This is a genomic window from Psychrobacillus sp. FJAT-21963 (assembly GCF_001420585.1).
Classification (GTDB): Bacteria; Bacillota; Bacilli; order Bacillales_A; family Planococcaceae; genus Psychrobacillus.
In genome coordinates, this window is the sequence record NZ_LJIY01000001.1 from 975850 (window position 1) to 1206535 (window position 230686).

Sequence of the window (230686 nt, forward strand, 5' to 3'; positions counted from 1 at the left end):
ATTTGATAAAGTACTTGTCTATATTCAATCTTTTATTCGCGAGGCAATTGTAGAATTTGAGTTGGATTTTAACCAAATTTCTTTACTTGGCTTTAGTCAAGGAGCTGTGCTAGCACAAGCATTAGCTTTAACTATGGGAAATGAATTGAATAGTGTTGTTGCTTTGAGTGGGTATATACCGGACTTTGTAAAAAATGAATATAGCAAAAGATCTGTAGATCATTTAGATATTTTTATTTCTCATGGGGATTATGATTACATTATTCCTTCCCAATGGGGTGCTGAAAGTAAGGATTATTTCGAAAGGCTCGGTGCTACGGTAACCTTTAAAACATATAATGATGGTCACGGTGTACCACCGCAAAATCAACAGGATCTTGTGGAGTTTTTGAAGAACAATTAATGAACAATTAATGTTTGATTATAGGAATTCAGATTGCTCTTTCATCCATTAAATGAATAAGAGGAAAAACCATATAGAAAAAGAAGAAGCTCAGAAATAGGATACTTATTTCTGAGCTTCTTTCAAGGTAAATTTTAGCAAGAACGACAACATTACTGAAATTAGAAGGATACTTGCTATTAAACCAATGACTCCGTTCCAGCCAAACTTGGACCAAAAAATCCCGCCTGCAGTACCTCCAATGCTAGAGCCGACATAGTAGAAAAATAAATAAAGCGAAGAAGCTTGTGCCTTATCATGTTCCGCTCTTTTACTCACCCATCCACTCGCGATGGAATGCGCTCCAAAAAATCCAAAAGTAAATATTATAATTCCAATAATTTTCAGTGTTAATGCAACATTAATCGTTAGGATAGCACCAGCAAACATAATGCCTATTCCAACAAATAACATTTTTTGTCTACCATATCGATCCGCTAGGCTACCAAGCCATGTGGAGCTGAATGTTCCTACCAAATAAATAATAAAAATCCACCCGACAATCGTTGTACTAAGTGAATAAGGAGGACCTAGCAATTTAAAACTGATGTAGTTATATAATGATACAAAACTCGCCATCAGTGTAAAACCTATACCAAAAAGACAAAGCATACTTGAATCTTTTAAATGTGCTATAAGCGAATTAGTTAAAGCTCTAAATTGTAACTTTCTTGGCTCAAAATGTTGAGAATTTGGCAAAGAAATGACAAAATAAATGCTAATCGCTAGACTTAATAAACCAAGAAAAACCATTCCAATTTTCCAGCTATATAAATCTGTCATCGTCCCCATAATAATACGACCTGCTAGCCCGCCAATCGAATTTCCACTTATATAAAGTCCCATCGCAACTCCTAGACTAGCCGGCTCTACTTCTTCCCCCAAATAAGCCATTGCAATTGCCGGAAGACCGGCAAAAGCAACCCCTTGAATCACTCGTAATACAAGTAGCACTTCGAAATTTGGAGAAAACGCAATTATTAATGTCAAAATAGAAGCCGCAAGGATGGAAATCGTCATCAATCGTTTACGTCCCCATGCTTCCGAAAGAGACCCGAAGATGACAAGGCATATAGCTAAAGCAAATGTAGTAAATGAAAGGGACAAACTAGCCACAGCTGGTGACACCTGAAATTCTCTTGAAAATTCAGGAAGAATCGGTTGTGTGATGTATAAATTAGCAAACGTTATAAACCCTGCTGCAAATAATGCAAAGTTAACTTTTTTATATTCTTTCGTTCCTTTTTGTATATATTCCATCAGTATATCGCCTCAATATGTTTTGTAACTAGTTTTCAAAACCTAAATAAGTTGTGGATAACTTCTCTTCTTTGTTCTTATCCACACGATATCCACTAGCATGTGGACGAGAACTTACAACAGAGTATAATTTTTCATCTATAAAATGCAGAGCAACCCCATCGTCCGCTGCATATCCTGCACCAATAACGCCTTCATTGATAAACTTTTGATAAACAGGACGTCTATCTTCTTCCCCATCATAATGTGGACAATTACTACCAGAAATCAAACCCAGACATGAGATAGGTTCAAGCTCGTCCCCGAAGGAATCCGTTGTACCTTCTTCAAACCAACAAAGTGACCCCGCACTGATCCCAGCTAAAATAATTCCATTGTTGTATGCTTCTCGAATAATTATATCCAATTCCCACTCTTTCCAAAGAGCCATGAGGTTTTTCGTGTTACCTCCCCCTACATAGAGAATGTCCTGGTCGAGAATGAATTTCTTAATATCACGGGTATGTGGTTTAAACAACGATAAATGGGAAGGCTCACATGCCTCATTTTGAAAAAAATTATAAAAACGTTCAATATAACTATCTGCATCTCCGCTAGCCGTACCAATAAAACAAATTTTTGGCCTATCCTTTTTGGATTGCTTCAAAATATATCGATCTAATAATGGATTTTCAGGCTCCATGGAGAAACCTCCACCACCCATTGCAATAATTTGTTTCATTTACTATTCCCCTATCCTGATTTCTTTTTACTAATAGTAACATGAAAAAAAGAACTTGCACTTCAACTATTTTGAATAGTTAAAATGCAAGTCATTAAAAAATATTAAAGAGAAAAAACTAGTGAACGCACGTTAAAGACTAGAACACGGATGTGCGCTTGCCACACGTTACGCTTGAGCCTCCGCAGGATGAGTCGCTCCTTCGTCGCTCTCACATCCTGGAAACACCCTTTCAAAACAGTGTGAATTTATCAAATATATAGACTACTTTATTCTCTACTTTTACGCTAACTGGTTAAATCACAAGTAGCAAATAAATATTAAATACGAAATTTCGAAATATCCTGGATCATTTCTTGCATGGAAGCTTGAAGTTTATATACTTCATCATTTAACTCTTCAACTAGCTCTACTTGTTGGTCAGATGATTTTGCAACACTCGTTGTATCTTCTGTATTCTGACGAACAACACCATTCATCTCTTCTGTCGATGCAAGCACCTCTTCTGAGCTTGCTGACATTTGTTCAATAATAGCTGAGTCTTCTTGAATTCCATCATTAACCTTAACAACAGCTCGTAGGATCATTTCTAAACGTTCTCCGATAGTATGAACCTCGCTATTTCCTTCTTTCGCCAATACAGAAGATTGGTTCATTTCCTCCGTTACACGACTTGTAATCTCTTCAAATTTCTGAAGCTGCATACGAATATCCTCTGCAGAAGATCGTGACATCTCCGCTAACTTGCGTACTTCATCAGCTACAACTGCAAAGCCTTTACCTGCCTCGCCTGCTCGTGCTGCTTCGATTGCTGCATTTAATGCAAGTAAATTTGTTTGTTCTGCGATACTCGTAATAACCTTTACCATTTCTTCAATTGAGCGATACTTTTCGCCCATTTCTTCTACATGCTCACTCGTTTTTAGTACAGATTTTTCTACCGTTTCGATTTTCTCAATAACCTTTTCTGAATCTGAAACACTATTTTCCACAAGCTTTGTCATGTCAAAAGATGAATTTGACATAGATGTTGTAGAATCAGCCATACGTTGAATTCCTGCAGCCATTTCTTCCATAGCATTTAGCACTTCATTATTACTTATATGTTGCTTCTCTCCATTAATGGCTAGGCTAGTTATATTTTGAGCAATAGCATCATTTGAGACACGCACTTTATTCATTGTATCCTGGATTCGATATGTAAAATCATTGACTTCCATAGAAGAATCCTTCATCAGCTTTAATGTTTTCTTTAACTGTAACAATGATGTAGAAAATGCCTGAAAAAAATCTGCAATTTCGTTTTTCGCCTTATATTGAATTTGCGATACTTGCTCTTCTGCGCCTTTCAAATCCCCATTTGCAAAATTGGTCGTCGCCTCTTTTAATTCTGAAAGAGGGTGCAGTATTTTATATGTACTTCGATAGATTATGTACAATACAACAAGACAGATTACGATTATTAAAGAAAACACAATCGGAAGAACAGACGACAAAACATCTTTTTGTATCCCTTGTACTACATCAGCTGAAATATCTACCCCAAGAACCGCAATAGCTTTACCTGATGCATCCTTAATCGGTACATATCCAGTTATATATTCTCCAAATTCTCCATCACTCTGAATATTAGTAAATAAAGAGCCCTTCTCAATTGCTTCTTGAATTTCCTTCCCGGAGGTGCCAGTAGACTCTAGACCTATAGTTCCGACTAGCGCAGGATCTTCATCACGTGGTGCTGCATAAACCAAAAAGGTTGGATTCTTTCCTGGCTCTGGAATGGAAAAAGTATAAGCATATAAAACACCATTTTTCTCTTTTAAATCATTTAGTTGATCTCTTAACTCCCAATAGAGATCATCCTCTTCTAAAATAGTATTGAACTTTTTATATTGTTCTCCATCAATTTGATTGGCAAAGTTACTCGCAATTTGCGATGCTTGTGCACCCATTGTTTTCTCGACACTCGTATTTGTATTCCAATAAACAATTCCCCCGAAAATAACAGCGATTAATGTAAATGTAACTAGAGCAAACAGTAAAATATGCTTACCTAATTTTGTCTTCTTCATTTCTTATCCCCTTCCTCCAAGATATAATAATAGCAGAAAATTACGCAAATAAAAGATAAATATTTGTATTTTATANTAAAAAATGATTGAATCCATTTTACCTATTTAATCGTTTATACCTTTTATTACTATTGATATATTCCCGCAAAAAATAAAAAGCTAAAACAAATAAAAAAGCATGCCATCCCAAAAATCTTTACAAGATAATCGGATGTGCATGCTTATTATAAATTTAGACTATAAACCAAGAGAAATGTACTTAATCTCTAAGTATTCGTCCATTCCATGATGACCACCTTCACGGCCGAGTCCACTTTGTTTAAATCCTCCAAACGGCGCCTGTGGAGTAGATGGTAACCCGTCATTTAAACCAATAATACCGTACTCTAATTTTTCTGTAATACGGATACCTCTCGAAATATTCTCAGTAAAAACATACGCGGCAAGTCCATATATAGAGTCATTCGCGCGTCGGATTGCTTCTTCTTCATCCTTAAATGTACTAATAGGAATTACCGGTCCGAATGTTTCTTCCTGCATACAAAGCATGTCATCAGTGACATTCGTTAAAATGGTCGGTTCAAAGAAAAGACCTTCTTTTCTTTTCCCACCAATTTTTACTTCTGCTCCTTTTGAGGCTGCATCATCTACATGCTCCTGAGCTTTTTCCACAGCAGAATCGTTAATAAGCGGACCGATTGTCACGCCATCTTCGAGACCATTACCAATCTTCAACTTCTTCGTTTTTTCTATTAATAACTCAGTAAACTTCTGTGCAATCGATTCCTGCACGTATACACGATTAATACATACACAGGTTTGACCAGCATTTCGGAATTTCGCGGCAAGCACATTTTCTGCAGCCTTTTCTAAATTACAATCTTCCATAATGATAGAAGGTGCATGCCCCCCCAATTCAAGCGAAACTTTTTTGACTGTATCCGCCGCACCTTTCATTAACCGCTTTCCTACCTCTGTAGAACCTGTAAAAGTCAGTTTTTGAACACGGGAGTCTTCTAACCAAGCATTTCCAATAGAATTAGAATCGCCTGTTACTATATTTACAACCCCATCTGGTATTCCTGCTGCTTTTGCAAGTTGCACCAACTTGATTGCCGTGAGAGGTGTCTGTCCAGCAGGTTTTATTACTACAGTACAGCCAGAAGCAAGAGCCGGACCAACCTTTCTTGTAATCATTGCTGCTGGAAAGTTCCAAGGAGTAATAACTGCTACAACGCCCACCGGTTGTTTATGCACAAAAATACGTTTATTTTGTTGAGTTGCGGGAATCATTTCTCCATAAATACGTTTCCCTTCTTCTGCATACCAGGAAATAAACCCATTTGCATAATTGATTTCCCCTCTTGCTTCTGTAAGAGGTTTCCCTTGCTCCTCTGTCATCGTTTTGGCAAGGTCTTCCGTATGATACTTAATCAGATTATGCCAATTTTGTATTAGTTCACTTCGTTCATATGCAGATAAAGCAGACCATTTTTTAAATGCTTCATAAGCTACATCGACTGCTTGTATCGCTTCTTCCTTACCTCCTTTTGGAACAGTCGCAAAAACTTCTCCTGTTGCAGGGTTACTAACTTCAATAACAGGTAATTCTTTTCCAACTTCCGCTCCATTAATGATCATGTAATATTGTCTAGACATCCGTCTCCACTCCATTTCATATATTCTTTCTATGTTATCTACATTATAAAGATACCCCTCACAACATTATTAATAAAACGATTTTATATTGTAATGACACAAGAGAACTAGGAAATAAATTATCAGAATGTTCGAGTTCCTGGCAAAATTAAGTAGTGTAGAATAGAATAAAGACGTCAAATGCTTACATAAGGTGGTATCGCTTTTGTTAAAAGAATCTATTTTAATAGTAGAAGATGAAGAAAAAATTTTAAGATTGCTGGAAATAGAATTAGAATTTGAAGGTTATGAAATTGGAAAGGCTACAAATGGTATAGATGCCTTAGAATCCTATCGCGCAAGAAATTGGGATTTGATATTACTTGATGTTATGTTGCCAGAAATGAGCGGAATAGAACTTCTCCGACGCATTCGTGTAAAGGACTCATTCATTCCAGTAATTTTATTAACAGCCAAGGACTCCATAGAAGATAAAGTATCCGGTCTTGACCTGGGAGCCAATGACTATATTACAAAGCCTTTTCGTATGGAAGAATTACTAGCAAGAATACGAGCTGTTTTAAGGATAAAGCAGGCCACAGCACCAAAATTGGAAGAGAATGACGAGTGGATATATGTAAGTGACTTAAAGATAAATGAAAAAACGAGAGAAGTCATTCGAAGCAAAAACGATATAACTCTAACACCAAAGGAATACGATCTACTTTTATATTTACTTAAAAATAAGCGTCAAGTTTTAGACCGTGAGCAAATTTTAGAGGCGGTTTGGGGCTATGATTATTTTGGAGAAACAAAAATTGTTGATGTTTATATTCGTTATCTCCGAAAAAAAATCGACGCTGACTTTGATTATCCATTAATTCATACAGTAAGGGGCGTAGGCTACGTCTTAAAGGAAGTTACATGAAACTACGAAATAAAATAAATTTATATACTTCGGTGTTATTTATCGTTTTATTAGTTCTAATGAATACTTCTATCTACCTTCTTTTCAGTCATCTTATGATGTCAAATGAACTTGATCGCGCCAAAGCTGAAGTGGAAAAAATCGCTTCAGATGTGCGGCGTGAAATTGATCGAATTGCACCTAACAAGCTTCTCCTAGCCTATGTGCCAGTGAATGGGATGATCCAAGTATTAAACGAGGATTTGACAACTGAAGCAAAAATAACATCTGCCTCAGAGACAGCCTTAAAGTCACGAAAAAGCAACTTTTCTGCGGGCGAAGTAAGCAAAATAATTTCGTTTGGAAACAAGCAGTATGTTTTTGTTTCCTATCCAGTCGTTTGGAATGACGGGCGAGTTGTTAACCTTCAAGTGATTAGTAGTATACATGCAACAGATGAGATGATTAAGATTCTGGGTATTGTATTAATTGGTGTAACTATTATCGCGATGATACCTGTTTTTATTTCTAGCAGAATTCTTAGTAATTTAATCATACAGCCAATCAGACTAATGATTAATACGATGAAAGAAATACAGAAAAGTGGTCACTTTAAAAGACTTAAGCTTGAAGAGACTTCTGAGGAAGAGCTAGTGGAAATGGGTGAAACCTTTAACCATATGATTGATTTGCTACAAACTAACTTTGAAAAGCAAGAACAATTCGTATCGAACGCTTCTCACGAACTAAGAACTCCCTTAACTATTATTGAGAACTACTCGGATCTTTTAAAACGAAGAGGCCTAGAGCGACCAGACCTATTTGAAGAATCTATAGAAGCGATACACTCAGAGTCTGTTCGAATGAGAGAAATGACGGAACAGCTCTTACAATTAGCAAAACCTCAGGAACAATGGAATATCCAAATGGAACAAATAAATGTAACAGAACTCGTCTTGGAAACTGCTAGTACGTTTCAAAACACCTACCAAAGAGAGATTTCCGTCGAAAGCAATGAAATGTTTACTGGTTATACCGATCATCAAAAGCTAAAACAACTTCTTTTTATATTTTTAGATAATGCCAGAAAGTACAGCGAAGAACGCATTACTATATATGTTAGTGCTACCTCTAATGAAACATTTATACAAATTGAAGATAGAGGAATTGGAATCCCAAAGGCAGACTTACCAAAAATATATGATCGATTTTACCGTGTCGATCAAGCTAGAAGCAGAAAGCAAGGAGGGTCAGGTTTAGGACTTACTATGGCAAAAGAAATAGCCAAGGCAATCGGGGCACGAATCGAACTGAATAGCTTAGAAAACCGCGGTACAACGGTTACACTTTTTTTAAAAACGAAAAATGCTAAGTAAAATAACAATTTATTTCTCACCATTTTTTAACTTTCCCGTTATATACTATTGCCACAAACTGTTACAAGGGGGATTGCACAATGAAGACAAAGAAATGGGTATGGGTATCTGGAGCTATACTCCTCGTTTCCCTACTTTTAATCGTATGGTTTCAATGGCTATCTCCATCCATTTCTGCTCAAGGGTTATCAGAGGAAGAAGCGAATGCTGTTGCGATAGACCAATATGCAGGAGACATTATCCGAACGACAAAAACTCATGATGAATACCAGATAGAAATGCAGATTGAAAATGGTATATACAATATTAAGATAGATGCAAAGAGCGGAAATATTCTTTCCTTGAAACAACTTGAAAAGGCCAAAGAACAACCTGTTGAGCCTAAAGAGCCGCCAACAAATACTGAAGATGGATCCCAAAGTGAGAGTAACGATCCTACAACACAAGATCCTGCACCAAAAGAAAACACGGTAATTACGGAACAGGAGGCACTAGATATCTCTGCAAAACATGTAAATGGTTTAGCAGATGATGATACTGAATTACATCAACCACCAGACCAAGCCCCTTATTACTTGGTTGAAGTAGAAATTGAAAATGGCGAGGAAGATCGAGAAGCTATCGTTCAAGTCGATGCATATACAGGAGAAGTAAAATCCGTTAATTGGGAAGATTAATTTCTTTTATACTTTTTCTTACCGAATTTTAACCTTCTTATAACCGTCCTTTCTTTTTCTCTGTTTATTATATAAGTGTAAGCCAAATTAAACAGAGGAGGAAACAACATGAAAAAGATGGTAATAGGGACTTTGGCAACCGCCTTAGTTATAAGTGGTGCAGTCGGAATTAATGCATTTGCAGAGGATGACGTAAAATTTTCTACAGAGCAAAGTAATAAACTAATCGGTATTGAAAAAGCAAAAGAAATTGCATTAAAGGAAGCTAGCGGTAAATTTGATAGTGTTGAATTAGAGACGGAGAACAAAAAAACATATTACGATGTAGACATTGATGTAGATAAAAATAAAGAAATTGAAGTAAAAGTTGATGCTTATACAGCAAAGGTGTTAAGTGTTAAAGAAAGTGATAACGATGACGACGATGACGATATGGAAGCTAGCGTTAAAACTACATCTACCACATCGCTGATCTCAGAAAAAGATGCAATTGCCCTTGCTAAAGAAAAAATAAACGGAGAAGTCATTAAAATCGAATTAGACTCAGATGACGAAAGATATGAGTATGAAATAGAATTACGTACTAAAAAAGGGGAAGCAGAAGTTAAAATCGATGCAAGTACTGGAGTTGTACTAGAGTTTGAATATGATGATGACGATGATAAATAAAATTAACTAAAAATGAGAAGGTTCTAAAACAATATCCAATTGCTTTAGAACCTTCTCTCATTGTATTGATTTCTACCTGTCATATTAAATATCTATTGAATGCTCGGTCTAAGATTATCAGGCAATGGATTTCGATAGGCACTTTTTGTGCTTGCGGCTAATTCTTGCTTCGCTAAATCTATTAAGTCTGGTTTTTCAAAAATCTCAATGGCACTTGCTGCAAGAGCCTTTCCTGCGTATAATAATCCCTTATGAGCCAGAGAGGTTTTTCCTTGAGAGACAAGTTGCCAAGTGTGAAGTGGAGTGCCTGCTACAAAGCAAGTAGTAAAAAATTGAGCGGTTGGCACGATCCAACTAACATCTCCTACGTCTGTCGAACCCTGCATCACTTCTCTATTTTTCACATAAGGTATAATCTCTTCAAAAAATGGATTGCCTTCTCTATAAAATTGATCTGTGATTTGGTAGCTCGATAATTTCTCTGCATCTAGAATTGCCGTTTCAACCTCTTCAGATGTAATAGTTTTGGCCATTTTATGAGCATAATTCAATTCTTCCCCATTATATTCCGGCAAACCAAAATGTTGTAATTTTTCATTTATTATCATATTTAATGTATGGTTTGGTATGTAATTTGAACATGCCTTATCAAAACGAACGGATACTTTGGTTTCCGTCATTAAAGCAGCTCCATTTGCAATGTTAATAACACGCTGATAAATTTCTTCTACATCTTTTAAATGAGGGGCACGAATGAGATACAATACCTCTGCATCTGATTGTACAACATTGGGAGAAGAGCCTCCCGTGTTTGTAACGGCATAATGGATTTTGGCATCTGAGATAATGTGTTCGCGTAAATAATTGACACCAACATTCATCAGCTCAACTGCATCTAATGCACTCCGTCCAAGATGGGGAGAATTTGCTGCATGAGATGCTTTTCCTTCAAAAGAGAAATATACTTGATAATTTGCGAGTGAGGAGAATGAAAAAACACCCGTATAAGAATTAGGATGCCATGTAAGCGCAACATCAATGTCTTTAAAAACACCATCTCTCACCATAAAAGTTTTACCAGATCCCCCTTCTTCTCCAGGACATCCAAAGTATTTGATAGAACCCTTTACTTTCTTTTGTTGAATTAGTTCCTTTATTGCAAGAACTCCAGCGATTCCTGCTGTACCCAATAGATTATGTCCGCATCCATGCCCATTTGCACCTTCTTGTAAAGGTTCTCGTATATCTGATGCTTCTCTTTGACTCAGACCTGACAAAGCATCGAATTCCCCGAGTATACCAATGACAGGCTTTTCTTCTCCAAAGGTAGCTGTAAAGGCTGTTTCAATTCCACCTACTCCACGTTCAACAATAAAGCCCTTTTGTTCTAAAAAATCACTTAATATTTTCGATGATTGATATTCTTGAAATCTAGTCTCTGGTATGTCCCAAATTTGATCACTTAACGCTATTATTTCCTCTCGTCGCTCTTCTATTAACAACTCTATTAAATCTGCTAGATTATCCATTTAAAGTTTCCCACTTTCATATACATAAATTTGTTCAATTGTGGCTAACCAAGTTTCCAAAACAATTGGAAACACGTCCTCATCGATATCAAATTTCTCATGATGATGTCCAGCTGATAGTGTTGTTCCAAAGATGGAATACGTTGCAAGTCCACCTTGCTTTTGAACATGATTCATCATATAGGTAGCATCTTCTGAACCGGCCGCAAATTTAGTAAGAGGAATTACTTCCACTAATTTATTTACAGTTTTTGCTGCATCCGTAACTAGTTCTATTAATTTATCAGAAGATGAACAAGTTTTGGCCGATCCCACAACTTTACAAGAAAGCTCAGTCCCATACATTTTGGAAGCTCCTTCTAGCACAGTTAAAGCTTGTTGATGAACATAGGAATGGACTTCGCTATTTTCACCACGAGTTTCAAGCTGTAAGGAAGCATGGGCTGGAACAATATTCCGCCCATCACCCGCAATACATGTTCCGACATTTATCCGAGAAGCACCTCCACTATGCGGGGAAATTCCATGAAGGCCTAGAATAGCAGATGCCGCAGCTAATAAAGCATTTCTTCCCTTTTCTGGCTCAGCTCCTGCATGTGCTGCCTTCCCTTTAAACGTTGCATCTATTTTAGTTGTAGCTAAAAATCCATTTGTTCCAGCAATCACGGTTCCTAATGGTACCCCAGTTCCAACATGCATACTTAAAAAATAATCCACCCCATCTACTACACCAGCATCCACCATGGATTTTGCCCCACGCACTCCTTCTTCCGCTGGTTGGAAAATTATTTTAATCGTCCCTCCTATGTACTCCAAGCTTCCTGCAAGTATTGTTGCTAAGCCTAAACCAAGAGCACTGTGGGCATCATGTCCACACGCATGCATAACTCCCTCATTTAAAGAACGAAAACCTTTTTCTGTAGGTATATGCGATGCACTATTAGTTTCTAAAATTTCCAAAGCATCCATATCAAATCGAAAAGCAATAGTAGGTCCAGGCTTGTATCCTTTAAGTGTCCCAACCACACCTGTATATCCTCCTACCATTTTTTCAAGATATTCTTGATATGCTCCAGTATTTTTTGCACGCTCATAACAAGCTTCTAACTGTTCATCAGAAGGAACACCCATACGCTCCTCTGTTAACACTTCTTTACCGATCTTTACTTCAAATCCTAAATGATTTAATTCATGCGCAATAATGGAGGCTGTGCGGAATTCTGTCCAGCCTGTTTCTGGATAACGATGAAAATCCCTTCTCCATTCACATATCTGCTCCATTAAATTAGGAGTTATAGTAAACCCATTCATCTTATTCACTCCTTAAATTTATAAACTAGAGATATAAAGATACCCCTGGCCCAATAGGAATACCGAGTAATGCAAAAACGAGCAACAAAATAATCCAAATAATCAGAAAACCGATTGTATAAGGAATCATAAGAGACATGAGTGTACCTATTCCCGCTTTTTTATCATACACGTGCATGAATGATAGAATAATAGCGAAATAAGGATTTAATGGCGTCACCATATTGGTAGAAGACTCCCCTACACGGTAAGCTAGTTGTATAAACGCCGGGTGATAACCAAGCACCATAAAGAGCGGAATAAACACAGGACCCACGAGTGACCATAATGCAGAACCACTAATGATGAACAAGCTTAAAAATGCTGTTAATAATACAAATAGCACAATAACGAATACATTTGTCATATTTAAGTGAGTTAATATTGCTGCACTATGTACCGCTAACCAAATAGCAATATTGCTCCAGTTAAAATATGCAACAAATTGAGCAATCATAAAAATTAATACAATATATCCAGATAAAGTTCCAATTGCCTCTGTCATCAATTTAGGAACGTCTGCAGATGATTGGATTTTTTTCGTACTTACCCCATAAACAATCCCTACGACTAAAAAGAATAGAAACAAAACTGGCACGATCCCTGACAAAAATGGTGATCGCAATAAGGTTCCATCTTCGTTTAGCAAAGGAGAATTAGGTATAAGCATAGCTCCAACAACAGCAGCGATGAATATTAGTGCAGCAATCAGTGAATTACGTAAACCTCTTTTTTCTAGGGTACTTATCTCATTGGAAAGAGATTGTTGCTCTCCCGTATAAGCTCCTAATCTCGGTTCTACATACTTCTCGGTAATTAGTGTACCTAGTCCAGCCAAAACAAATGTAGAAACACTCATAAAAAACCAGTTATCTAGTGGTGTCACAATAATATCGGGGTTAATACCTTGTGATATTTCTGTAGATATTCCAGATAATAGAGCATCTGTACCAGCAATTAATACATTTGCCGTAAAACCAATTCCGGTACTTGCTAAGCCAACTGCCAATCCAGCAATTGGATGACGACCGACCGATAAGAATACTAGTGCAGCTAATGGGGGAATTACAACAAATGCTGCATCGGAAGCAATATTCCCTAAGATTCCAATAAAGAAAACGGTAAATGTAATAATCTTTCTAGGTGTATTGAGTATTGCTCTTTTCATAAGCATTTCTAGCAACCCGACTTTTTCAGCTAAACCTATTCCTAACATGACAGTTAGTACTAAACCTAACGGTGCAAAGTCTGTAAAGTTCTTTAGAGTATCAGATAATATAAACTGAATACCTTCATAAGACAAAATACTTTTTACTGCTACAGTTTCCTGCGTATTCGGATGAACTACAGCAGCTTTAAATAAACTTAATATCCATGATAGAATAACGAGAAGAACTGTTAGATAAAAGAATAAAATAAACGGATGTGGTAACTTATTTCCCACTTTCTCCACGAAAGATAAAAATCTTGAAAACCTATTTTCACTATTAATCTCTTCGTTATTTTCAATTGTGCTATTCAATAAAACCACCCCTTCGATTAATTAAAGACCCCTTTGTCCCATGTCTTTAAATAACAGGGTAAACTAAATTAATTACGAAAGTCAATATGTTTTTAGAAAAAGGAGAAAAATTGAAAAATGCCAAGAATTCTTATTTTTACAACAGAAAATTCTTTAAAATGGGTTAAAAAGGCTGAGGCATTACAGCTAGAAAATTGTGAATTTGTTTACACAATTTATGATAGCCTCGCACATTTACACGCAATTTTTTTAGATAAAATACAGTTGGTGGATGGGATATTATTTAGTGGACAAATACCTTATTTTTTCGTTAAACAACATTTTTCAGATGTACTCATTCCGATGTTACATTTCGATGTCACCCAAGCTGATTTTTATCGGACACTTTCTGAATATATCTATAAGAACAAAGACTTCGAGATGAAAAGATGTTTAGTAGATTTCTTATACGAGGAAAATAATTATCTGGGGATAAAGGAATGGACTTCAGAGGAAGATTTACCCTATATCTTTGACCCTAGTATCCGCGCATATGCGGATCTTGATGTATATGATAAAATTCGAGATCTCCACGTTGATATGTGGCAACAAAACAAAGTAGATGTATGCATGACTAGATTAAGCAGGCTACCAGAAATATTAAAACCATATAATATTAACTTGTTATTAGTAGTTCCTTCTGACCGAAGTATGATTATGAAAATAGAAGCATTGTTAAAAGAAATACAACTTCTTCAATTAATAGAGAATCAAGTTGTTATTGGTCATTTAGAGATAGCTATTAATAGGAATAACGTAACGGAATTAGAATATCGACAAATGTCCTTATATAAAGCAATACTGGATTTTAGCAAACAAAATCATATGTCTTTTATTATTCATAAAAATGTTTTGTATTATGAAATTATCACGAATTACACTGACTTTAAATTGATTACAAACGATATGACTAGCTGTCAGCTAGTACCCTTTCTCTCCCACGAATTACAGTTTCCTGTTCATATCGGCTGGGGGATAGGTCATTCGATTCAAGAAGCACGATCAAACGCTGAAAAAGCTTCACAAATGTGTGCAGCACTGGAAACTCAGGCTTACATTTTGTCTAAAGAAGAGAAGTTGATTGGACCATTGGGCGATAAAAATTGGATACAGGTAATCACACAGTATGATTCTGGTATTGAACAATTAAGCGGGAAATTAAACACATCTCCTCTACAAATTCAAAAAATTATTGCCGTTATGGACAAGCTTCAATCTAACATACTGGCGTCAGAGGATTTAAGCAGTCATTTAGGTATCACGTCAAGAGCTGCTAATCGAATACTAAAAAAACTAGAAGAACACGGAGCTGCTACAGTTTTAATGCAGCAACAGAAAAAACTACGAGGACGTCCAAAGAAAGTATATCAAGTCCAATTTGACAAAATAGAATAAAGTTATTTTAAAGACCATTAGATGATGTATCAACCAACATCTAATGGTCTATTTTGTCGTGGTACTTTCGCATTAACACATATTATTTAAAATGCATTAGTACTAGGGATTAACCACTAATTCATGGTGAAAGTTATGTATAGTTTTGAATGATTAAATCTGCACTGGAACAATCTAGTCGAGTTTGAAACATGCGAATATCATTGATCCGCTTCTTTACGAGGACTGGAGAAGCATTTTGGATTAATAAAAACGACTTCCCGTTTATATTTAAACGATAAGCCGCTTTTAAATTTATATTTTCTTAACGAATTCAGATTTTAATTTCATTGCACCAAAACCGTCAATTTTGCAGTCAATATTATGGTCTCCATCTACTAATCGAATACTTTTTACTTTCGTGCCGATTTTTAATGTAGAAGAGGTACCCTTTACCTTTAAATCTTTAATAACAGTTACGGAGTCGCCATCATTCAATACGTTTCCGTTTGCATCTTTAACGATTTTTTCATCTTCCTTTTCTTCACTCTCAGTATCTATACTCCACTCATGCGCACACTCTGGACAAACAAAAAGATTTCCATCTTCATATGTATATTCTGAGTTGCATTTCGGACAATTTGGTAAAGCTGGCATATTGTATTTCCCCCATTTCATATACTGCATCCTATTATACTAGAATTATTTATTATTTCATCCTACATCCATGAAAAAGGAATGTTTGATAGATGATGACGGAGAAAGCACTTCAGGAGGAGGCGGCAACGATGTAAAAATAGAAATAATGGATTAGTACTTTTGGAGGTGCTAAGAGCATTAAAATTATATTTACAATAGTTCAACTTCAACATTTTCCTACTAAAAAAGCCGTTTGATAAAAATATCAAACAGCCTAATAATAAGATTTAATTAGTATTGATACTTCACCTTAACAATTGCATTTATCAAAATTTGTCCGGGTTCAATTGGTGTAGAGAAAGTCTGGTCAGCCATAGCAACTGTTTTATAAAGAATCGGTCCCGTTTCCCTTTCTTCTACAACTTCAATTGGTTGAGGGTGCAAAGTCAATTTCAAAGTCTCTGCAATTGTTTTTGCTTTTGTTTGAGCATTTTGAAGTGCTAAACGAAGTGCTTGTTGGTAATAAGGATCAGCATTTTCTATTTTAAATTGTATTCCAGAGACACGGTTTGCCCCATTTTGAATAGCAGTATCAATGACACTTCCTATTTTGCTTGTATCTCTCACCTTGACAGACAATGCATTTGTAACCTCATAACCTCTAAATATTTGTTTTCCTTCCACATAATCATATTGAGGAAGAACATTAAATGCAGCTGTCTGAATATCTTCTCTCGGAATATTCAGCTGTAAAAGGGATTGTATTACTTGGTTCATAATATTTGCATTTTCCTGCTGTGCTCCTCTTACATCTTTTCCTTCCGTACTTACCTCTATTTGGATTTGGGCATAGTTAGGTTTTACAAAAACCTCACCGTCCCCCCTTACCGTTATGACCCGTAAAGGAGAAAATAAATGGCCTCGCATAGATTGATAATACATCAATTGCCACCTTCCGAATAATTCATACTAACTATCCTATGCACTATGTATAAAAAACTTGTCATTTATCGCTAGGTGATTTGCTCACAAAAATCGATTTCGTTCATAGACTAAACAATGATGACAACACGTTTTATTTATAAAGGAGTTGTATATATGAATGAATCGAAGGTACGTTTATTTCCACTTGCCCTTTCCACGAAAAATAACCAAAGTACTTTTAACCTCAATCCTTGGTTAGATTTTATAGAAGAACAGATATCATTAAACATCCATTTAATTGAAAGTGTTGCTGAGCTGGAGAAGTCATGTAAAAAAATTTTAGAGGGCGTGCAAAGACAAGAAGAAGTATTAAATATACAAGGAAAAATTCACAGAAGGCAGTATGAACATCTGAAGAAAAATGTAATCGAAATCAAACATGCCTCAAAAAGCTACAAAACCTCTATGAATGAGCATTTGAGTAAGCAAACTGCATTTAACAAGATGATGATTAGACGATCTAGTATTCAAAATGAGGTATTGAATCGGATTCAACGAAACAACAATAGACAAGAGAGTATTCTAAAGAGGTATTTTGAGACAGCCTTAGAGAAGCTTGATAAAAATGAGGTCAATACGAATCAATCAGTGGAAAGATTAGAAGCTCTTGAATCAATAATAGAAAAAATAATTGCAAAAATAGAGCTGGAAGAAAAGATAAAATAGGAACGATTGAATGAATAAAAATGTTCGCTGCGTATATTGTAGGATTTTTAAATCACTTCTATAATTTTAAGAGTATACACTCTTGTCGCACGCTACACCATCGAGTCTTCGCAGGATGAGTCGCTTCGTTCCCCATCCTTTGCGGGGTCTCATTCTTCGGGCTCTTTAGGCGTGTAAGGTAAACATCCTGAAAAAATTCATTAAATGGTACCCATTCAGTACAAATCCTAAAGCCTCTCTTTGAGACTAGCACCCTTAAAATATCCGTTGAAACATTACAATTTCAATGAAAGAAGTTCCCAAGGAATTACTATAACTTTACATATTAACAAACCAATAGATATCCAGCATTTGCCGGATATCTATTTTATGTTTAATCTAAAATCTTTACTTTAACTGTTTTGCGTCCCCAATTGATTGCATCTTGTTTATCTGGCATAAAAATATCTATTTTGTTTCCTTTAATTGATCCGCCAGTATCTCCAGCAATTGCTTCACCATAGCCTTCTACCCATACACGGGAGCCTAATGGAATAACCGATGGATCTACAGAGATAACTTTTTGGTTCGGATTAGCAATTAAGTCGATTCCAGTAGCTGTCACACCAGAGCATCCTTCACAAGAAGCTGTGTAAGCAGTAGAAGTAACCGTAAGCTCTTTTGCTGTAGATTCTTCAGGAGTTGAAGTTTTAACAGCTGCTGGTTCTGTTGTTTTTGCAGCTGGCGCTGGTGCTGGTGTTGTAGTTTTTGCAGTAGCTGGTGCTGGTGCTGCAGTTTTTTCTGTAGCTGGTGCTGGTGCTACAGTTTTTTCTGTAGCTGGTGCTGGCGCTGCAGTTTTTTCTGTAGCTGGTTCTGATGTATTTTCAGTTGTATTAGTTACCGGTGCTTTATGTAAGGAAGCCGAATCTACTTTATGCTCAACCTTTTTCGTTCCTTCAATAACTAATTCATCTCCAGGAAAAATTAAATCGCTTGTAAGCTGATTACTTTCCATTAACTCATCCACCGACAGACCATGTAAAAGTGCAATTTGGAAAAGTGTTTCACCTTGAACGACAACATGGGTTTCTTGTACCTTTAACTGCTGTAATGGATATATTAACGTTGAATCTAGTTCGTTCCATTCTTGTAAATCTTGTACACTTACGTTATTTTCTCTAGAAATAGCCCAAAGTGTATCTCCTTTTTCTACCGTATGAACGGTTGATGCGGAAGCTTGTCCCGCCGCTCCTACTGATAGTGCTGCGATTGCGGTTAGTGCAACAATGTGTTTTTTCATAAAATGAATTTCCTCCCTTTCACTAACGAGACTTATCTTACCACGCAAAGATGTCAGTAGCATTTCAAAATGGTTAGAGAGATTTATCAATTAAATGACAAGTTTCTGCACATTGTTATATTTGTAATATATATAAGAAAATCGTTGAAACGGCTCCCTTTCCGCGGGCGTTACCTAAGCATCCTAGGCCAACACGATGTTGGTCATGCAATCGTTGCCGCAAAAGTTCTTTTGCGACGAGCTTTGCGCAGGAGCAGGATGTGGCGAACTTAGATTGCCTTCCCCTCAACTGCTGGACCGAGCGAAGCGAAGGAAGCGGCTGAAGCCATGCCGGCGGAACGCGTCCGCATGGAACGGAAATGAACGGGTCTTGCATTAATAAAAAATTTCTAAAAGCATTTAAATGGAACAGGGACGGACTATTCCTTCAAACTAAAGAACGATTGCACGTTACACATGCAATCGTTCTTATAAATTACCAAACTACTCTTTGACGACGTTTATATACTTTGTTTTCTTTGTAATTTTTCTCTCCTTCTTTTCCAATTCCTAAATAATGCTCTCGTACTTCTTCGTTAGATAATAGATAATCTGCATTCCCCTGCAGAACAACTCTACCATTCTCCATTATATATCCGTAATCGGAGATGGAAAGCGCAACATTAGCATTCTGCTCTACTACCAATATTGAAGTACCTTCCTCTTCGTTAATCTGTTTAATGTTCTGAAATATCTCTTTCACGAGTAACGGTGCAATACCTAAGGAAGGCTCATCAAGAAGCAATAATTTGGGTTTAGCCATGATACCCCTACCTATTGCTAGCATTTGTTGCTCTCCTCCTGATAGGAAACCCGCTTTTCGTGATTGTAAGGCTTTTAGTTTAGGAAAATAAACAAATATTTTCTCCATATCTTCTTTTATATTTGTACGATCCTTACGCGAATAAGCCCCGGCCATTAGATTTTCTTCAACTGTTAAGTCTCTAAATACGCGCCTGCCCTCCATGCAAAGAAATATTCCATTCCTTACAATCACATCCGGTGTAATATCATTTATATTCTTTCCTTCAAATTGGATTGTACCATCTGTTATTTGCCCTCCATCACCGTTAAGCAATCCAGAAATAGCTTTTAAGGTAGTGGATTTTCCCGCTCCATTGCTACCAAGTAAAGCAACAATCTTACCCTCGGGTACTTGAAGTGACATCCCTTTCAAGGCTAAAATGATTTTCGAATAGACCACTTCTATATTATTGACCTGGAGCATAAATATCCTCCTTTCAAGAAAAATATCTATATATTAGTCTTTATGGCTAAAGTAATCCGTTAACGGCTCCCATTTTCCGTCTTTTACAATACCTAGTCGTGTTTGCTCAGTACCAGTATGATTATCTGCACTAAAGCTAACAGGAGCCCCTAACCCACCAAGATCTAAATCTTGTAAAGACTCAAGACCTGAACGAATTTCTTCTCCAGTTAATTCGCCATCAGGATGTTTTTTTGCAGCTTCTTCAATACCTGCAACTAAAATTTTCGCAGTAGTCCAACCTTGAATAAATTTTTGATTAATATCATCTATTGTCTTGCCTTCAGCTTCTAAATATTCTTTAATCTCTGCCATTCCTGGAAGATCCTCATAAGGCATTGCATGCGAAAGAATACCAATATACCCTTCTGCAACATCTTCTCCTACTATAGAAATTACACCTTCACCTGAAGCCCAGTTCAACCCAATGAATTGCGTGTCAATTCCAAGCGTATTAGCATCTCTTAAAATTGTAGCTGTTGCTCCCCATGTTTCTTGAATAATAGCATAGTCAGGATTTTTCTTTTCCATATTTAATAATTGAGATTGGGCTTCTGTCGCTCGAACATCAACAATTTGTTCATCGACGACTTCAATTCCAATTTCTGCGGCATATGCTTTAATATCTTCAATTGGAGAACGACCAAACGCTGTGTCGTTATACAATAGCGCTAAGGTTGGATTAGAACCTTTATGGTTTTCTTTAATCCATTTTAAAACGGAACGTCCTTGGTCTGAATAAGATGCTGCAGCTAAGAAGTTATATGGGCTTTCATCTAAATTCTTCAAACTCTCTGAGTATGAAGCCGAGAAGAATGGAAGCTTATCGTTCGCAACTTGCTGACGCAAAGCTTCCGTATCCCCAGTACCCCAACCAAGTACTGCAGAAACCTTTTCTTTATCTCTAAGTTCCTGATAGATTTTCTGTGCTTCCGGAATTTCATAAGCATAATCTTTTCCTGTTAACTCTAAACTAATCCCCTCTACTCCACCTTTACTTGCTAAATACTTGAAATATGCTTGTTCTCCCTCGGCATATGGTGTTCCTACATCGCCAGTACCACCAGTAATATCGTAAAGTCCACCAATGACAACCGTTCTTTCAGAAACATTACCATTTACAGCCACTTTATCATCCGAACATGCACCAAGTATTAATGCGGCAGACAATATTCCGATTAATGCACTAGTAAACTTTCTTCTGCTTTTCATTCATAATCCCCCTCATATTCATATATAAAGAAGCACACATTTTTTTAAATACGGCTTCTGCAATCCCTTTGTTTAATAAGAAAATGGCCATAACCTAAAATACTTTTTAATATTAAGCCAAATATGAGCTAATCCTCCTGGTTCAAAAATTAAAAACAAGATAATTGCCGCTCCAAACACAAAATCTTTAAAAGCCGAAAACAATTGATACAGGTCAGGCATGAAACCTGCTAGTACATCAATGAGTGAACCAAGGCCTATCGGTAAGAGCGTAATAAAGGCAGCACCTAAAATAGAACCAAATACACTACCTAGTCCTCCAATTAATATCATCGCTAAATATTCAATAGAAACATGGAAATTATAAAGTTCTGGGCTTACAATCATCGTATAATGTGCGAGCAATGCACCTGCTATTCCTACAAAAAAGGAGCTGATCGCGAAAGCCATAACTTTATATTTGAATAAGTTGATACCCATTATTTGAGCTGCTATATCTCGATCGCGAACTGCCAAGAAAGCTCGTCCAGTGCGGGTCCTTAATAAGTTAGTTGCATACATTACCGTCAACAACAAAATAATCACGCATAAGTAGTAATAGCCAGTATTACTCGATAAAGAAAACTCCCCAATAGTCGGACGACTAAGAACCATCCCTGCTGTGCCACCTGTCAAACCGTCCCACCTACTAATGACAAAGAGAATAATGACCTGTGCCGCTAGGGTTGCGATAGCTAAATACAAACCATTTAAGCGTAAGGATGGAATTCCAAAAAGACCTCCTATAATTGCTGTAACAATTCCAGCTAGTGGTAGTGAAATCCAAAAACTTAAACCTAATGTAGATGTCAAGATTGCTGATGTATAACCACCAACACCTAGAAAAGCACCCACACCTATTGATATTTGACCCGTAAACCCTGTTAAAATGTTTAATCCAATTGCTCCAACAGATGATATTGCACATAACGTTATTAGTCCAATCCAGTAATTGGACACAAATAGAGGAAGTGAAAGTACCACGAGAACGATAAGTAGTGCTTTTATTTTAGAACCGGTAGTTCCAAACATTTTCATATCATCACTATAAGAAGTTTTATAGTTACCGCTTTCCCTCACGAACAGATTTCGCACAATCTCACACCCTCTCGATTCTTCTACTGCCAAATAAGCCATGCGGTTTTAACATCAAAATGAGCAAGACAATAATAAATGGAACAACGTCTTTTAAGCCCCCTCCTACAAGGGGATCTAAATAACCTCCAGCCATGTTTTGAATAATACCGATTACAAAGCCACCAACTATTGCGCCTAATACACTATCAAGGCCACCTAGAATAACAACTGGCAAAACAGTTAAACCTATTGCGGACATTGTTGGGCTAAGACCATTTATATTACCAAGAAGTACCCCACCAACAGCAGCCACTACTGCTGCAATTGTCCATGTTGCGGCATAGACATATTTCACACTCATTCCCATTGATAATGCTGCCTGTCGATCGTCTGCAACTGCACGCATGGCAATCCCCATTTTGGAGAACTTGAAGAAAAGTGAAAATAAAACGAGTAGGACGATTACTACGATAAATGACCACAAATAAACAGGTGTTACGATAACCCCCGCAATATTTATTGGGGTTAAAGGGAAAACAGGTGGAAATGTTCTTGTCTGGTGACCCCATATCATATGCACTGCACCACCTAATAAACTCGATAACCCAATAGTAGCCATGATGACAGACACAACAGGAGCATTCTGTATTGGTCTAATCACAAGCCTTTCGACGACGAGGCCAAGAACTGCACTAAAAACGAGTGTTATGAGTAATGCAAGAATGAATGGTATTTTATAAGCCGTCATTAAGATTAAACAGATATAGGGACCAATTATAACGAATTCTCCGTTCGCTAAATTCAACGCTCCACTAGCTCTATATATTAAGACAAATCCTAATGCAACCAGTCCATAAATACTTCCAACTACTATCCCGGTTACAAGCATTTGAAGAAAAAACGTCATGACTATGCCACCTCCTGTTTAATGTTCAACTGAATGACCTGCAAACTTATCTCCTCAATAGATTCCATTTCCGAACTACCCATTGTCACTTTAGAAAAATTAGAATACATTCCATTGATTAGCATCTGATATTTTTCCTCAATATATTTTCTTCTTACCTTTAATGTTCTTGTGAGCTCACCGTCATCTGCGGTAAATTGTTTGTGTAGTATGGAAAACTTCTTCACTCTCGCATATGCTGGTATTTGACTCATTAACTCCGTAACTTGTTGTTCTATAAACTCAACAACTTGAGGATTCCTCGCAAGATCTGAGTATTCTGTATAGACAAGCCTTTGCTTATCTGCCCAACGTCCAACACTGTTTAAATCGATATTCACAATAGCTGTCATATAGGGTTTTTCCTTGCCGAAGCATACAGCCTCCTGTATATAAGGACTGGATTTTAATTTGTTTTCGACAATCCTCGGATAAATGTATTTCCCACTTTGATCTGTAATAATGTCTTCTTTTCTATCAAGAATATAGAGATGCCCATCTTGCCCCAAACGTCCACAATCTCCCAGCGTGATCCAACCATCCGTCATTGATTTGTGGTCTTCTTCATGTAGATACTTTGCGAAAGTGGCTGAATTTTTTACAAATATAGATCCACCCTCCCCAACTCTTACTTCCGTACCAGGTAGAGGAACGCCCGAACTCTCCACATTGATGTCGTCATCTTGTTGAACAAATGCGATTCCTGCAAGCTCTGTTCCACCATAAGTTTGCTTTAAATTTACTCCGATACTATGAAAGAAATGGAAGGCATCTGATTGAAGTGCCGCTCCAGCAATATACGCTCGTTTTATTCTTGGGAATCCCAAATGATCACGAATTGCACTGAAAACTAACAAATCGCCAATTTTATACATCAGCTTTTCTTTAAAAGAAACTTCTTGCTTGTGGAGCTGGGCCTGTGCCATTATATCTCCGTATTTCTTGAAAGTTTGATAGACTTTTTTCTTAAACCAGCTTGCCCCTTCCATACGTATAGTGAAGTTCGACAAAATAGTTTGATAGACTCTTGGAGGTGCAAGCAGTGTATGTGGACCTATCTCACGCATATCACCTATTACTGTATGCGGTTTTTCAGGAAAGTTAATAACGATTCCAGTTGTTAATGGTATAACTCCACTCATCACCTGCTCATGAATCCATGATAATGGCAAGAAAGAAAAGTAGTCATCTTTAGGTTCCATGTTATCTACTAATAAAAGGCTTTTAGCGGCTTCCATTAAATTTTCATGTGTAAGAATTACACCTTTTGGATTTCCAGAAGTAGCTGCACTATACGCAATAGCAGCATAGTCGTCTCCGAGCAATCGCTCAGTTTGTTCACGGAAGAATGTGGGTTTTTTTTCTATCAAGGATGTCCCTGCAATTAATACATCATCAAAATCGACTAATTTAGAATGCTTATAATGACGCATTCCTTGTTTATTGTAAAAAATGATATATTCCACCATTGGAATCTGATCTTCAATTTCAAGCAATTTATCTACTTGCTCTTGATCTTCCACCACCACGATTCGCGCTTGGCAATCGTTTAAATAATAGACAATTTGTTCTGGCAGTGATTCTTGATATATACCAACTGCCATCCCGCCTAAACTTTGAGCTGCCATATATGAATAAAGCCATTGCGGTCTATTTTCTCCAATAATAGCCAGTTTTTCATCCTGCTTGAAACCGTAATTTTCAGAAAGGGATATCGTCAACTGCTCCACTGTTTTTAAATAGTCACCCCAAGTTATTTCATTCCAAATACCATGGTATTTTTGTCTAAGTGCAACCTCGTCTCTATGGTTGTTTGCTCGTTCCGCTAAAAGATTAGGTAATGTTTTCACTGCGCTCATTGTTTTTCCCCTTTCTAAATAACGGTTTCTTCCCCGATATAAGCTTTTATAACTTCTGGATTATTTTGTATTTCATCTGGTGTACCAAATCCAATGCGTTTACCAAAGTCCAAAACCGCAATATGATCAGACAAATTCATGACAATTCCTAAATCATGCTCAATTAATACGACAGTTATTTCCATTACTTCATGCATATCCAATATAAAACGGGCCATCAAATCCTTTTCAGAGTTGTTCATTCCCGCCATCGGCTCATCCAATAAGATTAACTCCGGTCCCAGTGCCAACGCCCTTCCTACCTCCACACGTTTTTGTAGTCCATACGGAAGGGTTCCTACCGGCGTATGTCGAATGTCTTGCAACTCTAAAAACTCAATAACCTCTTCTACTTTTTTTCTATGCTCAATTTCTTCATTGGCAGCCTTTCCTACATATAGACCTCCGCTAATTGCACTAGAGTTCATCAAAGTATGTCTTCCGAGCTTTAGATTATCTAGTACAGACATATGAGCAAACAACGCTATATTTTGAAATGCACGGGCAATACCAAGGGACGTTCGATTATAAGGTTTCATATTAATAATTTCATTTCCTTTATAACGAATTGATCCGCTGGTAGGTTGATATAAGCCACTTATGCAATTGAGCATACTAGTTTTCCCAGCTCCATTTGGACCAATAAGTGAGAATATCTCTCCTTTTTTTATATGATAGCTGACATTATCTAATGCTTTTACCCCACCAAATTGTAATGACACATTCTCTATTTCTAATATAGGTTGCACTCGAACCACCCCTTCTGTTTGTAAGCGCTTAACCTTTTAGCTTTTTCTGAATATTACTTTACTGATTATCATCTTGTCAATGTATTTTATGATACATAAGAACTACTTTTTTGTCGTATTATGTAATGGGCGTTTTTGTATTTTTATGTGATAAAAGTCACAAAAATGAGATTATTTTTTCAAATTTAAGCGTGTTTTACCTATTATTAACTTTTCACTATTCATTTTCCTAATTATTCAACGTAAAAAAACTCCTTTCCTGACGAATTGCAGGAGAAGGAGTTACTCTATTTATTCTGTTTTCGACAAATTCATCTTAATTTAACCTTTTTTCATCATGCATAAATGATGAATTTTTCTTTATTTTTTTTAATAATTTGTCATGCAACCTTGAAAGAATAATATATGCCAGGAGAGAACCAACTAAAGCTAAAAACATATCCCATTGGGCATCCCATTTATCTCCTTGCATTCCTAAAAAGTCTTTAGAAACTTTTCCTCCTTTGGAAATTTTGGTGCTCATCCATTCAATGATTTCATATAAAGCAGCAATGGCAAGTGATATACTCATAGTAATTCCAAACAACCAAACTCCTTTCGTCAAAGCCGTTTTGCGGAGTAATAATTCTCTAATTACTATAACTATCATTCCCTTAAGCAAATGACCAAATCGATCATAATTATTTCTCTTCAAATTAAATTCTTCTTTAATCCAATTAAAAAATGGTACCTCTGAGTAAGTATAGTGGCCTCCTATTAATGTCAAGATAGATAATATTGCAATGATGAAATAAGAGAGAGTTGTAAAGCGAAACTTTTTATATGTCGCTAAAAGAATGATTATTACAACTACACTAGGACTAACTTCCGCTAGCCAATCCAAATAGGTTGCAGGCTTAATTACTGACCAAATGAAAAAACCAGAAACAACTATGAGTAGAAATAAATGTACCTTCGCACTTTTATGCACATCCACGTGTATACACTCCTCCATCCCACGCAAAATACTTCTATAAGTATAGTTTATCCAAAAATCCCGATTCGAATCCGTGCGTTTGATTTGGTAAAAATCAGGGAAAATGCAAGCTAAGGAGGCGATAGCAATGCCATGGGACAAAAAGGATTATCCAGACTCAATGAAAAATTTAGACCCTGATGTAAGAGAGAAAGCGATTGAAATTGCCAATGCTTTGTTACGAGACAATTATGATGAAGGTCGAGCAATCGCCATAGCAACCGCACAAGCACGAAAAGCGATTAATGGAGATGATACCGACCGTCCAACGTATGAAGTAAAAGCAAGAAAAGATGAGTGGACACTTATGAAATCAGGCGGAGAACGGGCAATTTTCGTGGAAGAAACGAAGGAAAAACTGTTGGAAAAAGCAAAGCCATATGTTAATGACAATAATGGAGTCCTTGAAATCTATCAAGAGAATGGATCCCTTGATGATACTTTATATGAATAGATAAAAAAGTATGACCCATCCTACAGGAGTCTCCAGGATGGGTCAACACGTTAAAAGATAAAAAATGTAATTCTTCTATTAAACTACTATGCTTGATTTTTGTTTTTTTATTAAAATGACAAACAAACTAGCCATAACACAAAAGATTCCCGCTAGTAAGAATGCCCAAGTGTATGAGTCAAATACTTTATACATATAACCCCCACCGTATGCAGCTACTGCAGCTCCAGCTTGATGAGCGGCAAAAATCCATCCATAAATAATACCACTTCTCTCAATTCCAAAGATTTGTCTTGAAATGCTAATTGTTGGCGGTACTGTCGCAATCCAATCCAATCCGTAAAATATAGAGAATAAGATTAATAACGAAAGTGAGCCTTCTTGGAGTGCAAATGGAAGCAAAACGAGAGAAGCTCCTCTTAAAATATAATACCAAAACAACAACCATCGATTATCAAAACGATCGGATAACCAACCAGATATTGTCGTACCGACTAAATCAAAAACCCCCATAAAAGAAAGCATGGAAGCGGCTGCAACGACCGGAATTCCATAACTTATGCAATAGGATATAAAATGGGTTCCAATTAGACCACTTGTAGAAAGCCCGCATATAAAAAAGCTTCCTGCTAACAACCAAAATTCCTTTACTTTTATAGCTTCGAGTAATGATTCGAACGCCATGGCAACTGGATTTTTCTTTTTCACAGCATTAGACTCCGGAAACTCTTTTTCTAGTCCATAAGGTAAAATGCCAATTTCCTTCGGGGAGTTTCTCATAAATAAAAGAATAACTACTAGCATGATAGAGCTAAGGACTAGTATTAAACCAATTGCAGTGCGCCATGAATAATTTTCTACAAGAATTGCTAGAACAGGAAGTAATACTAACTGTCCTGTTGCGGTGCTCGCTGTTAAAATCCCTACTGCAAGTCCTCTTCTTTTCTCAAACCAACGATTCGCAACATATGTACTCAATACTGTTAAAAACACACTAGATCCTAATCCTATGATGATTCCCCAAATGAGAATGAGCTGCCAGGCACGGTCCATAAAATAGGTGAGCATGAGACCTACAAGTAGAGTGGACATCGCATAAACCATCATCTTTTTTAACCCTAGTACTTCAATCAATGCTGCCATGAATGGGCCAGATAGTCCATAAAGAAAAAGACCAACTGCAAAAGCTAAAGAAATAATGGACCTATCCCATCCAAACTCATTTTCAAAAGGTACAATAAATACCCCAGAAGATGATCGAATAATTCCCGCTACAATTATCGAGAAAAAAGCGATGGTTAACACAAACCAGCTATAATGTATGCGTTTCAATATCACACCCACCTCCTTAACGACTAACGAAATAAATTAAAAGATTCTATCAATTCGATATATTGTACGCTAAAATTAAGTAATATACAATACAAGAAAAGCGCAGGCGAACCGTGAAAAAGAAATACCAGGTTTCAAACGTTTCCAGAGAGCTTTGGACATACTCTGGCTACATCGTTACCGTTTGAATTTTTGGAGTGGAGGGTCGGTAATCCTGTGGCAGTCGTCTATCCGTCGCCCTGCTACAACTTTTGAAAACTTGGTACCACTATTTTGGATAATTGGAGAATAGCTGCCATCCTATTCATATTGGAAGCTCCCGAAGATGCAATTTCGGTCGCTGTACATCTGCTCTATTAGAAGAACGCTTGCTATTTTTTTCGGTATATCGCTGATAAAAATAGATTCAACAGGATGATAATACCCTTCTTCATAGTATTAATTAGATACCGATTAATACCTCAAATACCGATGAATACGGGCTTTAAGTAAATCAAATTTCATATCTTTCTTTCTTTCGAAAAAACCGTTCGATGCTAGAGCATCAAACGGCAGAATATTTTTTATTTCATTATTTATCTATAGGCATACGTTTACCGATTTTAAAGATGTAGAAGCTTGCTACAACAATCGCTAAGAAAATGATCCCTACAATAAGAGAAACACGTGTTTCATCGTTAAACCACATACCTACTAATACCATAATTAAAAATGCAATGGTTAAGTAGTTTGTGACAGGTGCAAAAGGCATTTTAAAAGGGTGGTTTTTAAGTTCTCCCTCTTTAGCTTTTCTAAATCTAATTTGACTAATAAGAATAACAAACCAAGGTACCATACCTGGTAGCACACTTGCACTGTATACATATACGAACAAATTGGCTGGTGCAATATAGCTTAAAATAACCCCAACTGCTAAACCTACTAAAACACCGACCGTACCGAATAAAGGCACACCATTATGAGATATTTTCGCAAAGAATTTTGGTGCTTGTCCATTGATTCCTAATGTATAAAGCATACGTCCCGCACTGTAAATACCACTATTACATCCTGACATTGCAGCTGTGATGACGACAAAGTTAATAATTCCAGCTGCTGCTGTAATTCCTACCTTTGCAAAAGTAGCAACAAACGGACTTCCAAGTGAATCAAGTTGATCCCAAGGATAAACCGTAACGATAACAAAAATCGCACCAATATAGAAAATTAATATACGCCAAATAATACTATTAATCGCTTTTGTTAATGTTTTTTGTGGATTCTTCGCTTCTCCGGCTGTTATCCCGATTAGTTCTACTCCTTGATACGCTGCAATAACAAGCGACAGTGCAAAGAAAAATCCTGTCCAACCACCTGCAAAGAAACCACCATTTTCCCAAAGGTTTGATAACCCGATTGCGTCTCCTCCATTACCAAATCCAAAGAAAATAAGACCTAACCCTGCAATAATCATCAATACGATTGTCACGATTTTAATCATCGCAAACCAAAATTCAATTTCACCAAAAGATTTAACAGAAATCAAGTTTGCAGCACCAAGAATCACCATTGCAATGAGCCCAGGAATCCATGCAGGTAGATCGGGAAACCAATATTGCATATATGTCCCAACTGCAATAATTTCTGCCATCCCAACAATTACCCATTGAAACCAGTTACTCCACGCTGTGATATAGCCTGCTAACGGATGAATATACTTATGGCCAAATGTCGCAAATGAACCTGTACTTGGCTCTACATAAAGCATTTCTCCCATTGCACGCATGATAAAATATATAAAAATCCCACATATAGCATATGCAAGTAATACAGATGGGCCTGTCCATTTAATCGTACTAGCAGAACCCATAAATAGACCAACGCCAATTGTACCCCCTAAAGCAATCATTTGAATATGACGTGCCTCAAGTCCTCTCTTCAATTCATTATTGGACATGTTAGCTCCCCCAGACGCAATATTTACAACTAATTTATTCGGTATAAATCAACCGAGAAATACATACGGTTTTATAAAGTTTATAGAAAGCTGAATAATCTTTCTTATCATAGAATAATAAGAACTGACTTAAAATACAAATGTATTTTTAGGAAAAACACCTTAATCCCTTCATATACCTATGTTTTAAATTTAATAGAAANTTCAAATATAATATTTTAGTGTAAAAAATAAAAAACCTTCCAACATTTAGTATGTTGGAAGGTATTAAAGGTTAACTTATATGGTTCCTTTTGCAGCACGCTCTACTAGTTCATGCTGTGGAATTTTCCAAAGCTGTAACCACTTACGAATGGAGGTCACAAGAATTACTAGACCAAGAACTAACATGATTACAGAAAGAGTTCCATTTAAAATATTGTAGCCTGGGCTTTCTGCATTCCAATAAACGTTTTTCACCATCCAGTAGCCAGCTACATTAACTGTTACATACAGATAAGATAGAGGAATCAAACAAGTAAGCATATAGCTTCGTTTTTGTGCAATCTTCAATACTATCGTTGCCCCAATGATCAATCCTATCGAAGCCATTAACTGGTTTGACACCCCAAACAATGCCCAAACGGAACTAATATCTCCGGAATACAGTAAATATCCCCACATAAAGCAAGCTAACGCACTTGCGAAAATAGTTGCACCTATTGAATTAGTTCGTTTTAACGGTTTAAAGAATGTTCCACCGAAATCTTGAATGAGATAACGAGCAACTCGTGTCCCCGAGTCAATTGCTGTTAGGATAAAGACTGCTTCAAATAGAATAACAAACTGATAGAAATAGGAAGCCATTTTTTCGAAAATCGGAATCTCCGTAAAGATATACGTCATCCCTACAGCAAGAGTAACAGCCCCTCCTGTTCTTCCTTCCAAATCCATTCCAATCTCATCACTTAGCTCATCTAAATGCACTGTTTCCATCCCTAATGTCGCAAATTTCTCTGGTGTAGAATTTATTGCAAAATAATCTCCTGGCATTAAAGATACAGCAGCAATTAAAGCCATGATTGCAACTAAACATTCCACAAGCATTGCACCAAAAGCTACCCCTTTAATATCACTCCAACGATTGATCATCTTTGGAGTTGTCCCTGAACCAACGAATGCATGGAATCCTGATATGGCTCCACAAGCAATGGTGATGGAAACAAATGGCCATACCGGTCCCGCGATAATCGGACCCCCACCATTTATGAACTCTGTTAAAGCAGGGAATTGAACTGCTGGATTTACATAGAATACCCCTATTATTAAAGCTACGAATACACCAATTTTCATAAAAGTACTTAAATAATCACGAGGTGCTAGCAATAACCAAACTGGTAACGCCGCAGCAAAAAACGCATAAATAGGTAATGCTATAGCGATAGTACTCTTTTCTAATGTTAAGAAATCACCTAATGCTGTTCCTTGAATATTAGGTCCCCAAAGAATAGCAGCCATAATAAGTCCAAAACCGACGATTGTAGCAGCTTTTAAATTTCCTGTTTTCTTATGGTACAACCCAACTCCCATTGCAATCGGAATTGTAATCCCTACAGCAAAGGTTCCCCATGGGTTTCTCTCTAATGCGCTCAATACTACTAAAGAAAGACCTGCCATCGTAATCGTAATAATGAATAGCATCGCCAACCCAGCACAGAATCCTGCCACTGGACCGAGCTCTTTTTTCGCTATTTCAGATAGAGATTTTCCCTCTTGACGCATGGATGCAAATAGTACAACCATGTCGTGAACCGCTCCACCGATTACCGCCCCTATTAGAAGCCAAAGTAAGCCGGGTAAATAACCAAACTGTGCTGCTAATATTGGTCCAACTAATGGTCCCGCCGCAGCAATCGCCGCAAAATGGTGACCAAACGTAACCCATTTGTTCGTGGGTACATAATCTTTACCATCTTCCAGTTCATGAGCTGGAGTGGGTTTTGAATCGTCTAGTTTCAAAACTTTTGCAGCCATGAATGTACCATATAAACGATAAGCAATTAATAGTATACAAATAGAGCCAATAACAATTGTAACCGCATTCATTTTCTTTTACCCCCATCCCTTATGTATTTATTAATCATACTAAAATTAAGATTGATAAATTCATATTCTAGTTGAGTTACAAAATTTCAAGGATGAGCTGCAAAAATGGGGAAATGAAATACAATTTGACCTATTTAAAACCCAATGTACATTTTAAAATCTTTTACATATGTTCGACTAACAGGAACTTTTGATCGATCTTTTAATATGACATTATATGTAGAGTTAAACCATGGATGAATTTCAATAATATGATCCATGTTCACTATAAAGCTTCGATGGACGCGCATAAAATTGGTATTGCTTAATTTTTTCTCTAACACAGTTAGTGAATCACTAACAATATATTCATCACTCATCGTTTTGACCTTACATTTGCCTTCAAAAGATTCCAAATAAATGATGGAATCATTTTCAAGCAAAACAATTCTTTCCTCTACTAAAACAGCAATTTTTCCCGAATTAACATTCTTAGCAGAAGAAATGAATCGTCGTTCCTCACTTCCGATTTTCCCCACATGAATTATCTTTTCCAGCGTTTTTCGGATACGCTCCTCATCAAATGGTTTCAAAATATAGTCAAGTGCATTTAATTCAAACGCTTGTAAGGCATACTCATCGTACGCGGTCGCAAATACAATGGCAGGAGTTGGTTTAAGCTGGATCAATTGCTTAGCTAAGTCTAATCCGTTATCTTCCTCTAAATCTATATCTAAGAAAACCAAATCTGGGTGTTGTTTGGATATATCCTTCACAGCATTTAAAAGACAATCTGCTTCACCAATAACTTCAATTTGTTTACTTTCTGTGAGAAGATATTTTAACTCCTCCCTTGCCAATGGTTCATCTTCAACTATATACGCCTTCAACATTTTGATGTAAAACTCCTTTACTATCGAGTGGAATAGAAATTAATATAGATGTGCCCCTGTTTAATTCACTAGTTATCTCTAACTTTGCTTGGCCATTATAAATTCCAGATAGTCTCTTACTTATATTAAAAATCGCTGTACCCGTACCCTTTTTAGAAACCATCGTTTGTTTACCTAATAATTCTATCTTGTTCATTGGAATGCCTTTTCCGTTATCTGATACAACAATTCGCAGGTTGTTATTTAAGGAGTAAATTTGGATTTGTATCTTTCCTATACCTACTAGACTTGTGAATGCGTAATTGATGGCGTTCTCTACTAGCGGTTGTAACGTAAACGGAGGTATCAGTATCTCTTCTAAACTGTTTTCTATTTCAAACTCTATTTCGTATTTGTCTGGAAAACGCGTTTGTTCAAGGGATAAGTATGACTTCACATTCTCTATTTCCTTTTCTAAAGGAATAAGCATTTGTTTAGCTCCCTGAATATTACCACGTAGAAATGAACTTAACTCCAACAATAGCTTTCTAGCTTTTTGTGCATCTGTGCGGCATAAGATAGAAATGGAATTGAGACTATTAAACAGAAAATGCGGATGGATTTGGGCTTGTAATGCTTTTATTTCTGCATCTTTTAATAATTTTGTTTGTCTTTCAGCTTCTGCTAGCTCAAATTGAGTAGAAAATAAATTGGCAAGTCCTTCTGCTAGCTGCTGCTGAACATCATCTAACTTACTCGGCTTAATATAATACATTTTTAATGTTCCTGCAGTTTTGTTTTGTATCTTTAAAGGTAGTACGATGGCTGCTTCTAACGAACAATCACTATGGGAACAAAAAATTTCTTCCTTTGATTTGGCGACTGCTATCCTGCCGGTTTCTAACACTTTTTTTGTTAATCCAGTCGTTAGGCCTCTCTTTGGAATATGGTGATCTGCTTCTGCTCCAACATGCGCTAACACTCGATGTTCATCTGTCATCGCAACCGCATCGGCATCCGTCAACCGCAACATAATTTCTGCAATCTCTTTACAAGAATTAGTATTTAATCCTTGTCGAAAGAAAGGCAAGGTTTGATCTGCAATATAAAATGCTTGGCTCGTTTGGTTTGCTCGAGCACGCTCTTCATCTCGTACGATTGACTGGATAATATACATGAATAAAAACATTCCTAATCCGTTAACAACAATCATTGGAATCCCAATGACTTGCACGAGAGCCCATGCTTCTTCAAATGGTTTTGCCAAAGCCAAAATTATGATCATTTGTACAGCTTCTAATGTCATTCCTAACTTTGCAGCATAGATTGGTGTAATTTTCTTATCAAGTTTTAATTGTTTTCTAGAAAAATACCCAGAACAAATTCCAGCTACAACAACTGCCAATGAACATGCTATTGCCGTAAAACCCCCAAGTGAATACCTGTGGATACCAGCAATTAGACCAGCACCTAGCCCAACAACTGGCCCACCTAATATTCCACCAATCACAACTCCCATTACTCTTGTGTTTGCTATCGCATTATCCGGGTCAATTCCTACAAGCCAGCCACTATTTACAATAGTCCCTCGCTCCATTTCAATTCCTGTGTAATTACTAATCAATCCGAAAGCACCAAAAATTAAAATAAGAATTACTTTTTCGCTCCAATTGTGTTCATTGTGAATAACCTGTCGAAATGATTTTATTTGAGAAAGTAAGAATGCAACAATAACGATGATCCCAACTTTTTCTATCATTAATGCAGCCAAAACTAATATCATCGTTAAGTTCTCCCTCTTTCGAAATATTCTAATATGTTTATCATACTTGAAAAATCTAAAGAAAAAAACCTCTAGTAGAAACGCCATTTTATTTTTGTTTTGAAGCAACTATTCATATCTCAGAAACTATAGTATTCAGAAAATTATTGTAACTTTTCCCACTAAACAACTGTCTAAATACATTAAAGAGGAACATATCATCTGACAATTAATGTTATCAACATACTTCTCATTATGTAGAACCTACTCATTAAAAGGAGGAAAGATAATGATGTCTAAACCTAAGTCTAGGAGAACTTATTTTTATTTCTTATTATTTATTTTGTTTCTTATTATAGGTATTACCTTTTGGTTCATATCAAAAAATAATTTGGAACCTAAAACGTTAGTTTTACATAAGACGTTTAAAGTAACAAATGAATTAAGTGAAATGGTCCAAGAATCAGATGTCGTTGTTCTAGGTGAATATAAAGGTTTAGACTCTAAATGGAATATGGCAAAGGCACCATTTGAACAAAATGAAAATGTAGAGGGACATTTATTTAATTTCCAAGTAAATGAAACTTTAAAAGGAAAACCTGTAGAAAAAGAAATATTAATAAATCATAGATATTCTGAAATCATTACAATAGAGGAAAGTGATGAAGTGGTTGATGAAACTGGAGTAATTGTTCAAGAAGCTAAGAACATCTTTACAAAAGAAGTAGAAAACAAAGATCCGCTCTATATAAAACCAGCATACGGTGAGAAATATATGATTTTCTTAAAAGAAAACTCCGAGCTTGGTCATTATTATCCCGCTATTGAACCCTTTATGATTCAATTCGATTCAAATGATGTAGCACAGTTAAAAAGTAATTTAATCAACCTTGATAAAAGTAAGCTTAAATTTAAAACAAAAGTAGAAGAGAGAACATTTTATGTAATTAATGAAATTCATTACACCGTTGTTGATAATATTAGTGGAAAAAACATTGATGAAATATTGAATAGCGTTAAGAAAGCACAACAATAAGTAGTACAAAAAGACAGAGATTTAATGATCTCTGTCTTTTATATTGAAGTAATAGAGTTTATATCCATTTAACTGAATTTGAACTGAATGCAAAACAAAAAGTTATCACAAATAACATTTTTCTGATATTTTGCAACCTTTTAATTTCTATAATTTNGGATTTATTTTAAAAGAACCATTGTGAAAAAAGTCACCATTTATTGTTTCCCCCAATTAATGGTGACTATATCTAGAAACCTTCATTAATTACTAGATATATCCCTTTACAGTTACTACATAAGAAAATTACAAAAAAAAAGAAACCAACCTATTCTTAACGGCTGATTTCTTTCTAACATCCGCTACACTCCTTATTACAAGCGTCGCTGAAAATCTTCTTCAATATCTTTTTTCCAAGTTCGATCTATCTTTTTCCCTTTACGGAATGAAGTAACTGCTTCATTGAGTGTTTGGAAATTTAACTGAGTCCCCTCATTATCCGCGTGATATTCTACAGCAAACTCCTCCCTGATTCCGAACTTTGCAGCAGTGGAAATGGCATCAATATTTGCACCAAGAAAAATAAATTCCCATCCATGTTTTTCTTTCTGATGTGCAATCATTGATTTTATTTTGTCATAGGTATATTCGCAGCTCGCATTTTCCATACCATCAGTCGTGATTACAAACAACACTTTATCAGCGCGTTCCCCTTCCATTGTTCTTTTTTGTGCGTTCCCTATTTTTTGAATTGCAGATCCAATTGCATCAAGCAAGGCTGTCGTTCCACCAACCTCATATTCCTTTTCCGTAATAGGGGAAATTCCTTTTACATTAATACGGTCATGGAGCAATTCATATTCGTGGTTAAACAATACAGTTGTCACCGTTGCTTCGCCTTCTTCTTTTTTTTGCTTGGCTAGCATCGCATTATATCCGCCAATCGTATCTCCCTCTAGTCCTGCCATTGATCCACTTTTATCAAGAATAAAAACTAACTCTGTTAAATTGTTTTTCATCTTCGTCTTCCTCCTAAGTTTGTTATCTACAAACTCAGAATAACAATTCCGAATTCCAAATAGGTCGCTTCCAAAGCGACAAATTAAGCACCTAACAGAACTTGATCAAAAGCAAACAATGCCTCATTAATTTCGTGAATATTATAATTCTCTTCTTCCATAAAATATTCAATTATAAGATCAAACTTACTACTACGTGACAAAGTGTAGCCAGCTTTAGATAACAAATCCTTTGTTTCCTCAATATCTAATTCTAATGCTATAGCGAAGGCAATCACTGTTTTTTTGAGCGGAGTGTAATCAACAGAATTGCGGATTTTAGAAAAAAGACGGCGATCAATATTCGCTTTTTTATACGTCTCCACATCTGTCATATCTTTTTCATCAATTAAACGTAAAAGTCTTTCTGAAAATGTTTCTTCCATATGTTTAAATACATCTTCCAAGCTCCTCTTTTTTATTGAAGCTTCCTCTAATATAACTTGAGACTCCAGTTCAAATAGCTCTTCTTGTCGATTGCGAGAAAATTGTAGACCTAGTTCCTCTACATAATATTCATCAATGTATTCATGGATGGAAGTAAATAATTTTCCACTTAATCTGAATGCACTCTTATCAAAAACAACCATATACACATGCATTTCATGTTCCATCAAATAGGCACTAATGGTTGAAATGGCAACCTGTAAAGCTTGTTCTTTCGGATAGCCATATATGCCAGAAGAAATGAGGGGAAAAGCGATAGATTTACAATTGTATTGTTCAGCCAAAGACAATGCATTTCCATAGCATGCTGTAAGTAGCGCTTCCTCGTTTTGTGAGCCTCCCCTCCAAATTGGACCGACTGTATGAATAATATGCTTTGCTTGTAACTGAAAGCCATCTGTAATGACTGCCTCCCCTACAGGACACTCTCCAATTTCATTACACGCTTTTTGCAATTGCTCTGCACCTGCTGCTTGAAAAATAGCTCCACATACTCCTCCACCCATTTGAAGGGAAACGTTAGCTGCATTAACAATAATATCTACCGTCATTTTAGTAATATCATTTCGTACGATTTCTAATGGCAAAATTTTCACGCTCCTTCTCAAAGATACCCTTTCTTAAATGATAGCCAATATAAAGCATGTTGGAAAGAATCTCTCTTCTCTTTTATACAAGCATTTACATATAGCAACTTTGTATAAAATAATGTATTATCAACGTAAAAAGGAGGTATCGTTTTGGTCTCATCTAAAGACGTGGCAAAGCACGCAGGAGTATCCCAAACGACAGTTTCTCGGGTATTAAATATGCCTCAAACTGTTAAAAAACCAACTCTTGATAAAGTAATGAAAGCAATCGACGAGTTAAACTACATACCAAATGGACATGCGCGTTCTCTTGTTCAAAATAAAACCAATACAATTGCCCTTTTATCAGGTCCACTACATAATCCTTTTTTCGTAGATACAACAACAGCAATCGTAAATTATGCCAATGAAAAGGGTTTTCGGGTGAATGTACAGTTCGTTAATGACAAAAACCTTTCCGAAGCATATGCAACTGCTATTGCCCATAAAGTTGACGGCGTTATTTTATCCTGCATATTAATTGATGATCCAATATTTGAAAAACTGAAGCGGATGGACATTCCATTTATCACCTATAACCGAAAACACAAAAATAATGAATACTTTGTTGAAATTGATAATTTTCATGCTGGTTATTTATCTGCAAAGCATATGATTGAACAAGGCCACGAAGCAATTGCTTGGGTTGGTGGAACTTTGAACGTTAGCACATTCAATAACCGTTATCTTGGATTTCTTCAAGCGATGGAAGATTGTAAAGTACCACTCCAAGAGCAATATATTATTAATACGGACACGTCTAAACAAGATATTACACGTGCTTTCCATGAGTTACTCCAACTAAAAAAACGCCCTTCTGCTATTTGTGCCGGAGCTGATTCGATTGCTTTAAACTTAATCGATGACGCTATACAGGAAAAATTACAGGTACCAGAGGATATTAGTATTATTGGAATCGATAACGTAGATTTAAGTCGCCATGGGTCCATTCAGCTTACTACGGTTGGTAGCGTCTCTGAGCAAAATCTAGGATATATAGCTATTCAGAAATTGATAGAAATGATTGAAAATAAAAAAAATGGTTGCATACAAATTACTGAATCTGTTAAAGTGTTTGGTAGAAACACAACACGGAAAATATAAAACAGCCTTTTGAAGGGTTTGTTTTATTTTTTCTCAAAAATGAATACGTAACCATTTTTAGTCTATATATTTTTCTCTAAAAATGGTTACGTATTCATGTAAGAATATTTTTTATTTATATCGTTTTGAAAGGGGTTTCATTATGTTAGGGGGAGGAATTTTTTTATGAAATGGAAAGACAGAAAGTTTGGGGAAGAATCTCCATACATACCAGCAGGACCTTTTAAAATACGTTTACCTTTTATTCATTATCGTTTTGAATGGCCTGACTATGTTCAAGGGTTACTTATGTGTGCAGTTGATTTATCTGCCATTCCACTATTAATTGAATTATTAGGAATGCCATTTGAAGTAGCTTTAGCAATTATAGTACTAAATGGTCTTTTCTATTTACTGCATCATTTACTTGGAGACCCGGCTGTTCCAGGATGGATTACACCGGCAATTCCATTAATCATGTTATATTGCCAACAGTTCCCTGAAGGACCTGAACGAGTACACTCGCTGATAGCTTTCCAGATGACGCTCGGGATTCTTTCTCTTTTCTTAGGCGCAACCGGTTTGGCTTCAAGAGTCGTACAATTAATTCCAGCAGCGATGAAATCTGGAGTTATTCTTGGCGCAGGATTTGCAGCTATCATCTCTGTTTTTCAAATCGGTGGGAAATTCGATGATTTTCCATGGACAATTACAATTGCAATAGGTATCGGATTCTATCTTTTATTTTCAAAACACTTTGCAACATTCCAGAATCGCAATCCATTTTGGGGAACGATTGCTAAACTAGGTATTTTCCCAGTGATTATTATAGCAGTTGTTATTGCTCCTTTATTCGGAGAAGCAGCTTGGCCAACAATTCAATGGGGTATCTCATCTCCAGACTTCATCACATTATGGAATGAATATACTGTTTTTGGGTTAGGCTTCCCACCACTTATGATGTTTATCACTGGTTTACCTACTGTACTTGCAGCTTACATTGTATTATTCGGTGATGTTTTACAAACAAAAGCTTTAGTTGAAGATGGTGCAGCAGTACGTCCAGATGAAAAAGTTGAATATAGCCCAAGTCGTGCACATTTAATATTCGGTATGCGTAACAGTGTAATGAGTATTTTAGGTCCGGACGTTACAATGAGCGGTCCATTATGGTCTGCGATGCAAGTAGTTATGATTGAACGATTTAAAAAAGGCCGTAAAGCTATGGATTCCATCTTCGGTGGTGTCGGTTCCTTCCGTTGGGGTACAAATACAGGTTTATTCTTATTACCAATAGTTAGTTTAGTAGAACCGATCTTAGGCGTTGCTTTAGCTTTAACGATGTTAATTCAAGGGTATGCAAGTGTGAAAGTTGGTATTCTTGAATCACGGAGCCAACGTGATTTAGGGATTGCTGGTATTATCGGTGCAGTTCTTTGTATTAAAGGAGCTGCATGGGGATTCGCAGTAGGGTTGTTACTTTGCTTTTTAATCTATGGTAAAGACTTCTTCAAAGGTGAAGTAGACGATACATTTATAAAAGATAAAATAACCGAAGAAGACATGAGTTAAATACGAGAGGATGATTATTTGATGGAAAAGCAATTTTACGTAAATGGTGAATGGAAGTCTTCAGAAAAACTAGCTGACCTCCACTCCCCACATACTAAAGAAGTGATTGCACAAATACCACAAGCAACACGTGAAGAAGTAGAACAAGCAATCGACTTTGCATACGATGCCAGAAAACAAATGGCTGAACTTACTGCTTACGAACGTGCTGCAATTTTAGAGCATATTACACAATTGTTTATTGATAACCGCAAAAAAGCAGCTGAGATTATTTCTTTTGAAGCGGCGAAGCCGATGAAATATGCATTAGCAGAGATTGACCGCACAATTGAAACTTATAAATTTGCAGCTGAAGAAGCAAAACGATTAACTGGTGAATTGATACCGATGGACGCTGCAAAAAATGGTGCAAATCGTTTTGGCTACACAATTGAACAGCCAATTGGAGTGATCGGTGCCATTACACCTTTCAATTTTCCACAAAACTTAGTAGCACATAAAGTAGGACCTGCAATTGCTGCTGGCAATACAATTGTCCTAAAGCCAGCATCACAAACTCCCCTTTCTGCTCTATTTTTAGCTGAATTGATTGATCAAACCGCTTTACCTAAAGGTGCATTCAACGTTGTAACAGGTGGCGGTAAAACAATTGGAGACGCACTAGTGGAAAGTGACAAAGTGAAAATGATTACATTTACAGGTAGCCCTGCAGTCGGAAAAGGTATCCGTGATAAAGCAGGATTGAAAAAAGTAGCACTCGAACTAGGTTCCAACGCAGGATTGATTATAGACAAGAACGTGGATTTATCGCAGATCGTACCAAAATGTGTCATGGGCGCATTTTCAAACCAAGGGCAAGTATGTATTTCCTTGCAACGCACGTATGTAATGGATGAATTATTCGAAGAATTTATCCAACAATTTTCATCATCTACAAAAGAACTTGTGATTGGAAATCCGCTAGAAGAAACAACAGACATAGCTGCCATGATCAATCCAGGTGAGCAGGAAAGAGCATTGAGCTGGGTACAGGAAGCAGTAGAGCATGGCGCGGAAATAATTGCGGGAGGCACTACTGAAAATGGTGTTTTCATGCCAACCATTTTAACAAATGTATCCCCCACTTCAAAAGTTTCCTGTCAGGAAGTCTTTGCACCAATCGTTGTTGTAAACCGAATCTCTTCTATTGAAGAAGGTATTCACGCTATCAACGATTCAAACTATGGCCTACAAGCTGGTATTTTTACGAACGATATCCAAACAGCCTTTAAAGCTTCTAAAGAATTAGAAGTTGGAGGTGTAATGATTAACGATATCCCAACGTACCGTATCGACCAAATGCCTTATGGCGGAGTAAAAGAAAGCGGTACAGGTAAAGAGGGCTTAAAGTATGCGATTCATGAAATGACAGAAACCAAACTAGTAGTTTGGAATCAACAATAAGGAGTGTTAATATGTCTGAAAAAATTACATTACCTCCAGTTAGTTATACTGGATGGGGTTCACTTTCTCATCTATTAGAAGAAGTAAATCGCTTTAATTCAAAAAAAATTCTCGTTATTACGGACCCTTTTTTAAAGGAGATTGGCTTAACTGATCAAGTAGTTGCTCCACTTGAAGAAGCAGGTTACGTGATGGAAATATACACAGAGGTTGTACCAGAGCCACCTTTAGCTATCGGTGAAAAATTAGTCGCTTACACTCGTGACAATGAATTTGATATGGTTATCGGAATTGGCGGCGGAAGCGCACTAGACTTAACAAAGCTTGCAGGTGTGTTAGCAGCACATGACGGGAACGTTGCAGATTATTTAAATTTGACTGGCACAAAAAAAGTGACAAAAAAAGGGCTCCCTTCTATCTTAATCCCTACTACATCGGGGACTGGTTCAGAAGTGACTAATATTTCTGTTCTATCTTTGGAAACTACAAAAGACGTAGTAACACACGACTATTTGTTAGCAGACGTGGCAATTGTCGATCCTGCTTTAACTATTTCTTTACCACCAAAAGTTACTGCTGCAACTGGAGTAGATGCATTAACACATGCAGTAGAAGCGTATATTTCTAAAAACGCTAGTCCTATCTCGGATGCATTGGCTCTACAAGCAATTCGTTTAATCAGTAACTCAATTAGAACTGCTGTATCAAACGGCGAGGACAAGCAAGCTCGAACTGATATGAGCTATGGAAGTTACTTAGCAGGTCTCGCTTTCTTCAACGCAGGTGTTGCGGGTGTTCATGCATTAGCCTATCCAATCGGCGGACAATTTCATGTTGCACATGGGGACTCAAATGCCGTTTTACTTCCATATGTAATGGGCTATATTCGCCAAAGCTGTGAAAAACGAATGAAAGATATATTTGAAGCGATGGGCTTTAACTCTACAAATCTATCTCAAGAAGAAGCATCTTATAAATGTGTAGCGGAGTTGAAACGTCTTGTAGAAGATGTGAACATTCCATCTACTTTAAAAGGCTTTAACATTACAGAAGATGCACTAGATAGCTTAACTAACGATGCCGTGGAGCAAAAACGCATCCTTGCTCGTAGCCCAATGCCTTTATTAAAAGAAGACATTTATACGATATATAAAGCAGCTTTTGATGGGGTAGTTGTAGAGAAATAATAAAAAACCTGGAGCGCTAATTGCTGCTCCAGGTTTTTTATTATTTTCGAGACTGTTATTGCTTTTGTATAGATGGAATAGTATCCGTTGGAGGAGCTACTAGTTCGTAACTTAAGTGCGCCTGATTATTTAAAAATCTAATAACTCTCACATTCTCTTTAATCTCCAATAAATGTATACCCGTATCTCCAGTAGCATATACAAAATTACTGGTATTTGACTGCTGAAGAAATGCTTTAAGAAATTGGGAGATTAGTCCACCATGGGAGACAATCGCCACCCGCTTGTACTCTTGGTATTCATTTGTTATTTTATGAAATATCCTTTCTGCTCGAAAACGAAATTCCAACTCTGATTCTCCATTCTCAATCGGAATATGAGCAGGTCTTCCATTGGGAGGTAAAGGATATTTAATAGCAGCCACTTCTCTTGAAAGTCCAGCTAGTACACCATTATTAAATTCCATTAAGTCTTTATCCTCGATTAATACACATCCTACTTCCTCTTGAAGTGTTAAGGCTGTGCTTTTCGCTCTTTTTAATGGGCTTGATAAGATAATGTCTGGAGGAAATTGTGTTGCTACAAAAGCGGCCATTTTCTTTGCTTGTTTCTCTCCTAGCTCGGTTAAAGAAAAATCCGCTCTTCCCTCATGCACACCTAACAAGTCTGCTTCTGATTGGCCGTGCCTTATTATTAGTAATTCCAAGTATTCCACTCCTGAGTAAGTGCCAACATCACTGGCCACTCTTCTAAATAATGTATAACAAAATTATACGCTAGCCCTAATTTAATTCCAATACTTGTTAAAAAATTATCTAGTTTCCCATATAAATGACCGTTTGATATGATTATCAAACGGTCTTAATATGTTGTATGAAATTTATTTAACGTAAAATAATCCGCCATTAATAATTTCTATTTTTATCCTAGGCTCGTATTGTTCTTGTAGTGCTTTTTTCTCCATCTCATAACATTCTGGTTTAACGTTAACCCCTTCATAGAAATATTCTAGTACTTCCAAGTCCTTTTGCCATCTTTGTTTCGCTTCTTCCGCCCAAGTGTGATCATCTTTTTGTATAAGATGGTCAATAATCTCTTCTAATCGTTCAAGTGCACGGAGTGGTTTGATAATATAAGGTAGGTTAAATGTATTTTGAGACGAAGTTGTTTCTAATTCAAGTCCTGTTAGCGATTCCTGAAAATGATCGATAATACTACCGGTCATCAAGTTTATGCCTAAAGAATGAAGCATTTCCTTCGTTTGATCACAGTAATACGATATTTTATAATTCACTCCCAACCAAGGAGTTAATATCGTTCTTGCCTCTGTGTTATCAATTTTCTCATACATATGCACAAATGAACCCATCCGTCTGGTCGTTTGAAAAATTTGATTTAGTCGGGGGGAACCAAAGTGGACAACCTCCCCTTTAATCTTTTCAACAAGCTTATTTTGATCTGTAATTAAGGTTAGTTGAGCTGGACATGGCACCCCGTTTGTACTTTCTAGGTATTGCCAATAATAGGGGCGATTCATAATTTTTTTATCCATATCTACCGTTAATTGGACCGTCATGTAATAATCATGGTTTTGGATGATTTGACAGTTATTTTCCGTAAAAAATTTCTGTAAATAACGGTGAACTTCTTGTGGGTACATACACATCCTCCCCTCCTTCCTTATCAAGAATCAGCTTATATGGTTTTTTTAAAAGTAGATAAAATGTCATCTAACTCACCTACGGCTTTTTCAAATACATCAATTTTTACATACAACAAATCTAATATATTCTTCTCAATCGTGTTATCGATGGCTAAGTTATATATATGGACGTCGTGTTCCTGCCCTAAACGATGGACACGCCCAATTCGCTGCTCTAACTTCATCGGGTTCCAGGGCAGATCATAATTAATGACATGGTGACAGAACTGTAGGTTAATACCTTCTCCTCCAGATTCCGTCGCAATCAATACTTGTGCTTTTTCTTTAAATAGATGCTTCATCCAATCTCGCTTCGATTTGTTAAACTTTCCGTTAAAGGGAACGCTTGTAATGCCTTTAGATTGTAAGTACCATTGTAGATAAACCTGGCTCGCTCTATATTCTGTAAAGACGATGACCTTATCATTTGCCTTTGAAATGATTTCATACACCTTTTCTGCTTTCGAATTTATTTCCAATGCACTAAGTTTTTGAATAATTTCTTCTATATAACTAATCTCTTCTGGTTCCGTACATTTTTGAAGCATTTTATTTAACGTCAAATAGGTTGCTTCCTTACTGCTACACATTTCCTTTTGCAGCGTGATCATAGAAAAAGCACCTGAAAAAATTGGCGAAATATTTTTAAGCTCTAAAATCATGTCGTACACTTCTTTTTCCTCTTTGGAAAACTGAATAGGAATAATTTCAACTTTTCGATTTGTCCATTCAATTCCCGTATCATGTCTTCTATTTCGCACCATAACTTGATTGACCAATTCTCTTAAATATTCATCGTGCTCTAAGTTATGTTTGCTCGCAGAGAACTCCGATTGAAATGTCTCATAATTACCAAGATGTCCTGGTTTCAGTAAAGAAATAAGATAAAAAAGTTCAAAGATATCATTTTGAATTGGCGTAGCAGTTAACAATAAGCAGAATTTTTTCTTTAAACCTTGGACAAATTCGTAAATTTTTGTTTTATGGTTTTTTAATTTGTGCGCCTCATCAATAATAATCATGTCATAATCCTGCTCATAGATAAGTTCTTTATGCGGGCTTTTCTTGGCGGTATCCATACTCATAACCACTACTTCATAATGATCTAATGAATAATTTTTTTTATAAGCAATAGCGGGGATATAAAATTTATAATTTAGCTCTTCAATCCATTGATTAATAAGTGACGCAGGAGCTAAAATCAACACTTTTTTTACAAGTCCCCGTATAAGATACTCTTTTAATATCAAACCCGCTTCAATGGTTTTACCAAGTCCCACCTCGTCTGCAAGAATCGCTTTTCCATTCATCCTTTCGATGACCGTTTCCGCAACATCTAATTGATGATTAAGGGGTGTTAAATTAGGTAAGTACTTAGGAGATTGAAGACCTAAAAAATCTGTAATCAGATTAGCCTTCATCACTTCGTAACTCATATTGTATAATGTCCAATTATCCCAAGCTTCACGATTTTCCAATCTATCTATAAAGCCTTCTTTCCACTCAGACGACCTTTCTATTATCATGAATATCACCTCATGTAACTTTCTTCTTTCTGTTAGATTGTCCAAAAAAGAAGTACCTATGTTTTTTAAAGTGAAATAACTTCGAGAATTAAAAAAGATGGAGAATTTCTCCCCATCTTTTTACTAATATTATGAATAACCGTTTTTTCGTGCTTGAGCTTCATCTAAAATTTCTTTTCGAAAACCTTCAAGACTCTCTTCACGTCGTGCATTCTTCTGTTTAATTGCCTCTCGTTCATTGCCATCAAGATAAGGCATTAATTCTTCAGCTGCTTCCATATTATCTTTTGTATTTTTCACCATATCTTGAAGCTTTTCTACATTATCTGAACGATCATCTGGCTTTGGAATGTTTTTACTCATTTTAGTTCCTCCTTCTTTTTAATAAGGTCATACAAAAATTATCGTCCCCAATCCTACTAAAACTATTCAGTAACATAATTAATACAAAAAATTGGTTATAAATAAAATGAATTAAATTAACAATTTGGGAGAAGATAGAAGAGGAAAAATACTAGAAAAAGAGGCGAAGACGACATGTCGATGGAATGGTTTAACAGAGTAACTAGTGAGCTTCAGGAACAATTGGAATCCATTTGTGAGGAATATGACAAAAATGGACATATGAGTGTAAATCAGGCTTCCAAACATCCACGAATTGAATTTTTTGTCGAAACAGATAAGGATGAAAGAGAATATTTCTATACTCTGCTTTTCGACCCTCATAATGAAGAATTTTACGAAGAAAGTTTTGATACAACAATCCAACAACCAACAAGAATTATTTTAGATGACATTACGGATATAATTGAAGCCGTTCATGAAAGCTTTCATGAATTTATAGACGATGATGACTATGACGATGACGATGAGGATTTTGATTTGGAAGAGGAATACGAAGTGCTAGATGGTGAAATTACTCTTGAAGAAATTGACGTTGAATGGGAAACTCCAGAAGTTACTGCTTTCCAAATTGAGGATAAGATTGAAGTTACTTATCAATTTGGTATAGACAGCGCTAACGGTGATGGTGTTTTGCGAAGAGTTAACCGAATCTGGACAGAAGACTCTGAGTTCTTTGAAGACGAAAGTAACTTTACATTTAAAAAAGAAGAGGGCAGCACGATTATTGCTATGATTGCCAGCCACTTGGATAAAATGGTTGGATATGAAGAAATTATTAACGAATAAACTTAAGGAATAGAGATGCCTCAGACTGTAGACAAACTCAAAGAAATTTGAAACTGTCTATAGTTTTTTTATTTACAATACATAGTAAGAAATCGTCGATTTCCGTTTCAGGCGCTACGCTTTCCACGGGCACGGCCTCAGCCTTCTCCCTTGCTCCTGCGCAAGCTCGTCGCAAAAATTAATTTCTCTACGCTCAGTCCGGGTGCTTCGGCTCGTGCTGTTCCCGTAGGAGTCTTCGCGCCTTCCACTCCAATCGACTAGTGTTNGCTACGCTCAGTCCGGGTGCTTCGGCTCGCGCTGTTCCCGTAGGAGTCTTCGCGCCTTCCACTCCAATCGACTAGTGTTGGCTAATTTAAAAAGTGTTGAGTTTCTAAATCTTCTAAGACGTTAAGGTGTTGAATATCATGATCACTAAAAACCAAATCAATGAACGTGAATAACTTGAAATGCTAACGATTGAGCAGCTTGTACCGAAGGACCATTTGGTCCGTAAATTAGATGCCGCGATTGATTTCCATTTCATTTATCCATTAGTAGAACATCTTTACTCTGCTACTNAAAGAGGTAAATTGCGGTATTTCATTATGAAAACAAAATCCTAAAAACCAGCGATACGCCATATTAGTTTCGATTCTCTTTTATTGTTTGGCGCATCGAATGGATGTCAAAAGTATATGGAATAAAGCAATTAGTTTTCTCTTTTGTATTTATTTTAAAAAAACATTGCTTTTATTAGGAAAAATAAATTATAATATAATATGTCGCTAATAATTGATAGTANTTATTGATCCTGTTGTGTTATTTAAAATGACGTTTATTCAATATACATTTGGAATCCGTTCGATGCGCCAAACAATAAAAGAGATTGAAACGAATATGGCGTATCACTGGTTTTTAGGATTTGGTTTTCATACAGAAATACCGCACTTCTCAACCTTCGTTAAGAACTACGAACGTCGTTTTCAAGAGACCGACATCTTTGAACAAATCGCATCTTAAAAGAGATTATGGACCGTGGTCTATTATCAGAAGACCATGTATTCATTGATTCAACTCATGTGAAGGCGAGTGCTATTAAACGCAAGTATGGCAAGAAGATCGCAAGGAAAGAAACACGTGCCAACGAGGAAAAGCTTCAAGAAGAGCTGAATCTAGATCGTGAAGAAAACGGAAAAAAGCCGTTTCCCCCGGAGAAGTACGTGATGAAATGAAGGAAATCAAGGTGAGAGACGAACTCTCGGGGTACTTTTTCTACAACTGGACATGTATTCATTCTTAAAACGAATTGAATAATTTGCAAATGAAATTATTTTCCTTTACATAGATTTGTTCTTACCTCTTCAATAATAGAAGGAAGTTCAGCTAAATCATTTACATATAGTTCTGTTACAAATGTATCCCATTGATAGTCTTTCTTCCAAATGCTAATCATACCAACGTTTCTAGATGCTATGACATCATTTTCCGGATGGTCACCAACAAATATACTTTCGTTCGGATTTACTTGGAGTTTTTTTAGTGCTCTTTCAAATATCTCTGGATCTGGTTTTTTAATTCCTTCCCATTCAGACACGAGGATAGCCTTGAAATACTTTTCTATGCCCAATGCCTTCAAATTATTCATCTGAAAGTCCCCAAATCCATTCGTAATCATTCCTAAAACTAAATTATTTTTTTTGAGTTTTTCTAGCATGCTTAATACATTAGGAAATGGAACACAATGAATCGGAAATTGAGAAATATAATCTTGTAATAAGTACTGCCAGTCAATTCCCTCTATCTCTAGCTCTCTCACTAATTGTTGATAGACCTTATCTTTCCATACATAACCCCTGCAATCTAACTCAATAAATCTTTTCGTATATATATCTTTTGGAATATTGCCTACCCATTTTTTAAACCGCTCGTATTGATCGTCAATAAAATTCTTTACCGATTCATCACGGTTTAACAACGTTCCATCAAGATCAAAAATGATCGCCTTAATCATTTGTACTTCCCCTTTCTTTTCTTTTTCTATCCACATACTTAAGGAGTCCACCTCTACCTCTAAATCGTTTATTCTTTCATCTAAGTATTTTTTTGAATTTGTGGCTTCAAACATTGCTCCAGCTGCAACTGCCAAAGCTATCCATACGATAAAAGTTATATAGTTCCCCTTTACTAATGATAGATTATATTATTTTTAGTNCTGAAGGGATCGGTCTTGAAAACCGACAGGCGGGTCAAACCGCGCGGGGGTTCGAATCCCTCTTCCTCCTCCATTTTTTTCACGAAGCAGGTATTCTACTTTCTTCAGTGACTTATGTTATAATAGCTCTTAGAGTTAAATATTATTATCGCGGGGTGGAGCAAATCGTCACATGAAGATGACGATTAACACCGATGCAGACGAAGTCGAAGCAGGTGTCCTACTTTCTTCGGGCGTAGTATTAGTAAGGATAGCAAGTATATTATTATCGCGGGGTGGAGCAGTTCGGTAGCTCGTCGGGCTCATAACCCGAAGGTCACAGGTTCAAATCCTGTCCCCGCAACCAAATGGTCCCGTGGTGTAGCGGTTAACATGCCTGCCTGTCACGCAGGAGATCGCCGGTTCGATCCCGGTCGGGACCGCCATTTAATTTATTATAAGATTCATAGAAGCAAACAGAGATATCTGTGGCTTTGTACATATTAAATTGAAGCTTAGTACAAACTTAATAGAGATTTAGGATAAGCAAGCAAATCGAGGAAGCAATCGAACGAAAGAAGGAGCGTACTAAAGTACGTGACTGAAAGAGTGAGTGCAGCTGACAAAGAGTTGCGCAGCTTAGCGTAAATCGATAGATTTGGAATAAGCAAGTAGCTCGAGGAAGCAATTGAGTGAAGAAAGGCGCGTACTAAAGTACGTAACTGACTGAACGAATGAAGCTGACGAAGAGATACGTAGCTTAGTGCAAATCGAAGAGGCTCAGTAGCTCAGTCGGTAGAGCAAAGGACTGAAAATCCTTGTGTCGGCGGTTCGATTCCGTCCTGAGCCACCATAATTACGCGGGTGTAGTTTAGTGGTAAAACCTCAGCCTTCCAAGCTGATGATGAGAGTTCGATTCTCTTCACCCGCTCCAATATTATCTTAGAAAATAGCGAATAAAAAAATACATATAATAACCCATCCGAGAATTAATCAAGGATGGGTTATTTTTTATAGTTATAAAATAGTCCTTCTAATGGGAGGGCACTGATAAACTCTCTAAGTTGTCTCTTAGCGAGTATGTGCCCCGTTGATTCCCGTTAAAGGCGAACGCTTTCCGCCGGTATGAAACGAAAATCAACTATTGTATACTCCCTTCTAATGGAGGACTTTATTTAAAATAATTATTTTGAAGGGATACTTTTTCCCTTGCTTACATAAACTTGATTCAAAATTAGTGCACCTAACATTTGAATAATAGTCTTCACGATAATTTGACCCAAAATAGCGGCTGGTACGGCTTCCCAAGGAAGTATATTAGCCCCTAGTGGACTCAACCCAATTATAACGAAAATGACAGAATCAAGAAATCCACCAACGATTCCGCTATAGAACACGCGCCAAGCCATTGGTAGTTTCAACCGAGAGTAAATCTCTGTATCAGCTGTTTCAGCGACAACAAATGAAAGTGCCGATGCTACCACAATCAATAGTGTATCACCAAGTATGAATGAAACTATTGCGGATAATGCTAAAGCTATAAAAATAAATAAATACGTCTTTGCTCTACCATATTTATTTTGCACAAGATCTCGGAAAATGAAGGTTGCTCCAATTAATAGAGTTCCCATAGGAACGATAAACATCCCAAATTGTAATGGTGCAAAAGCTGCCGTTACCACGTTAGCTGTGACAATAGATAATAAATAGAATAATATTCTCATGATGTTACTCCTCAAGTTAATTTTAATACAGTTTTTTTGCCACCCACTATACCCCTCTTTTATTTCCCCATACAAGAGCATGTAACTGTGGCAGAACTTTGACGTCTTTTAATTCATCATCTGCTATCACCCTATCAATCAGCGCTTGGTACTTCTCTAATAAATGGCTGATTAGTCGAGGGTTATCAGTCGTTGTGATATCGTCATTTCCTACTTGTAGGTAAAAAGGAATCGTCGGGTATCGACGGTGAACTTGCTTGGCATATTCATAATCCTCTTGATTGAAAACGACTATTTTAAGCGATATATGCTGCTCGCTATTTCGAATTTTAAGTTTTCCAATGATATCCGAGAGCACCGAAAAGTCCGTAGTCATTCCAGAGCTTGGCGGTTTTGGTGAAATCGTCAGTTCATCGATTTCGTATAACCATTCCTGCCATCTGCTTCCCTGTGTCTCTACTCCAATTTTTATGTCGTTTTCTTTTAATAGAGCAATGAGTGCATCCAAGTTACGAAGGAGTGCTGGGTTTCCTCCCGAAATCGTGACAAATGAAAAACCACTACCCCCAAGACGTTTCAATTCTGACCAAATCTCATCTGCTGTCATTTGGACAATAAGATGTTTGCCGCTTCCATCCCACGTAAAAGATGAATCACACCAGGAACAGGAATAGTCACATCCGGCAGTCCGTACAAACATGGTCTTCTGTCCCACTACCATTCCTTCACCTTGAATAGTTGGTCCAAAAATCTCCATAACAGGTACCTTACTCAACTTCCATCCACTCCCGTCTCACTTCAGCATAGCTTGTCGGAGTTTCATACAATCTGATAAATTCTACACGCGCACCATTGTATCGCTCTACATCAAACAGTGCTTCAGCCAGCTTTTCGTAAATCCAAACAACGATGTTCTCTGCTGTCGTATTCATCGAAGGAAGAGTCTCATTTAAATAACGATGATCCAAATCAATCTCTATTTTTTGCTTCCATATTTCTTTTATATCACCAAAATCAATCATCAAGCCGCGATCATCCGTGTATCCACTTACCCCTAAAACAGCTCGATATGTATGGCCATGTAGATTTTTACATTTCCCCTCATAGTTATGTAAATGATGGGCAGCATCGAAGGTAAATTCTTTACTTACGAGAACACGCTTTGAATGATACTTTAATTGGCTCATTTGGATATCTTCATTTATTTTTTGGAGCCTATCGACAATTCTAAAATTAGACATGCCTTAGGACTCCTTTTTTAAGCTTAAATACTCATCAAGCCCTTTTTTTCGCAGCTTACACGCCGGGCATTCACCACAGCCATCTGCTTTTATACCGTTATAGCATGTTAGCGTTCTTTCCCTAACAAACTCAAGTGCCCCCAGCTGATCCGCAAGCTCCCATGTCTGTGCCTTGTTCAACCACATCAAAGGTGTATCAATTACAAAAGAAGCATCCATCGATAAATTCAACGATACGTTCAAGGATTTAATAAAAATATCTCGGCAATCAGGATATCCGCTAAAATCTGTTTCACAAACCCCATTCACGATATGCTTCGCTCCTACTTGGCTTGCTAATACTCCGGCAAATGAAAGGAAGAGTAGATTTCGACCGGGCACAAAAGTGGATGGCAGCTCCCCTTTATCTCCGTCTTCTACCTTAATGTCATCTCGAGTCAAAGCATTTGGAGCAAGCTGATTTAAGAGCGACATATCAAGAATGTGGTGCTTGATACCAAGATCCTTTGCTATCTCCTTTGCACATTCTATTTCCAAACTATGCCTCTGCCCATAATCAAAAGTCACTGCTTCAATGTCTTTAAAACGTTCTTTTGCCCAGAACAGACAAGTGGTACTGTCCTGACCTCCGCTAAACACAATGATTGCTTTTTCCTGCTTCATCTTCTGTAAAACTCCCTTTTAACGAAAAAACAGCACCCTAAAAAGAATGCTGTTTTCTTCTTAGTTTTTTAAAGAGGGTAGCTAAAAACCTCTTCCTTCATATGGAGGACTATACAATTCCTCGTTTATCGATTATCTATTTTTTCTGGGTAGAGATCATGGTTCATCAAACGATAATTTGCCATCTCTTCGTATTTGGTACCCGGTTTCCCATAGTTGCACCATGGATCAATCGAGATTCCCCCACGAGGTGTGAATTTTCCCCAAACTTCAATATACCTAGGATCAAGTAATTTAATTAAATCGTTCATGATGATGTTGACGCAATCTTCATGGAAATCACCATGGTTTCTAAAACTAAATAAGTATAATTTTAGCGACTTACTTTCCACAATCTTTTTATCCGGTACGTATGAAATATACATTGTCGCAAAATCCGGTTGCTGTGTAATTGGACATAAACTAGTGAACTCTGGACAATTAAATTTTACGAAATAATCCCTATTTGAATGTAAACTATCTACCGACTCCAGTACCTCTGGTGCATATTCAAATGAATATTGTGTGCCTTGATTACCTAACAATGTTAAATCTTTTAAACCTTCTTCTTGGCTTCTGCCAGACATAATAAAAACCTCCTAATACAACTTTTTATAGAGGATCTCTAACATTCTATTGCAAACATATAGGATAAAAAAACAAAAAAGCCATGCCCAAATATGGACATGGCGAAAAGTCATGTATCCATAGTTTTTTATAGAGGGTATCAGCTATGAACCTCTCCCGATCAAGTTCGGGTACCTATCTATAATATAGAATGCTTTCGTAATCGTCAAATAGATATTTAAAGATTACAAGATGAGAATCTATAGAAGACATATGGGTATAAGATTTGAGTTTCAACCAATTATCTCTTTTTTAAGAGATTATCAATTTATTTAAAATTATCTTCTAAATGTATGTATAAATTCCAATTAGACTGACTATATTGTTAATAGATTACAAGATTCAAAGGAGGAATAGAAATGAAGAGTCCAATAGGTTTACCAGAACAGTTACCTGAAACTTTAGATGAGTTATTGACTTTGTTATTACAAACGATTATCGCTTAGGAGAGATTTTATATTAAGATTGAAACTTGGAAACATAGAAAAGTAGAGATTTCTACTTCTATCAGGTAGAAGTTTCTACTTATTTTCTTTTCTACTAAACTCTTGTTGCGGCAATTGCGAATTTAATTTCCTACATATTTTATCCACATTATTAAATAATTGAACATAATCTGTTTGGAATCGGTATATTTGTTAAGCTTTCTTTACAACGCTCCTTAAGTCCATTAGACTTTTATCGACAACATGCTTAAATTTATATAGCAGGTGTATACTTAGCGTATCGTTTCAAGGAGGAATTATTATGCACAACATTCAAGATATTTTAGAAGCTAGAGATTTTATTATAAGTAAGACGGACAATCGGCCTGTAATCGGATTGATACTCGGCTCTGGATTAGGGACGCTAGCCGATGAGATTAAAAACTCAGTCGTAATCCCTTATAGCACGATTCCACACTTCGCAAAATCGGAAGCAATTGGGCATGCGAACGAACTTGTTATTGGAGAACTAAACGGAAAAATAGTAGCAGCAATGAAAGGTCGTTTTCATTATTATGAAGGCTACACTTTGGATGAAGTAACATTCCCAGTACGTGTAATGAAAGCATTAGGTATAGAGAATATCATTATTACAAACGCTTGCGGTGCTGTTAATACAAACTTTAACCCTGGAGATTTGATGTTAATTACTGACCACCTTAATTTAGTTGGGACAAATCCATTAATCGGACCAAATAATGATGAATTGGGAACTCGTTTCCCTGATTTATCGAAAGTTTATAACATGGAGCTACGTACTATTGCAACTAATGTAGCGAACAAGTTAGACATTACGTTACAAGAAGGAGTTTATGCTTGGTGGAGCGGTCCTACTTATGAAACTCCTGCAGAAATCCGTATGTTCCGCACATTAGGGGCCGATGCTGCTGGTATGTCTACTGTACCTGAAGCTATTGTAGCAACACACGGAGGTATGAAGGTACTCGGCATTTCTTGCCTAACGAATATGGCATGTGGGATATTAGATCAGCCATTAAACCACGATGAGGTAATTGAGGTCGCAGGTAAGGTAAAAGTTAAATTTGTTGAATTAGTTAAAGGTGTTTTAGAAGAGATTTAATGGAGATGGTTATCCACGAAGTTTGGGGACCCTAAGTCCGTTTTGGTTTCCGGGTTGCTTTGGACTACACATTTACTACACCTTTGCCGAGAGAACGAAAGCCGATGGAAGTGACTTTGTTACTTCCATCGGCTCTTTTCTTTTCGGTAATCCTGTGGCTGATGTTTGTCCGTCGCTCTCCTACAACCTTATCGTACTTGATGTTTTAGATTAGGGGAATGAAAGAATAAATCACTTTCTATGAATTGAGAAAGTAGCCGAAGATGCAATTTCGGCTACTCTTTCGCTATTTTATTTTAGATACACTTACTTTTATCCATAGGAATTATTACTTGATACACATTAATCACAAAACAGCTTTTATGTTCACAACATTATTACACCTTGCTTTCAAAAACTACTTAAGGAATGTATATTTTCTGTTAGAATGAATGTAGTTATTTGAATATATTAGAACTGGAATGGTGAACAAACATTGAAAACATTTAAGAAAATGTATATTGAAATTACAAGCGTATGTAATCTGGCTTGTAGCTTCTGTCCTCCAACAAGCCGAAAAGCAAATATCATTAAACTTGATGCATTTAATAACATACTAGATCAGATTAAAGACCATACGAAATATATTTATCTTCATGTCAAAGGGGAACCCCTACTTCATGCGAGAATCGACCAATTGCTCGATGCTGCACATGCAAAAGGATTTAAAGTAAATATTACGACGAATGGAACACTTATAAAAAAGAATAGGGAAAAGTTATTGGGCAAGCCTGCCTTACGCCAAATCAACTTCTCCTTACATAGCTTTGATGGCCATGAAGGATCAGAAAATCGAGAAAAATACTTAGGAGATATTCTGGAATTCGTGCGTGATGCCAAGGAGCATAATACAATCATTTCCTATCGATTATGGAATTTACAAAAAGAAGCAACTTCGGATTTGGCACAACGAAGAAACCGAGAAACATTAGAAATCTTAGAAAATGAGTACAACTTAGATTACAAAATCGAAGAAAAAGTACAGCCAGGAAAGGGTATTAAAATTTCTCAGAACGTTTATCTAAACCAAGACCATGAATTTCAATGGCCTAGCTTACAAGCACCAGAAGATGATGGAAAAGGATTCTGCCATGCTCTCCGCAGTCAAGCAGCCATTCTGGTCGATGGAACTGTTGTCCCTTGCTGTCTGGACGGAGAAGGTGTCATCAATCTAGGCAATATCAATAAAACTCCCTTCTCAGAAATTATCGAAAGTGATCGAGCAAATGCCCTCTATGATGGATTTACAAGAAGAGAAGCTGTGGAAGAAATGTGTAGGAAATGTGGATATAGACAGAGATTTGGGGTTTAAAGGTTTCTTAAATAACATTCAAAACAAAAAGTAGCCCTACAGTCGAAATAAATCAATTGCAGGGCTATATTCATTTAAACAACATCTTTTGATCTGTGTAACCCATATAATTACGAATCTACAAAGTAAACCGGTTAATGATCTATTCTTTTGAAGTACTTATAAACTTTTTCTAACTTTTTGTTTGGTTCCCCTTTGGACTTTCCATATTTCCAAACTCAATAAACTTCACTTTCTTAATTTCCACAAAATTAAATAGGATCTCTTCATTAGAATTTTTAATTTTAAGTATTTTGCTGCTCATTACATTAAAATCAGCTATGATACAGTTATAAATTAAATTTAGGGAGATAAAAAATGAAGAAGTCAGTCCATGTTGTTGGTGCAATTATCGAAAATGATAAAAATGAAATTTTTTGTGCTTTAAGAAGTTCCGAAATGTCTCTTCCAAATCTTTGGGAATTCCCAGGTGGTAAAATTGAAACTGGAGAAACTGCGGAGCAAGCATTACATCGTGAAATTAAAGAAGAATTTGATTGTGCAATTGAGGTTGGTCAGAAGGTCGAAGATACAACATATGAATATGAAAAGTTTATCGTTAGATTAGAAACGTATAAAGCAAAACTATTAGAAGGTTTCCCCATCGCAACTGAGCATGCTGACATGAGATGGGTAACTCGTGAAAACTTACATAGACTTAATTTTGCACCTGCAGATATACCAGCAGTTGAAAAAATCATAAAAGAAAAGTAGATATTCGGAAAATTTGAATGAAATGACGTGATTAAATGGAACAACTTATCCGTAAAATGAAGAATTCATTACATAAGGGGTTTATTGATCAAAGTAATCCTGTATCAGGACAATTTAAACCTAAGCTGCTATCAAATAAATCCCACGAAAATGTTTTGTCAACGCTCCTTCAAGAAATGAAAACATGTAAAACCTTCAATTTTTCCGTTGCCTTCATTACTGAGGGTGGTCTAGCGACATTAAAAACCATGCTTTATGATCTTCAGCTAAAAGGAATCAAAGGTAGAATTCTAACCTCTACTTTTTTGAATTTTAATCAACCCAAAATGTTCAAAGAACTAATGAAACTAGAAAATGTAGAGGTCCGGCTAACTGGGGTTAAAGGATTCCACTCTAAAGGATATATATTCGAACATATAAACTATTATTCTTTAATAGTAGGTAGCTCTAACCTAACGGATAGTGCATTAAAAGCTAACTATGAGTGGAATGTCTATTTAACTTCTTTAGAAGATGGAGAAATCATCCATCACTTTAAAAACCAATTTGAAGAAGCCTGGAACGAAGCAATTCCTTTAAACATTGATTGGATTAATAACTACAATTTTAATTACGAAAAGCAACCTTTCATTAAACATTCAGCTACCAATGTATTTCAAGTAAACACAGAATATTTAACAAACCAATTATCTGATAGTCTCGCTATTCAACCTAATAAAATGCAAATCGATGCACTGGGACAGTTAAAAACTCTTCGTGCAACGGGTGCTAAAAAAGGCTTAATTATTTCTGCTACTGGTACCGGAAAAACGTACTTATCTGCATTCGACGTACGGAACTTCGCCCCTAAAAAAATGCTCTTTGTGGTTCATAGAGAACAAATATTAAAGAAGGCACTTCAAGATTATAGAACAATACTAGGTGGTAATCCAGATGATTTTGGTATACTTTCTGGAAATTCGAAGGATATGAATGCAAGATATTTATTTGCAACAGTTCAAACTTTATCTTCACAACGCCATCTGCAAAAATTCGAAAAAGATGAATTTGACTATATTTTAATAGATGAAGTACATCGTGCAGGTGCAGCTTCTTACCTCAATATTATAAATTATTTTGAACCTGAGTTTTTACTAGGTATGACAGCTACTCCTGAACGTACAGATAGTTTTAATATCTTTGAACTGTTTGATTACAATATAGCGTATGAAATTCGATTGCAGGCTGCTCTTGAAGAAGAAATGCTGTGTCCATTTCATTATTTTGGCGTGACTGATTATGAGAGAGGCGGAGAAGTCATTGATGATACATCTACTCTACAGCGGCTTGTATCAAATGAACGTGTCCATCATATTCTAGAAAAAATTAATTACTACGGCTATTCAGGGAAAAGAGTACGAGGCTTAATCTTCTGTAGTTCTAAAGAAGAAACACATGCTCTTTCTTCAATTTTAAATACCCATGGGTTAAACACTATTGCACTAACAGGTGATAATTCACAACCAGAAAGAGAAGATGCAATTAGTAAATTAGAGCGTTACGAAATTGATTATATTTTAACGGTAGATATTTTTAATGAGGGTATTGATATTCCATTTTTGAACCAAATCGTAATGCTTCGTCAAACACAGTCTAGTATTATTTTCATCCAGCAACTAGGGCGTGGTCTACGCAAGCATAATGAAAAGGATTATGTAACTATCATTGACTTCATCGGTAACTATAAAAATAACTATCTAATTCCTATTGCCCTTTCTGGTGATCAATCCATGAACAAAGATAATGTCCGACGTAGAACCGTTAATACCGACTATATTCAAGGAGTTTCAACAATTAATTTTGAAGAAATTGCTAAGAAACGTATTTTTGATGCTATTGATAATAAAAAGTTAAAATTGTACAATAAGGAATTTCTCGAAACTCCATACAAAGAATTAAAAAATCGTTTAGGTCGAGTTCCTTTATTATTAGATTTTATTAAAAATAATTCTATTGATCCTGAAGTAATCTTTNAGTATGAATGAACCAGTTCCAAATATAAATGATTATGAACATGCGGTATTAACAATGTTTTCTCAAGAACTTATTAATGGAAAAAGAATTCATGAAATATTGTTAATTCAAAATTTAATAAAGCAAAGTGAAATATCTAAAGTTGATTACCTAAAAATATTAAAGGATTTTGGAACTTATCTTGACGAAGAAACTATTACATCCGTAGAAAACTTACTATCATTAAATTTCTTCGTGACAACCGCGAAGAAAAACTATGGATTGAAGCCAATTATAATCTTTGAAAATGGTAAATATAAGCTAAACAATGAGCTCCAAAAAAGTATTGAAAAAGATTCATTTAAATTAATGTTAGAAGATATAATTTTGTGTAGTATTGAAAAAAACAAAAAATACAATCTACAATCCCCATTTACAATGTACGAAAAGTATTCTAGAAAAGATGTTTGTAGACTCTTAAATTGGGATAGTAATGAAGAAGGTACTTTGAATGGTGGCAGAGTTAAAATGAATACCTGTCCTATTTTTGTAAACTATCATAAAGCTGAAGAAGATGATTCAGAAGTTAAATATATGGACGAGTTTTTATCACCAGATATTTTTAAATGGTGTTCAACAAAGAATAGAAAAATTACAGCTAAAGATATTGCTCCTATAGTGAATTCCTCTGAAGCTAATATTGCTGTTCATTTGTTTGTCAAAAAACATAATGGTGAGGGTAAAGATTTCTATTACCTCGGAGAAGTCACAGTTGATTCTAGTAGTGCACAAAACGATAGTCTTTTAGACAAAGGAAAAACCTATAGTGTCGCTACTATGAGTATGTACCTTAAAGAACCAGTACAATCCAACATTTATCATTATTTGGTTGAAGAATAACCCCATAAAAATCTTGAAGGAGTATCTACATAAGCTTTAGCTTGTAGATACTCCTTTTGTTAACTCTGTGCATTTCATATGAATTGTCAAAACTTCACTTTTTTATACAAGACTATAAATTTTAGCATTTGCAACAAAATTCTTCAAAATGCAAGAACTTAATTCCACGATTGATTTTAGGATTTAGTATTACTAGGAATACTCCATAAATTGGAAATGATAGATTACCTGATGGTACTTCAAAATCTTCAAAGAAATCCTCACTCAATCATCAATATCTCCCGAATATCCTCCTCCGTCATACTAGTCATCACATCTCCACCAGAATGGATCACTTCATCGATAAGACTCATCTTTTTTTGTTGGAGTTGGTTTATTTTTTCTTCGATTGTACCTTTTGCTATTAAGCGGATGATGTTTACTTCGTTTTTTTGTCCCATTCGGTGGGCGCGGTCTGCTGCTTGTTGTTCGACTGCGGGGTTCCACCAGAGATCATATAGGATTACGGTGTCTGCTCCAGTTAAGTTTAAACCTGTGCCACCGGCTTTTAAAGATACAAGAAATAGGTCTCCTTCGCCTTCATTGAAGCGATTGCATAATGCGACACGATTGGCCGGTGGGGTTTGGCCGTCTAAGTAAAAGTATGGTGTGCCTTGTCGTATTAGTTGTCTTCTGATGATGCCGAGCATTTGCGTGAACTGGGAAAAGACGAGTACTCGTCTTCCTGACTTTCGACATTCTTCTAAGATTTCCATCAGTTGCTCATACTTTGCTGAGCCTCCGGTATAGCCCTCCACAAATAGGCCCGGATGGCAGCAGAGTTGCCGAAGTCTCGTGAGACCTGCTAAAAATTTTATGCGGTTTTTTTGAAAGGTGTTTTTCTTTAAATGCTTTAACGCATCGTGTTTTAGTTCTGCCAAATAAGCTGCATATATTTTTTTCTGTTCTGAATGTAACTCGGAGAAAAGAATGGTTTCCATTTTATTTGGCAACTCTTTCAAAACGTCCTTTTTCATACGACGTAATATAAATGGGCGTACACGTTTTGCTATGTTTTCTCGGCTTAATTCACTAAATGCTCTTCTGTCTGGTAACAAGCCAGGAAATACTACGTGAAAAATGGACCAAAGTTCTTCTAAGGCGTTTTCTATTGGCGTTCCTGTAAGCGCAAATCGATATTCTGCCTGAATCATTTTCACCGATTTTGCTGTCTTGGTAACAGGATTTTTAAATGCTTGTGCTTCATCCAAAAACAACGTATGAAAAGACTGTTTGCGGTAAAGGTCCGTATCCATCCGCAGTGTTGGATAAGATGTGATTATTACATCTGCTTCTAAAGATGACATCCATAAGGAACTTCTCTTTTCTTTGCTTCCATCTATGATTTGTGCATTTATATGTGGTGTGAATTTTTCCAACTCGCTCTTCCAATTGTAGATGAGTGACGCAGGAGATACGATTAATACTGGCAATTTTCGTGCTCGTACTTCAGGAAGCACTGATTCAATGAATGCAATGCTTTGCAATGTTTTACCCAACCCCATATCATCTGCCAGAATTCCTCCGAATTTATATTTTGCTAATAGCTTCATCCATCTAAAGCCTACTTTTTGGTAATCTCGAAGTACGTATCCTAAAGGAATTGAACCGTCCAATTCCACGTTTTCTGGATCGTTTAAATTTTTTAGGAGCTTTGCAAAATTTTCACCGGAATCTACTAAATCACCTTGCTCTAAGGAATTAATTGCTTGTATTCCCTGAATTAAAGGAACTCGTATACCTTCTGTTATATTGTCATTAGATAAACCCATATCACGGATAAAACTGGATAGAGCCAAGAAACCCGGAGTTTCCAACGAAACCAAATTACCATTTGGAATTCGATAATACTTCCTTTTTTCTTCAAGCGAAACCATTAGATGCTGAATTTCCTTTTCTGGAATTCCTTTTAGATCGAAACGGAACTCCAACCACTCCGTCCGCTCCTTCATTTCTACTCTTATTCTCGGACCGGTGTATTCTTTGTTTACACGTAACTTCACAGCTGTCGAAGCATATACTTGAACCCATTTCTCCATTCCTGCTAGTACATGATACAAAAAGTGATATTCCGCTTCCTCATCATATAAGTAAAATCCACCAGGCGTTTGGGTAAATGAATTTTCTAGGAGTAATTGTATCACCTGCAGTTCTTTATCACGCTGACGTCTTATCCCTGGAAAATGGGTAAATGATTGTTCTGTTTCTTCACAAGGATTAATCATCATATGTCCATAATGGAATTCCAACCCTGCAAGTAATCGATTTTTCACTCGGTCTAGATATAACTTCACCTTTAGTTGAGTTTCTCCCATTCTTTTCGAAATGGATTCTCCTATATGCACTTGACCGACCTTCATCAAGCCGGGTATAACCTTCTCCATAAAATGATCTATTTGTTTTTCCGGGATGATAAGCTCGTGCTTCCCTGACTGATCCAGCATTACTTTTAACTCTGCCAATCGGTTGCAATCATCTAGAGGTAGCTTGTACAATTTACCTTTTGAAAACGCGTATCCATATGCTTTGAAAACAATTATTTGGTCAAGTCCTTTTACATTTAGTTGGTAGTCCGGCTTCTTTGCTTCATCAAACTCAAAACGTAATGAAAGCTCTTGTTCAAACTGTATTCCTTCATAAAGCAACCCTTCGTGGAAAAATCTTACTCTTGGTGCCTTCGACAATAATGGAATAAGCTGCTCCCAATCAGAAGCTGAAATTAGCAATAAATCGTTTTGTAAGTCCGTTTTATTGTTTACACGCTGACTTTTCATTAGGAATTGGAGAACCTCATCCGTTTCTTTCGGAAAACTGTAGAACTCCGGTGTATATATCAAACCAGTGGAGTATTCAAAAGTTTGCCTTCTTCCTATTTCTTCAAGAAATTTCGTTATATTCTCGATAGGTTGGAATGTATGGGCACCAACGCTCATTTGTATTCCAAAAGCATATTCTCCGTCCTCAAGCTCAATCGGAAGGCAAGTAAATTCAATGTGAAGCATCTGTCTTTTATCAAAATGCAATTGTTTTCCGGTAGGAAGTAAGGATTTTTCAAATAAATTCAGCATTTTTACAGCCAAATGGTCTTCCAACTGTTGTTTCTCTTCGATTGCTAGGAATGTTGCAGCTATATGCTGGCAATGAGTTTTTACAAAGTCTATAGGAGGGCAAGTACATGTAGCGATGATTTTCCCATCTGAATTGACTTTTACCGTTGTATAAAAATTCTCTCCTGCTTTTACACTCGCTTTAATTTCTATTTGTTCAAAGGAGTGAAGGGTTACTTTTCCCGCCTGAAAGTATGCTTTACCCTTTTTAAAAGCAGTTTCTCCACATAATCTTTTGATTTTCTTTTCATTCATCGAAAAATTCATTTTTCTAATCCTTTCTCGATCGTCTACGTTTTTGGTTAAACTCAATATCGGTCTACATTATAATATCTAATTCAATTTTATCATAATGGATAACGTATGTTCTTTTTTGGGTTTTGATTTGAATAAACAATACTAGTATTTATTATTTTATGTCTAGGGAGTTGGAGTAGGGGGTATTCAATTGATACATGCCTTTGAAACTCTTGTGAAAGGAGAAATTCAAATGATAAATGTTGCGATTATTGATAATCGAGAGGTGGTCAGAACCAAAATTAAAGAACGATTGCAGTCGGAAAATATAAAAATAGTCTCTGAGGGTACATCTTCTGATGAGATGCTCAATATCTACGAGGAACATATAACAGATGTAATCATATCCGAAGTAGATAACAATAAAAAAGATACAATCCATTCGGTAAAAAAACTATTAACCAAGCGACCACAAGCTTCAATTATCATCCTGACAAGTGATGAGGACAAAGAATTTGCAAAAGAAATGATTCGACTAGGCGTAAAAGGTTACTTGTTTAAGACGAATGGAAGAAATGAAATTAAAGAAGCAATAGCGAACGTAAAGAATGGTCATAGTTATATCGATGGAAAAATCATACACGAAATCATGCTCGATGTGAGAAGGTTGAGTGATTTAGAGGAAGCATCTTCACCTAAACCTATTTTTCAACCACCTGAATTATTAACACCTAGAGAATGGGAAATACTTCAGCAGTTAGCATTCGGCCATAATAACGAAACTATAAGCAAAAATATGTTTTTGTCTGTTAATTCTATAAAAAACTATGTATCAAATATTCTAAATAAACTAGGAGCAGAACATCGTACCCAAGCAGTAGTTCTCGCAATTAAGAATAACTGGGTTCTAGTTTGACTACTGAACTCAATTTAAAGGTAAAAATATTAATCCAGATGTATACAACAGGTCTCTTTCAGCTAGCGTTGCCTTAGCCTCCTAGGCCAACACGATGTTGGTCATGCAATCGTTGCCTCAAAAGTTCCTTTTGCGACGAGCTTTGCGCAGGAGCAGGATGCGGCGAACTTGATTGCCTTCCCCTCAACTGCGGGGTATTCGGCTAACGGTATTCCCGCAGGAGTGTCGCCTTTATTCAACGATTTTCCATAAAACTAAGTGATAAAAACATGCTCTATTAATGGCATGATCATTTTCTAATTGAAAAGCGGATAATAGTTGATTGGAGTGGAAGGCGGCGACTCCAGCCGGAATCGCATGAGCTGAAGACCCTGGACTGAGCGTCGCGAAGGAAGCGGCTGAAGCCATGCCGGCGGAACGCGTCCGCCTGGAACGGAAATTAACGGGTCCGAAATAAGTGAACAACATCGTGTTGGAGCAAGAAGCTCTGCACTCGCTACGGAAAGCGAGCGGTAAGCTTCGGAAAACCTGATCTATCCTATATAAAAATAAATTCGAAGTTGTCTACAGTCTCATTAATCTAGCTTTACTATTTTTTTATCGTATTTTAAATTTAACAATAAAAGTAGTACCTTTAGATCCAGTTTGTATCTCAATATTTGCATTATGACGAGCAGCAATTGCATAACATATACCTAGTCCTAAGCCTGTACCATTATCTTTCGTAGTATAAAATGGCGTGCCTAGTTTCTCTAATACTTCAGGCTGGATTCCTACACCTTGATCCTGCACTGCAAGTACCACCGTGTTTTCATCTTCCTTGTACGTACTAATAGACAGGGCTTTCCCTGCACACATTGCTTCTAAGCCGTTACGGTATAAGTTTATTAGTAACTGGCGTATCTCATTTCGATTTAAAAATAATTTTGGGATGTCTTGTGTATGGAATTCAATAAATTTATTTTGATTTGATGCATCAACCTCTATTAAAGGGATAATATCATGGATAACTTCATTTAAATCTAACATCTTTAAATCGGATGTTCTTGTATTGCCCATTGAAAGAAACTCAGTAATGATTGAATTTGCACGGTCCAATTCTTCAATCATAATGTTTAAATAATCTTTATGCTTCTCAAAATCTTCTTCTTTTTTTATTAATTGCAAGAACCCTTTTACCGTCGTCATTGGGTTTCTAATCTCATGGCTAATACCTGCTGCCATTTGTCCAATTAAGTCTAGATTGGACAATCTTTTTAATTCCTTCTCATATTCCTTTTTTTCCGTTATGTCTTTTAATAGACAACAAATACCGTCGTCAAATGGATACGCAACTACTTCGTACCAATTATTGTTATATGGTGAAAGCATCTCGAAATTTACTGTAATACGCTGTGACATTGAACGATGAAGCTCCCTGTAAATATCCATTCCCACATTTTCCATGAAAATTTCCCACATATTAATACCCAATACGTCATTAGCTTTTTTCCCTTGTGGTAAATATTGATGTTCATTTATGTACGTAAATTCCCAGTCTTTATTTAAAGTAAAGAAGCCATCCGTAATACTTTCAATGACACTCGTAACCATTTCATTTGCCGAAGCTAGTTCTCTTGTCCGCTCTTTTACCATGCTTTCAAGTTGGTCCATATACAATAGGTTTGAAAATGTAGGGGCTGTAGCATCAACTATAGATTGTAAAAGTTGAATTTGAGAATCCTCGTAATTTGGAGCTTCCCCTCCCAAATGCACAACTGCTATTACGCCTAATACTTTACCCATCGAAACCAAAGGAATCATCAGAAGCCCTTTTAGATCAAAACTAGGTAAGTGAATGATTTTTTTTGTTTTAGTAACCTCTTGAATCATATCCGTATAGTTTTTGTCCTTACTTGTATTATTAAGGTTTTTCATCCATTCTACTTCTGTCCAATCACAGTTCATACTTAACTTTGTTAATCTAATCGTTGTTTTTTCAAACGGATCTAGGAAGTGGGCAGCAATATTTTTGCTATGTAAAATCTTTTCTATGTAAAAAAAACATTTTTCAAGACTTTCCTCTAAGGAGGAACACATGGATAAATCACGTGTAACATTCAGTAACAACTGTTTTTGGTCAATCAGGTTTTCCTTTTGCGTTAGATTATTTGCGTTTCGCATTGCAACCGCTGCCATATTAACATATGCTTCCACACTTTGAATTTCTGAATCTGTTAAGTTCATTGGAGTCCCATAATTAAACAAAAAAACAAGACCAAATAAATCCTGCTCAAATAAGATAGGAAGAGCTAATATGGATTTAATTTTAAATGCTTCGACTGCTCTAGGATACGGCCTTTTATCTTTAGAGGTGTCAGGGATGTAAATAGTTTTTTTGGTATCAATAAGTTCTTTGGCAAGTAGGTCGATTTCAGGGTCAATTATCTGCGTATCCAACGTTTCTCCATTCATGTTATCTGGTTTTCCAGCGTATCCTTTGAATGTTCCATCTTCTTGGGGTAAAAAAACACCAACAGAACTACATTGAACAATCTCCTCAGATATCGCTGCTGTTACACGCTGTAATACTTCACACAGTTCTAGCTTTGTATTTAATATTTTAGTTATATTCGCAAGTCTAGAATATCTCATCTGTTCCCTATCCATTCACCCAGTCTCCAATCGTAGGCACATAAACTTTTTACGATAAATTTTATAAATTAAAATCTACATGCTATGTTCCATTTTTTTCGACTTCTTTTTCTTTTATTTTACATAGTTAGGAGTAATTTTAATAGTAGATATTGTAAAGTAGACTATTTTTAACCTAAATTCCCTCCAATATAACAAAGAACCTCAATCAATAAATAATGATTGGGGTTCTTTGTCATTCTCTTTATAATATTGTTTTTTATTCTGCTTCTAACTCTTCCAACGCATCAGGATAAACAATTGTATCGAATACTTCACCAGAAGCTTCATCTTTAATAGAGATTTGCACTTTATAATCTTCCGTACTCACTCCATTAAATATTTGATAGTATGCTCCTGACATTCCTAAACCAAAAGCAGCAAATCCGTCAAAACTATTTTCGTAAGCAGCTTTGTCCACAACTAAAGTGAATTCTGAGAAAGTATCATTGTGAGTAATATCTTTAATAGAAACATAGTCTTCACTGTTTTTTGTTTCTTCTACAGTTTCCAATATACTCGTTTTGATGTCTTCCATCATTTCTTTATGTTTAGCTTTAGACATTTTATACGTTACAGACCCATCTTCATTGGCTGTCGCTTCGTCAAAACCTTCTTCTTTAGCACTTGCAATAACTTCGTTGATGTCTTGATCTTCAAAAAAAGTAGCTGGTAATGTAACTTCCACATTGATTAATCCTTTATCAACATTAACGGATTGGCTTTCTGCTTTCTCCACTTTACCATTTTCAGTTTCTTTCTCTGTTTCTTTTTCATTGCTTGTTTCATTTGTACCACAAGCAGATACGATAAATACTAGTACAATTAAAAATGCTATTAGTTTTTTCAACATTCTATCTCCTACCTATATTATTTTGTTGAGAAAAATACATTATCCCAGTTTCCATCCTCGTAGACTACTTTAATAGGATCGTTTACTTTTACTTGATTGACAACAAACCCTTCTACTGTTCCGCCTACATAAACTTCTCCGTGATATTCTGGTTCATATACTACTGAAGCCATTTCGTATGGAGAACCATCCTCTCCAATAAAGTTAAAATCCCATCCATCAGCTAACCATGCATAATCTTCGGTCTCTGCTTCTGTTAAAGTTGCTTTTACATTTAAGAGAATATATTCGTATCCTTCAGGAGGAGTTTCATTGTATTCGTTTTGAGCTAATACAAGATCAAGTACTTCCTGGCCACGTTTCACTTCCGTAATCGTTATATCTGCTTTTCCTGCAAATGAATTGGATTCATTGTCGTAGATAGCGATATCAACCGATTGGGTTGTTCCTACTGGCACTGGATTTGAACGTTTGCCGAATTCTGGTGATTCAGTTTTATCCGCTTCTTCTGATGTTTCAACGTCTTTTGAAACTTCTTCTGATGCATTTGTAGGAGCTGAAGATTTTTCTGTTGCTTCCTCTTCCCCACATGCAACTAGTAGCATAACTAGTAATAAGGAAACATAAAGTAATGCGTTTTTCAATAAAATACCCTCCTTTTGTTGTACATTTTTGATAGTACACCTGTATTATTTTAGCAAAATAATCAAATTAATTATCATCCAATTTATGGAATAAAATTATTATGTTCAACGTATATCAAACCTGCATTCTAATGGGCAGGTAAGCATTTCTGTTCTTTTATAATTTGTATAAGAAAACAGCACAAAATACGATACTTTTGTTTAGCTAAGAAACGAGTGGGTAACTATTAAACATGCACGATATTAATTTTTCACATTTTAGGAGGAGATTAATAATGGCAGACAAAAAATATGTTGGATCTTTTAGAACAGAGCAGGCAGTACTGGATAAGATTAATGAATTGAAGCTAGAAGGTTATGTAGAAGACGATATTTATGTAGTAACAAACGATAAAGATTCTCTTTCAATCGTTCGCGGACAAACGGACGTCGATTTGACTTCAGCGGATGGGAACTGGCTAGACAAATTCATGGCCTTCATAAGCGGTGATGAGCCGGTACGTGCAGCGTTTCTCAATATGGGATTTACAGATGAAGAGGCAGAGCGGTACTACAGCGAAGTGAAAAGTGGCGGAATCCTTCTCTATGTAGATAAAGAGTATGGAACTATTTATGATGAAAAGGATATTGATTTAGGAACGACTTATACAGGCACTAATTTCACTGGAGCCAACACATTGAATGATAACGAAACTAGCGAAGAACGTATGCGTCTTCATGAAGAACGATTATCTGTAGAGAAAGAACGCCAACAAGCAGGTGAAGTGAACGTCGAGAAACATGTTGTGGAAGATCAAGAGACGGTTGAAGTCCCAGTAGAGCGTGAAGAAGTGTATATCGAAAGACGCGCGGTTGTTAACGAGACTGCAGCTGGGGATATAGTGGATGATGGCGAAAAAATTCATATTCCTGTCATGGAAGAACGAGTAGAAGTGACAAAACGACCTGTAGTAAGTGAAGAAATAGTCGTAGGCAAGAAAAAAGTAAAGGATACGGAACTTGTAACTGAGTCCATTCGCCGTGAAGAAGCAGATATCCAGCGTACAGATGATGTTGTCGACACATCTGACCCTACCTTAGTAAGCTATACTGAGAGTAAAGCACTAAACAATGATCCAATGGAAGAAAACCGATTGGACAACGACCCCTTGAATAAACGCGATAGATTTTAATTATTAGATTCATATAAGCTTTTAACCCCAACCATAGTTAATGGTTGGGGTTATTTTTATAATAACAATCCTTTAGGAGGTTACCGTTTGTCACCCGGAAACCCTCCTGACTTATTTAAATTCAGCGATTATTTTTCCCCAACCATTTTCCTCTGTCGCATAGAAGTCGCCTTTTATTAATCCCCCTCCAAGAATTTTTACTGGTTTTAATAAATCCAATGGTTCTCTTTCTGTAGATTGAATATGAACCTTCACATCTACTTGTAGTTTTTCTTTTAATACAAAATCTGGATTTGTATCTCTCTCTATTATTTGACGAATGGATGTCTCTCCACTTGGATGTGCAATTGTTTTTATTAGCAAATGTGGTGAAGTTTTAGGCTCATCAACTGGTGGAAGATCTTCAGTTTTCTGTCCTGTTAACTCTATGAACATTTGACCATTTTTCATTACTTTCCCAATAAACATTCCATTATCTTCTGTTAATGTTATACTTGCATATTTTTTTGGATATCCCCAAAGTTCTCTTCCAGCTGCAATTGCTGCGTCATTATTTTCATATTCATAGATGTAATAACCACCTTCTCTCCCTTCATACTTAACAGGAATCACTATAGCAGTATCCATATATGATACTTTATTACATTTGCTAAAATCTGTAATAGAAATAATTGCTTTATTACTCACGTATTCATATGGAGTAAAAGAAATTATACGACGTAACTCTTCTTCATTAACTTCTACTACTGCATATAAAGATACATAATCCTTGCTTTCATAAGGGACGAATGGGTCCGGAAACATTGGTGCATGAGCTGGTGTATTATATGATTTTGTTGACATATTGTTCGCCCCCTTATGCTATTTCTTTTTCTTTCGTAAATTTACTCACAACTAAAATAACTATAAATGATGCTAATGCTGCAGGAATAAGCTCATATATATAAGTGACCCATGCAGTATTGATCCATATAATTGTAACAACAGTACCTGTAATCATTCCCCAGATAGCTCCCCATTTAGTTACAACATCCGTGTATAACACTAATAGTAAAACTGTTCCAAAACTTGCAGCTAATCCTGCCCACGCATAAAGCACAAGATTAAATACTGCTTGTATTTCCATTAAAGCAATTCCCGTCGCAATTACACCGAATACAAGCATGGTGATTCTACTAATTTTAATCATCTGTTCATTGGAGTAAGTTTTCTTTGTGATTGCTTTTAGTAAATCACTTGCAAACGATTGGGTTACAGTCATTAATTGGGAAGAAAACGTTGATTGAATAGCAGCGAAAATAGCACCTATAATAATACCAGCAATAATTGGATGTATAGTGTCTCCCACTAATGTTGGAAAAACATATTCTGGATCTGCTAAACCAGGTAATAAAATTCTACCAATTAGTCCAAGTAAGTTTGAGCCCATCATTACAACAACTACCCAGAACATTGCGATTAAAGAAGCTTGTCTAACCGTTTTATCGTCTTTTGCTGATAAAAACCGTTGAACAATATGTGGTTGTCCTGGCTCTCCTAAACCAAATCCTATTAAACCTACAATAAGCCCGAAAGCAGTCGCTCCTGTTGCTCCACCCGCATATGAAAGTAAAACTGGATCAAGTGCATAGAGAATCTTAAAGAACTCAACTGGTCCTCCAAATTCAAAAAATATCATATACGCTGGAAATAATAATAGAACGCCGAGCATTAATAATCCTTGAAAGAGATCCGTTAATACTGCAGAATTGTATCCTCCAAAAACTGAGTAACCTAATACAAAAACCGCAGACAAAATTAATCCCAAACTATAGTCGAAATCAATAATAGAATGCAATGCTTTCCCCGCAGCTGTCAATTGGGACGCTAAATATGCTGTAAAGAAAATGATGACGATAACACTTGCGACAATTTTGATCATATTCGTACGATCCTTCAACTTTAAGCTAAAGTAATCAACTAAACTTAACGCACCAAGCTCTTCTCCTTCTTTTCTAAGGCGTGGAGCGACAGCAAACCAGTTAATTAAATAACCAACAATAAAACCTGGAAGCATCCACATTGTCGAAATACCTGCTGTGTAAGCATATCCAGCAGCTCCTATAAAGATCCACCCACTTGTATCGGTAGCACCTGCACTAATAGCAGTTGCCCAAGGTCCGAAATTTCTATCTCCTAGGAAATATCCTTCTTCACTCTTACTCATACGTCTTTCAGCCAATATACCTATTACAAAAACCGCTAATAAATAAAGTCCAAAAACGGCTAGCATCATTTTGCATCACCTTTTTTCTCAGCGCGATCTGCTAGAATATACGTTGCAACAAACCCTAAGGCAGGAACGATAACATACAAAAACCAAACTAACCCTGCATTCTCCACTTTATTCACCCCATCTAATTTATTCTTAAAGTTCGTCAATTACTGTTCCATAAGAAAGTGTATAACCACCAACAAAATAGATTGCTCCTACTACTTCCACATCCCCTAATGTTGCAAGTGGATCATCTGATGAATATTCCCAGTTAAGTGTCGCTTTTCCAGTTACCTTATTTTTAGTTACAGCATCATAAAATTCATTTTTCAAAATTGTATTTAAGTGTGTACCATCATGTTCAACATGCGGCATTCTTTTCACTTGGAGTCTTGGAAATAAATTTGGTTGATTAAACTCTTCTCCTGTTTCCTCAAAAGCTATATCAATAATCTTTTTCCCTTTTCGACTAACACTTCCTGAAACCTTATTCCCTTCTACATTAAACTCGATTTCTCCAATTTTTTTCGGGTAACCCCAAATCTCTCTTCCTGCACAAAGTGCATCATCTGAATCTACATATTCGAAGGACATACATGCTCCACTAAGGTCTTTGTACGAACAAGGAATAATTAATCCGCCTTCATTGTAGTTTTCCAATCCATCAATTTTGTTGTTTTTAAGTATAAATACTTCAAATACATCATCTGTAACAGTGAACTCTTTTGGCAATAGTTTTTGCATTTTCTCTTTGTCTCCACGACAATATACACTTACTTTTTCATATTCCTCATAGCGGTATGGTAATTTAGGATACAATGGTGCATATTCAGGTAAGATTGAGTATTCATATTTTGACAATTAAATCGCTCCCTTTTCTGTGTTTGATTTTATTAATGCAAGATACATGCCAAAAATAAAACAATTACAAAAAAGTTAATATGTAATTGAAAGTTTTATTAAATAGTCGTTAGAATCACTAACTAGGATTTTAAATTTTGTTTCTACAAAAAAAAGCTGAAATTATTCTTTTTTCAGCTTTTAAAAATATATATTACTCAATCCTATTCTATTGATTTGAGTAATTACTCATATTTGAGTAATTTTAATTTATAAATATATGTTTCTAGCTTATATTTCTTCACTTTATNTAATTTCCTTTTCTTTTTTCTCGATTTCTTCTTTAAAGTTTAATTTTTGTTGTTGCCATTCCACCACTTTAATTTCTTCTGGAAGAGGGAATACCTGAAGAAAATCCGTCAATTGTATATCCGACTTTTCAATGCAATGTGATTGAACAACATTCATAAGCCTTTCAATCATATTTTTTAATTCTCTAATATTCCCAGGCCATGAATAGTTTGTTAAGTACTCAATAGCATCATCTGATATTTTATTAATATTTTTCTCAAACTTTTCATTGTAGTGATCGATAAAATGTTGGATTAGAATCGGGATATCTTTTTTTCTCTTTCGGAGAGGTGGTAACTCTATATTTAAAACACATAAACGATAATAGAGATCTTCCCTAAATTCCTTATTACTGAGTAATTCTCTTGGATGTACATTAGTTGCTGAAATAATTCTTACATTAACAGAGACTTCCTCCGTACCACCGACTCTTCTCACCTTTTGGTCCTGAATGACACGAAGTAATTTTGCTTGTAGATTTTTAGATAAAGAATTGATCTCATCTAAAAATAATATCCCACCATTTGCCACTTCAAAAAGACCTTTATTATCTACTGCACCCGTATAAGCGCCTCTGACTGTACCAAATAAATAAGATTCTAGTAAGTTATCCGGAATAGCAGCACAGTTTTGCGTGATTAAAGGAATATTCTTAGCACTTGCACGGTGTATGTTTTGAACAACTACCTCTTTTCCTGTTCCAGTTTCTCCATAGATTAAGATAGGAGAAGGTGAATTTGCTAGTAAATCTATTTGGTTTTTTAATTTTAAGATTGATTCATCTTCTCCTATAAAGTCTGGAAACTTCTCGTCAAAGTTATTTAGTCTATGATTTACTTTTTCTTTTTGATCAATGTTTTCTGTTTGTAGTTTCATTATTTGTTCATTTAGATTTTGCACTGCTGAAAAATCTTGAAAAATCTCATATGCACCTACGACATTTCCTTCTTTTATTATTGGAAATGTTGAAGTCAACGTTGTTTTTCTTTCTCCTCTATACGTTACAAAGGATTGTTGGTTATTAACAATTTCCTTACCTGTCTTAATTACTCTAAAAAAAGTACTTTTACGCTCATTTAAATTTGGAAACACTTCAAGTACATTTTTACCTATTATTTTTTGATGATTTAGCCCAATCGAATCTACAGCTTTATTTGCAAAGGTTATCATTAAAGTGGTATCCACCATCATGATGCCTTCATTTAAATTATTAATCATATCTTGCTCCCAGCTCATTGCAACCTTCCCCCTTGATTGAAATTTCAGATAGTAATATAATACATCAAAAAAGTTTTCATCCACCTATTAAAAGTGCAAACTTTACGACTATATCTATTATTTTTTGAACATAAAAAAGTCCGCTCCACTTTGGTTACGGACTTCATTCCAACATATCTCATATCTTTTGAAATCTAAGCATTTGTTCTCGAAGGGTAAATGGCATGAAATCAACGTTATAACTCCAAAGAACCCCTTAAAACAAGTTCTACTTGCTCTAAGGGGTTTCGTTTATTAATCATTCTCTCAAATCTTCAATAGCTTTGATTTCCCTGTAAGTTGGGGCAACAATACCAAGACACTCAAATTCAGCATCGAATTTTTCGGCTTAAGCTACTCATATGGATTTCTCTACCATAATAAGTATTTATTCATTTAGTTCCTGCTCATTAGCAGTTTTTCTTTTCGGCACTTTTTGATGCAACGTGTCTATCGCCATTCTTGTTGCATCTAAGTAACCTATTGTTTGTTCAAAAGTACTCGTGGCAACACACATAAACAGAATATCGATTACATGTAGCTGTGCAAGTCTTGAAGATGTTGCCCCACTTCGAAAAGCAGGTTCTAATGAGCTGGCTGTATATAAATTAATTTCGGCTAAATCTGCCACAAGACAATTGCCATACCGTGTTAGACTAATTGTTTTAGCGCCTGCTTCTATTCCGATTTCTAAAATCTTTGATACTTCATGTGTTTCACCTGAAAATGAAATACCAAATATTAAATCATTCTCCGATGCATTTGCAACTGCAGTTGCAGCTAAATGTACATCTGGATAAAAAGAACATTGTTTATGAATACGCATAAATTTTTGCTGTGCATCCATTGCAGCAATGCCCGATGCTCCTACTCCAAAAAAATAAATATGATTAGCCTGTAAAATAGCTTTTACAGCGTTCGATAGCTGTTCCATATCTAGCATATTTGTAGTTTCTCTCAACGACCTTATACTTTGAACTGTGATTTTTTCAACCATCGTTTCAAACGATTCATTCGGCTCAATATCACGCACATCTTTGCGCTCGTGCTGTAAATCGCCAGCAATTCTAAGCTTTAAATCCTGAAAGCTATTAACTTGGATTGATTTGCAAAGCCGTATAACAGCTGCACTGCTCGTGCCACTTTTTTTACCTAACTCTACTGCTGTAAAATTAATAGACTCTTTCGGATATTTTAAAATATATTCGGCAATTTTTCGCTCTGAGCGTGGTAGTCGATTCAGCATTTCTTCTAGTATAGCTAATCCTGCATTTACCTTTTGTGTCATATTCACACCCTCATTTATTACTTGATTTATTGAAAAAAGTGAATAGTTAATAACTATTCACCCCATATTAAAGCTTTATTTCTCCGATTGCAGCCCGAACTTTTCCATCTGTCTTATCCAATAATACAGCTACTTCATCGGCTGTGAATTCAGTTAAAAGCATTACAATCGCTTGCTTTACATTAAATTGCGTTTCAGCTAACGCTTTCTCTGCCTCTTCATTCGTTACATTTGTTGCTTCACAAACAATTCTTTTTGCCCGTTCTTTCAACTTGAAATTACTAGCGTTCACATCGACCATTAAATTTTGGTACACCTTGCCAAGTTGAATCATTGTCGCTGTAGAAATCATGTTTAAAACCATTTTATGTGCTGTTGCAGCCTTTAAACGTGTAGAGCCGGTTAATATCTCTGGACCAGTCTCTACCTCTATCGCTACATTCGCAAATCGACTGATAGCTGCTTGCACATTGCTTGTTAAACTGATTGTTTTAGCCCCGATTGATTGAGCATAAGATAGTGCACCCGCTACATAAGGTGTTCTACCACTAGCAGCAATTCCAATAACAACATCACTTGAAGTAATTTTTTTTTGTATTAAATCATTTTCTCCAAGCTCCTTATCGTCCTCTGCTCCTTCAACAGCAACCATGACAGCACTTAAACCACCGGCCAATACTGCCTGTACCATTTGTGGAGAAGTACTAAATGTAGGTGGGCACTCTACAGCATCTAGGAGCCCAATTCGACCGCTCGTTCCTGCTCCTACATAAAACAATCTACCACCTTTTGAGAGTTTATCATACACAATGTGAATAGCATCCTCAATTTGTGGCAAAACCTTTGCAACTGCAATTGCAACTGTTTGATCTTCTTCATTCATCGTTTTAATAATTTCCTTCACGGACATGCTATCTAATTTACTCGTTTTCGGGTTGGATCTTTCCGTTGCTAGTTTTTCCAATCCATTCATTTACGTCATACCTTTCATGGTTATGTTCATCATAGCTGTTTCCATGACTCAATAACTTCTCTTTTCAGTTTAGGCGTGAGTGGGATGCCTACGCTAAGCAATGCATTGATATACGAGCCAATCACTGGTGGTAATGAAGGTACATATAATTCATTATCAAACTTTCGCATAGCCTCTACAAATGAACCACAAAACATATCATTTAAAAATAAGCCACCACTTAGTACAATCGGCAATCCTTTAGCTTCCTGCTCCCGCTCTAGTATGGTAGAAAGAAGCTTAACTAACGACGTAATCGCATGTTGAACAATATCATTAGCTGGTCCATACTTTTGCTCTGCTAGTTCTATTACAGGCTTTGCTAATGATGCAATAGCTGTACGTGGGTTATCATGATCATACACGGCGTTAATAATTTCAGATGAATTTTGTAGCTTAAAATGTCGCAAAACAGCCTGCGTTAACAGTTCATCTTGCGAAAAATTGCCATGTTTATCAATATACCTTGTTACATAGCGAAGTGCTTCATTACCAATATGATAACCGCTTCCTTCATCACCAAATAAATAGCCCCAGCCCCCTGAACGTGTAGTACGCGCTCCATCATCTTGTACTAAATAAGCAATCGATCCTGTGCCCGCAATAACTACAAGCCCATTCAAACTAAATGAGCCACTTACAAGGGCAGGCACAGCATCATTCGTAATTTTAATACGACAAGGATGTGATTGAAAATATATGCTCATCCAGTCAATCCATGTTCGTTTATCTTCTTCTCTGTCCCCACCTGCAGTTCCAATATATATTGCAGAAACCTGTTCCTTTTGTCTACCTGACTGCTTTAATAAAGTATTTAGAAGCTCCAAAATTTGAATACGTACCTTTTCAGGCTTCGTAGATTTAATATTGGAACCCTTACCTACAATCTTGCTTATTATTCGACCAGAGCTATCTCCAATAATACAGACTGTCTTAGTTCCCCCTCCATCTACACCAATAAAGTATTCCTCACTTAAGTGCACCGGCTGTCAGCCCTTCCATAAATTGTTTCGATGCAACTAAGAATAGAATCATCATCGGTAGTGAAGCTAATGTTAGGCCTGCGAATAGGGAACCCCAATCCGCTGAGTGCTCACCAAACAGGGATAACATTCCAACTGGAATTGTCATCTTCGCCTTTTCAGTAATAAAAATTAAGGGGAAGAAAAAATCATTCCATGCGGAAATAAAGTTTACAATTATCACTGTACCCAATGCTGGACGCATTAATGGAAGAAGCACATTCCAAAGCACGCGTAAGTTTCCTGCCCCATCCATTCTTGCGGCTTCCTCAAGCTCCATAGGCATTGTTTTAAAGAAGCCAGTTAGAATAAGCATTGTTAGGGGTGTACCTGTAGCGATATTCATAAAAATAAGGGACCAAAGTGAATTAATCAGACCTAAATCACGCATTAAAATGAAGAGTGGCACAATGCCTAATTTTATTGGAATCATCATTCCTAATAAAAATAAAAAGAAAATAGCATTATTCCAGCTAAACTTAAAGCGTGCAATATAAAATGCTGCTAGCGAGCAAAAGAGAACAACGAGCACAACAGAGGTTACACTAACAATTACACTATTGATAAAATATTGATCAAATGGTATTTTACTCAATAATGTTCTATATGTATCTAAGCTAAAACTCGTTGGCAATCCTAATGGATTCTTGAAAATTTCAGCACTCGTTTTAAACGAAGATAAAAACATTAAAAAAATCGGGTACAAACTAATTGTTGCGACAGCAAACACAACAACATAATAAAATGGCTTCGACCATATCGAACTGTTCTTCATACTACTCACCCTTACATTTGTACTTCTTTTTTATTCATAAATTTCAAGAATACCATTGTACATACTAATATGAAGAAAAATAACACAGTTGCTAAAGCAGAACCTAGCCCTATCGCATCCGAGCTTCCAGATGTGGAACTACCAAATGCTAAGCGATAAAAGAATACAGCTAGCGTGTCCGTAGAAAAATACGGTTCTCCCATTGACCCTTGCATTGCATATACGAGCTCAAATGCCTCAAAAGATTGAATAAATGTTAATACTGTCATGATCAAAATGGAAGGTACCATTAACGGTAAATAAATTTTCCGAAGCATCGTCATTCCTTTTGCTCCATCTAATTTAGCAGCCTCCACTAGTTCACCCGGAATACTTTGAAAACCTGCTAAAAAGATTAATACCCCGAACCCTAATCCAAACCAGCAATTTACTAGAATAATAGAGACTAGCGCTGTGTTTGGGTCTCCAAGCCACGCTCGTTGTAATTCCTCTAATCCTAGCTTACCTAGCAACATGTTCAATGTGCCGAAGTTTGGATTTAAAATAAGCTTCCATAAAAAACCTACAACAATTACGGATAATAAACGCGGTAAAAAAAAGGCAATCTTGAAAAACTCAGCACCTTTTACTTTTTTATAAATAATAAATGCAAGTAAAAACGCTAAGCCATTCATAACAATCATTTGTAGGACAAAATACAGTATATTATTCTTAAACGCATTCAAAAACATAGAACCATAGGGCTCTGTCGTAAATAATGTAACGAAATTGTTAAAACCAACAAATGACTCTCGTGAAAAACCATTGAAAGAATAAAAGCTATAAGATAATGCAGCTAATATAGGATAGAGCACGAATAAACCATAAATAATTAGTGCAGGTATTGGGAAAAGGTGGATAGTCCACCGTTTTCCCTTTTTTCTTTCCTTCTTTGTTGAAGCTGTTTGTACAGTCATAGTCATCATCCACAGCCTCCTTTTTTGAGAATAAGAAATGATAAACTTTTCTACTCATTTTTTGTCCAGACTCTAGGCACCAACCCCTCAAGGTCGAATGGGGAATCTTCTGAATCCAACTAGTTGGACTACGAACCTTCCCATTCGCTTGTCGGAGGCCCACACGAAGTGGGTCATGCAGTCATTGCGAAATGTTCTTTTATTTTGCGACGAGCTTTGCGCAGGAACACCACGATGTCGCTAATTTAGACTGTATTCCACTGACAGGTGCCTTGCGCTTTTCTTATTTTTTAAAAGGCTCAAATGAAATTTCTGCATTTTCCTGCACTTTTTGAGCTACTTCCGCTGGCGTTACTTCTCCTAAATACATTCCTTGTAATTCCGTTTCTAATACTGTTTTCGTTGTCGGATCTCCACTTACAAAGTTAATTACCCAGTAATATGGCGTTGAATTTGTTTCCACTGCTTTACTTAACTCACTAAGAAGTTCGTCTTTTGAAGTTATACCAGGAAGCGCACTAATCATTTTGAACTCTTCTACAAATAATTCTCCAAACTCTTTTGTTGTTAAAAATTCTAAAAATGTTTTTGCAGCTTCCTTGTTTTTAGAGTTCGCATTTATCGCAAATGATCCATCAACCCAAGTTGTCACTGTTTGATTGCCAGTTTTTGAAGGCATTGGGAAAAAGCCGTAATCTAAATCTGCATTCAGTTCATTAACAACTGGGATTTCCCAGCTTCCAAGTGGGAACATTGCTGCCTGCTCCATAGCAAATAATGTACGAATATCTTCCATACCTAATCCTTCTGAGTTAGCAGGGAAATATTTTTTCAAATCATTCATTACTTCAATTGATTCAACAAATGCTGGATCTGTAAAGTCTCTTTCACCAGTAACAAGTTTATCTGCGAAAGCATTTCCATCCACTACACCTGGTCCTACAATGCCATGTGTTAAAGATAGTAACCAGCTCTCTTTAGTTCCCATCGCAATTGGAGTAATACCCGCTGCTAATAATTTTTCATTCACTTCGATAAATTCATCCCAAGTTGTTGGCACTTCAAGACCTTGGTCAGCAAATATTTTTTTATTATAGAAAAATTGTGTTGAACTAATGTTTAATGGAACACCGTATTGCTTCCCATCTTCTCCTCGGGAAGCTGCTAAATAGTCATCTGAAAATTGATCTAATCCCTTTAGGTCTGTAATCGGCTCAACAAACCCAGCTGCAGCTAGCTTTAATCCTGCTGCATACGGACGTAGATGGAAAATATCAGGACCTTCTCCCGCTTGTAACGCTGTATTTAAAACTGTGTTGTATTCCGTATTTTTAGTTGGACTAAACTCAACTTGGATATCAGGATTTGTTTCGTTGAACAAAGCGATAACTTTTTCGTATTTCGCTACATCTTCTGTACGCCAGCTACCTATTGTTAACTTTACTTTTTCTGTAGCTTCACTTACTTCGCCATTATCTTTACTATCACTAGCATTACTATTTGTTGAAGTATCTTCACTATCGTCAGAACAAGCAGCTAAAATCAACGTAAATAACATGACAAACATAAACAGAAACAGGTACTTATTTGATTTTTTCATTTTTAATACGCCCCTTTTAATTTGAAATGTATATATCATAAACCAACTCGTGAACCCCTTGTCTAAACTCTTTCACGTGAAAGTGTCTTCCATAATGCACTGCATTTGTTAGTAGTACTACAAATAACTTCCTCTTTGGATCCAACCAAATACTTGTCCCTGTAAAACCTGTATGACCAAAAGAGCCGACCGTCCACCTCCTTCCGCAGGGTGGTACCGTATCCTTCCCAGTCCAAACTTCGAAGCCCAGGCCTCTATGCTGACATAAATGAGAATGACATAAATCCATCCATTCCGATGGTATGATCGATTGTTTTGAGATGCCTAACCAGTATTGCGCATACTTTACTAAGTCCTCTACACATGAAAACAGACCTGCACTCCCTGAAACACCTTTTAACAAAAATGCCTTTTCATCGTGTACCTCACCTTGCACATATTGACCCTTAACCAATTCAGTAGATGCAATATTATGTAAAAGGTTCTTTGAAGGATTGAACGTAGTATGACGCATCTCCCATGGTTTAAAAATTTCATTATCAGCAAAACTATTTAAAGATTTACCTGACACCTCTTCAATGATTTTGCCTAGTAAAATCATTCCTAGATCGCTATAAACAATGGTTTCGCCTGTCTTATAACTTAATTTCAATTGATATATTTCTTCCAATATATTTCTTACTTCATCCCTTTGCACTGGTGGTGATAAATCTGCTTGCAGACCGCTATTGTGCTGTAGTAGGTTCTTAATCGTTACTGTTTCATGAAGAAATTTAGGTAAAAACTTTTGCACTGAATCATCTAATGCAATTTCTCCTCTTGCTAGTAATAATAATGCTGATGGTAAGGTCGCTATTACTTTCGTTAAAGATGCTATATCGAAAATTGTTTGTTGCGTAATTGGCTGAGTACTGCCATCTTTTGCTGTAAAATTGCCGTAACTTTGCTTCAAAAGAACATTCATATCTCGTTGCACATGAATGACTGCACCTGGAATTTTTTGTTCTTCAATAAACCCTTTAATATACTGTTGAAGCATTTTTCACCCCCATAAAAAATACTCAAAATTCCGATAATTCAATATTATAAAATTTTGTACTATAAAACAACAAAAATATTGAAATATTTTTTCAAAAAACTCCGAAAGCTAGTATTACTGCAAGTTGAGTTACAATTTATAGTTTTGAGCCCAGCCTCTCAAAACAGTATATTCATCCGTTTCTAGAAAATGTACATTCTTCTTTCAAATTAGTTTATCTATAATTCGCCCCCGCCCACTTCTGCACCATCTTTTTTCTCTTCGCTAAATATTTTTGTAATAATTTTTAAAAGTCTATTGTAATTTCTGAATATTTTACATATTATAAAAACTGAGAGGTGATTCATATGTCAGAAATAATAAATTTGTCTTCTAATTCCCTACCACTTACAAAGAAAGGAGAAAAAACACGTCAGCACTTACTTAATATTGCAGAAGAAGTTTTTGGTGAAAAAGGTTATTTTAATGCTTCGATCGTTGATATTACCCAAAAAGCAAATGTAGCTCAGGGAACTTTTTATAATTATTTCCCTTCGAAGCAGTCCATTTTTGAAGAACTTGTGCGTAACATGAGCCACACGTTTCGAAGTGAAATTCGAAACGCTATTAAGACAGCAGATAGTTTCGAAGAGTCACAAAGAATCGGCTTTCGTACTTTCTTTTCTTGGGTAAAAAATCATCGGGATTTGTATAGCATTGTTCAGCAAACTGTACTAGTGGACGAAGAGCTTTATCGTTGGTATTACGAGCGTCTAGCATCTGGATACATTAAAGGTCTAGAGGAAGCTATTGGTAAAGAGGAAATAAAAAAGTATGATACGGAAACAATTGCTTATTGTTTAATGGGCATAAGCCAGTTTTTAGGGATGAGATGGATTTACTGGGAGGATCGAGATGTACCAGAGGATTTATTAGAAGACGCTATAGCCCTTATTTTCCAAGGTTTACGAAAATAAAAGCAGGAGTGATGCAGATTGAAGGGTATATCACATTGGATTGATCAGCGTTCTATCATAACACCAAATAGACTAGCTTTAATCGATGATCAGAGAAAACTTACTTATTTAGAAATGAGCAAAATAGTCAACCGATTTTCCGGAATATTACAGTCCACTTATTCTATAAAAAAAGGAGATCGAGTTGGCGTTCTGTCTCTGAATAGTATTGATTTCATTATCGTTTTATTTTCATTGGCAAAATTAAATGCTGTGGCTGTTCCACTCAATATTCGCTTAACTGTCGACGAGTTAGAGTATCAGCTAAAGGACAGCGGACTTCAAACACTCATTGTTGACAACGACAACCATACGAAAGGAAAAGAGTTATTAAATCGAACACGGTTTCAGTTATTAACATTCAAAACGATTAATCTCGCAAAAAAAGAACCACTAATACCTACCGAAATTGATTCAGCAGCTCCATATATTATTTGCTATACATCTGGAACAACCGGAAGACCTAAAGGAGCCGTCTTAACCCAAGAAAATATGTTTTGGAATGCAATTAATAATACTGTAGGACTTGATATTACTTCTAAAGATAAAATACTTACGTTATTACCGCTTTTCCATATTGGAGGAATCGGTTTATTCACATTACCTGTACTGTTATGTGGCGGTACAGTTGTAGTTCCAGAGCGATTTAACCCTGAGCAAGCGTTGGAATATATAGAGAAGCATGAAATTACCATCATTATGGGAGTTCCAACTATTCATGATGCTTTACGAAAAAGCCCAAGCTTCGAAACGACTAATGTAACCTCTGTTCGATTCTTTTATAACGGAGGCGCGCCATGCCCTGAAGAGTTAATACGTTGGTACTTACAAAAAGGGATTAGCTTTGGGCAAGGCTATGGATTGACAGAGACTTCCCCTACTGTATTTTTACTATCGGAAGAAGACTATCACCGTAAGGTTGGCTCCATTGGAAAACCCGTTATGTTTACCGAGATACGAGTTGTTGATGAAGAAGCAAATGAAGTTTCATCTGGAGAATATGGCGAATTACTTGTAAAAGGACCGACTGTCATGAAGGAATACTATAACCTCCCCGAGGAAACAGCTAAAGCGATTCAAGAAGGTTGGTTTGCAACTGGCGATATTGTAAGACAAGACGAGGAAGGCTTTGTTTACATTGCCGGCAGAAAAAAAGAAATGATTATTTCTGGAGGTGAAAATATATATCCTCTTGAGGTTGAAAAAGTCATTTACGAGATTGCAGATGTTGATGAAGCAGCTGTAATCGGAGTTCCCCATGATAAATGGGGTGAAACGCCTATCGCCTTTATTGTACTTAAAAAAGAGACAAACTTTACAGACGAGAAGTTGAAAGAGTATTGCACTAAAAAGTTAGCACGTTATAAAGTTCCGAGTCTTTTTAGAATTGTAAGCGCTTTACCGAAAAATGCGACGGGAAAAATCGATAAAGCAACTCTCAAAAAATATTATGTAGAAGAAGTGATGAGCTTATGATGAACTTTTTTGTTGGACAGACAGCAGCCTTTAGCAGAACAGTTACCGAGACTGATATTGTCATGTTCGCTGGTTTAAGCGGTGACTATAATCCTGTTCATGTAGATCAGGAATATGCTGTCGAAACAAGATTTGGATTGCGAATTGCACATGGTTTATTAACTACCTCTTTTCTCTCTAGGCTACTTGGCATGGAGCTTCCTGGAAAGGGATCGGTTTATTTAGAGCAATCCTTAAAATTTTTAGCGCCAGTTTTCATAGGAGATACCATTACTGCTAGTGCTGAAATTTTAGAGATTGACCAGGATCGTGGAATTCTTCGGCTAGAGACGATTTGTAGAAAACAGGATAACACGATTGTGTTAAAAGGAGAGGCCAAAATGATGATGCCCAAGGAAGGAGCAAAGATATGACACAAATTGTAAAAACAAGCACTTATTTTCCACCCGAAGTTGAAACAGCTCGTTTACTAGAAGAAAAAACAGGCATTCCAGAAAATGTGATAAAAGAAAAATTCGGTCTCTACGAAAAACATGTTGCTGATTCATCAATGCATGCTTCTGATATGGCCATTAGCGCTGCGTTGCCGCTATTAGAGGTGGTTGATCCACTAAACATAGACGTTGTCATTTACTTTGGAAGTCCGTTTAAAGATTATGGAGTTTGGTCAAGCGCCCCAAAAATCCAATATGAGCTCGGCACAAAAAATGCCTATGCTTTTGAAATAATGAATGTCAGCTCTTGTTTTCCTATCGCCCTTAAGGTAGCAAAAGATATGTTAACTTCCGATAGGACAATAAACCATATTTTACTTGTTGGAGGGTGTAAAGAATCACAAATTATCGACTATCAAAATCCTAGATCAAGATTTATGTTCAATTTTGCTGATGGGGGTGCAGCAGCGCTTCTATCAAGAGATAATGGTAAATTTGAAATTTTAGAGTCATCCATTTACACAGATGGTTCCTTCCACGACGATATACGTGTTCCCGCTGGAGGTTCTGTTCTTCCCGCTTCACACGAAACAGTGGAAGAGAATCTCCATTTCATCGATGTAAAAAATCCAGCAGATATGAAAGAACGGCTTGACCCTGTATCTGTAGGTAATTTTGTAAAGGTAGTAAAAGAATCAGTAGAAAAAAGCGGATATACATTGCACGATATCGATATGCTCCTACCACTGCATACAAAAAAGTCGATGTTTAATCAGATATTAAACGGATTAGAGCTTTCTGAAGACAAAGCCATTTATCTCGACCATCATGGTCATATGTCTTCCCTTGACCCACTTGTAGGACTCGATTTTGCTGAAGCTGATCAAAAACTTAAAAAAGGGAACATTGTTGTCACAGTTAGTGCTGGAACAGGTTACACATGGGCAGCGACAACTTTAATAAAAATAAGAGACTAAGGAGGAAGAAAATGAAAACTTTTAAAAACAAAACGGTTTGCTTAGGTCTATTTTTATCACTTCTGTTGTTTATCTTTGGGTGTAGCTCCGATGAGGGCGATGCTGTAGAGGTTGAAGCAAATGATGCTGCACCTATTAAAATTGGTGTACTTGCATCTTTAACTGGTGGTTTAGAATCCTATGGAAAACAATCTGTTCAAGGCTTTGAGCTTGGTCTTGACTATGCAACAGATGGAACGATGGAAGTCGAAGGTCGTAAAATAGAATTTATTGTAGAGGATACAGAAACAAAAGCAGAGGTCGCAGTACAAAAAGCTACCAAACTATTAGAAGAAGATAAGGTTGATTTTCTTGTAGGGTCTTCTAGCTCTGGTGACACATTAGCAGTTTTACCTCTTGCAGAGGAATATGAAAAAATTATGGTTGTAGAGCCAGCCGCTGCAGATAGTATTACCGGCGCGGAGTTCAATAAGTATATTTTCCGCACAGCTCGAAATTCATCTCAGGATGCGGTCGCAGGTGCAGCTGCTATTGTTAAAAAAGGCGTTAAAATTGCTACCCTTGCTCCCGATTACTCATTTGGTCAAGATGGTGTTGCTGCATTTAAAGAAGCAGCTATCAAGCTAGGTGGTGACATTATTCATGAAGAATATGTGGATCCCGCTGCTACAGATTTTACTTCCAATATCCAAAAGATTATCGATCAAAAACCTGACTATTTATATGTTATATGGGCAGGCTCCAACACACCATGGAACCAAATCATGGATATGAAAGTACAAGAAAAAGGAATCAAAATCTCTACTGGTGTTGCAGATATAGCCACTTTACCTACAATGAAACCTCTTGTGGGAATGGAAGGTTTTACGGTCTATTATCATGAGTTACCAGATAACAAAGTAAACACATGGCTTGTAGAGGAACACAAAAAGAAATTTAATGGGGAGGTTCCAGATCTTTTCACACCTGGTGGAATGAGTGCAGCATTAGCGATAGTAGAAGCAGTGAAGAAAACAGAAGGTAATACCGATACGGATACACTTATAGAGACAATGGAAGGAATGAGCTTTGAATCACCAAAAGGTACCATGACCTTCCGTCCAGAAGACCATCAAGCGCTCCAATCACTTTATGCAGTGAAACTTGAAAACAGAGAAGGAGTGGACTATCCTGTCCCTGTATTAGTAAGAGAGCTAACTCCTGAAGAAACTGCTCCTCCGATTCGAAATAACTAAATAATAGCATATAAATCATGTTTTCCGAGACTTTCCGTTCGCTTCCTACAGGGCGAGCGGTAAGCTTTTCCATACCAAAAGATTAATTTAAACACTTTTTGCTTTGCCTAAATGATTTAGTTGGAAATTGAGAGTGCTTAGTTGGAATAATGAACGATTTAGTTGGAATCTAAACGCACTTAGTTGGAAAGTGTCTTTTTTATGGAAGAAAACAATTACTTCCCTTAAATTTCTCTTAAGCTTTCCGTAAGTCAGCACCGAGCCATCGTTAGAAAATATTTGACTTCATTCACGCTCTCTTCTAGGATAATGTTTTAGGGCTTTCTTTGTGAAAGCAGTATTTATCGAAGGAGTGTTTATGATTTGAAGAAATTATTAGTAGCTTTTCTAGGATTAGCTCTACTTGCAGGATGTTCTGAAGAAACGGTAGATACGAATGCCAAAACTGAAAATGTGGACGTAGAAGAAGATGTAACAATTGAAGAGAACGCTGAGAAAAGTACTAATTCTACTGAAGACACTACGGCCCAAAGTGATTTGAAAAGTTTTCCAGAATTCGTAATGTTGGCTAAACATATTGATTTAACTAAGTATACAGCTAATGTTGAAACAGATAACGAAGGAACTCGTATCATATTCTTTGAAAATAGCGAAGGCCATAAAGAATACAAAAGCACCTTTGTTAAAAATGAAAACCGCCTTAAAATTATTAAATTAGACGATGATGGTTTAATTTTCAATGAAATAATCAAGTAATGAAAAGAGCGAATCCAGAGTTTTAAAACAAAAAACCCTCAGATCAAGTGTCACTTGCTCTGAGGGTTTCGTTTCTCGTTATTTAGTTATTTTTTTAAATCTTCAATAGATGTGATGTCCATATATGCTGGAACAACTAAGCCAATTTTCACGCCTGTCATGCTTGTGCCAAGATCTTCAAATTTACCTTCGAATTTTTCAGCATAGGTAGCATGTGTTAATGGTAACCATCCAGCAAGAGATGCATCTGCACTACCATCGGCAATAGCTGTCCACATTGGGCCAGCTTCAACTTGAACCATAGTTACATCATAGCCAAGGCTTGTTAATACGATGCTCATAACGTTCGTACTAGCAATTTCACTATCCCATGCAACATATGCAAGTTTGATTTTGTCACCGTCAACTTTTTCAATATCCTCAGTCCATGTTGCAATTTTCTCTGGATTTGCATCTACCCAAGCTTGCGCAGCTACTTCTGGTTTTTCACCGTTTTTGATAGCGATCATTACTTCACCCATATCATCCTCTGTCCAGTTGAAATTAGAAAGGACTTGGTGAGCTTCTGGCATGTCTTCTTGTAATCCAGTACGACCAATTGTGTGAATTTCCTCTTCCCCACCATATGAGCCTTTTGGATCTTCAAGATATTTCAAATCATATTCAGCAAATTTCCAGTGAGGAGTCCATCCAGTTATGATGATTGGCTCTTCTGCATCATACGCTTTCTTTAGAGATGCTGTCATTGCAGCACTTGAACCACTTACAAGGTCCCACTCATCTAATTCATAATCTGTAATAGCTCGTTCTGTTGCTTCCATAATTCCAGCTCCAGGATCGATGCCAGTAATTTTGTAGTTAACTGACTCCCCTACTGAACCTGCATTTGAGTCTGTAGATGTTGAATCATTTGCTTCTTCTGTATCACCACATGCTGCTAACCCAAGTGAAAGTAATGCAACTGCTCCAAGACCTGTTATTTTTTTGGCTAATTTCATCATGTATTTCCCCCTAGTTTTTTCTTTCTATTTCCAGCGTACTGCGTGATTCTATCTAAAATAATCGCTACGATTACTATAGAAAGTCCAGTTTCTACGCCAACTCCTGTTTTCAATTGCGTAACGGACCGGTAAACCTCTTCACCAAGTCCTGGTGCACCTACCATCGAAGCGATTACTACCATTGATAGAGATAGCATAATACTTTGGTTCACCCCAGCCATAATAGTAGGTTTCGCCAGTGGAATTTGTATTTTAAACAAACGCTGCCACGTCGTAGAACCAAATGCTTCTGTAGCTTCTATTAGATCTTTTGGTACTTGCTGAATGCCTAACATCGTTAAACGAATTGTAGGAGGCATTGCGAAAATTACGGATGCTACAACTCCCGGTACGACTCCAATGTTGAAAAAGAAAATTGCCGGTATTAAGTATACAAACGCAGGCATTGTTTGCATTAAATCCAAGATTGGATTTACAACCTTTCGAACACCCGCTTTTTGTGAACTAAGAATCCCAATAGGAATACCAATCACTAGCGCAAAGATGACTGAAGTCAATACTAGCGTTAACATTTGAAGCATCGGGTACCAATACCCTAAATAATCGATGAATAATAGACCAATCAATGAAAAGAAGGCAATCTTTCTCGTAGAAATAATTCCAGCTATTAAAGCGAAGATAAAAGCAAGTAATATAGAAGGAACCAAATCCAATATATCTACGGTGCCTTCTACCACTCCTTCAAGTACATCAGCAAATCCGTCTAGACCTGTCCCAAACGTATCTACTAACCAATCAACTCCAGTGTCAACCCAATCGGCAAAAGGTAGGCGAGGTAATAGTTCATCCATCTTAAATCACCTCCGTAATATGCTGCTCTGCGGAATCCATTGTTCCATCTTTGTTTATAAACTCATTATCACCAGATAATGCACCTATGAGGGCTCCACGTATAATAATCCCTTGAAGCTTTTGTTCTTCATTAATAACTGCAACAGGAATGCTTGCTGTTGATACTACATCAAATAATTCTGTGAGAACCGTATCTGGTGAGATCATCGGAAGATCAGAAATAATTACATCATTCAGTGACTTCTCTGATTCAATTGCTTCTACAGTATCCTGTGCTGTTACAGCTCCTAATAAGCGATTTGCATTATCTACTACATATATAGAAGAAATACCTAAATGTTTCATCAGTCGAAGTGCTACACGAGGACCTCGATCAACTTTTACCGTGTCTGCTTTTTTCATAATATGACCAGCAGTCAGTACTTTGGATAAGTCGACGTCTTCCACGAATCGTTCGACATATTCGTTAGAAGGGCTCATCAGAATTTCTTCAGGCGATCCAATTTGAACAATTTCTCCGTCTTTCATCAGTGCTATACGGTCACCAATACGAAGCGCTTCATCCAAATCATGTGTGATAAAAATAATTGTTTTTTGCATATCGTGATGAAGCTGAAGTAACTCATTTTGCATATCTTTTCGAATAAGGGGATCTAATGCACTAAACGCTTCATCCATAAGCAATATATCTGGATTATTTGCCAGTGCTCTAGCAAGTCCAACACGCTGCTGCATACCCCCACTTAGTTGTTTCGGGTACTGGTCTTCATATCCCGCAAGACCAACAAGTCTTAATGATTCTATTGCTTTTTCATTTCGTTCTTTTTTAGAAACCCCTTGGATTTCTAAGCCATATTCTGTATTTTCAACGATTGTTTTATGTGGGAAGAGGGCAAAGTTTTGAAATACCATCCCAATTTTCTTTCGTCTTACTTCACGAAGCTGTTCTTTATTCATCTGAACAATATCCTTACCATCCAGTAATATTTGTCCCATCGTTGGATCTATTAATCTATTAAGCAACCTAACTAATGTAGACTTACCACTTCCGGATAGACCCATAATGACGAAAATTTCACCTTCATTGACCTCAAAGGATACTTGTTTCACACCTACCGTTGCACCAGTTGCTTTCAAAATTTCACTTTTTGTTTTACCATCTTTCAGCAACTGTATAGCGCGACCACTACTTTTACCAAAAATCTTCGTAGCGTCTTTTACTACTATTTTTTTATTTATGTTTTTCTCACTCATATCTTTTCTCCTTACCGTCCGAAACACCCGAACCCAATTCATTATAGATGCAACTCCATAAAATTTCAACAGTTTAAACCTTATTAATTGTTTGTACGGTAAAAACTGTACGAAAATTATTTAAAAAAATTGCTTTTTGGGTAAGGATATAATACATTTAAATTTAATTAGCTGGATTATGTGAGCAAAGCTAATTTCAGTGGAGGGAACTTAAATGGATGACCATGAAAAAATAGATAAAGCACGGGAACGAATTATAGAAACAATTGCCCAAAACATACATTTATACGGCTTGGTACCTTCTGCAGGTAGACAATTCGGAACTATGTTTTTTCAAAATGAACCATTAACATTAGATGATATGACCGAAAAATTAGGCATGAGTAAAACAAGCATGAGCACTTCTGTCCGAGCACTGTCCGAACTAAAATTGGTTGAGCGTGCATGGAAAAAAGGAGTTCGAAAAGATTTATATAAAGTGACGGATGATTGGCACCAAAGCTTCATCGATTTGTTTTCTATTAAATGGCAGAGATCAGTCACACTACATTTAGTAGCAATTAAAAAATCACTTGCTGAACTCGAGGAACTGTTGCAAGACCCAGCCCTTAGTGAGGAATTACGTGAAGTGGTTCAAATAGATATCGATAAGCTGAAGTATATGAAAGACTATTACAACTGGCTTGAACGCGTCATAGATGCATTTGAGGACCAACGAATTTTCGATTTGGTTCCTAAATTTGAGGATTCTAACGAAAATGCTAAAAACTAATATAATTCATAACAAAACCCCAACTAGCACCACTTTTTAAAGTGCATACTATTTGGGGTTTTTGGTCTTATATTCTACGCAAGAAACAAACATGAATAACTAAACTTTCGGAAAAGCGTTCGATTTGTGAAAACCTCGGTCTGCCTTGAGCAGAATTAATGAACTTCGTCAATGAGGCTTTTCTTTTATTATTTATTCCTCCTGGCCGCTGCCATCCAAAATTCGCCCTAAAAAGAAACCATCAATCTCGCTTAATTTACCGCGCCAAAGAATTTGCCCTTTTGATGGAGTTGGCTTGCTGTCGCCACAATAAACCTTGGTGTCTTTCATATGGAGAAAATTTGCCTCGGTGTCATCGTTGTTCTGAGCAACCTCACCAGCCTGATCTAGCTGTTCACTCAACATCTGGGCAATGTCATTCCCATCTTCGAAAGTCCCGCTTAAGGAGCGGAAGTATTCCTTTGCCGATATCATCGTTCCGGTAATGACGGCTCCTTTAACATTCAATGTGATATCCAGGTTGAAGTCATGCTTATTCGCTGCTTGCACTAAAAACTCGAGAATATTATCTTTAGCCGGTCTAGAACCATTGCTCATATTTACTACTCCCTTCTTAATCCATCCAAAAGGAGATAGGTTTCCTCATCTTTGGAGTTCACTTTGTACGTTTTTCCCTTATCCTTCTTATCTGTTTTCTTGGATTCGTTTTTTTTTTCTGAATTCTGCTTGGCAGCTTTGCCGGATTTTGCATCCGAACGATTGCTGCTGTTTGGTTTTTGATCTTTATTCGGCGCGCCTTCTTCTAACTCGTCATCTTCCACATTTTCTTCGCTTGAATCCTCGTCCTGATTCTGCTTGTCTGCTTCATTTTCTTCATCATCTTCCTGTTCATCTTCTGTTTCTAGCCCAGAATGTTGAGTTTTTTGTTTTCCTTCAAGTTCTTTCTTTTCAGGAGCCTCCTGACTACCGTCATCTTCGGTCTCTTCATTTTCTTCAAGTTCCTCTGATTCAACTTCATCTTCTTGGGCGTTTCCTGAAGCTTCCGTTTTATTTTTTCCTTCAGCCAAGTTAGCGGAAACTTCATCGGACTTATCTTGCTCCTCATCACTATCATCTAGGCTTGCTGCTTCATCATTTCCTTTGCTGCTGTCTAGTTCTTGGCCATCATCAGAGCTATCTTCTTCCTTATCATCTTCTACATTTGCGGAATCCTTACTTTGGTCATTTTTATCTTCTGCTAGTTTTACAAGAAGCTCTTCTATTTTGCCCAAGCGAGCTTGTAGTTGTTCATTTTCTACTTTTAGGTCCTCATATTCCTCGTTGGATGATCGATCATCTGTCTTAGATTGGTCCTCTTCACCGTTTTCCAGCTGTTCTGTATCTGTTGAATCGTCCTTTAAGGGAGTTTGTAAAACAGTGCCGGACTCTTTGCTGTCAGATTGGCCTTGTTCTTCTTCATGATTGTCCAGCCCAGGATCTTGTGAATCCTCTTGGTTGGACAAGGTTTCCAATTCATTTGAAGCATTATTTACCTCTGCAGTCCCTTTATTTTTTCCATTCTTTCCTTCGACTATTTTTGCAAGCATCCCTTCCAGACGTTCCAGACGATCTGCCATACTTTCATCTTCTTGAGAGGATTCCTGTGCATTGTTTAATTTAGAAGCATTGCTAGAATGTTCATGATCATCGGAAGTATTTCCTCTTTCTTTTGAAAACAACTTGGATGTAGAATTCTTAATAGAATCGATTGCCTTCCTCGAGCTATCTTGCACTGCATGTCCTAATTCCAGTCCCTTACTGCTTAGCTTTTGGCCATTTTCAGGGGTAGCCAGGTATCCGACGGTCGCCCCAATCAGACCTCCTGCTAGTGTTCGTTTAAAATTGCCTTGTTTTTTTACTTCAGATTTATTTTCCTTCAAGATTGTCTCAGTCATGTTGTTTCCTCCTATTATAGATTAGCTTATATCAATTATTGCTTTTATTTATCGTTCATTGCGCTGGCATCTTCCGTTGAGCCAACAATATGAATACCGCATTCTTACGGATCTTATACTTCACGCTCCTGTGGATTGCTAGGCTCAAAGGGTATGGCTATGCCATAATCTTTGTGACGCAGCTAGCAAGTCACTTTCTTGTTTTAATAATAAAAATCTAGCTATAGTTTAGTAGTTGAACTCACTGGATTTCATCCGGTTGGCTGACATACTCTTTTCGAGTGTTTCGAGCCTTTCGTGAAGCTTCCGGTTCTCTTCCTCCAGAGCTTTCGTATTGCTGTCTGCCGCTTTGGAAGATAGGTAGGGATCGGTTTCCCACCAGTCCATTCCAATCTCTTTAGCCTTGTCGACCGAAGCAACAATCAGCCGAATTTTGATGGTGAGCAGTTCTACATCCGCAATCCCGACTGTGATGTCTCCTGCAATCACCACTCCTTTATCCAGTATCTTCTCAAGTACGTCTACAATCGTGTTGGATTGCATGGAATGTTCCATTTAAAGTCCTCCTTGGGTGTTTGTATTAAAGCAAGCTTCCTAAAGGACCCAGGTCAATATTCAAGTCTTCGGCATCCAAGCCGAATATTTCTTTTAGCTCTTCCATTTTCTCTTCCAAATTCATCAATGCTTCGCCTAAGTCCTCAATTTGCTGATCTGTCAGTGTTCCGCCTTCAACCCGCCGAATGGCATGCCTTTCCACGATTTGCCTCAGCAACTCAATGACGGTAAGCACCAATTGCGCCAAACCATGCTCCGCATTATCAGGGTCTAGATTAATCTTTCCACTTGCTTGGTTGGCCTGTTGCATCAGTCAATGCCTCCCTCTGTCTATCAAATTGTTCTGAAGATACGGTTTTATTGTTTCCCGCTTGTGCCTGTACGAGAGATTCCACTGAAGCAATCAATACTCTCAAATCTAAATACACCAGATCTACGCCAGCGATGGAAATCACTAAATCAGCCTTGATCGCAACACCTTTATCTAGGATGACATCCAAAATATCAATGAGCGCTATATCCTTGTTTTCCATCGTTTCTCTGAATGCCATAATTTCATCTCATCCTCACTTATGAAAAGTTAGAAAAGTGGTAGGCCGGCCATGGCCCCGTTGCTTCAAACTGCCATCCCATTCCCTTCATGCCCTTCTCATATTGCTGGATCTGTTCTAAAAAGTTTTCTACATCTGCTGCGGGGATCAGATAGACGCTATTCCAGGTCATCTCATCCTTTCTTCCCGTCACATCATTACTCCACGTTCTTTTGACATTTCCTTTTAGCGCAATTTCGCTTAGATGCACATGTATATTTTCACTAATTCTGTTTTTTTCTTCTTCTAGCTCAGATTCAATCAGCTTGTCCAGCTTTTTCTTCTCGAAAAATTGCTTTCCTTTAGAAAGGTGGCTTATTTCCTCTCTTTTTGCTTCAATGGTCTGATTGCTCTGGCTCACCTGTTTTTTTAGCAACTGATCATCGCAGTATATTTTCAAATTCCACTCTTCGTTACCGTGAATCGAGGAAAATGTATCGACCAAGTGTGCTTCTTTGGTTTGTACAGCGTTTGCCAAACTTCCCTGGTTTTTGAACAGCGTGCAAAACTTCAAGGGGATGACCGTGTACATCTTTGAAAGCATCATGACGGTTTCGTGATGGTGAAAAGCCTTTTCCTGGAGCCATTCCATGTCACTGTTAATTTGTTCCTTAATGTTCTCTTCAGAGTACTGTTCAGCATCCAGGTCACAGACAATGGCTGCTGCCTTACCTATAGGCAGGGTGTAGATGCCGCCTTTGCCATCAAAGCCATTAATAGCAGGAATCTGCTGTTTGCCTGCTTCCTCTGTCGGTATCAATCCGTATAAGTAAATTAGACTGTCCATCTTTTCCTTTCCTCATTTCTTCTTTGTCATCTCTTCCCATTGCTGCATTTCCATCCGTTTTGCCATTTCATATCGAAGGATCAAGTCTTCTTCCTTTGCTTTATAAACCTCTTCAGGTATTTCCCCAAGCTCATACATCATTTGAAGCTGGACCAGCTTTCGCTGGATTGTAGGAAGGTCGTACAGCTCTTTATCAGCTTCCTCTTTCACCTTTTCACCGATTTTTATTACTAGGTTAATTGGAGCGGAAACCAGTTTATGGATCATCAGGCATCCTCAACTTTTAAACGGATATTTATGAAGTTATACGCCGGCCAGGGTCCACTGTAACTGAACTCAACTTTGTCTTTCCATTTTTCGTACGTCTCATTAATTTTTTCATCAAAATCTGCTTCTTTACCTCGGTCCACTAAGAATGCTGCATTAAGAAGCATTTTCTCCCCAATCGGATCGTTGGTCTTGGATGCTTCAGCCAGCTCCGTCAATGGGCTGAAGACTTCCTGCTTTACATCCTGCTGCAGTGAAGTGATCAGTTTTTGTGCAGCTCCGCCAATCTGAATTCTTTCATAATAGCTGGCCGCTTCTGATTTCCCCTGCACAGCTTTTGCCATTTTATCGATTTTCGAATTATCACCAACAAGTGATTCCAGCCAGTCTTTTTTGCCGATTACTTTTAGACCGAGCTCCACCTTCCCTTTTATTGCTGGGAACAGTTTTTCAAACTGCGGATAGAGGTTTTCAAGCAACACACCAACGTCCTCCTTTGACTGGAACACATTGCCGAAGCTGACAGGGATCACAGTGTCGTTCTTTTTCATCACTTGGGAAACGACATTTTGATGCATCAGTAGATTGTCTTTGTTCGGATGATAGATTTTCATCGGAACCTCTGCTGCTACAATAGCCGCATCCTTATAGCGGATAGTAAACAGCTCTTTGTTTTCGCCTTCTATTTCAAAAGTGCCGAAATCTTCGTCCGTTTCTGTCTGGATTCCGCAAAAAATATAGATACCATTTTGCTCTTCTTGGCTCATTTGTAATTCTCTCCTTTATTCCTTGATTGCCTCTATGTTGCTGCAGACCTTTTTGATTAATTTCTCTGCTGTTTTGATGGGTTCATCGGATTCGATACACCTGCTCACTTGGTGACCTAGAATGTCCAAGCACAGTCGTACAAAGTCAGGATTGGACCCATCAATCTTGAGTTTTTGTTCCGCTGCCAACCTAGCGATCATGATAGATGCCCGTAGACTCGGACCGGTTTCTTCTATACATTCATTGCGCAGCTTGGCAACCAGCTCTGTAATGGCTGCAGCGTCTTTCTTATCAATATTGGCTTTGTCGGCTACGATGGCCGCCTCACGGTCATAATCCTTATGATCGATATAAATGGTGATAAGCCGGTCAAGAAGTGCATCCTGCGTTTGGTAGACCCCGGCATATTCATCTGGATTGCTAGTGAAGATCACCGCAAAGTCAGGATGGACTCGGACAAACGGCTCAGTCAATTTGGTACCATACAACGGAAGGATACCTTCCTCTAAAATGGAAAGAAAGATGTTATTGGTAGTGGGTAATGAACGTGTAAACTCATCGTAAACCAGCGTGTATCCATTCTTCACCGCCTCTAATAATCGTCCATCCCTCCACGTCTCCGTCACGTTTTCATCCCGCTTATAGACCGACCGTATATAATTGTCGACTACCTTTTTGCTCGTATAACCTGTAAAGTCGCCTATCAGGTCTTTGTTATTCAGCTCATGGTTGCCGTGTATGAGCATGACAGGTTTTTTTCTTTTTTTAGCAAGTGCCAGTGCAAGAGATGTCTTTCCGGCTCCGGATGGGCCTGTAAAATGGATGGGATATCCGGCTTTCATATACTGCAACGAACGAGAAAGCAGTTCTTCCGTCTTTTCGTCGCGAATGATTGTCCGTGAATTCTTGTCGATTTTATCTTTTAAGACCGTCACTCTGTTACCTCCTACTCCCACGACCTACACTTCCATTTTGATGGAGCTTCTATAGCGGATATCCTGTCTTTTATAGGATGTGACTTCCTGCTCCGAATTTAGATGGACGTCGTAAATTCCAAGCATTTCATCCTTTGCATACTTCTTCATATATTCCTTTTCCTCAATGACTTCCACTGTAAGCTTCCAGCCACTATCATCACTTGCTTCTACGGAAGTGATTTTATGGACCGGGGCTACAAATTCATTGAAAAACTCCGTCACATTTCCGATAATCTGTTTGATTTCCATGGTAGCCTCCTGCTAAAACTGGCACACCAAGGTTGCCTGAACCCTAGCCGCACCAGCTGATTTCTAGATACTAAATCGAGCATTTCCTTCATTCGACTGGAGGGCAAGACCGTCTTCTTCAGCACCGTCTCGTAGCAATCCGACCGCCTCTGCATATCGTAGCCATGTATCCACACTGGCAATGACTACTCTTGCTTCAACTGTCAAAATTTCAATCCCGACAACTGATACTCTGACAAATGCATCAATTACAATCCCTTTGTCCAGAATTCGGTCAATAACCTCCGCTAAACTTGAACTGTCTGTACTTTTTTGAAGTGCCATTATTGCATTCTCCTTTCGTTAATCCTTTTAAGAACCAATGGTCCGGATGTCTTTAATAGTTTTAATCTTGGTTACTCCCTTAATGTCCTTGGATGTCTTAATCGAACCGATTCCTTTAATGTCTGAGACACTCTTCACTTTTCGTTTATCATCACTTTTATTTGTCGAGGAGACTTTCTTCTGAAGTTCTTCCCCTGCCTCGACTACCTTCCCAAGCTTATCCCGGGCGGAAAGCAGTACATCCTGTGTTTTCTCTTTCGCTTTTTCAGCATTGCCTTCAACTTTATTTGCAAACTTTCCCTTGGCACTCTCCAGGTTTTCGGTTAAATGATGTGCCTTGTCTTGGACATTCTCGACAATTTTCTCTTTGGCTTTGTCAGCTACAACTTCTTTAACTTTGTCTTTAATCGGTTCTGGTGTGTGTTCAATCACAGTCTTGGCGACTTTCCCTGCTGTTTTTGCCAGTTGCTTTTCCATACACTAACCCCCTTAGTTAAAGACTTGCCATTACTTGGTTGCCACGAGATTATTCAGCATATCTTCAATTTTTTCAAGGCGCTCGTTTAACTGTTTGTTTTCTTCTTTTATTTCGTTATAGCTTTGCTGGTTTTCCGAGTTTAGAGCACCTATTTCATCCTTCTTTGGGGACAGCAGCCCTTGTTCGATTTTACTTATATAGCCTGAAGCAAGATGCTTAATGCTGCTTTGCGCTTGCCCTGCCAGAAGCTCTTGGGCCGTTTTTCTGAATTCCTCGCTTGCCACTTTCATCAATTCAGATTCACCTAATTTTTTCATGGCCTTCTTGCTCTTATCAGGATTGGCAAGCAAGCCGATCCCTGCTCCAACCACACCGCCAATCAAGGCAAAGTTCATAGAATAATTTGTGCTTTTCTTCTCTTGTGCTGGCTGATTATTTTCCGTTTGCTTTTTTTCTTCCTGTTCCACCGCTTCATAATTTCCATTGGATTTTTGGCTATTCATTTTCTGTCCATCCTTTCTTAATAACTTAATTGCTCATTTTGATTTCTTCTGATAAGACCTTGATCCTGGACTTCATCCCGCAATAGGCCAACAGCCTCTGCATATCGAAGCCATGTATCCACACTGGCGATGACCACCCGGGCCTCCACTGTAAGAATTTCAATTCCAACGAGAGAGACCCTCACAAAGGCATCAATCACAATTCCCTTGTCCAGTATTCTGTCAATCACCTCAGCAAGGCTTGAGCTATCTGTACTTTTTTGAACACTCACGTGGCTCCCTCCCCTCTATTTTTTCACGTGGCTGGAGCTTCGTTTTCAATTCTGTAACCGGCTATGCTTTGTATATACCTGCGTTAAACTCAAATAAACGAGGGAAATGTAACCAATAAACCCAATTGGCTCAATCCCTGTCCTATGAAATATTTAAAGGTGATGAGGACAGGGTTAAAACAAAAATGAGAAAACATGGATATCCATGTTTTCTCATTTTTGTATATAAAAAAATCACTAAAAAAATTAGGAAATAATAAAAACGCATTGAATTTTAATTGAAGAGCTTTGTTAAATAACTCTATTGATATTTCCTAAAAGGAGTAAATGTTCTAATTACGTAAAGAGAAAAAATAGCGATGGTAAAAATATGTTAGCCATTTATTGAGTTCCCATCTATACATTGAAATTCAGATGAACTCTGTTAGTAATTAAGAAACCCCAGAAACACTATGTTCTGGGGTTTGGCTTATTTAGATGTGGCAGGGAAATATCGACTTTTTAATCTAGTAGAAGTTAGCTCTAAAATAATCGCCAACACTAAAATCATATAGGTAATCATGCCAACTTCACGCATATCAAAGTAGAATCCAGATGCCATGAAGAGTTCAAAGCCAATACCACCAGCACCAGCCGCTGCTCCCATTGCCACAGCTACCGAGAAGTTGATTTCAAAGCGTAAAAATGTCCAGGACAATAAATAAGTGAACGTGGTAGGTAAAATTGCATGGCTAACGATATGCCACCAGTTCGAACCTGTTGCGGTCAACGCCTCCAATATTCCTTTGTCTACTTCTTCAAAAGCCTCTGAGAATGCCTTCACTAAATAAGCAATAGAGTGAAAGAGCATTCCAAGAACGGCTGCTTCACTTCCTAATCCTGCAGCAATGGCAAAGATTAATACCCATAATACAGTCGGGACTGCACGTACGATTGCTACCATCACTCGGATGGTATTGGATAACCATTTGTTTGAAAGATTGGTTGCTGCCATTAATGCTAAAAAGAATGCAATAACCGCTCCTAATATAGTGGAAAGGAATGCCAAGCCAAGTGTAATTCCTACTTGGTAAAAAGCTTCCCCCCAGGTGAAATGAGTAAGAGCAGGTTCTAAAAACATCGCTTTTAGGTTATACAATGTTTCCGGAATAGCTTTCGTTAAATCCAACCCTGCATAGTTAAAAAACATAAACGCTAGGATTGTCAGAGCCAATAAAATAATGATGGTACCTTTCATTACTCGCTCTACTTTGTTACCTGACTTAATCGATATTTTGCCATCTGCTTTTCTTTTTATAAGGGTTGTTGTTGCCTCCATTATAGAATCACCTTCCGTATATGATTTGAAATTAACTCAATTGCTATAACGGATAAGACGATACTAAGCGTAACTAGTGCAACCGCATTATAGTTAAGGGTTTTATAATAGAGGTCAAATGTATATCCAATACCTGTACCCGTTAAGATACCAACAAGTGTGGCACTTCGGATGTTCGTCTCGATCATAAACAAAATCCAGCTGATCAACTGCGGCAAGCACTGGGGGATAACTGCTTTATAGACGATTTGAAAGTAGGTTGCACCAGTTGCCTGTAAAGCTTCTACTGCGCTATGGCTTGCTTCATCAATCGACTCGATAAAGGCCCTCGTCAAAAACCCAACTGACCCAACAAATAGCGCTAAGTATCCTGTTACGGAGTTTTGGCCAAAAGAAAGTAATAAGATTAAAGCCCACGCTACAACTGGAATATTACGCGCGACTGATGCTACGAATCGAGCGAATACCCCGAGCACAGAATTTGTTCCAGTAGTTTTAGAACCCATTAATCCTAAAAATAATGAAACAACTGTTGCTGTCGTTGTAGCAGCAATAGACATTAGGATTGTCTCCAATAATTTTTCCAATATTTTCGGTAATCTTTCCAGTGTTTCTTGCGTAATAAACAAGTTAGAGAAAATCCAAGTAACAGCATCTGGTAAAGTTGCTATTCCATGAATGATGTTAAAGTTCGTTATGTCAGATGATAGATACGTCAAGATGATAATTAGCGCTACAAAAGTTATCGTCTGCCATTTTCTCTGGTTTTTCATACCTTTTACATTCACTTTGATTTCCCCTTACACAGTAACTAACTGTCTTTTCTCTACAGTTGTTGTAGTTGTTCCATATATTAAGTCGGTACTGTCCGTTGAAAGTCTATAACTTGGTCCATCAAATACAATGCTTCCTTTACTTAATCCAATGATTCGATCTGAGTAATCACGGGCAACTTGCACCTGGTGCAAATTCACGATGCATGTAATATTAAGCTCCATCGTAATTGTTTTTAAGTAATCCATAATCACTTTAGAAGCGTTTGGATCAAGCGAAGCAATCGGTTCATCACAAAGAACGATTTTTGGTTCTTGGATAAGGGAGCGTGCAATTCCTACTCGTTGCTGCTGACCGCCGCTCAACTGATCACATCGTTTATAGGCATGTTCTGCTATACCTAACTTTTCTAAAAGGAAAAAGGCATGCTCCTTCTCTGATTCCGAAAACTTTCCAAACACTCCTTGAAACGTTGATTTATATCCGAATCTACCGTGTAGAACGTTTTCAATAACAGATAATCGCGGTACCAAATTATAATGTTGGAAGATCATACCTATGTTTGTACGCATCTTACGTAGTTCTTTTTTGTTCAAACTTCCTACATCATTGCCATCAAAAATAACTTTACCTTCGTCGATATTTACCAAACGGTTGATACAACGTAATAGAGTGGATTTTCCTGCTCCAGAAGGTCCGATGATGGAAACAAATTCTCCAGACCCTACTTCAAAGCTAACATCCTTTAACACTTTCGTTTGCGCATTATACGATTTCCCTAAATTCTCTACTTTAAGTAAGGGCATTTATATGACTCCTCTTTAGGTTATTTAAATAATAAGAGCATGCACGATTTTGTATGCATACTCTTATTTTTATTTCATTCACACTATTATTTTGAAAGTTCGCGGATCGGATTGAACCACTCATCTTCTACATCTGCAAATCTTTCATTTTCTGTTTTAAAGAATAATCCTGGTTCTCCTGAATCTTTTGGAACGAAGATTTTTTCATTGTTTGCAATATCATCTGAAGTGAATAATTCTTTCAATTTATCATAATCCTCTTGACCTAAAGCATCTAAGTTAGCTGCAAATGGTGCATTTAATACTGGAGTAACTGACATCAAAGTAAATTCTTTACCAGGTACTGTGTTAAAAGGCTCTGCAGCATCGTCTTTTACTTTATAAACTGAACCTACTTTGTTCGGTTCTCCTTCCACTACATCCACATAGTTTCCAACACAAGTATCACAGAATGCTGCAACTTCTGAATTACCACTTAATAGATTTACAGCTGATCCTTGGTGTGAGTTCCCGAATAATACTTGAGAAAATAGTGGTCCGCCTTCCATTAAATCCTCTGGCACCAAATCTTCAAAGCCAGATTTTTCTGCATAGTGAGCGATAATAGAAGATGATGGAACAACGAATCCTGATGTTGAACTATTTGAAACAAATGACATACTTTTTTGTTCTAATGTATCTAATGAAAATTCACCGTCTACTTTGAATTTATCTTGGTCAGCTACATTTACAGCTAACCAGCTGTGATACAATGCATCGTCTAAAGTTCCGGATTTACCAGTTGGTACAACTAGTGGTTGAATAGCATCGTTTCCATTTTTAGCTTCGATATAGCCCTGTGCTCCCATGAAAGCAAGATCTGCGTTGTTATTTATTAATGTTTCAATAGCGATTGCATAGTCAGTAGTTAATTGGTGTTCTACTTTTTTACCAGTAGCCTCTTCGATTACTCGACCAATTTCATCACGTGAAGATTTCATATCTGTACCAGATTCATTTGGATACCAAGCGATTTTTATGACGTCATCTACTTTTGCATCCTTCGCGCCAGCAGTTCCTTCTGAGCAAGCTGATAAGAATAGAGCAACTACTAAAACCAGACTGATGATAAACCAATTTTTCTTCATCAATAATTCTCCTTTTCGCTAAATAAAATGGCGTTACAATGTTTTAACCCAGTCGTACGTTTATATTGAAACATAAATTATTTACCAATTGTGTAAATTTACAGTATCTTTAAACACTATTAACCTTATTTACATCCTCTCAAAGGACGGGCTGACAATATCTCCGATTTCAACTATTGCTCCATAAGCACCGTGATAGTCTGTACCACCTGTCATAACCAAGCCATATTTTTTTGCCAAGACTTCTATCTTTAGATGGTCCTCTGCCGTGTGGTCTAGGTGGTTTCTTTCAATTCCGCCTAATCCAACCTCTAGTAGTTCTGGTATCAACTCATACGAATCCAACTGGCCAGGATGAGCGATGACCGCCATGCCCCCATCTGCCACAATAGCTTTTACTGCCTCAAACACATCAATGTATTGAATATCCCCTGAGGCAACTCCACTCCCTTTAAATAGACTTTTATATAGCTGCTTGTACGCTGGAGATGTATAGGCAGCATCTGTTAAATTGTGCATAATATGTTGTTTATAAATGGTCTCGGATGGTTTGGCAGATTCCTCAATAGCCTCTTTATCTAGCTCGTAGCCCGCTAATTTTATTTGTTCCATTTGCCAGAGGGAATGTTCCTGCCGCCTTTTTAACAATGGATCACAAATAGCTTGAATATGTGGTGCACTAGGATGATAGTTATATCCAAGAACATGGACTTTACGGTTCCTTTTATAGTCGAAGGCTGAGATTTCAATACCAGGTATAACTTTTATTCCGTATTTTCTCCCTAGTTCGAGAACTTCCGAAAGCCCTTTAACGGTATCATGATCGACAAAACTAATATGTGTAACACCACGCTGACTAGCTTGCTTCATTACTGTTTCCGTATGCTCCGAACCGTCGGAGTAGCGACTATGGACATGTAAATCAGCTTTCATAGCCAACGGACTCTTTCGCAACTGTCATTTGTCTTGTTTGCATATCATAAACCTTGTCACAAAGCCCTTCCATAAATTCAATGTCATGAAAGATGCCCACTAAAGTGGTTCCTCTGTTTTTCAATTTCTCAATCATTTCACGAACCTTTACTTTTGATTGTTGGTCTAAACTTGCAGTTGGCTCGTCTAGTAATAACAATCTTGGTTTTTTCACGGTTGCCATCGCTATGTTTAATCGCAATTTTTCTCCACCGGAAAATGTATTAGGATAGCTATCCCATAATTTTGGATCCATTTCAAAATGTGTTAATGCTTTTTCTGCCTCTACAAGGGCTACTTCCTCTGTTTCGCCCATTTCAAGTAATGCATTAATAACGAGCTGGCGACAGGTCGTTCTCGGCATGACATTCAAAAACTGAGATACATAGCCAATCTCATACTTACGTAAATACAACATTTCTCTTTCTGATATATTAGCCAAATCAACTAGTCCAAAGCGTTCTGAGTTATAAAAAATATTGCCGGCGTCAGGTAAATAAGAACGGTAGATGCTCTTTAATATCGTCGACTTACCACTACCACTTTTCCCAATAATTCCAATGAATTCTCCCGCGTCCAATGAGAAATTAATGTGCTCAATTGCAGGAATCGTTTTGCCTAAGTGATGAATAGTGAATCGTTTACCAAACTCTTTGACATCTAACAGCGTCATGTTACTACCTCCTCGTTTCACTATTTGATCCGATAATGCGTAGTTGTTATTAAAGCACCGTTTACCATTGTTGCAGTCAGCATCGGATAACCGTCTTCCATTCTTTCAATTACAAGAATGTCGGCTTTCTTCCCAACTTTAATAGATCCTAATTCATCATCCATTTTCACCGCTTTAGCAGGATTTAAAGAGACCATCATAAACATTTTGTGTAAGTCATTGCCGTGCTTTTCATGCAAATCAAAAATAGCGTGGAGTAATGCAGCTGGATAATAGTCACTACACAAGATGTCTACACAGTCATTTGCAATGGCTTCTGTTGCCGACAAATTCCCAGAGTGGGAACCACCTAACAATACGTTGGGTGCCCCTGCTATCGTATGTAAGCCCATTTCCTTAGCTTTTTTTGCTACTTCGAGCGTAATAGGAAATTCACTAATTGTTGTTCCAAAGGATTTTACGAGCTCTAGCTTTTGAATTTCGTCATCATCATGTGAAGCGACAGCAATCCCTCTTGATATTGCAAGCTCTGCCACTTCTTTTATTTTCTCAATCGTTAAAAACTCAGTGCTTTGTCGTTCCGCAATTAATACATTTACATCGTCATCAGAAATATTCCGATATCCCTTTAACGTTTCGCGATACACTTCTAGATTGCGGTATTGTCCTTGCCCTGGGGTGTGATCCATAAATGACAGTAAATGCACTTTGCCATTTTCGATATTTTGAACAAGGCTGTCAATCTCATCGACATTATCTATTTCGAATCGAGCATGTAACCGGTGACGGATTAAATGTAGCTCGTGATGCGTAGCGTCTATTGCATCTACCATTCGTTGAATATTGTTCGGATTTCGCATTGGTTTATGGGTAAAAACATCCTCACGGTAAAAAGAAAGCGAATGAAACATCGTAGTAATTCCGTGGCTAATTAATATTTTCTCTGCTTCTCTTAGGCTAATATTAAAATCCATCATACTAGTAGGTCTTGGCGATGCTATTGTTTCAATATAATCGGAATGAATATCGATAAATCCAGGAGAAATGTATCCTCCTCTAGCATCAATGAGCTCAGCATCCGAATAATTCGCCACCGATTCTTGAGGGATAATCGCTTGAATGACTTCTCCCTGCACTACTACAGCATATCCGTCTACTATTGCTTCCTCTGTTATGATTTTCCCATTATGAATAATGTACAAAGTCACCGCTCCTCTTATAATAATGAGTAAACTAATTGCTGGGTGTACTCATGTTGTGGATCTTCAAGAACTTGATCGGTCAAGCCTTCTTCAATAATTTTTCCGTTCAACAGTACAATCGTGCGGTCTGCAAGCATCCGTATAACTGCTAAATCATGAGACACGACAATCATGCTAATTCCTAAATCTCTTTGAATTTTTTTGATCAAATCAAGTACATTTGCCTGTACAGATAAATCGAGACCAGTCGTTACTTCATCTAAAAAAAGTATTGGTGGGTTGTTCGACAATGCCTTTGCTATTTGAACTCTTTGTTGCATCCCACCCGAAAAGTTTCGAGGCTCTTCTTTCATTCGATGCAATGGGATATGCACGCTTTCCAGCAATTGTTTACTCGTTGCTTCCATAACCGCTACATTGCGATTGCCTGCCGCAATTAGTTTCTCCGCTATATTACCGACAGAAGAAAAGTTCATTTTTAATCCATGAACAGGATTTTGATAAACCATGCCGTATACATGATTTCGAATCGAGCGTTTTTGCTGGGAGGATAGTTCAAAAACGTTTTTCCCAGCTAAAAAAGAATCATTAATATACGCTTCACCTGAAGTAACATCTGAATCGAAGTATAGGCATTGCATCATCGTCGATTTACCACTTCCACTCTCGCCGACTATCCCTAGTATTTCTCCAGGGAACAAATCAAATGAAATATCTTGGCAAGCATACACAGTCCCACAATGCTTACAGAAATTTTTCTCTAACTCCCTATTTTTAATTTCTCTACACTTGTAGCATCCTGTACCAAACTGTTTTCGTAAGTTTCTTACTTCTAATATTGGTTCCTCATGCATAGCTGGTTTGCACCTCAGCTTCCTCTTTCTTATTTAACTGGTCCATACAGTAGTTTGTGTCGTTACATTGATAAACGGTTTTTCCTGTTTGTTGATCAATTAATTCATCTAAGAAGATATGTGTAGAACCACATAAGTGACATTGCTGACCTTCAAACGATTCGACTGCAAATGGGTAGTCCTCAAAAGCAAGGGATTTTACATTTGTATAAGGAGGAACTGCATATATTTTCTTTTCACGTCCAGCCCCAAGAAGGATTAAAGCTTCAGAATGATGCATTTTTGGGTTATCAAATCTAGGGATTGGACTTGGTGCCATCACATAGCGATCGTTTACGTATACCGGGTGGTCTGCCGCAGTAGCCGTTTTGCCGTATTTCATAATTTGTTCGAAAAGCAATAACCATGCACCACTATAGTCATCTTCCGCATGCATTCTTTTCGTCAAAAGTTCTTTTGCCTCCACAGGCCGGAGGGGTTCTGGCGTCGGTACTTGCAAGACGAGAATTTGGTCATTTGTTAAAGGAACTTCTGGTATTCGGTGCCGTGATTGAATAAGAGTCGCGTCTGCAGTTTTCTCTGTTATTTCAACACCAGTCGTTTCATGAACGAGTTTTTTTATACTTACAGCATTTACAGACTCGTCTGCTCCTTGGTCAATTACTTTAAGCACATCTAACTGGCCAATAATTGATAGGGTTATTTGTAATCCACCTGTTCCCCAACCTCGTGCAATTGGCATTTCTCTTGAAGCGAAAGGCACTTGATACCCGGGAATTGCTACTGCCTTTATAATTGCACGTCGAATTTCTTTCTTAGATCCTTCATCGAAAAATGCAAAATGTGTATTAGCTTTCAACTTTCTGCACCCCTTTCTTCACTTGGCGGATACTATCCAGTTTGGATTGGAACGTAACATAATGAGGTAGTTTCAAGTGAGAAATAAATCCTGTAGACTCGACAGAATCTATATGCAATAACACAAATTCTTCATCATGCGTCGGAAAATTGGATTCGGGATGCTCCAAACATTGATCTAAAATGCTCATAGCTATTGCCTTTGTTTCGTTTTGTCCATAACAAATGCCATAACCAATCTCTAACTCTAGTTCATATTCGTTGTTCTCATTTTTCACATTTGTTGGCACAAATGACTCTACCTCAGTCACTCTAATTTCTCCTATATAAAACTCATCTTCCGCACTGTGCTCCATTTCATTTGGATGTTGCACATAAATAGGAAGTAAGCCTACACGTACTTCACCGACTGTCGGATGTACCTGGCCATATCCTCTCAATGAAGCATAGCCAAGAGATGTGACAGCTCCTGTTTGTCCACGTGTGAGCACTTGTAGTCTTTCGCTACGCGTAGTTGGGAATTGTATACTTTGCTTTGTAATATCAATAGGAGGGGTATTATCTACCTCATGTGTTTCAAAAAGTCCTTCCTCCCTCAAGTAATCTACTACTTTTGGAAAGTACTTTACTTCATCAAAGGCTTCTATTTGTTTTAATTGATTGTGGTAGTGTTGTAGCCACCTTAGGTTTTCTTCCTGACTTTCTTCTATTAAACTTAAATCGAGCAAACGATGTGTGTAGTCATAAGTTGCCCCTAATAATTGTCCACCTGGAATATCTTTAAAACTTGCCGAAATTCGGCGCTCCACTAGCATCGTTTCCGGTTCAACGGTTTGACTATAATATGGACGAGGTAAAGTGGATCGGTGAGCACGCATGAGAAAAACTGCTTCCTCCATACTTCCTTCCGCTTGCTTTATCGCAAGTGCAGCCAAGTATGGTGAATACAAACTACTTTCCGACATTACTTGGTCTACCATTCCACGCATCGTTGACATAATTGTGTTAATTTCTATAATTTCTCGGTCTTTAATCCGTTCATATTTTAATAGGTTAATAGATGCTTCTATCGCCTGTGTGCCACCTTTAACTGGAACGTAACCCATTAGCTCACCTCCATGTTATTGATTGTAGTTGTTCGAGGGATACAGACTACTTGCTCATGTTCATCTGTGAAAATCAAATCAATTCCAAGCGGATATTCCTTTGTTTTTTCATTTCTTGCTTTCCACATAGATTGATTAAATCGTGTTTGTACCTGACACTTATGTTGAATCCCTGGACCTGTTAACATCCACTGCCCCTCGTCAGAAAGAGGAGTGCTTTCTATAATCCAAATCGAAGACAGCTGCGGATCAATAAGGGTACCGTTTTTACATTGTTGCATAGCTTTTTGAATTACCGTATCTGTATCGTCTCGTAGTACGATGACAAAATCTGCTTCGTTAATTGGTGCATATCTCGAGGATGTATATTCTGAAATTTTTTCGATTAGATCCTTTTGCTCCTCTGAAAGGATATGAAAAGTGGACTCTGCGTCTAAAAATGTCATTGCACTTAAAATAGTTGCATTGTAACAAGGAAGATTAAAATCTACTCTTTCTGCAATTTCAGAAAGTGACGAAATGGTACCGGGCCTCGACATACTGTGCAATATTTTTCTGTAAACTTGCTGTAAATCGTGTACTTGATCAATTGCCATATTATCTCTCCTATTGGTTTATTAAACTTCCATCGTCTCAAAGCTAACTCTCGTTTCGAATAGTTCCGCTTGTCTTTTTGCACGCTCTATATTAATTTGTTTTTCTGCTTCTATGAGTACTGCTTCCCACGCTATCGTTTCATGTAATTGTGCTTTATATGCAGCATCAATAATCGCTAGATGGTGTGCTAGTTCGTCTTTCATGCCTACAACGATTCCTATTCCAATGCGTTTATTAATCTCTACTTTTGCTTCCGTAATTAGGACCTCTCCTATATAAAACAGGGAGCTTTTCGCCGTTTCTCTCATCTTGATCATAGTCAACCCATATTGCGGTGCTAAAATCTCTCGGTATTCATATGTGTCTATAATAGATTCTGCAAACTTTTGAGCCAATTGGGGATCGCCCTGAATGAGAATCTCAGTTCTTCGTCTTCTTTTCATATGGATAAATCCTCCTTTGCAAATTCATCTTAACTTGTCGCCAAGTGGTTGTGTTTTAAGGCTCAGTAAAGCTTTTGTAAATGTCCTTAACAATTGGTTGGGAAAAAGCGAAAATGCCTTTGTGCCTAGAGGGTAAGTAGCTGAATTCTGGATATAAAAAAGGACAGGTGCTAGACCTGTCCGGGTAAGAATTTATAAAATTTGAGCATTTGGTTGCTTTCGTTTAAGTATTGGTTGCTTTACTTTGAATTTAGTTGCTTTATGTTGCATTTGGTTGCTTTCATCAATTATTTGGTCTCAATTAGGATTATTTATCCATTTATGATAGGATTAGGTCATTTATGTACGGAGGATAATAGATGAAATTTTTCAGAGAGTATTATTATCTACCTCTTTTTATTGGATTATATATGATTTATCTTCTATCGGATTATTCTAAGAACCAAACATTCAATTGGGTAGATAATGCCTTACAAGCATTGTTTATTACTGCCTTCTATATATTTTTTACTTGGGCATTCTCTAGTGATAAAAGCAAAAAAAGCAAATAACCGAATTGTTATTCACCTTTTCATTCCATCGTTATATCGTATTTAAATTTATCGCTTCGATAAAGTATTTTTGTATGTTCTAATACTTTATTGGAGTCAACATCTATACAATCACTCTCTACAACAATGAGCGGCACCATGCTTTTACAGGATAGTAACTGTTGTTCACTTGAAGTCGGAAATGTAATACTTAACAGACTTTTTTTACTTGTAAATTCCTTATAACCCAGGTTTCGATAATATGCAAACATCGACTCAATCTTAGGTCCATCCTGCGCAATTCTTGGAAACGTTGTTTCACTCACAAAGGAAGAATGAATAGCAATTGGCTCATCATTGATATAGCGTATTCTTGCCACTTTAAAGACACTATCTTCTTTGTTTAAATTCAAGCTTTGATATATTTGTTCATTATAAGCAATCTTTTCGCAAACAACATTTTCCGTCTTTAATTCATAACCCGATTGCCTCATTTTATCTGTAAAACTTGTTTTCCCAGTCAGATGCAATTGAATTTGTATAGACTCTTCTTTTAAGTATCTTCCTTTTCCTTGTTTAGAATATATATATCCTCGTTCTTCTAGTTTCGTTAGAGCATTTCTTACTGTCATTCTTGGTACTTTATATTTTGTTGCAAGTTCATTTTCAGAAGGGATTTTCTTCCCATGTTCCATTGACTTTGAAACAATTTGATGCATAATGTCATCAATAATTTTAGTTTCTATATCTGTTGAAATAAAAATCATCTCCCTATGAATTTTACTGTTTTTATTAATTGTACTATATCAATTGGAAATGGCTAAACAGAAAAAAACCAAGAACTAGAATCCGTTCTGGTCTTATTAAAAACTTATATAAAAAAATTCAAATAATTATAGGGAGATGCCAAAATAAAATGAAAGTAAAAGAAATGCAGTCATCGCGCAACCGGCCATAATTCCTTTTCCCTTGTGTGCAAATACTTCTTTTTTCAAGGCATAGCTAAAGTAAAAGAAACAACCGATTGCAAGTAATAATGCCTCAAGCAGAACACTTCCGGGAACCGTTTCCCATAGACCTAATCCTAAGAGAGGGAGATTACCGATATTACCTGGCAGAATTGGCATGTCAGGGCGGTGAACTATAAAATCAAGAATCCAGTGGCTAAATACGACGGCTCCTGTGATAATACCAGATTTCCTACCCCATAATTTTTTAGCTAGCAATGCTGCTAAAACGGAAAGGATAAGTGAACCTACTAAAGAATGCGTGTAGAATGCATAGATCATATCATTGCCATATCCACCATATCCACCATCTCCTATGGATTCTATGTTCTCTAAACCTACCAAATTAAATGGAATAAACACAATATCAAGCAATTGTGTGCTGACGATTAGTGACCATAGTGGCGTTTCAGGGGTTTTACTTTTCACAGCAGCGGGTATTCCGAAATGTCCTGCAAACAAAGCTAACGACCTCCTGTATACATCAAAGCCATTCCTATCATAACTACTACTCCATATATAACCGCAAGCTTACTATTTCCAGAAAAATATAGGGAGGCAGTTGCTAAAGCAAATACAATTAGCTGTAAAATAATTCGAACTGGAATAATTACAGGAAAATTGGCTTTAGGGGCAATAAATGCCCCCCAAAAAATAGCAACAAGAAGAGGGGTACCAATTCCAAATAATAACTTTAAAAACCAGGCGTAGTTCAGATGAAAACCCCAATACGAAAATGCGGCAAGCGCACATAATTCCATTAGAAAAAACAGACCATACACTGTATATTGAGCGATTATCATGATAACCCACCGCCAAGTTTTATCTCCATACTTCTAATATAGTTCTCTAACTGATCTGCCGGACGTTCCACCGCATTGCCATGGCACACCTCTAACAGCTTTGGTTTTAACTTACTTATGACGGATGCGCTTTTTACTGCTTGATCCATATCTGCTGTGAACATCGGCATTGGCGGTTGAAGCTTACCTTTCTTTGAAGTGAAAAGATCCCCTCCCAACAATATTTGATCCTTTTCGTGGTAATAAACGACATGACCTGGTGAATGCCCTGGCGTAAAAATAGGGGTAAGTCCACCAATCGGTTGCATGTTGCCAGTCTTATCCTCTAGGAGTGATTGACTTAATTTTTTCGGTAAGTTTGACTCTAGTTTCTTTCTTTTAGGATAGACAATTTCCCCTTCCATATAAGGAATTTCTATTTGATGTGCGTATACAGGCACATCGTTGTTTTTTAAAATCGATTTCACAGCTCCAACATGATCAGAATGCCCATGCGTTAATAGAATTCTTCGCAAAGGACCAGCATTCAATTGGTTAATAAATTTCATAATTCCTTTTGCCATGACAGGCATTCCAGCATCCACCAATGTAACCCCGTCCTCTTCAACAACAACCCATACGTGAATCGGAATAATCATCCATGTTTTTAAACTCCAAATATGGTCCGATATCTTTTTTGCTTTCATCATCTATTCCCCTTACTTTAATTTTTCTTTAAAACCTAAAATAAGAATATCCACTGCAAGGTCAAACGTCGGTGTGAGTCTTTTCATTAACATTCCAAGCGGTTCATGTTGATACGAGTACGTACTCAAAATCCCATTTAGGCTGTAATAATAAATACGAGTAAAAGCTAGCAGTTGTTCATTGCTCGGTAGAGAAAGGATTTTCTGAATGAGCCCTTTCATTATGTCGAAAATTTCTATTCGAAGTTTATTGATCTCTAATTCAGGTTCTTCGTCTACTCTGGAAGATTTAGCATTAAAAAAAACATCATACATACTTCGATTTTGTAGGCAAAAGGTAATATACTCACGACTAATTTCTTTTAGTTTACCTTCTGAAGATAATGTATTTATTTTCAAAATTTCGTTGAATTGTTCTTGTAATTCTTGTAAAGATGGCATAGAGAGCTGATGAAGCAATGCTTCCTTATCTTTAAAATAAAGATAAATCGTCGTATGTGAACAACCTGCATTCTTTGCTATTTCTCTTATCGTTACTGCATCAAAACCCTTTTCGGCGAATAAATTCCCAGCAGACTTTAAAATTTCTTGTTTTGTTTCTTCTGAACGTTGCTCTTGTTTACTTTTCAACTAATTACACTCCTCATAACTAACCATTGGTTACATTGTAACCAATGGTTAGTTATGTTGTCAAATATACCCTAGAAACGAATTTCATCTCTAGGGTTTTAAATAAAAGAATTACTTTATCAAGCGTATTTAGTAATGACTTGTTTTAATTTTTCCTGTAAAGTTGGTAAGTCTCTTGTAGTGATCGTTAGTCTAATGTGACTTTCATCCATTTCTAATGCCTCTGAAAGAAAACCTCCAAATCCTCGTGCTCTTCGGTCTACTTGGATAAGTACATCTGCTGATTGTTCCGTTTGGGAAAGGAACAAAATCTCTAATTCATCTAATCTTCCTCTATATACTGCGCTAGTAGGAATGAATTCAAATTCCTGAACGAACGGAAACTTATTGTGGTATCTTCTAGAAGCTTGCTCACATTCCGCTTTTCTCAATCTAAATCCTAGTCGTTCTATTTCGTCTAAAATCTGAGCAGCAAGACTTGTTGGTCTCACTCCTATGAAATCTTTGTCTTTAGGATCTGCACCATTTTTAATATCTAGTCCTGTGCCAACCCATACTCTCGTATTTCCTATAGTGATTGGTGTATCCACTGGAAGGGCAAATGAAAATGGAACTACTTTCGTTTCATTAACTCCTATTGTTAAAGGCTCGTTTACTTTATAGTTAATCACCGAAGCAACATCTGTGTATTTTCTATCGTCCGATTCACGGATATACGTTGTATACACTGTCAAATAAATGGAGTCTATTTGTTGTTCTATATTTCCCCCATAAATTTCAACAACGCCTCTCATTGTTTCGCCAGCAACATACTCTGACTTTTCCAGTTTTGTATCTACTTTGGCTCCACCAATTCCAACACTTGCAAGGACTTTATTAAAAAATGACATTAGAGACCCTCCTAGAATTTTTTTATCACTATCTATACGTAAGAAAATATTTTTAGTTTCATAATTTTATGGCAAACATAAAAAATTAATCCACAAGTTACCTTACACCGATCTATTAACATTTTTTATGTGTATATACATATTTCACAGGCTAATACTATATTAATTCAGTAAATGCTTCTCTTATTTTTATTCATATTTCAGCTGTATAATTATTAACTAATAAAAAGAGGCAATCAACTTGAAAAATAATCAATTAATAGAGATTATAAAAAGCAACTTGCATAGGTCTTAGGAAATTCAGGTAACCACTCCTCCAGGCAAAATAACAAAAAGAGTGCCAGGTTTAATACCTGACACTCTTTTTGAAAGAAGGACAAAATTCTTTATGCCATTGTACAAGCTCATCCGCTTTCATGGGCCTGGCGAAATAATAGCCTTGTATAATCGGTTTTTCACATGTAGTAGTTAAGAATTTTACTTGTTCCTCTGTTTCGACTCCTTCGAATATGATTGCCAGATTTAACGAATGCCCTAAATCGATTATTGCTTGCATTATGGACGAGTCTTTTTTCGATTCTGGTATACCATCTATAAAGGATTTATCGATTTTCAATGTGGAAATAGGCATTTTTTTTAAATAAGACAAGGAAGATACACCAGTACCGAAATCGTCTAATGCTACAGAGAATCCTTCCTTGCGGAAAGTGCTTACTGCTTGTATAGCGTTCTCTATATTTTCCACAAAGCTAGTTTCAGTAATTTCCAATTCTATTTCATGTGGCTCTACCCTATATTTACGTAAAGTGCTTTTTAGTACATCCAATAATAGTGGGGAAGTCACATACTGCCCAGGAATATTGATTGCTACTTGCTTAAATGTAATTCCATCTCTTTTCCAATCTGCTATTTGCTGACAAACTCGTTCAATTATCCAATCTGTCACATGAACAATTCGATTATTTCTTTCTAAAATGGGAATAAAAATCGCTGGGGATAAAAAACCATGAGTCGGATGGTTCCAACGAAGTAAGGTTTCCACCCCAACAACAGCATTGGTAATTCCATTAACCTTTGGCTGGTATACAATAAATAACTCTTCATTTTTTATCGCCTGTATTACATCTTCCTCAATTTCTAATTCAAACACATAGGTATGTATAGCTGAATCATAATGAATGATCTCATAGTTAAATTCAATAGATGGAAAATTTAAGACAGCAAGAGCATTTGTGTACATATTAATCGTTTCATCTAGGTCATATGCTTTAGAAATAGCACATACTGCTGGAAGATAAATTTCATATCCTTCTATTACAAATGGTTTTTGTAAACTTTCTGCTACCTTTTCCATTATTCTATGTAGGTGGTTTACCCCATCTAAATGATTGGAATGAAATGCAAAGCGATGACCATCAAGTCGGTAAAGTACTATCCCAGGTGTTTCAAACGTTTTTAGTAGTATTGACAATTGATTAATTACCTTGTCACCAAATTGATAATCCCGTTCTCTATTTACATGTTCAAAATTATGCATATGCCAAATAGCTAAGCACTGCGGGACATCGGTTTTTTTAATCTTTTTCTCGAAAAAGCGTCTATTAGGCAACTTAGTTAATGCATCAAAATAGTTAGAACGATGTCTAACAGCACTGTTAAACAAGTTATAGATTAGAATAGGAACAATAAGCATTGTTATTATTAGACCTATAACTGTTATATTCCATTTTATTGTTATGAATGCTGGATATTGATTAGAGAAGTAAAATAGTTCTAAAAAATTATCATAATAAAGCACTTTAGTCCCTACCTTTAGAGGTGAAATGTACTAAAAGTATAACATATCAGCAAGGCAAAATAATCCAAAATTAAAAGGACTTTCATATCATTTATGAAAGCTCTCTCAATCAATTTCCAGTACTTTTGATAAAAAAGCACTTTATTTTTACCATTTTATTAATATTTTTATTAAATGACTATACTCGAATTTTTTAATCCAATCGTTATCTATAAGGAATTTTTGATACTTTAATCGGAACAGAAGAATAGCCACTGTTTTTCAAAAAATATTTAACGCTTCTTGCAGTAAATTCATTTGTTCCAGATGGTCCGATTATTAGTTGGTTTATAGGTAGTTTATTATTGTTCTCTTTTGCTTTATTGTGCATCTTCATTTCTATATAAGGCAATATAATATTATCTCTTGCACGGAAGTTTAAATCATGTTGATAATGCATACTTTTGGAGTTTGTCACAATAATACGCCATTCCTTTTCCTCAGAAAAAGTGGAATGCTTAAATAGTGGCAAAAAGTACCCGATCGTTCTCGCTACCTCTTTAGGTGCATAGTCCGGTTGCATACCACTCAGCTCCACACTTATTAAGGCTACATCTATAATACGTCTAATAATTCGTTCTTGTACTTTTTGATCATAAATTACTTTGCGGGGAAAGAAACTTTGTTCACTTAATTGAAAAGAGTCATCGAATAAAGAGGTGAAGTCAAAACCAATAGATATCCCGTATTGGCTTCTACTATAACCTCTCCATTGACTTAGTAAGTCGCCACTCTCGCTAAAAGAAACAACAAAAATATCAGTATCCTGTTCCTCTAAAATTGCAAAAACCTCTTCTAAATAACTTCTTCTAGGATTGTCCAACGGGAGTTCATTGATCAGTTTTTTTACTATACTTTCACAAACCTCTAATCCATGACTATACTCTTTTGAATCATTCATAAACTTAATATGGGATGCCCAAAAAATTTTGTTACTAATAATTCCAAGTGCTCCATCAAGATTCGTATAATGATATAAAGCCTTAATATTTTTAGTGAAATATTTTTTAAACTCGTTACTTATAAAAGGGACAAGTGACTTGAAATCCATTTTTTCCATACTTAGCTTATTCATGCGATTATCTAAGCTCCTGTCTAATGGGATAACCTTATTTTAAAGGTAATCATCCTTGATTACTAAAAAAAGGCACAGAAACAAACTGTTCCTATGCCTTCATTATATTCTACTCTTCTTCTACATTATCACTGATCAAGCTTGCCAATACGTGTACTCGTAAAATGATTCCTTTAATTGTCTTGTCCTCATCTGTTACTACAAGCGGATATTTAGACTCGAGCACTAGCGGAATAATATCTTGTACGTATTCATGAGGTCGTACCGTTTTGACATCTGTTGACATTACTTCTTGCAATGTCTTCTTCTGTTTTATCCCATCTATCGCTTGATCAATTGTAACAATACCCTGCAATTGACGTTTACGATCGGCAACAAACGCACTAGAAATACCATTTTCATTCATAACTTTCGCCGCTACTTGTAAACCATCTTTTAATGACACTAGTCCAAATGGTTTCATCATGATATTCTCGGCCTGTAATATTTTCGAGCGGTCAATGTCTCGAATAAACTCAGAAATATAGTTGCTAGCAGGCTTGTCTAATATTTCTTCCGGAGTTCCTATTTGTTCTACTTTTCCATCTTTCATTACAGCAACTCGATCACCAATTTTAAATGCTTCATTTACATCATGTGTGATGAAAATGATCGTTTTTTGAAGTCTATTTTGAATATCTAGTAACTCAAGCTGCATTTCTCGTCGAATCAGTGGGTCAAGTGCACTGAAAGGCTCATCCATCAGTAGAATGTCTGGATCGTTAGCAAGTGCACGGGCTATACCTACCCGTTGTCTCATACCTCCAGATAGTTCGTCTGGGTATTTATTTTCATATCCTTTTAACCCAACTGTTTCTAAATGTTTTTGAGCAATTTGTAGTCTTTCTGTTTTTGACATCCCTCTTATTTCAAGACCATATTCGATATTTTCCAACACTGTTCGATGGCTAAACAAGCCAAAGTGCTGAAATACCATCGCTATTTTTTTCTGACGATAATATCTTAATTGGTTTTTGTTGTATTCCACAACATTTTCTCCATCAACATATATCGCTCCTGAAGTTGGACGATTCAATAGGTTTAGACATCTGATTAAAGTAGATTTTCCACTTCCTGACAGCCCCATAATAACAAATGTTTCTCCTTCCATAATTTCCATGGAAGCATTGTAAACACCAACTGTATGTCCTGTCTTTGCAAGAATTTCTTCTTTAGAAACACCATTTTTAACCATTTGTATTGCCTTTTTAGGTCGAGGACCGAAGATTTTTGATACGTTCTCAATTTTTAATTTTATTGTCATGCTGCTTCCCTCCTATGTTTCTGAAGGCGCTTAGCAATTCCACCTGTGATACGGTCAATAATAATAGCTAAGAAAACTATACTGATCCCAGCTTCAAAACCTAACGCAATATCAATTCGGTTAATCGCATATAAAACTCTTTCTCCAAGTCCCTGTGCACCAACCATAGACCCTACAACAGCCATAGCAAGCGCCATCATGGTAGTTTGGTTAACTCCAGCCATTATAGTTGGCAAAGCCTGTGGTAATTCTACTTTCATTAACATTTGCATTCTAGATGATCCAAAAGATTGTGCAGATTCCACTACTTCTTGGTCAACATTTCGAAGTCCTAGTTCCGTTAAACGGATGACAGGGGGTAATGCGTAGATAATCGTTGCAATTACTGCAGGTACATTTCCTAGTGGAAAGAAGAAAATGACAGGAATCAAATAAACAAAACTCGGCATTGTTTGCATGGCATCTAATATCGGACGCATGATGGTTGACATTGCCTTGCTAAATGCCATTCCAATTCCAAGTGGTATACCGATGACCAGTGAAAGTATTACGGAAATTAACACAATTGCAACCGTAGTCATAGTTTCTGGCCACAAATCAAAGGTTCCAATTAAAAAAATAAAAATCGAAAATAGGATTCCACCGTACAAAGAAGTAAAATACCAACCTAAGAAGAAAACAATTAATATAAAGATCCACCAAGGTATGGCAAGAAGTCCTCCCTCAAGTCCCTTAATCATGGACGAGGAAATTACAAATATAAAATCAAAAAACGCTTCGAAATTATTCGCTAAAAAATCGATAAATTTCTCTACACCATCTCCTATAGGTATACGTATATCGGGAAATTCAGTCATACTAAGGAGGCTGTTTTATGAGACAGCCTCTTTCACCTCACTCGTTAGATTTTTTACAACATGAATCATTCTGCTAAAGCTGCTTTCACTTTTTCTGCCACTTCTTCTGACACCCAAGCAGTCCAAACGTCTTCATGTTCTTTCATCCACCAATGTGCGGCTTCTTCAGGCTCTGCCTCATTTTCATTCATATATTTGAGAGCTTCTTCCGTTAATGCATTACTAGTTGAGTATTTACTTAAGAAATCAACCACATCTTTTGCTTGTGTAGGTAAATCTTCATGAACTGCAATTACAACATCATTTGGTGGAAATTCAGTTCCTTTCGATTCATCCCATACTGCTTCGTCATATGCATTATCTTCAAGTAGCGTTAAATCGTAACTTGCTGTAACCCATGTTGGTGACCAATAATAACCTACCCAAGGTTCGCCTTTTTTGTATGCACCAGCTAAGCTCGCAACAATAGCTGAATCAGATCCAGGTGCTAAGTAGTTATATTGCTCGTCAAGTCCATATGTTTCAAGTTTCGTCTCCAAGTGTTCACTTACAACCCAACTAGATGGTGCACCGACAATACGGCCTTTGCTACTATCTTCAGGATCTTGGAAAAGCTCTGGATACTTCGCTAAGTCTTCAACAGTTTTTAAATCCGGAGCCACTGGTTCTATACCTCTTTCAGGATCTCCTTCAATAACGTAAGTTGGAACATATAATCCTTGTGAATTATCATTGAAGTTCGTTGCTACTTTTTTAATGTTTCCACTATCAATTGCTTTATCATAGATTTCTTTAATATTATCCGTCCATACTTCCATATTGACATTTATATCACCTTTTTCAAGTGACTGCATAGTAGCTGCAGTTGTACCACTTGTAACCTCGGTTTCATAGCCGTAACCTTCTTCAATTATTAACTGTGCAATGCTATTGTGAACGCGGATACTATCCCAACCTGCATCTGCAAATTTAATAACATCAATACTATCTTTACTTGTCTCACTACTACATGCACCAAGAATTAAAATTGTGCACAACGAAAAAAACACCAACATTTTTCTCATATAAAATTTCCCCTTTTCTCTATATTTTAACTAGACGCACGGTCCTTGCCTCCTTCTAATACCCGTTTAGGTAATTTTTAATCATCTTTATACCAAAATAATTATGCATCCATAATTTCCAAAAAATTGGTACGCCTAATTTATAAGTGTTAATACTACTAAACTTATATACCCTTCGCAAATAAAACAAGAAAAAAAGCACTCCAAAATTATTCAATTTAGAATAATCAGTTACATATTTGAGTGAAAATAGNTTATATAATTTTAAGATTTGTGTGATAGGCTTCAATTAAGTTAAGGGGTGAAAAATATGTCTATTAAAATGAGATTTTTGTTATCTTATGTTGGAGTGATACTTATTTCTATCACCTTACTGTTAGTAGCTGGATTTCTAATTATTTTTACGATTACTGGGGATATTAGATCTATCGAGCATTTTTATAAAAAAACATATGTTCAAAAACCTTTGACGACGGTCGAAGAAAGTGCGTTTCTAGATTTAAAGCTACTAGCTAAAAATAATCCTACCCTGCTACTTTACGAAGAACAGTTGAAGAAAATCGAACAAGAGGATATCGAACTTGTCGTTAGAAAAGGTAACAGTATTGAGTATGCTTCCCCCACACTTGATGATGAGAATATATTGATTAAATCTCTTCCTGGATTTGAGGAAACGAATATAAATAGTCGTGATTCGATAAAAATCGATCACTCATTTTACACTTATGTGAAGTTTGACTTTTATTTTCCTGATAATAGCAAAGGAAGCATTTTTGTCTTAAGACAGGCCAGTTCCTATGCTGAATTGGCTCGAGAGTTGTTTCCAATCCTATTTGGTCTACTACTTTTTCTATTTATTATGATTATTGGGATTTTAAACTATTTTGTTTCACGAAGTATCATTCACCCTCTTTCTAATCTTAAAAATGGAGCCAACCGAATAAAATCAGGAGATTTAAACTTTGAAATCCAAACGACTCCCAATGATGAAATTGGTCAATTAAATAAATCGTTTGAAGAAATGAGAATAAAATTAAAAGAATCGGTTAATCTCCAGCTGCAATATGAAGAGAACCGCAAAGAGCTTCTTTCAAATATTTCTCATGATTTAAAGACACCTATTACTTCTATAATTGGATATGTAGAAGGAATAAAAGATGGTGTAGCTAATTCTCCAGAGAAAATGGATAAATATTTATCCATTATCCACTTAAAAGCTAGAGACATGGATTCTTTGATAGATGAGCTATTCTTATTCTCCAAGTTAGATTTGAAAAAGGAACCATTTTCTTATGAAACAATCGAACTAACGGAATATATGAGAGATTATGTTGATGAACTTCAACTGGAATTAATCCAAGAAGGAATTCAGATTTACGTTGAGCTAATGCACAAGCCAATGTATGTTACTGCAGATAGGGAGAAGTTAAAAAGAGTGTTGGTCAACTTAATCAACAATAGTGTGAAGTATATGGATAAAGATCAAAAGAATATAACCATTTCCCTTTATGAAGGAGAAAATGACATTACTGTAAAAATAGCTGATAATGGCCAAGGTATAGAACCGTCTGCTCTTCCCTATGTATTTAATCGTTTTTACCGAGCAGAGCAATCTAGAAATACACGTTTAGGCGGTAGTGGTTTAGGTCTAGCGATTTCAAAACAAATTATTGAAGAGCATGGAGGAAATATCTGGGCAACTAGTGAATTCGGAAAAGGTACGAATGTTTTCTTTTCCTTAAAGAAAGGGAGATAATATGAAAAATATTTTACTTATTGAAGATGAAGTGAGTATTGCCGAATTACAAAGAGACTATTTAGAAATAAATGATTTCAATGTAGACATTGAACATACTGGGAATGTAGGTCTTCAACGCGCCCTTAAAGGTAACTATGATTTGATAATTCTAGATATCATGCTTCCAGGGATAAATGGTTTTGATATTTGCAAGCAAATACGTGCAGTCAAGAATATCCCGATATTGCTTGTTTCCGCTAAAAAGGAAGATATCGATAAAATTCGAGGACTCGGTTTAGGAGCTGACGATTATATAACAAAACCCTTTAGCCCTAGTGAATTGGTCGCTAGAGTTAAAGCGCATTTAGCACGTTATGAACGCTTATCCGGGAGCCCAACCAAATCAAATACGATATTCATACATGGTATCTCTATCGATAAATCCTCACGAAAAGTTAATATTAATGGAGAAGATTTACCGTTTACTACAAAAGAATTTGATCTTTTAGTGTTTCTTATGATGCACCCGAACCAAGTATTGAACAAAGAGCAACTATATGAGAATATATGGGGTTTTGATTCGGCAGCAGATGTTTCTACTGTGACTGTCCATATAGGTAAACTTCGTAGCAAAATCGAAAGAGATCCTGCACACCCAAAATTATTGGAAACCGTTTGGGGGGCAGGATATCGCTTTAACGTTTAAGCGTTACTACCGTTACTTAGGTTTTAGTAACGGTTTTTTTAATTGTATTAAGAAATGTTATGAATAAGTTTATCTTTTTTTAAGAAATTATTTAGATGGATTTTAAAATCGTAGGTTAGGATGATTTTAGGCAGAAGTCTATAAAATATTTTTAAGGAGGAAAACTAAATGAGAAGTCCAACCAAGAGGATAAGTAAGATATGGTTGGCGGTAATAACAGGGTTGGTTCTCACACTTCAAGGATGTGTATCAAATATAGGGGAAAGATCCATCAAACAAGATAGGGGAAGTGAAATCGTGGGAGAAGAAATGGAGAAAGAATTATTTCAAGCAGCTGACCGTGGAGAGATTGATAAAATTAGAAGTATTTTGAAGGATGGCGTTAATATTAATGTCCAGGATGCAAACGGACGAACTAGTATTATGATTGCAACTTATAACAACGATGTGAAGACTGCGAAGTTTCTAATTGACGCGGGTGCAGATGTCAACATTCAAGATGACATGAAAAACAATCCTTTCCTATACGCTGGCGCAGAAGGATATCTTGAAATTCTGAAGCTGACGATTGATTCTGGAGCTGATCCAAGCATTACTAATCGATATGGAGGCACTGCTTTGATTCCAGCTTCCGAACATGGATACGTAGATGTAATCGAAGAACTTTTAACACGTACTAATATTGATGTGAATCATATTAATAATCTAGGTTGGACCGCTTTATTAGAAGCAATCATTTTGAATAACGGAAATGAAACCCAACAGAAAATAATTCAATTGCTCATAGATCATGGAGCTGACGTGAACATCCCAGATAATAATCAGGTAACACCATTACAGCATGCTCGTGAAAAAGAGTTTAAAGAATTGGAACAAATTTTGTTAAAAGCAGGAGCATTATAAATTAGTTACTTAGGAGATGACAAGATGAAATCAACAAAAATATTAACACCTATACTTCTTGGATTAACGCTTGCAATAACTGGGTGTAATAATGAAGCACAAACTAAGCAAAGCGATCAAAAGCAAGAGCAACCTCAAAAGGAAACACAAAACGTCACACAAGCACAGATTACAGAATTACAACCATTAAATGCAATGACATTACAAATTACCTTCTCTCAGCCACTGTCAGAGGATGATGTTAATCCAGAAAACTTGGATACAATTAAACAAAATTTTAAATTTGATCATGATATGAGTATCGTGAATGTTCCTAGGCTAAAAATCGGGGCGGAAAGTACATATATCGTTCCTGTTACCATTCACAAACCAGGTACAACATATACATTAAGCTTTAAAGGCGGTGAAAAACAATCCTTTGAGGCAAGTGAAGAGAAAATTAATATAAGTAAAACCATGCAAGTGTCAAATGACACCATTGAAATAGAATCTTTTAAAGAAGATGGTGTAACAGATTATGCTAATATTATTGAAGCATATCGAGCTGGTAGAGGGGATCTTTCTTTTCAAGTAGATGATGAAAACAAAGATGAAAATGGAAATCAGTATGAAGTGATTTCTTCCTTAAGAGATCGTACAGTGACAATAACATCAGATAATGGAGAAAAAATAACAGCGAAATATATTCCTTTCACGCAAGCAGCTGATGGTAGACAAGCACCCAAATTCCGTCTGCCAGAAGGGCAATCGTTAACGCCAGGTACAGAATATACGGTTACATCTGATTGGGGAGAAATCAAAAATCCAACCTTTATAGGAGAAGAATTTGCACCACTCACGATCCAATCAGCAGAAGCAATCGATGAAAAATCATTCGAACTAACATTAGATAAAGACCCAAGTATCGAGCTATTTGCTGGTCGCAGCGTCCAATTGCAAGGGGAGGATGGCAGCATTGTACAAGCACAATATCGCTTCTCTTCTCGTCAAGGGGCAGTCGGAATCTTCGATATTACTGATAACACATTAAAGTCAGGAGTAAAATACACAGTTGCACCGTTGAACAACTGGGCTACAGCCAATGATATAACTTTAATAGCCAAGTAAAACGAAATACCAGATCAAAAGCAATTAACATCGCTCTGATCTGGTATTTTTTATATAACTTTATTCTTTGGCTCTTTATTCTCCAAAACAGCTGCAATATCATCTGCATTCATTTGCATCATCGCCATTCTTGTTCGAATACTCGCACTTCCAATATGCGGTAATACTGTCACGTTCGGCAACGTTAGTAAAGGATGATCTAGTGGCACCGGCTCTACTTCAAATACATCAAGGCCAGCTGCCCAAATTTTATTAGTTGTTAAAGCTTCATACAATGCTTTTTCATCGATAATGCCTCCGCGAGCCACATTAATAATTGCTGCAGTTTCCTTCATAAGATTTAGTTCACGTTCACCAATCAACCCTTTTGTTTCAGCAGTTAATGGCGTTAATAAAACGATAAAATCCGATTCTTGTAATAATGTATCGAGCTCTACATAAGTGAACCCGAATTGTTCTTCCGCTTCGATTTTACGAGAGCGATTGTGATAGAGAACTTTCATATCAAACCCTTTCGCTCGTCTCGCTACTGCCTCCCCAATACGTCCCATTCCAATAATTCCAAGTGTTGCACCAAATACATCCATTCCTGTTAACTGCATTGGTGACCATGATATCCACTTACCTGCTCGAAGATCCCGTTCTGCTTCTGTCACGCGTCGTGCAGTAGCTAGAAGTAAAGAAAACGCAAGATCTGCTGTAGTTTCAGTTAATACACCCGGTGTATTGGTCACAATTATTCCACGCTCTTTCGCTGCCTCAACGTCAATATTGTTATATCCTACCGCTAAATTACTGATTACTTTTAGGTTTGGCAAACTTTCAATTAATGCACGATCTACCTTATCGGAAAGTACTGTCCAAAGTGCATGTGTATCTTTCGCTTGTGATTTTATTTCATCATAGGTCATCGAAATCTCATCACTGTGCCACATCGTCACGTCAAATTTTTCTCTTAATGGGTTTACTACTTCGTCTGGTAGTTTTCGTGTTATAAATATTTTATCCAAATTAGCACCCTCCAACTATTTCTGATGGTTCAAGCATGGACGAAAGAAGGAAATTTTGCAACTACATTTACATTGATAGTTTCATAGGGTATACTGGGGGCACATAAAAAAAACAGATTGTTTTGAACAAAAATCTGTATAACTACATACCGTTTTCTGCACTGGGGGTGCCCACTATGGCTGAGATGCGAGCTTTTTGCTCCGATCCCTTATAACTCGATCAGGATAATACCTGCGTGAGGAAGTGCGGTGACTTTCCGACTTTTTTCATATTGGATAAGTGGCTGCATCTTCACGGATGTAGTCTTTTTTTATGAAAAATTTTAGGAGGTTTTTTATATGCAATGTGGTTTAAGCCCTATCGTCGGATTTCGTTTTTCTTTACATCCGATGACCAATGATTTTATTTCAGTTATTAAAGGAGCGCTTCGAGAAACGGATACATCGAATGTGTGGATGCATACAGACGATGTGTCAACTGTCATTCGCGGAAAACAGGTGCATGTGTTCAATGTCGCAAAGTCAATTACACTGCATGCAGCTAAGACAGGTGTTCACCTTGCTTTATCGGGTACCTTTTCTGCTGGCTGCCCTGGAGATACTGCTGGGGATGTCTATTTAGATAAAGGAGATGAAGTTGCAAATAAAGACACGACAAAGCAATATGTGTCATCTCAATTTGCACTTTATCCGATGAATAACCCAAATTATATGGATGTGATTTATAGAGAGGTTGAGCGTGCAAAAGAACGAGGTGTTTTCAATGAATCCATGCATTATGCAAGTGGTATTCACGGGGATATTCATGATGTGTTTGCATTTTACGAAGAAACATTCACACATGCTCGCTCAGAAGAATATAAGCATTTGGTAATGACTGTTTCGATGAGTATAAATAGTCCTTCGCATGGAGGTATTTTGAATGCTTAAGTCATGGAAGTTAAAAGAGATTGTCCTTATGTCTTTATTTGCTGTTGTGTTTGGGATTGTATATTTATTATTTGTTCATATCGGTAATATTTGGTCAGGATTTATTGGGCCGATAGCATATGAGTGGATTTTTGGTATTTGGTTTATCGTATCAATCATTTGTATGTATATCATTCGTAAACCTGGTGCAGCTGTCATTTCAGAAACGATTGCAGCGGCGATTGAAGTGTTACTAGGAAATGCTGTAGGACCTCGATTAATACTTTCAGGGGTTATTCAGGGACTAGGTGCCGAAGCAGTGTTTGCCGCAACACGCTATAAACGTTTCGACCTTTGGGTACTGATGCTTGCAGGTATCGGATCATCCGTTTTCAGTTTTGTATATGGTTACTTTTTAGGAGGGTTTACTGTATTTAGCACTGGATATGTGGCTTTGATGTTCGGTATTCGAATATTAAGCGGTGCACTTATAGCTGGTGTTGGTGGTAAAGCTTTGTCGGACGGACTACTTGCTACTGGTTCGCTTAGAGGCTATGCAATTTCTCGCTCGAATAAAGGTGATGTTCGTGCATGACATAATTCAGTTTACAGATGTGAGTTTTCGTTATCCCGATGAGGACAAATGGATATTGAACAAGCTTACATTTACTATTCAAGCTGGTGAACGTGTAGTAATTACAGGTCCAAGTGGTTGTGGAAAGACGACATTACTTTATTTATGTAATCGCTTGTTTCCTGATAATTGCGATGGAATTTTAACTGGCTCTGTTAAATTATTTGAAAAAGAAAGTACTTCATATATTCCCGGGGAAATAAATCATCGTATTGCGACTGTTTTTCAAGATCCTGATGCACAATTTTGCATGCAAACTGTAGAGGAAGAACTAGCATTCACCCTTGAAAACTTGCATGTTCCCAAGGAAGAGATGGACAAAAGAATTTGTGAAGTACTTACGCTAACTAACTTGAGTGAATTTCGACATGCTACTATTCAAAAGCTTTCTGGCGGTCAAAAACAACGCATTGCAACTGCTTGTGCACTCATCATGGAGCCTGAAGTTTTGTTGCTAGACGAACCAATCTCTCATTTAGATCCATATGCTGCGAAAAAATATGTTGAGTGGTTGGATTGTTTACAAATGAAAAGAAAAATGACAATAGTTGCTATAGAGCATCGTTTGGATTTATGGGGAGAATTTTTTGATAGAAGTATTCCATTAATTCAAGGAAAGTCGAGTTCCCCCTTAGAAAGAAGAAAAAACAGCTTGAAAGAAGATGTATCAATAGTTGTCAGTAAAATAAAAGCTCAGCCCTTCTTAAAAGAAACCTCTTTTTCATTAAAGCAAGGGGAAATTGCTGTTTTAGCAGGTCCAAATGGTAGCGGTAAGTCCACTTTGTTGAAGGCACTGTGTCAGTTAATTCCCACTAGCGGAAAGGTGGAACCAAGTTTTTTAGGGTATGTTCCGCAATCTCCCGAGTTTTTATTTATTACGAAAAGTGTACGTGATGAAGTAGCTTATGGCGGAGGCAGTAATACAGAAGAAATACTTACTCGATTGCAGCTCCAGTCAGTATCAGAGGCACATCCCTTTGCAGTAAGTCACGGCCAAAAGCGTAGAGTGGCTATTGCCGCGATGCTATGTGACGGACGAGAGGTTATTTTAATGGATGAACCTACATCTGGTCAGGATGCTGCAGCATTATCTGAGTTATTTCAATTAATTGATGAGCGTGCTCGTTCAGGGGCAACTTTTGTCATCGTTACACATGATATGGAATTTGCTTACTGTCTAGCCGATTCGATTTTACTGATGAACGATGGACGTTTAACGGGGAAGTTTCCAGCGAGTGATGTTTGGAAAAATGAACGTTTATTATTGGAGCACCATTTGCTTCCTCCGAAAGGATTGTTAAGTTATGAGAAATGCTTTGCATAAAATGAATCCTTCCGTGAAGTTTTTATTAATAACCGTCTGTATGTTAACGATGGCATTTTATTTTGACCCTTGGACTCCCCTTGTATTTTGGGGTGGAGTGCTTGTGCTGCAAATATTGTTTAGCCGGATTAATTGGAAGAAGTGGTCGTTATTCATGCTTCCATTTTTTATAACTGCAATCGGTTATTTCTGGACTACACTTGTTTTTTCCGAAGATCAATCGGGAATAGTTATTTGGTCATTGTGGGGTATTGAATTTACAGAAACACAATTGAATCAGGCAATGTCCTTAAGCTTTCGTATATTAGCATTTTCTAGCTTGTCCTTAATGTTTGCGTTGACGACAAATCCTGTGACGTTTGTGTTGAGTTTGATGCAACAATTAAGACTCTCTCCTAAAATTGCTTATGGCATTATGGTAGGTTATCAGTTTTTACCGGTTTTGAAAGACGAATTTACACAGATCGGGCAAGCACATAGGTTAAGAGGGGTCGGGCGCGAGAAAAATGCCATTCAACGTTTGCTTGGCATTCGGAGAGTTTTGATTCCAATGCTTGCTGGTGCTGTTCGGAAAGCGGAACGAGCCGCTTTTGCAATGGAAGCTAGAGGTTTTACTGGTGAACGCAGAAGTAGTTATTTTCACGTAATTACCGTTGGGAAAGTAGACGCTATAATAGTTACTTTGTTTTTATTGGTATTAGTTTTAAGCTGCACAAACAAATTTTGGTTAGGTTAATCATTTTTATTATTTACTCCTACTTTTATTTAGATAAGATAAAAGTAGGAGTTTTTTATTTGAGGATGGGAGTGCTGAGAATGACATTTGTCGCTTTACTACGTGGTATTAATTTGGGTGCAAAAAATAAAGTGGATATGAAATCATTGAAGGTTCTTTTTGAAGAAATGGGTTATGAAAACGTGCGGACTTATATACAGACCGGAAATGTCATTTTTGATAATACAGCTTATGATATTCTTGAAATGGAAAGAGAGTTGTTTGAAACTTACGGCTTTGACATACCTGTTGTAATAAGGAACAAAGCAGAGTTGGAAGAGATACAACGGCACCCCATTTTCTTAAAAGAACAAGTATATGTCATGTTTTTAGCTAATGAAATATCAGATGAACAGCAAGCATTACTCGACAGCTTAATAGATGATGAATTTGTCGTATGGAATCGAAAAAATATTATTATTAGTCTTTCGAAGAATTATCATCAAACGAAATTTACGAACACCTTTTTTGAGAAGAAGCTTGGTATGGTATCTACAGCACGTAATCAAAATACAGTAAATAAAATTTTGTTGAAAATGTAGGAATTGTGGCGTTTGTGTCCGGATAAGATGGATTTCTGACCGTATAAACAAATTTCCGTCCGCATAAAAATTTTTATAACCGTATAGGACAATTTCTGACCGGATACTACAAAAATTTATGTCCACATGACGCTTATAACATAAGTTTTTCTTATACCAAACAATAATTACTATAAAATTTTCAAATGCCTGTTTGGAGCATATGATGAAAGTAGAACGAAACAAGGAGGACTTGTCATGTCATTCATCTTTAAATCTATCGATCATGTTCAATTAGCTGCTCCAAAAGGTTCAGAACCAATTGCTAGACAGTTTTTTGGTGAGGTTCTAGGATTCAAAGAAATAGAAAAGCCAGAAGCTTTAAAGAAAAAAGGCGGTGTTTGGTTTGAATTTGGTAATTATCAAATTCATATAGGCATTGAGGAACCATTCGCACCAGCTAAAAAAGCACACCCTGCGTTCCAGATTGAAAATCTTGAATCATTAAAAGAGCATTTAACAAATAAAGAAATTAACTATATTGTTGATTATGATCTGCCAGGTGCAAATAGAATTTATATACACGATCCATTTGGAAACAGAATGGAGATTCTAGAGTGGATTTAACTTAAAGAATAAGAAACAAAACACCCTGATTTTTATTAAACCGGGGTGTTTTCAAGTTCTACTTTCTTTCGCCTTTTCAACGATTTACTACTTTTTCTAACTGACCCATTCCATGAAAAATTGGTCCAGATTCTCATTATTATTTCTAGCGGTCCGCGACGGAATTTTTTCAAATACAATGTACTAATTAGACATTGCATAGCAAAGATTACGAGTCCTAGAATTATACTATTTAACATTCCGAAGTCTCCAAAAAATCCTAAACCGTATCCATAAAATATGGTTGTACATATAAGACTCTGCAAAATATAATTTGTTAGAGACAGCTTTCCGACACTTTCAAAACTGCGAAATACGATATTAGAAAATGAAGTAAATAGTATTGCAAATAGAGAAATATATCCTACAGAAAGAAGCTGGGCACCAAGATTTAATAAGATAGCAGACCAAGCATTTTCTTGAAAAAGTACACTACCACTCTTTAACGCAAGGCCAATTGGCAAAAGTATCGCTCCAACTTTGTACCATTTTTGTTCCACTCCTGGTCTAGTAAATAGGTTTCCTTTAGCCGCCGCCATCCCAAACAAAAATAATGGAGCTGTCATAAATGGGGCTAGAATTACTATGAATAAGACAAAGAATTTACTTTCGAATACTAGCGGATTTTCGGTATTTCGATGATGCTTAATCTCTTCATAGGTTCCGTTTTTATAAATATCATTTGTTTTAACAATATAGGAAGATAATTTTTCTACTTCTTCTTTTGTTTCTTCTAAAATTCCATAGCCCATAGCACTTGTTAAAAGGAACAAAATAACTCCCCATATAATAAGTGTTTTTTTCTTCCTGTTTATAAACATCAATAAAAAGAAACCCATAAATCCGTAAAATGCTAAAATATCTCCTTCCCACAAAAAAGTCCCGTGCAAAATCCCAAGTGTTATTAGCAATATGAATCGTCTAATTAAATGCCATCTCACTTTTACTTCCTTATTTCTTAAAGATTCAACCATCTTAATAAGTGAATAACCAAAAAGGAAAGTAAAAATTGGCATGAAGCTACCCTCTACTGCTATTTTTATAAACTTATATGCCCATGTATCCATACCCGAGAGAGAAAAATAAGAAATTTCATCTTTTCCCCATATTCCATACTGAAATATAAGCATATTAGCTAGTAATATACCGAATAGACTAAGCCCTCTTAAACTATCAATCAATTTTACTCTTTCCATTTTAAAACAAATCCCCCTAGAATTTCGTATCACTCCTTTGTTAGTATAAAATAGAAAGCTTATGACAGAATGAAACGTACCTTAAAATATTCTTAAATTTTGGAGTGGTTATTGGTGTTAGATGCGAAAATATTAGTAGTGGATGATGAACAGGCTATCGGAGATATGGTTGATATAATTCTAAAAAAAGAAGGATTTACCCATGTTGATGTATGTACAAATTACAAAGATACAGACTTACTCATTTCACATAATAATTATGATCTATTGATATTAGATATTATGCTCCCGGATGGAACTGGACTAGATTTAGCGAAAAAGGTCCGCACAAAATCAGATGCACCAATCTTTTTTTTAACAGCAAAAGCAAATGATGCAGATAAGCTTCGTGGTTTCATGTACGGAGCCGATGATTATATTACCAAACCATTTAATCCAATGGAACTCGCAGCTCGCGTAAAAGTGCAGATGAAACGGTATACCTCCTCCTTCTTCAAGCCTTTATCGAAGCAAGTGTTTGACTTTGGTAGGTTCCAATTGAACGTAGCAGCAGCTGAATTGACTGTAGCAGAAGATACTTCTGTTTTAAGCGGAAAACTTTTTCATTTACTCCAATTCTTTTGCGAACATCCTGGGCAGGTCCTTTCAAAAGAACAAATTTATTCTCAAGTATGGGGAGAAGAGCATTTTATTGATGATAACACGATAATGGTTCATGTCCGAAAGCTACGAGAAAAAATTGAAGTTAACCCAGGTAATCCTCAACTTATTTTAACTATCCGTGGAGTCGGATACAAACTCATTAGTAAGGAGAATTAGTATGAGTTTATCAGGGAAAATGACTACACGATTTTTAGCATATTTTGTTATCTTTTATAGTGTATTACTTATTGTGTCTATCGGACTGATAGTATATTTTGTTTATGATCTAATGGAGAGCAATAGTTACTCTGATATTCGTGAATTAGATGCATTTGAACTTGAGTCCGATTTTACCAAGGATTCAAATGGGGTCTATCATTTATCTCAAAAGTTAATAGATTCAGCGCATGAAAATACAGGACTTGTTCAATTAATCAACAAGAATGGCAAAGTCCTTGCTAGTTCAGAAAATAACAGTAATTGCTGTGAAAGCTACACTTTATCACAATTTGTAGCAATGACAAAAACTAAAGAGGCTTTTGTTTGGGAACAAGGCGATGGCTTATATATAGTATTTATCGAAAAACATCCTGCCACACAGTTATTATCTATGATAGTTCAAGAAAATATCGGAAGTTTATCGCATGAAACCAAAAAGCAACTAGAGGATACAGACGCAAGCCTAGAAATCTATACGACAGAAGGTAGACGAAAACAAGTTGTTTATGGTGACAAAAAACAAGCACTCAGTGGGATTGAAATACTCGCTAGTTCCCATAACTATTCTGAAAGAAAAGAAGTTGTTGCATCTGAAATACTTGAAGATGGTACCATCGCTGTCGTCCGAATGAATAATTCAAATTATTATCCCTTTGAACCCGCATTTTTAGATGGGATGAAAAAGTTTGGAATAGGACTTCTTTTATTTCACCTCATTCTTTTTTTCTTTACTATTTTATTCTCTTTTTGGATTGGGAATCGCTTTGGCCGACCTGTTTTATTTTTTCTTAAACGTATCGAAAAGTTAGCCGAGCAAGACTATAAACCTTTAGATGATCGTAGATTAAGAACTAAAAAGACCGGACGTTTTAAACGAAAATATCGTGTATACGAAGACATTGATCGATCACTTTCCAGATTAGCAAATACGTTAGAAGCTAACGAGCGAAAAATAAAGCAGACTGAAAAGTTACGCGAAGATTGGATTACTGGTTTGTCACATGATTTAAAAACACCACTTAGTTCTATTTATGGATATTCCACTATGCTTGCTTCTGATGATTATGACTGGTCAAATCTAGAAGTTAAAAATTTTGCAAAGACTATGCAAGAGAAGTCGAACTATATGGATGCTTTAATAGAAGATTTAACATACACGTATCAATTAAAAAATAATGCAATTGCTATCAATAAAGTCGATGTGAATCTTTTAAGTTTTCTTAAGATGTATGTTAAAAATTCTGTTTGGGGAGATATACAAGATCCACAAGGAGACAAACATGCACATGTTTTTATTGATCCAAAATTATTTGAAAGAGTTCTCGATAATTTAGTAGGAAATGCGATAAAACATACTCCTAAAGGAACAAAGGTATATTTAAAAGTAAACCAAATGAAAGATACTGTTCAATTAATTATTTGGGATGAAGGAAAGGGAATTCCAAAGGAAGAGCTTGAAAGCCTGTTCGACCGCTACTATCGTGGAACAAATACCACTTCGGAAGTATCAGGAACCGGGTTAGGACTAGCTATAACGAAACAACTTGTGGAAGCACACGACGGACACATACATGTAGAGTCAAGTGACAAAGGAACAATTGTAACGATCATACTGCCCTCTTCTGTAAGTTAGTTAGAAAACTAAAAGCATCCATCAATCAAAAATGATTGATGGATGCTTTTTTGATAAAACAAAAACCGTTCTTATAAGTCATCAAATCCGTTATCTTGCACATTTACCTTCACATATTGGCGAGATTTTTGTTCAAAAAAGTCGGTTTTTCCTAAATCTACTTCTTCATAAGCTTTGATCCACTTTAATGGATTTTTGCGATATTCGGGGAATGGACGGTCATAGCCTAACTGGTTGCATCGTACATTTGCGTAAAAATAAATATATTCTTCCACGTCCTCTATATCTAAACCGTCTATTTTATCACCGATTACCTCACGTGCCCAGTCGACCTCAAGCTGTGCTGCTTCTCGGAAAATCTCCTCCACTTCACTCGCACGCTCAGGAGTATCAAATTGTGGATACTCTGTTAATAACTCTTTATAAATCTTTACGAATAAGTCAACATGCAACTGTTCATCCCTATTTATATAGTTAATCATTGTGCTTGTAGCGACCATCTTTTGATGTCTGGCAAGATGATAGAAAAATGAGAAGCCTGAATAGAAAAATAACCCTTCTAATATGACATCATATACAACAGAGCGTAGTAAGTTATCCACATCCGGCTGCTCTGCGAATTCTTCATACCCTTTTAAAACGAAGTCATTTCGCTTTTGCAATACCGGCTCTGTGCGCCAGAAATCAAATACACGGTTTTGCTCATCTTTGGAAACTAAGCTAGAAAGCACGTATGAATATGAATGATTATGAATCACTTCCTGCTGCGCTAGAATAATCATCAATGCATTCAAGCTAGAATCAGTCAAAAAGTCTGCTACTTTTCCTGCAAAGTCTGTTTGAACACTGTCTAAAAGGGCAAGCAAACCAATTATTTTTAAAAATGCTTCTCGCTCATTATCTGTAAGCCCCGAAAATTGCTTAATATCATTGCTCATATTAATTTCAAAAGGGGTCCAAAAATTACCGAGCATTTTTTTATATTTTGGATACGCCCAATTAAATCTTACATCGTCCCAGTTTAATATATTGGAACTTTGACCGTTCACGATACTAGTAGAACGGTTTGGCGCTTCTTTATCCATTAATTTTCTTTTTTCTAACTGCATATTAGCTTTTCCTCCTTAGCTTGAACAAGAATCACAATCGACTAGTTCTACAGAAGTTGATCGAACGTAATAAGTTGTTTTCAGCCCGCTATTCCACGCATCTAAGTGTAAATCAAGTAATTCTTTTGCTTTTATTGTGTTTTGAACATATAAATTTAACGAAACACCTTGGTCAATATGGCGTTGACGTGCAGCATTTTGTTTTAAAGTCCAGTGTTGATCAATAAAGTAAGCTGATTTATAAAACCACGTAGTCTCCGAATTTAAATCTGGTACAGTAACTGGAATTTTGTAATCTTTCTTCTCTTCGGAGTAAAACTTTTGAAAGATAGGATCTATACTCGCCGTGCTTCCTGCTAAAATGGAAGTGGACGAGTTAGGTGCAACCGCCATTAAATAGCCGTTTCGGATTCCATTTTCAGCGATTTCCTTACGCAGTTCATTCCATTCTTGTCCCTCGTATTGTCGTTTTTCAAAATAGGCTCCAGTTTGCCAATCTGACCCTTCGAATAAAGGATAAGCGCCCTTCTCTTTCGCCAATTCGGCAGAAGCTTGAATCGTTAGGAAAGCAACCTTTTCATAAAGTTTATCAGCAAATTCAACTGCTTCATCGGACTCCCAGCGGATACTATTTAGAGCAAGCAAATGATGCCACCCAAATGTACCAAGGCCAATTCCTCGATAACGAGCATTTGTACGTTGCGCTTGAGGTACCGGAATCATATTTAAATCAATTACATTATCGAGCATACGCACTTGGATCTTTATCAAACGCTCCAATACATTTTCTGGAACCGCTCGTCCTAGATTAATAGAAGATAAATTACAAACTACAAAATCCCCCGCTTTACGTTTTGTCACAATTACATCGTCTTCTAATTGAATGGACTCAAAAGAGGTAGCACTTTGATTTTGAAAAATTTCTGTACATAGATTACTGCTATAAACCATTCCTTCATGCTTGTTTGGATTACTACGATTAACTTCATCTCGGTAAAACATAAATGGTACTCCTGTTTCCAGCTGGGAACGCATAATACGTTTTATCAAGTCTATTGCTGGAACAGTTTCGCGTGATAATCGATAATCATTCACACATTCCTCGTATTTTTCTCGGAAAGAACCTTCTCCACGTTTCTCATCGTAGAAATCCTCTAGGGAATATCCTTTTAATTGTCGTACTTCATGTGGGTCAAATAGGTGCCACTCTTCTCGTGCGTCTACTTTCTCCATAAATAAATCCGGTAAGCATACCCCTGTAAAGATATCGTGTGCACGAAGACGCTCATCTCCGTTGTTCAAGCGTAAATCTAAAAATGTAAAAATATCTTTATGCCAAACATCTAAGTAAACAGCAATAGCACCTTGACGCTGACCAAGCTGATCCACACTAACTGCCGTATTGTTTAATTGCTTGATCCATGGAAGTACACCACTAGAAGCGCCTATAAACCCTCGAATAGACGATCCTCGACTTCGCACTTTCCCCATATATACTCCGATTCCGCCACCGAATTTAGAAAGGGTCGCTACGTCTGTGTTACTGTCGTATATCCCTTGAAGACTGTCATCAACCGTATCAATAAAACAGCTAGATAACTGTCCATGTGGCTTTCCAGCATTTGAAAGTGTTGGTGTTGCTACAGTCATATAAAGGTTACTCATTGCCCAATATGCTTCTTTTATTTTGCCAATTCTATTTTCTTTTTCTTCTTTCATTAGCGTCATTGCAATGATTAGCCAACGTTCTTGTGGAAGTTCAACAATTGATTTGTCAAAGTCCCTTGCGACATAACGATCAAGTAAAGTTTTAACACCAATATATGTAAATAAAAAATCTCTCTCTGGAACAATTATTTCTGCTAACTGTTGTAATTCATCAAACGAATAGGCTTCCGTCAAACGAATGTCGTAAATTCCATTAGCAGCTTGGAGTTGTACATTGCTAGCAAATTTACTGTAAACATTATTAGATGTTGTTTTTCTTTGACTAGCGACTTGTTCATATACATGTGCCAAATGAATGCGCGCCGCAACAAAAGTCCAATACGTTTCTTGCTCATCTAAAAAACTTAATGCTTCCAAAGACATCGACTTAGACCAAGCAGAGGTGTTACCCTCCGGATTCTTCTTCATCCATCTTTCATGTGATTTAATGAGTGGTGCCATATTGTCTTCTCCGAATTCTTTTACTAAATGGTGGAGTACCTCCTGTTTTTCTGTAAAGGTAATTGATGTCATTTTTATTTCCTCCTTGTTTTGATTATGAGTTCTGCTGGAGTGATAGTTGCTTAAGGACACAAAAAAGCGATGTCCCAAGCCTCTTCGGCTGAGTCATCGCTCACATTAAAAAAGTAGGAAACAACAAGACATCTAAAAATTAATTGAGATAGAGTCCTTCGCCCCCACCTCTCAACCCCCGAAGAAAGTGTTGCTTCACCGATGAAAAGGCAGGTCTACTGGCTCATGCTTCACCCTCCTGTCGACCTTCCCACGATTTCTCGCAGTGGCTATTTCAACAGTCGTCCACACTTACAGTTGCGGGGACAGCTTCGGCATTTCACCGAATTCCCTTTTAAACCATAAAGGTACCTAATTATCGTTCAAATACTATATGTTGTGTTATATTCACTTATATACCCTATCATATTGTGTTTAAACTTGTACATAGGAATAAAGTACGTGTCTTTCTTTAGTCATAATAAAAGGGCAGACAATTCAAAATGTCTGCCCTTTTATTACATAAATACGATAACTGCTAAAATTGCTGCTATCACTAAACGATAGATTGCAAATGGCATTAATTTGATGCGAGAAATTAGTTTTAAGAAAAATTTGATGGAAATTAGCGCAAATACAAATGCACTGATAAAGCCTGCTGCATAAAAGCCCATATCCCCCATATTAATCTCTTCCCAGTTTTTTACCACAGACACTAGACTAGCCCCTGCCATAATTGGAACAGCCATGATGAATGTAAAATCTGCTGCTGTTTTATGATCCATCCCAAACAATACCCCACCAGAAATAGTTGCACCTGAGCGAGAGAATCCTGGCCATAAAGACAGACATTGTACTAATCCCACTTTAAATGCCTTAGCATACGTAATTTGATCCAAGCTATTGATAGACGGTTTTTTCGGACCAAATTTATCCGCAATAATCATAAAAATAGAACCTGCAACTAGACTGTATATAACTGTTTCTACGCCAAATAAATTTTCATCAATAAAATCTTCTAATAATACTCCTAATACTCCTGCAGGAATTATACCAACGATTACATGTAGTAAATTAAAACGCTTGCTCGAATTTTCGCTTTCTATCTTATATAATCCTACTAAACTAAATAATCGTTTCCACATAACAACCACTACAGCTAAAATAGAACCAAGCTGAACGACAATTTTAAATGTATTCGCAGAATACTGACCTAAAAATTCTTCCGTTTTCAACCACATATCATCAACAATAATCATATGCCCTGTAGAAGAAACAGGAGCAAACTCTGTCATACCCTCAACAAACCCTAATATAATCGCTTTTAATAATTCTAGAAATTCCATAAGATCTCCTTAGTCACGTTTTTTAAAATACCAAACAAGAAATGCAATACCTACTATCGCTAAGATAATATACACTATGTTCGAGTAGATATCCATATACCCTACTATTTCATCCCAATTCTCTCCGACTGCTGCTCCTATTGATACTAACACTGTGTTCCATATCAAAGTTCCTAATGTCGTAAACCAGAGGAATAAGCCAAACTTCATATTAGACATCCCTGCTGGAATGGATATTAAACTTCTAACAAGTGGCACGAGTCTACCGAAAAAGACTGCCCAAACACCATATTTATCAAACCATGCATCTGCTTTATGAATGTCTTTAATAGTCAGTCTTAAAATTTTTCCGTACTTCTGTACAATCTTCTCTAAACGTTCTACGTCTAAAAGTGAGCCAATCCAATATAAAAGAGCTGCTCCAACAACGGACCCTGAAGTAGATGCAATAATAATTCCAAGCTTTGTCATTGTTGTTGTTGTAGTCATAAACCCACCGAGCGTTAAAATCACCTCTGATGGGATTGGAGGGAAGATATTTTCAATTAATATTAAGAAAAATACACCAAAATAACCGTACTGACTAAGCCAGTCCGAAATCCATGCTTCCATTATTTGTTCACGTCCTCTAGCTTAATGTTTACTGCCCATAATTCCGATTGACTACCTAAGCGAATAGGCGGACCCCAAAATCCAAAACCGGATGATACAATCGCATGCAAGCTTCCTTTTTGTTTATACCCATAATCTAGCTCAAATACCTTTCTCGTAATAAGATGATTTGGCCACATTTGTCCTCTATGCGTATGACCTGAAACATGAAAATCTACCCCTTCCGTTTCAGGTATCAATAAATTCGAAGGTGTATGATCCATAACAAACCAAGGAAGATTATCTTTTTCGGGACGTAATTCAGAAAGCTGCTTCCTTTCTCTATTCGTCAAATCTTCTCTACCAGTTAAATAGAACGATTCTGCCAACACAATAGTTTCATCTAACAACATATGTACATTAGACGCTTCCATTTCTTCTACTAATAGAGGAATTTTCTTACCATAGTATTCATGATTGCCGAGTACCCCATATACACCATACGTAGAAGTTAGCTGCTTCATCACTTCTGACATACCTTTTTTTACAAACCAAATAGGATCGTCATCAACTAAATCACCAACTAGTAAGATTAAATCAGGCTGCTCTTCGTTTGCTTTTTTCACAAACCTTTTTAAATGCGCCTTATTGGATAATAAACCAAGATGGAAATCTGAAGCAACTACTACTTTAAGCTTGTCCAACTTGGAATCCTTTTTGGGTAATTTAATAGATAGCTCACGAACAACTGGTGTAAATGCATTGAATGTACCAAACGCAAAAATGAAAACAAATAAGAATAAGATTATCCAACCAATTAATTTCACCTGCTCTGGATATACCCAAGTTAAAATTGTTCCAATCGGAAATAGAATTAGCCCATACTCCATAATTATCATCCAGTAGGATCCCGCAATACTAAATAGCCGCAAGCTATGATTGATTCTACCAATAAGAAACCCATAAGCAATAAGTACCCAGACTATACCGAAATACCACTTATTTATAGGAAAGAATGTTTCTAACCAGCTAGAAACTACCCATCCAAAATAAAACACTATAGCAGAATACAGGAGAATAGCTATTACAGCACCAGTAATTCTTTTCATATTCAGTTCTCCAATTTATGTATTTTCCATTAGTATAGCAGATTATGTCTTAGTATTACTAAGTCTCCAGACCGATATGAAAATCATGTTCTAGCCCGTTTGGATAAGTTAGCGGAATTGATAAGCTATAAATACAAACGAGAGGAGGAACAATCACATGAAAAAATTTGGTTTATTAGTACTTGGTATTATCGCAGGGGTTGTAGCAGTTGCAAACTTAGGGAGTTTATTAGGTTTAGCAGTTTCTGCTTTGATCGTCTACGCAGGGATACATTTTTACCTTAAAAGCGATTCTACGTTTTTGAAAATCTTTTGGGCAAGTGTAGGAATCGTAGGATTACTTTCGGCAGTTGCAAACGTGCCTGGTTTCTTCGGAATTTTAGCAATCGTAGGTGTTTGGTACGTTATTAAAAAATGGAATAACGAACCCGTTAGCTTTTCAGCACCAGCTGTAAAATCTGATGACCCATTTGTAAATTTCGAAAAACAATGGAACGAACTTTCAAAATAAGGAGGAAAATAACATGACATCATTATTAAAAAGATTGAAATACTCGGTAGAGGCTGACTTACACAAGTTGTTTGATAAAAAAGAGGAAAAAAATCCAATTGCAATGTTGAATCAATATATTCGCGAAGCGGAAAAACAAACAGAGCAAACAGGTAAATGGTTAGAACGCCAAGGAAAATTAAAACAAGAACTTGAAAAAGAACTTGAAGAAACATTGCAAATGGTTGAAAAACGTAAGCATCAAGTAGAGCTAGCTACAGCAAGCGGCGAGGAAGACTTAGCTGCTTTTGCTCAAGCCGAATTAAATGCATACAGCGAAAGAACTTCCGTTTTACAAAATAGCATTCAACAAACAACTGAAGAGCTTTTCGGTTTAGAACGTAAATACGAAGAAATGAAACATAAAATTAAAGATATGAAGGTTCGTCAATTACAATTGATGGGCAAAGAAAACGTAACCCGCGCTCATCATCAAATGGATCGCATTCTACAGCCAGAACAAAAAGAAAAAAACTTTGGCACGTTCCAAGAAATGGAACAATACATTGAACGACTTGGTCAAAAGCTAGAAAAGGAACATGAAATAACTTCTATGGAACAACGTCTTGAAATGTTAGAAAAAAATGCACAACCAAAGACTGAAATTGTGTAAACTATAAGAAATGCATAAAGCGCCTATTTAGTGGCGACAGAGTATCTCTGTGACGAGCTTCGCGCAGAAACAACGCTTTTGTCTGCGACGAGCTTCGCGCAGAAACAAGCAAATGACAATTTCCGAGGAGGCAGTTCTTGCTACTGAAGGAAATTGTCATTTGACCTCAAGCGGCTGGTGCCTGGAGATTAGACAATTACTTTGTAGAATAGTTTTACTTTCTTGTTTAATATATAAGAGGGGAAGAAATCTTCTCCTCTTATCTCACTATGCGAAGAAGGAGGAATACTCAAATGAAAGAAAATCAAACAAATAAGCTTGCTTTTATCCTCATTTGCTTTGTTTTTCTAATGTTTATTGAAGCAACAATTTTTGGAAATGGCAGCATTGTATTAGTCCTTCTTGGCATTGGGATGATTTATTTTAGCTTACGCAAACGAACTCGTTTTTTATTTTGGACGGGGTTTATCCTAATATTAATTTCTATTTTTTCTATGTGGAGTTTAAGGCTATTACTCATGGCTATTATGGCATATATACTGTATAAGCTCTGGAAAAATGAACCGATTCAACAAGTGATTCGACCATTCGATACGGTGTATAAAGAAACACCAAACAGTGTGATACAAAATAAGCTTTTTTCTTCGCAAACAACTCCTTTTAATGCCTATGAATGGCAAGATGTACATGTACAAGGCTTTTACGGAGAGCATGTTATTGATGTGACACAAACAGTTCTACCAAAGGGTACTTCCTTTATTTCCATACGCCAGTCGCTTGGAAAAGTTACCATTTATGTACCTTATGAAGTTCCAGTGAGACTCCATTACGCAACTATTATCGGAGAGGCGAATATATTTGGTCGAGGGCTTCAACGTTTGTGGAATCAATCGGTCGTATTAAAAGACGGTTATCAAGAGGATGTTAGCTATGCTTCTGAACTTGTCGTTACTGTATCGACATGGATTGGGGATATTGAGGTGATCCGTAAATGAAAATACTTTTGGGTCAAGGCTTTTCCCTCTTTATTATATTAATGGCTTTAGCAGCATTATTACTCTATGCACTGTGGGGCTGGCCAAACGATAACGCATGGTGGTCATTGCTAGAGACTACTTACGCAGAAGTACCATTAGGCGCTTGGATTATCATCATACTAGCGTTTATGAGTTTTAGTTTTTCTTTGAATACTCTTCAAAAGGTTCGTGACCAGGAGAAGAAAATAGAATCTAGCTTGAGACCTTTATTAGAAGCAGAAACGTCACTACCAAACAATAAAAAGTTCTCATATTCGAAAAGATTACATGTCACAACCAATCAATTAGAGCAGCTCATTTTGACCCAGCGGAAAACCTTGCAGCGTATTACAAATGAAAAAGCAGAAGCACAAGATAAGCTTATTCAGGAACGAATCGTACAAGAAAGACAACGCTTGGCTAGGGAGCTGCATGATTCGGTTTCACAACAATTATTTGCAGCGTCTATGCTTCTTTCAACGATGGTGGAAATAGAGGAGTCGCAGAATGGGGAAGCTCCTAAAAATTTATTGCAAACAGAAAAAATAGTTCAACAAGCTCAGTTAGAAATGCGAGCCTTACTGCTCCACCTTCGTCCAGCAGCACTACACGATAAAACGCTTAAGCAAGGAATGGAAGAACTATTACTAGAGCTCCAACAGAAAGTTTTTTTTACCATTCGATATCGCTTAGAAGAGGTCTCATTACCAAAAGGCGCAGAGGACCATTTATTCCGAATTGCACAGGAAACCTTATCCAATACGTTACGACATGCAAAGGCTACGGAAGTCGATATTTTATTCGTAGAGCGTGACAATCTAGCAATTTTTCGAGTGCAGGATAATGGGGTTGGCTTTGAGATGGCGGATGCTAAAACAGGCTCGTATGGCTTAGAGAATGTCAAAGAAAGAGCTGTTGAAATTGGTGCTACGTGCAAAGTTGTTTCCGTTCCGTCGCAAGGAACAATTGTCGAAGTGAAGCTACCAATCGAGAAAAATTTAGAGCTAGTTGGAACGGTGAAGAGAGAGGAGCATAAAGATGATTCGAATATTGTTAGCGGATGACCATGAAATGGTTCGTATTGGTGTGTCTGCTTATTTACAGGCTCAGCCCGATATGGAAGTGGTAGCGGAAGCCACGAACGGTCAAGAAGCTGTTGATATGGCACTTGCGCATAAACCGGATATTATATTAATGGATATGGTTATGCCTATCTTGAATGGTGCCGAAGCTACACGTGAGATTGTGCGACAATGGCCAGAAGCAAAAGTAATGGTTGTTACGAGTTTTATCGATGATGATAAAGTGTATCCAGCACTTGAAGCAGGAGCCATCAGCTATTTGTTAAAGACTTCCAAAGCATCTCACATAGCTGAATCTATTCGCAAAACGTTAAACGGTGATGCAGTATTAGAGCCAGAAGTGACAAACAAAATGATGAAGCGAATGCGCCAAGGTTCCGAACAAGCACTGCACGAAGACTTGACCGATCGAGAACTCGAAGTTTTACTGCTTATGGCAGAAGGCAAAACAAATCAAGACATAGCGGACTCTCTCTATATTGCATTGAAAACAGCAAAAACACATGTGAGCAATATTTTATCGAAGCTAGAAGTAAGTGATCGAACACAAGCGGTCATTTATGCATTCGAGCATCAACTCGTGAAGTCCAAAAAATAACCTATGCGAGTTTTTTATCATATGCTAATGGAAAGACGGAGTAAAGGATGTTTGTGTGTATATTCCTGAAGATCCAAATAACGAAAATGAAATCCCAACTAGCGCCACTGTTGAATTTATTGGGACTGTCGTTCTCACACTAGGGTATGTAATCGTAGCTATTGCAGAAGGTATTGCATTATCAGAACTGGCTCAAGCTAAAGATAAAGAAGAACAAGGAGCTAAATTAGTAAACCAAACTAGCCAAGATCAAAAGGAACAGCTTTCCGACATACAGAGTAAGTTAGACTATCTTGTGAATGAAATAGAAATGTTAAAGAAAAAGGGATAACCAATAGGTATCTCCTTTTTACATGGAAAAAGGATGATGCTAATTCCATCATCCTCCTTCTAATTGGTTCAACCAGCCCTCTACTTCTTTATCTGTTTGAAGCCAATGCACTTTCTTCTCATATTTATTAAATTTTACTAGAAACGCGGGTTTCATTTCATCTTCAAAGTATTTATTCCACTTGAACATCCGACGAAAAATGGTAAATGTCGGGTGGTAGTTTGCTTTTTCTATTTTAAGTAATTGACGTATAAATCGAAGTACGATGCGCCTTGTTCTTATCCTAAATGGAATATCTAAAAAAACGATTTGATCAGCTGCCTGTAAGCCTTCATCGGTCCAATCGATATGGACCCCCTCTATCACCCAAGTGTCTCGATGAATCGCCTCTAGCAGCAAATGATCCCGAACTTCCGGTTCATTTCGTATATCACCGGTTAGTTGTCGTGTCCACACAAAATTATCCGTTTCAAAATGTGTTACTTGAAGCTTGCAGGCTACTTTTCGAGCTAGTGTTGTTTTACCACTACCAACGGATCCTATAATATATATTTTCATCCCTCACTCCGTCGTTGCACGGTTCAAAGCGTGAATAATTCCAGCATGCACTCCTTCATGCCAAATCATAAATTGCATAAGTGCATCCACCGTATCCATTTGATGTAGATTGCCAATAGACATCGGTTCTACTAATTGGTTATGTAAATTAGGTTCAATTGCTGCCTTTATTCGATCGGATTGTAGCTTTAATGCATTCATTAGTTCTTCCATCGTTGGAGGCTCGGTATCCCATTCATCTGGGTTAGTTCCTGGAACAAAGAGAGGTAACCATTCTGGATGTAAGATTTCGTAAGATGGAATTGCTTTTTGCGTGAGCACTTCCCCATTCACATAAATATGGCCGACATTCCATCGAATCGTATTGTTAAATCCACTTGGTTTTATGTCCCAAGCACTCTCTTTACTCTGTTTGATTCTCCCCAATGTATAAATTCTTGTAAAATTTAATTGATTTAGTGTTTCCATTCTCCTGTTCAACCCCTTTTCAGACTATTTTATCTTTTACTGTGATATTACTAGAAAAATGGTACTTTCAATGCATTACTTACTAAATATAAGGAGGGTTTTCTATAGATATACCACGAAATCTACCTAAACAGTCGCTATATACAAGCGCATGCTTCGGCGACTCCCTATACACCACCCTACTTGCCTTGAAATTGAAAATAAAATTAGAGCAATTGAAGCTGGTTATGCTGGAGAGTCGTACGTTGACAATTTCTTAAAACAAGTAAACTTCCCCAAAAATTACGCTATTTTAAAGGACCTCCATATCCCAATTAGCCCGCATAATTATCTACAGGTAGACACGCTTATCCTCACAAGAAAATACATCGCTGTTTTGGAAATAAAAAATATACGGGGCAAATTGTTGTTCCAAAAAATCCCGACCAGTTAATTCGTGTTCTTGACGAAGAATCTACAGCTTTTAAATGTCCGGAGCAACAAATAAAACGACACGGCAATAACTTGCAAACACTATTAAATTCTTTAAAGATAGATATACCTATTAAAAGCCTTATTGTTCTCGCTTACTCTAAAACACATGTCGTACTCCCTCCAAAAGATACGACCATTGTAATGGATTGCGATATATCTGAATACATCAACAATTATAATCAATATTCAGATATCATTTCTACAACTAAATTCCATCAACTTCTAAATAGCCTACTCTCTAAATCTACTGAGTTCACCCCTAAACCTATAGCTCAAACTTATCCACTAGAACTCTCGCAAATAAAAACGGGATTGTTTTGTCCAAAATGCTTAAATAAAATTTATAACACTAGCACGTGTCCAACTTGTAAAACTTCTAAAATAATTATGCAAACCCAAGCGATAGAAGACTGGTTTTACCTTGTCAAACATACTATTACTAACCGTGAATGTGTCTATTTCCTAGAACTCAAAGACAAATTCGCAGCCAACTATCTACTAAATAAACTTAATCTTCACCCGGTTAATGATTTTAAATCTAGATACTATGTTTTACAGAGACTCGAAGTCATGGGGGACAACAGCCGCTAAAGAAGCAAGCTGTTTTTCCAACTAAATGTGCCAAGATTCCAACTAAAGCATCCATTTTTCCAACTAAATCTATGTGGCTAACAAAAAACGAGAAACCCATCTCTGGATTTCTCGTTTTACTATTAGATTGCTGCTATAGTAACGGTAACTTTAAATAAGTCGCCATCTACTTCCATTCGTAAACTACCACCATGTAAATCCACAATAGATTGGGCAATAGCTAGCCCAAGACCTGATCCGTCTGTGTGGCGTGATGTGTCTGCTCGCTTGAATCTCTCCGTTAATTCAGATACTTCGTTTCCTAATTCATACTTTGCAATATTCTTGATAACAAAGACTGCTTCTCCGTCTACCTGGTCTAAATTGATATAAACACGTGTATTAGGAAGGGCGTACTTTAACGTATTGATGATTAAGTTATCAAGTACTCTCCACCATTTTTGACCATCCACATTCGACATTATTGGCTTTGTACCGATTGCTACTCGATAATCTAACTCTGACTTATCTATTTCTTCCTGATGTTCTGCGATTGCCTGTTGTAGCAACTGAGTTAAATCGACTTTTTGTTTCACTAATTCTATATTACCGGTAGCCATTTTTGATACTTCAAATAAATCCTCAATCAATGTCTTCAAACGCATTGATTTTTTATCCAAAATCGCAATATAGGATGCTCGCTCTTCATCCGTTATGCTAGGATTCTTCAACAAGTCTGTATAGGTTATAATTGAAGTTAATGGAGTTCTCAAATCATGACTTACATTTGTAATTAGCTCTGTTTTGAGTCTTTCACTTTTTGCTTGTTCCGAATGAGAAGACTTTATTCGACCCCGAAGCTGATTTAGATTAGCCGCATGATGCGCAACTGGTGATTTCCCTTTTACTTCTAATTCTCCTCGAAGAACTCCCTTTGCCATTTCCTCTGTTTTTACGATAACACGGTTTAAATAGGACATTCTCGATAATAAAAACACGAGTACTGGTATCCCAATTAATATTGTTGCAGGAACCCAGATAAGAATAGCCTCTGGCACTGGAAACAACATCATTGTCCCGAATCCCCAGAAGAATATTACGATTAGCATGATTAATGTTTGAACCGCAATTGTTCGATTTAAGAAAAATCCTTCTAGCGATCTTCCCCAGCTAAAAATTAAACTTTGTTTCCAATCAACATGACCAATTCCAGCACGTAGCCATGTCCATTGATACAATGTACAAGCTGTAAAAATTATAGCAATAATAGGGGTAAGAATAATGAGATCGTATCCTTTATAATATAAAACGTACTGTATTATTTCTCTCGCAGACATAATCGCCACATAAATACTTATAAAGAATAGTGCTAGTCTGACATCAATTGGATACTTATTATACTTTTGCTCTGCTTTCTCATATCTAAAATTCTCGCGGTTTCTTTTCCATAATAAAACAAATGCAATTGCTGCCAATACTCCTACTACAAGAACTCCATAAAAGATTCGTTGATTCACTATAAAATATTTATATTCATCTTCTCTGCTACCACTTAAAATACTTGCTTCCGAAATAGCGACTGTTCCTTCAAATCGAGCAAATTTATTTCCTATTAAGTTAGTTACATCCCATGATGTTTCTCCATTTTCAAATACTACATTTTCTTTTAAATACCCATTTTTACTTGAGTACAATTTTGTAAAGGCATTTTTTGAATTTACTTCCCCATTAGTAAAACGTTCACCTGTCTCTATATTTTTCAAGTCATAAATATAGTCATCCATTGTATTTAAGAAATTATTTTTTTCTCTTTCAATTGTTCGAAAGTATTCTTCAACCTTTTCTTCTTTTTCTATAAGGATTTTCTTTTCAACATAAGCATTATCCTCGAAGTTTTTCGTAATATCTTCCATTTTTTTATTACGCTCTTCAATTGATTCTTCATCAGTTCTTCCTTCATATTGAAATCTAATAGAGTCTAATTGTTCTTGTAGACCTCCATACCGATACCGATATTCTTCTATTTCATCTCTTGTCACAGTAATATTTTTCATTACATCCTCTTTATCCGGAACCGCTAAAACTAACGGAACAATAGAGGATTGGAAACTTTCTAATTCTACTTGAAAGCTATCACTATCAAAATAATTTTTACCTATATAATTTTGTCCCTCATCTACTACTGTAAAAAGTCCACAAATCATTATAACTGCCAAAATACTAATGATTATATTTTTCATTATAGGATGTTTCATTCAGCTACTCCCCCTTTCATCGATTGGATAATTTCGATAAAGCTTTCCTTAATTTCAAAAATAGGAACAAGATTGGTTATACAATAAGATAAACAGAGCACTCCACATATAATTGCAACCATGGATAGAAGTAAATTCACTTTACTTGTCGATTTTATAGCCAACGCCCCACACCACCTTCAAATACCTCGGATTTTTAGGATCTGCTTCTATTTTTTCTCGAATTTTACGAATATGTACCGCTACAATGTTTTCCGCGTTGTAAGCAGGTTCATTCCAGACTCTTTCATATATTTCATTAATGGAATAAACGCGACCTGCATTGGTCATAAGCAACTCTGTTATTTTGAACTCTATTGGCGTAAGCTTTACAGTTTCCCCATCTACACTAAGTTCCTTTGCCTCTTGGTTTAACATAAGCCCATCAATTTCAATCACAGATTGCTGCCCTTGATAGGTTCCTAGCTTTGTATAACGTCTTAGCTGTGACTTTACCCTTGCTACAAGCTCCATTGGATGGAAAGGCTTTGTCACATAATCATCCGCTCCAACCGATAAACCGTGGATCTTATCGGAATCCTCTGCTTTCGCACTTAACATAATGATTGGGATATTTTTTTGTTCTCTTATTTTAAAGGTCGCTGCAATTCCGTCCATTTTAGGCATCATAATATCTAACACAATGACGTGAACTTCATTTTCTTCTATTAATTGAAGAGCTTCTAATCCATCCGCAGCTTTTAACACGTTGTATCCTTCATTTTTAAGGTAAATTTCGATTCCATCTCGAATATCCTGGTCATCATCTGTTACTAAAACAGTAAACTGGGTCATCTTCTTGCCTCCTCACATCTCTTTCTTATGTTTCTTATTGTAACCTTGATTTCTTAACATTCCATTAGTATAAATCTGAAGAAATTCTTAAGAAACTATTTTATTTACCTGTATTTACATGTTCGCTTTACTATAACTATAAGCTTTTGGAAGGTTCAACTGAAATTAAGGGTTTATTTTAATATTGCTATAGGCATTTACAAATGGGAGACATTTGGGGGACAAAGCAAAATCGAGTGGGGTACTTTGGGGTACATAATAATAAAAGGAAATTAATTAATAATATGNTTAGTAGTTTTGTTATTCAACTAATTTGCATATTAGTAAGTAAAAAAAGATAAAAGGAGGATTCAGAATGAAAAGATTTTTATTTATCTTCTTTTCCACAGCAGTTATTGGAATTATTTTTTATCTAGGAATGGATTATCAAGTAAAATTAAGGGAAGAATCTGCAATTACATTTAATTTGAAACCTTTTTTAATATTTGCAAGTATTTTTCCTGTTTTGTTTGGGTTGTTGTTACGACTCCCTAAATTAATTATAGAAATTAAAAATAAAAAGCAATGGGCATTTGATTGGATTAAGTTCATTACAGTTGGAATCCCGTCTCTATATATCTCGATGTTGCCACTTCTTGCTTTTTATACAACGAATTTGTTTTTCTCAAAAGCATTTATACTTTTAGGGGATACAACATTCACATCAATAGCTGGGATTGTATTTGGTTATGTTTTGTTAGATAGCCTGAAAAGTAACAATTCCTCAACTAACAATTTACAATATTAATTGAAGGTTCATTATTTCTGCTGTTAATATCAATAATAGAAAGAACCCTGATTCATATGAATCACGGTTCTATTTGTGTTTAATTTCGATTTTGTATTATTCATCTGAACGGGTTACATAATTACTTGTTGGTGGTTTCTCTTTCATCATCTAACAGGCTTCTCGTTGTTGTTTGTTCGAACTAACGTAAGAAGTGTTTCACCAATGTCTAAAGCAGCATATCCACCTTTATCATCTTTCCATCTAAGCTTAAACCCTATCACATCACCGTACCATTTGATCGCTTGCTCAAAATCACTTACTTGTAAAAATACAGTATCAATTCTCTTAAATATAGAAGACATCTCTTATCCCACTTTCCACTGTTTTTTAGGCAGCAATTTGTCCACGGTTTATTTTTTTTGAATTAAACCAAACCCCAGACCGACAGGATCTACCAAGTAGGCAAGGTAAAATTCATCGAATTCCATTTTATCCCTCACTATTACAGCACCATTATTTTTAGCTTTAGCTATGTACTCATCCATTGACTCCACTTCAATTTGAATACGAGTGCCATGAGGATAATCATATGTTCCTTTACCGATTCCTCCGTTAATTCCTGAGTTAACATCCATTCCAGTAGTAACTGCCCAATAATCCCAATGTGGTTCAGCAACTTCCCAACCAAAAACTTCCGAATAAAATTCTGCTGCTTTTTTAGGATCTTGACTATTTAGTTCGAATCCAATTACTCTCCCCATCCCTATTCCCTTCTTCCAAATATATTTTGTACATTAAAATAATCATTCTATATATTTCATAAATATCCTGCCTCGTCATATTAGATGGTTAGGATGTTCCTATTCGAAAACAAAAAAGCTACAACTAGTGTAACTTTCTGCCTTAAAAATGGTCTAATTTTTAAACAGGAGGTGTCAAAATGAATAAATTAAAAAGAATCCCTTGGTTATTTTTATTAGCTGTAACCCTATTTACATTAGCAAGTTGCGGTACGAGTGATGTAGACTCCTCGACAGGTAGCCAAGAGGACAAAATATCTACTCAGCTTAACGTGTTAGCTGATGGAGAGGCTTCCTTCATCATCATAAATGGTGCAGAAAAAGAAGCTGTTCTAACTATGTCAAGTGGGCAACAAATTGAATTTCAGCTATTAAATGAAGCAAAGGAAGTAATATATACTTATTCCGCAAATAAAATGTTTGTACAAGAGATCCAGGAGAAGAAGCTACAGCCGGGTGAAAAGTGGGCCATACCCTTAAATCTTCAAGAAGAGCTTGCAGGAGTTCCTGCCGGTTCTTATAAATTGATTGTTTGGTCTACAGCAGATGGATTAGAAAACCTTAAGGTCGAGACTAATTATGAATGGGCTGGGGAGTCTATAAGTGGAGCAACCGGGAAATTAGTAGTGGAATCACAAGAAGTCACTTATGTCGGACAAATTGATCTTCATTCTATTGAAGTGAAAAATCTAGATGGTGTAACAGAAGTTATGCGGCTATCTGAAGTTGCCATTCCTTTCTTTGAAGGATTAGAGGAAGGTAAGCAAATACTCGTTGATTATGTAGTAGAAAATGAACAAAAGGTGATTCAATCTACTCGTCTAGTAGAGTAAAAATATTAAAAGCCCTATCCCTCTTTAAAAAGATGGATAGGGCTATTTGTATGGTGGTTTCCATTGTCGATGCGTCTAAGTTATTCTTCGTTCATGCCGATGCAGCGTTCACATTCATATAAGGATGATTCTACTTGCTCATGAATAACACATCCACATTCGCGACAATGTTTTGTATTTGCTTCTTGGTTTTTTATTTTCATGCAAATCACCTCCTATAATAATATGTTTTTTTAACTAATTTTTTCGTAGCCTGGCAATGTTAGAAATTCGATAAATTCATCTTTATTCACTAATGAAAGAAACAGTTCAGCAGCTTCTGTGTATCTGCCTTTTAAATATGCTTCATTGCCAAAGGAAGCTTTTAGTTTTCCTAATTCTTCCGTTAGAACTTGTTCCACTAGTGGAATAGTGATTTTACGATCATCTTCTAGTTTTCCTTCTGGATGGCGAATCCACTGCCATACTTGCGTGCGTGAAATTTCTGCTGTCGCCGCATCTTCCATCAAGTTGTTGATAGGTGCTGCTCCATTTCCTCGTAACCATGATGCTATATATTGAACCCCTACGCTACAATTTAATCGAAGACCTTCTTCTGTAATTGTCCCTTCAGGCACTTCGAGTAAATCTGCCGCTGTTACTTGAACATCTTCCCGTTTTCGATGGATTTGGTTAGGTGTTGGCATATGCGTGTCAAATTGTTCCCATGCAACTGGTACTAAACCTGGATGCGCTACCCATGTTCCATCGTGACCATCAGTTGCTTCTCTTCGTTTATCTTCACTTACTTTTGTAAATGCCGCTTCGTTAGCAGCTTCATCACCTTTGATCGGGATTTGTGCTGCCATTCCTCCAATTGCCGAGGCATTACGTCGGTGACATGTTTTAATGCACAGTTGCGTATACGCTCTCATGAAAGGTGATGTCATTGTTACTTGACCACGATCCGGTAAGATTACATGCGGCTGATTGCGAAGTCGTTTAATATAACTAAATATATAATCCCAACGTCCACAGTTTAGACCTGCCGAATGATCACGTAACTCATATAAAATTTCATCCATTTCAAATGCGGCCATTATCGTTTCTATCAACACAGTTGCTTTGATCGTTCCATTTGGAATTCCCAATTGTTGCTGAGCATAAACAAAGATCTCATTCCAAAGCCTTGCTTCTAAATGGCTTTCTAACTTGGGGATATAGAAATAAGGACCAGTTCCACGAGCGATAAGCTCTTTTGCATTGTGGAAGAAATAAAGTCCAAAGTCAAAGAAACTACCGGAAATCGGCTTCCCATCTATTAGAACATTTTTCTCCAAAAGGTGAAGCCCTCTAGGGCGTACTAGAAGAACTGCTACTTCCTCATTCAAACTATATACTTTCCCATTATCCTGACTAAAAGAAATAGTTTTTCGCACTGCATCTCGCATATTCAATTGGCCTTCGATCATATTCTCCCAAGTTGGAGAAGTTGCATCTTCAAAACAAGCCATAAACGTTTTTGCACCAGAGTTTAACGCATTGATAACCATTTTACGATTTACAGGACCAGTAATCTCCACACGACGGTCTTGTAAATCCTGAGGAAGTGGAGCGATAGTCCACTCTCCCTCACGAATTTCTTTTGTTTCTGGCAAAAAGTCTAATGTACCCCCATTATTCAGCTTTTCTTGACGTACTTGGCGTGCTTCCAGCAATTCTTTTCTTCTCTCATCAAATAACTGATGAAGAGATGCTACAAAGTCTAGTGCTCCGGGAGTTAAAATTTCTTGAATCCCATCTACTTCTTTTCCTATAATTTCAACTTTTTTTGTTATTGCTTGTTCCATCCAACGTTCAGCCTCCAATCAACTTTACTTATCAAGAAAATTGTGCCACCTCAGTAGAGCCTTTCATTGCAGTAGTAGATGAAGTACCTCCTGATATTACTTGGGAAATATCATCGAAGTATCCAGTTCCAACTTCGCGTTGATGTTTTGTAGCTGTATAACCTTTTGCTTCATTTGCAAATTCTGCTTGTTGAAGTTTAGAGTATGCAGCCATTCCTTTTGTTTTATACTCATGTGCCAGTTCGAACATGCTATGGTTTAATGCATGGAATCCAGCAAGCGTTACGAATTGGAACTTGTATCCCATTTTTCCTAGTTCAACTTGGTATTTTGCGATTGTTTCTTCATCTAAATTCGCTTTCCAGTTAAAGGATGGTGAACAGTTATATGCTAGCATTTTATCAGGAAACTCTGCGTGAATAGCATCTGCGAATTGTTTTGCTTCCTCTAAGCTCGGGTGAGATGTTTCGCACCAGATTAGATCTGCATAAGGTGCATACGCTAAACCGCGAGCGATAGCTTGCTCAATCCCTGGTTTAGTACGATAAAATCCTTCAGGAGTTCTTTCGCCTGTAATAAAATCATGGTCGCGAGAGTCGATATCACTTGTTACCATATCTGCTGCGTCAGCATCTGTACGAGCGATTAATACAGTTGGTACACCTGAAACATCTGCTGCTAAACGAGCCGCTATTAGATTGCGAACAGCATTTTGTGTTGGAAGAAGTACTTTACCACCTAAATGTCCACATTTCTTTTCAGAGGCAAGTTGATCTTCTAAATGAACTCCTGCTGCTCCTGCTTCAATCATACCTTTCATTAATTCAAACACGTTTAGAGGTCCACCAAATCCAGCTTCTGCATCTGCAACAATAGGAGCAAACCAGTCAAAACCATCTTCTCTTCCTTCCGCATGGTCAATTTGGTCTGCACGCTGGAAAGCTTGGTTAATACGTTTTACTACAGCAGGTACACTGTTTGCTGGGTATAAGCTTTGATCCGGATACATTTGACCAGAAAGGTTCGCATCTGCCGCTACTTGCCAACCACTCAAATAAATTGCTTGGAGTCCTGCTTTTACTTGTTGTACTGCTTGATTTCCCGTTAAAGCTCCAAGTGCATTTATAAAGTCTTCCGTATGAAGTGTGTTCCATAAACGTTCTGCACCTTTACGAGCTAACGTATGTTCAATTTGAATGGATCCGCGAAGTTTAATTACCTCTTCTGGTGAATACGGGCGTTCAATCCCCTTCCAGCGTTCATTTTGTTCCCAATCTTTACGTAATTCTTCCACTTGTTGTTGTCTCGTTGACATATTTAACACACTCCTCAAATTTATAATTATAACTGTCTGAAAAATATGACTTTCTTACTGTATCATAACAGTTACTTTTCTTGTACATTAATATATAACAGATTAGAATTGTTTGTATCGTTTTTAGGATAAGAGAGGATTATTTTAGGATGAACAACAAATAAGACGGATGAATGCAGAAAGTTTAGAATATGGAGGAGAAGCAATGGAAATTTCGAAAGATTACTTAAAACAGTATAGTATTTTGCTAGAAGAGTGGGTTCCCAAAGAGGCCTCTATTGCAATAGCAATGGGTGATCAGTACATCTATTACATGGCAGGAAAACATGATTTACGTATTAAGGAAGGACAAAAGATAAAACCAGGAAGCATTGCAGATTTAGTTTTAAAATGCGGTTGTAGAACAGAGGCTGTAATAGATGAAACGCTTTTTCAGCTCCCATATTACGGAGTAGGTTATCCGATAAATATAAATGGGGAAAATGCAGTAGTGGTTGTTATACTTCCCCCTAAACCAACTGCTCCTCCTTATCGATTTTTGACAGGTAAACTCGAAGAAGAATGGCGTCCAATACCCATAGAAAAAATTGCATACATGGAAAGTCTACAAAAAAAAACATGGTTTTATGCCGACAAAGAACCATATAAAACAAATATTCCATTGAAGGAATTACAGCAGCGTCTTCCTGAATCCTTTTTACGAATTCACCGCTCATATATCGTGAACATATCTTTTATCGATCGCATCATACGAGATTTTTCGTCTAATCTGTTGGTGCTTCTTCAAGATGGTACAGAACTTCCTGTCAGCCAGTCTTATAATGCTGAAGTTAGAAATATATTGGGATTTTAAGAGTTTCGTAGGAGTGTTTCTATAAGAAGTTAACCTTTTATAAAGAGAAATGGTCGCGGTTAGTTTACATTTGGTTACGGTTAATCGAGAATTGGTCTCTCTTCTTCGTGATATGGTCTCGGTCAGCATTCAATTGGTTGCGCTTTGCCATTAAATAGAAAAAGAGATCTGCCATGCAAGGCAAATCTCATATTCTATCTCACAAGCTACTTTTTGGTTGATTTACTACCAATAGTTAACACTACAATACTTCCAAGTAGTAACAAAATTCCTATCCAAGACATCGTACTAAGATTCTCTCCAACTATGAACACACCTAAAATAGCAGCTGTTGTTGGTTCTGCTAAAGACAATGTAAGTGCGGACGATGAGGGTATTTTGTTTAATCCTCTAGCATATAACACATACGCAATACTAGTAGTGGCTAGACCTAAGTAAAAAATAATTCCGATATTTCCTGCTTCCTTTAACCAGCTTACATCATATATAAAGAAGAAAGGCATGAGCAACAATGCACTAACTGAGAATGTCATTGCTACAGCAGGTATCGCTTCTTCCTTTTCTAATAAGGACTTACTAGATATCGTGTACAACGCAAAGATCATACCTGCTATTAAAGAATACATGATACCAATTGGATTTATAGTAATCTCACCTTTGTTTAAAAATAAAAACAAACATCCGACGATTGCAAATACTGTCGAGATTGCCCATATTCGAGATGGTCGTAACTTTAAAAAGAGCCATTCAATGATTCCCGAAAATACAGGAGCACTTCCTATAGCAACTACACTTGCAATCGCTACACCTGTCAATTTAACGGAAGAGAAGAATAATAGTTGAAAAAGTGCAATACAAATTGCTGCATAGAACGTTTCCTTCCAAGGCCAAGTTTTAAATTTTATTTTTCTCCATAAAACCATAATGATCAATAGAGAAAAACCACCTACCGTAGACCTTCCCGCACTTATAATAAATGGATGTGCATTGTCTGGTAAAAACGTTTGTGCAGTACCCGTCGTACCCCATAAGATAGCTCCAAGTAGTACAAATATGTATGGTAAAACAGACATTTCTTTACTCCCACCACCTTCTATATATTAACTTTCAATATAGCACATATTGAGATAGTGACAATCGTATCTTATACTAATAATGATAGGAGGCATTCACTATGTATATGACAGTGGAAGAAACTGCGAATTATTTATCAATGCCTATTGAACAAGTAAAAAGATATATTGCAGAAAAAAAAATTCGTGCTATTTTTGATGGAGAAGATTATTACATTAATAGCGCTCAATTTGATACGCATTTGCAGCAAATCGAAGAACTAAGACGCCAAATAGATGAGTGGCGCAATACTCCAATTCCGGATGATTTGGACGTAAAAGATGAAGATTAAAGGGTGGAGTGAAGGTGACAAAGTCACTTCACTCCACCCTTTCTCTTTTTATATCTGTTGAACAGTACTTAGTAATCCCTAATCATGAGATACTTTAAATGGTAATCATAAAGCCTGCACGTTTGCCGATAATCTCTGCATAATCTTCTACCATGACACTTGCAGTTGGGTACATACCTGCTCCAGGACCAACTAGTGTAAGTGTACCGATATAGTTTGTATCTAAGGAAACAGCGTTGTTTACACCCTCAATAGCATATAACGGGTGGTCAGGACCAACAAGTTGTGGTCCTACAGAAGCGAAAAGCTCTCCATTTTCGTCTTGCTCAATTTCTGCTACATGGCGATAACGAAATCCCTCTGCCTTTGCTTTTTTCACGTCCTCTAATGAAATCTCGTTAATACCAACTACACGTACATCATCCCAGTTTGGTTGTTTTCTAAATGCAAGTGCACTAAGAATCATCAACTTACGGAATGCATCTTGACCAGAAATATCATTATATGGATCTGCTTCAGCATAGCCTAGAGCTTGCGCTTCTTGTAGAGCATCATCGAACTGACATTCATTTAAACGCATTTGTGTCAAAATATAGTTAGATGTTCCATTTAAAATACCTTGAATTTTCTTTACTGAGTTCACTTGTAGTAAATTTTTAAGTGTTTTAATTACTGGAACGCCACCAGCTGTTGTAGCTTCATATCCGATAAATACGCCTCGTGACTTAGCACGTTCATGAAGTTGAATACTATATTTAGAGAACATCACTTTATTCGCCGTTATCACATGACATCCCTTATCAATCGCTCTACATAAATAGCTATAAGCTGGTTCCTCGTTCACAATCGCTTCAAACACTACTTGAAGACCTGGAATATTAATAATATCCTCGAAATCGTCTGTTACTAGAATACCAGGCGTTTCAGGTCTTTCTTTTGCCAAATTGTTAATTAAAATCGCACTAATTTCAATATCTAAGCCTAATGATTTTTTTAATTCTTCTCTTTTTTCATTCACAATGTGATAAATTCCTTGGCCGACTGTTCCGAAACCTAGAATTGCTGCTTTTATTTTTGCCATACTTTCTCCTCCAAATGAATTTGCACAATTGAGCTTCCACATTCATATTTAATAAAATCTCTTTCGTAAAATTACGATTGACTATTTTACATATTGTAGACTATTTTAGCCCAATTAACAACAAAATTCTATCTAGAGAGGACATTTGTTTTTCCTACAAGTACTTTATCAAGTGCATTTTGTAAATCCTCTACTGCCTCTAGACCAACAGACAAGCGGATTAAGTCCTCAGTAACACCTGATTTCACTAAGTCTTCAGGAGTTAATTGTTGATGAGTCGTAGAAGCAGGATGAATAATTAATGATTTCGCATCTCCTACGTTTGCTACATGCGACCAAATTTCAATATTATCTATAATATGTCTACCCGCTTCTTTTCCACCCTTTACGCCAAAAGTTAAGATAGAGCCGAAGCCATTGTGTAAATATTTATGTGCAAGTTCATGGGAAGGATGATTTTCCAGGCCTAAATAATTTACCCATTCTACCCCTTCATGGTTTGATAAATAATCTGCAATTTTTAGTGCATTTTCGTTGTGCTTTGGCACACGAAGATGAAGGGTTTCTAAACCTTGTAAAAAAGAAAATGCTGCTTCAGGGCTTAACGAAGGCCCAAAATCTCGAAGCAATTGAACACGTAGTTTTATGGCAAACGCTACGTTCGGAACATCAATACCGTATCGTAGTCCGTGATAGGTTACATCTGGTTCAGTAAAACCAGGGAATTTCTCGGAATTCCAGTCAAAGTTACCACCATCTACAACTACTCCCCCAATTGTTGTTCCATGACCGCCAATCCATTTAGTAGCTGAATGGATAACTATGTGAGCACCGTGTTTAATCGGGTTAGCACCATATGGGCTTGCAAATGTATTATCTACCAACAATGGAACACCGACTTCATTTGCAATTGCTGAAACTTTCTCCACGTCTAGCACATTCAAGCTCGGATTTCCAATAATTTCAGCAAAGAACCCTTTTGTTTTATCCGTTACTGCTGCTCGAAAATTCTCTGGATCAGTAGAATCTACAAATTTTACGTGAATTCCATAACGAGGCAATGTATGTGCGAATAAATTAAATGTACCACCATATAAGTTTTCCGCTGCAATGATTTCATCGCCTGCTCCCGCAATATTCAAAATGGAAAATGCAATTGCCGCCATACCAGAAGAAAGTGCAACAGCAGCCGTTCCTCCTTCAAGTAGAGCAACGCGTTGTTCAAAAACATCTACAGTAGGATTAGTTATACGTGAATAAATATTGCCAGACTCTTTTAATGCAAATAAATCTTGGGCATGGTTTGTATCACGAAATACAAAAGAAGTTGTTTTGTGAATTGGCACTGCTCGTGAACCTGTAACTGGATCTGGTTGCTGACCACCGTGTAAAAGAAGTGTTTCTGGTTGGAAATTTGTCATTTTGAATTCCTCCTAAATAATAGTTTTAGATGGACGCATATGGAGGCGGGAGAGGATTTTGAGAAATACGAAAGCACTTATGTTTAGCCGGAAAACGTATCGTTAATCGGACAAACAACAAAAACCCCTCTTCTTTAAGAAGAGGGGTGCGGTTTCGCATATTCCTCCTCTTATCTTCCAAATTCGCTCGTGAATTTGTAGGATTTAGCACCTTTCCAAGTATAAAACTTGTTGGTTGCCGGGCATCGTAGGGCCTAGTCCCTCCGCCACTCTTGATAAGAGTATTAGATTAGTATTCCATCTTGTTACACAGTATAAGACTCTATTAATCTTTACGTCAAGTACTTTTTATAAAAATTCTGAAACTTCTTTTAGGCTTGTACGTTTAATGTATGGGGGTTACTTTTGGAGGTGTTGTAATGGTAATATGGATTATTTGTATTTCAGTAGTTAGTTATTTAATTGGTTCCATTCATGGTTCAAAGATTGCTCAGTTTTTTAGTGGAATCAATATTAAAGCAGAAGGACTTAAAAACTCAGGTGCTTCTAATGCAGCCATTGTGCTTGGAATGAAATACGGAATACTCGTAGCTTTTATCGATATAATAAAAGGTGTATTGGTTATTACTGGAACACGATTTTTTACGCAGCAATATGGTAACTTTTCAGTATTAGAACAGGATGCACTTCTTTACTTAGCGGGGGCTGCTGTCATTTTAGGTCACAACTTTCCCATTTTCACAGGATTTAAGGGAGGAAAAGGGACAGCTTCTGTAATCGGCATACTTTTTGCAATTTATTGGCCTTTAGGATTGATCGGACTTTTATTATTAATTGGCACAACTTTTTTAACGGACTATTTATTAATTGGAGTATTTGTTTTTTATTTTGTTTTTTTAGGCGAGGCTATATGGTTTTCAGAAGGATATATACCAATTGCAATTGCAAGCTTTTTATTCGTGATGGCACTCATATTGCATATCGAAAACTTTCGTCGTTTAGCTCGTAAGGAAGAGATGAGAATTTCTACTTTTATAAAAAGAAAAAAACCTTCTTTATAAAGAAATGAGTGAATTGGAATGTCTAAAAAAATGAGGTGGATTGTGCTTATCCCTTTATTTGTTCTCGCTTCCAGCGGAGTTGGATTGTGGATGCTAACTAGCAAATGGATGGATGAAGGATTAAACCCTAAAGCTGACGGTTCCAACGATTACGCCATTGTCCTTGGTGCAAAAGTAAAAGAAGGTAATATTCCTTCGCTTGCATTAAAATTCAGATTGGAATCAGCACTTGCGTATGCAAACGAATATCCTCATGTCACCCTGGTACTTTCTGGAGGACAAGGAGACGATGAAGATATTGAGGAAGCGGTCGTAATGAAAAATTTTCTTTTGGAGAATGGGATAGCAGAAGAGAGGCTAATCATTGAAGATCAGTCGACATCTACTTATGAAAACTTGTTGTTTTCTAAAGAGCTTTTGCCAGATAACGTAAAGTCTATAACGATCATTACGAGTGACTATCACCTACAGCGAGCAAAAATACTTGCCAAAAAGCTAGAATGGAAAACGGACGTGGTAGCAGCACAGACCCCCGAAGTGGTAGAAGCGAAAGTACGCTTACGTGAGCGCGCCGCACTTTTAAAGACCTATATTGTTGGGAAATAACTCCGAATCCCTCGGAGTTATTTTTTATATCTGCAACAATTACAAATACATCTTGAAATACGAGTTCCTTGTTTACAGCCCTACTTCCTGGTTAGAAATGCATTGTCTCCCCACTTGTTACGAATCCATGTATCTACTTTATAGCCATGTCAAATCACTTCTAGTGTTACATCAAACATTATGTTTTAGCTATATAATCTAAATGTAGCTGTACTATATGCAATCAAGTCACCTTGCATAGCTAGATAATGTATTATATTTTCTATAAAAGAATTTTTCATCCAAAACCAAAGATTATATATGTAAAGTAATTTCTCCAAATATAATTAAAAGGCTTCCTCGTTTATTAGGAAGCCTTTCTGGGTCACTCTTTCTTCGTATGATACCCTTTAGTGCCAAATGGTTGTAATTGCTCCATCCATTTGTTTAAAAGTTTTTCTAGTTCTTTCTTTTCGTCTACGTATTGATTTTCTGATGTTTTCAGCGTCTCTACTTGTTCAATTTCAAACGCATCTTTGCCAAATTGTTGCCATTCTTCTTGAAGTATTCTATTTGTATGTGTCCCTGTTTCTAGAGTAAACTTCGTGCCATTTAACGTCTTGAAGTTTCGTGTGGATCCAACGAATTTTTTACCGTTTTGTTTATTCGTTATGACATAAATTCCACCTTCAATCTTTACTTCTTTATATACTTGTTTCAGTTCCATTTTACGATCCAATTTCCCCACTCCTCGTATTTATTTTTTCACCCAGTACTCACTGCCGTCATCTTTTCTATCTAAAAACCCATATTCTATTAAGTAACGTCTTAATGTGACATAGTCAGCATATACATTTTTTAGTACCTCATTTATCTCTTTTTCTTTATATACTCGCTCTAAGTCAAATCGTTGTATGATCACCCTAAGAGTTGCCAGTTTTTGTTTTTCTTTTTTCGGAAATTTTATGAGAGGACCATCTATACCTTTAGAAAAAAACTTCTTTTCTATCTCTTCTTGCTCTTCTTTCGTAATGTTATATCGTTCGTCCACCATCGTTGCAGTCTTATGAAGCGGCAAAAAGGTTGGTGCATGACTGTCTTTTTCCTTTAACAACTCCATCATCGTTATAAAGATTTTTGCTTGGCGTTCTTTTTCCTTCAATACAAATCGGTGGTTACGTATCGTAGAGGCACTACCAATACTTAATTCTGCCTGTATGTCTGCATCACTCTTACCTTCGTAAAACAATCGAAGTAAGCTATTTTGATGATCTGTCAATCCTGTTAATTTTTTATTTAATCCAATTAAATAATGAAATACAGATACATGTTCCTTTTCAATATGGTGTTTCATATAACGTTCCGCTTCATACAAAACAGTGGCTTCTGGATAAATAATTCCCTTTTCCACTCTTTCACCACATAATAAACAAACATAATCTTCCTTCTCTTCCACATAACCAACTTTCAATTGTTCTGCATTTGCATCCCAAAATAATTCAGATATCTCCATTTTATAAACACACCCCATAAATATTTATNATATTGTTTGTTTAAAATCAATTGTAAATTATTGTTGCAATAAATCTGAAAATAATGAACAATGGAAATGAGACCTTTCGATTTTCGAAAGAACGTACAGGAGGAGAATTTTATTGGTTACATTCAAGGACTATGAGTACAAAAGACCAAATTTAGAAGAAGAAAAAACAAAATTTAATGATGCATTAACAAAATTCAAACAGGCTACTTCCGTTGAAGAACAAAGTGTTGCAATTGAAGAACTAAATGCACTTCGAAATGATTATTCAACACAAGCTAATTTAGTGTACATTCGTGCATCGATTGATACGAATGATGAGTTTTACCAAAAAGAGCGTGATTTTTTTGATGAAAAAAACCCAGAGGTTGAAGAATTAATTACAGAATATTATAAAGCACTAGTCGCTTCTCCATTCCGTAAAGAATTAGAAGAAAAATGGGGAAGCCAATTATTTGATCTTGCTGATTTTCAAATTAAAGCATTTTCCGCAGAAGTAATTTCACTTATGCAGAAAGAAAATAAATTGGCTTCTGACTATTCTAAGCTTGTTGCTTCTGCTCAAGTTGAATTTAACGGCGAAACATTAACACTTGCCCAGCTTGGACCTTACGGTGAATCAACTGATAGAGAAGTACGTAAGAAAGCAACGGAAGCAAGATTCGGCTTTTTCAAAGAACATGAGGATAAATTTGATGACATATATGATCAGCTTGTAAAAGTACGTCATGAGATTGCTACAAAGCTTGGATACAAAAACTTTGTGGAGCTTGGCTATATACGTATGAATCGCATTGACTATAATGCGGAAATGGTGAAAAAATTTCGTGATCAAGTTCGTGATTTCATCGTTCCTCTTGCAACAAAACTTTATGAGCGTCAGGCAAAAAGAATTGGGTTTGAAAAGCTAAAGTTCTACGATGAATCTCTGAATTTCTTGTCTGGGAATGCAGCACCACAAGGTTCTCCGGAATGGATCGTTGAAAATGGAAAGAAAATGTATGATGAGTTATCTCCTGAGACAGCAGAGTTTTTCCAATTCATGATTGACCGAGATTTAATGGACTTAGTAGCGAAAAAAGGGAAGGAATCTGGAGGTTATTGTACATTTATCGATAACTATGAGTCTCCTTACATATTCTCAAACTTTAATGGAACATCTGGAGACATCGATGTGTTGACACATGAGGCAGGTCACGCATTCCAAGTGTTTACAAGCCGTAATATAGGTATACCTGAGTATGTATGGCCAACATTTGAGTCTTGTGAAATCCACTCGATGAGTATGGAATTTTTTACTTGGCCTTGGATGGAATTATTCTTTAAAGAACAAACAGAAAAATATAAATTTGCACATTTGAGCGGCGGCCTTCTATTCTTGCCGTATGGGGTTGCAGTGGACGAATTTCAACATGTCGTATATGAAAATCCTGAAATGACACCTCAAGAGCGTAAATCCGCTTGGAAAAAGATTGAGGAAATTTATTTACCTCATCGTGACTATGACGGAAATGGCTATTTGGAAGCTGGTGCTTTCTGGCAACGCCAAGGTCATATTTATGCAAGTCCGTTTTATTATATTGACTACACGTTGGCTCAAATTTGTGCGTTCCAATTTTGGAAGCGTTCCAGAGAAGATCACGAAGCAGCTTGGAAAGATTATCTACACCTTTGCCAGCTAGGTGGTTCGAAATCTTTCACTAAGTTAGTAGCTGAGGCAAATTTAATCTCTCCATTTGAAGAAGGCTGTGTCGAGTCCGTTATTGGTTCGATTGAGAAGTATTTAGATGGCGTTGATGACGCAGCTTTATAGTTAATTAGAAAAGAATAAAAAAGGAGTTGCAACATGTTGAATCCAGTTGGTTTTTGGGCACGACTAGGGGCAAGTTTATTAGACTTTATAATAATAGGTATTCCATTGTCTATTATTAGCTTTCTTCTTTTCGGGCATTGGCAGGAATCACCAATCACTAGCTTTGGAAATCTTCTTTACTCTCTTATTGTTCCAGTATTATGGACCGGATACACAGTAGGCAAAAGAATGTTAGGCATCCGTATCGTCAAATTTGATGGCACCAAACTAGGTTTTGGAACAATGCTTATGCGTGTTATTGTAGCAGGTTTCGTATATGTAGTCACATTAGGAATAGGTCTGATTGTTAGTGCTTTTATGGTAGGCTTACGTGAAGATAAGCGTGCAATCCATGATTTTATCGCTGGAACATATGTAACAAGCAATCCTCCTGTTGATTAATATCTAAGAACAAGTATCTACCGAGATGCTTGTTCTTTTTTTATTTTTTGACCCGTACAATAGGGCAGGATATTTAATGAAAAAAACGAATGTATAGTAAAGGGGTGCATGTATTATTATGTGGAGTAAAATTTTAGGTCTATTAATAGCAATAATGGGAGTTACGTATATTTTCCTTATACCGGATGAACCTATAGGAATTAAAATGATGTTTAAGATAATTCCGATGTTTTTGATATTAGTTTTTGCATTTATCCAACCATCCGGTGAATCAAAAAGATATAAATCGCTAATCATGATAGGTCTATTTATTTGCATGTGGGCGGATGGTTTAATTTATTGGTTTATCGCTGGACTCATTACCTTTTTAATTGGACATATTTGGTATATTTTTGCGTTCCGCCATATTAAAATATCGACTATTCCAAAGTGGGCAGCAGCTCTTCTAATTGCTTATGGAATTGGAATGGTATTATGGATAGCTGGGACTCTTTGGGCAGAAGGAGAAAATATTTTAGCTTTTGCTGTGGTAATTTATATTGTTGTTATTTTATTAATGGGTTGGAATGCTCTTCAAACAGCAAATAAATTCGCAATTATTGGTGCTATTTCATTTATTTTTTCGGACTCGGTGCTTGCTATTAATCGATTTATAATATCTATTCCTTTTTCTGATGCTCTTATAATGATTTCCTATTATGGAGCCCAGTTTTTATTTGCCTATAGCATATATGCTCATTATTCCGCATCTCGAAAGAATCTGCTAAAATAAATATATGCTTTTAATTTGGAAAGGGGATTTTTTCTCATGAAAGAAACATTAATCGAGCGTTTAACTCGTTATGCAAAAATAGACACACAATCTAATGCATCAAGCACAACCTGCCCATCAACGGAAGGTCAATGGGATCTGCTCCATGTACTTGAAAAAGAATTAGCTGAGATTGGGTTAGAAGAAATTACTTTAGATGAAAACGGTTATTTATTTGCTTCATTACCTTCCAATACAGATAAGGAAATTCCGACAATCGGGTTTTTAGCTCACGTGGATACAGCTACAGATTATACAGGGAAAAATGTAAACCCTCAGCGAATTGATAATTACGACGGATCAAACATTCAACTGAATGAAAATACAGTTATGACTGTTAAAGACTTCCCCGAGCTTTCAAATTATGTCGGACATACTTTGCTTACAACGGATGGCACAACACTTTTAGGTGCTGACGATAAAGCCGGGATAGCTATCATCATGACAGCTATGGAATATTTCATCCAAAACCCTGAAGTGAAACACGGAAAAGTTCGTGTTGCCTTTACTCCCGATGAAGAGATTGGTCGCGGACCACATAAATTCGATGTAGAAAAATTCGCAGCAAAATTTGCATATACAATGGACGGAGGTCCACTTGGTGAATTGCAATTTGAAAGCTTTAATGCTGCTGGAGCAAAAGTTATAACGAACGGTACAAGCGTTCATCCTGGCTCTGCAAAAGGAAAAATGGTGAACTCTATTACTATCGCGACTAAGTTCCAATCACATATGCCAGTGGATGAAGTACCTGAAAAAACAGAGGGCTATGAAGGATTTATACATTTGATGAACTTTAACGGAGACGTTGAAAAAACAGAGTTAAGCTATATCATCCGTGATCATGATCGAGTAAAATTCGAAGCGAAAAAGCAATTGTTCTTAGACACTGCCGAGAAAATCAAAGCAGAATACGGTACAGGCGCTATTTCAGTGGAATTAAATGATCAATACTACAATATGGGTGAAAAAATTTCACCTGTAATGGAAATTGTCGATGTAGCAAAAGAAGTAATGATCTCACTCAATATCGACCCTCTAATTATTCCAGTTCGTGGAGGGACAGACGGTTCTCAGCTTTCCTACATGGGAATGCCAACTCCAAATGTCTTTACTGGTGGAGAAAACTACCATGGTAAATATGAATATATATCAGTAGATGTAATGGAAAAATCAACGGAAGTCCTAAAAGGAATCATTCAATCATTCGAAAAACAAGCTTAAAGAAGGTGTACCTGTGCGTGAAATATTATTAGGAGTTTTAGCATCATTATTTTTTGCAGTAACTTTTATACTTAATCGATCAATGGAAATATCGGGTGGGAGCTGGCTTTGGAGCTCCTCCCTCCGATACTTTTTCATGGTGCCTTTCTTATTGATCATTGTCGGTTATCAAAAAGGGTTATCCACAACATTTAAGGAAATGAAAGCTTCTCCGTCTACTTGGCTCGTTTGGAGCTTTGTTGGATTCGTATTATTTTACGCACCTCTAACCTTTGCAGCAGCTTATGGACCAGGTTGGTTAATATCAGGCATGTGGCAATTTACAATTATCGCCGGTGTTCTTCTTGCCCCATTATTTGCTTTAAAAATAGACGGTGAGCTAATTAAACAAAAAATACCAATGGTATCACTTTTTATTTCTCTCATTATATTAATAGGCATTATCTTAATCCAAATTCCAAATACAGAATCCGTTCAGATGAGCATGTTCTTTTTAGGAGTTTTACCTGTGATTGTGGCTGCATTTGCTTATCCACTCGGAAATAGAAAAATGATGGATCATTTAAACGGAAGATTAGATACCTTTCAACGCGTTTTAGGTATGACAATCGCATCGATGCCCGCTTGGATTATATTATCTATTTACGCTATTTTCACGGTAGGACTACCATCTATGGACCAAGTTTTTCAATCGCTTATTGTAGCGGTTAGCTCGGGTGTGATTGCCACCATATTATTTTTTATGGCAACTGACCGTGTTCGTGACCATCAAGGTAAACTCGCAGCAGTAGAAGCGACTCAATCGACGGAAATTATTTTCGTTATTATCGGTGAAATGTGGTTACTTCATGTTCCTTTACCTGCACCAATTGCCCTAATCGGACTTGCTATTATTATTTTAGGAATGTTTTTACATAGCTACTATACGAAGGTTTTAAATTCTAAACTGCTCGTTCCAAAAACAAAATAAAATTTGCAGGGCGATGAATAATTTTACTTCATAACCCTGCAATTTTTTTGCCCTTATAGTTTATATTCTCCGAGCACTTTTTCCACACTACCGACAAAATTCCCTCCAGCTCCCCCTTTGGATAATAAAAGGTCCACATCTTTTGATGTAGACCTTACTTTCTAATGTTCTGGTTTTCTTTTCCGATAATTAATGACGGTCGTTACGATTAATCTTCTTTATTAGTTGATTAGAATTGCTATTTTCAACATTAAACACCATCTTAAAACTATTCTATAGACCTATACTTCTTTTAATGCTGGTTGATAAAGGATAGACACGCCTGATTCAATTGCCGCTGCTTTAACCGCTTCTGCAACAGCAATTACTACACGTTCATCAAAAGCATCTGGAATGATGTAATCTTCCCTTAACTCATTTTCGTCAATAAGAGAAGCAATTGCCTGAACTGCCGCCAGCTTCATATCTTCGTTTATATCAGTCGCTCTTACATCTAGAGCCCCTCTGAAAATTCCTGGAAAAGCTAATACATTATTTACTTGGTTCGGATTATCCGAACGCCCCGTTGCAATGACTTTAACTCCCCACTCTTTTGCTAAATCATAAGCAATTTCAGGCGTAGGATTTGCTAATGCAAAAACAATTGGATTAGGATTCATTGCATCAATTAATTCTCTCGTTAGAATATTTGCTACAGAAACTCCAATAAATACATCTGCACCATCCATAGCATCTTTTAATGTTCCTTTTAAACCTAATGGATTCGTAGTGCTTGCAATTGCCTCTTTAACCGGATTCATACCCTGTTCTCTACCTTCATAAATAATTCCGGTTGAATCGCACATGATTATCTGTTGATAACCCAGCTGTTGAAGAACTCTTAAAATGGCCATTCCGGCCGCACCTGCTCCATTTATAACAACCTTTAATAAAGGAATATCCTTTTGAACTAACTTAACTGCATTTTGTAGTCCCGCACCAACGACAATAGCTGTTCCATGCTGATCATCATGAAATACAGGTATATCTAATTCTTGTCGAAGTCGATCTTCCACTTCAAAGCATCGTGGAGCAGAGATATCTTCCAAATTGATCGCTCCAAAGGTTGGACTTATTGCTTTTACAATTTGCACAATCTCATCTACATTTGTTGTGTCTAAACAAATTGGAAAAGCATCGACATTGGCAAAACGTTTTAATAAAATTGACTTTCCTTCCATTACAGGCAATGCTGCATCAGGTCCGATATCACCTAAACCCAAAACGGCTGTACCGTCCGTAACTACTCCTACTAAGTTTCCCTTCATCGTGTAATCATAAATAGTAGATGGATTATTTTTTATTTCTATACAAGGTTCTGCAACTCCAGGGGAATAAGCTAAGCTCAAATCCCCCATACTTTCCATAGGTACCTTTGAAATCATCTCCATCTTCCCTTTATACGTTCGGTGTAAATTTAAAGCTTTTGTTTTTAAATCCATCTCCTCACTTCTCCCTTTATATATTTTTTATTGGCATTTTAGGAACTCAAACTCCTAAATAGCTATATATTCTGAAAATTATAATGATTTAGTGTAGTAAAGTCAATTTAGTGAAAGGCTGCACAATGACCTATAATTTTCTACAAAAAACAAGGCGATCACTGACTTTGTTTCGAATTTTATACCATTAGTATTAGCTATACATTCCACATTAAACAATTTTATTTTTTGTCTTTAATTCGATTACGTGATGAAATACATTTGGTCTTTTTTTGCACAAAAAAATCGGCAACCACATTGGTTACCGATAACATGAATGCACTGACTTAACGTTGAGGGGGTTAAGTGTGCGATGATCAGCTACGATTGGAGAAAAGTCGCTGTTAGAACCTTCTCACATTAAGAGTAAGTTTCTATATGGTAATGATAATCATTTTCAATTAAAAAGTCAACTAAAAATTAAAAAAATTGTATACTAGGGTTATGACAACATTAACGAATGACCAAATCAAACAATTGAATAATTATAGTGTGTATGTTGAACCAAGTGGTACTCCCATTTTCCATGCAAAAAACGTAGATATGGCACTCCCTGTAATTAAGTTAATCTCTGGAGCTTCCAATGATCCTATTGCTGCCTCATTCTTCATGAGAAGAGTCGGGATGTTCGTCTCGATGCAATTTTATATGATGACTTTATATGATGAAATTTGGGATGGACCACTGGAAGAACTTCAATACTTTGCAACAACTGAGTACGGAAATAAAACCATTAGCACATATATCCCATCAAAATATTACCGGGATGTACGTGATCATCGCGCCGATGATATTCAAATGGTTTGGCATCAGCAATGCTATACAATTATCCAACAGCTTCGGTCACAATGTAGTATTTCTCCTCTGACGCTATGGGAGAATGTTTTTGGCTATTTACTGTGGCATTACTATGTTTTTATGGATAATCCCGTAACTTCGATACAAGCGAAGGAAGACTGGTTGCTACTCCAGGATGAAGACATTTGGAAAAACTTTACAACAAAATCTTTTTTAGCTCATTATTTGAAAGGTAAAAGCCCTTCTGATTTAATCAATACAACCGTACGAACTACTTGCTGTTTTTCAAAGGATATTCCCGGACTTCAAAAATGTGGATTCTGCCCCATTTGAAATATGGAAAGCCTTGAAGACTAGACAGAAACTATGCCTACGAATACAACTTTTTGTTTGAAAATAAAATAAACTTTTCTCATGCATGTTTGACTTAGCTTTGGGAATAGCTAATAAGAGTCTAATATCAAAGGAGTGAGAAAGCTTGGGAAACAAAATAGATGAACGCATTGACAATAAGCTCAATAGCATTGGCACAGAAGAAAAAGAAGAAATTCTAAAAAACTTTTCTGCATTCAAATCTTATTTATCTGAAAAAGTGGCTGCTGGAGAAAAATTGGGCTTAAGTGACGAGGCTTTAGCAAAGGCTACTGAAAAAGTGGCTGGCTACTTAGCAAAGCATGAGGATCCTCGAAACCGTGAAGAACATCTTCTACAACAGTTATGGAATAGTGGAAGTAAAGAAGAGCAACACGCACTAAGCCATATGCTTTTAAACCTCGTAAGAAATGAAGGATAGAGTTCGTAAAGATGCTGAAGGTCCATTTCTTGATAACCCGGATGGGGTCCGAACAACGAAACAAAGTTTGTTCGATATGCATGAAGACATGCAAACAGTAGATGCCATTCAAGTGGAAGAACTGAACATGAAAGTACAAGACGAAAACTACCACCACCACACAAAAGATCGTTCTATAAGTGAAGAACGGTACTCCCCAAACTAACAAAACAAGCTCCGAGCCACCTCGGAGCTTGTTTTGTTATATTAGTTTTGCTGATACTAAACGTGTCCTAATAATAACCCCTAACAGAGCTGCAACTACTGCTTTCGCAAGATCTGGTAAGATAAACGGAAGCATTCCACCTTTAAATGCACCATTCCATGGAAGATCTGCAACGACTTTTAGCCAAACTGTTCCAATAATTAATATAATAAGAACGGCTATCATATTTGCGATAATCGCTTGGACTTTCGTATGTTTAAATTTTTCTAAGTACCATCCTATAAACAAAGCTGCTGGAATAATGGCAATAAGATACCCTCCTGTTGGACCTAAAATGATTCCCAATCCACTCTTCATACCTGCAAATACAGGAATTCCTACTAACCCCATTAAAACATATACAGTAACCGCCAAGGATCCATATTTTTTCCCAAGAATCGTTGCTGTCAGCATTACCGCTATTGTCATTAATGTAAACGGTACTGGCGGAATATTAATCATCAGTTGGGCAGCAACTGCAATTATTGCAGCAAATAAAGCTGCGACAATCATCATTTTCAAACGATTATTTCTCATATAATTTCCCCCTACGTAAAATGAGTTAACTTTATGCAACAACAAGTTAACACAAAGGTATCATAATAAAAAATAAGATTTTCGTCAATATAAAAAACAGAGCTCCACTATAAATAGGGCTCTGTACAGACTGTAGATTTTCACTCCTGGCGGACGCTTTCCGCTGGCGGGGCCGAGCCGCTTCCCTTGCTCCTGCGCAAGCTCGTCTCAAAAATTAATTTCGCTACGCTCCGTCCTGGGTCTCGACTGTCCCGCTTTTCCCGCTGGAGTCGCCACCCTCCGCTCCAATCGATCCAAGCGTTTACAAAAAATACGTACAATTCTTTCGGGGTGGCGGATCATGATTACTAGAAATGATTTTAATGAACGTGATCTGTAAGAGTTGCCAGGAATCAATGCTGACTTCCCTTTTCTCTCCAAGTGTACCTAAAGTAGATATTATTAAAAGACGGTTCAACGTCATATTATGGCAGATATTTTTCGCCACTTTTAACATAAATGTAAACGAAACGAATGAACATGTCTTTGCCAATACAAAGGAGAAGCAAATTGTCCATGTCGGCGATGCTTACTTTTACGGTATGAATTTGAAGAAGCTCATCCCTTGGACATGTGCGTAAGCATATAAAAGATAAAAGGTATCGAGAAGTCGCCTTCTCGATACCTTTACTGTACAGAGATCATATAAGTAGGGCTCTGCTTATTTACCATCTTTGACTTGCTGACTCGATTGTTTCTAATCGAACAACTCCTTTTTGCATAGGAGGTGGACAAGACTTATTATACTGAATAATTTTTTCATTCACTTTTGTTACTCTGAATTGTAGGTCGGTCTTTTGCCCCTTCACGTACTTTTCAGCAATGTCTTTTAATTCATCTCTAATTTCATGCTGCAATTTTAACCAATGTGGCTTGAATCCAGCATCCTTCGCTATTTTTTGAAAGTGTTGGAATATGTCACCAGAAAAATATTCATCTGACAGAGGTTTTCCTTGCCCTTTCAAATTATCCATTCCGCCTGTTTTCTCATAGTTTTTTAAGATATCACCGATTAAATCATTGCTTGGTTTATTGAAGTTTTCCATGTTAAAACCTCACTTTACAATATGAATTTGCGGTACTTTTTCTTTTAAAACCTTTAAAAATTCTTTCTGATTCTCAGGAGAGATAATAACACTTCCCATGAATGCCTTTTTATAATGAATCTCTAAGGCATCCTTAGAGGAAAGAATTCGGTATCCAACAAGAATTTGAGATGTCGGATTCGCTTTTGTTATGTCTTCATATGGAATTTTACTTCTAAAAAAACCTCCACGGACTAATAAGTAATCTTCTTTAAAAGTGTATTCAATATCAAAAGAAATCCATAGGATAAACCCTGTCATCACTACAAATAAGATAACCATTATCCAAATGGCTACTAAGTCAGGAGACTCAGTAAAATACAACTCAAATACAACTGGCCAAAGTGTCGCTAAAGCTATGATGATTACAGCTATAATAATTAGATTAATAAATGACCGATCTCTTTTTGATTGAAATGTCATGAGATCACCTCTATCTATATTGATTCTGTGGCAGCATCCTTTATTCCTTCCCGATGAGCATACAGATTTTTTAGTATTGATTTAACTACTGCATAAGTAGGGACACCTAAAATAATCCCCCATAAGCCTGCAATATTACCGGCTGCTAAAATAATTGTTATTACAGTTAACGGATGAATATCCAATGATTTACCCATTACATTTGGTGTAATAAAATTACTTTCGATTTGTTGAGATATGAGCATAATAATAGCTACGTAAATTGCAAGCTTCGGCTCTTGAATCAATGCAATAATTAGAGCAGGCACTACCGCAATATAAGGGCCTAAAAACGGGATTACATTCATCATCATGCCGAATAATGCAAGTAGCAAGGCATATTTTAGGCCTATAGCAAAATAACCGATGAATAACATAAGTCCGACTAAAAAGCTTACAAATAATTGCCCTTGAATGTAAGAACGTAATGTATCATCAATATCGGCTAATGTTTTTCGAATCCAAGTTTTCTTTTCCCCTTTAAAAAACTGCGCAATAAAAGGTGCAAACCTTTCATGGTCCTTCAACATATATACAAGGAAAAATGGAACAAGAACTAGTAAGAATATTCCTTGGAACAAGTTTTGAATGAATCGGATTAACAAAGAACCAATAGAAACTGCAATCGTGTCTATTTTGCCCGTCGTATCTTCTATCGTTTTTTGAACGGACTCCGGAAGATCTGGCAGCTTGTCTTTTTGAGAAAATGCGAATTTTGTTAAGTCCTCTACCTCATTAATAAATGCCGGTGTATTTTTCACTAGGTCATTCACTTGTTTTGTAAGTGGTGGTCCTATTAATGCATAAAATCCCCAACCGATTAACCCAATTACGATAAACACCGATATGATACTTGCCCATCTTGGGAACTTTATTGACTCCAACCATTTCTGAAGGGGTCTTGATAAATAAAATAAGACACCACCAATTAATAATGGGATAAATATTGTTTGCCCGACAATTATTAATGGTGAAAAAATTGTTTTCACTTTCATGAACATAAAAATTATTAATAATGTAAGGAGAATGGCTACTCCCACTTGAAACCAACGCTTGTTCGTCAACTAGTGCTCACATCCTCGAATAATTTCGTTATTATCTAATACGATTCATAATACATGAGGTTTCACTTTATAATGTATCTTACCATTTTTTGTTCTATACTGTTAGCAAGACTTTTGCTTTTGAAAGGACAAAGAATATATGGAATATTACAAACAACTACGACAATATGTTGGACATGACCCACTGATACTTCCCGGAGCTGTTGTACTTATTTTTAATGATAAAAAGGAATTATTGTTGCAGGAACGAGAGTGTGGAGTTTTCGGATTGCCTGGTGGGTTGATGGAGTTAGGAGAAAGCTTAGAAGATACCGCAAGAAGAGAGGTTCTAGAGGAGACAGGACTCCGACTTGGTAGATTAACATTATGCAACGTATATTCTGGGCCAGATTATTATTCGGAAAATCCAAATGGGGATAAATTTTACTCTGTGACAGCTGTCTATAAAACATATGAATATACTGGAAATATCACACCAGATGAAAACGAAACAATTAGTCTTCAATTTTATTCACCTAAACATTTACCAGATGGCATACTGACATCTTATCGAAAGTTTATAGAAGACGAGTTTTTGTAATGCTGCATAAACTCGTCTTCAAGTAGGCACACATTTTTTTATTCTACGTAATCCTCTTTAAGCAAACTGTAAATCTCTAAATCGACAATCCCTTTGCCTGACCACAAGGTAGCTTGCCTTAACAGACCTTCTCTTATAAAACCATTCTTATTTAGTACTTTCTTCGAAACCTCATTGGCAGGCATGACCTCTGCATGAATTCTATTCAAATTAACTTCTCCAAACAAGTATTTTACTATCAGCTGTACTGATTTTGTCGCAATTCCATTGCCCCAACACTCTTCAGCCAAATAGTATCCAATAGTAACCGAGTTAACTTTTTGGTTAAAATCCATACATTCAATTATTCCTAATAATTTTTGACTATCCTTCTTCTGAAAAATTCCCCATTTGATTCTGCTTCTTTTTTGATAGTCTCTCTCAAAATGGCCAATCATTTTGCTTACCGTTTGTATATTGTGCTTTGGGATGATCCCACAGTATTCAAAAACTTTGTCATTATCGTATAGTCTAAACAAATCCTGTAAATGTTTTTCTTCTATTTTCCCAAGAATTAGTTCTTCTGACTCCAATACTGGAAATTGATCAAACATTATATCCATATCCATCTCTTCTCTCCTCATACTAAATCTCAATTGGAATGTATATTTTCATTTTCATATCATTTGGATATGTTGATCTTAAAACATCCGTAATCTCAAAATCTGGCCCCTCTTTTCTTTCGTAATTAGAGTTAGGCAGCCATGTCCCGTATATGTATCTTCTCGTATTTTGGATTAAATCAGATGTTCCGTTAACTGTAAATAACGCATACTTACCCTCAGGTATTTCTATATTTAGAAAACCCTTTTCTAAATCCCTATTAAATTTGTGCACCTCTTCTCCTACTATAAACGAAAATTGACCATTATTATTAAAGTCAGTAGATATACCGTAGGCCATATTAGGAGAGATTCGATTTGGTATTCGAAGATAACGTTCCTTCTCTCCAAATTCAATATAATATTTTGGAATATCACCAAAATAGTCTTCATTTATTAAAGTTGTGTAGTATTCATAGCCAGTAATGTGGATCTTCTCAAGCATTATAATTTCTGGCTTATTCAAATATAAGTTTTCATTTATTTTATTTTTATAATCTAGAAAGTTTATTTTGTTCTGCTCTCTTATATTCATTTCTTCCTTACGATACTTTGCAGGCGTTATACCAAAGCGATTAACAAAAGCACGAGTAAACGCTTCTTGTGAACCATATTGGAAGGATATCGCTATTTCTAATATGTTCTTTTTCTTCTTCTTTAGTAGCCTTGCTGCCTCCGAAAGTCTTCTACTCCTAATATACTCTTGTACAGAAAAACCTGTAATAGCATGAAATAGTCGTTGGAAATGAAAAGCCGAGAAATAAGATTTTGAGGAGATTTCTATTATATTCAATTCCTCTTGTAGATTGCTTTCTATAAATTCAATTGCATGTTGAATTCTATTAAAATAATCCATCTATTTACCGCCCCCTATAAGCTCTATTATAAATTTCCATGAAATGATTTTTTTGATAATTTGTGCTCTTCCCTTTATTGTATCTTACTAAGAGATTCTCTTTATAAAAAGGATGAAAACGATAAAAAAAAGAAGAAGGAAAGTACTCCTTCTTCTTATTTATGTGCTATATGAACTTTTAGTTGTTTCCCTTTTACTGTAGTATTTCGCATTGTTTTTAACACAAGCGGACCTTTGCCGTTCAGTATTTCTACATAAGTAACATTGTCTTGAATCGTGATAATTCCAATGTCATCAGCAGAAACACCCTCTATTTTAGCAATAGTGCCCACAAAGTCCACAGCGCGCAGTTTCTTTTTCTTACCTCCGTTGAAATACAGTTTTGTAATGTTTGCATTTAACTGTTCACCTTTGGATTTTTTCAGTTCTGGTTGCTCTTGCATTTTCAAGTCGAAAGCTGCACGATTTTTTGATACTGCCTCATCAGAAACTTCAGGTCCAGCGGGTATTTCAAAGCCAATAAATGACTCAATTTCTTTTACAAATTTATCTTCATGTGGAGTAGCTAGCATGATTGATTTTCCACTCCGTCCCGCTCTGCCAGTTCTACCAGTACGATGGACATAGCTTTCTTGTTCCAGAGGGACATCAAAATGCACAACATGTGTAATATCTTCAATATCAATTCCACGAGCAGCTACATCTGTCGCAATTAAATAACGAAATTCACCTTTTCGGAATTCGTCCATTACTTCAAAACGGTCCTCTTGCATCATCCCACCGTGAATTTTGTCAGCAGTATAACCTTTCGCATCAAGGGCATCCACAAGCTGATCCACTCGCTCTTTCGTACGGCAGAAAATAATACAACTATCTGGGTTTTCTAGTATCGTTAGCTTTTCTAGGAATGCTTGTTTTTGCTCTTCCTTTACTACATACTTCAAGTGCTCAATATCTGGAGCATGATCTTCGCTATCAGCAATTTCTATTGATACAGCGTCTCTCATGTATTTATTACTTAATTTTTTTATTTCGTCGGATAGAGTAGCTGAGAAAAGCATGGTTGTACGTTCTTTTGGAAGTAGCTTAATAATGGACTCTACTTGCTCTAAAAAGCCCATATTCAACATTTCATCTGCTTCATCAATCACGAGGTATTCAATTTTAGAAACATCAAGCGTACCTTTTTCCATATGGTCCAGCACTCGTCCTGGTGTCCCTACTACGATATGTGTTTTTTGTTTTAAAGCTAATTTTTGTTTCGCAAAAGGCGATTTTCCGTATAAAGCTAGTCCTTTAATTCGTTTATAACGACCAATATTCGTTATATCTTCTTGGACTTGAACTGCTAATTCTCTCGTTGGCGTTAGCACCAATGCCTGAGGCTTATTTTCTTCCCAATCTACTAGCTCACATAATGGTGTCGCAAAAGCAGCTGTCTTTCCGCTACCTGTTTTCGATTTAACAAGTATATCCCGCTTTTCAAGGGCAACAGGAATTACCTTTTGTTGCACTTCTGTTGGCTCTGTATAGCCTAATTGTTCAATGGCTTTTAAGATCTTTTCATCTAACTTCAATTCTTTAAAATGCACTATGCATAAACTCCTCTATACTTCCCTATTTTAATCCCGAACATATCTGAATCTTCTAAAGCTCTTCATGTGCCTTTTTCATCTATCAAAATTGGTGTCTCAACTATATTCACTCTATCCTAGTATATTATAACCCGAAGAAATGTTACTTAAGCCTATCATAAGTTGTTATTCGAAAAACATCTTTTCCTACTAAAAGCATATAATTATATTAATTAAAGAGAAAGAGCACTTAAATAATCTCTTTAACATCTTATAACAAGCTAACTATGATATAATTAATATATCGCTTTATTTGCGAATAAAAATAGAAAAGAGGCAACCACATGAGTTTCCAACGACAACCAAAAGAAGTTTCAGACTTCGTAGCAGCACGGAAAATTGATGAGAAGATCTCTTTTACACGTAATAATTACGAAGTACAAGGTACTATTTTTAAAATTTTAGAGCAATCGGTTATTGTAGAAATATCTACTGAGGATGCGAAGAAAATTAATGTTCCTTCTAATTTAACAGTAGTATCCCATAAAAATTACACTGTGCTATAACGATGAATTTCTTCGAGAAAAGCTTCTCCATATTTTTCTTTTTTATTAGCACCGACTCCGTGTACATCTAACAATTCTTCTTCGGTTTGCGGACGCTTCACACACATATCTTGTAGTGTTTTATCAGAAAAAATAACAAACGGTGGTACACCGGCTTCGTCCGCAATTTTTTTCCGGAGTATTCTTAATCCCTCAAACAATGGGTCATTCTTCGCAATTTGTTTTGTCACCGCGATGCCTTTTCGCATAACCTTTCTTTTTCCAAGTAATACATCTTTTCCTGCGTCCGATACATAGATGGTCGGTAAGCTTCCATGGTTAACCGAAAGTAATCCTTCCGATATCATAAACTCCATTAGTCCAGACACTTCTTTTAACGATTTATCCTTTAATATCCCGTAAGTAGATAGTTTAGTAAATCCAAATTCCATTACTTTTTTGTTTTGAGAACCCGTTAAAACCTGTGCTGTAATTGTCTTTCCAAATTTCTGCCCCATGCGTACAACACAAGATAATATCATCTGCACTTCTTTCGTAACATCATTCATCTCTCTCGTATCAGTGCAATTACCACACCGACCACATGGTTCCCCATTAGGTTCTCCAAAATAGTTCACAATAAATTGTTGTAAGCAATTCTCAGTATGGCAATAATCAACCATCCCTTGGAGTTTTTCAAGTTCTTGTGGAATTCGTTCACGGTCCAATGCTTGGTCTATTAAAAAGCGTTGCGTCTGAACATCCTGTGAAGCATATAGCACAAGGCACTCACTCGGAAGTCCGTCCCGTCCAGCTCTTCCTGCTTCTTGATAATAACTTTCCATATTCTTTGGTAATTGGTAATGAATTACATATCTTACGTTTGATTTATCAATACCCATTCCAAATGCATTAGTTGCTACCATTACTTGCGCTTCATCTGTCAAAAAACGCTCCTGCTCTTTGTTACGAAAAGCTTCAGGAAGGCCAGCATGATATTTTGCAGCTTGAACACCAGATTTTGTTAATAGTTCATATAGAAGATCGACAGTCTTCCTTGTCGCCGCATAAATTATCCCGACTTCCTTGTTATTCTTCTTAATAAAATCTTTTAAAAATTTATTTTTGTCTTGCCCTAATACAACCGAAAAAGATAAATTTGAGCGAGCGAACCCTGTTATAACCGTGTTTTCTTCTTTTATTTGAAGAATTCGGCAAATATCTGCTCTTACATCTGGTGTAGCAGTGGCAGTTAAAGCCAAAACACTCGGTTGCTCAGTAAAAACTTCCTTCAATCGGTGAATGGACCTGTAGCTTGGACGAAAATCATGTCCCCATTGAGAAATACAATGTGCTTCATCCACTGCGATAAGTGGCACTTTCACTCGTTTTAATTGATTTAAAAAACTTTGGGATTCTAACCGCTCAGGTGCTATATAAAGCAAACGATATTGACCATTTTGCACTTCTGCTATTGTTTCCCTTACTTCTTCTGCAGTTAATGTACTATTAATAAAAGTGGCTGGAATTCCCGCCTGTATTAATGTATCTACTTGATCCTTCATAAGTGAAATCAATGGTGAAATAACAATTGTTGTTCCTTCAAGCATCAAGGATGGAATTTGGTAGCATAATGACTTTCCTCCACCCGTCGGCATTACACATAAACTAGATTTATCGTTTAGGACGTAATTAATAATCGTTTCTTGTCCTTCACGAAAAGATTCATATCCAAAGTATTCTTGTAATAATTGTCGTGCATGTTCCAGCATTCCGGTCACTCCTATCCACTTCACTTTACCATAGAACCCCTCAGTATTGGAAACGTTCCTCCTAACACAAAAAGGAAACAGATTATTTTCTGTTTCCCTTCTTGCTTTTCACTTCATAGTCGTTTGATTTTGGGTCTACTTTATCTACGTCTGCTCCAAGTAAGAAATATCCTATAACGGATGACACAATGGCAGCGCCAACAATAATAAGTATTTTGCTTATAGTGGTTACTTCATTATATTCGTCTTGGTTTAGCATGATTGTTGCTAATACTGCTACGACAATCATAATCGGCACGATTACTTTTGATTTTTTCACAGTCTACTTCCTTCCTATGTATATACGTAAAGTATATTGTACCATAAGACTTCAGGTGGAGAGGATTAGAACACAGATGTACGCTTACCGCAAAAATGCGCAATCCCCATTCAAGTGTTGGGAATTGCGCATTTTATATCCCTAGTATATCTATGTCTACTTATACTATTTCTCTCTTGTCAGTATGACTTCAACATATTTTTCTTACCCTCTTCATTAAACACTAATACTTCATGAGACGGGTCATAGGAATCACCATAAAAGTGCTCATCCTTATACGTGTGGATGTTTTCATACGTCCATTTCATGGCTTCGTAAATTACTGATTCATCTTCATCAGATGGGGACCAATATAAAATTTCCAAAACGGTATTTTCACCTGTAGCGAGGGAGCGACGTGTGTAACCAATGCGCGTGGCGTGTTTAAATTCTTCACGTGCATAAAATCTAAGTCGCTTTTCTGAATCTGTATCATCATAGTTAATGGGTTCTACTTCCAATAAAATGACTTTATTTTTTTCTTTTAATTGATTCAATAATTTCCGGCCAAGACCTTCTCCACGAGCTTCCTTAGAAACAAATAAATAATCCACAAAGATAAAGTTTTCAAATTCAACGTACATTAATACGTGCTTTGGACTTTCATCTTTTATATACACATTTCCTTTATCAGCTAAAAGTGTTTCCATATGCACCCGTGATTTCATTTCGTCGACTGGAAAGTATTGATTGAGCTTTTCATACCAATTCATTTGGAACCATTCTCCTTCCAAAATTGTATTTTGCTCGGGGGTTTGTTTGAGAGGTTTTATAAGAGGAACAAAGTTGCCGAGAAAAATCCTCGATAATATTTATTCCCTATTTTCCATCTCATAATCATACTTCAACAACTTTCTGTAAGAAGTGTAATCGTTTAAAAAAGTTTGATTAAAAGTTACTTACTTTTAAAGTCAAATTTCATAACAGGATGAGATAGATACATGAAATTAAATTTCAATAAATTGTCTCCTGTAGGAAACATCGAAAGTCTATATTTCGCACTAATACATATCAACAAATGTACAGCTTTCCTTACCCTAATTTATCACCTTACTTTTTAAAAATGCCTTCGTGTGGGATAATAAACAAAAACGAAGCTTAAGGATGACTATAATGCAAAAAGAAATAAATATGAAAATAAATGATACACTTGCTCAGGATTTGCAAAAGGGTGTTCCGATTTTATATAAAGATGCATTCAATGATACTGACAATTTAGAAGAAGGTTCTATACTGAAATTACAGAATCCCTCTGGTAAATTTATAGGTAAAGGCTATGTAGGAAAACAAAATAAGGGGATTGGCTGGCTACTTACCAAAAATGAAAACGAGAAAATCGATACTGCATTTTTTCAAAAGAAAATAGCAGTAGCCATCAAACATCGAGATAATTTTTACAATAGTCCTGAAACTACTGCATTCCGTGTTTTCAACGGGGAAGGAGACGGAATTGGCGGTTTAATCATTGATTACTTTGATGGTTTTTATGTTATCAGTTGGTATAGCGAAGGAATTTACTCCTTTAAAGAAATGATTCTAGAGGCATTAGAGGCGTCTGTTTCATATAAAGGCATTTATGAAAAGAAACGATTTGATACAAAGGGTCAATATTTAGAAGACGATGATTTTGTGAAGGGTGAACGCGGAGAATTCCCTTTAATAGTGAAAGAAAACGGGCTAAATTTTGCCATTTACCTTAATGACGGAGCAATGGTTGGTGTGTTCCTCGATCAGCGAGATGTTCGTAAAAAGATTCGAGAGGTTTATTCCAAAGGAAAAACCGTGCTTAATACATTTTCCTATACAGGCGCTTTTTCCGTTTTCGCCGCAGCAGGTGGTGCAACGAAAACAACGAGTGTCGATCTGGCAAAACGAAGCCTCGGCAAAACAACCGAGCAATTTGAAGTAAACGGTATCGATGTAGAAAAACAAGATATTATTGTAATGGATGTATTTGATTATTTTAAATATGCAAAACGCAAGGAATTATCCTTTGATGTTGTTATTTTAGATCCTCCAAGCTTTGCTCGATCAAAAAAATACACTTTCAGCTCTTCTAAAGATTATACAAACTTATTAAAAGATGCGATTGCAATTACTGAAAAAAGTGGTGTAATCGTTGCTTCTACTAACAACGCGACTTTTGGAATGAAGAAATTCAAAAGCTTTGTAGAAAAGGCTTTTAAAGAAAGCAATCGAAAATACATCATTGAAGAAGAATTTTCCCTTCCAAGTGACTTTAAGACTTCTCCTTTATTTAAAGAGGGTAATTATTTGAAGGTTTTATTTATAAGAGCTAAATAATTTATTTAGATATAAAAGCACTGGCCTAGAGTTCAATTAAAAGGGCAGTGTTTTTTTGTCTTTATTCTAACAGGAACAAAATATTTTGTCAGAAAACTTAACGTATTCTTTTCACTTTNTAATATTTTCAGAATAAATTGATTAATACAAGGATTTATGTATAATGAATTATAAAATGATGTTATATTTCCTTACATCAAAATATTTGTTTCTTTCATGTATTAATTGGATAGGAGGATTTCTAGATGAAGATTGGTTTTCTAGTCGAAAAATTACTTCACGGCTTAGCATTTGTTTGTACAAGGTGGAAAGTAAATCAGAAATATAAATTTACACGGTACTCTCATGAGTAATAAATTGATACACTTACTGCAAATTTTTGATTCTAATTTCCCCTTAGGCGCCTTCACACATTCCCTTGCTCTGAAAACGTTTTTACAAGAGGCAAAAACAATGAATAAAGAAACTTTTTTATTTGGAATGAAGCAACAATTACAAACTCAGTTTAGCTACACGGAGGGGCTAGCTTGTCGGTTAGCATATGAAGCAATTGAAAATCAGCAATTTAACAAGATCAAACAAATTGATAAAGAATTATTCAACCTTGCAAGTTCTAGAGAAATACGTGAAGGCAACAAGAAAATGGGACGTCTGCTCATACAAGTTACGAAACAATTGTATCCATTTGATTCCCTAAAATTATATGAAAACAAAATAACTGCAAATGAGTTACATGGACATACGACCATTATTTTTGCGATTGTAAGTACAGAATTAGAGATTGAACTAGAAAGAACTTTATCCTTTTATTTATTTGCTATTATTTCTTCACTTGTTCAAAACGGATTGGGAGGAATCCCATTAAAACAAGTAGATGGTAAAAAAATTCTCCATGAACTTCAACCGTTTATACAGGAACAAGTTGAAATGATTTTGCACCTTCCCGAGGAAGAATTTGGAGGTTCTCTACCTTGTTTAGAGAATGCACACTTGATGAAGAACACGTCTTACACAATAGAAAAATAAGATTCTTAAAAAACCAAATCCCAAGAAGAGTTCATACTCTACTTGGGATTTTCTGTGTTTTAATTAACCTCTGCTTGTACTTCTTCTACCGTAGCTTCGACTTCTGTTCGAGACATTTTTTCTTTTCCACTTTTTAATGCTTTTAACGTTTTATGTGCAAGTGCGAGTGGCAGCTTACAAAATAATACGATACTGCGACGATTTATACTTTTGATATACTTATCTGCCATAGCCAAATTTCCTTCAGCATAATCAAACATATCCGCTCGAGTCCAACCTTCTGGAAAAAATTGAACTCCTCGTTCACTATCTTCTTCTTTATTACGTAAAATATTTACTGCCTGTAGACCCCGTCCGTATGCTATAGCAAGCTCACGATCTGTATCTATATCCGCATTCCACTTCCATAAGTCCGATAACATTACCCCAACTAATCCAGCTACATAATATGTATACTCGTCTAAATCTTCTTTGGTTTTTACTTGCCAGTTTTTCCCTACCCATTTAGCCATTCCTTCTGCCATTTCACCGGTGTAGGCTTTTACTGTTTCAACTAAATCTGTAGGGCAAATTTCTAGCCAGTCCCCCAGTCTAATCGATACCTCAGGTAGTATGTTGTTAAAAGGGGCAACTAGCTCTTCGTATTCTTTTGGATTAAAATCATTCAACAGCATTTTGCTTGTAGCTAATAATAATTGTTGTTTCTCGTTATGCCCTAGTGATTCATGGTCCTCAATTTCATCTATCGCACGCATACACAAGTAAGCAGAAGCAACCGCCTTTTTCAGTGTCGGATCTAAAAAGGTGATTGGGATATAAAATGTTCTACTTGTTTTTTTTAGCATGTCCATTGCTTCTTTTTGTAAAGCCGCTCTTTCACGCACAACTAGTCCTCCATTTCACAATCAAATACTCTACATACTATTGTATCGGATTTCAGCAAAAAGACAAAATGACGTCCCTCTGAAAGTATTCTTCACATCCCTAAAAGTAGCCTTCTTCTTTCCTCTGAATAAAATAGAAACAATCAGAATTCACGATTGAACTAGAATCTGTAGTAAAGGAGGGTTGCATCATCTATTACTTGGACATTGGCCAGGGTGAAACTGTAGTACTAATTCATGGCTTAGGGAGTAAAAAAGAATCATGGGTAAACCAATTCAGCCTCTCTTCCAATTATCGATTAATAATACCTGACCTGCGTGGACACGGAGAATCTGAAATAACCAATAATATTTCCATTGCCAATTTTGCTCAAGATGTTTTATCACTTTTAGATTCATTAAACATAAAAAAAGCACACTTTTGCGGTCTCTCCATGGGAGGTCTAGTCGTACAAGAAATTTACAAACAAAAAAAAGAATGTGTCCTATCCATGGTTTTGTCTAATACATTTTCTTATGTCCCGTCATTTTTAGGGCAATTAACTGTTATGAAAGGAGTTAAGAACCTACAACTGACATCAAGTGACGACTATACAACGTACACTGCAAAAAAATGTCTCTATCAAAAGGAATCCACGCTCATTCTAGCGGCAAAGAAAATGTTTCTTATTCGTAAAGAGCCCTATATCGCGTCCGCTCAGTCAGCAATCCAATCTAATTATCTACCAATATTACCATTCGTAAAAGTTCCAACTTTAATCATCGGAGGAAAATACGATGAAATAAACCCCTTAATAAGCATTTATATAACCAAAGGCTTTTTGCCAAAGGCAGAAGTCGTCATATTTGATTACTGTGGACATTTACCAATCTTAGAGAAAAAGGAAGAGTATAATAAGTTGCTTGATCGTTTTTTTCGCCAGCATTTTTAATAAAACCTCGAAGAGACATCCAATTAGCTGTACATTTGGATGCCTCTTTTTTTCGCTATGTTACTCCTTTAACCATTCTGCCAATGGCTCGCTTGAGATTCATTCTTTATCCAAAGGAATATGTTACATATGAAAACAATCATTTCTATTAGAAAAACACATGAAATTATTGTACGGAGTGTGATATGGTAAATTATCTACAACTAAAGATTAGAAGGTGAAGACAATGCTAGAAGTAAATGAAAGTAAGTTAGCACAGTATGTCGCTCATTATGTAGGCGATACACTTGTCCTGGGAGAAGAGGCATTCGCTAATCCAGAGATTATGCTAGAGGCAGCCTTTACGCAATTAGCATTTAGCAAAATTGATTTGGGGCAGCATTACGAATTTTTTCATGAAACAGATATTGGATTAAATGAAGTATATACATACGTTAAGTCTATTTTCGATCAAGAGAATAGTTTCCTTGAACAATCAAAGAATATTGCCACTCACTTACATAGTTCATCGCAACATCCTAATATTAAAAGTGGAGAATTGTTCATTGGATTATTCGAAAATTGTATATGGCATACAGAGGTTAAAAGAGTACTCGCTATTGTAAAAATAGATGAAAAAGAAATGTTTTTAGATGTAAAAAACGAGCAAAACAAAATGATTGTGAATGGAATCGACGGTATTAATGTTAAGAAAATAAATAATATGGCCGTAATCATAGATATGGGGGCAGACGAAGCACCTATAGTCTTTATGAAAACAAAAAAGAAAGAAGATGTTGTCTATTGGCAAGAACGCTTTTTAAAAATTAAAGTAGCGGATGAACATTATCATAAAACAAATTTAGCATTAACCGAGTGTAAAAAATATATTTTAAAAGAAGAGAGTTTTACAAATACCGAGAAATTAGGTTTTTTAAACAAAACGCTCGATTATTTTAGAAATGAAGAAGAATTCCAAGTAACCGACTATATCGATACGGTATTTGAAAAGGCGGATTCAGTACAAAAAGATATTATCGTAAATACGGTAAAACCATACGAAACGGTTATTTCTGAGAGTGCAATTGCAAAGGCGGAAAAAGGCTACAACCGTAAAATTAAACTTGACTCCAATATTGAAATTCAGGTTAACGTACGTAATATCGAGCAAGTACATGAATTGATTGAGGTTGGATATGATGAAGCAACCAATCGAAAGTTTTATAAAATCTATTTCCAAGAAGAAATATAATCCAAAAATAAAAGAATCCCTCAACTGAACTGCCCCGTAAATGTTAGACACCAAACTAACATTTACAAGGCAGTTCATCAAGGGGTTTTGACATTTTAAAATGTTCTATTTGTTAGTGGTATTGCTACAGCAAAAAAAGCGTCAATCCTTTGTGTGAATCAACGCCTAAAGCGAGCTTTTTTAGTATAGAAGGGGTTTCGAAATTAAAGTATATTATTATTCTTATACGAGAGTTTGTGGAACATATTGAACAACACTACGACGTACAGCATATATATTCTTTTCGGGTATATTTTGACTTGCAACACAACCTGGACCAAGAATTATCCCTTTACCGTCTGCTTCGCTTATTGCCTCTAAAATATGTTCTTCAATTTCAGGAATTGTACCATCTAACAACAAACTATTTTTAATAAAATTATTATTTTTATCGTAGTAAGGTACCTCTCTAATTCCACCTAATATACATTTATCGGTGAGTTTCCGAGCTTCTGCAATTGATGGAGAACTCCATCGATCATGCCAGTTTAAACAATTTACTGGATATTTTGAAATAGTTTCAAACATGATATTATTACCATGCATATGCACAATATTAAAGAATGTTTTGTCATTATAACTCTCAATTACTTTTAGATCATATGGGACACCAAATTCTTCGTACTCTTCTTTTGTCATAAAATCAGTTGTCGCACATTGTGTCGCAAAGAAGAATCCATCAATACCTATATCAATATTCGCCTTAACAAAATTAATGGTAGTCTCTGTGATTATTTCCAAAGCTGCCTTAACTAGATCAGGATTCTCTTTCATATCTAATATAAGTCTATCTCCACCTAATTTACGAGCTACTGTTAATGGACTGAAGATTGTTTGAACAAATGGGATTTCATTTTTAACTTCCGCAGCGACATATTTAGTTAATTGAAGTTGTTTACCATAGGTCCCGTATATAGGAGGCAATACTTCAAGATTTGCCCAATCCTCTACTTTTTCAATAGCATATTTTTTTACAACCGGTGGTTTGTTAACTTGGCTATAGTATTCAACTTCAACTCCCCAGTCTTCTACGCAATATAAACCAAAAGGCATTAATTTTATAAAATCAAAGTCATATTTTCGTGCATATTCCACTTGAGCTAAAGCTAAACTTTTAGGGTTTTGGTCAACTGCTGACAAATGCATCCAAAGGTTAACTGGCATTTGATCAACTTCCTCAAAATTTAATGCTGCCTTTAATCTCTCAAACTTATTCATTTTATCCACTCCCATTAATTAAATCCTTCCCTCATTTTAAATTCAACCTTGTTTGCAAGTTTTGTTAACAAGATACATAATCCCCAGTAGATTAAAGCTGCAGCTGTAAAAGCCTCAAGGTATCGTTGTGTAAATCCTCCAAGAAGTTTCGCTTGGCCCAAAATATCAATAACTGTAAACAAGTAAGCCAACGATAGACCCTTAATAATAACTAAAAGTGAGTTCATAATATCTGGGAATGCTGCAATCAAAGCCTGGGGCAATGTTACTTTTCGTAATGTCTGCCAGAAACTATATCCTAAAGCATGCGCAGCCTCGTTTTGCCCTGGATCAACAGATAATATTGCTCCTCTAATGATTTCGGATTGGAAAACAGACAGACTAATTGAAAAGGTCAGTATTACAATAAAAACAGGTTCAATTTTATTTGCATCAAATGGAATTCCTAAATTTCCCGTTATAAAGGTAAGAAATTCTGGTAATGCTGCGAACATGAAAAATAACAACACAACATTTGGTGTCCCTCTCAGAAATGATTGAAGCACAACAATTACTTGAGATAGAAATGGTACTTTATAATGTACAATCAAGTGTATAAATGCACCCATTATTAGTGCTAGTAACAAAATAGTAATAGCTAATAATAGTGTTTTAGGTACAACTTTTGAAATTTCAAATATTCCATCAAGGAAAACACCTATATCAAACAAATGGCTTCCTCCTTTCAAAATAAATTTATAGTGAGAATATTCAGTCTATTGAGCCGATACTGGGTCTTTATATACTTCAGATTTTTTTATCTTAGACTTTCTCTTAATTCTCTTTAAATATGTGAAATTCTCTAGTAATTTAATAATTCGATCCGAAGCTAAGCAAACTAGCCAATACATAATAGCAATCGCCAGATACATTTCAATTTTATTTTCACCATAGGTGTTAGCTATCAATAGTTTTGCTTGCCCCATTATGTCAACAACTCCAATTGTAAAAACTAGAGATGTATCATGAACCAAATAGATAATGGCATTTCCCAATCCCGGTAATGCAATTGGGGCTAACTGGGGAAGGACTATTTTACGAAACTTTTCAAAAGGTTTATATCCTAGGCTATCTGCCGCTTCATGCTGCCCCCTCTCAACGGATAGATAAGCGGGTCTTAAAATCTCTGACAAATATGCACCATTAAAAATAATCAGTGCAATAATAGAGGAAGTAATAGCACCAAAGTCGCCAGCATTAAATCCAAGACTATTCATTAATACAGGTAAACCATAAAAAACTAGAAATAACTGTATCAGAATTGGTGTGCTGCGCATGAATGAAACATAGATTTCTAGTATTGGACCAATGATTTTCAACTTTTTTAATCTTAGGTACGTAACACCTATGCTAAGCAGCAAACCAAAAATAGCAGATACAATAATAATTAATAATGTAATAGGTAAGGTCATAATTAATTCCGGAAAGACTTCTATCATATAAGCTAAATCCATGCATTCCCCTCCTAGTCAACGTGAAATTACTAAACTTTACTCAAACAGGAATACATCTTCACCGTAATATTTAATGGATAGTTCTGATAGCATGCCTTCTTCTTTTAATTCTGATAAAGCTGTGCTTACCTGTGATGCAAAATCTTGATTTTCTTCGGAATTATGAATCATAAAAAATGTAGGAAAGACTTTTACTGGATCTGATATATTAATCTTTAAACTTTGCATTTCAATTATGTCTGCTGCACCTAAATTCGAAGGTAAAACTAAAACATCGTATTTACCACTTTCTACATCTTTTAATCTTTCTGCTACTGTTAATCCTGCATCAGAAGTATCAAATTTTAATTCTTTATCAGGATTTTCTTTGTTATGTGCCATTAATAAGTTATAAACTCCACCACTTGGTGTTGGAGGGGAAATTGTTTTACCAACTAAGTCACCTAAAGAATCAATATCTGTAAACTTCTCATTACTATATACGCGCATTAAACTTGCACCGTTATGTTGGTCTGGTATTAAATACTTTTCTTCACGAGTTGGTGATCTAAATAAGCCCTGTGCTATCATTTGATATTTTCCAGTATCTAATCCTATTTCCGCAGCACTGTCATGAACACCTACCAAGTCAAACGAAAAATCCTTTAATTTTTCATCTACTGCCTTTAAAATTTCAATTTCATAGCCTGTGAGTTCACCATTTTCATCTGTATAACTCAATGGTTTTGAATCAGGTGGAACCGCCACTTCAATCGAACGTACACCATCTGCCATTGCATTTTTATCAGTTTCTTCTCCACCACATGCACCCAGCAGCATTAGAGCAAACAAACCAGAAATTATTGGGATTTTCCTGTAATTTTTAACCATAAACTTCCTCCTTCATAATATTTAATTTATTTGTGTTAAAATGAGTTAAAAATTCTCTTGTTCGTGCATTTGTAGAGTCCTCAAAGATGGATTTAGATGAACCCTCTTCCACAATGTTTCCTTTATCCATAAAGACAATTTTTGTAGAAATCTTTTGTGCAAATGACATTTCATGTGTTACAAGAACAATTGTCATACCAGTAGATACTACATTTTCAATTACCTTTAAAACCTCTCCAACTAATTCTGGATCAAGTGCTGATGTTGGTTCGTCAAATAAAACTACCTCAGGTTTCAACGCTAACGCCCTAGCTATACTAACACGTTGTTGCTGACCTCCTGAAAGTTGAGAGGGATATGATTCCAATTTATCTATTAATCCTACTTTTTCTAGTTGTTCTACACTATTTTCGTAGGCCTCCTTTCTACTTTTTTGTTGCACAATCATTTGTGGTTCCATGACATTTTCAATAACTGTTTTATTTTTAAATAAATTATATTGTTGAAAAACCATAGCGGTTTTTCGTCTTAGGGCTAATATTTCTTTCTTTGTAATTTTTTCATAATCAATATTTAGATCACCTAAAATAACTTTTCCTTTTGCCGGCTTTTCTAAATAATTTATACAACGAAGTAAAGTAGTTTTACCTGTTCCGCTTGGACCAATTAAGGTCACTACATCTCCTTTATTTACTTCCAAGTCAATTCCTTTTAAAATTTCATTATCTTTAAATGACAAACGTAGGTCTTTGATTGATAACATTTACAAACCACTCCCTCCAGTAATTAGACGCTCATCCTTATATCTACCTTTTTTAATGCTTGTTCCAAATCATTTATAATATCTTGTGAATCCTCTAAACCTACAGATAATCTCATCAAACCATCTGTAATTCCATACTTTGCTCTTTCTTCTTTTGGAATTTGAGCATGTGTCATAGAAGCTGGATGTTGTATCAAAGTTTCTGGATCTCCAAGACTAAATGAAATCATAGCTAGTTCAAGAGAGTTAATAAACAGTTTTCCTTGTTCTAGCCCACCCTTAACTTCAAAGCTTACAATTCCACCCATGTCCCTCATTTGTTTTATTGCTATTTCATGTCCTGGATGACATTTCAGACCTGGGTAATAAACTTTTTCAATCATGGGATGTGAGGCTAAGAACTCCGCAACTTTCCTTGCGTTTGAACAATGTTTCTCAATACGAAGGGAAATTGTTTTTAAACCTCGAATTACTAAAAATGCTTCATAGGCGTTTAAATTTTGTCCTAAATCCCCCATGATTTTTTTACGCATCATGTCAATTCTATTTGCATCAGAAACTATAAAACCGCATAGTACATCCCCATGACCATTAATATATTTAGTCCCACTATGAACAACAATGTCAGCACCTAGCAATAAGGGGTTCTGTAAAATCGGACTCATAAATGTATTATCAACAATTAAAGGCACACCCATTTTTTTTGAGACACTAGCAATTTGCTCAATATCTAAAATTGTTAAATTTGGATTTGATGGTGTCTCGATGTATATCGCTTTTGTATTCGACAACATTGCTTCTAAAATATTCTTGGGATTTGTACAATCAACAAAATCAAATTGGATACCTATTCTTTCTGCTAATGTAGTGAGAAAACTGTATGTTCCGCCATATACATCTTTTGTTACTAATACATGATCTCCAGTTTTTAGACAAGAGAGAAGTGCAGTAGAGATTGCAGCCATCCCACTTGATAATGCAAGGGCAGCTTCACCATATTCTAAAGAAGCAATTTTTTCTTCTAGTTTGCGAACTGTTGGGTTACCATAGCGTCCATAATAAATGCCTTCTTCCATTCCAGCTACTACACTAGCGGCTTCTTCAGCAGTGGAAAATGAATACGCAACAGCTGGAGTAATACTTGGTACAATAGCACGTGTTTTTTCATCTGGCGTTAAACATTCGTGAATAATTTTCGTATCTATTTTCCAATTAGCTTTATTCATTTAATCAGTCCTTTTTATTTGGTTAAATTTCTTTAAAAGAGAGCTTAAACTCTTTTCAATATGAAGTTTTATAGTCATCTCAGCAGCTTCAACATTTCTTTGTTTCATGTATTCAACTACAGTTTGATGTTCTTCTACTGTACTTGGATACCAAACGCCTGATTTTGAAATTAGTAATCTGTATCTTAACGAATGATCGTTTAACATACTTAAAAATTTTATTGGTATATGCATGTCACTAATTTTATACAGAAGACCGTGAAACTCATTACCATAAAGAACCGTACTTTGAGGATCACTATTTAAAATAGATAGCCTTGTTTTTTCTATAATCTTTTCTAGGTTCTTAATGTCCTCAGAGGTAGCTTTTACTGTAGCATTTCGGACTATAAACCCTTCCATTACACTGCGCATTTGATAAATTTCAATTGCATTTTCTTTAGAAATAGAAGAAACTTTAAACCTTCCATTTGGTTGTCTCAAAATAAATTCTTCAAATTCTAATCGCTGAATTGCTTCTCTAAGAGGTGTCCTACTAATTTGTAATAAGTTTGTTAAATAATCCTCCGTAAGAATCTGATCTGGGGCTAATTCACCGTTAATAATTCTTTCTTTAATACCTATATAGGCGTTGTCCTTCACCAGCTTTCTTATTTGCATCTTTTCATCCACCCTTCTTAAAAACAATATACTTGTATACAATTATTATTAATTAAAATCCNATTTAAAAAAAATTTAATCATTTTCCTAGGGAGGTCTTTTAAAATGCACTTAGATCAAATCAGTACTTTTGTTTCTGTAATTGAAAGTGGTAGTTATAACAAAGCTTCAACTAAACTGTTTTTAAGCCAACCTACTATCACTCATCGAATTAATAAAATGGAATCAGAATTAGGAATTTCATTGTTAGTTAGAGGAAAAAAAGAAGTACATTTAACCAAGGAAGGTGAACTTTTTCTGTATTACGCCAAGGGAATACTGGAATCATTCGAAGAGTGTTTAAAAAAAATAGAAGGATTAAAAAATGAATTAATTATTAATTTAGGTTATGGGATTTCACTATCACATTTTATGATGAATAAAGTTATAAATTCGATTAGCTCCGTAAACTATGAAAACCGTTATCTTTTCAAAACTCTCAGAGATGTTGATGTAGTTTCTAACATTTTAGAAAACAAAATTCAAATTGGTTTTACTAGAGAATTATTAGAAAGCGAATATCTAGAATTTCATTTAATAGCTCAGGAACCTGTCTATTTAGTTGCGGGAAAAAAATTGGGGTTAAAAGGAGATAACAAAATTTCTTTTGAGGAAATTATAGATGAAAATTTTATTGTCCCTAATAAAGAAACATTAAAGAGCGACTTTTTAGTCAATTTTTTAAAGACTAATAATGCAAATATTAAATTTCAAACAAACGATATACAAATTCAAAAAAAGCTTGTACTTGAGGGTCACGGAATTAGCTACTTTTATAGAGAAAGTATTATTGAAGACTTATATAATAACAATATTATTCAACTACAAATCGAAGATTTATTAGATATTACTTCACCAATTTATTTGGTTTATCGTAAAGACTTCTACAATAATACACTTAAAAATATTTTGGATTTGTTTTCAGAATCTATATACACAAAATTAGTGTAACTGATAAAACTTACAGGACTGTTTTATCACTTTTTTCATTTTATATAGCTTCTCAATCCATCAGGGTACGAACTGTTTATAGCCTCTGGAGCGATAGTATTTATTTAAAGACTGTTCGGTGTTAGCATACCAATGGTCTTTTTTGTCTTTTAAGAGGAAGTTCATCCTCTTTTTCTGCAACAACGAGAACAAACAATTTAGTACATAATTCATAACCTAATAGATTTTAAAAACCCTTCAATTTTGAACAACATAAATGCATAATCAAGGTTGCTCTTCTAATTCCTTCTTATTGCACTCAACATTTCTCAGCAATGACCATATTTATATAAAAAACTTTCGTAAAAGTATACTTCTACGAAAGTTAGCTAAATGTTGATTTATTATTAAAAATTATAGTTTTTGTAAAAGGAGAATGTCCAATTAAGGACAAACAATCACTCACTCAGGTGTACGAATTACTAAAACATCACATTTAGCTGAACGTACGATTGCTTCAGACACGGAACCAATTAAAAAACGCTCAACTGCATTTAGCCCAGTTGCACCACAAATTATTAAATCGGCTTCAACTAAGTTTGTAAGCTCATTAGTAATTATACTTTTGGGAGAACCATATTCGATTACTATCTTTACATTTTCAACACCTTCAGCCTCTGCTCTTGCCTTGTAGCCATTTAAAAGTTCCTCTGACTGTTTTTGTGCAGTATCGAAAATAGATCGTTCGTATGCTTCGAATGAACGAGTATCAATTATATTTACTATGTTTAATATAGATCCCTTGTTACGATGTGCAACATCTATTGATTTTTGAAATGCATATTCCGCTTCTTTTGAACCATCTACAGCTACTAAAATACTTTTATAATGATCTGCCATTTATCATAATCTCCTTATAAAATAATGTTAACCTTCATATTAAATTATCATTTTACCTCTTTTGGCTTTTTCATGAATAGAGACAAAATAACATTAACCACTGCAAATGCTAAACCGACTTTAAATACAAATGATGATCCTGTTGCTGCGGCTGCAGACAAATCATCACCAACTGTCGCTAAGTAACTACCTTGTTTGGACGCAAATATCGAAACCATTACTGCAATACCAATAGCACCAGCAACTTGCTGAATTGTTTGTGTAATAGCTATTCCATCTGGATAGTACTTTTTCGGAAGAGAGTTTAATGTGTTAGTTTGTGTAGCTGCAAGCACCGCACCGATACCTAACATCATGACTATATGAGTTACAACAACCATCCATAACGCCGTATCTGTACCAAATTGTGCATAGATTAAATAACCAAGTGCCACCAAAATAGTACCAGGAGTTATAACTGCTTTCGGACCATATTTGTCAAATAGACCACCAATGATAGGCGCTAATATACAGTTAAGTAAACTACCGGGTAGTAGTATCAGACCTGTTGTAAATGCCGCGATTAATAATGCCATTTGCATATACATTGGTAAAATAACAAGCATTGACAACATGTTGAAGAATGTAATAAAACTCATAAAGACACCAAGAATGAACAGCGGATACTTAAATGCTCTTAAATTCATTACGGGAGTCTCCATCTTTATCTGACGGACACAGAATAGAGCGATTGCAATAATACCTACGATGATTGCACCAAGAACCGTTGCACTAGTCCAACCAGCTTCACCAGATACACTAAATCCGTATACGATACCACCGAAGCCTATTGTTGAAAGAACGACCGATAATATATCAATCGAAACTTTACGTACCTCATTTACGTTAGGTAAGTAAATAATCCCGAATATTAGAGAGAAGAGTAAGAATGGTACTTGAACCCAGAAAATCCATTCCCAAGATAATGTATCTAATATAAGTCCTGCTATTGTTGGACCTAATGCTGGACCTGCTAACATAACTAAGCCCATAATACCCATTGCGGCTCCTCGTTTATTTGGAGGGAAAATTGTAAAAATAACATTTTGTGTTAAAGGTAAATTAATTGCTAACCCTGCCGCTTGAATAATACGCCCTACCAATAAAAAACTAAATGAAGGTGATATTGCAGCTAGAATTGTACCAATAATGGTTAATAGAATAGATGTCATAAACATCTGGCGTGTCGTAAATTTTTGCATCAAGATCCCTGTTACTGGTATTAATATACCTAGTGTTAAGAAATAACCTGTCGCTAACCATTGAACTGTTGTAGGCTTCACATCAAATATTTGTCCTAAATCACCTAAGGCAATATTTAAAGCCGTTTCACTAAAAAGTCCTACAAAGCCAGCTACTAAAAGAGCCGCCATTATAGGGCCTGTCTTATATTCTTTATTCACTTAATAAAACTCCTCTAAAGCATTTTTGGTAATAGTTGCGAAATAACTTTTAGTGGCTCAGATGCTTTTTGAGTTAAGCACAGCATCATTCCACCTTCAATTGAAGCCGTCATCATAAGTGCAATTGACTGAGCCTTATCTTTAGAAAATCCATCTGCTACTAATTTCTCCATATAAATATCTTGTATTTCTTGATACAACTGAGCACATGCATTTCTAACTGGATCACTTAACGAAGCCATTTCGCTAACCATACTGCTAAATGTATATCCAGTAAGGGTTCCATCCGTCTCAAAACTATCAATTAATTTTGAAATCATTGCTATTGTTGCTTCTTGTGTTGTTGGATATCGATGAAAAATGTCCACGATATCCTTCATAATCTCATCATTCAAAGATTGAAGGCAAGCGATTAGTAATTCTTCTTTTCCATTTGGAAAGTGATGATAAAGCGAGCCTTTTGAAATATCACATGCTTTTAATATTTCGTTTAATCCAGTACCTTTATATCCTTTTTGTTGGAAAAGCGTTGTCGCGATGTTGATTATCAGCGATTTTGTATCCATTTCCGTAGTACACCTCCACCATACCAACCGGTCTGTTTGTAACTATATCAAAAAAAAACTCTATATTTCAAGACATTTTTATCTCATAACAATAACGTCGTTCACATTTTAGACACAAACTAATGGTTTCTATTCTCTTGAACGAGTTCAAGTTGAACCATTTATAACAAAAAGAAAAGCACTGCGTTTTGCAGTGCTTAACAATTGTTAAGTATTAAACGGAACACCTTAGTTACTCTCAATTCCTTGAATAGTTAGTTCTTTTACAGGTAGAAACAGTTCTCCAGTGTTTAAATATTTTACTTGGACGGAGTCTCCTTCCTGCAAATAAACTGCAAGTGGAGCTACTTCTGAAGATACAATATAGTTTTCCTTATTATTTAGAAGGAAAGAAACTTGAGTGAAATCACCTACTCGTTCTTTAAATACTCGAACGACTGAACCAGTTACTGATTTTTCCTCTGCATTTGAGCTTCCATCCACCGAACTACCACCTCGTTGAATAGCTGTTTTGTACAATTTTAGAGCTTCGTTAGGTGTATTGCCATACACCGAGATTTCCGGATTCGCAGCAGAGACAATAAAGTAATTTTGCAAAAATCCATTCGAATCCAATACCGGTGTTAACCAACTAGCTTCCCCGTAAAAATTGTACAATACAGGCATTTCACCAGTCCATTTCTTCTCAATAAATTTCTTTTCTATTATTTGAAGTGCACCCTGAGAATCCATGTAGGACTCTTCCAGATTTCCAGTATAATAAGTTGCTTCGCCAGTCCGACCGTCTGTTAAGGAATAACCAAGCATCGAATCGACGCCTTCTTTTGGACTTGTAAAGTCTGTAAAGTAATACATTTGACCGTCTTCACCGAAGATTGGACTTACATTTGCTTCTGTACCTTCATCCGAAGGCAATTTCACATCTTTTTTACCAAAAATACTGTTAATAAAACCATGAACATACTTCCCGTAGTAACCATTTTGCAAACTAACGGTTTCTGGGGATACTGCGCCATCAATAAATGCTGGGGCTTCCTTTAAACTATATGAATCCGTTTGACCTGTAGCAGGATCTACTGCAACAATCCCTTCTACTTCAAAGCCGTTTCGTGCAGAGACGAACTGCCCATATGAACGGATATAATAAGGTTTTCCATCCTCATTGATTTCCAATTGTGGGTCTCCATAAAAAATCTTTGTCGGATGTTCCATACGAATACGTCTTTCTAGGTTTTTGTGCAAGTAGGATGAAGGTGTATAGCTCATTTCTGCTTTTACAAACTTCGGATTGTCAGATGAATCTGTTGCGCTCATCGTGAAATACCCAGGAGTAACATCTCCATTGATCCATTTAAAAAATCCTGAAAATTCTACGGGAGCTATATAGACATATTCCTCTTGTACTTTTTGAATTTGTAAATTTCCTAACTCGTAGTAGCTAGTATTTGGTACTTGCCCAAACGCTTTTTTCATTTTATTACGTGCAAATTTGGGTGGAACACTTGCAGGTGTTTTAGTCTCATCAAAAGCTTCGATTTCCACTTTTTCATCCATTTTCGCTACTTCAAATTTTTCATCTGCATTCCAAACTGGAGCGGACAACATGAAAATGGCAACTACTAAACTTCCTAAGAATAATAAACCTTTTGCTTTTTGCTCTTTCCCTTTAGAAAGTAACGTCCCTGCTAAAGTGACAAGTACAAGCCAAGGCCATAAAGCTGTCCAGTTTCGATCCAAATTCGTTATATAGTATACTACCGCTAACACAATAAACGTTAAAACCGCCAGACCAATAAAGGAAGACATCGTATCCTTCCTCTTAGCTGTCCATGGCATGATTATTAACCCAGTTAGCACTGCCACCACTGCCGAAATTATAAATACAAACGTCATAATCCTCATCCTTCTTCCTCTTTTTTGCCTAGTTATTATACGGATGAAAGGCAAAATGGTTTCAGGAAACTTTGGTTGTTGAGTAGAAGGAAAAACACCCAGTAAATAAATTTACTTGGTGTTTTCTGGATAAATAATATCCGATTTTAGCATAAGGTTAATACTCCTTCCATTCGTATCAAACCCTTTTTTCCAAGAGAAGATAACGAAGATAGAAGAAATAACTAATAAACTACTAAGAACAACCATACAAAGAACAATTAAACCGGAAGATACCATTCCTGTAAATATAGCAAGCAACACAATTCGGAGTAATAATCCAATGGATCGGAACAGACTATCCACTCTACCTATTATGTCATTCGGAATATTGTCCATTAAGAAAGAGTTTCTTGCAACCCTTGCACCACTATTTCCTAACGCCAGGAAAAACATCAGTGAAAGATATACAGGAAGGTTTACAAATACAATCAATGAAATAGCTATTGTATAAGTAATCACTCCAAAAATAATGGTCTTTTCATTCCCTGCCCTCCTTGCAAGTGTGGGAACAAACATTCCAGCGGCAACTGCTCCCATCGCATAAATCATCCCTTCTAATCCATACACACTTGCATCAGCCTTTAGTATATCTACAAGATAAACTGGAAATAAGTAATTTGTAAGCATTACTCCGATAAACGGCATAAATGAGAACACGAGAAATACAAACATTATTGGATGCTTCAACATATATGTAAGTCCATCACTCGCTTTAGACTTTATCACTTTACCGGTTTTATTCACCTTAGTCCGTACATAAGGAAGTTTCATGTAAAAATAAATAGCTGCTCCATAAGATAATACATCCAATAATAAAATATAGTGCAAATCCCACTTCAACAATAAAACACTAGCTATCCCCCCAGCAATCATGCTTGAGAGCTGTCCTTGCACTTCCATTATTCCATTTAAGGATTTGTATTGATCCTTTTTAAAGATTTCTTGATTTAATGCGAACATAGTTGGATAGAAAATTGTGTAGTATAAGCTTCCAATGATATAAATGATAGTAAAATGCCATATTTCATACGATAAACCAACAAATCCAATCATCGCAAAAAATAATAGGAGAATAAGACATACAACTTCACTTGTTAATAGCAAGTTTTTTCTAGATACTTTATCCACTAAATTACCAACAAACGGTGTAATGATAAAGCTAATAATAGTCATCCCAATGGATACATATCCAAATACAGCATTTCCATTTTCGCTTGATACGAGCATCCACGGAATAGCGATCATCGTTATCCCAGATCCAATAGATGAAGCAATATTCGCACATATAATTAAACGAAAACGAGAATCTTTATATAAATTTTTCATCCTATTTCACCCCTTAGCTCTCCTTATATTTTCACTATAATGGAAATTGCCAGTTTCGGATTCAGTCATAGGTCTTGATTGGACTTCATACATTTGACTGAATAGAGGGTCAGAAAAGTGCTAATCGAGCCTTTAAAAACATACCTGTTTTCAATGGTTTCTGGAGTGCTTCGGACAGACTTGGGCTACATCGTTATCGTGTGAATTTTTGATGGGGAGGGTCGTGTCTAGCTTCACGACCCTCCCCTCTTTTCGATAATCTTGTGGCAGTCGTCTGTCCGTCGCCCTCCTGCAACTTTTGGAGACGTATTCATAGCTTTTTGGATAATGAAAGAATAGATGCTATCCTATTCATTTTGTAAGCTCCCGAAGATGCAATTTCGGGAGCTACCCTCCTACACTATTAGGTGAGTGCTTACCATTCTTCTGGAATTCGCTAATTACAATACATTCAGCATGGTAGGTAATAATAGCTTTAGATCAATACTTTTCAAGATAAAAAAGCACTTAGTGTATTTTTACACTAAGTGCTTTCCTATAGATTTAGTTGTTTGAATTTATAAATACGTTCCTTTTTTCTCGTACGTTACATACCAGTCATCATCTTTATACAAAATACTTGTTCCAATCCAACCTTCTGTAAGTAGCTGTTGTTGTTTTTCTATGTCACCCATATTAATTTCTAAAACTTCATTACTTACTTCACGGTCTTCGTGCAACTTTTTATAAAACACATAGCGCAGCATTTCAGCATACTTATTTTTTAATGCACCAATTACCATTCCTTGGCTTAGCTTATCCTTTAAGCTAGCAATATTAAATGGCGCTACCGTTGCGCACACATGTGTATATGGAGAGGCATCTAAAAGCTCCATAACAATTGCTCCAAGTCTTTTTTGCAAACCAAAGCCTCGGTAATTAGGAAGGACATTTGTGATTTCTTGATAGACGACACTGTCCAGTTGCTCTGTAGTAAGACCAATATCATAACCTAAATGATGTTCGTCTATTTCTGGAATTGCCAATGCACGGAATGCGATTAATTCCTTTTCTACAAAAACCCCTACCATTAGGTGATTCGAGATAGAATCTTCAAATTCTTCCTTTGTTACTGGCGATAAAAAATCATTGTTTTCGAGCGTTTCTAAAACAATTTCTTGAATGCTTAAAATATCTTCTATACTGTCTTTTGTTAATACTCGGACTACATATTCTTTGTCCCCAAGCATTCCATTCCATTCTTTCATAAAAACACTTCCTCTTACTTTGTTACTTTTGTGGAATACTCTGTTAGCTCTTGTAAAATTGCTTCATCAACTTCTATACCTAATCCTGGACGTTCATTTAATTTAATAAAAGGAACATCATATTGTAGATTCCCGACATCTTTAGAAAATTTTAAAGGGCCAGTTAACTCTACACTCGTAAATGTTTTTTTAGAGAATGCTACATGAAAACCTGCAGCTGATCCTATGGAGGATTCAACCATTGAGCCTATTTGGCATTCGATACCGGCCATTTCTGCCATATGCGCAAGTTTCATTGCTGGATAAATACCACCGCATTTCATTAGTTTAATATTAACTTTATGTGCAGCTTTTTTCTCGATTAATTCGCGCATATCTCGAAAGCCCCTTAGACCTTCATCCATCATTAGTGGCGTGCTTGTTTTTTCTTTAATCTCTACCATGCCATTGAAGTCATCTGCAACTACCGGTTGCTCTAGCCAATCTAAGCCCGTAGTCTCTAATTGACGCATAGCAGTAATAGTGTTCGCACTATTTTTCCAGCCTTGGTTCACATCTACACGTATTGCGATCTCGTCTCCTACCTTCGCGCGAACTGCTTGAATACGTTTTACATCAGCTTGAACTTCTGTGCCTACTTTCATTTTAAACGATGAATAGCCTTCCTTCATACGTTTTTCCGCTTCTTCTGCCATCGATTCTGGTGTTCCGATGCTTAATACATGTGTAATAGGAAACTTCTCGTGATAGCGTCCGCCAAGTAGCTGATATACCGGCACCCCTAGTTTTTTACCTACAACATCATAGCAAGCAATGTCGATTGCTGCCTTTGCTGCTGGTGTTTGATAGACTGCTTTGTCCATCTTTTCATGTAAACGTTCAAATTCCATTGGGTTTTCTCCGATTAACAATGGTGCTAACGTGTTCTTCAATATGGCATATGTACTTTCCCAAGTCTCACCTGTTACATGCTCATCTGCTACGGCTTCTCCGTATCCTATTAAACCATCATCGGTTGTTAACTTTACAATAATTGATGGCATATCTTTATACGTATGATAACTAATGATAAATGGTTCTATTAATGGTAATCTAATGGCATATATTTCAATTTCTTTTATTTTCATCTAAATCTTCCTTTCTTCTTTACAAAAATTAAATAGTTGTTTATAGTTGTCGTTAAATAGTCGCTTAAAAAATAAAAAAATGAGGTGGAAGCATGGTTACCCGAATTGCAGTCTTAGGTTCTTATAATTTTATCGAACGTTTAAAACATTTGGAAGTTGAGCTACCTTCTATCCATATGGATTATTATATTTACAAGACGCCGATTGATGCAATAGCCATAATACCAACGATAAAACCATGTGATGCAATATTTTTTTCCGGATCACTTCCGTATGTTTACACTAAGGATGCGAGAGAACAACTGCCTATTCCTTCTCATTATCTTCGTCAGGACGAAACTGCTATTGCTACAACACTTTTATCTATTGGTTTTTCCAGCTCCATTCCAGTATCAAAGCTTTCAATCGACTTGATCGAGCCACAAAGTGTACAACATGTGCTAGAGGATATTGGCCAAATGGATGAATATCCGTTTATGATAAAAATTGATCCTACTTTTGATTTGAAAGAAGTTGTTGCTTTTCATGCCAATTTGCAAAGAAATGGTGAAGCGAGCCTTGCGATAACAAGTATTCATGCTGTTTATCAGCACTTGCGCGAAAATAATCTATCGGTCATTCGTATGATTGACCCTAAAAGTTCTATAATAAAGGGACTCGAAGAAACAAAATCGATGGCACTTCTTGCAAAAAGCCAATCAGCTAAAATTGCTGTTGGATTTATTCAAACAAATGACGATAAATTAATATCAGATGATACATTAAAGAAAATATCAAGTTCTATTCAAGCAAGTTTTACTAAGAGTGAAAAGGATTTATACATGCTTTATTCAACTCAGGGTGACGTTCAAAAAGCTTTTGTAAACAACTATATAGACACTTGGTTTGAGCTTTCTTCCTCTCCACTTAAGATTGCCTTTGGATTCGGTAAGACAGTTGTTGAAGCTACGAAAAATGCAAAGGATGCTCTTACCTATACAACAGAAAACTCCGCTTATGTGATAACTGATACGAAAGAATTATTAGGACCTTTCCCAAACAATCAAAAGAAGGTACATCTGAAAACGAATGAACCTAAAATAGCTAAGTTAGCTAAAGAAACAACATTAAGTCCAGCTAATATCTCCAAAATAATGCAGTTCAGTCGTTCACGCACTTCCGTTGAATTTACTGCATATGATTTAGAGGTCTATTTACAAGTTAGTAGACGCACAACTGAACGAATCTTAAAAAAGCTCGTAGATAATGATTATGCTCGAATTACTGGGGAAGAAATGACCTACCAACAGGGTCGACCACGTGCCATTTACGAGTTGAATTTCCCTACTTATTTGTAAAGAAAGGAAAGTTCCCTTTAAGTGAACTTCCCTTTTTCTTAAGCTTCTAGAGCTTCTCTTTTTTGAATTTCTTCTATTTCTGCTTGTGATAATTTTTCTATCGTAAAACCAGTTACTGCATAAATAATAGAAATAATAGGTACTACGAAATTTAACACAGCATATGGTGCATATTCAAAAGCTCCTACACCCAATGTACCAAGGATAAATACCCCACAAGTATTCCAAGGAATAAACACAGAAGTAAGTGTTCCGCCATCTTCTAAAGCCCTTGATAGGTTTTTAGATTTGAGTCCCATTTTTGTATATGCCGTAGCAAACATTCTCGCTGGAACTACAATTGAAATGTACTGTTCTGAACAGGAAGCATTTGTTGCGAAACAAGCTACAATTGTAGATGCAATTAAGGAACCAGCTGATTTTGCAGCTTTTAAGATTTGATTCATGATGGATTGAAGCATTCCAGAATACTCTAATATCCCACCAAATGTCATCGCTACTATTGTCATAGAAACTGTATACATCATGGAATCTAAGCCACCACGGTTAAATAAATCATCTACCATCGCATTTCCTGTTTCAATAACAAAACCACTTTGAAGCGCACCTATTGCTTCAGAAAGACTGCCACCCTGTACGATTACTTGTGCTAAAGATCCAAGAACAATCCCTACAATTAAAGCGGGTATTGCTGGAACTTTAGTTGCAACGAGTACAATTACGGCAATTGGTATTAACAGTAACCAGGGTGAGATAACAAAGCTTTTCTCTAACATGAATATAGTTTGTTGAATACTCTCTTGGTCAATGTTGCTATCTTTATAATTCATTCCTATAATTCCGTATACAGTAAGTGCTATTAAAAGACCGGGTATAGTTGTATAAAACATATGACGAATATGTACAAATAAATCTGTGTTAGTTAAACCTGCTGCTAGATTAGTAGTGTCCGAGAGCGGTGACATCTTGTCTCCAAAATACGCACCTGAAATTACTGCTCCCGCAATAATTGGAGCTGGAATTCCCATACTTAGTCCAATTCCCATTCCAGCCACACCAATTGTTCCCATCGTAGACCATGAGCTACCAATCGCTAATGAAACTATTCCACAAATAATTGTTATTGTTACTAAGAAAAGTGCTGGCGTAATAATTTTAAGACCATAATAAATCATCGTTGCTACGATTCCGCCGCCAATCCAAGCACCAATTGTCAAACCAACTAAAATTATTATTACCACTGCTGGTAATGCAAGTTTAATCCCCTTGTACATCATTTCCTCAATATCATTCCATTTAAATCCATGCTTCCAAGCAACGATAGCTGCAACAGTAGTTCCAATAATTAATGGAATATGTGGCCCTTGTTCTAAAACAACTACCGCAACAATCATACATCCAATCATAACTAATAATGGAACAATCGCCCAAAATAAAGACATTTCTTTCTTAGCAATAGCATTTTTCTTTTCTTCCATCCCATTTCCCCCAGTACAAACGTGTGTGATAATTCTTAGTTGACGTTTAATAGTCGTTAATAGGCTAATAATAATGCCAAATGATTATCACGTCAATAAGTTTTTAGATATTCTTGAAAGCGTTTCCGCCAGAACATTTGCACCTAATAACAGCGAGTCATGATTAAACGTCATATTTGGATGATGTAACCCCGGAGAGAGATCTGATCCAATGCCTATCATGGCAGCCTTTAAATCAGGATTTCTAATCGTATAAAAATGGAAATCATCGCTTCCAGAGGTAATTACTTCATCTGCCAGTTTGTCTTCTCCTAGTACATGAATGATCCCTTCTCTTGCTATTTGAGCAGCTTCAGGTGAAACCTCCGCACCAGGTGTTATATCTTGCCATTCCCACTCAATTTCTACATCAAATAGTTTTTGTAATGCCTCTAGATCTCTATTAATTTGATCTTTCATTTGAAATAAAATAGTATTTTTAGCAGCTCGAACATCTATCGAAAACGAAGCATTACCAGGAATAATATTCGCATTCTCGCCACCAGCTTGTATTTTTGTCAACTTCGCAGAGTATGACTCAAATGGTGAGAAGTAGATATTTTTTAATAATTGATGGATAGCAACTGTTACATCAATTGCGTTTTTCCCTTGATGTGGCCTAGCACCATGTGCATCTACTCCCTTAATTTGTCCTTCTAAAAACATTGCCGCTCCGTGATGAATTGCAGGTGAGACTTTTCCAAACGGAAGTTCTTCAATAGGTCGTAAATGCACACCAAATAGATGAGTAACATCCTCTAGTGCTCCTCTGTCAATCATCGCATTTGCGCCATTGCCTTTTTCCTCTGCTGGCTGAAAGATAAATCGGATACGCTTATGTAATTTTTCATCTTTGAGTAACAATAAAGCACCAAGTACCATGGAGATATTTGCGTCATGTCCACATGAATGATTTGCTCGAAATACCCCATCTACTTCCTGCCACAGTGCATCAATGTCTGCTCGAACTGCTATCACTTCTTCACCTTCACCGATTTCTGCTAGCAATCCAGTTACATCATCAAATCGGCGATAAGGAATATTAAGCTCATCCAGAATTTCTGCAAGCTTGTTAGTCGTTTCATATTCCTTCCAGCTTATTTCTGGGTTTTCATGAAAGTGATGAAACCATGATAATATTTGTGATTCTACATCCATTTCTTGTAATCTTCCTTTCCTATTTCTGATTTATCCTATAATTTCACAAACCCTACCAATTTGTCCATCCTCTAATCGTACTTTAATTCCATGTGGATGGAAGGAGGCATTCGTTAATAAATCTTTCACGACTCCTCGAGTTTTTTCCCCTGTACGTTGGTCTTTTTTTAATATTATATACACTTCTAAGCCTGGTTTTATATCTTTTCTATTTTGTCCATTCATTTGGATTCACCTCTTTTTGTATCGTACCACTTTCATGCTAGTCTTACACCATTTTGTAAAATAAGATAGGACGATAGGCTAACAATAACGACATTACCACTTACATTAGGAAACAATATAAAAAACCATTTAAAAGATAGGTTCTAAATGGTTTCTTTATATATTAATTCTGTTTAGTGTTCTTATTTAACTTTGTCTTATCTAAATTTATGATGACATTTCCCTTCTTGTGACCTTTCTCGACATACCTATGTGCCTCAACTATGTCTTCAAGTGGATAGGTTCGGTCAATGACCACTTTTAATTTCCCTTCCTCCACGAGTTCTTTGAGGTAGTTTAGAGCTTCGGAAGTTTCAGGTGAATTTTGGCTTAATATTATTTTCTTGTTACTAGTTAATTTAGTCCATAACATTCGTGCACTTGGTAACGGTTCATTAATATTTATATAAGTGCCAACCTTCTTTAAAGATTTCATACATGCTGAGAAAGAAGTCTTGTTTACAGCTTCAAAGATAACATCATAAGTCTCTCTATCACTCGAAAAATCTTCCGACGTATAATCAATTACCTGATCAGCTCCCAAAGATTTTACCCATTCTAAATTTGCTGTACTGCATACCGCTGTAACATGTGCTCCTAGGTACTTGGCAATCTGTACAACATAACTTCCTACACTTCCTGAAGCTCCATAGACAAGGACCTTTTGTCCGCGTTGAATGTTAGCTTTTCTAAGAAAAAACAAGGCTGTACGTGCACCAATTGGAATAGCTGCAGCTTCCTCAAAAGTTATATTGGAGGGTTTAAGACTTACTGGTCCACTTTCTGAGAGACACTTATACTCAGCATAAGCACCAAAACCCTCTAGAGATGCTGCAAAAACATGGTCACCCTCCTTAAACAGTGTGACATCTTTACCTACTGACTCAACTTCACCAGCTAATTCCATTCCCAATATAAATTTTTTGGGACCTTTAAAACCAAGCGCTATCCGAGCAAACAGCCAAAAAGAAAGAGGAACCTTGAAACTCCGTGCCCGAATATCTGCCATTGTTACGGTTGTCGCTTTTACTTTTACCAGTATTTCATTTTCCTTTGGAATAGGTTTTTCTACTTCTTCCAATTGAAGAACATCAGGCGAACCGTACTTCTTGTACACAATAGCTTTCATTTTGTCTCCTCCAATTCATTGATACACGGATAAATAAGAAAAATGGTGGCGGAACTCATCCTTATTCTATTGCTTTCAAAGTTCCAAACTCTGATAGCCTGTAAAACCGCTTTCCTTTAGGCTGACCTCATTGGAGCTGGGAAACACTGGCTGATTCCGTAGTGGTTAGAGGGGGTTGACCTTTTTCGAACAGTCCATTCGGCTAAAGCTAGCTTTATCACCCATCCCGCACCATTCAATACAGCTCGGCTGAGTTCACTCGGCGGATCGCTCTCAGCTATAGATTAGTGGAGCTGGAAGCTTCTATGCTAGGAATGGATTTCGATGCATTCTCTCGTCGTTCAGACCAGAGCGCGTATCCCAACCAGGCCAGACCTATCCCAAGCGGTACCGCCGCTATCCGGTCGAGCGGGTGTGGGAGCAGTGAAACCACGATGGCCGATACTGGCCCTCCAGAGGCAAACAAGCCTGTCGCCCAGCGCGGTAGGATACCGGCGCGGAGCATCGCCAAACCAAACAGCGGTCCTCCGATCATATACAGTACCCCTACTAGCGTATAAACACCTGCGAGAGCCCCAAGGTTCACCTCGCCGGTAGACCCACTGGCGAGTGCCAAGAAAGTCTCAACGACCCTTGGTGCCTCGGTCAGCAACATTGGCGAGATAAATGCTTCAGTGAAGTTAAAGCCCAATGTGAGTGCATAAAAGAGGCTAAACATGAGATAGCCGATCAGACCAAGCCAACCAGCCTCTTCCACTTGCCTAGCGTAGATCCCCGCAATGCCGAGCATGCCGAAGAGGCACATGACGATGCTCAAGTAGTGGACGATTGCCCATCTTTCGGTGGTGACTGACGAAAGAATATCAGCTGGATGGATAATCTGAATGACTATGAAAAGGCACCCTGCCAGCATAGCTGCTAAACCTGCCCATTGGATGAGTTTTGAGGTTGTAATCTTCATTTTGTTCTCCTTTGATTTAGTTATTTGTCGAACCACTGCGGTCTTGCGATTGGCGTTCATGAGTTTTATCCTTTGTCGAATGATTGTTCTTGGTTTGGATATTAGCTACCAACACTTTCACCTGTTTAAGTTCAATTTGATTGACCGAAAACAATGGCAAGGCAAGATCACGCACTATCCTCAGTAAGCCATGTAGCGCAGACTGATCAACCACAGGGCCTGAAAGAATGGTTGTTCCGTCACTTTCGTAGATAAAACTTAGGCCAGCAAATTTGTCCATCCACCGGGGATTCAAGTGTCCCTTAAGGCAAATTTCATAAAATTTAGATTCGCGGTGATCCTCCGTTAATGCTTTTTGATTCATTCATTATTCACCTGCTTTCTCTGAATGTAATCCCATAATGTTGTATGTTTCCTTTCAAAATCTAGGTTACACGTTGAAGTGGTGAGTTGGCATCACTACATGTGGTGATTGGTGTGGTGATTTATCTATTGGAGGGTGTGAGAATAGAAAAAGCCTCGGCAGATTCGATAAAACCTGCCGAAGCGTGGATGTTAGTTAATACTTGCTAGAACAAATCGAGTTCCTCGGCCCTTCGTACTGCTGCCCGACGATTGTTCACCTCAAGCTTGCTATAAATGTTCTTTGTGTGAGTACGCAAGGTGTTCAAGGACACTATAAGTTGTCGTGCTATATCCGGTCCACTTAAGTCAGTTCTAAGCAACCTTAGAACTTCATGTTCACGTTCACTCAGTGGTTCACTTAATACTTGTTTGGAAGGCGTTCTATCCTGCTTCTGACCAAAGGCTGCAAGTAGTTGGTGAGCATAATTCGGTGCTATCCCGTGTTTCACTGCCACTTCTAGCAATTCCGCCATAGGCTGACCTTCGTCTAAGAAAATCCGGACATAACCCTCTGGTTCAGCTTGGGTTAGGACGCGGTCCAGTGGCACAAGCGCGGCAGGGATGTCGCCTTGGAAATAGTAAGATAGTGCCTGCAACACTAGTATTTCATTCGAGCTTCCCGTTCTCCCACCCTCCTCTGCTGCTTCGAGAAGACGCTTAAGAAGTCTCATCGCCTCATGCAAAGCGCGGTCTGAACGATCTCTCGTAAACCGAGCTAAAAACAATCTTGCCAGTGTGATATGCTCGAATTCGCGCATGTAAGTAAGTTCATCTTGGCCAGATAGGCCCTGCTCCCGTGCCCAGTCGAGGGCTTCAACAAACCTACCCTGTTTTAACCATACCCGTGTCTTTACTGCCCCTATAGGTCGTACATTTGGAAAAAAATCACTTACATACAGTTCCTCTGCCTCAAGGAGCAACTCAAGAGCGCCTTCAAGATCTCCTTTGGCCTCAAGTATTCGAGCCATTGCAACACGCCAACGATGCTGATTTGGTGGAAACCCGGTCCGCTCACCCTCCTCCTTACTTCTAAGCAGATGCTGCGTGGCGGCATCCAGTTCGTTATACTCACAGTAGAGCTCACTCATTCCCACGTACATGTTTGCGGTTCCACGCGGTACAGGCTCACCATGTTCCTTCGCAAACCGCAATCCCTGCTCATAGGAACGAATTGCTGATCGAAGTCGCCCTTGAGCAATTCGTATATTAGCAAGTGCGAGTGAGCCCTCGATTGCGTCCGAGATCGCCCCGGACAGCCTTACACTAGCCATGCCATCTGCAAATGTCCTGTGCGCTGCCTCAAGATACCCGCTAGTCCATAATGCGAGTCCAAGGAGCCCAGCCGCTGCCCCGTACCGAAGATGGTCGTCCTCATGCACAAGCTCGAGCACACGTCGAGCATATTTTATAGTAGCGTCTACGTCACCGAGCGCCTGTGCATGCGCAGCACGGTACACGGCTATCGTACTCTGTAGGCCACGAAATTCCTCCTCATTGATGATAATCATCCCAACTAAGGCGTTAGGCTGCTGGTTTGTTGTCGCCTCTAGCCACCGTTCGGCAGATTTTAGACGGTCCTCAACGTCTTTGAGCTCACCACCAGCCAGCAAAGCCCAGGCATACACTACGCTGAGTACAGGTCTACAGTTTACCAGTTCATCAGGAAGAGCCTTCATCCATCCCAACACCGCAACACCCTGTCTATTTCTACGCATTTCTGGCCAAGCTAGCTCAAGAAGGTCTGCTGTCCGGGCAAAATCCTTTGCCGCCAGCCCATGGCGGATTGCATCTGCCTCAAAGCCATGCTGCTCATACCACATACTCGCACGCCGATGCAGGATAACTACCTGATCGGGTTGATCCTCTCTTAAATGCGCATAGAGAACCTCGGCAAAGAGGTGATGATAGCGATACCATTGACGCCTGTCATCCAGAGAAACAACAAAAAAGTTGCCGCGCTCCAAGGCATCCAACCGCGCGTTGCCATCGTCCTGGCCAGTAACGACATCACACAGAGGGCCATGCAACCGATCAAGAATAGAGGTTTGAACTAAGAAGCTCCGAACATGGTCAGGCTGACGCTGAAGAACCTCTTCGACCAAATAGTCTAATATGTACCGATTGTCTCCAGTAAAAGCCCTTATAAACGCGGAAGTATCATTACGCCCCTGCATCGAGAGTGCTGCCAACTGGAGTCCTGTAATCCATCCTTCCGTACGTGTTTCTAATGCAGTAATTTCTTCTGTCGAGAGACTAAGGCCCATCATTTCATTTAGGAACACCGCTGCTTCACCGGATGTAAAACGTAGGTCTGTGGCACGCAACTCGGTCAAATGTCCCTGGGCACGTAACCTGCCCAGCGGAAGCCGTGGATTTTCACGCGTGGCAATGACAAGGTGTATCTGTGGAGGTAGATGCTCAAGCAGGAAGATAAAGGCATCGTCTATCCACTTTGAATCAATAACATGATAGTCGTCAAGAACGAGTACGAATTTGTAAGAAATAGCTGAAATTTCATTGAGAAAAGCCGTCAAAATAGACTCCGTTGACGGCATCTGTGGGGAGTTGAGCAAACCAACTACGCCTTCTCCCATATTCTCATCAATCGACTGTAATGCAGCTACAAGATGAGTAAAAAAACGTATAGAGTTGTCATCTCCTTCGTCCAGCGACAGCCATGCGACAGGACGCTCACAATTGGCAATCCACTCGGTGACCAACGTAGTCTTGCCAAAGCCAGCTGAGGCTGAGATAAGCGTCAGCTTGCGATCCAAACCACTGTTCAGCCGCTCGATTAGGCGCGGTCGGAGGACAATATTAGTCCGTGGCAAAGGGATATATAGTTTAGTAGTTAAAATCGGAATATTCATACATTGATGATAACACGAAAAAAAACTTCAGCCCACAATATTTCAACATAATTGATTGCCGCATCCGATGACTTTATATCTATAACTTCAAACTTAATTTTTTACCATTGCAAGATACGTCAACAAAAGCATTTTGCTATTCAGGCTAGTTGCTTTAGTTGTTTGTGGAATTGTAATCACGGAACTAATCAACCAATAGCTCGAAAGACTAACACTAATTTAGGTTGCTATATCATGAAGCCCTTGCCATTACTTGAATATCCTTATGCGTCCTCTGTTTTTGGAAAATGCATATAGTACATGCTATACTTATAAGGATTTATTTGAAAAAGGAGTGTTTTGAATGGCGAAAAAAGGATATATTTTAATGGATTCAGGCGAAAAGATCGAATTTGATTTATTCCCAAATGAAGCACCAAACACAGTAGCAAACTTTGAAGAGTTAGCAAACAGCGGATTTTATAACGGAGTAGTTTTCCACCGTGTTATTCCTGGCTTTGTAAGTCAAGGTGGAGACCCAACTGGTACAGGCATGGGCGGTAGTGGCAAAACGATTAAATGTGAAACAGCTGGCAACCCTCATAAACATGAAGCTGGAAGCCTATCTATGGCACATGCAGGAAAAGATACTGGCTCTAGCCAATTCTTCATCGTGCATGAACCACAACCACATCTAAATGGTGTTCACACTGTTTTCGGTAAAGTAACGAGCGGTCTTGAAGTAGCAAAAGCTATGTCAAATGGCGCTAAAATGGAAAAAGTAGAAGTATTCGACGCAGAATAATCATCTTGGAGCTCCCTTTTAAGGGGGCTTCTTTTTTGACATTTCGCTTATTCTAACTAAAGCTCAGGATTTTCCAACTTAAGAGCTATTTTTTCCAACTAAGCATACTAAATTTCCAACTAACTAAAAAAGCCGCTCCGCAATAATGTGGAGACGACCTTTTAACCTATAAATTAAGTACAATGACGAGAATAAGAACAAACGGTAATAAAAAAATGATCCAACTTGCTGGACGACCAAAGTTTAGTGTCCACCCAACCCCAAAGCGTTTTTCTGCTAAAATGCTTGGGTCCTCCGGATTAAAATACAAAATTCCACCTTTCCAGTATCGGTCTTCATCAACCGCTGTAATAGAATGCTCTAAATTAGGGCTATCTTCTTTCACTTTAATACGCGAACCACTTTGACCAACTTTAACTGTATATATGAGTACTCCAAGTAATACTACGACTAAAAAAGTAATTGGTAATGCAAACATAACCCAAGCAGAAGATATGTCCGGATGGATAGTTTGCAAATGCGTGTATCCCATCATCAAAGTCACGCTTATAGAGACGAATAGTGCAAACCAACTTGTGTATTTTCGGAATTCTAACTGCTGTGCAAGTGACGTTTTTTTGTTCGCGGGATTAATCTTAGATCCTGAAAACCTCATTCCTTCGCTCATCATAAGGAACATACCTTGCATGATGAGGAGTAAAAGAAGCGTCGCAACGGAACTAAAATATGTTTTTTCACTAAAATCATCTGGCTGTCCATTTGGTCCCCAATGGGTCGGAATCATATCTGGCATTTCAGGATATTTAATAAATGTATAAATAATAAGTCCAATTGTCACAATCATTGGGACAATAAAAACAGCTCTTGGTATTAGCTTCAGCTTATCTTGAAATCTTAAATCTACCACGCGTACTTCACTTTTACCAGATAGCCACTTTTGTTGCTCTTTTAGTTTTTTTACTCGTAAATGCATCATAAAATAGTAGCCAATACTTATAAAAAGCATGGCAAATTGAACGCCTACACCGATCAAGGCCAATGTATCTTCTGCAGGATTTTGTGTTAATGACCAATATAGGTACCCTGCTAAAATAACCAATCCTATTAGCAGAACAACACGTGTATACTTATTTTTCAAACGAATTACTGTTTTTTCTTTCGTATATTGCTCTGGTACATACACACCAAAAGCTTCTGTTTGCTTTAAAAACTTTGGCATAAATGCTTGTAATACCGTTGTAAATAATAGAATAAATGCGAATAACAAAATAATCATGGTTTTCCCTCCTTAATGTCTTGAACGAGCTCATGTAACATCTTTACCATTTCTTCTTCGGAAAGCTTTAGTACTAATCCTTCTGCAAGTAGTGGTCTCATTTGTTCTTTGAGTTGTTGTTTTTCTATTTCAGATGCTTGTGAAATTCCATTGGGGTGAATAAATACACCCGACTTTGCGACAATTTGTATAAATTCTTTTTCTTCTAAGTAATGATATGCTTTATTGACCGTGTGCATATTCATACCCAGATCAGATGCGAAAGCTCGGACAGATGGTAATGAATCACCAGGCTTTAACTCTCCTCGTACAATACCTTCAATTAATTGATGTGCTAGTTGTAAATAGATTGGCACGGATGAATTTGTCTTTATTTCTATAAACATGATGCTACCTCCTATTTACCATTGTTCTATTCTTAGTATAACACAGTTGTTATATATATAATAGAGCAAAATGTTTTTTAAACAAAATAATTTATACATACAAAAAACCTACTTTCCGAAGAGAGTAGGTTTGTTATTTATATTCCAGATTACCCTATTGATTAAGAAATTGTCGTCCCGTTTCATAGTACGTTACCTTTTCACTCTCAGGTACCATACCTCCACCAGTAGCCCAGACTATATGAGTAGCGTTCTGTAAGTTAGCTCCATGTGTTGCTAGCTGAATAGGACCGGTCATACCCGCAAGAGCAGATGGTTCAAGCTGAATTTTTTCTGTATCGACTAATAATGCAAGAAGCTGATGCATGGTTCTATCACTTATTGTATAACTACCTTCTATAAGTCGTTCTAATGTCTTTCCAACAAATCCTGATGGACGGCCTACCGCAAGCCCGTCCGCAGCAGTTTTATTATCCAATCCAATATCATGAACGGAGATATTTTCATGTAATCCTGTCATTAAACCAAGTAGCATGCATGGGGAGTGTGTAGGTTCGGCGAAAAAACAATGAACGTGGTCTCCAAATAGAAGCTTCAAGCCAAATGCAACGCCTCCTGGACCTCCTCCAACACCGCATGGTAAATAAACGTATAACGGATTGGTTTCATCTACCACTTTTCCTAATTGCTCTAATTGTTTCTTTAATCTATTTGCCGCGACTGCATATCCTACAAATAAGTCGATGGAGTTTTCATCGTCGATAAAAAAGCAATTTGGGTCTTGTTCTGCTTGCTTTCTTCCTTCTTTTACAGCCAAACTATAATCGGCAGCATATTCAATGACCTCTACTCCTTTTTCTCTTAGCAGGTCCTTTTTCCATTGCTTTGCATCACTCGACATATGCACGGTTACTCGGAAACCTAGCTTTGCACTCATTATTCCAATGCTTAGACCTAAGTTTCCTGTTGATCCAACAGCAATTGAGTATTCTGAGAAAAACTTTTTAAATGCATCATTAGCAAGAACTCCATAATCGTCCTTTGGCGTTAATAAGCCTTTCCGAATTGCAAGTGTCTCTGCAATTTTAAGCACTTCATAAATGCCTCCTCTAGCCTTAATGGAACCAGAAATGGGCAGGGCATTATCACATTTTAATAAAAGCTCTCCAGTAAAGTCAGTTTGAAATAATTCCTTTAAAGCGGATGCCATTTCAGGAATAGCAACAAGTGGTGACTCAATAATCCCATTCGCTTTTGCTGTTTCTGGAAAAGCAATTTGTAAATAAGGAGCAAATCGTTCTAGTCGATCACTTGCATCCTGTACCATCTCACTTGTTACTTTTATGTTAGGAAGTGCTTCAGACGTCTTTGTTTGATTCGGATTGAACCAAATGACCTCCTCTGTATTTTGCATTTCCTTAATCAAAGGAAATTTCTCTATCAATTGTTGTGTATTCATAGTTGTAAACCCTCTCTATTCCAAGCTCAGTACATGCGTTATATCAGGCGAACGATCTTCAAATGCAAAACCATTTGCTCGATAAAAAGCATCTGCCTTTGCGGATTCTGTTTTAGTAGTAATCTCTTTAAACTGTCCTTTTGCATTTTCTGCAATCACTTTACATAGCTCACTTCCGATACCTTTTCGACGGTGTTCTGGTAGGGTGTAGAAGCGAAGCAATCGAGCGGATTGCTCTTCAGAGCTTTTTATACTTTGTCTTAGCCCGCCGATTGCTACTATCTCCCCGTCTTCCCATACCCCATAAATGGCCTCTCCTTGTTCGGTGAATCTTCTCGTACCATCTTCATATTTACTTGCTAGTCTAGATACGAATCGATATCCTTCTTTTTCGCTTTCTTGAATTAGTTTGGTTACGTCGACTTCTTTCAAATCTGAAATTCTCTTCACTTCGATTGCCATTACGTCTCCCCCATTCAATTGTTTATAAATATAAAACGAACTCTAGATACCTTTCGCTATCACAAGACGAATTCCCTCTATTCTAATAGTATATACCCCAAACCTCATCCTTTATTACAGGGTTGTTACTGGTGCCAGGCACCAGTAACAACCCTGTAACAATCATCCAGTAAATCATCCAGTAGCATTTCAACAATAAAGAATCCCACGCTTTGAGGGTGCGTGGGATTTGGATTGTTATTATACTGTTTCTTCAATCGCAGCTAGTCTTGCTTCTACTTCTTCTTCTGATAAATTGTGTTCTACGATGTAGCGGTTACGTGGGTGCACTCGGCACTCATGTGAACAGCTGCGTAGGTATTTATGTTCGTTTTCTTCCGAACATAAAATTTTGTCATTACAATCTGGGTTTGCACAGTTAACATAGCGTTCACATGGCTCACCAGTGAAATGATCTTTCCCAACAACAACGTGTTCTACTTGATTGATTGGAACAGCAATACGCTCGTCGAATACGTACATTTGTCCATCCCATAGCTGACCGCGAACTTCTGGATCTTTCCCGTAAGTTGCGATACCACCGTGTAGTTGACCTACGTCTTCGAAACCTTCGCGTACTAACCAACCAGAGAATTTTTCACATCTAATTCCGCCAGTGCAATACGTAAGAACTTTTTTACCTTCGAACATTTCCTTATTGTCACGAATCCATTCAGGTAAATCGCGGAAATTGCGAATTTCTGGACGAATTGCTCCACGGAAATGCCCTAAATCAAATTCATAATCATTACGAGCATCGATTACTACTGTATCTTCCGCTTGCATTTGCTCAAAAAATTCTTTAGGAGATAAATATTTACCTGTTAATTTATTCGGGTTAATATCTTCTTCTAATCCTAAATGTACAATTTCCTTTTTAGGTCGAACGTGCATTTTTTTGAATGCATGTCCTTCTGCTTCATCTATTTTAAACACCATGTCCGCAAAACGTTCATCCGCTTTCATCATGTTCATGTAAGCATCGGTTTGCTCTATTGTTCCCGAGCATGTTCCGTTAATTCCTTCATTTGATACTAAAATACGCCCTTTTAACCCAATTTCCTTACAAGCAGCAAGGTGTTCTTGTGCAAATGTTACTGGATCTTCAATTGGGACATATTTATAGTAAAGTAATACTCTGTATGCATGTGTGTCCATTTTTTACTCCACCTTTTCTAAAATTTGTCCATTCGTTTTAATATATCAAAAAAATGGGTTTTTGTTAAATAAATTGTTTTCTTTGTATTATCAAAAAACAAACAAGTTTGCAATAAATACTTCTTGTTTGTCTTTATAAACAATAGTATAAATATACGTTTCTTTAATTGACATCTATTGTTTTTTCCTGAAAGAAGGTTTTTTATGCAGAGACTTCCTGTGATTCTTACACTCTTCTTGTTAATAGCCGCTTGTGGCATAAGTGAAATTAGTAAAGCTCCTTTACCTGTAGAGGAACCCATCCTCATTGCTCATCGAGGAGCATCCGCATATACTCCTGAACATACGATTCTTGCCTATGAAGCAGCAAAACAGGCAGGGGCTACTTATATTGAAATAGACTTGCAAATGACAAAAGATGGAGTATTGGTTGCCATGCATGATGAGAAAGTAGATCGCACTACAGATGGAAATGGGTTTGTAAAAGAATACACTTTAGAAGAATTAAAACAATTAAATGCAGGACAATCGTTTAATCGTACCTATCCAGACCTAGCAAATAAACAATTTGAAAATTTAGAGGTGCCTACATTAGAGGAAATCTTTTTGCATTTTGGAGATGATGTGAATTATTACATAGAAATGAAATCACCAGGGATTTATGTTGGGATGGAAGCAAAACTGCTTGCATTGCTAAAACAATATAAGCTGATTCATGTAAATGAAGGATTACCTAAAGTTATTATTGAATCCTTTAATGAGGATAGCTTAACAAAAGTCCATCAGCTTGAACCGAGGCTTCCTCTTATTAAGTTATATAGTTTCAAGGAGGAAGCTGCTGCTCTTTCGGTCCAAGAGTATAATCGCTTACGTTCTTATGCAAGTGGTATTGGAGCTAATCTTAACTCTGTGACGACAGATTTTATTCAAGAAGTCCAACAAAATGGCCTTCAAATTTATCTATATACGATTGTAAACGAAGTAGAAATGAAACAAGCACTAAACCTAAAACCAAACGGAATCTTCGTCAATAATCCTAATTTAGGAATTAGAATAAAAGATGAATTTGATTAGGTATTATTTATTTAACACATGTGCACATAGTCTGTTGAAACTTGCCTCAAATTTTTCATTATCTTCTTTTTGACGCTTTTTTGGCCCCTTTAAGCGTCCTCCCGCTTGTCTAATTTTCTTTGAGATGTGGCGGCTGTTTAATAGCTGATCAATATTTTCAGGTGTATACCAGCGACCATTTTGATCAATTGCAAAGCCTTGTTTTGCTAATACCATTGCCGCAAGGCCGTAATCCTGTGTAACAACGATATCTCCCTTGTTCACTTTATTCACTAATACAAAATCGACCGCATCTGCACCTTTTGATACCATGATTGTTTCTGCTCCTTCTCTTTGCATATAATGAGCAGTATCACACAGCAGTGTTACCTTTAAATCAAATTTCCTTGCTATATCAATTGTTAGATCTACTACCGGGCATCCATCTGCGTCTACTAAAACACTTACCATCCTACGCACCTCTTTTACCATTCGATATTTCCTCATTGTATACCATTTTATAAAAAAACGCCCAATGCTTATTGGGCGTTTTATTTATCGTATTCCCCTAAAATCTCAACGGCTTTTTCGGTGACGGATGTATCTACCGCCTTATCGAAGTCAACATCCCCATCTATTGCACCGTTTGCTTTATATGCATCATACTGTTTTTTCACATCATCTAAAAACATTTTTCCATCTGGATCAAGACCAGTTACAAATACTTTTTCCCAAAGGGCTGGATCTTTTAAGGATGTATGCTGTGTCATAATATCAATTATTTCTGCTTTTCCTTCTCCCTTAACGAATGCATCATTATAATCTCGAACTCCTTTTAAATAAGCTGCCATGAATCGTAGTGATACATCTTTTTCCTCATTCATGAACTGTGGTGATCCAAGTACCATGGCAATTTGAGATTCCGGTGCGTAATCTGTTGCATCTCCAAAACGTTCGTGGAATCCATTTTCAATTCCTTGTGCAATAAGTGGCTCAATTTGAAGTGCAGCATCTATCGAACCATTTTCAATTGCCCCTAACATACTTCCAAAGTCTGCAAGTAATACAAATTCCACATCATCTGGTGTAAGTCCTGCATGCTTTAGCATTTCCAAATATATATATTCATCAATCGAATTTTTAGAGGATATTGCAATTCGCTTGCCTTTAAAGTCTTTATATTCCTTGATTTCATCTTTCATATGATTACCAATTACAAATGTAAAGTACGATTTCCCTGGTACATTATGCCCTTTATCTGCAATGATCTTTACGTCTATTCCTTGTGCAATAGCATTGAAGAACGACGCAGTTGATACTCCTCCTGCAATATCTACATCACCAGATGCAAGGGCTGGTAACATTTCATCACTGTTAGCAAACTGTGCAAATTCTACTTCAATATTATAGTCTTCAAAGTATCCTTTTTCTTTTGCAATATAAAAGCCTGCTCCAGATGCTGCTCCATCCTCGGCAATAATAACTTTTACTTTCTCTTCTAATGGTGCCAAGTCACCTGATGGATTATTTTTATCTACTTCATCATTCACTCCATCTCCACTATCTTTTCCATTAGAAGAACACGCACCTAACAAAAGAATTATCGATGCGAGTAGTATCAACCAACGTTTTTTCACAAACTTCCTCCCTTATCTTCTTGATTTTTGTACTTCCTGCTGCAAGTGATTCCATATATTAATAAACTGCTCTGCCATCTCTGCGTTTGCTCGCACTTGTTCCATCGTTCTAGGCCGTGGTACAGGTACTTTAATTTCATTGATAATTTCACCTGGATGAGCACTCATTAATACGATGCGATCGCTCAATAGCAAAGCTTCGTCAATACTATGCGTAATAAATAACACTGTTTTTTTCGTTTCAGACCATATCGATAGTAATTCTTCCTGTAAAATAAATTTGTTTTGCTCATCTAGTGCTGCAAAAGGTTCATCCATCAGTAAAATTTCTGGATCGTTCGCAAATGCTCTGGCAATGCTAATCCGTTGTTTCATTCCCCCAGAAATTTCTTTTGGATACAGCTTGGAAAAATTAGTTAATCCTACTTTTTCTAAATAATAATTTGTTTGTTTTTGTACAAAATCCTTCGGTAAATTTCTCATGTTAAGTCCGAAGGCAACATTCTCTTTCACTGTTAACCAAGGAATTACACCTTTTTCTTGAAAAACCATTGATTGTAGAGGCCTTTCTCCTGAATCAGACACAATTTTGAAAGAGCCAGAGCTTGGTGATTCTAATCCAGCCAATATTCTTAATAATGTTGTCTTGCCACAGCCACTCGGCCCAACCAAACAGACAAATTCTCCCTCTTCTATTTGAAGCGATACATTTTTAACCGCTGTTACACTGTTATCTTTTTTATAAAAAACTTTTGTTAAATTCTCTATCGATATTTTAATAGGATTACTCAACAACTCACCTCCATGGGACAATCTTCTTTTGTAGCCCACGTAAGAAGAGGGAAAATAGAAAACCAAAAAATGAAATGAGCACTAACCCAACAAACATCTCTTTTAGCATGAATGCCTTATAAGAGGTCCATATTAAATACCCAATTCCTGATGTAGCTCCCATCATTTCCGCTGCCACTATTGTGAGCAGTGCAATTGCCTGCCCCATCTGAATACCTTCTAGCATGACAGGAAGTGCACCGGGAAAAGCTATTTTGAAGAAAAAGTCTTTCGGACTTGCTCCGTAATTTTTGGCAACATCTAAATGCACCTTTTCTATGTTGATTACTCCCGCTACTGTATTGATAACAACTGGGAAAAATACGCTACCTGCAATCGTTACTACTTTTGAAAAATCTCCAATCCCAAAGAGAATAATTATAATAGGAAGTAGTGCTAGCGTAGGTATTGGCATAAAAGCCATTATAATCGGGGAGATAAAATGACGGATAGGTGCATATAATCCCATAAGCAATCCGATAACGATTCCTGGAATCACACCTAATAAAAAGCCTGCTGCAATTCTATATAGGGAGACCGATATATGCGTCCATAATAGTCCACTCGTTGCCAAATCGAAAAATGTAGACATAATTGCAGACGGAGGAGGGAAAAACCGAATATCAAGTATTCCCGTTCGAGAACAAACTTCCCATAGAAATAAAATAAGGATAGGAGAGATAATCGTAAGTAGTTGCTTTGCTCTTTCTTTTACTTGTTGTTTCTTCCATTCTTGTTGTTCCGTTTCATAAGGATCGTATTGGACGACCTCTTTTTCATCGCGCATTTTTCACCACCTCTTGTAAAAATAATATGTTAAATCGGGTAAATGTGTGATAGCCAACAATTCTCATTGACTACAATCACATAATTTGGTAGATTTATAAATATTTTAAGAGGAGGAATAAAAATTGGCATCGAAAGAATTAAGATCAAATAGAGAATTGATTTATTTTATACTTAGCATCATTTTTAGTGTTTTTATATACATATTTGCTATCGCTTCTCTATTTGGAATTGCTATTTTACTTGTAATTTTGGTCATTCTACTATATGCAAATGCTATTATGCTAGGTTCCATCCGTGGGAATGGAATACGAATAAGTGAGAAGCAATTCCCTGATGTTTATGAGCGTGTTGTACAATTAAGCTCTAAGATGAATATTAAAAAGGTCCCCGATGTATTTGTCATCCATTCAGAAGGTGCATTCAATGCATTTGCAACGAGATTTCTTGGTAGAAACATGGTAGTCATTTATTCAGAAGTATTTGAGCTTGCTAGAGAAAAAGGAGAATCTGAATTAGATTTTATCCTTGCCCATGAGCTGTCTCATGTGAAACGTAGACATGTATGGAAAAATATTTTAATCATGCCTGCCCAGTTTATTCCCTATCTTTCACAAGCATACAGTCGTTCATGTGAGTATACATGTGATCGGGAAGCAGCTTATCATATTCAAAATGGTGAGGCAGCTAAGCAAGCACTTACAATTCTTGGGGTAGGGAAAAAATTATATAAAGAAGTAAACGAAGATGCTTATTTAGAACAAATCCATACAGAATCGAATGTAGCTGTTTGGTTAAGTGAGGTACTTTCTAGTCACCCGCTACTTCCAAAAAGAATTCAAGCAGTAGGAAAATTTATGCAAGTCAATGGAACACCTTCGTATTACTCTAATTCCACCAAAATAGCATTAGGTATTGGAGCGTTAGTTGCCATTTTCTTTGCAGTTTATATCGGAGTTATCGCTCTTGTAACTGCCGGGACATTCACGTATGCAAACTTATTTTCCGGAAGCACTTTAGGCGAAACATTTACAGATGATTCTTTTTCCTATAGTGACTACTCTCAAACTCCTTTAATGCAAGCAGTTATAGATGCTGATACAGAAACTGTCAATCAGCTCATTGAAGAAGGTGTGAATTTAGAAGAACAAGATTCTGAGGAAACAACGGCACTTCTTCTTGCGATCTATGAGGGTAATGATGATATTGCCGAAATATTGTTACAGGCAGGAGCAGACCCGAACACTGCTGATTTGTATTCCAATGCATTAACCGCTTCTATAAATTATGAAAACTATTATATGGCATCCGTACTTTATGAATATGGTGCTGATCCAACGGAATTAGACCCTGAGGGATACTCAGCATTTGACATGCTAGGTGTTAACAATGAAGAAGAATTTTTAGAAATAATTTATAACTATTAACTGCTTTTTAAGGACATATATAAATTAAGAAAAGTGCAACCGAATTTTTAAAAGCATACTTGCTTTCAAACTTTTCCAGAATGTTTTGCAGACTTTGGCTATAACATTACCGTGTCAATTTTTAGAGGGGAGGGTCGTGACTAGTGTCACTACCCTCCCCTCTTTTTTCGGTAATCCTGTGGCGTTCTTCTGTCCGTCGCTCTCTTGCAACTTTTGGAAACTACATACTACTGTTTTGGATAACTAAAGAATAGTTGTTTTCTTATTCATATTGCAAGCTCTCGAAGATGTATTTCGATCGCTATCCGTCTTCTCTACTTGGTGGATACTTACTATTTTTCTGAAATTCCGCTGATAACAATATATTTCCCATGGTATTAATCCTTTTCTTTGGAATATTGATTAATTTTTCCTATGATAGACTAATGTCAGTTAATATTACGAACACTAGATTTATATTAGTTCAATGTCATTTACTTCCCCATCTTTGAACAAAAGTGAGTCTTATGAATGGACTCACCTCAGATTGTAGACATAAGGCAGTTAGTTAATTGGCCTCATTCGTTATTTTGATTTTTGTTGTCATCATTTTCTATTAACTCAAGATTATTATTCCTGAGTATATAGAAAATAATAAGGTAGCATTTTATTGGTTTGGAGAAGCGTCTGCTCGACTCCTGCGGGAAAAGCGAGACAGACGAGACCCTGCAGAAGCGTAGCGACGAAGCGGCTCGGCGCTCGCCCGCGGAAAGCGAGCAGTAAGCTTCGGATAACCTTTCCTCTTCTATAAAAAAAGGTGTGTCCACGCGTAGGACTCACCTTTCTTCATAATGAAAATAAAAAGTAGTATTTTTTTATTAGTTGGAGAAGTGTCTGCTCGACTCCTGCGGGAAAAGCGAGACAGACGAGACCCTGCAGAAGCGCAGCGACGAAGCGGCTCGGCCTCGCCCGCGGAAAGCGAGCAGTAAGCTTCGGATAACCTTTCCTCTTCTATATAAAAAAGGTGAGTCCACGCGTAGGACTCACCTTTTTTATAACAACTATTTAATAACAAATCTAGTTCTACTATAACCCTCTTTTAGCTTCTCTACTTCTAATATTGCAGGTATTGCTGCCTTTAGTTCAGCAACATGTGAAATCACGCCGATCATCCGACCTGATTTTTGTAAATCAATTAATGTATCAATTGCTTTGTTAAGGGATTCTTCGTCTAAGGAGCCAAATCCTTCATCAATAAACATCGTATCAATACGAATACTACCTTGGAAACTTTGGATAATGTCTGCCATGCCTAAAGCCAAGCATAGCGATGCATTGAATTTTTCGCCACCTGATAGCGTCTTTACATCTCTTGTTTGTCCTGTATAAGCATCATATACATCTAATCCAAGCCCACTTTGCTTACCGTGTGTTTCTTGTCTTTCGCTTCTGATCAAGTAATACTGACCACCGGATAAATGCTTTAGCCGTTCATTAGCAGCCTGTACAATTTGCTCCAAATATTCAATTAGCACATATCGCTCAAATGAAACTTTAGACTGATTTTGTCCCCTAAGCACATCATATAAGTCTACAATACGTCCTAACTGTTGCTCCAGCTTCGTAATCCGAGAGCTTGCGGTGTTAATCTTTTGCTCTATTTCTAGGCCAGCTTTTGCGTATTCCTTCGAACTATTAAGGATATTTAATGCTTCTTCATATGCAATCTTAAGTGTAACTAACTCTTCTTCTAACGGCGCTAGCTCTACTTTTATTTTGTTTGCAAGCTGCTCCCGACTTTCTTTTACTTGTTCCGTAAATGTATGAAGTGCTTGTGTATATGCATTACACTGATCCCTTAAGATTTGTCTTTCTGATTCAGAAAGTTTCGCCACCGTATACAATTCGATTGTCTCAAAGCCAGCTTTAGCTAAACCTTCATTCATCTGAACATTGGCCTTATCTCTTTTTTCTTTTGCTTCATGGAGTGAATTGGAAGCATGTCCTACAGCAAGCTGGGCTTTAGTGAATGCTTCAACTGCAAGTTGTTTCTGATTTTGTATTTGAGCCCAGGAATTTTCTAATTGTTCCTTATACTTGGTTGCTTCCTTTATTTGCTCTGTAAGCTCCTGCAAGTTGGAAATGTATGATGGAATAGATGCTTTTTTGGAATCATACACTGCTTTTGCTTGCTCATACATGCCTTTTTGTTGTTGATAGGTAACTTCGGCACTTATTTTATCTTGCTCTAACTTCTCAACCTTTTGAACACTCGCCTTATAAGGATTTCGTAAAACTGCCAGCTTTTCTTTTTCTTGTCGGAGACTTACAATTTCTAATTCTAGTAGTTCCACATCTTTTGCTAGTTTTGGTGCTTCAGGAATAGTAAGTTGAAGTTCTTCTAATTGCTTCTGCATTTTCAAATAATTTTCTTCGGCAGTTTCTCTTTTTGCACGAACCGTCCAAAACTGTGATTCTTGCTTACCTAACTGGTCTTTTAAGTTTTGCAATTCATCTTGATTTACAGCTTCATCATGTACTTCTGTACGTAACACTTTATGTTCCGTACTTCCACAAACTGGGCAAGCTTCTCCTTCCACGAGCTTCGATGCAAGCGTACTTGCTTGGTTACTTAACCACTTACTTTCTTCTTCCTTATATGCTTCTTGCAAATCTAAGAAAAGCTGTTTTTGGATATTTTCCTCTTTTGTTAGATCCAGAAAAAGTTGTTCACCTTTTATAAAGTCTTGCAACATACTATTATTTGTTTGCAATTTCGTTAGCCGTTGCACTTCATAGTCTAGTGGTTCTACAAGCGCTTCTAGCTTTTCTATTTCTTTTTTAAGCGAAGCGAATACTTCTTTTTCTTCGAGAAATAGATTTGTCATAGCAGTCACTTGACCGCTTAGTTCATTCATACGATTTTGGTAATTAAGTATCTCGTTTCCCTTAGATTCGAGCTCCTCTAACAAAGGCATAAATGAATTTAAACGAATAAGTGCTTCCACACTTTTTTCACGTTCTTCTTTTTTATTTGCTTCTAACGTATACTCAATTTCTACTTGTTTTACGTTTTCTTCTGCTTCCAAAATCTCTAGTTTAGCTAATTCTAATAGCTTCGATTTCTTATCAACTTCTTGCTCTGAGTCCCTAAAGTAAGTTTCCATATGTTCAATAGAACTTGCCCTCTCAGCTGCTTCTAATCGATATTGCTTGTCTGCATACTCTTCTGACTGGTTTTGTAAGTTTTTAAGGCTTTGTTCTTTTGCTTCAAGCTCTACAAATCTATCATTTACTGCTTTTGCTTCGTAGTAATCGTTCTGTTTGTTTGCGTGTTTTTCACATGCTTCTCTGTATATCGTCTCGTCTAGTTGAACTTTCTTTTCATAATAGTTGATTTCTTCTTTTAAAGCTTCCACTAGCTGAACAATGTTAAAATTACCCGAATCGATTAGTTGAAAAATGCTTGAATCTCGAGTTGGGAATGAAGCTACGATTTGTTCCGTATAGCTGTTTCGAGCTAATTCTTCTTTTTTCAATTCTGCTTCTGCTAGTAGTTTTTTCTCTTTTAGTTTCTCACTTATCATTTTGTATGGCTCTGTTTTAAAGATTTTACGTAATATAGCTTCCTTGTTTTCTGTTTGGGAAGTAAGTAACTTCCTAAACTCCCCTTGAGGTAGCATAACTATTTGACTG

General features: G+C 36.7%; 226 protein-coding genes, 4 tRNA genes, 4 pseudogenes and 3 riboswitches (2 of these 237 running past the window's edge). Of the genes and pseudogenes, 78 read left to right on the forward strand and 156 right to left on the reverse strand.

Annotated features, from left to right (window positions below; genetic code table 11):
- Positions 1-403, forward strand: the 3' portion of a protein-coding gene (locus AN959_RS04670; protein ID WP_056828690.1) for an alpha/beta hydrolase. The gene continues 227 nt to the left of window position 1, outside the view; the window shows 403 of its 630 coding nt (coding positions 228-630); the start codon falls outside the window, past its left edge; the stop codon is at positions 401-403.
- Between the two features lie 105 nt (positions 404-508).
- Here the strand turns inward: AN959_RS04670 and AN959_RS04675 are convergent, their stop codons facing one another.
- From AN959_RS04675 to AN959_RS04690, 4 genes are all read right to left on the reverse strand, one after another.
- On the reverse strand, positions 509-1702 hold the full coding sequence (locus AN959_RS04675) for an MFS transporter (RefSeq protein ID WP_056828692.1): 1194 nt from the start codon (positions 1700-1702) through the stop codon (positions 509-511).
- 28 nt (positions 1703-1730) lie between these two features.
- Positions 1731-2423, reverse strand: a complete 693-nt coding sequence (locus AN959_RS04680) for a peptidase E (RefSeq protein ID WP_056828694.1) — start codon at positions 2421-2423, stop codon at positions 1731-1733.
- Positions 2424-2743: 320 nt separating this feature from the next.
- A complete protein-coding gene (locus AN959_RS04685) occupies positions 2744-4495 on the reverse strand; it encodes a methyl-accepting chemotaxis protein (protein WP_056828696.1) in 1752 nt (583 codons plus the stop codon).
- A 237-nt stretch (positions 4496-4732) separates the two neighbouring features.
- Positions 4733-6154, reverse strand: a complete 1422-nt coding sequence (locus AN959_RS04690) for an NAD-dependent succinate-semialdehyde dehydrogenase (protein WP_253278869.1) — start codon at positions 6152-6154, stop codon at positions 4733-4735.
- Positions 6155-6359: 205 nt separating this feature from the next.
- On the opposite strand from AN959_RS04690, the gene AN959_RS04695 reads away from it, so the two are divergent.
- The 4 genes from AN959_RS04695 to AN959_RS04710 all read left to right on the forward strand — a co-directional run bounded on the left by AN959_RS04695 (position 6360) and on the right by AN959_RS04710 (position 9762).
- Positions 6360-7061: a response regulator transcription factor gene (locus tag AN959_RS04695; RefSeq protein WP_056828698.1), complete on the forward strand. Its 702-nt coding sequence runs from the start codon at positions 6360-6362 to the stop codon at positions 7059-7061.
- A complete protein-coding gene (locus AN959_RS04700) occupies positions 7058-8416 on the forward strand; it encodes a cell wall metabolism sensor histidine kinase WalK (protein WP_056828700.1) in 1359 nt (452 codons plus the stop codon). Before AN959_RS04695 ends, AN959_RS04700 begins: the two co-directional genes overlap by 4 nt.
- Positions 8417-8496: 80 nt before the next feature.
- Entirely contained in the window at positions 8497-9093 is a 597-nt protein-coding gene (locus tag AN959_RS04705; protein WP_056828702.1) for a PepSY domain-containing protein, read from the forward strand.
- Between the two features lie 108 nt (positions 9094-9201).
- Positions 9202-9762: a PepSY domain-containing protein gene (locus tag AN959_RS04710; RefSeq protein ID WP_056828704.1), complete on the forward strand. Its 561-nt coding sequence runs from the start codon at positions 9202-9204 to the stop codon at positions 9760-9762.
- 92 nt (positions 9763-9854) lie between these two features.
- Here the strand turns inward: AN959_RS04710 and AN959_RS04715 are convergent, their stop codons facing one another.
- From AN959_RS04715 to AN959_RS04725, 3 genes are read right to left on the reverse strand one after another with little or no spacing between them, the layout of a single operon-like run.
- Entirely contained in the window at positions 9855-11291 is a 1437-nt protein-coding gene (locus AN959_RS04715) for a M20 family metallopeptidase (protein WP_056828706.1), read from the reverse strand.
- Positions 11292-12602 (reverse strand): amidohydrolase, encoded by a 1311-nt coding sequence (locus AN959_RS04720; RefSeq protein ID WP_056828708.1) that lies wholly within the window; start codon positions 12600-12602, stop codon positions 11292-11294.
- Between the two features lie 25 nt (positions 12603-12627).
- The gene (locus tag AN959_RS04725; RefSeq protein WP_253278870.1) at positions 12628-14163 is read right to left on the reverse strand and encodes an AbgT family transporter; all 1536 of its coding nucleotides are present in this window, start codon (positions 14161-14163) and stop codon (positions 12628-12630) included.
- A 117-nt stretch (positions 14164-14280) separates the two neighbouring features.
- On the opposite strand from AN959_RS04725, the gene AN959_RS04730 reads away from it, so the two are divergent.
- Complete coding sequence (locus tag AN959_RS04730; protein ID WP_056828709.1) at positions 14281-15597, forward strand: hypothetical protein; 1317 nt, start codon at positions 14281-14283, stop codon at positions 15595-15597.
- A gap of 294 nt (positions 15598-15891) precedes the next feature.
- Here AN959_RS04730 and AN959_RS04735 read toward each other — a convergent pair whose 3' ends face one another.
- Both AN959_RS04735 and AN959_RS04740 read right to left on the reverse strand, forming a co-directional pair.
- Entirely contained in the window at positions 15892-16233 is a 342-nt protein-coding gene (locus tag AN959_RS04735) for a zinc ribbon domain-containing protein YjdM (RefSeq protein ID WP_056828711.1), read from the reverse strand.
- 273 nt (positions 16234-16506) lie between these two features.
- Positions 16507-17157 (reverse strand): SIMPL domain-containing protein, encoded by a 651-nt coding sequence (locus tag AN959_RS04740; protein WP_056828713.1) that lies wholly within the window; start codon positions 17155-17157, stop codon positions 16507-16509.
- A 156-nt stretch (positions 17158-17313) separates the two neighbouring features.
- Here AN959_RS04740 and AN959_RS04745 point away from each other — a divergent pair, with 156 nt between their 5' ends.
- Positions 17314-17865 (forward strand): hypothetical protein, encoded by a 552-nt coding sequence (locus AN959_RS04745; RefSeq protein ID WP_056828715.1) that lies wholly within the window; start codon positions 17314-17316, stop codon positions 17863-17865.
- 373 nt (positions 17866-18238) lie between these two features.
- Here AN959_RS04745 and AN959_RS04750 read toward each other — a convergent pair whose 3' ends face one another.
- The 8 genes from AN959_RS04750 to AN959_RS04785 all read right to left on the reverse strand — a co-directional run bounded on the left by AN959_RS04750 (position 18239) and on the right by AN959_RS04785 (position 27347).
- Positions 18239-19144, reverse strand: coding sequence for a 3D domain-containing protein (locus tag AN959_RS04750; protein WP_056828716.1), 906 nt, complete (start codon positions 19142-19144; stop codon positions 18239-18241).
- Positions 19145-19619: 475 nt separating this feature from the next.
- Positions 19620-20411 carry an ABC transporter ATP-binding protein gene (locus tag AN959_RS04755; protein ID WP_056828718.1) on the reverse strand — a complete coding sequence of 264 codons (792 nt, stop codon included), beginning with the start codon at positions 20409-20411 and terminating at the stop codon, positions 19620-19622.
- 33 nt (positions 20412-20444) lie between these two features.
- Positions 20445-21662, reverse strand: a complete 1218-nt coding sequence (locus tag AN959_RS04760; RefSeq protein WP_056828720.1) for an ABC transporter substrate-binding protein — start codon at positions 21660-21662, stop codon at positions 20445-20447.
- Positions 21663-21734: 72 nt separating this feature from the next.
- A complete protein-coding gene (locus tag AN959_RS04765; RefSeq protein ID WP_371256500.1) occupies positions 21735-22799 on the reverse strand; it encodes a branched-chain amino acid ABC transporter permease in 1065 nt (354 codons plus the stop codon).
- A gap of 1 nt (position 22800) precedes the next feature.
- Complete coding sequence (locus AN959_RS04770) at positions 22801-23685, reverse strand: branched-chain amino acid ABC transporter permease (protein WP_056828724.1); 885 nt, start codon at positions 23683-23685, stop codon at positions 22801-22803.
- Positions 23686-23687: 2 nt separating this feature from the next.
- Positions 23688-25583 carry an AMP-binding protein gene (locus AN959_RS04775; protein ID WP_056828727.1) on the reverse strand — a complete coding sequence of 632 codons (1896 nt, stop codon included), beginning with the start codon at positions 25581-25583 and terminating at the stop codon, positions 23688-23690.
- Positions 25584-25597: 14 nt separating this feature from the next.
- Positions 25598-26371 (reverse strand): ABC transporter ATP-binding protein, encoded by a 774-nt coding sequence (locus AN959_RS04780; RefSeq protein WP_056828729.1) that lies wholly within the window; start codon positions 26369-26371, stop codon positions 25598-25600.
- 316 nt (positions 26372-26687) lie between these two features.
- Entirely contained in the window at positions 26688-27347 is a 660-nt protein-coding gene (locus AN959_RS04785) for a DUF2238 domain-containing protein (RefSeq protein ID WP_371256487.1), read from the reverse strand.
- Between the two features lie 127 nt (positions 27348-27474).
- On the opposite strand from AN959_RS04785, the gene AN959_RS04790 reads away from it, so the two are divergent.
- The gene (locus AN959_RS04790; protein ID WP_056828732.1) at positions 27475-27840 is read left to right on the forward strand and encodes a hypothetical protein; all 366 of its coding nucleotides are present in this window, start codon (positions 27475-27477) and stop codon (positions 27838-27840) included.
- Between the two features lie 78 nt (positions 27841-27918).
- Here AN959_RS04790 and AN959_RS04795 read toward each other — a convergent pair whose 3' ends face one another.
- The 5 genes from AN959_RS04795 to AN959_RS04815 all read right to left on the reverse strand — a co-directional run bounded on the left by AN959_RS04795 (position 27919) and on the right by AN959_RS04815 (position 35824).
- Complete coding sequence (locus AN959_RS04795; protein WP_056828734.1) at positions 27919-29172, reverse strand: MFS transporter; 1254 nt, start codon at positions 29170-29172, stop codon at positions 27919-27921.
- A gap of 571 nt (positions 29173-29743) precedes the next feature.
- Positions 29744-31108, reverse strand: a complete 1365-nt coding sequence (locus AN959_RS04800; protein ID WP_056828736.1) for an amino acid permease — start codon at positions 31106-31108, stop codon at positions 29744-29746.
- A gap of 279 nt (positions 31109-31387) precedes the next feature.
- Entirely contained in the window at positions 31388-33193 is a 1806-nt protein-coding gene (gene cstA / locus AN959_RS04805) for a carbon starvation protein CstA (RefSeq protein WP_056828738.1), read from the reverse strand.
- A gap of 134 nt (positions 33194-33327) precedes the next feature.
- Entirely contained in the window at positions 33328-34065 is a 738-nt protein-coding gene (locus AN959_RS04810) for a LytTR family DNA-binding domain-containing protein (RefSeq protein WP_056828740.1), read from the reverse strand.
- Positions 34043-35824 (reverse strand): sensor histidine kinase, encoded by a 1782-nt coding sequence (locus AN959_RS04815; RefSeq protein ID WP_056829145.1) that lies wholly within the window; start codon positions 35822-35824, stop codon positions 34043-34045. The genes AN959_RS04810 and AN959_RS04815 overlap by 23 nt, the downstream gene beginning before the upstream one ends.
- Before the next feature lie 274 nt (positions 35825-36098).
- Here AN959_RS04815 and AN959_RS04820 point away from each other — a divergent pair, with 274 nt between their 5' ends.
- On the forward strand, positions 36099-36842 hold the full coding sequence (locus AN959_RS04820; protein WP_056829147.1) for a hypothetical protein: 744 nt from the start codon (positions 36099-36101) through the stop codon (positions 36840-36842).
- A gap of 353 nt (positions 36843-37195) precedes the next feature.
- Here AN959_RS04820 and AN959_RS04825 read toward each other — a convergent pair whose 3' ends face one another.
- Positions 37196-37840, reverse strand: a complete 645-nt coding sequence (locus tag AN959_RS04825; RefSeq protein WP_056828742.1) for a vWA domain-containing protein — start codon at positions 37838-37840, stop codon at positions 37196-37198.
- A gap of 83 nt (positions 37841-37923) precedes the next feature.
- Complete coding sequence (locus tag AN959_RS04830; RefSeq protein ID WP_056828744.1) at positions 37924-38913, reverse strand: macro domain-containing protein; 990 nt, start codon at positions 38911-38913, stop codon at positions 37924-37926.
- Between the two features lie 153 nt (positions 38914-39066).
- Between AN959_RS04830 and AN959_RS04835 the strand changes: the two genes are divergently transcribed.
- The 4 genes from AN959_RS04835 (at position 39067) to AN959_RS04850 (ending at position 44240) form a co-directional block, all read left to right on the forward strand.
- Positions 39067-40059: a LacI family DNA-binding transcriptional regulator gene (locus tag AN959_RS04835; RefSeq protein ID WP_056828746.1), complete on the forward strand. Its 993-nt coding sequence runs from the start codon at positions 39067-39069 to the stop codon at positions 40057-40059.
- 165 nt (positions 40060-40224) lie between these two features.
- Positions 40225-41610 carry a hypothetical protein gene (locus AN959_RS04840; protein ID WP_056828748.1) on the forward strand — a complete coding sequence of 462 codons (1386 nt, stop codon included), beginning with the start codon at positions 40225-40227 and terminating at the stop codon, positions 41608-41610.
- A 21-nt stretch (positions 41611-41631) separates the two neighbouring features.
- The gene (locus AN959_RS04845; RefSeq protein ID WP_056828750.1) at positions 41632-43053 is read left to right on the forward strand and encodes an aldehyde dehydrogenase family protein; all 1422 of its coding nucleotides are present in this window, start codon (positions 41632-41634) and stop codon (positions 43051-43053) included.
- Between the two features lie 11 nt (positions 43054-43064).
- On the forward strand, positions 43065-44240 hold the full coding sequence (locus AN959_RS04850) for an iron-containing alcohol dehydrogenase (protein WP_056828752.1): 1176 nt from the start codon (positions 43065-43067) through the stop codon (positions 44238-44240).
- Positions 44241-44295: 55 nt separating this feature from the next.
- On the opposite strand, the gene AN959_RS04855 is transcribed toward AN959_RS04850, so the two are convergent.
- The 4 genes from AN959_RS04855 to tlp form a co-directional block, all read right to left on the reverse strand.
- Positions 44296-44946: a histidine phosphatase family protein gene (locus tag AN959_RS04855; RefSeq protein WP_056828754.1), complete on the reverse strand. Its 651-nt coding sequence runs from the start codon at positions 44944-44946 to the stop codon at positions 44296-44298.
- Positions 44947-45120: 174 nt separating this feature from the next.
- Complete coding sequence (locus AN959_RS04860; RefSeq protein WP_056828756.1) at positions 45121-45900, reverse strand: YqhG family protein; 780 nt, start codon at positions 45898-45900, stop codon at positions 45121-45123.
- A gap of 35 nt (positions 45901-45935) precedes the next feature.
- On the reverse strand, positions 45936-47468 hold the full coding sequence (locus AN959_RS04865) for a DEAD/DEAH box helicase (protein WP_172794312.1): 1533 nt from the start codon (positions 47466-47468) through the stop codon (positions 45936-45938).
- A gap of 129 nt (positions 47469-47597) precedes the next feature.
- On the reverse strand, positions 47598-47831 hold the full coding sequence (gene tlp, locus AN959_RS04870; protein WP_056828758.1) for a small acid-soluble spore protein Tlp: 234 nt from the start codon (positions 47829-47831) through the stop codon (positions 47598-47600).
- 174 nt (positions 47832-48005) lie between these two features.
- Between tlp and AN959_RS04875 the strand changes: the two genes are divergently transcribed.
- Positions 48006-48659 carry a hypothetical protein gene (locus AN959_RS04875; protein ID WP_056828760.1) on the forward strand — a complete coding sequence of 218 codons (654 nt, stop codon included), beginning with the start codon at positions 48006-48008 and terminating at the stop codon, positions 48657-48659.
- A 558-nt stretch (positions 48660-49217) separates the two neighbouring features.
- On the opposite strand, the pseudogene AN959_RS21250 reads toward AN959_RS04875, so the two are convergent.
- Positions 49218-49343, reverse strand: a pseudogene (locus AN959_RS21250) (transposase); the annotation flags it as partial.
- Positions 49344-49440: 97 nt separating this feature from the next.
- Between AN959_RS21250 and AN959_RS20555 the strand changes: the two are divergent.
- Positions 49441-49858, forward strand: a pseudogene (locus AN959_RS20555) (transposase); the annotation flags it as partial.
- 107 nt (positions 49859-49965) lie between these two features.
- Here the strand turns inward: AN959_RS20555 and AN959_RS04890 are convergent.
- Positions 49966-50649 (reverse strand): HAD family hydrolase, encoded by a 684-nt coding sequence (locus AN959_RS04890; protein WP_056829151.1) that lies wholly within the window; start codon positions 50647-50649, stop codon positions 49966-49968.
- A 470-nt stretch (positions 50650-51119) separates the two neighbouring features.
- Between AN959_RS04890 and AN959_RS04895 the strand changes: the two genes are divergently transcribed.
- The 4 genes from AN959_RS04895 to AN959_RS04910 all read left to right on the forward strand — a co-directional run bounded on the left by AN959_RS04895 (position 51120) and on the right by AN959_RS04910 (position 51763).
- Positions 51120-51196, forward strand: a tRNA-Met gene (locus AN959_RS04895).
- Between the two features lie 3 nt (positions 51197-51199).
- Positions 51200-51275: transfer RNA gene (locus AN959_RS04900), tRNA-Asp, on the forward strand.
- A gap of 331 nt (positions 51276-51606) precedes the next feature.
- Positions 51607-51682: transfer RNA gene (locus AN959_RS04905), tRNA-Phe, on the forward strand.
- Positions 51683-51689: 7 nt separating this feature from the next.
- Positions 51690-51763: transfer RNA gene (locus AN959_RS04910), tRNA-Gly, on the forward strand.
- 250 nt (positions 51764-52013) lie between these two features.
- On the opposite strand, the gene AN959_RS04915 is transcribed toward AN959_RS04910, so the two are convergent.
- The 5 genes from AN959_RS04915 to queF all read right to left on the reverse strand — a co-directional run bounded on the left by AN959_RS04915 (position 52014) and on the right by queF (position 55083).
- Positions 52014-52553, reverse strand: a complete 540-nt coding sequence (locus AN959_RS04915) for a VUT family protein (protein ID WP_053590879.1) — start codon at positions 52551-52553, stop codon at positions 52014-52016.
- Between the two features lie 46 nt (positions 52554-52599).
- The gene (queE, locus tag AN959_RS04920; protein WP_056828766.1) at positions 52600-53328 is read right to left on the reverse strand and encodes a 7-carboxy-7-deazaguanine synthase QueE; all 729 of its coding nucleotides are present in this window, start codon (positions 53326-53328) and stop codon (positions 52600-52602) included.
- Positions 53321-53794, reverse strand: coding sequence for a 6-carboxytetrahydropterin synthase QueD (gene queD / locus AN959_RS04925; protein WP_056828768.1), 474 nt, complete (start codon positions 53792-53794; stop codon positions 53321-53323). Before queD ends, queE begins: the two co-directional genes overlap by 8 nt.
- 3 nt (positions 53795-53797) lie before the next feature.
- Positions 53798-54457: a 7-cyano-7-deazaguanine synthase QueC gene (gene queC, locus AN959_RS04930; protein ID WP_056828770.1), complete on the reverse strand. Its 660-nt coding sequence runs from the start codon at positions 54455-54457 to the stop codon at positions 53798-53800.
- 125 nt (positions 54458-54582) lie between these two features.
- Complete coding sequence (gene queF / locus AN959_RS04935) at positions 54583-55083, reverse strand: preQ(1) synthase (protein ID WP_056828772.1); 501 nt, start codon at positions 55081-55083, stop codon at positions 54583-54585.
- Between the two features lie 787 nt (positions 55084-55870).
- On the opposite strand from queF, the gene AN959_RS04940 reads away from it, so the two are divergent.
- Positions 55871-56689: a purine-nucleoside phosphorylase gene (locus AN959_RS04940; protein WP_056828774.1), complete on the forward strand. Its 819-nt coding sequence runs from the start codon at positions 55871-55873 to the stop codon at positions 56687-56689.
- A 475-nt stretch (positions 56690-57164) separates the two neighbouring features.
- Positions 57165-58040, forward strand: coding sequence for a radical SAM/SPASM domain-containing protein (locus tag AN959_RS04945; protein WP_056828776.1), 876 nt, complete (start codon positions 57165-57167; stop codon positions 58038-58040).
- A 134-nt stretch (positions 58041-58174) separates the two neighbouring features.
- Here AN959_RS04945 and AN959_RS21645 read toward each other — a convergent pair.
- Positions 58175-58319 (reverse strand): annotated as a pseudogene (locus AN959_RS21645) (flavodoxin family protein); the annotation flags it as partial.
- 78 nt (positions 58320-58397) lie between these two features.
- Here AN959_RS21645 and AN959_RS04950 point away from each other — a divergent pair.
- The 3 genes from AN959_RS04950 to AN959_RS21650 all read left to right on the forward strand — a co-directional run bounded on the left by AN959_RS04950 (position 58398) and on the right by AN959_RS21650 (position 61685).
- Complete coding sequence (locus tag AN959_RS04950) at positions 58398-58793, forward strand: (deoxy)nucleoside triphosphate pyrophosphohydrolase (protein WP_056828778.1); 396 nt, start codon at positions 58398-58400, stop codon at positions 58791-58793.
- Positions 58794-58828: 35 nt separating this feature from the next.
- On the forward strand, positions 58829-60805 hold a 1977-nt coding region (locus tag AN959_RS04955), incomplete at its 3' end, for a DEAD/DEAH box helicase family protein (protein ID WP_371256488.1).
- Positions 60806-60860: 55 nt separating this feature from the next.
- Complete coding sequence (locus AN959_RS21650) at positions 60861-61685, forward strand: DUF3427 domain-containing protein (RefSeq protein ID WP_371256501.1); 825 nt, start codon at positions 60861-60863, stop codon at positions 61683-61685.
- A 260-nt stretch (positions 61686-61945) separates the two neighbouring features.
- On the opposite strand, the gene AN959_RS04960 is transcribed toward AN959_RS21650, so the two are convergent.
- The gene (locus AN959_RS04960; protein ID WP_056828780.1) at positions 61946-65098 is read right to left on the reverse strand and encodes a DEAD/DEAH box helicase; all 3153 of its coding nucleotides are present in this window, start codon (positions 65096-65098) and stop codon (positions 61946-61948) included.
- Between the two features lie 181 nt (positions 65099-65279).
- Here AN959_RS04960 and AN959_RS04965 point away from each other — a divergent pair, with 181 nt between their 5' ends.
- Positions 65280-65984, forward strand: a complete 705-nt coding sequence (locus AN959_RS04965; RefSeq protein WP_056828782.1) for a response regulator transcription factor — start codon at positions 65280-65282, stop codon at positions 65982-65984.
- Positions 65985-66581: 597 nt separating this feature from the next.
- On the opposite strand, the gene AN959_RS04970 is transcribed toward AN959_RS04965, so the two are convergent.
- From AN959_RS04970 to AN959_RS04980, 3 genes are all read right to left on the reverse strand, one after another.
- Positions 66582-68633: an ATP-binding protein gene (locus AN959_RS04970; RefSeq protein WP_056828784.1), complete on the reverse strand. Its 2052-nt coding sequence runs from the start codon at positions 68631-68633 to the stop codon at positions 66582-66584.
- 244 nt (positions 68634-68877) lie between these two features.
- Positions 68878-69510, reverse strand: coding sequence for a hypothetical protein (locus tag AN959_RS04975; protein WP_056828786.1), 633 nt, complete (start codon positions 69508-69510; stop codon positions 68878-68880).
- Positions 69511-69527: 17 nt separating this feature from the next.
- Positions 69528-70154 carry a hypothetical protein gene (locus AN959_RS04980; protein WP_056828788.1) on the reverse strand — a complete coding sequence of 209 codons (627 nt, stop codon included), beginning with the start codon at positions 70152-70154 and terminating at the stop codon, positions 69528-69530.
- Positions 70155-70429: 275 nt separating this feature from the next.
- Between AN959_RS04980 and AN959_RS04985 the strand changes: the two genes are divergently transcribed.
- Positions 70430-71326 carry a YsnF/AvaK domain-containing protein gene (locus AN959_RS04985; protein WP_082460777.1) on the forward strand — a complete coding sequence of 299 codons (897 nt, stop codon included), beginning with the start codon at positions 70430-70432 and terminating at the stop codon, positions 71324-71326.
- A 111-nt stretch (positions 71327-71437) separates the two neighbouring features.
- Here the strand turns inward: AN959_RS04985 and AN959_RS04990 are convergent, their stop codons facing one another.
- From AN959_RS04990 to AN959_RS05040, 11 genes and pseudogenes are all read right to left on the reverse strand, one after another.
- Positions 71438-72169: an acetoacetate decarboxylase family protein gene (locus AN959_RS04990; protein WP_056828790.1), complete on the reverse strand. Its 732-nt coding sequence runs from the start codon at positions 72167-72169 to the stop codon at positions 71438-71440.
- 13 nt (positions 72170-72182) lie between these two features.
- Complete coding sequence (locus AN959_RS04995) at positions 72183-73601, reverse strand: sodium/proline symporter (protein ID WP_056828792.1); 1419 nt, start codon at positions 73599-73601, stop codon at positions 72183-72185.
- Positions 73602-73733: 132 nt separating this feature from the next.
- The gene (locus AN959_RS05000; protein WP_056828794.1) at positions 73734-74441 is read right to left on the reverse strand and encodes an acetoacetate decarboxylase family protein; all 708 of its coding nucleotides are present in this window, start codon (positions 74439-74441) and stop codon (positions 73734-73736) included.
- Between the two features lie 290 nt (positions 74442-74731).
- Positions 74732-76007, reverse strand: a pseudogene (locus tag AN959_RS22015) (sigma-54 interaction domain-containing protein); the annotation flags it as partial.
- Positions 76008-76416: 409 nt separating this feature from the next.
- The gene (locus AN959_RS05010) at positions 76417-77316 is read right to left on the reverse strand and encodes a MurR/RpiR family transcriptional regulator (RefSeq protein WP_056828798.1); all 900 of its coding nucleotides are present in this window, start codon (positions 77314-77316) and stop codon (positions 76417-76419) included.
- Positions 77317-77383: 67 nt separating this feature from the next.
- Positions 77384-78289, reverse strand: coding sequence for an N-acetylmuramic acid 6-phosphate etherase (gene murQ / locus AN959_RS05015; RefSeq protein ID WP_056828800.1), 906 nt, complete (start codon positions 78287-78289; stop codon positions 77384-77386).
- 29 nt (positions 78290-78318) lie between these two features.
- Positions 78319-79311, reverse strand: coding sequence for an N-acetylglucosamine kinase (locus tag AN959_RS05020; protein ID WP_056828802.1), 993 nt, complete (start codon positions 79309-79311; stop codon positions 78319-78321).
- Positions 79298-80125: a carbohydrate ABC transporter permease gene (locus AN959_RS05025; RefSeq protein ID WP_053590893.1), complete on the reverse strand. Its 828-nt coding sequence runs from the start codon at positions 80123-80125 to the stop codon at positions 79298-79300. Before AN959_RS05025 ends, AN959_RS05020 begins: the two co-directional genes overlap by 14 nt.
- Before the next feature lie 11 nt (positions 80126-80136).
- A complete protein-coding gene (locus AN959_RS05030; RefSeq protein WP_053592231.1) occupies positions 80137-81081 on the reverse strand; it encodes a carbohydrate ABC transporter permease in 945 nt (314 codons plus the stop codon).
- Positions 81082-81364: 283 nt separating this feature from the next.
- On the reverse strand, positions 81365-82681 hold the full coding sequence (locus AN959_RS05035) for an ABC transporter substrate-binding protein (protein ID WP_056829154.1): 1317 nt from the start codon (positions 82679-82681) through the stop codon (positions 81365-81367).
- Between the two features lie 16 nt (positions 82682-82697).
- The gene (locus AN959_RS05040) at positions 82698-83720 is read right to left on the reverse strand and encodes a serine hydrolase (protein ID WP_056828804.1); all 1023 of its coding nucleotides are present in this window, start codon (positions 83718-83720) and stop codon (positions 82698-82700) included.
- 347 nt (positions 83721-84067) lie between these two features.
- Between AN959_RS05040 and AN959_RS05045 the strand changes: the two genes are divergently transcribed.
- The 6 genes from AN959_RS05045 (at position 84068) to AN959_RS05070 (ending at position 89593) form a co-directional block, all read left to right on the forward strand.
- Positions 84068-84676 carry a TetR/AcrR family transcriptional regulator gene (locus tag AN959_RS05045; protein ID WP_172794314.1) on the forward strand — a complete coding sequence of 203 codons (609 nt, stop codon included), beginning with the start codon at positions 84068-84070 and terminating at the stop codon, positions 84674-84676.
- A gap of 18 nt (positions 84677-84694) precedes the next feature.
- A complete protein-coding gene (menE, locus tag AN959_RS05050) occupies positions 84695-86191 on the forward strand; it encodes an o-succinylbenzoate--CoA ligase (RefSeq protein WP_056828806.1) in 1497 nt (498 codons plus the stop codon).
- Positions 86188-86604, forward strand: a complete 417-nt coding sequence (locus AN959_RS05055; RefSeq protein WP_053590896.1) for a MaoC family dehydratase — start codon at positions 86188-86190, stop codon at positions 86602-86604. Before menE ends, AN959_RS05055 begins: the two co-directional genes overlap by 4 nt.
- The gene (locus AN959_RS05060) at positions 86601-87602 is read left to right on the forward strand and encodes a 3-oxoacyl-ACP synthase (RefSeq protein WP_056828807.1); all 1002 of its coding nucleotides are present in this window, start codon (positions 86601-86603) and stop codon (positions 87600-87602) included. Before AN959_RS05055 ends, AN959_RS05060 begins: the two co-directional genes overlap by 4 nt.
- A gap of 11 nt (positions 87603-87613) precedes the next feature.
- Entirely contained in the window at positions 87614-88837 is a 1224-nt protein-coding gene (locus tag AN959_RS05065; protein WP_056828808.1) for a substrate-binding domain-containing protein, read from the forward strand.
- 363 nt (positions 88838-89200) lie between these two features.
- Positions 89201-89593: a membrane lipoprotein lipid attachment site-containing protein gene (locus AN959_RS05070; RefSeq protein ID WP_056828809.1), complete on the forward strand. Its 393-nt coding sequence runs from the start codon at positions 89201-89203 to the stop codon at positions 89591-89593.
- Positions 89594-89679: 86 nt separating this feature from the next.
- Here the strand turns inward: AN959_RS05070 and AN959_RS05075 are convergent, their stop codons facing one another.
- Genes AN959_RS05075 through AN959_RS05085 form a run of 3 tightly spaced genes read right to left on the reverse strand, consistent with a single transcriptional unit; the run spans position 89680 to position 92700 of the window.
- Positions 89680-90594 carry a glycine betaine ABC transporter substrate-binding protein gene (locus AN959_RS05075; RefSeq protein ID WP_056828811.1) on the reverse strand — a complete coding sequence of 305 codons (915 nt, stop codon included), beginning with the start codon at positions 90592-90594 and terminating at the stop codon, positions 89680-89682.
- Positions 90591-91445, reverse strand: a complete 855-nt coding sequence (locus AN959_RS05080; protein WP_056828813.1) for a proline/glycine betaine ABC transporter permease — start codon at positions 91443-91445, stop codon at positions 90591-90593. The genes AN959_RS05075 and AN959_RS05080 overlap by 4 nt, the downstream gene beginning before the upstream one ends.
- Before the next feature lies 1 nt (position 91446).
- On the reverse strand, positions 91447-92700 hold the full coding sequence (locus AN959_RS05085; protein WP_053590901.1) for a glycine betaine/L-proline ABC transporter ATP-binding protein: 1254 nt from the start codon (positions 92698-92700) through the stop codon (positions 91447-91449).
- Positions 92701-92914: 214 nt separating this feature from the next.
- Between AN959_RS05085 and AN959_RS05090 the strand changes: the two genes are divergently transcribed.
- Positions 92915-93472: a GbsR/MarR family transcriptional regulator gene (locus AN959_RS05090; protein WP_056828815.1), complete on the forward strand. Its 558-nt coding sequence runs from the start codon at positions 92915-92917 to the stop codon at positions 93470-93472.
- A gap of 192 nt (positions 93473-93664) precedes the next feature.
- Here AN959_RS05090 and gvpU read toward each other — a convergent pair whose 3' ends face one another.
- The 26 genes from gvpU to phnG form a co-directional block, all read right to left on the reverse strand.
- Entirely contained in the window at positions 93665-94069 is a 405-nt protein-coding gene (gene gvpU, locus AN959_RS05095) for a gas vesicle accessory protein GvpU (RefSeq protein ID WP_056828817.1), read from the reverse strand.
- 5 nt (positions 94070-94074) lie between these two features.
- Entirely contained in the window at positions 94075-95406 is a 1332-nt protein-coding gene (locus tag AN959_RS05100; protein ID WP_056828819.1) for a hypothetical protein, read from the reverse strand.
- A 228-nt stretch (positions 95407-95634) separates the two neighbouring features.
- Entirely contained in the window at positions 95635-95961 is a 327-nt protein-coding gene (locus AN959_RS05105; protein WP_056828821.1) for a gas vesicle protein, read from the reverse strand.
- Positions 95962-95986: 25 nt separating this feature from the next.
- A complete protein-coding gene (locus tag AN959_RS05110; protein ID WP_056828823.1) occupies positions 95987-96271 on the reverse strand; it encodes a gas vesicle protein K in 285 nt (94 codons plus the stop codon).
- Positions 96237-96512: a gas vesicle protein gene (locus AN959_RS05115; protein WP_053590907.1), complete on the reverse strand. Its 276-nt coding sequence runs from the start codon at positions 96510-96512 to the stop codon at positions 96237-96239. Before AN959_RS05115 ends, AN959_RS05110 begins: the two co-directional genes overlap by 35 nt.
- 19 nt (positions 96513-96531) lie before the next feature.
- Positions 96532-97338: a GvpL/GvpF family gas vesicle protein gene (locus tag AN959_RS05120; RefSeq protein WP_056828825.1), complete on the reverse strand. Its 807-nt coding sequence runs from the start codon at positions 97336-97338 to the stop codon at positions 96532-96534.
- A 12-nt stretch (positions 97339-97350) separates the two neighbouring features.
- A complete protein-coding gene (locus tag AN959_RS05125; protein WP_053590909.1) occupies positions 97351-97605 on the reverse strand; it encodes a gas vesicle protein GvpG in 255 nt (84 codons plus the stop codon).
- On the reverse strand, positions 97605-98372 hold the full coding sequence (locus AN959_RS05130; protein WP_053590910.1) for a GvpL/GvpF family gas vesicle protein: 768 nt from the start codon (positions 98370-98372) through the stop codon (positions 97605-97607). The genes AN959_RS05125 and AN959_RS05130 overlap by 1 nt, the downstream gene beginning before the upstream one ends.
- Before the next feature lie 15 nt (positions 98373-98387).
- Positions 98388-99308, reverse strand: a complete 921-nt coding sequence (gvpN, locus tag AN959_RS05135; RefSeq protein WP_053590911.1) for a gas vesicle protein GvpN — start codon at positions 99306-99308, stop codon at positions 98388-98390.
- A gap of 24 nt (positions 99309-99332) precedes the next feature.
- Positions 99333-99599 (reverse strand): gas vesicle protein GvpO, encoded by a 267-nt coding sequence (gvpO, locus tag AN959_RS05140; RefSeq protein ID WP_053590912.1) that lies wholly within the window; start codon positions 99597-99599, stop codon positions 99333-99335.
- A 63-nt stretch (positions 99600-99662) separates the two neighbouring features.
- Positions 99663-99923, reverse strand: a complete 261-nt coding sequence (gene gvpA, locus AN959_RS05145; protein WP_053590913.1) for a gas vesicle structural protein GvpA — start codon at positions 99921-99923, stop codon at positions 99663-99665.
- A gap of 27 nt (positions 99924-99950) precedes the next feature.
- Positions 99951-100400 carry a gas vesicle protein GvpQ gene (gvpQ, locus tag AN959_RS05150; protein WP_056828827.1) on the reverse strand — a complete coding sequence of 150 codons (450 nt, stop codon included), beginning with the start codon at positions 100398-100400 and terminating at the stop codon, positions 99951-99953.
- A 30-nt stretch (positions 100401-100430) separates the two neighbouring features.
- The gene (locus tag AN959_RS05155; RefSeq protein ID WP_056828829.1) at positions 100431-100904 is read right to left on the reverse strand and encodes a hypothetical protein; all 474 of its coding nucleotides are present in this window, start codon (positions 100902-100904) and stop codon (positions 100431-100433) included.
- A 17-nt stretch (positions 100905-100921) separates the two neighbouring features.
- Positions 100922-101176, reverse strand: coding sequence for a gas vesicle structural protein GvpA (gvpA, locus tag AN959_RS05160; RefSeq protein WP_056828831.1), 255 nt, complete (start codon positions 101174-101176; stop codon positions 100922-100924).
- Positions 101177-101645: 469 nt separating this feature from the next.
- A complete protein-coding gene (locus AN959_RS05165) occupies positions 101646-102494 on the reverse strand; it encodes an ABC transporter permease subunit (protein ID WP_053590917.1) in 849 nt (282 codons plus the stop codon).
- On the reverse strand, positions 102494-103267 hold the full coding sequence (gene phnE / locus AN959_RS05170) for a phosphonate ABC transporter, permease protein PhnE (RefSeq protein ID WP_056829158.1): 774 nt from the start codon (positions 103265-103267) through the stop codon (positions 102494-102496). Before phnE ends, AN959_RS05165 begins: the two co-directional genes overlap by 1 nt.
- A gap of 27 nt (positions 103268-103294) precedes the next feature.
- The gene (phnC, locus tag AN959_RS05175; RefSeq protein ID WP_056828834.1) at positions 103295-104074 is read right to left on the reverse strand and encodes a phosphonate ABC transporter ATP-binding protein; all 780 of its coding nucleotides are present in this window, start codon (positions 104072-104074) and stop codon (positions 103295-103297) included.
- Positions 104075-104160: 86 nt separating this feature from the next.
- Positions 104161-105201, reverse strand: coding sequence for a PhnD/SsuA/transferrin family substrate-binding protein (locus tag AN959_RS05180; protein WP_056828836.1), 1041 nt, complete (start codon positions 105199-105201; stop codon positions 104161-104163).
- Positions 105202-105330: 129 nt separating this feature from the next.
- A complete protein-coding gene (locus AN959_RS05185) occupies positions 105331-106134 on the reverse strand; it encodes a PHP domain-containing protein (RefSeq protein WP_056828838.1) in 804 nt (267 codons plus the stop codon).
- A complete protein-coding gene (gene phnL / locus AN959_RS05190) occupies positions 106124-106846 on the reverse strand; it encodes a phosphonate C-P lyase system protein PhnL (RefSeq protein WP_056828840.1) in 723 nt (240 codons plus the stop codon). The genes AN959_RS05185 and phnL overlap by 11 nt, the downstream gene beginning before the upstream one ends.
- Positions 106847-106866: 20 nt before the next feature.
- Positions 106867-108048 (reverse strand): phosphonate metabolism protein PhnM, encoded by a 1182-nt coding sequence (gene phnM / locus AN959_RS05195; RefSeq protein ID WP_056828842.1) that lies wholly within the window; start codon positions 108046-108048, stop codon positions 106867-106869.
- A gap of 14 nt (positions 108049-108062) precedes the next feature.
- Positions 108063-108902 carry an ATP-binding cassette domain-containing protein gene (locus AN959_RS05200; RefSeq protein ID WP_056828844.1) on the reverse strand — a complete coding sequence of 280 codons (840 nt, stop codon included), beginning with the start codon at positions 108900-108902 and terminating at the stop codon, positions 108063-108065.
- Positions 108895-109761, reverse strand: a complete 867-nt coding sequence (locus AN959_RS05205) for an alpha-D-ribose 1-methylphosphonate 5-phosphate C-P-lyase PhnJ (RefSeq protein ID WP_056828846.1) — start codon at positions 109759-109761, stop codon at positions 108895-108897. The genes AN959_RS05200 and AN959_RS05205 overlap by 8 nt, the downstream gene beginning before the upstream one ends.
- Positions 109751-110866, reverse strand: coding sequence for a carbon-phosphorus lyase complex subunit PhnI (locus AN959_RS05210; RefSeq protein ID WP_056828849.1), 1116 nt, complete (start codon positions 110864-110866; stop codon positions 109751-109753). The genes AN959_RS05205 and AN959_RS05210 overlap by 11 nt, the downstream gene beginning before the upstream one ends.
- Complete coding sequence (gene phnH / locus AN959_RS05215) at positions 110866-111462, reverse strand: phosphonate C-P lyase system protein PhnH (RefSeq protein ID WP_056828851.1); 597 nt, start codon at positions 111460-111462, stop codon at positions 110866-110868. The genes AN959_RS05210 and phnH overlap by 1 nt, the downstream gene beginning before the upstream one ends.
- A 21-nt stretch (positions 111463-111483) precedes the next feature.
- Positions 111484-111906: a phosphonate C-P lyase system protein PhnG gene (gene phnG, locus AN959_RS05220; RefSeq protein WP_056828853.1), complete on the reverse strand. Its 423-nt coding sequence runs from the start codon at positions 111904-111906 to the stop codon at positions 111484-111486.
- A gap of 359 nt (positions 111907-112265) precedes the next feature.
- On the opposite strand from phnG, the gene AN959_RS05225 reads away from it, so the two are divergent.
- The gene (locus AN959_RS05225) at positions 112266-112457 is read left to right on the forward strand and encodes a hypothetical protein (RefSeq protein WP_056828855.1); all 192 of its coding nucleotides are present in this window, start codon (positions 112266-112268) and stop codon (positions 112455-112457) included.
- A gap of 20 nt (positions 112458-112477) precedes the next feature.
- Here the strand turns inward: AN959_RS05225 and AN959_RS05230 are convergent, their stop codons facing one another.
- From AN959_RS05230 to AN959_RS05280, 11 genes are all read right to left on the reverse strand, one after another.
- Positions 112478-113203 carry a GntR family transcriptional regulator gene (locus AN959_RS05230; protein WP_056828857.1) on the reverse strand — a complete coding sequence of 242 codons (726 nt, stop codon included), beginning with the start codon at positions 113201-113203 and terminating at the stop codon, positions 112478-112480.
- 126 nt (positions 113204-113329) lie between these two features.
- Positions 113330-113905 carry a hypothetical protein gene (locus tag AN959_RS05235; protein WP_056828859.1) on the reverse strand — a complete coding sequence of 192 codons (576 nt, stop codon included), beginning with the start codon at positions 113903-113905 and terminating at the stop codon, positions 113330-113332.
- Between the two features lie 2 nt (positions 113906-113907).
- Positions 113908-114246, reverse strand: a complete 339-nt coding sequence (locus tag AN959_RS05240) for a YrdB family protein (protein WP_056828861.1) — start codon at positions 114244-114246, stop codon at positions 113908-113910.
- Positions 114243-114935: an MBL fold metallo-hydrolase gene (locus AN959_RS05245; RefSeq protein ID WP_056828862.1), complete on the reverse strand. Its 693-nt coding sequence runs from the start codon at positions 114933-114935 to the stop codon at positions 114243-114245. Before AN959_RS05245 ends, AN959_RS05240 begins: the two co-directional genes overlap by 4 nt.
- A 9-nt stretch (positions 114936-114944) precedes the next feature.
- Positions 114945-115562, reverse strand: a complete 618-nt coding sequence (locus AN959_RS05250) for a TetR/AcrR family transcriptional regulator (RefSeq protein WP_056828864.1) — start codon at positions 115560-115562, stop codon at positions 114945-114947.
- 119 nt (positions 115563-115681) lie between these two features.
- Positions 115682-116452 carry a sporulation protein gene (locus AN959_RS05255; RefSeq protein WP_053590934.1) on the reverse strand — a complete coding sequence of 257 codons (771 nt, stop codon included), beginning with the start codon at positions 116450-116452 and terminating at the stop codon, positions 115682-115684.
- Between the two features lie 346 nt (positions 116453-116798).
- Positions 116799-118250 (reverse strand): bifunctional diguanylate cyclase/phosphodiesterase, encoded by a 1452-nt coding sequence (locus AN959_RS05260; RefSeq protein ID WP_056828866.1) that lies wholly within the window; start codon positions 118248-118250, stop codon positions 116799-116801.
- A gap of 205 nt (positions 118251-118455) precedes the next feature.
- On the reverse strand, positions 118456-119364 hold the full coding sequence (locus AN959_RS05265; RefSeq protein ID WP_053590936.1) for a DUF2971 domain-containing protein: 909 nt from the start codon (positions 119362-119364) through the stop codon (positions 118456-118458).
- 109 nt (positions 119365-119473) lie between these two features.
- On the reverse strand, positions 119474-120667 hold the full coding sequence (locus AN959_RS05270) for a glycine betaine/L-proline ABC transporter ATP-binding protein (protein ID WP_056828868.1): 1194 nt from the start codon (positions 120665-120667) through the stop codon (positions 119474-119476).
- Positions 120664-121524, reverse strand: coding sequence for a proline/glycine betaine ABC transporter permease (locus AN959_RS05275; protein ID WP_053590938.1), 861 nt, complete (start codon positions 121522-121524; stop codon positions 120664-120666). Before AN959_RS05275 ends, AN959_RS05270 begins: the two co-directional genes overlap by 4 nt.
- A gap of 65 nt (positions 121525-121589) precedes the next feature.
- Positions 121590-122588, reverse strand: a complete 999-nt coding sequence (locus AN959_RS05280; protein WP_056828870.1) for an ABC transporter substrate-binding protein — start codon at positions 122586-122588, stop codon at positions 121590-121592.
- Positions 122589-122898: 310 nt separating this feature from the next.
- Between AN959_RS05280 and AN959_RS05285 the strand changes: the two genes are divergently transcribed.
- From AN959_RS05285 to AN959_RS05300, 4 genes are all read left to right on the forward strand, one after another.
- Entirely contained in the window at positions 122899-124344 is a 1446-nt protein-coding gene (locus AN959_RS05285; RefSeq protein ID WP_056828872.1) for a cell wall metabolism sensor histidine kinase WalK, read from the forward strand.
- A gap of 1 nt (position 124345) precedes the next feature.
- The gene (locus AN959_RS05290; protein WP_053590941.1) at positions 124346-125032 is read left to right on the forward strand and encodes a response regulator transcription factor; all 687 of its coding nucleotides are present in this window, start codon (positions 124346-124348) and stop codon (positions 125030-125032) included.
- A 309-nt stretch (positions 125033-125341) separates the two neighbouring features.
- Positions 125342-125935, forward strand: coding sequence for an ankyrin repeat domain-containing protein (locus AN959_RS05295; RefSeq protein ID WP_371256502.1), 594 nt, complete (start codon positions 125342-125344; stop codon positions 125933-125935).
- 24 nt (positions 125936-125959) lie between these two features.
- On the forward strand, positions 125960-127042 hold the full coding sequence (locus tag AN959_RS05300) for a hypothetical protein (protein ID WP_056828874.1): 1083 nt from the start codon (positions 125960-125962) through the stop codon (positions 127040-127042).
- A 50-nt stretch (positions 127043-127092) separates the two neighbouring features.
- On the opposite strand, the gene AN959_RS05305 is transcribed toward AN959_RS05300, so the two are convergent.
- Positions 127093-128052 (reverse strand): D-glycerate dehydrogenase, encoded by a 960-nt coding sequence (locus tag AN959_RS05305; RefSeq protein ID WP_056828876.1) that lies wholly within the window; start codon positions 128050-128052, stop codon positions 127093-127095.
- 153 nt (positions 128053-128205) lie between these two features.
- Positions 128206-128312, forward strand: a riboswitch (TPP riboswitch).
- Positions 128313-128391: 79 nt separating this feature from the next.
- Between AN959_RS05305 and AN959_RS05310 the strand changes: the two genes are divergently transcribed.
- The 6 genes from AN959_RS05310 to AN959_RS05335 all read left to right on the forward strand — a co-directional run bounded on the left by AN959_RS05310 (position 128392) and on the right by AN959_RS05335 (position 132842).
- Positions 128392-128982, forward strand: a complete 591-nt coding sequence (locus tag AN959_RS05310) for a YkoF family thiamine/hydroxymethylpyrimidine-binding protein (RefSeq protein ID WP_056828877.1) — start codon at positions 128392-128394, stop codon at positions 128980-128982.
- Entirely contained in the window at positions 128975-129556 is a 582-nt protein-coding gene (locus tag AN959_RS05315; RefSeq protein ID WP_053590945.1) for an ECF transporter S component, read from the forward strand. The genes AN959_RS05310 and AN959_RS05315 overlap by 8 nt, the downstream gene beginning before the upstream one ends.
- Positions 129543-130919: an ABC transporter ATP-binding protein gene (locus AN959_RS05320; protein WP_056828879.1), complete on the forward strand. Its 1377-nt coding sequence runs from the start codon at positions 129543-129545 to the stop codon at positions 130917-130919. The genes AN959_RS05315 and AN959_RS05320 overlap by 14 nt, the downstream gene beginning before the upstream one ends.
- Complete coding sequence (locus tag AN959_RS05325) at positions 130900-131655, forward strand: energy-coupling factor transporter transmembrane protein EcfT (protein WP_056828881.1); 756 nt, start codon at positions 130900-130902, stop codon at positions 131653-131655. Before AN959_RS05320 ends, AN959_RS05325 begins: the two co-directional genes overlap by 20 nt.
- An 80-nt stretch (positions 131656-131735) precedes the next feature.
- The gene (locus AN959_RS05330; protein WP_172794316.1) at positions 131736-132236 is read left to right on the forward strand and encodes a DUF1697 domain-containing protein; all 501 of its coding nucleotides are present in this window, start codon (positions 131736-131738) and stop codon (positions 132234-132236) included.
- A gap of 237 nt (positions 132237-132473) precedes the next feature.
- Positions 132474-132842 carry a VOC family protein gene (locus AN959_RS05335; RefSeq protein WP_053590949.1) on the forward strand — a complete coding sequence of 123 codons (369 nt, stop codon included), beginning with the start codon at positions 132474-132476 and terminating at the stop codon, positions 132840-132842.
- A gap of 35 nt (positions 132843-132877) precedes the next feature.
- Here AN959_RS05335 and AN959_RS05340 read toward each other — a convergent pair whose 3' ends face one another.
- Entirely contained in the window at positions 132878-134077 is a 1200-nt protein-coding gene (locus AN959_RS05340) for a DUF418 domain-containing protein (protein ID WP_056828884.1), read from the reverse strand.
- Positions 134078-134191: 114 nt separating this feature from the next.
- Here AN959_RS05340 and AN959_RS05345 point away from each other — a divergent pair, with 114 nt between their 5' ends.
- Together AN959_RS05345 and AN959_RS05350 are read left to right on the forward strand one after the other, a co-directional pair.
- The gene (locus AN959_RS05345) at positions 134192-134896 is read left to right on the forward strand and encodes a response regulator transcription factor (protein WP_056828886.1); all 705 of its coding nucleotides are present in this window, start codon (positions 134192-134194) and stop codon (positions 134894-134896) included.
- A 1-nt stretch (position 134897) separates the two neighbouring features.
- Positions 134898-136571, forward strand: coding sequence for a sensor histidine kinase KdpD (locus tag AN959_RS05350; RefSeq protein ID WP_056828887.1), 1674 nt, complete (start codon positions 134898-134900; stop codon positions 136569-136571).
- A gap of 71 nt (positions 136572-136642) precedes the next feature.
- Here the strand turns inward: AN959_RS05350 and AN959_RS05355 are convergent, their stop codons facing one another.
- The 5 genes from AN959_RS05355 to AN959_RS05375 form a co-directional block, all read right to left on the reverse strand.
- On the reverse strand, positions 136643-137680 hold the full coding sequence (locus AN959_RS05355) for a ribonucleotide-diphosphate reductase subunit beta (RefSeq protein ID WP_053590953.1): 1038 nt from the start codon (positions 137678-137680) through the stop codon (positions 136643-136645).
- Between the two features lie 15 nt (positions 137681-137695).
- Positions 137696-139981 (reverse strand): ribonucleoside-diphosphate reductase subunit alpha, encoded by a 2286-nt coding sequence (locus AN959_RS05360; RefSeq protein WP_256363913.1) that lies wholly within the window; start codon positions 139979-139981, stop codon positions 137696-137698.
- 130 nt (positions 139982-140111) lie between these two features.
- A riboswitch (cobalamin riboswitch) is annotated at positions 140112-140291 on the reverse strand.
- A 127-nt stretch (positions 140292-140418) separates the two neighbouring features.
- Positions 140419-141246 carry an undecaprenyl-diphosphate phosphatase gene (locus AN959_RS05365; protein ID WP_053590955.1) on the reverse strand — a complete coding sequence of 276 codons (828 nt, stop codon included), beginning with the start codon at positions 141244-141246 and terminating at the stop codon, positions 140419-140421.
- A 9-nt stretch (positions 141247-141255) separates the two neighbouring features.
- Positions 141256-141858: a DedA family protein gene (locus AN959_RS05370; RefSeq protein WP_053590956.1), complete on the reverse strand. Its 603-nt coding sequence runs from the start codon at positions 141856-141858 to the stop codon at positions 141256-141258.
- Complete coding sequence (locus AN959_RS05375; protein WP_053590957.1) at positions 141858-142946, reverse strand: metallophosphoesterase; 1089 nt, start codon at positions 142944-142946, stop codon at positions 141858-141860. The genes AN959_RS05370 and AN959_RS05375 overlap by 1 nt, the downstream gene beginning before the upstream one ends.
- A 157-nt stretch (positions 142947-143103) precedes the next feature.
- Between AN959_RS05375 and AN959_RS05380 the strand changes: the two genes are divergently transcribed.
- The 6 genes from AN959_RS05380 to AN959_RS05405 all read left to right on the forward strand — a co-directional run bounded on the left by AN959_RS05380 (position 143104) and on the right by AN959_RS05405 (position 147136).
- Positions 143104-143457, forward strand: coding sequence for a hypothetical protein (locus AN959_RS05380; protein WP_053590958.1), 354 nt, complete (start codon positions 143104-143106; stop codon positions 143455-143457).
- Positions 143458-143470: 13 nt separating this feature from the next.
- On the forward strand, positions 143471-144109 hold the full coding sequence (locus tag AN959_RS05385) for a PspA/IM30 family protein (RefSeq protein WP_056828891.1): 639 nt from the start codon (positions 143471-143473) through the stop codon (positions 144107-144109).
- Between the two features lie 293 nt (positions 144110-144402).
- A complete protein-coding gene (liaF, locus tag AN959_RS05390) occupies positions 144403-145104 on the forward strand; it encodes a cell wall-active antibiotics response protein LiaF (protein ID WP_053590960.1) in 702 nt (233 codons plus the stop codon).
- Positions 145101-146189, forward strand: coding sequence for a sensor histidine kinase (locus tag AN959_RS05395; RefSeq protein ID WP_056828893.1), 1089 nt, complete (start codon positions 145101-145103; stop codon positions 146187-146189). Before liaF ends, AN959_RS05395 begins: the two co-directional genes overlap by 4 nt.
- Positions 146164-146805, forward strand: coding sequence for a response regulator transcription factor (locus AN959_RS05400; RefSeq protein WP_056828895.1), 642 nt, complete (start codon positions 146164-146166; stop codon positions 146803-146805). The genes AN959_RS05395 and AN959_RS05400 overlap by 26 nt, the downstream gene beginning before the upstream one ends.
- A 55-nt stretch (positions 146806-146860) precedes the next feature.
- Complete coding sequence (locus tag AN959_RS05405; RefSeq protein ID WP_056828897.1) at positions 146861-147136, forward strand: hypothetical protein; 276 nt, start codon at positions 146861-146863, stop codon at positions 147134-147136.
- A gap of 48 nt (positions 147137-147184) precedes the next feature.
- Here AN959_RS05405 and AN959_RS05410 read toward each other — a convergent pair whose 3' ends face one another.
- Positions 147185-147694: a hypothetical protein gene (locus AN959_RS05410; protein WP_056828899.1), complete on the reverse strand. Its 510-nt coding sequence runs from the start codon at positions 147692-147694 to the stop codon at positions 147185-147187.
- Positions 147695-147697: 3 nt separating this feature from the next.
- Entirely contained in the window at positions 147698-148162 is a 465-nt protein-coding gene (locus AN959_RS05415) for a DinB family protein (RefSeq protein ID WP_056828901.1), read from the reverse strand.
- Positions 148163-148313: 151 nt separating this feature from the next.
- Here AN959_RS05415 and AN959_RS21655 point away from each other — a divergent pair, with 151 nt between their 5' ends.
- Positions 148314-148595 carry a nuclease-related domain-containing protein gene (locus AN959_RS21655; RefSeq protein WP_253278872.1) on the forward strand — a complete coding sequence of 94 codons (282 nt, stop codon included), beginning with the start codon at positions 148314-148316 and terminating at the stop codon, positions 148593-148595.
- A 754-nt stretch (positions 148596-149349) separates the two neighbouring features.
- Here AN959_RS21655 and AN959_RS05425 read toward each other — a convergent pair.
- From AN959_RS05425 to AN959_RS05430, 3 genes are read right to left on the reverse strand one after another with little or no spacing between them, the layout of a single operon-like run.
- Positions 149350-151461, reverse strand: coding sequence for an MFS domain-containing histidine kinase (locus AN959_RS05425; RefSeq protein WP_056828905.1), 2112 nt, complete (start codon positions 151459-151461; stop codon positions 149350-149352).
- Positions 151458-151625, reverse strand: a complete 168-nt coding sequence (locus tag AN959_RS20965; RefSeq protein ID WP_156350725.1) for a hypothetical protein — start codon at positions 151623-151625, stop codon at positions 151458-151460. The genes AN959_RS05425 and AN959_RS20965 overlap by 4 nt, the downstream gene beginning before the upstream one ends.
- Positions 151603-152295, reverse strand: coding sequence for a response regulator transcription factor (locus AN959_RS05430; protein WP_053590968.1), 693 nt, complete (start codon positions 152293-152295; stop codon positions 151603-151605). Before AN959_RS05430 ends, AN959_RS20965 begins: the two co-directional genes overlap by 23 nt.
- Positions 152296-152650: 355 nt before the next feature.
- On the opposite strand from AN959_RS05430, the gene AN959_RS05435 reads away from it, so the two are divergent.
- Positions 152651-153082, forward strand: a complete 432-nt coding sequence (locus AN959_RS05435; RefSeq protein WP_056828908.1) for a hypothetical protein — start codon at positions 152651-152653, stop codon at positions 153080-153082.
- A gap of 146 nt (positions 153083-153228) precedes the next feature.
- On the opposite strand, the gene AN959_RS05440 is transcribed toward AN959_RS05435, so the two are convergent.
- Both AN959_RS05440 and AN959_RS05445 read right to left on the reverse strand, forming a co-directional pair.
- Positions 153229-153426, reverse strand: a complete 198-nt coding sequence (locus tag AN959_RS05440; protein WP_056828909.1) for a VOC family protein — start codon at positions 153424-153426, stop codon at positions 153229-153231.
- A 48-nt stretch (positions 153427-153474) separates the two neighbouring features.
- A complete protein-coding gene (locus AN959_RS05445) occupies positions 153475-153825 on the reverse strand; it encodes a VOC family protein (protein WP_056828911.1) in 351 nt (116 codons plus the stop codon).
- A gap of 179 nt (positions 153826-154004) precedes the next feature.
- On the opposite strand from AN959_RS05445, the gene AN959_RS05450 reads away from it, so the two are divergent.
- Positions 154005-154697 (forward strand): BsuPI-related putative proteinase inhibitor, encoded by a 693-nt coding sequence (locus tag AN959_RS05450; RefSeq protein ID WP_056828913.1) that lies wholly within the window; start codon positions 154005-154007, stop codon positions 154695-154697.
- An 80-nt stretch (positions 154698-154777) separates the two neighbouring features.
- Here the strand turns inward: AN959_RS05450 and AN959_RS21535 are convergent, their stop codons facing one another.
- The 3 genes from AN959_RS21535 to aceA are packed head-to-tail and all read right to left on the reverse strand — an operon-like array spanning position 154778 to position 157841.
- A complete protein-coding gene (locus AN959_RS21535) occupies positions 154778-154900 on the reverse strand; it encodes a YhfH family protein (protein WP_216598629.1) in 123 nt (40 codons plus the stop codon).
- A gap of 30 nt (positions 154901-154930) precedes the next feature.
- Positions 154931-156526, reverse strand: a complete 1596-nt coding sequence (aceB, locus tag AN959_RS05455) for a malate synthase A (protein ID WP_056828916.1) — start codon at positions 156524-156526, stop codon at positions 154931-154933.
- A gap of 31 nt (positions 156527-156557) precedes the next feature.
- A complete protein-coding gene (gene aceA / locus AN959_RS05460; protein WP_056828917.1) occupies positions 156558-157841 on the reverse strand; it encodes an isocitrate lyase in 1284 nt (427 codons plus the stop codon).
- A 205-nt stretch (positions 157842-158046) separates the two neighbouring features.
- Here aceA and AN959_RS05465 point away from each other — a divergent pair, with 205 nt between their 5' ends.
- A complete protein-coding gene (locus AN959_RS05465) occupies positions 158047-158694 on the forward strand; it encodes a LytTR family DNA-binding domain-containing protein (RefSeq protein ID WP_056829163.1) in 648 nt (215 codons plus the stop codon).
- A 206-nt stretch (positions 158695-158900) separates the two neighbouring features.
- On the opposite strand, the gene AN959_RS05470 is transcribed toward AN959_RS05465, so the two are convergent.
- Complete coding sequence (locus AN959_RS05470; protein ID WP_056828920.1) at positions 158901-159767, reverse strand: EamA family transporter; 867 nt, start codon at positions 159765-159767, stop codon at positions 158901-158903.
- Between the two features lie 101 nt (positions 159768-159868).
- On the opposite strand from AN959_RS05470, the gene AN959_RS05475 reads away from it, so the two are divergent.
- A complete protein-coding gene (locus tag AN959_RS05475; RefSeq protein WP_053590977.1) occupies positions 159869-160099 on the forward strand; it encodes an excisionase family DNA-binding protein in 231 nt (76 codons plus the stop codon).
- Between the two features lie 94 nt (positions 160100-160193).
- Here AN959_RS05475 and AN959_RS05480 read toward each other — a convergent pair whose 3' ends face one another.
- Entirely contained in the window at positions 160194-161180 is a 987-nt protein-coding gene (locus tag AN959_RS05480) for a homoserine dehydrogenase (RefSeq protein ID WP_056828922.1), read from the reverse strand.
- Between the two features lie 128 nt (positions 161181-161308).
- Positions 161309-162601 (reverse strand): O-acetylhomoserine aminocarboxypropyltransferase/cysteine synthase family protein, encoded by a 1293-nt coding sequence (locus AN959_RS05485; protein WP_056828924.1) that lies wholly within the window; start codon positions 162599-162601, stop codon positions 161309-161311.
- Between the two features lie 167 nt (positions 162602-162768).
- A riboswitch (SAM riboswitch) is annotated at positions 162769-162883 on the reverse strand.
- 137 nt (positions 162884-163020) lie between these two features.
- On the opposite strand from AN959_RS05485, the gene AN959_RS05490 reads away from it, so the two are divergent.
- Positions 163021-163662 (forward strand): glycerol-3-phosphate acyltransferase, encoded by a 642-nt coding sequence (locus AN959_RS05490; protein WP_056828926.1) that lies wholly within the window; start codon positions 163021-163023, stop codon positions 163660-163662.
- A gap of 18 nt (positions 163663-163680) precedes the next feature.
- The gene (locus AN959_RS05495; protein WP_231687475.1) at positions 163681-164268 is read left to right on the forward strand and encodes a YdcF family protein; all 588 of its coding nucleotides are present in this window, start codon (positions 163681-163683) and stop codon (positions 164266-164268) included.
- Between the two features lie 364 nt (positions 164269-164632).
- Here the strand turns inward: AN959_RS05495 and AN959_RS05500 are convergent, their stop codons facing one another.
- Together AN959_RS05500 and AN959_RS05505 are read right to left on the reverse strand one after the other, a co-directional pair.
- Entirely contained in the window at positions 164633-164995 is a 363-nt protein-coding gene (locus AN959_RS05500; RefSeq protein ID WP_371256494.1) for a GIY-YIG nuclease family protein, read from the reverse strand.
- A 9-nt stretch (positions 164996-165004) separates the two neighbouring features.
- On the reverse strand, positions 165005-165760 hold the full coding sequence (locus tag AN959_RS05505; protein ID WP_053590982.1) for a DUF2087 domain-containing protein: 756 nt from the start codon (positions 165758-165760) through the stop codon (positions 165005-165007).
- A gap of 142 nt (positions 165761-165902) precedes the next feature.
- Here AN959_RS05505 and AN959_RS05510 point away from each other — a divergent pair, with 142 nt between their 5' ends.
- From AN959_RS05510 to AN959_RS05530, 5 genes are all read left to right on the forward strand, one after another.
- A complete protein-coding gene (locus AN959_RS05510) occupies positions 165903-167600 on the forward strand; it encodes a M3 family oligoendopeptidase (RefSeq protein WP_053590983.1) in 1698 nt (565 codons plus the stop codon).
- Positions 167601-167633: 33 nt separating this feature from the next.
- Complete coding sequence (locus AN959_RS05515) at positions 167634-168041, forward strand: RDD family protein (protein ID WP_053590984.1); 408 nt, start codon at positions 167634-167636, stop codon at positions 168039-168041.
- Between the two features lie 118 nt (positions 168042-168159).
- Positions 168160-168813: a lysoplasmalogenase gene (locus tag AN959_RS05520; RefSeq protein WP_056828929.1), complete on the forward strand. Its 654-nt coding sequence runs from the start codon at positions 168160-168162 to the stop codon at positions 168811-168813.
- A 36-nt stretch (positions 168814-168849) separates the two neighbouring features.
- A complete protein-coding gene (gene pepT / locus AN959_RS05525; RefSeq protein ID WP_056828931.1) occupies positions 168850-170076 on the forward strand; it encodes a peptidase T in 1227 nt (408 codons plus the stop codon).
- Positions 170077-170089: 13 nt separating this feature from the next.
- A complete protein-coding gene (locus tag AN959_RS05530) occupies positions 170090-171046 on the forward strand; it encodes a multidrug resistance efflux transporter family protein (RefSeq protein WP_053590987.1) in 957 nt (318 codons plus the stop codon).
- A 281-nt stretch (positions 171047-171327) separates the two neighbouring features.
- Here AN959_RS05530 and AN959_RS05535 read toward each other — a convergent pair whose 3' ends face one another.
- Positions 171328-172527, reverse strand: a complete 1200-nt coding sequence (locus tag AN959_RS05535) for an NADP-dependent malic enzyme (protein WP_056828932.1) — start codon at positions 172525-172527, stop codon at positions 171328-171330.
- A gap of 483 nt (positions 172528-173010) precedes the next feature.
- On the opposite strand from AN959_RS05535, the gene AN959_RS05540 reads away from it, so the two are divergent.
- The 3 genes from AN959_RS05540 to AN959_RS05550 all read left to right on the forward strand — a co-directional run bounded on the left by AN959_RS05540 (position 173011) and on the right by AN959_RS05550 (position 174362).
- On the forward strand, positions 173011-173697 hold the full coding sequence (locus tag AN959_RS05540) for a hypothetical protein (RefSeq protein WP_056828934.1): 687 nt from the start codon (positions 173011-173013) through the stop codon (positions 173695-173697).
- A 145-nt stretch (positions 173698-173842) separates the two neighbouring features.
- A complete protein-coding gene (locus AN959_RS05545; protein ID WP_053590992.1) occupies positions 173843-174157 on the forward strand; it encodes a DUF3243 domain-containing protein in 315 nt (104 codons plus the stop codon).
- A complete protein-coding gene (locus tag AN959_RS05550; RefSeq protein WP_056828936.1) occupies positions 174147-174362 on the forward strand; it encodes a hypothetical protein in 216 nt (71 codons plus the stop codon). The genes AN959_RS05545 and AN959_RS05550 overlap by 11 nt, the downstream gene beginning before the upstream one ends.
- A 36-nt stretch (positions 174363-174398) precedes the next feature.
- Here AN959_RS05550 and AN959_RS05555 read toward each other — a convergent pair whose 3' ends face one another.
- The 4 genes from AN959_RS05555 to AN959_RS05575 form a co-directional block, all read right to left on the reverse strand.
- Positions 174399-174938, reverse strand: a complete 540-nt coding sequence (locus AN959_RS05555) for a biotin transporter BioY (protein WP_053590994.1) — start codon at positions 174936-174938, stop codon at positions 174399-174401.
- A gap of 704 nt (positions 174939-175642) precedes the next feature.
- Positions 175643-176023, reverse strand: coding sequence for a DnaJ family domain-containing protein (locus AN959_RS05565; protein ID WP_053590996.1), 381 nt, complete (start codon positions 176021-176023; stop codon positions 175643-175645).
- Between the two features lie 9 nt (positions 176024-176032).
- Complete coding sequence (locus tag AN959_RS05570) at positions 176033-176485, reverse strand: PH domain-containing protein (protein ID WP_056828938.1); 453 nt, start codon at positions 176483-176485, stop codon at positions 176033-176035.
- A gap of 14 nt (positions 176486-176499) precedes the next feature.
- Positions 176500-177588, reverse strand: a complete 1089-nt coding sequence (locus tag AN959_RS05575) for an AI-2E family transporter (protein ID WP_053590998.1) — start codon at positions 177586-177588, stop codon at positions 176500-176502.
- Between the two features lie 139 nt (positions 177589-177727).
- Here AN959_RS05575 and AN959_RS05580 point away from each other — a divergent pair, with 139 nt between their 5' ends.
- Positions 177728-178168: an NUDIX hydrolase gene (locus AN959_RS05580; protein ID WP_056828940.1), complete on the forward strand. Its 441-nt coding sequence runs from the start codon at positions 177728-177730 to the stop codon at positions 178166-178168.
- A gap of 38 nt (positions 178169-178206) precedes the next feature.
- Here AN959_RS05580 and AN959_RS05585 read toward each other — a convergent pair whose 3' ends face one another.
- The 3 genes from AN959_RS05585 to AN959_RS05595 all read right to left on the reverse strand — a co-directional run bounded on the left by AN959_RS05585 (position 178207) and on the right by AN959_RS05595 (position 181257).
- Positions 178207-178776 carry a GNAT family N-acetyltransferase gene (locus AN959_RS05585; protein WP_056828942.1) on the reverse strand — a complete coding sequence of 190 codons (570 nt, stop codon included), beginning with the start codon at positions 178774-178776 and terminating at the stop codon, positions 178207-178209.
- Between the two features lie 16 nt (positions 178777-178792).
- Positions 178793-179665, reverse strand: coding sequence for an AraC family transcriptional regulator (locus AN959_RS05590; protein ID WP_056828943.1), 873 nt, complete (start codon positions 179663-179665; stop codon positions 178793-178795).
- A 155-nt stretch (positions 179666-179820) separates the two neighbouring features.
- Positions 179821-181257: a DEAD/DEAH box helicase gene (locus AN959_RS05595; RefSeq protein ID WP_371256495.1), complete on the reverse strand. Its 1437-nt coding sequence runs from the start codon at positions 181255-181257 to the stop codon at positions 179821-179823.
- 326 nt (positions 181258-181583) lie between these two features.
- Here AN959_RS05595 and AN959_RS05600 point away from each other — a divergent pair, with 326 nt between their 5' ends.
- The gene (locus AN959_RS05600) at positions 181584-181805 is read left to right on the forward strand and encodes a DUF2187 family protein (protein ID WP_053591003.1); all 222 of its coding nucleotides are present in this window, start codon (positions 181584-181586) and stop codon (positions 181803-181805) included.
- Here AN959_RS05600 and recQ read toward each other — a convergent pair.
- The 3 genes from recQ to AN959_RS05615 all read right to left on the reverse strand — a co-directional run bounded on the left by recQ (position 181790) and on the right by AN959_RS05615 (position 184627).
- Positions 181790-183556 (reverse strand): DNA helicase RecQ, encoded by a 1767-nt coding sequence (gene recQ / locus AN959_RS05605; protein ID WP_056828949.1) that lies wholly within the window; start codon positions 183554-183556, stop codon positions 181790-181792. The two genes, AN959_RS05600 and recQ, sit on opposite strands and share 16 nt — an antisense overlap.
- Positions 183557-183638: 82 nt before the next feature.
- Entirely contained in the window at positions 183639-183875 is a 237-nt protein-coding gene (locus tag AN959_RS05610) for a hypothetical protein (RefSeq protein ID WP_056828951.1), read from the reverse strand.
- A 179-nt stretch (positions 183876-184054) separates the two neighbouring features.
- On the reverse strand, positions 184055-184627 hold the full coding sequence (locus AN959_RS05615) for a GNAT family N-acetyltransferase (RefSeq protein ID WP_053591006.1): 573 nt from the start codon (positions 184625-184627) through the stop codon (positions 184055-184057).
- Positions 184628-185027: 400 nt separating this feature from the next.
- Here AN959_RS05615 and AN959_RS05620 point away from each other — a divergent pair, with 400 nt between their 5' ends.
- Both AN959_RS05620 and AN959_RS05625 read left to right on the forward strand, forming a co-directional pair.
- Positions 185028-186218: a class I SAM-dependent rRNA methyltransferase gene (locus AN959_RS05620; protein ID WP_056828956.1), complete on the forward strand. Its 1191-nt coding sequence runs from the start codon at positions 185028-185030 to the stop codon at positions 186216-186218.
- Between the two features lie 453 nt (positions 186219-186671).
- Positions 186672-187244, forward strand: coding sequence for an urease accessory UreF family protein (locus AN959_RS05625; RefSeq protein ID WP_056828959.1), 573 nt, complete (start codon positions 186672-186674; stop codon positions 187242-187244).
- Between the two features lie 59 nt (positions 187245-187303).
- Here AN959_RS05625 and AN959_RS05630 read toward each other — a convergent pair whose 3' ends face one another.
- Complete coding sequence (locus AN959_RS05630; protein WP_172794317.1) at positions 187304-188128, reverse strand: squalene/phytoene synthase family protein; 825 nt, start codon at positions 188126-188128, stop codon at positions 187304-187306.
- Positions 188129-188328: 200 nt separating this feature from the next.
- Here AN959_RS05630 and AN959_RS05635 point away from each other — a divergent pair, with 200 nt between their 5' ends.
- Together AN959_RS05635 and AN959_RS05640 are read left to right on the forward strand one after the other, a co-directional pair.
- On the forward strand, positions 188329-189060 hold the full coding sequence (locus tag AN959_RS05635) for an alpha/beta fold hydrolase (RefSeq protein WP_056828962.1): 732 nt from the start codon (positions 188329-188331) through the stop codon (positions 189058-189060).
- Positions 189061-189286: 226 nt separating this feature from the next.
- Positions 189287-190291 (forward strand): nucleoid-associated protein, encoded by a 1005-nt coding sequence (locus AN959_RS05640; RefSeq protein WP_053591010.1) that lies wholly within the window; start codon positions 189287-189289, stop codon positions 190289-190291.
- A 222-nt stretch (positions 190292-190513) separates the two neighbouring features.
- Here AN959_RS05640 and AN959_RS05645 read toward each other — a convergent pair whose 3' ends face one another.
- The 7 genes from AN959_RS05645 to AN959_RS05675 are packed head-to-tail and all read right to left on the reverse strand — an operon-like array spanning position 190514 to position 196560.
- Positions 190514-191548 carry a uroporphyrinogen decarboxylase family protein gene (locus AN959_RS05645; protein WP_056829167.1) on the reverse strand — a complete coding sequence of 345 codons (1035 nt, stop codon included), beginning with the start codon at positions 191546-191548 and terminating at the stop codon, positions 190514-190516.
- Positions 191549-191562: 14 nt separating this feature from the next.
- Complete coding sequence (locus tag AN959_RS05650) at positions 191563-192258, reverse strand: amino acid ABC transporter permease (RefSeq protein WP_056828968.1); 696 nt, start codon at positions 192256-192258, stop codon at positions 191563-191565.
- Between the two features lie 45 nt (positions 192259-192303).
- Positions 192304-193041 (reverse strand): amino acid ABC transporter permease, encoded by a 738-nt coding sequence (locus tag AN959_RS05655; protein WP_056828970.1) that lies wholly within the window; start codon positions 193039-193041, stop codon positions 192304-192306.
- A 36-nt stretch (positions 193042-193077) separates the two neighbouring features.
- Entirely contained in the window at positions 193078-193911 is an 834-nt protein-coding gene (locus AN959_RS05660; protein ID WP_253278873.1) for a transporter substrate-binding domain-containing protein, read from the reverse strand.
- The gene (locus AN959_RS05665; protein ID WP_056828975.1) at positions 193904-194674 is read right to left on the reverse strand and encodes an amino acid ABC transporter ATP-binding protein; all 771 of its coding nucleotides are present in this window, start codon (positions 194672-194674) and stop codon (positions 193904-193906) included. The genes AN959_RS05660 and AN959_RS05665 overlap by 8 nt, the downstream gene beginning before the upstream one ends.
- A gap of 23 nt (positions 194675-194697) precedes the next feature.
- Positions 194698-195900, reverse strand: a complete 1203-nt coding sequence (locus AN959_RS05670) for a PLP-dependent aspartate aminotransferase family protein (protein WP_053591014.1) — start codon at positions 195898-195900, stop codon at positions 194698-194700.
- Positions 195901-196560: a GntR family transcriptional regulator gene (locus tag AN959_RS05675; protein WP_053591015.1), complete on the reverse strand. Its 660-nt coding sequence runs from the start codon at positions 196558-196560 to the stop codon at positions 195901-195903.
- Positions 196561-196665: 105 nt separating this feature from the next.
- Here AN959_RS05675 and AN959_RS05680 point away from each other — a divergent pair, with 105 nt between their 5' ends.
- Positions 196666-197550: a LysR family transcriptional regulator gene (locus tag AN959_RS05680; protein ID WP_056828977.1), complete on the forward strand. Its 885-nt coding sequence runs from the start codon at positions 196666-196668 to the stop codon at positions 197548-197550.
- 441 nt (positions 197551-197991) lie between these two features.
- Here AN959_RS05680 and AN959_RS05685 read toward each other — a convergent pair whose 3' ends face one another.
- The 7 genes from AN959_RS05685 to AN959_RS05715 all read right to left on the reverse strand — a co-directional run bounded on the left by AN959_RS05685 (position 197992) and on the right by AN959_RS05715 (position 206072).
- Positions 197992-198429 carry a universal stress protein gene (locus AN959_RS05685; RefSeq protein ID WP_053591017.1) on the reverse strand — a complete coding sequence of 146 codons (438 nt, stop codon included), beginning with the start codon at positions 198427-198429 and terminating at the stop codon, positions 197992-197994.
- 47 nt (positions 198430-198476) lie between these two features.
- Positions 198477-199841, reverse strand: a complete 1365-nt coding sequence (locus AN959_RS05690) for a DHA2 family efflux MFS transporter permease subunit (protein ID WP_056829169.1) — start codon at positions 199839-199841, stop codon at positions 198477-198479.
- 44 nt (positions 199842-199885) lie between these two features.
- Positions 199886-200437 carry a TetR/AcrR family transcriptional regulator gene (locus AN959_RS05695; RefSeq protein WP_056828979.1) on the reverse strand — a complete coding sequence of 184 codons (552 nt, stop codon included), beginning with the start codon at positions 200435-200437 and terminating at the stop codon, positions 199886-199888.
- A 228-nt stretch (positions 200438-200665) separates the two neighbouring features.
- Complete coding sequence (locus AN959_RS05700; protein WP_056829171.1) at positions 200666-202330, reverse strand: hypothetical protein; 1665 nt, start codon at positions 202328-202330, stop codon at positions 200666-200668.
- Positions 202331-202441: 111 nt separating this feature from the next.
- On the reverse strand, positions 202442-203698 hold the full coding sequence (locus AN959_RS05705; RefSeq protein WP_082460793.1) for an MFS transporter: 1257 nt from the start codon (positions 203696-203698) through the stop codon (positions 202442-202444).
- 557 nt (positions 203699-204255) lie between these two features.
- Positions 204256-204945: a hypothetical protein gene (locus AN959_RS05710; RefSeq protein WP_056828981.1), complete on the reverse strand. Its 690-nt coding sequence runs from the start codon at positions 204943-204945 to the stop codon at positions 204256-204258.
- 14 nt (positions 204946-204959) lie between these two features.
- On the reverse strand, positions 204960-206072 hold the full coding sequence (locus AN959_RS05715; protein WP_056828982.1) for a mandelate racemase/muconate lactonizing enzyme family protein: 1113 nt from the start codon (positions 206070-206072) through the stop codon (positions 204960-204962).
- A gap of 92 nt (positions 206073-206164) precedes the next feature.
- Here AN959_RS05715 and AN959_RS05720 point away from each other — a divergent pair, with 92 nt between their 5' ends.
- Entirely contained in the window at positions 206165-207409 is a 1245-nt protein-coding gene (locus AN959_RS05720; protein WP_056828983.1) for a hypothetical protein, read from the forward strand.
- 38 nt (positions 207410-207447) lie between these two features.
- Here AN959_RS05720 and nhaC read toward each other — a convergent pair whose 3' ends face one another.
- The 7 genes from nhaC to AN959_RS05755 all read right to left on the reverse strand — a co-directional run bounded on the left by nhaC (position 207448) and on the right by AN959_RS05755 (position 215617).
- On the reverse strand, positions 207448-208887 hold the full coding sequence (gene nhaC / locus AN959_RS05725) for a Na+/H+ antiporter NhaC (protein ID WP_056828985.1): 1440 nt from the start codon (positions 208885-208887) through the stop codon (positions 207448-207450).
- An 87-nt stretch (positions 208888-208974) separates the two neighbouring features.
- Positions 208975-210084, reverse strand: a complete 1110-nt coding sequence (locus AN959_RS05730; RefSeq protein WP_056828987.1) for a M20 peptidase aminoacylase family protein — start codon at positions 210082-210084, stop codon at positions 208975-208977.
- A 30-nt stretch (positions 210085-210114) separates the two neighbouring features.
- Positions 210115-210309, reverse strand: coding sequence for a YwbE family protein (locus AN959_RS05735; RefSeq protein ID WP_056828989.1), 195 nt, complete (start codon positions 210307-210309; stop codon positions 210115-210117).
- Positions 210310-210472: 163 nt separating this feature from the next.
- Positions 210473-211477, reverse strand: coding sequence for an NAD(P)-dependent alcohol dehydrogenase (locus AN959_RS05740; protein ID WP_056828992.1), 1005 nt, complete (start codon positions 211475-211477; stop codon positions 210473-210475).
- A 277-nt stretch (positions 211478-211754) separates the two neighbouring features.
- A complete protein-coding gene (locus AN959_RS05745) occupies positions 211755-212438 on the reverse strand; it encodes a hypothetical protein (RefSeq protein ID WP_253278874.1) in 684 nt (227 codons plus the stop codon).
- 16 nt (positions 212439-212454) lie between these two features.
- Entirely contained in the window at positions 212455-212802 is a 348-nt protein-coding gene (locus AN959_RS05750) for a hypothetical protein (protein WP_216598630.1), read from the reverse strand.
- 205 nt (positions 212803-213007) lie between these two features.
- Positions 213008-215617 (reverse strand): LuxR C-terminal-related transcriptional regulator, encoded by a 2610-nt coding sequence (locus AN959_RS05755; RefSeq protein WP_216598631.1) that lies wholly within the window; start codon positions 215615-215617, stop codon positions 213008-213010.
- Between the two features lie 439 nt (positions 215618-216056).
- Here AN959_RS05755 and AN959_RS05760 point away from each other — a divergent pair, with 439 nt between their 5' ends.
- Positions 216057-216497: a peptidylprolyl isomerase gene (locus AN959_RS05760; RefSeq protein WP_053591028.1), complete on the forward strand. Its 441-nt coding sequence runs from the start codon at positions 216057-216059 to the stop codon at positions 216495-216497.
- A gap of 166 nt (positions 216498-216663) precedes the next feature.
- On the opposite strand, the gene AN959_RS05765 is transcribed toward AN959_RS05760, so the two are convergent.
- The 5 genes from AN959_RS05765 to AN959_RS05785 form a co-directional block, all read right to left on the reverse strand.
- On the reverse strand, positions 216664-217773 hold the full coding sequence (locus tag AN959_RS05765) for a DUF1648 domain-containing protein (RefSeq protein ID WP_056828996.1): 1110 nt from the start codon (positions 217771-217773) through the stop codon (positions 216664-216666).
- Positions 217770-218159 (reverse strand): GntR family transcriptional regulator, encoded by a 390-nt coding sequence (locus tag AN959_RS05770; RefSeq protein ID WP_053591030.1) that lies wholly within the window; start codon positions 218157-218159, stop codon positions 217770-217772. Before AN959_RS05770 ends, AN959_RS05765 begins: the two co-directional genes overlap by 4 nt.
- Positions 218160-218313: 154 nt before the next feature.
- A complete protein-coding gene (locus tag AN959_RS05775) occupies positions 218314-219618 on the reverse strand; it encodes a D-serine ammonia-lyase (RefSeq protein WP_056828998.1) in 1305 nt (434 codons plus the stop codon).
- 15 nt (positions 219619-219633) lie between these two features.
- Positions 219634-220080: a GNAT family N-acetyltransferase gene (locus tag AN959_RS05780; protein WP_056829000.1), complete on the reverse strand. Its 447-nt coding sequence runs from the start codon at positions 220078-220080 to the stop codon at positions 219634-219636.
- A 240-nt stretch (positions 220081-220320) separates the two neighbouring features.
- Positions 220321-221277, reverse strand: a complete 957-nt coding sequence (locus tag AN959_RS05785; RefSeq protein ID WP_056829002.1) for a rhodanese-related sulfurtransferase — start codon at positions 221275-221277, stop codon at positions 220321-220323.
- Positions 221278-221481: 204 nt separating this feature from the next.
- Between AN959_RS05785 and AN959_RS05790 the strand changes: the two genes are divergently transcribed.
- A complete protein-coding gene (locus AN959_RS05790) occupies positions 221482-222351 on the forward strand; it encodes a glycerophosphodiester phosphodiesterase family protein (RefSeq protein WP_056829007.1) in 870 nt (289 codons plus the stop codon).
- Positions 222352-222354: 3 nt separating this feature from the next.
- Here the strand turns inward: AN959_RS05790 and AN959_RS05795 are convergent, their stop codons facing one another.
- The 4 genes from AN959_RS05795 to AN959_RS05810 all read right to left on the reverse strand — a co-directional run bounded on the left by AN959_RS05795 (position 222355) and on the right by AN959_RS05810 (position 225585).
- On the reverse strand, positions 222355-222801 hold the full coding sequence (locus tag AN959_RS05795) for a YaiI/YqxD family protein (protein ID WP_053591035.1): 447 nt from the start codon (positions 222799-222801) through the stop codon (positions 222355-222357).
- Between the two features lie 80 nt (positions 222802-222881).
- A complete protein-coding gene (locus tag AN959_RS05800; RefSeq protein WP_056829009.1) occupies positions 222882-223967 on the reverse strand; it encodes an ABC transporter substrate-binding protein in 1086 nt (361 codons plus the stop codon).
- 12 nt (positions 223968-223979) lie between these two features.
- The gene (locus tag AN959_RS05805) at positions 223980-224759 is read right to left on the reverse strand and encodes an ABC transporter ATP-binding protein (RefSeq protein WP_056829011.1); all 780 of its coding nucleotides are present in this window, start codon (positions 224757-224759) and stop codon (positions 223980-223982) included.
- A 4-nt stretch (positions 224760-224763) separates the two neighbouring features.
- Positions 224764-225585 (reverse strand): ABC transporter permease, encoded by an 822-nt coding sequence (locus AN959_RS05810; protein WP_053591038.1) that lies wholly within the window; start codon positions 225583-225585, stop codon positions 224764-224766.
- Positions 225586-225709: 124 nt separating this feature from the next.
- On the opposite strand from AN959_RS05810, the gene AN959_RS05815 reads away from it, so the two are divergent.
- Entirely contained in the window at positions 225710-227011 is a 1302-nt protein-coding gene (locus tag AN959_RS05815; protein ID WP_056829014.1) for a M48 family metallopeptidase, read from the forward strand.
- A 1040-nt stretch (positions 227012-228051) separates the two neighbouring features.
- Here the strand turns inward: AN959_RS05815 and AN959_RS05820 are convergent.
- Positions 228052-230686: the 3' portion of an AAA family ATPase gene (locus AN959_RS05820; protein WP_056829015.1), read on the reverse strand. 446 nt of this gene lie beyond the right edge of the window; 2635 of the gene's 3081 nt are visible here — the last part of the coding sequence; the start codon falls outside the window, past its right edge; its stop codon occupies positions 228052-228054.

What these genes read in the sequence shown, in the direction of transcription:
- phnE (WP_056829158.1), bottom strand. Translation starts at nt 103,267, where the DNA reads ATGAAAAACCAGAGAAAATGGCAGACGATAACTTTTGTAGCGCTAATT.
- AN959_RS05445 (WP_056828911.1), bottom strand. Translation starts at nt 153,825, where the DNA reads ATGGGGAGAGTAATTGGATTCGAACTAAATAGTCAAGATCCTAAAAAA.
- AN959_RS21535 (WP_216598629.1), bottom strand. Translation starts at nt 154,900, where the DNA reads ATGAAAATAAAAAACCAAGAAGCAAATACAAAACATTGTCGCGAATGT.
- AN959_RS05565 (WP_053590996.1), bottom strand. Translation starts at nt 176,023, where the DNA reads ATGGAAAACTTCAATAAACCAAGCAATGATTTAATCGGTGATATCTTA.
- AN959_RS04750 (WP_056828716.1), bottom strand. Translation starts at nt 19,144, where the DNA reads ATGAAAAAACACATTGTTGCACTAACCGCAATCGCAGCACTATCAGTA.
- gvpA (WP_053590913.1), bottom strand. Translation starts at nt 99,923, where the DNA reads ATGGCACTTCAAAAAAGTACAGACAGTTCAAGTTTAGCGGAGGTTATT.
- AN959_RS05165 (WP_053590917.1), bottom strand. Translation starts at nt 102,494, where the DNA reads ATGGAGGCAACAACAACCCTTATAAAAAGAAAAGCAGATGGCAAAATA.
- AN959_RS05395 (WP_056828893.1), top strand. Translation starts at nt 145,101, where the DNA reads ATGAAAATACTTTTGGGTCAAGGCTTTTCCCTCTTTATTATATTAATG.
- gvpQ (WP_056828827.1), bottom strand. Translation starts at nt 100,400, where the DNA reads ATGGAAAAGCAACTGGCAAAAACAGCAGGGAAAGTCGCCAAGACTGTG.
- AN959_RS05185 (WP_056828838.1), bottom strand. Translation starts at nt 106,134, where the DNA reads ATGAAAGCTGATTTACATGTCCATAGTCGCTACTCCGACGGTTCGGAG.
- AN959_RS05010 (WP_056828798.1), bottom strand. Translation starts at nt 77,316, where the DNA reads ATGACACAAAAGGTAAATGCAGGATTAGCTATACTAGAAGAAATGCTG.
- AN959_RS04675 (WP_056828692.1), bottom strand. Translation starts at nt 1,702, where the DNA reads ATGGAATATATACAAAAAGGAACGAAAGAATATAAAAAAGTTAACTTT.
- AN959_RS05765 (WP_056828996.1), bottom strand. Translation starts at nt 217,773, where the DNA reads ATGATTATTTTGTTATTCGCATTTATTCTATTATTTACAACGGTATTA.
- AN959_RS05110 (WP_056828823.1), bottom strand. Translation starts at nt 96,271, where the DNA reads ATGCAACAGGCCAACCAAGCAAGTGGAAAGATTAATCTAGACCCTGAT.
- AN959_RS05065 (WP_056828808.1), top strand. Translation starts at nt 87,614, where the DNA reads ATGAAAACTTTTAAAAACAAAACGGTTTGCTTAGGTCTATTTTTATCA.
- AN959_RS04770 (WP_056828724.1), bottom strand. Translation starts at nt 23,685, where the DNA reads ATGACGTTTTTTCTTCAAATGCTTGTAACCGGGATAGTAGTTGGAAGT.
- nhaC (WP_056828985.1), bottom strand. Translation starts at nt 208,887, where the DNA reads ATGGAAGAAAAGAAAAATGCTATTGCTAAGAAAGAAATGTCTTTATTT.
- AN959_RS05505 (WP_053590982.1), bottom strand. Translation starts at nt 165,760, where the DNA reads ATGGAGATATCTGAATTATTTTGGGATGCAAATGCAGAACAATTGAAA.
- AN959_RS05180 (WP_056828836.1), bottom strand. Translation starts at nt 105,201, where the DNA reads ATGAAGAAAAATTGGTTTATCATCAGTCTGGTTTTAGTAGTTGCTCTA.
- AN959_RS05255 (WP_053590934.1), bottom strand. Translation starts at nt 116,452, where the DNA reads ATGTCATTTTTTAATAAAGTCCTTGCAAGTGTTGGAATTGGTGGAGCC.
- AN959_RS05660 (WP_253278873.1), bottom strand. Translation starts at nt 193,911, where the DNA reads ATGGTTAAAAATTACAGGAAAATCCCAATAATTTCTGGTTTGTTTGCT.
- AN959_RS05370 (WP_053590956.1), bottom strand. Translation starts at nt 141,858, where the DNA reads ATGGAAGCATGGATTTCGGACTGGCTTAGTCAGTACGGTTATTTTGGT.
- AN959_RS05705 (WP_082460793.1), bottom strand. Translation starts at nt 203,698, where the DNA reads ATGAAAAATTTATATAAAGATTCTCGTTTTCGTTTAATTATATGTGCG.
- AN959_RS05290 (WP_053590941.1), top strand. Translation starts at nt 124,346, where the DNA reads ATGAAAAATATTTTACTTATTGAAGATGAAGTGAGTATTGCCGAATTA.
- AN959_RS05125 (WP_053590909.1), bottom strand. Translation starts at nt 97,605, where the DNA reads ATGATCCATAAACTGGTTTCCGCTCCAATTAACCTAGTAATAAAAATC.
- AN959_RS05080 (WP_056828813.1), bottom strand. Translation starts at nt 91,445, where the DNA reads ATGGATGAACTATTACCTCGCCTACCTTTTGCCGATTGGGTTGACACT.
- AN959_RS04745 (WP_056828715.1), top strand. Translation starts at nt 17,314, where the DNA reads ATGAATGAATCGAAGGTACGTTTATTTCCACTTGCCCTTTCCACGAAA.
- phnC (WP_056828834.1), bottom strand. Translation starts at nt 104,074, where the DNA reads ATGCCCTTACTTAAAGTAGAGAATTTAGGGAAATCGTATAATGCGCAA.
- AN959_RS04735 (WP_056828711.1), bottom strand. Translation starts at nt 16,233, where the DNA reads ATGCCAGCTTTACCAAATTGTCCGAAATGCAACTCAGAATATACATAT.
- AN959_RS05030 (WP_053592231.1), bottom strand. Translation starts at nt 81,081, where the DNA reads ATGACTGTACAAACAGCTTCAACAAAGAAGGAAAGAAAAAAGGGAAAA.
- AN959_RS05300 (WP_056828874.1), top strand. Translation starts at nt 125,960, where the DNA reads ATGAAATCAACAAAAATATTAACACCTATACTTCTTGGATTAACGCTT.
- AN959_RS05675 (WP_053591015.1), bottom strand. Translation starts at nt 196,560, where the DNA reads ATGCAAATAAGAAAGCTGGTGAAGGACAACGCCTATATAGGTATTAAA.
- AN959_RS05745 (WP_253278874.1), bottom strand. Translation starts at nt 212,438, where the DNA reads ATGAAGATTACAACCTCAAAACTCATCCAATGGGCAGGTTTAGCAGCT.
- AN959_RS05450 (WP_056828913.1), top strand. Translation starts at nt 154,005, where the DNA reads ATGAATAAATTAAAAAGAATCCCTTGGTTATTTTTATTAGCTGTAACC.
- AN959_RS05615 (WP_053591006.1), bottom strand. Translation starts at nt 184,627, where the DNA reads ATGAATTGGTATGAAAAGCTCAATCAATACTTTCCAGTCGACGAAATG.
- AN959_RS04865 (WP_172794312.1), bottom strand. Translation starts at nt 47,468, where the DNA reads ATGATAATAGAAAGGTCGTCTGAGTGGAAAGAAGGCTTTATAGATAGA.
- phnG (WP_056828853.1), bottom strand. Translation starts at nt 111,906, where the DNA reads ATGAAAAGAAGACGAAGAACTGAGATTCTCATTCAGGGCGATCCCCAA.
- AN959_RS05690 (WP_056829169.1), bottom strand. Translation starts at nt 199,841, where the DNA reads ATGGCGGCTCTTTTAGTAGCTGGCTTTGTAGGACTTTTTAGTGAAACG.
- AN959_RS04845 (WP_056828750.1), top strand. Translation starts at nt 41,632, where the DNA reads ATGGAAAAGCAATTTTACGTAAATGGTGAATGGAAGTCTTCAGAAAAA.
- gvpU (WP_056828817.1), bottom strand. Translation starts at nt 94,069, where the DNA reads ATGAGCAATGGTTCTAGACCGGCTAAAGATAATATTCTCGAGTTTTTA.
- AN959_RS05085 (WP_053590901.1), bottom strand. Translation starts at nt 92,700, where the DNA reads ATGAGTGAGAAAAACATAAATAAAAAAATAGTAGTAAAAGACGCTACG.
- AN959_RS21650 (WP_371256501.1), top strand. Translation starts at nt 60,861, where the DNA reads ATGTTTTCTCAAGAACTTATTAATGGAAAAAGAATTCATGAAATATTG.
- AN959_RS05665 (WP_056828975.1), bottom strand. Translation starts at nt 194,674, where the DNA reads ATGTTATCAATCAAAGACCTACGTTTGTCATTTAAAGATAATGAAATT.
- queC (WP_056828770.1), bottom strand. Translation starts at nt 54,457, where the DNA reads ATGAAGCAGGAAAAAGCAATCATTGTGTTTAGCGGAGGTCAGGACAGT.
- AN959_RS04760 (WP_056828720.1), bottom strand. Translation starts at nt 21,662, where the DNA reads ATGAAAAGCAGAAGAAAGTTTACTAGTGCATTAATCGGAATATTGTCT.
- AN959_RS05275 (WP_053590938.1), bottom strand. Translation starts at nt 121,524, where the DNA reads ATGACTGAATTTCCCGATATACGTATACCTATAGGAGATGGTGTAGAG.
- AN959_RS04875 (WP_056828760.1), top strand. Translation starts at nt 48,006, where the DNA reads ATGTCGATGGAATGGTTTAACAGAGTAACTAGTGAGCTTCAGGAACAA.
- AN959_RS05155 (WP_056828829.1), bottom strand. Translation starts at nt 100,904, where the DNA reads ATGAATAGCCAAAAATCCAATGGAAATTATGAAGCGGTGGAACAGGAA.
- AN959_RS04800 (WP_056828736.1), bottom strand. Translation starts at nt 31,108, where the DNA reads ATGTCCAATAATGAATTGAAGAGAGGACTTGAGGCACGTCATATTCAA.
- AN959_RS05700 (WP_056829171.1), bottom strand. Translation starts at nt 202,330, where the DNA reads ATGACGTTTGTATTTATAATTTCGGCAGTGGTGGCAGTGCTAACTGGG.
- AN959_RS05060 (WP_056828807.1), top strand. Translation starts at nt 86,601, where the DNA reads ATGACACAAATTGTAAAAACAAGCACTTATTTTCCACCCGAAGTTGAA.
- pepT (WP_056828931.1), top strand. Translation starts at nt 168,850, where the DNA reads ATGAAAGAAACATTAATCGAGCGTTTAACTCGTTATGCAAAAATAGAC.
- AN959_RS05790 (WP_056829007.1), top strand. Translation starts at nt 221,482, where the DNA reads ATGCAGAGACTTCCTGTGATTCTTACACTCTTCTTGTTAATAGCCGCT.
- AN959_RS05225 (WP_056828855.1), top strand. Translation starts at nt 112,266, where the DNA reads ATGAAATTTTTCAGAGAGTATTATTATCTACCTCTTTTTATTGGATTA.
- AN959_RS05410 (WP_056828899.1), bottom strand. Translation starts at nt 147,694, where the DNA reads ATGAAAATATATATTATAGGATCCGTTGGTAGTGGTAAAACAACACTA.
- aceA (WP_056828917.1), bottom strand. Translation starts at nt 157,841, where the DNA reads ATGTCAACGAGACAACAACAAGTGGAAGAATTACGTAAAGATTGGGAA.
- AN959_RS05710 (WP_056828981.1), bottom strand. Translation starts at nt 204,945, where the DNA reads ATGAAAGAATGGAATGGAATGCTTGGGGACAAAGAATATGTAGTCCGA.
- cstA (WP_056828738.1), bottom strand. Translation starts at nt 33,193, where the DNA reads ATGAATGCGGTTACAATTGTTATTGGCTCTATTTGTATACTATTAATT.
- AN959_RS05625 (WP_056828959.1), top strand. Translation starts at nt 186,672, where the DNA reads ATGAATAAAGAAACTTTTTTATTTGGAATGAAGCAACAATTACAAACT.
- AN959_RS05375 (WP_053590957.1), bottom strand. Translation starts at nt 142,946, where the DNA reads ATGAAAAGAATTACTGGTGCTGTAATAGCTATTCTCCTGTATTCTGCT.
- AN959_RS05760 (WP_053591028.1), top strand. Translation starts at nt 216,057, where the DNA reads ATGGCGAAAAAAGGATATATTTTAATGGATTCAGGCGAAAAGATCGAA.
- AN959_RS05465 (WP_056829163.1), top strand. Translation starts at nt 158,047, where the DNA reads ATGGAAATTTCGAAAGATTACTTAAAACAGTATAGTATTTTGCTAGAA.
- AN959_RS05590 (WP_056828943.1), bottom strand. Translation starts at nt 179,665, where the DNA reads ATGGATTATTTTAATAGAATTCAACATGCAATTGAATTTATAGAAAGC.
- AN959_RS05090 (WP_056828815.1), top strand. Translation starts at nt 92,915, where the DNA reads ATGGATGACCATGAAAAAATAGATAAAGCACGGGAACGAATTATAGAA.
- AN959_RS05770 (WP_053591030.1), bottom strand. Translation starts at nt 218,159, where the DNA reads ATGTTTATAGAAATAAAGACAAATTCATCCGTGCCAATCTATTTACAA.
- AN959_RS05775 (WP_056828998.1), bottom strand. Translation starts at nt 219,618, where the DNA reads ATGAATACACAACAATTGATAGAGAAATTTCCTTTGATTAAGGAAATG.
- AN959_RS21655 (WP_253278872.1), top strand. Translation starts at nt 148,314, where the DNA reads ATGCTTCGGCGACTCCCTATACACCACCCTACTTGCCTTGAAATTGAA.
- AN959_RS05715 (WP_056828982.1), bottom strand. Translation starts at nt 206,072, where the DNA reads ATGAAAATAAAAGAAATTGAAATATATGCCATTAGATTACCATTAATA.
- AN959_RS05730 (WP_056828987.1), bottom strand. Translation starts at nt 210,084, where the DNA reads ATGGATGTAGAATCACAAATATTATCATGGTTTCATCACTTTCATGAA.
- AN959_RS05780 (WP_056829000.1), bottom strand. Translation starts at nt 220,080, where the DNA reads ATGGCAATCGAAGTGAAGAGAATTTCAGATTTGAAAGAAGTCGACGTA.
- recQ (WP_056828949.1), bottom strand. Translation starts at nt 183,556, where the DNA reads ATGCTGGAACATGCACGACAATTATTACAAGAATACTTTGGATATGAA.
- AN959_RS05400 (WP_056828895.1), top strand. Translation starts at nt 146,164, where the DNA reads ATGATTCGAATATTGTTAGCGGATGACCATGAAATGGTTCGTATTGGT.
- AN959_RS05335 (WP_053590949.1), top strand. Translation starts at nt 132,474, where the DNA reads ATGTCATTCATCTTTAAATCTATCGATCATGTTCAATTAGCTGCTCCA.
- AN959_RS05025 (WP_053590893.1), bottom strand. Translation starts at nt 80,125, where the DNA reads ATGAAGAACAGTTCGATATGGTCGAAGCCATTTTATTATGTTGTTGTG.
- AN959_RS05280 (WP_056828870.1), bottom strand. Translation starts at nt 122,588, where the DNA reads ATGAGAAAAATGTTGGTGTTTTTTTCGTTGTGCACAATTTTAATTCTT.
- AN959_RS05785 (WP_056829002.1), bottom strand. Translation starts at nt 221,277, where the DNA reads ATGGACACACATGCATACAGAGTATTACTTTACTATAAATATGTCCCA.
- phnL (WP_056828840.1), bottom strand. Translation starts at nt 106,846, where the DNA reads ATGACGCTGTTAGATGTCAAAGAGTTTGGTAAACGATTCACTATTCAT.
- AN959_RS05475 (WP_053590977.1), top strand. Translation starts at nt 159,869, where the DNA reads ATGTATATGACAGTGGAAGAAACTGCGAATTATTTATCAATGCCTATT.
- AN959_RS05580 (WP_056828940.1), top strand. Translation starts at nt 177,728, where the DNA reads ATGGAATATTACAAACAACTACGACAATATGTTGGACATGACCCACTG.
- AN959_RS05340 (WP_056828884.1), bottom strand. Translation starts at nt 134,077, where the DNA reads ATGGAAAGAGTAAAATTGATTGATAGTTTAAGAGGGCTTAGTCTATTC.
- AN959_RS05315 (WP_053590945.1), top strand. Translation starts at nt 128,975, where the DNA reads ATGCTTAAGTCATGGAAGTTAAAAGAGATTGTCCTTATGTCTTTATTT.
- AN959_RS05640 (WP_053591010.1), top strand. Translation starts at nt 189,287, where the DNA reads ATGCTAGAAGTAAATGAAAGTAAGTTAGCACAGTATGTCGCTCATTAT.
- AN959_RS04940 (WP_056828774.1), top strand. Translation starts at nt 55,871, where the DNA reads ATGCACAACATTCAAGATATTTTAGAAGCTAGAGATTTTATTATAAGT.
- AN959_RS05240 (WP_056828861.1), bottom strand. Translation starts at nt 114,246, where the DNA reads ATGATAATCGCTCAATATACAGTGTATGGTCTGTTTTTTCTAATGGAA.
- AN959_RS05685 (WP_053591017.1), bottom strand. Translation starts at nt 198,429, where the DNA reads ATGGCAGATCATTATAAAAGTATTTTAGTAGCTGTAGATGGTTCAAAA.
- AN959_RS05210 (WP_056828849.1), bottom strand. Translation starts at nt 110,866, where the DNA reads ATGGGTTACGTTCCAGTTAAAGGTGGCACACAGGCGATAGAAGCATCT.
- AN959_RS05585 (WP_056828942.1), bottom strand. Translation starts at nt 178,776, where the DNA reads ATGGATATGGATATAATGTTTGATCAATTTCCAGTATTGGAGTCAGAA.
- AN959_RS04990 (WP_056828790.1), bottom strand. Translation starts at nt 72,169, where the DNA reads ATGTCAACAAAATCATATAATACACCAGCTCATGCACCAATGTTTCCG.
- AN959_RS05535 (WP_056828932.1), bottom strand. Translation starts at nt 172,527, where the DNA reads ATGGATTTAAAAACAAAAGCTTTAAATTTACACCGAACGTATAAAGGG.
- AN959_RS05415 (WP_056828901.1), bottom strand. Translation starts at nt 148,162, where the DNA reads ATGGAAACACTAAATCAATTAAATTTTACAAGAATTTATACATTGGGG.
- AN959_RS05600 (WP_053591003.1), top strand. Translation starts at nt 181,584, where the DNA reads ATGAGTTTCCAACGACAACCAAAAGAAGTTTCAGACTTCGTAGCAGCA.
- AN959_RS05740 (WP_056828992.1), bottom strand. Translation starts at nt 211,477, where the DNA reads ATGAAAGCTATTGTGTACAAGAAGTACGGTTCGCCTGATGTTCTTCAA.
- AN959_RS04715 (WP_056828706.1), bottom strand. Translation starts at nt 11,291, where the DNA reads ATGGATAATCTAGCAGATTTAATAGAGTTGTTAATAGAAGAGCGACGA.
- AN959_RS04710 (WP_056828704.1), top strand. Translation starts at nt 9,202, where the DNA reads ATGAAAAAGATGGTAATAGGGACTTTGGCAACCGCCTTAGTTATAAGT.
- murQ (WP_056828800.1), bottom strand. Translation starts at nt 78,289, where the DNA reads ATGAATGGATTGGAAAAACTAGCAACGGAAAGATCCAACCCGAAAACG.
- AN959_RS05230 (WP_056828857.1), bottom strand. Translation starts at nt 113,203, where the DNA reads ATGATTTTTATTTCAACAGATATAGAAACTAAAATTATTGATGACATT.
- AN959_RS05270 (WP_056828868.1), bottom strand. Translation starts at nt 120,667, where the DNA reads ATGACAATAAAATTAAAAATTGAGAACGTATCAAAAATCTTCGGTCCT.
- AN959_RS05620 (WP_056828956.1), top strand. Translation starts at nt 185,028, where the DNA reads ATGCAAAAAGAAATAAATATGAAAATAAATGATACACTTGCTCAGGAT.
- AN959_RS04995 (WP_056828792.1), bottom strand. Translation starts at nt 73,601, where the DNA reads ATGATGCTAGCCGTTTTTGGACTTTATTTATTAGCGGTTTTTGTAATA.
- AN959_RS05245 (WP_056828862.1), bottom strand. Translation starts at nt 114,935, where the DNA reads ATGATGAAAGCAAAAAAGATATCGGACCATATTTGGAGTTTAAAAACA.
- AN959_RS05470 (WP_056828920.1), bottom strand. Translation starts at nt 159,767, where the DNA reads ATGTCTGTTTTACCATACATATTTGTACTACTTGGAGCTATCTTATGG.
- AN959_RS04685 (WP_056828696.1), bottom strand. Translation starts at nt 4,495, where the DNA reads ATGAAGAAGACAAAATTAGGTAAGCATATTTTACTGTTTGCTCTAGTT.
- AN959_RS05795 (WP_053591035.1), bottom strand. Translation starts at nt 222,801, where the DNA reads ATGGTAAGTGTTTTAGTAGACGCAGATGGATGCCCGGTAGTAGATCTA.
- AN959_RS05055 (WP_053590896.1), top strand. Translation starts at nt 86,188, where the DNA reads ATGATGAACTTTTTTGTTGGACAGACAGCAGCCTTTAGCAGAACAGTT.
- AN959_RS05330 (WP_172794316.1), top strand. Translation starts at nt 131,736, where the DNA reads ATGACATTTGTCGCTTTACTACGTGGTATTAATTTGGGTGCAAAAAAT.
- AN959_RS05295 (WP_371256502.1), top strand. Translation starts at nt 125,342, where the DNA reads ATGGAGAAAGAATTATTTCAAGCAGCTGACCGTGGAGAGATTGATAAA.
- AN959_RS04960 (WP_056828780.1), bottom strand. Translation starts at nt 65,098, where the DNA reads ATGAATTTTTCGATGAATGAAAAGAAAATCAAAAGATTATGTGGAGAA.
- AN959_RS04740 (WP_056828713.1), bottom strand. Translation starts at nt 17,157, where the DNA reads ATGTATTATCAATCTATGCGAGGCCATTTATTTTCTCCTTTACGGGTC.
- AN959_RS04860 (WP_056828756.1), bottom strand. Translation starts at nt 45,900, where the DNA reads ATGTACCCACAAGAAGTTCACCGTTATTTACAGAAATTTTTTACGGAA.
- AN959_RS05670 (WP_053591014.1), bottom strand. Translation starts at nt 195,900, where the DNA reads ATGAATAAAGCTAATTGGAAAATAGATACGAAAATTATTCACGAATGT.
- AN959_RS05720 (WP_056828983.1), top strand. Translation starts at nt 206,165, where the DNA reads ATGGTTACCCGAATTGCAGTCTTAGGTTCTTATAATTTTATCGAACGT.
- AN959_RS04985 (WP_082460777.1), top strand. Translation starts at nt 70,430, where the DNA reads ATGGCAGACAAAAAATATGTTGGATCTTTTAGAACAGAGCAGGCAGTA.
- AN959_RS05325 (WP_056828881.1), top strand. Translation starts at nt 130,900, where the DNA reads ATGAGAAATGCTTTGCATAAAATGAATCCTTCCGTGAAGTTTTTATTA.
- AN959_RS04950 (WP_056828778.1), top strand. Translation starts at nt 58,398, where the DNA reads ATGAAGAAGTCAGTCCATGTTGTTGGTGCAATTATCGAAAATGATAAA.
- queD (WP_056828768.1), bottom strand. Translation starts at nt 53,794, where the DNA reads ATGTCTAATTTTAGAATTGTCGATAGGCTCCAAAAAATAAATGAAGAT.
- queF (WP_056828772.1), bottom strand. Translation starts at nt 55,083, where the DNA reads ATGTCTGGCAGAAGCCAAGAAGAAGGTTTAAAAGATTTAACATTGTTA.
- tlp (WP_056828758.1), bottom strand. Translation starts at nt 47,831, where the DNA reads ATGAGTAAAAACATTCCAAAGCCAGATGATCGTTCAGATAATGTAGAA.
- AN959_RS05285 (WP_056828872.1), top strand. Translation starts at nt 122,899, where the DNA reads ATGTCTATTAAAATGAGATTTTTGTTATCTTATGTTGGAGTGATACTT.
- AN959_RS05040 (WP_056828804.1), bottom strand. Translation starts at nt 83,720, where the DNA reads ATGCTTCAACAGTATATTAAAGGGTTTATTGAAGAACAAAAAATTCCA.
- AN959_RS05810 (WP_053591038.1), bottom strand. Translation starts at nt 225,585, where the DNA reads ATGCGCGATGAAAAAGAGGTCGTCCAATACGATCCTTATGAAACGGAA.
- AN959_RS05120 (WP_056828825.1), bottom strand. Translation starts at nt 97,338, where the DNA reads ATGGACAGTCTAATTTACTTATACGGATTGATACCGACAGAGGAAGCA.
- AN959_RS04970 (WP_056828784.1), bottom strand. Translation starts at nt 68,633, where the DNA reads ATGGATAGGGAACAGATGAGATATTCTAGACTTGCGAATATAACTAAA.
- AN959_RS05655 (WP_056828970.1), bottom strand. Translation starts at nt 193,041, where the DNA reads ATGGATTTAGCTTATATGATAGAAGTCTTTCCGGAATTAATTATGACC.
- AN959_RS05115 (WP_053590907.1), bottom strand. Translation starts at nt 96,512, where the DNA reads ATGGCATTCAGAGAAACGATGGAAAACAAGGATATAGCGCTCATTGAT.
- AN959_RS05045 (WP_172794314.1), top strand. Translation starts at nt 84,068, where the DNA reads ATGTCAGAAATAATAAATTTGTCTTCTAATTCCCTACCACTTACAAAG.
- AN959_RS05385 (WP_056828891.1), top strand. Translation starts at nt 143,471, where the DNA reads ATGACATCATTATTAAAAAGATTGAAATACTCGGTAGAGGCTGACTTA.
- liaF (WP_053590960.1), top strand. Translation starts at nt 144,403, where the DNA reads ATGAAAGAAAATCAAACAAATAAGCTTGCTTTTATCCTCATTTGCTTT.
- AN959_RS05495 (WP_231687475.1), top strand. Translation starts at nt 163,681, where the DNA reads ATGTCTAAAAAAATGAGGTGGATTGTGCTTATCCCTTTATTTGTTCTC.
- AN959_RS05540 (WP_056828934.1), top strand. Translation starts at nt 173,011, where the DNA reads ATGACAACATTAACGAATGACCAAATCAAACAATTGAATAATTATAGT.
- AN959_RS05430 (WP_053590968.1), bottom strand. Translation starts at nt 152,295, where the DNA reads ATGACCCAGTTTACTGTTTTAGTAACAGATGATGACCAGGATATTCGA.
- AN959_RS04825 (WP_056828742.1), bottom strand. Translation starts at nt 37,840, where the DNA reads ATGAAAAACAATTTAACAGAGTTAGTTTTTATTCTTGATAAAAGTGGA.
- AN959_RS05480 (WP_056828922.1), bottom strand. Translation starts at nt 161,180, where the DNA reads ATGGCAAAAATAAAAGCAGCAATTCTAGGTTTCGGAACAGTCGGCCAA.
- AN959_RS05425 (WP_056828905.1), bottom strand. Translation starts at nt 151,461, where the DNA reads ATGAAACATCCTATAATGAAAAATATAATCATTAGTATTTTGGCAGTT.
- AN959_RS04840 (WP_056828748.1), top strand. Translation starts at nt 40,225, where the DNA reads ATGAAATGGAAAGACAGAAAGTTTGGGGAAGAATCTCCATACATACCA.
- AN959_RS05695 (WP_056828979.1), bottom strand. Translation starts at nt 200,437, where the DNA reads ATGGATACAAAATCGCTGATAATCAACATCGCGACAACGCTTTTCCAA.
- AN959_RS05645 (WP_056829167.1), bottom strand. Translation starts at nt 191,548, where the DNA reads ATGAATAAGTTTGAGAGATTAAAGGCAGCATTAAATTTTGAGGAAGTT.
- AN959_RS05105 (WP_056828821.1), bottom strand. Translation starts at nt 95,961, where the DNA reads ATGGAACATTCCATGCAATCCAACACGATTGTAGACGTACTTGAGAAG.
- gvpO (WP_053590912.1), bottom strand. Translation starts at nt 99,599, where the DNA reads ATGGAAATCAAACAGATTATCGGAAATGTGACGGAGTTTTTCAATGAA.
- AN959_RS05365 (WP_053590955.1), bottom strand. Translation starts at nt 141,246, where the DNA reads ATGGAATTTCTAGAATTATTAAAAGCGATTATATTAGGGTTTGTTGAG.
- AN959_RS05735 (WP_056828989.1), bottom strand. Translation starts at nt 210,309, where the DNA reads ATGAATGGACAAAATAGAAAAGATATAAAACCAGGCTTAGAAGTGTAT.
- AN959_RS05750 (WP_216598630.1), bottom strand. Translation starts at nt 212,802, where the DNA reads ATGAATCAAAAAGCATTAACGGAGGATCACCGCGAATCTAAATTTTAT.
- AN959_RS05075 (WP_056828811.1), bottom strand. Translation starts at nt 90,594, where the DNA reads ATGATGAAATTAGCCAAAAAAATAACAGGTCTTGGAGCAGTTGCATTA.
- AN959_RS04975 (WP_056828786.1), bottom strand. Translation starts at nt 69,510, where the DNA reads ATGTTGAAAAAACTAATAGCATTTTTAATTGTACTAGTATTTATCGTA.
- AN959_RS04690 (WP_253278869.1), bottom strand. Translation starts at nt 6,154, where the DNA reads ATGTCTAGACAATATTACATGATCATTAATGGAGCGGAAGTTGGAAAA.
- AN959_RS05515 (WP_053590984.1), top strand. Translation starts at nt 167,634, where the DNA reads ATGTTGAATCCAGTTGGTTTTTGGGCACGACTAGGGGCAAGTTTATTA.
- AN959_RS05035 (WP_056829154.1), bottom strand. Translation starts at nt 82,681, where the DNA reads ATGAAAAAATCAAATAAGTACCTGTTTCTGTTTATGTTTGTCATGTTA.
- AN959_RS04705 (WP_056828702.1), top strand. Translation starts at nt 8,497, where the DNA reads ATGAAGACAAAGAAATGGGTATGGGTATCTGGAGCTATACTCCTCGTT.
- AN959_RS04790 (WP_056828732.1), top strand. Translation starts at nt 27,475, where the DNA reads ATGCCATGGGACAAAAAGGATTATCCAGACTCAATGAAAAATTTAGAC.
- AN959_RS04680 (WP_056828694.1), bottom strand. Translation starts at nt 2,423, where the DNA reads ATGAAACAAATTATTGCAATGGGTGGTGGAGGTTTCTCCATGGAGCCT.
- AN959_RS05435 (WP_056828908.1), top strand. Translation starts at nt 152,651, where the DNA reads ATGAAAAGATTTTTATTTATCTTCTTTTCCACAGCAGTTATTGGAATT.
- AN959_RS04720 (WP_056828708.1), bottom strand. Translation starts at nt 12,602, where the DNA reads ATGAATGGGTTTACTATAACTCCTAATTTAATGGAGCAGATATGTGAA.
- AN959_RS05680 (WP_056828977.1), top strand. Translation starts at nt 196,666, where the DNA reads ATGCACTTAGATCAAATCAGTACTTTTGTTTCTGTAATTGAAAGTGGT.
- aceB (WP_056828916.1), bottom strand. Translation starts at nt 156,526, where the DNA reads ATGGAACAAGCAATAACAAAAAAAGTTGAAATTATAGGAAAAGAAGTA.
- AN959_RS05355 (WP_053590953.1), bottom strand. Translation starts at nt 137,680, where the DNA reads ATGCAGTTAGAAAAAAGAAAATTAATGGATAAAGAAGCGCCAAACCGT.
- AN959_RS05320 (WP_056828879.1), top strand. Translation starts at nt 129,543, where the DNA reads ATGTTCGTGCATGACATAATTCAGTTTACAGATGTGAGTTTTCGTTAT.
- AN959_RS05520 (WP_056828929.1), top strand. Translation starts at nt 168,160, where the DNA reads ATGTGGAGTAAAATTTTAGGTCTATTAATAGCAATAATGGGAGTTACG.
- AN959_RS04775 (WP_056828727.1), bottom strand. Translation starts at nt 25,583, where the DNA reads ATGAGCGCAGTGAAAACATTACCTAATCTTTTAGCGGAACGAGCAAAC.
- AN959_RS05265 (WP_053590936.1), bottom strand. Translation starts at nt 119,364, where the DNA reads ATGAATAAGCTAAGTATGGAAAAAATGGATTTCAAGTCACTTGTCCCT.
- phnH (WP_056828851.1), bottom strand. Translation starts at nt 111,462, where the DNA reads ATGGCAATTGATCAAGTACACGATTTACAGCAAGTTTACAGAAAAATA.
- AN959_RS05100 (WP_056828819.1), bottom strand. Translation starts at nt 95,406, where the DNA reads ATGACTGAGACAATCTTGAAGGAAAATAAATCTGAAGTAAAAAAACAA.
- AN959_RS04700 (WP_056828700.1), top strand. Translation starts at nt 7,058, where the DNA reads ATGAAACTACGAAATAAAATAAATTTATATACTTCGGTGTTATTTATC.
- AN959_RS05350 (WP_056828887.1), top strand. Translation starts at nt 134,898, where the DNA reads ATGAGTTTATCAGGGAAAATGACTACACGATTTTTAGCATATTTTGTT.
- AN959_RS04755 (WP_056828718.1), bottom strand. Translation starts at nt 20,411, where the DNA reads ATGCTCCAGGTCAATAATATAGAAGTGGTCTATTCGAAAATCATTTTA.
- AN959_RS04730 (WP_056828709.1), top strand. Translation starts at nt 14,281, where the DNA reads ATGCCAAGAATTCTTATTTTTACAACAGAAAATTCTTTAAAATGGGTT.
- AN959_RS05490 (WP_056828926.1), top strand. Translation starts at nt 163,021, where the DNA reads ATGGTAATATGGATTATTTGTATTTCAGTAGTTAGTTATTTAATTGGT.
- AN959_RS04915 (WP_053590879.1), bottom strand. Translation starts at nt 52,553, where the DNA reads ATGAGAATATTATTCTATTTATTATCTATTGTCACAGCTAACGTGGTA.
- AN959_RS05550 (WP_056828936.1), top strand. Translation starts at nt 174,147, where the DNA reads ATGAAGGATAGAGTTCGTAAAGATGCTGAAGGTCCATTTCTTGATAAC.
- AN959_RS05310 (WP_056828877.1), top strand. Translation starts at nt 128,392, where the DNA reads ATGCAATGTGGTTTAAGCCCTATCGTCGGATTTCGTTTTTCTTTACAT.
- AN959_RS04890 (WP_056829151.1), bottom strand. Translation starts at nt 50,649, where the DNA reads ATGATTAAGGCGATCATTTTTGATCTTGATGGAACGTTGTTAAACCGT.
- AN959_RS05380 (WP_053590958.1), top strand. Translation starts at nt 143,104, where the DNA reads ATGAAAAAATTTGGTTTATTAGTACTTGGTATTATCGCAGGGGTTGTA.
- AN959_RS05555 (WP_053590994.1), bottom strand. Translation starts at nt 174,938, where the DNA reads ATGAGAAATAATCGTTTGAAAATGATGATTGTCGCAGCTTTATTTGCT.
- AN959_RS04850 (WP_056828752.1), top strand. Translation starts at nt 43,065, where the DNA reads ATGTCTGAAAAAATTACATTACCTCCAGTTAGTTATACTGGATGGGGT.
- AN959_RS05130 (WP_053590910.1), bottom strand. Translation starts at nt 98,372, where the DNA reads ATGAGCCAAGAAGAGCAAAATGGTATCTATATTTTTTGCGGAATCCAG.
- AN959_RS04820 (WP_056829147.1), top strand. Translation starts at nt 36,099, where the DNA reads ATGTCTAAACCTAAGTCTAGGAGAACTTATTTTTATTTCTTATTATTT.
- AN959_RS05485 (WP_056828924.1), bottom strand. Translation starts at nt 162,601, where the DNA reads ATGACAAATTTCCAACCAGAAACACTTCTTTTACACGGTGGTCAGCAA.
- AN959_RS05440 (WP_056828909.1), bottom strand. Translation starts at nt 153,426, where the DNA reads ATGTCTTCTATATTTAAGAGAATTGATACTGTATTTTTACAAGTAAGT.
- AN959_RS05570 (WP_056828938.1), bottom strand. Translation starts at nt 176,485, where the DNA reads ATGACATTTCAATCAAAAAGAGATCGGTCATTTATTAATCTAATTATT.
- AN959_RS05200 (WP_056828844.1), bottom strand. Translation starts at nt 108,902, where the DNA reads ATGCATGAGGAACCAATATTAGAAGTAAGAAACTTACGAAAACAGTTT.
- AN959_RS04810 (WP_056828740.1), bottom strand. Translation starts at nt 34,065, where the DNA reads ATGTTGAAGGCGTATATAGTTGAAGATGAACCATTGGCAAGGGAGGAG.